The organism is Sporosarcina cyprini (assembly GCF_022048975.1).
Taxonomy (GTDB): domain Bacteria; phylum Bacillota; class Bacilli; order Bacillales_A; family Planococcaceae; genus Sporosarcina; species Sporosarcina cyprini.
Window position 1 is genome coordinate 115,344 of record NZ_JAKMHX010000030.1, and the last position, 229,498, is coordinate 344,841.

A 229,498-nucleotide genomic window follows, 5' to 3' on the forward strand; every position below is an offset into this window, starting at 1 on the left:
TTCGTTCATCGCAATCGTTGGTATTCTAGGATTCTTGATTCCTGCAGCCTATTTTATCGTCATGTACCGCAGCTCGAAAACGAATGACGTGGAACGTTCGCGCATTTTGGCTTATATTCCTTTGTTCCTTGCATCTGTCATGTTCTGGGCAATTCAAGAACAAGGATCGACGATTTTAGCGCTATATGCGGATAAACGCACCAACCTGGATTTCATGGGCTTCCATATCTCTCCGGCTTGGTTCCAGTCATTGAATCCATTATTCATTATTACCTTTGCACCGGTATTTGCGTGGCTATGGGTGAAATTGGGCAACCGCCAGCCATCCATTCCACAAAAGTTCTCGCTTGGTATCTTGTTTGCCGGTATTTCATTTATCGTCATCCTCGTACCTTCTTACTTCGGAGGAACGGATGCATTGGTGAATCCACTTTGGCTTGTCCTAAGTATTTTCACTGTCGTAATTGGTGAATTGTGCTTGTCTCCAGTCGGTTTGTCCGCAACGACAAAATTGGCTCCGGCAGCATTCTCGGCCCAAACGATGAGTCTCTGGTTCCTTTCAAACGCAGCAGCACAAGCTTTGAATGCACAATTAGTTAAACTCTATTCCCCAGAAACAGAAATGATGTACTTCGGAGTAATCGGCGGTGTCGCCATCGGTCTAAGTATTTTGCTTTTCGCGATTTCACCGATTATCCAACGATTCATGCGTGGCGTACACTAATCTCATTCTAAGACTGCAGTTTCCAACTTTACTGTTGGGCTGCAGTCTTTTTTTTCTAAAAAACTCACAATGCATACCGATCTGATTAATACTTTTCGCTTCTTTTCGATATGATGAAGTATTGTCAATTCGAACTGGAGATGAGGGATTCCATGTATATTTTGTTATTGATCATTTTACTTTCCGTACTGCTGCTGCCCTTTCTCGTCCCAACTATTGAAAGAAACTTGGAGTTGTTTCTTTTTGTAATGGGGTTGTCAGCTGCCATTTGCAGCGGTGTTTTGGACAAGGGATTATTGCTGAAAGCCATTGAAGATCCTGCGATGATTACAATAGCAGTTGTGACTGCCGGATTCTTATTCAAATGGATCCGCAATCCGTTCGAAGCAGGAATTACAAAATTAATGCAACTTCTTCCCCAGCGGCTTTTCTTCCCGATCATTATTATCGTTTTAGGTCTGCTTTCCAGCATCATTACCGCCATTATTGCAGCGATCATTCTCGCTTCCATTACAATGGTGGTCAACCTCCATAGGAAGTCTGAAATTCGTTTTGTCATCCTGGCATGTTTCTCTATCGGGTTAGGTGCAGTCCTCACACCGATTGGCGAGCCTCTAAGCACGATTGCGACGAGTAAACTGAACGCTGATTTTTTTTACTTATTCAATCTCATAGGATCTGATATTATACTTGGCGTATTGATTTTTGGCATTCTAGGGGCTGTGTGCATTGAACCTGTAAAGAACATGTCTCTATCCAGGAAACGTCAAAGCGAGGAATCTGCCGCAGGCATACTTTGGCGAGGAGTAAAGGTGTATGTATTTGTGATGGCATTGACAATGCTAGGTGCAGGATTTGAACCGGTCATCGAACGTTTTTTAATCGGAGTAAATCCTTTGATTCTCTATTGGATCAATATGATATCGGCCATACTGGATAACGCTACACTCGCCGCTGCAGAAATCAGCATCCAAATGGACTCCCATACGATCCGTTCTGTCTTGCTTGGCTTGTTAGTAAGCGGAGGCATGCTGATCCCTGGTAATATCCCGAACATTATCGTGGCAGGAAAATTAAACATTACGAGCGCAGAGTGGGCTCGTTTTGGATTGCCACTTGGTTTGATCGCTATGTTGTTTTATTTCATTGTCATTGTGACAACTCGCTGACCATGTCGTAACAATAAAAACCCGGCAGGCAGTTCTTGTAAGAACTACTTACCGGGAATTGGGTGAAGTTATTATTTTTTACGCTTCGTCAATCTTCCAAGCAGGAATGCACCTGCTGCAAGGCCAATTGCCGTATTCGTTTTCTTGTTAAATACTTGTTTTACGACAAGATTGAGGTTTTGCGGACGCTCCGCCAATCTGCGCATGAAATATCCATACCAATCTTGGCCGAATGGAACATACGTACAGAAATTGTACCCTTCTCTCGCAAGTTCCAATTGCATGTCACGACGGAAGCCGTATAGCATTTGGAATTCAAATTTGTCGTTCGATATATTATGTTCTTTCACGAATTGCTTCACATGGTTAATAACATTATGGTCATGAGTCGCAATGGAAGTAAATTTACCGTTTAATAAATGCCATTCGATCAATTTAACAAAGTTTTTATCGATATCGGATTTATCCTGATATGCATACTCAGCAGGCTCCTTGTAAGCTCCTTTAACAATACGGAGGCGGAAGTCCTTATGTTTGTGTAAATCCTCTTCTGCACGGAAGAAATACGCTTGGATAACCGTTCCAATGTTGTCATAGTCCTTGGACAGCTCGTCCAGCAAATCGTAGGACGGTTGTAGACGGGCATAGTCTTCCATATCGAAGTTTACAAAAATGCCATAAGAATGAGCTTTCGAAACGATTTCACGCAAGTTTTCCTTACAGAAATCATAATCGATATCCAAGCCCAATTGAGAAGGCTTCAAAGAAACATGTGCATCGACTCCGTTATCATGGATCGCTTCAATGACTTCCAGGATCTGATTTTTTGCAGCAGTCGCTTCTTCTTTTTCAAAAACGAATTCTCCAAGATTGTCGACTGTGCAAGAAATGCCATGCTTGTTTAATTCTTTGATGCTTGCAATCGTCTCGGCAATATTTGTGCCTGCCACTACATTTTGCGCGCCCATACGCAAACCATACTTCTTCGCTGCGCTATTAAGGAATTGGTTTTGAGATAGGCCGATAAAAAAGTCTTTAAGTAACATATGCATAGCTCCTCGATCAAAAGTTTTCGTTCCATAATGATTATACCACAAGCCTGATTGTTCATTACAAAAAAAGTCCGGCTCACAGCTTGTAATAATTGTTTATTTATCTGGATTATCTAATCGGGTCGTAAATTGATCGACAATCTTCTTCAATTCTTCCGCCATTCCTTTTGTTTCATCTGAACGGCTCGCCACTTCCATAATCGAGGCGGTCGTCTCTTCGGTAGCGGATGATATATTGGTCGTCTTCTCTTCGATCTCGTAAATCATCGTTTTTAGATGATCAATCAACTGAACGACTTGATTTGATTTATCCGCTTCAGTAGTCATGAGATCTGAAATAAGATTGACGTCTTTTACTGTCCCCAAGACAGCATTTGAAATTTCATGCAGTGAATCAGCTGTCATTTTAACAGTTCCTGTACCTGTTTCGATCCGTCTCATGCTTGCATCTGTGGAGGAAACGACTTGGTGGATAGTCGTTGTAATATCGCTTACCAATTTCTCTACTTCCGCTACTTCTGCATTCGACTGCTCTGCCAGCTTACGAACTTCCTCCGCCACCACTGCAAAACCTTTCCCATGCTCTCCTGCCCTTGCAGCCTCAATGGATGCATTCAAGGCCAGCAAATTTGTCTGGGATGCTATTGTGGCGATGGATGTGGTGATTGCCTGAATCCTTTGCGCCGACTCGATCAATGCCTGAATCGTTTGATTCGTTTCCACAGAAGATGCTTTAATTTCCGTCATGTCCTTACTTATTTCTTTCGCGCGGCCTTCCCCCTCCTGCGCCATGGACATGGTCACATTGGAATTCTCAACAGTTACGTCGGCTTTGTCCTTCGTATTCTGCAAGCTTTCTGCCAACGAATTTAAAATAGAAGAAGCATGTTCCGCGTGTCGGGTTCCATCTGTAACTCCTTCAGCGACATCCCCCATATTATGTGCAACCATTTGAATCGCTTCTTCCATTTCTCTTAACGTACTCGAACTGTTTACAGCATTCTCCATTAATCGATCAGAAGTTGATTTCATGGTGTCGATCATCGTACGCAAATTGGTCGTCATCTGATTCAAAGTCCGGCTTAAATCTCCTACTTCATCCCGGCTGTCGAATGGCAGATCTGCAATAGCCAAATTACCAGAAGCCACTTCCTTCGCATGTTCGATCATCGAGGAAATCGGACGTGTTTTGCGACGTAAAAGATAAATAGTCACGACCGCAGCGATCAACATCGGTATCAGGCTGATAAAGATTCCATTTCTCACAACGTCCCATGTCCGATCACCGACAATGCTCGCGTCAAAGTCGATGACACTCACAGCGATAACTTCCTTGGACGGATCATGATCTTTAAAAATCGGCGCATAGCCTGATAGGCGTTTCATTCCGCCAAACGTGTACGGTTCTGAGTACGTCGGATGTTTCATATCGACTAGCATCGCGACTGCTTTTTCATCCATCATGAATTGATCGCCGGCTTGAAAACCATCCGCTTTTAGATTGTCATCCAGAGCAATGATTTTTCCGTTTAAATCCAGTATGTATTGAGCATGAAATATAGTCTTATGTTCCGTTGTCCAATTCAGCGTTTTGCCGACCCTTTCAATCGTTGATGCGTCTCCAGCGAGTGCCTGATCAATATCCTTGGAGAAAATTAAACCGGTCGTAATGTTGGCGCAGCCGTATGCTTCGATCCCTGCTGCATCATAGAGCTTTTCATAGGCGGTCTTATAGGTGGCTATCGAAGTGATCGCCAGCATAGCGATCAGGATGCCAACGATAATGGCCCCTAGTTGAAATGTCAGTGTCTGTTTGATCTTCATGGGGTAGTTCGCTCCTCTATTCAATTGTCAATTATTTCTTCGTACATAGTCTATATTACTTTAAATCTAGTTATGAAAAAAGTACTTTAGTGTACTAAATCTTAAATTATAGTGAACATATTTCTCCCTACAATTTGTCTTTTCTCTTAAGTTCTGCTATAACGGATAGATACTGTATGCTTTGCGAAAGCAGGAGGAATGAATCATGCCGGAACAGACCATTTTTGATTTAATACATACCATTGAAAAAGTAACCTACAAGATGCTCGTGCATTGGAGGGAATCCTCTGATATCGATTTGGGGATTACCCATATTCTTGTATTGCACGAACTGCAGTCACGAGGAGAATGCAGGCCATCTGATTTAGCGAAATTCCTGCATCTGACCCCTGCCTCATTGACTCACCTGTCAACCAAACTGGTTAAAATGGACTTGATTACCCGCACAAAGGATGAGGCCGATAGACGCACCACTTATTGGACAATTACGAAACAAGGGAAAGAGCTGCTTCAAAAAGCCCAGCAGGACGGCCAAGAACTGCACACCCAGTTTTTCTCCCATCTGTCACCCGAAGAACAGAAGTCATTACTGCAAATCTATCAAAAGTTAGACAGAGCATTAGGAGAATGAATATATTATTAAAATCACGCTAGCTCTAGACTCTGTTCATATGGTTGCAAACCGTCTGCACTGGCTCGTTCCCAGAAAACCATTTACGTTTCCAGGCACATATTCTGAAAGTTAACGGACAAAAAGAGCGCCACATCTGCTTTCATGGATGTTAGCCACTTCTAACTCCAAGATAACAATGTTGCGCTCGTTGTCCTGCCTTACACGTGTACCATTGCTCGTTCGTATCCTTGAAAACGGCTTTCAAGCTTTTCTCCGAGGGAGAACAGCGCATCCTCGTTTCCATTCTTACTAATCAACTGCAGTCCTATCGGCATCCCATCCGCATCTTTTCCAAGAGGAATCGTAAGGGACGGCAATCCCCAAGTATTCGCAAAAGCGATATAAGGCAAATATTTCTTGAACGTTTTTCGGATGGAGAAGACTTCTTTATAAACAATTCCGTGTTTCGGTGCGGCACAGTGATACACCGGCAAGACGACAATCCGATTTTCCAAATACTCTTCCAATGCAGCCTCCCCGCTTGCCAAGAATTCATGAATTTGTTGAATTCTTTTTGGAGACGGCCTGAATAAGGAAGCACCAAATAATGCCCACGATAGATAGCTGTGTATTTCCCCTGTCCCGCGTGTCTTCTCGGCAAAATAAGAACGAATTGGTGTAACAGGTGCGTCCCCATACGCCTCTCTGGCATTGCTCAGACCACCATCGATTGACATGATTTCTTGCCAAATTTGGGCGGCTTCATCAAAATATGGGATAGGTTCACGTTCAGTCGTCATTTCTTCTCGCAAGGCAAGATATACTTCGTTCAACAGCCGCGTAGTCTCCGAAGATAGAGGATAATCCGTCGTCCTGAAAACAGTAACGGTAAAATGTTCCAATTCTTTTGGCGATGGCGATTCGTAAGCAATAATATGATAAAGGAGTTCGGCATCCCTGACCGATTTGGCAATCGGTCCTATTCCGAGCATCCTTTGCTGCAATGAATCTTCCACAAATGGATAGCTTCCCTTTTGAGATACTTTACCCTTTCCCGATTTGAACCCGACTACTCCATTGAAATGGCTTGGAAATCGTATGGAGCCCCCGATATCTGAACCTATTCCGATTGCCGCTCCGCCAGCTGCAATCATCGCTCCCTCCCCGCCGCTTGATCCGCCGGCCGTTCGGGTTACATTATGAGGATTGTTCGTCCTTCCATACAATTTATTATCGGTTTCCTGGCAAAAACAAAGCTCCGGCGTGTTCGTTTTTCCAAGGATGATGGCTCCTTCTGCCTTTAACCTTTCCACGACTTCGGCATCTTCATATTGAATAAATCCTTTGCGGCGAAGTAATCCACCGGTCGTTGCCATCCCTTCTACATCAAAGGATTCCTTCACACTTATCGGGACGCCAAACAATCGCCCTTTCCCTTTTCCTTCTTCTCTGGCAATGTCAGCTTGAATCGCTTCTTCACGGGCAGCTGCAAAACGTTCCTCTACTACACAATTTACAATTGGATTTACTTTTTCTATTCGTTGAATATACTGTTCCACTGCATCGGACGAACTCACTTGTCCACTCTCGAGTAATTTCAGCAGGTCATGAACGTCCAGATCAAGCAACGACATTGCAACAAGGTCTTCTTTGGCTTTTATCATCATTCGCACCTTCTCTCTCAGCTATCTAGTTCTTTTCATTATACATGAAATCCACTACTATAGTTATGAAGATTCTAATACTTATGTAATATCACTCTATGGTATTACTATGCTGGACTTGGAGCCGGTATTCAGTAAACCCGGGCTATTTTGGCATAAAAAAAGTCCCTGTACATCGACAGGAACTTCATTTCAACAGTTATTTCAATAAAATAGCCCCCATAAAATGACAATCAAAATAATGAGAAGCGAGGCCCCAAATGCCAACCATTGACCGCGACCATCCGGTCTGTACCAACCCATGTGTGCCACTCCTTTTCACAAATAGATTCTTATGTAAATGGTTCCCTTCCCCTTTTAAAAGTAAACGTGGGGACTTGGATTCAAGATAATGTGTTCGGGAAAGAAGGGTAATCATGTATGTACTAATTTGCAATCGAAACGCTGGCAATTCCTCTGCCCTTCAAAAACTCGAAGTAGTTAAGCGGCAGCTGGACGGGCGGAAAATCGCATATCACGCTTTAATCAGTGATTCAGCAAACGCAACAGCTTTGTTTTTACAGCAGTTTGTCGCGTCTTGCAAAGCAGTTGTCATTATCGGCGGGGATGGCACGTTACATTCTGTACTGCAAATATGCGTGCCATCTCAAGTGCCAATCGCCTTCCTGCCTTCAGGATCCGGGAATGATTCTGCCCGCAATCTGGGCATTACAGAAGATCCGCTTCTATTTGTAGAGCGGCTGCTTCTGCATAACGAAGTACAACTCGATGCCCTTTCGGTGAATGGAATATACGGTCTTACCGTCGCAGGCTTCGGTCTGGATGCTTCCATTGGTGAGAGAGCGGAAACCGCCAGATATAAATCATTTTTCAACAAAATCGGTCTGGGTAGCTTAACGTATTCCGTAGCCGCCGTTCTCGATCTTATGACTTTTCAGCCATATTCGAGCAAGTTGATTGTAGACGGGAAGGGATACGAATTTCCCGTGACCTGGCTCATGTCCTGCGGCAATATGAAATATTACGGAGGGGGTCTTGAAATTTGCCCAAAGGCTGATCCATTGGACGGCAAGATGAATCTCACCGTTTTGCACGGCGCTTCCCGCTGGAGAATCCTATTTTCCCTCTTCCCAGCTTTGCTGAGGGGTGGAATAATCGAAGCGAAAGAAGTAATGTATGCATCTGGCAAGGAAGTTCGGATCGTGGCAAATCGGAAACTGCCCCTCGTTGTGGATGGAGAAATCTACTGGAAATCAGAAGCAAGCATCCAAATTGTACCTTCCATAATATCTTTCCTGACTACATAACTTCTTATTTTAATAAAGAAAACGCTTACAAAGTAATCGGAAAGTTTTGTATGTGTCGATTCATTGAAATTCATGGACAATTAGGATATTTCATATGTCATTTCTGTTGAAATCATGTTACTATTAGAAAATATTTATGAAGATGCGGAGGAATACAGAAATGACTATGGTAGAACAAAACGAAAAGAAGCTAGTCTTCGTAGAAGATATTTTGATTGCCAATCAACTTTTGAAAGATGTTGTCGTCCATACCCCTCTCCAAAAGAACGAACGGCTCTCTGAAAAATACGATTGCCATGTCTACATCAAGAGAGAAGATTTGCAACATGTCCGCTCCTTTAAATTGCGTGGCGCTTATTATAAGATCAAGCGGATTGAAGAAGAAGCCCGCGAAAAAGGAATCGTCTGCGCAAGTGCAGGCAATCATGCACAAGGTGTCGCGTATGCGTGTGCCCATCTGCAAATTCATGGCAAGATTTACATGCCGCAAACAACCCCAAAACAAAAAATCAACCAAGTGCGGATGTTCGGCCGAAATTTTGTAGATATTATTTTAATCGGAGATACTTTCGACGACTCCTCTGAAAAAGCAAATGAATGCGCGCTCGCTGAAGATCGTATATTCATCCACCCGTTTGATGACGAAGATATCATCGCCGGTCAGGGCACGGTAGCAGTTGAACTGATGAATGACATCGAGGAACCGCTGGACTTCGTTTTCGCCAGCATTGGTGGAGGCGGACTTATGTCGGGCTTATGCACATATATTAAAAATCTTTCACCCCATACGAAAATGATCGGTGCGGAACCAGACGGAGCCGCCAGTATGAAAACAGCAATGGAGAATAATGAAGTGACCACACTAGATACGATTGACAAATTTGTCGATGGTGCAGCTGTAAAATGTGTCGGCCAGAAGACCTTTGAAATTTGCAACCGATATGTCGACGATATCATTCGGGTGCCTGAAGGCAAAGTATGCACGTCCATCCTTGAATTGTACAATGAGCATGCCATTATTGCTGAGCCTGCTGGCGCATTGCCAATTGCCGCACTGGATTTCTATAAGGATCAAATCAAAGGCAAGTCTGTTGTTTGTGTAATCAGCGGAGGCAATAATGATATCGGCCGGATGCAAGAAATTAAGGAAAAGTCATTAATTCATGAAGGGCTGCTCTATTATTTTATTATCAACTTCCCTCAGCGCGCTGGTGCTTTACGGCAGTTTCTTGATAAAGTGCTTGGTCCCGATGACGATATTACAACATTTGAATACACGAAGAAAAACAATAAAGAGAACGGTCCCGGACTTGTTGGAATCGAAGTGAAGCGGAAAGAAGATTATCCAGGACTGCTAGATCGGATGCAGGAAAATGGTTTTCCTTTTAAAGAAGTGAACAAGGACAGTACCTTATTTGAGCTATTAATATGAGAAAACGCCTTGCGAGAAAAATCGCAAGGCGTTTTTAAGTTAGTTCGCAGATGTTGCAATCACAGTCGCAATCTTATCAATCAATGGAATCGTGCTTGATTTTTGATCTTGCGTCAAAATGCTGAAGATCAGGGTTTCTCCGTCTTTCGTTTCTGCATATCCCGCCAGACTGTTTACCCGATTTAAGCTTCCCGTTTTGGCAACTACTTTTCCTCTGACCAATGGCGATGTCAAACGATTGCGCAAAGTTCCGCCTATAAATCGGTCATTCGCCCCTGCGACCGGAAGCCCTTGGACGTAAGTCGAATACCATGGTGCGGAACGAACAAGAAATAAAAGCTCAGTCATTTGCGCCGAAGTTACTTTATTAGAATGAGACATGCCTGACGCATCCTCGAATCGCCATTCCGAGCTGTTAAGCCCAATAGAATCTGCAAATTCGCGCATTACGCGCAATCCCGCATTCCAACTGCCTTCTCCGTATTTTTGACGACCCATCGTCTTAGCCAGAATTTCAGCATGCGTATTGTTGCTCAGCTTCATGAACGGTTTCATCAGGTCTTTGAGCGGCATGGATGTTTTGACTGCAAGAACTTGTCCATCTGCCGGCGCCACTCCTCGACGCACCACAGATTTCGGAGAGAATTTGATGCCTTTGCTTGCCAGAGACTTTTTAAACACATCCAATGTATAAGCAGTTGGATTGGAAACGGTCACCCATTCCCTTTTGCCAGAACTGCCGACGGGAACATTACCTGAGATGATAATGTTATTTGTCCCGCTTTGTCGTTTAATGGATAATGTATTTTTCGAACCTTTTGGAACCGTGTTGGTACGGTTGATCACTTTAACAATCCCGGTTTCTGGTGTCATTTTAACTTTTGCTTTATATCCTTTTTTGGTTGGGACAGCTTCCACAATGACAGTTCCCGCATCGTAATCCTTATTCGGAGAAAGTGTCAAACCTGTAATTTGAGCCGCATAGTAACGAGATTCGTCACTTTTGTCAATGCTCGGGGAGAGTCTGACATCATCAAACCAATAGTCGTCTCCTACAAGATTTCCGGTGATTTTAGTGACCCCTTGCTTTTTCAGCTGGGACGCAAACTGATCTAGATCTTGTTTCAACAACGTTGGGTCTCCCTGCCCTCGTACGAATAGATTTCCCTGCAGCACACCTTTTGAAATCGTACCATCCGTCAGCACTTCTGTCGTGAACCGGTACTCTTCACCGAGTGTATCCAGAGCTGCGGCAGAAGTTAATAATTTTAGCGTTGAAGCTGGTGTGATCTTTTTATCTGCATCCGATTGATAGATAATTTCACCTGTTGATGCTTTTCTAATGGTCACACTGCTATTGATCGCCTTCATGCGGCTATCCGACATTATCAAGTTAATGGACCGCTCTAAATTTGGGTACGTGCTGGCGGCTTGTACTTCGGATGCCTCTGTTATCGGCGTGAACACAACGCCAATTGATAGAAACATAGATAAGATGACAACTAGTACTCTACGTTGCAACCTCAATTCCCCCTTCTCAATTGTCATTCCTTTACAGTTTACCATGTAATCATTTATTGATAAATAGATTCCTAGAACTTTTTTCATATTAAAACTAATTCTAAGGCTCTAGGAAAATGAATAAAAAAAGGAAACAATCGACAAGAAAGTGGATGGTTTGGAAATGAAATAACGAGTGAGAGACGGCGTTTAATAAGCAAAACACCGTCTCTCACTCGTTTTTCTGTGTACTCGTTCGATTCTAGCTTCGAACCGATCGAATCCGTCTTCGAACCGCTCGTATAACTGGGAAACCGATCGATTCTTTCTTCGAACCGCTCGTATAACTAGGGAACCGATCGAATCCGTCTACGAACCGCTCGTATAACTGGGGAACCGATCGATTCGGTCTTCTAACCGCTCGCATAACTGGAGAACCGATCGATTCGGTCTTCGTACCACTCGCATAACTGGGGAAGATTTTGTCTCCGAACCGCACATATAACTAAGGAACCTACCGATTCTGTCTTCAAACCGATCGTATAACTGGGAAACCGATCGATTCTGTTTTCAAACCGCTCGTATAAACGCAGAACCGATCGATTCTGTCTTCGAACCGCTAATATAAACCCGGAGCCGATCGTATATACGCGGAACAGCTATGGTGTCGAGTAGTCAGTTACAAACCAACTGAAATGTATTTTATTTCCAAGTACTCTTCGATGCCGTAATGGCTGCCCTCTCGGCCGATGCCGCTCTGCTTAAATCCACCGAATGGAGCTTGTGGCGTGGATGGGAGGCCGTCATTCAGTCCGACGACTCCGTATTCCAACTGCTCGCAAATGCGAATGCCCTTTGTTAGGTTTTCAGTAAAGACATAGGCAGCCAGCCCATAGTCGGAGTCATTGGCTCTGCGGATCGCTTCCTCTTCCGATTGGAACGTTACAATTGGCATCACAGGGCCGAATGTCTCCTCATGCATGCATAACATGTCATCGGTTACTCCGGATAATAGGGTCGGCTCATAGAATAATCCTTCCTTTACTGAACCTCCCGCTTCTACTTTAGCCCCTTTTGCCTTGGCATCATCCACATGATCTTGCACTTTCGCAATAGCCTGTTGATCGATTAGCGGGCCGATTGTAACCCCTTCTTCTAACCCGTTGCCCACTTTCAGTTCTTGTACCTTTTTGACAAGACGGCTGGTGAACTCCTCAACAATGGATTCATGTACGTATACCCGATTGGCGCATACGCAAGTTTGGCCGGTGTTTCTAAATTTGGTTGCCATGACACCATCCACCGCTTTTTCGATCTGGCAATCGTCCATAACGATCACCGGGGCATGGCCACCGAGTTCCAAGGAGATTTTCTTGACATTATCTGCAGCTCCCCTCATGAGCAACTTCCCTACCTCTGTAGAACCCGTAAATGTTAATTTGGTGACTCGCTTATCTTGCTGCCACGCTTCGCCGATTGCGCTTGCGTCTCCTGTCACTACATTGATTACTCCCTTTGGAATCCCTGCGTCCAGGGCCAGCTGTGCCAGTTTAATTGCGGTAAGTGGCGTTTGTTCTGCAGGTTTTATCACTACCGTACAACCTGCCGCCAGTGCTGGCGCCACTTTTCTTGTAATCATGGCAGCCGGGAAATTCCAAGGCGTGATGACAGCTGCCACTCCAACCGGTTGTTTATGCACAAAAATGCGCTTGTTCGGGCTTGAGGAAGGGATTGTTTCCCCATAAATACGCTTCGCCTCTTCTGCATACCACGAGATGAATCCATTGGCATAGGCAATTTCCCCCCTTGCTTCTGCAAGCGGCTTCCCCTGTTCTTCTGTCATTGTCTTAGACAGATCGTCCGTAAACTGTTGGATCAAGAAATACCATCGTTGCAGCAGTTCACTCCGTTCGTAGGCTGTTAATAAAGACCATTCTTTAAATGCCGCGTGCGCTGCATCCACAGCGAGCTCCGCTTCTTTCGCGCCGCCTCGTGGAACCGTAGCGATTATTTCACCAGTAGCCGGGTTTTCCACGTCTATTGCCGGTAAGGTTAAACCTGTCTTTTCTCCATTTATGATCATAGGATATGTTTCCATTCAAGCTCCTCCTTTTTCATGATTCCATTCTTCTACTTTATCATTGTTACTTTCCCTATTCCCATTATCGTGCACCCTTTTTACATTCTAAAAATAATAGTTATGCGTAAGGACCTATTGTATATCATTACCGATGCTTTCTTCGGCGAAACACGCAAATCGTATGCTACACTTAGTTTATCCCGCTAGTGTATGACAGTGTACATTAGCCTGATAGACGACCCTTATGGACGTCATCATTTTAACTATGAACGAGAAAGAAGGCAGTAAAATGGAAAAAAACGGAGTCAAACTAACAACACTTACAACAAAAGGGGGATGCGGCTGCAAAATAGGTCCTGCAGATTTATCTCAGGTACTTCGCACACTTCCTCCTGCCCCATTTGACGAGAATCTACTCGTCGGTTTGGATACAAGCGATGATGCAGGTGTATATAAGCTGACAGATGATCTGGCAATTGTCCAGACGCTGGATTTTTTCACACCAATTGTCGATGATCCATATGATTTCGGTCAAATTGCTGCTACTAACGCTATCAGCGATGTCTATGCGATGGGAGGAACACCGCTAACCGCTCTAAATATTGTGGCGTTCCCGATTTCTAAACTGGACAAAGAAATACTGACAGACATCTTAAGAGGCGCAGCCGATAAATTGAAAGAGGCCGGAGTAACACTCGTAGGCGGCCATTCTATCGATGACCAAGAACCGAAATTCGGATTAGCTGTAACAGGAACTGTCCATCCTAAGCATGTAAAAAGCAATGCCGGCTCCAAGCCTGGCGATCGGTTAATCTTAACAAAACCGATTGGTGTCGGTATTTATACGACGTCCTTGAAGCATGGTGCCCTAAGCAATGAGGAAATAAAACAAGTGACATCCGTTATGACTACGTTGAATAAAACTGCCGCTGAAGTCATGACACCATATGAAGTTCATGCTGCGACGGACGTGACAGGGTTCGGATTATTAGGACATGCTACAGAGATGGCAAAAGCGAGCGATGTCGGTATTCGAATCTTCTCAGCACAAGTGCCTGTTCTTCCTCGAACACGCGAACTTGCTGAGGCAGGAAGGATTCCTGGAGGTACGAAAAACAATCTGGCTCATGTGGAGGCCGATATCACATTTGCAGAAACACTTGATTCAATTGACCGGTATATATTATGTGATGCGGTGACATCCGGCGGACTACTTATTTCGGTACAGAACGAGAAAGCGGAGAATCTGCTGCAAGACTTACGAAAACAAGGCGTGGACGCTCATATTATCGGAGAGATTACTGCGGAGAATCGGAAGAAGATTGAAGTCATCTAAGGGTACGCGAATTGAAAGGTGAACAAAAATGATACGAGATATTTCGTTAGAAGATTTAATGGAAATGCAACAACAAGAGCGGATAACGACCGTCGATGTCCGCTCTCCGAAAGAGTACGAAGAAGCGACGATCCCGGGAAGCCGAAACATTCCGGTTTTTAATGACGAGGAACGTGCTGAAATTGGCACTCTTTATAAACAAGTAAGCCCAGAAGCGGCTAAAGAACGCGGGTTGGAAATTTTTTCACAGAAACTTCCTTCTTTCATTAAAGCATTTAAAGAGATTGATGGACCCACCACTGTATTCTGCTGGAGAGGCGGCATGCGGAGTAAAACGGCTGCCACTGTTTTGGAATTGATGGGCATCCATGTGAACCGGCTGAGCGGAGGGATTCGTTCTTATCGCCAATGGGTTGTTAAAGAACTAGAGAAAGAAGAATTTCCTCCTGAATTAATTGTGTTGGACGGCTATACGGGCACCGGTAAAACAACCATTCTTCGGAAGCTGGACGAACAAGGACTGCCGATTCTAGACATCGAAAAAATGGCGGGCCACCGGGGCTCTATTTTTGGCCAAATCGGTCTGCAGCCGAACAATCAAAAGAAATTTGACTCTCTCCTTGTACATGAAATGAAAAAGCTGAAGGACAAACGCTTTGTATTAATTGAAGGAGAAAGTAAACGGATTGGAAAAGTGCTTCTCCCGCCTTTCCTGTTCAACAAAAAAGAAAACGGCCGCCATGTCATCATCCATTTGCCGATGGAACAGCGGGTACAAAATATTCTAGACGATTACGAGCCTTGGAACTCACCGAACGAGTTTCTCGATGCTTTCCAATTAATCAAGAAAAGAGTAAAACCAGCTCTTGCGTTCGAGATCGAAACTCATTTAGCGAAAGAGGAATTTAAAAAAGCGGTTGAACTGCTGCTGCTGAATTACTATGATCCACGCTATGAGCATTCCGCATCCACAAAACCAGGCGAAGCGATCGTTGTCCATGCTGCCGACACGGAGGACGCGCTTGCAAAAGTGGCAGACATCTATGAATCGGCAGTGGCTTCAGTGACCAAATAGAAATCTGATTCCCCATCCTGTTTGAAATAATGATTCCAATCAAACCATAAAAAGAGCGCAATTTCGTTACTCCATTAACGAAATTGCGCTTTCTATTTCAGCTGTTTATATCCGAGCGGCTCTGCGGCTTTTCCACAAGAGAAACTGTTCAATGACGACGGCCGCTATCGTTCCGGTAATCAAACCATTGGATAAAATGGCGGCAACAAGCCCTGGAAGTTTGACAAAGCTATCACTAGGGACGAACATCAATCCAACACCAACCATTAGACCAATTGCCACCACTTTATACGCTTGCTGCTGATGTGGATCTGCCGCGAGTTCATGGAATGCCATTTCCACCATTTTTGAGAAGATGGCGAAGGTCACCGCATAAGCGACCGGTGCGGGCAATGCAGCGAACGTTGCCATGACAGCAGGAAACAATGTCATAACAACGATAATTGCACTGCCGATAATAAAGGGTTTTAATGAAGCCATCCGAGTCGCTCCGACAAATCCTGCTGAACCGGAAATCGGCACTGGCCCGATCGCTGAAAACAAGCCAGCGAGCATATGATTGATACCTGAAGCAATTGAGCCTTGCTTAACACGATCAGTCGTTTCAATCGAAAACGACTGCTTTAAAAGGTTTTCCATTACCCGAATGGAAGCCATCATGTTGGCAATCAATAATAATGTTATAAAAAATGCCGTTACGAGCATCCCGCCATCCAAAACAGGCTTACCATAAACGAGTATGTCAGGAAAATCAATCACTTTTCCGGAAACCGTTGAAATAGCCGGGGCTTTCCCGATAGCTAAAAACAACAGCCAGCCAATTAAAATCGCCAGTAAAACAGAATAACGGGAAATCCAACCCACTTTGTGATTCATCATAATAAACATAAGGATGACAATGATAATGCTTCCAATGACGACACGGATATCAATCGCATCTCCGGTGTTCTCGATGCCCAGCATTCCTTTGATAAATGTTCCGCTTAACTGCAAAATCAGCAGCATTAAATAGGTAAAGGTGACTGCCGGGGTAAATAGTTTTTTCATCTTGCTGACTAGTCCCAAAACCGCTAGCAGGATGAACAAGACGCCACTATAGATCATTCCGCTCTGCAGTGCCTGCAACGCATCTTCCTTCGTAGAATACAACACGCCGACCATACCTGCGTAGACGACGAAGATCCCCCACCATAAACCTGCCGGGCCTTCATTGATTGGCATCCGATGCCCAATGGCCGCTTGTACAATACAGGCCAAACCAAGGACAAACATCGTTCTTTGGATAAAAAGAGCAGTCTCCGCCGCATCCATTCCAAATACATGACCAATCGCAATTGGTGCAGCGATCGAAGAGGCAATCAGGAACACGGCCCATTGCAATCCGCCTGCTATATGTTTCATCCCATCACCTCATTCCGTACGGACAAATAATTTCGTTTTACAGTATACCACGTTCTTCGCCAATCATTGATTTCAACAATTTTTCAATAAAATCATTGCAGATTGTTCTACTTCCAGCAAAAAAGGGTGCCCCTGTCTCATTTGACTAAGGGCAACCCTTCTTTAGTATTCTTTAATGAATGAAACAACTGCTTCCATTAATCCTTTAGCTAACGGCAAGTCAGGATCGGTGTACGTCGCGAGATTTTCTTCCCGGTTTTCGGAAGAATCTTTTAATACATGGTTCATATTCGGCACAATGACTAATTTGGACTCCGGTTTCGCTTTATGAAGGGCTTCCGCGTCTGTAGGAACTACTTGCAGATCACGGTCTCCATTAATGATGAGTACTGGAATGGAAAGCTGTTTCAACGAATCGACCGGGTCATACGCCATCATAGACATCATATATGGCTGGACTGATGGCCTGAATACCGCAGCTAATTCTTGAGGTACATCCTTCACTGTATGGCCCGCTTTTAGTTGATCTAAAATATCAAACGCCTGCGGTTGCAATTCATCCGGCAATGCTTCTTTCAACTGCTCTTTCAACACGACATCCATCGGTCTTCCTATGCCGGCCAAGGAGACGAACAAATCGGTGTCTGCTTTCTTTGCAGCCACCATGCCGACCAGAGAACCTTCACTATGACCAATGATGCCGACTTTATTAAAACGGCTATCTTTTTTCGCCCATTCAGCGAATGCGGCAGCGTCCTCAATAAAATCATCCAAACGAATGTCCTCTTCTTTGGTCATGAGTGAACGATTGTCGCCAATACCGCGCTTGTCATAACGGATGGAGGCAATGCCTTGCTCTGCTAATGATTGGGCAACCATTTTAAGACTGTCATTGTTGCCTGCCATTACATCGGAATTCCCATCTTTGTCAGTTGGACCGGAGCCGGCAATGATGACCATGATGGGAAACGGCCCCTCTCCTTTCGGTTCAACAAGCAAGGCTGACATTGTCCCTCCTGTCACATCCACTTCAACCCGCTGGCCCAATTCTGGCTCCCGAAGCTTCAATTGGAAAGGGAACTTTTGCCCGGCTTGCGTAAATGTTCCGGATAATCCAGTTTCGTCTTTTACGCCTTGAAACGTCATTTTTTGCCCTTGCAGGGTCATTTCCATTGTCAGCTTAGAATCCTTCAGCTCTACTTTTGACAACTTATAGTCATGTAATCCTTGTGCAGGGATACTGATCTGTCCACCTTTCTCATCTATAGATATAGTAATTGGCAAAGATTGGCCGGCTGCGTCAATCGCTCCATCCCAAATCCCTTCAAGTGAACTCAAATTGCCATCCTCCTCGATTGGTTTTTCTATCCCTTTTTCTTTTCCACATGCAGTCAACGCCACTAAAGCAAATGCCATCAACAGCAAGGCCAAGTATTTTCTTCTCATACAAACCACCTCATTTGTTATATATAAAGTATAACAAAAACGAGTGAGATTGCCAATTAAAAAAATAGAGAATTCTCCACTATCGAATTCTCTATCCTATTCCGACTATGTTATTTAATGAAGAATCCGTCCGATTTCGACCATTCGCAATAGATCACGTCATGGGGATTGGGAAACCCTTCTCTTGTTAATTCTTGTCGCAGCCACGATTCTGTTTTTCCAATAGCATGCAAGACCTCCTGCTGAATTTGCCCTTCATCTATCAGCAATACACTTGGATATTCTTCTTGTTTGTCTATCTTCAAGTCCCCACATGTCACAGGTTTATATTTTGCATATTGGTTAATAGAAATGTCTCCACCTGGTTCAAGAAAGAGATCTTTCACCTCTCGAAGAGAAAATATGCCTTGTTGCCGAAGCATTGAGCGCAGTTGTTCCATCTCCAATTGATTTTTCCTCATTAGGTGCAGATTTATCTTTCCGTCCACAATGAGATGATCGGGTTCCCCTTTTAACAGGATCCGGACTTTATTAGATTTTGTTACTAGTTTTTCAATCACGTAAATCGCAACAACCCATACACCTAAGGAGAAAAGAAATTGCCATATGGAGATCTTGGGGTTATATAAGGTCTCTTCCAATATCCCTCCAAACATCAATAAATAGATCATGTCATAAGGAGTCATTTCGGCCAAATGTTTTTTCCCAAGTGCACGGATGACAATCATAAACGCGATTAAACCGGTAACGAGTTTTAATCCATTAATCACATAATCCATTAGATGAACCTCCTATTCTGCCTTGTAAAATAGGTACCCATTTACAGCCGATCTGACACAGCAAGCAGCAAACTGAAACATTGTCCAACAAGCTTGTAACCGTCATGTAATGTTTCAGTTTCGTATGGAGGGGTATTTTATTGTCAGTTCGATAAACTTATTAATAAACCAGGAGGCGTATAATTATGGTACAAAGACGTGTAGTTGGTTATTATGATACGGAAGCGGAAGCAGTTGCAGCAATCGAGGATTTAAAACGACAAGGTTACAACTCTAATGATATTTCAATCATCAGCAAAAACGAGCATCAAGTAGATTATATTGAGGAAGAGACAGGAACACACGCTGCTGATGGCGCCGCAACAGGCGCAGCGACAGGCGGAGTCCTTGGTGGTCTTGGCGGTGTACTTGCTGGAATCGGTGCTCTCGCAATTCCAGGTGTCGGTCCGATCATCGCGGCTGGCCCGATTGTAGCGGGAATTACCGGCGCTGCAGCCGGCGCTGGTGTCGGTGGACTTGCCGGCGCACTAATCGGCATGGGTATCCCAGAAGATGAGGCAGAGAGATATAACCAGTATTTCGATGAAGGAAAAATCCTAGTTCTCGTTGATGGTGAATACACTGATTTTGATCACCGTGCTGAATATCCAGATCGCCCACTTGTCTAAACAATATGAAAAAGGGTTCTCCATTTGCGGAGAACCCTTTCTTTTTTAATAGTATGGCGAGATTAAAATATATACTAGGACACCTGTGAAACTGACATAAAGCCATAATGGCATTGTCCATCTTGCGATTTTCCGGTGCCTGTCGTGCTCACGGTTCCAGGCACGGGTTACAGTTGTCAGCACAAGCGGAACGATGACAGCAGCTAGGACGATATGGGTAATGAGGACAAAATAATAGATCCCCGCCAACACCCCTTCTCCCCCATATGGCGTGGAAGGCGATAAGTAATGGAACGCTACATATGTAACAAGAAACAGAGTCGTAGTGACTAGAGCTGCGTTAATAAAACGCTGATGCACGGTAATATTCCGTTTTTTGATTGCCACTAGTGCCGCCACTAGAAAGAGAAACGTAAACGAATTAAAAATTGCATTCAATAAAGGCAGTATCGTTACATCAAAAGCTTGAAAATCCTCGACGCCCGGAAGACGGGACAAGAGACCGATGGCTCCAATTAAAACAACAGAAATCCCAATGATCAGCGGCTTATAATTCCGTTTTCGAAAGGACTCTCCCCCTGTATATGATTTCATTTCCTCACAACTCCTCGAAGTTTGTTCATTCCTGAAAAAATTTCAGCTGCATTCAGTTTATCATAGATTAACCACAGCGGAACGAATGTTCACAGGGATGTCATGATTCAATTTCATAACTGAATTTGTGACAGCTGTCTCTGAACAAATTGACAGAGTCTACCATGCATTTGCACAGCTGACAGAACTACCTGTTTAGGCTTCCGAGGCTATCCTTTCTGTCAGTCTCATTACGGTAGACCATTGAGTTGCCAAGAGCCGCACGCAGGACAATTGGCCCGGTCTGCTGCCAGTTTAGCAGCCGTGTCTGTAAGCCTTGGAGATGTAGTAGCCTACTGTAAAAAATCCCCCGAACAATAAAGTTCGAGGGATGGTTATATTATAAAGGCAACAAACGGACCGTTTCCTTGTTCTTCAACCCTTCGATCATTTGAATCCATCTCTCTGGCTTATTTGATAAGACAGAGTAATAGTCAGTAAGGAAATCGACAATTAGAGTGGATGGGATTTCGTTTGTTTCTTCCAATGGCATGAAACAGAAATCAAGCCCTTCAACTGCTTCCCCATCATTTTTCCAGGAAGGATGCACGTAATTGAAATCCAAACGCTGGTACCCCAAATGGGAAAGCACTTCACGACGAACGAAAGGATTCATGGCCATGATGCCACCAAAATCAAAGTCCTCCCGTTCGTAAGGATCATAAATTTCAGCAAACATGCCGAACAGTTCTTTGCCGTTTTCCTTAGCTAACCGTTTCAAGTCTTCTTCCCTTTGCTTGGCAAGAAAATGACCGATCCCTTTACCGGAAGATCCAATGATCGTAAAATCAGTCATCGCGATATTCCATTGCGGATAATAACGATATTCGGTAGCCCCGACGACTTCCCCCTCTTCGACTGCTACAAAGACACGGATGCCCGGATCCTCCAAGGGCTCTTTCCAAAGATTAAATTCCAGCACTTCCTCTGGCGGAAAAACTTCACCTAATAAATTGTGCATTTTTGCGAACAACGGATCTTCTATCGATGTGATTCGTGTAAATTCCATTCTCAACTATCCCCTTATTATCATTCTTTTGAGTTAAACGGATTCTTCCATTCCATTAAGAGAGCGTAATTTTTTGACTCGTCATCTTCCAAATAATTTTCCATAACACGGAGAGGCGTTCTGCCGCATTTGAGCAAGAAGTTGAGAACCGGATCACGCAACGTTCCGTTCACTACTTTTTCTGCATATTCTTCCGCCGTCATTTGCTTGGAGTACATTCCATATCCTGGCATCCTACCGCCGCCAAGCAGCCGCTTCAGATTAAGCTTAACGACAAGCTGGTACATGGCATGCATCATAATTTTGCCCAGCCCGGCTTTCCTAAAAGCAGGATGGATGCAAATATCCACTATATATAGCGTATCTCCATTAGGATCATGATTGCGGATATAGCCATTGTCTGTTACCTGTTCCCAAGTATGATCTAGATGATCACAATCAAAAGATAGTAATAGGCTTGTAATGGATCCAACAATCCGGCCATTATATTCTACGCAAATCGCACCTTCCGGAAACCGGTTGACATGTTGCGTGAGCTGTTCACGATTCCACCAAAGCTCCTCGGGAAAAGGGGGAGGAAAACATTCACTTTGCAATTGAATCATTGCAACGGAGTCTTGCATCGAATAATTTCGTACAACTACAGGGATAAAACTCCCTTCGACAGGCACCAAGATGTCACTGCGGTACATCATTGCCAGCACCTCGCAACGCATTTGTCCCCCAATCAGTATACAAATCAGTCCGTCGATCACGCCATGTTGTGACGGATCCTTTTTCCCTTACTTCGTATAACAAGGAAAGGTCCAAGTCAGCTGTCACGAGCATATCATTATTTAATTCCCCTTCCGCCGCAAGACCTTTCGGAGGGAACGGAATGTCGTTGGGCGTGATGATGGCGGCCTGGCCAAAATTTGCACGCATTAAATCAACGGTCGGCAAGGAACCTACTGTTCCAGTCAGGACAACATAGACTTGGTTTTCGATAGCCCTTGCGTGACTCGTATAGCGGACACGATGGAATCCGTGCCTATCATCCGTGCAAGATGGACAGAAAATAACGTCCGCACCGGCAGCCTTCACCATCCGGACAATTTCCGGGAATTCAATATCGTAGCAGGTAAGAATGGCAATCCGGCCTTTTTCAGTATCAAACACTTTCAAATCCTCGCCTGCCGCCATATTCCACCCTTCGATTTCAAATGGTGTGATATGCAGCTTCGCCTGTTCTTCCACTGTGCCATCCGGGAAGAATAAGAACGCGACATTATAAAGGCGCCCCTCACGCTCTATGACATGAGTGCCGCCGATGATATGCATATTATATTGAGTGGCCAGCCTCTTAAACAATTCGAGATACTGGTCCGTGAATCCCGGCAACGCCTCGATCGTCAATGCTTTTCCATCCGCATCACCAATAGAAAGCAGCTGTGTCGTGAAAAATTCTGGGAATAAAACGAATTCGGCATCATATTCCTGTGCGTTCCGGATGTAATGCTCACATTGATTAGCAAATTCCTGGAACGTACGGATAGAATGAAGATGATATTGCACAGCAGAAACGCGAAGTTTCATTCAACCAACCCCCCTAGTAAAATAAAATGACATGGTAGCAACATCATAATATATGCCAGAGGGAAAGTCATGCTTTATTTCAATAATTCAACTACTCAGCCCTTCGATTGCGCATCGTTCTGGATAAGAAGGCTTTTGTTCTTTCTTTTTTCGGATTCCCAAAGAGTTCTTCAGGACTGCCCTCTTCCACTATTTCGCCTTGGTCCATGAACAAAACACGATCTGCAACATCTCGTGCAAATTCCATCTCGTGCGTGACGACGATCATTGTCATATGCTCCTTGGCAAGGTCTTTCATGACATCCAGTACTTCCCCGGTCAGCTCTGGGTCAAGCGCCGATGTCGGTTCATCAAAGAGAAGAATCTCTGGATTCATCATTAACGCCCGGGCAATGGCAACACGTTGTTTCTGCCCGCCTGATAGCTTCGAAGGAAACACATCAGCTTTGTCGGATAGTCCCACTTTTGCTAGTAAATCCATCGCCCGCTTCCGATATCCCTCTTCTGCTCGCTGCTTTACTAGTTTTGGAGCTAGTTCAAGGTTTTGAATAACCGTCAAGTGCGGGAACAAATTGAACTGTTGAAAAACCATGCCCATTTTAGATGTGATGTCTTTCAGTTGTTTTGCTTTTGCATACTGCCCGTCCTGTACTAGTTTTTCTCCTTGAATGGCGATCGTCCCGCCTTCCACTTCTTCCAAGTGTACTAAGCTGCGCAACATCGTGCTTTTCCCAGAGCCTGATGGACCGATCACCGCAATGACTTCATTACGCTCTACTTCAAAAGAAATCCGTTTGAGTACTTCTAGTGGCCCAAATGATTTTTTTAGGTCTTTCACTTCAACGACTGCCATGCAGGACACTCCCTTTCCTTATACTATTATTCAAATCGCATGCGGCGTTCCAACCATTTGAAAAAGAACGTCAACACCATGGTGATGAGCAAGTAAATGAGGGCCGCTACAAAAAATGGGACAATCGTGAAATCACGATTTACAGCTGTTTGTGCAAAGTGAAGCAATTCAGGGACTGCAACTGCATAAAGCAGAGCTGTATCCTTAACAAGTGTAACCGACTCATTAGCAACTGCCGGCAAAGCAATTCGGAACATCTGAGGCAAAACGACCTTGGTTGTCGTCTGCCAGCGATTTAACCCGAGCACTTGAGCTGCTTCGTATTGCCCTTTGTCAATTGCAAGCAGGCCGCCCCTGAAAATTTCTGCAAAATACGCAGCGTAATTCAAGATAAACCCGATACATGCTGCAACAAATCGGTCCAGTACAAGATAGTCGCCCACTACAGGAAGCAATGGCAATCCGAATACAATCACAAGCAATTGAAGCAAGAGCGGAGTGCCTCGCATTAGATAAATATAGGCATGAGCCAGCCATGCGACCGGTTTTACAGAGCTCCGTACCGCTAAGGTGAGCAAAAATCCGAGTGGTATGGAAGCGATGATCGCAATTAAAAAAAGCAGAACCGTCGCTTGTGCTCCTTCAAGCATCGGTTTTAATATCGTCAGCAAATAATCCAAAGACATAGTTGACACTCCTTCAGTAAAATCAAAAAGGGCCCCTCACGGAAACCCTTCCGACTTGATTATTTCAATACTTTATCTTCACCAAACCATTTTGTCGAAATTTCTGCAGCCGTGCCGTCTTCGTTCATTTTATCAAGCGCAGCCTGCAGCTTTTCAAGCAATTCATCATTACCTTTTTTAACACCAATCCCATATTGCTCAGGGGAGAGTGTCTCATCAAGCACTTTGAATGTGCCTTCTTCTTTGGACATGTAATAATCGATGACTACTTGGTCGATAATCACAGCATCAACGCGCCCTGTTTTCAGGTCTGTCAAAGCAAGGACATTGTCTGCATACTCAGAAGTACCTTTGATTTTAGATTTGATCGGATTTGCATCCAAAGCATCCGCAGCGGAAGAGAGGGCTTGAAGTCCGACTTTCTTCCCTTCAAGGTCGTTTAATTCCTTCACTGGCGAATCTGCCAGAGTAGCTACGACTTGCGCGTTTTCCAAATACGGCTTTGTGAAGAGCACTTTGCCTTTTCGATCTTCAGTGATTGTGTACCCATTCCAGATCAAATCAATACGTCCGCTGCTCAGTTCAGTCTCTTTCGTCTTCCAGTCGATCGGCTGGAATTTCACGTCCATTCCCATATGTTCTGCTGCAGCTCTAGCATAATCAATATCGAAACCTACTAATTCGTTCTTTTCATCCCGGAAACCCATAGGAGCAAATTTATCATCTACACCAATAATCAGTTGACTATCCGCTTCCTTTGAAGCATTGGAGCTTCCGCAGGCCGCCAGCAAACCGAGGGTCAAAATGGTTATCATCATAAAAGTAATTTTGCGTTTCATTATACAATCCCCTTTTCTCTTCATCACTTTAACGCGTTAACGTATTAGTAATATAACATGCGTTTCAAAGTTTGTGAAGAGGCTTCATGATAGTCGAAATGTTAAATATTTTCACTCTCAAAACAACGGAGTTTATATGCCTCGACAATCAGGAAAAGTAAAGGAAGCTTCTATATAACATGAACAGGAGGATTTTACATGACAAAAGAAACGGACAACAGAATGTTCATGGAAAGTGAACGGCAACAAAAAGAAAAAGATAAGGATTCCTTTATAACCGAATCAGATAAACAGCTAATCGAAGACGTTGACATTTCCCCTAGCTTTGTAAGCGAAGATGGCGATGGTAAACATCTTGAGGGCATGTTTCCTGAAACCGGCATGAAGCATAGTGCATACCAAGATGAATTTTCGCATGAACCTGTTATCAAGCATGGAAGAAGCGAAGAAGAGGAAACCCATAAAAGCAATGAATAACAACAAAACAGCTGCTTCGCCTTCTAATTGGCGAAGCAGCTGTTTAGTCTTTATATGGATCAAACTCGTTTGCTCCGGCCATACAAACGCCAACTGGCCGCAACACATGTATAATTTCAATCGTTTCCTCATGCGCATCCAACACGGTTTGCAGCTGACGATAAACAAAAGGACTTTCATCCGTTCCCCCGCCGCGCAGCTCGACTCCGAACTGAGCGACCGCATCGGCCATCTGCTTTTCAGATATTTGTCCGCCAGTTCGTTTTTTCGTCTTCCAATTCATTTTACCTGCCGCTTGTGTACGGCTCATAATTCGACCGGCTCCATGGACGGTACTATAGAAGGCATCCTTATTCGCTTCATTATCTTTACCCCGCACAATGACCGAAATATCCCCCATACTTCCGCCAATGAAGCCTAATTGGCCAGGAGCCGACGGAGTTGCACCTTTACGGACAACCATCCGTTCCTTCCCTTCATGAGTTTCCTTCCAGGCAAAATTATGGTGGTTATGGACTTCCATCAAAGATTTCGCCCCTAAGATATTCAGCACTTGATCCATGACAACATCTCTGCCGGCATACGCATATTTCCCAGCAAGCGTCATGGCCCGGTAATACATATCTCCCAGTTCCGTTTCTAGATCCAGTAAAGTAGGTGCTTGCTCCATACTCTCGCCCGGTCCCCGATCTGAAAACTTTCTGCCGTTCGCCAAATTGAGAAAACCGCTTGCCGTCTTATGCCCAAATCCCCGGCTTCCAAAATGATTTGCGATCCACACATCTCCGGTCTCTTCTTCAATTAAAAGGTCCACATAATGATTACCCGCGCCAACTGTGCCAAGCTGATCAGACGCCAGCTTCTTCAGCCGGTCATGCTCCTGCTGGCCGATTCGTTTATAAACATCCCAGTCTGGATCTTCAAACAGTGAATGATCGACAGGCTCGGCATTTTTTCGACCCATCCCAAAGGAAATCCGGGATGCGATCGCATCCATAATCTTTGGGATGTCTTCTTGTATATCATGCCACTTCATATCTGTGCGCACCGCCTTGTTGCCGCACGCTATATCATAGCCAACCCCCGAAGGAGATAATTGACCATCATAAACAACGACTCCCCCAACGGGCTGGCTATACCCATAATGCCCATCTGCACATAGCACGCCCCCAACCACATTGCCAGTATTCAAACAATTGTCAAACTGCCGTAGTGTCTGTTCTTCGTGCTCCCCGAACACACGCTTCCTCATTCCCTCAACTCCTGTATTTGTTTATAGTAGATTACCATTATTTCATACGGCAGAAAGAATAGAAACTCATATGAGAATGCATAACAGTTCCGGTACAACTACTTCAGCAATCGATTCAGATTGTTAAAAGGTCAAGGTACAAAAAGAAAAAAACCTTACTTCAATATTGAAGCTAGGATTTTAATATACTAAGTTTGCTCAATGACTAGTTCAGTTATAGTCAACCCACAAATAAAGACATACAATATATTTCCCCGTTTACTATAAGACAGACCTTTTCGATTAATTACTTATAGGATTCGAGCGCATAACCAATGCAAACCAAATGGCAAATCCAAGATAAACTAATGACAGGATAAAGAACATAAAATCAAACTGCTCGGCCAACTGCCGGATTAGAGCAAAAAGTACAACAACAAAATGTATAAGATTTCCTAACACGACAGGTTTGTTATAGATGCCGCCGATTCGGGCCGAGCGTTTAAACCAGTTCAACATGGCGAATCCTAAATAGAGTCCCCCGATGATTTGCAGTAGAATCAGACTAATAGGCGATGAGCCACCTAAAATTTCGGAAATTTCTTCCGACATAAAGGTTCCTGCCAACCCTATCAATCCCATCATCACGGCACTGCTGCTCAAAAGCCATTTTGTTTTCATTTAGTTTCCTCTTTTCATAACAAATTGAAATTTTCTAACGAGGAAATTGTAAGGCAAGTGATAGTTTTGACCGCAATAAACCACGTGTACAGTCCTGTGAAAATTGAATAGCTTAGCTTCCTAGAAACTTAAAATTGCACAGGATGAAACCTAAAACGCATTCGATTAGTAGTCGACGTTTTCGACTTGTAAACTAAGTCTCTTTTCCCGCCATTCCGTGAAGTTTATTACATCATATGACTCGAGCAATCGGTCGATACCAACGTCAAATACACCAGACATCTCCTCACACGAGTCGCCAATTACATTCTGTACGTTTTCTATTGCATTAATTTACGTAAATGTTCATGCTTCAAGAATTAACACATCGTACGGATTACAAGTAATGGTATGTTGCTTGTTCGGCGACAGGCCCGCAGATTTGTCTTTATGCCCTTCTGCGACTTTGCAGCGTTTTTTCAGTGTGCGAGTAATTTACGTACAAATGATGTCTTGCGTTAACGCATCGGTACGTATAACTTGCTAGCAGAGCACACCTACGAGCTAGCCGGATAATTAGCTAATAGGAGTCCAATATTCTTTGATCGATCGCAGCCGCACCCAATCCGCAACTTTTTAGTGAATAAATGCTTGGTGTTCTTTAATTAACGATACAAGCATATCGAATGGCCGAACAAATTTAAATCCATATCAATAGTCATCGCGTTTATTTATATCTATTCAAGCCTAATTAGTGGATTAATGAAATAGAAATGAATCCGATTAGCTTGCTTTGAACGGATTCGTCATATATAATTTTTACTGTTCTCTATTAACTATAGTTTTCTTAAACCATGTCTCAGTAGCTCAGGGGATAGAGCGACGGCCTCCTAAGCCGTAGGTCGCAGGTTCGAATCCTGCCTGGGACGTCATATCTCTCCATAGCGCACTTTGCCGCGGTTTATTGTCATAACGTCACTCGTTGACTTATCGGCAGTCTACCGCGGCTTTTCGTTTAGGCAGGGTGTAGCTTCCGGCTGAATTCGTAGTTAGAAGAGGGACTTTAACTTTAATCTGAATTCATGTTCTAATGAACAGACATTCAACGTAGCAAATAACGAATTTTTTATTATGCAACGAAACTAACTATTCTATCGTGTCAATAAATCCATTTATTTTGTTGACTCTAATTATTATTTGTTTTACTAATTACGAGGCCAAGTATGAATTTCGGAGGAAAATTTATGCTATTTATGTTGATTGTCAAAGCTTCACAGAATTCAGAATGTGGAAATCTCCCAAATCCAGAGCTCAATGAAGCAATGAGTCATTACAATGAGGAATTAGTTAAAGCAGGTGTGCGGGTTGCGGCTAAGGGACTCTATCCAAGTTCAAATGGGCTTCGCATTTCGTTTCCGAGACCAGGAGAAAAAGTAGTTACGGATGGTCCCTTTACTGAAACAAAAGATTTGATTGCCGGCTTCATATTGATTGATGTGAAGTCGAGGGAAGAAGCTATCGAATGGGCAATGCGGATGCCGGACCCACAGGGCTTTGGGGAAGGTCAGATTGAACTCCGTCAAGTAATTGATGATCCTTTACTGTTTGCAAAAGAAGTAGCTAATTACAGGAGAGATTAAAGAAAGAAACAGATTTCAATACTTGGACTGCTTATGGCGAACCAATGAAAAACAATCCTTCTACAACCCAGAAATCTAAATCGCCCATTCTTGAAAAAGCAAAACAGGATGGAAACAAATAAAGAATAATTGAGAGTAACGAAACAATTTCCTATCAATAAAATACGTAATTATAAGCCGTTTCTTATTTAGAGACGGCTTTTATTTAAGAATTTTAAGTAATTGATTGTGAAAAAATCACATTTTCTTGAAAAAATGCTTCTATCAAATCAAGGTATTTTTCAGTATGAACCAAACTCATTTCCCCATGATTCATGCCCTCTGCAATAAATAGAGTACTATGAGCAATGGTTTCCTTCAACAGCCGCGCCGACTTTTTCATTAGTTGTATTTCTTTAGAGCCGACAATAATCAATACATTCGCCTTTGTCTCCTTCACTCTATTATTCAGATGAAAGTTTCCATTGCTGTATGTGATGTTCATCAGTGATTCTTTTGATATCTTTTTACTGTCTTCGAAGTATTGATCAAACAAATTATCCTCTATTTGCAACGTTCTAGCCTGCATCTTTGCAAACCACTTCCATCGAATCCATCCGTAGGTCATTTTTTGAGCCATTAATGACATTTTCGTCAGTTTTTCGATAGGAATAGCTAACCCACTTTCAATAACGGCATGCCGGGTAATGGCTTTCCTTTTTGAAATCACTTCCATGACGATCTGGGCACCTAACGACAACCCACATATGGCAAATACCCGACCGTTGCAATGCGTATCTATAAACGTAATCAACTGATCTGCTGAATCCTCAATACTTTTAAAGATTGTTTCGCTATCTTCGCCATGCCCATCTATAATTGGTGTGACCACGTAATATTTTTTCGATAAATAATCAACTTGTCTTTTCAAGGACCAATCTGAAAGCCCACCGCCGTGCAGCAATATAATCGTTTCCATTTCTGAATTCCCCGATACGTTAAACTTCATGACTTCCCCCTAATGGTATTCTTTCTTATAAAAAAGCTTCTTTAGATTCTCTATTGATTCTACATCTCGTTCAAAATAATAGTTCCAGTCAACGGAGGCAAGGTCATTACCCACCTCTTCCAATAAATTTGCCTCATACCCATTAAGCATCCACTTAATATAGGTAAACACCTCACGCGTGGACATGTCATCCCGAAACAAATCCATATCCAAGTTGTCATGAAGCTTACTTAAAATATCCTCTTCAAGCTTAGTTAGCTGTTCACCCATTTTTGTCGGCAGCTCGATTTCATTTCTAAACTGGTAATAGTAACTAGAAAGAAAACTAAATAAATAGGGATTTTCTTGATAAATGGCATGTTTTAAACTACGCTGCTGCTTATACCTTTCAAAAAAATCCCGAATGTCTGTATCCATTTTATTGACGTAGTGGTCCTTTACATAATCGATCGCAAACTCAAGAAGAAAATAAACTAATTGCTGTTTGTTTTGAAAATAATAGAAAAGCAAGCCCTTCGAAATTCCTGCCCGTTTGATAATACGATTGGTTGAGGCATTTGAAAAACCATGCGTTGCAAATTCCTCAAACGACGCATTCATGATTTTTTTGCGTTTTTCAATGTCCATATCCCACAAGTTATTCATCAAAACCCTCCACTTTGACCAGGTTGGTCAATTCCAGTATAGAACATTTGACCAACCCGGTCAAATTAACACAAAAAATGAGATGGCCAAAAGTACAAAGCCATCTTTAAATCAATCATATTGTCCAACTCATTCTCTACCAAACCAATTCAAAAGTTTCAAATCAACCTCATCGACATACCCTATATCTTCTTCACCATCCCAAAGGATGATTTTTGAGGTCTCAGCATTCTTCTGAAAGGGCTGTAATTGATTAATGCTCGTGAAGTATACGGGGTTATATTTCAGTGTTTCAGTTGCCAGGTTCTTCACCTTCATCAGGCCCTTAAACTGCATTTCCGTTACCCTTTGTCCTGTTTCCTCATAAAGCTCCCGAATCGCACAATCCCTGGCAGTTTCATGAGCTTCTCTCTGTCCAGCAGGGATTTCCCATTGTTCTCTCCATGTGTTATAGCACATTAGATATTTACCGGCACATTCAACAATTGCAAAGGAGCCGGCAATTGGATGATACCGCATTATTTCTTTTTCGGTCAGCGGAATGAATTCCACCCATTCGTATCCATGATTTTTTGTGATCATCTTTTCACCCATGTACCCTATCCCCTTTATCAAGTCATTGACTACTTCCGCTGCCTTTCCATTACTTCCGCCACTTGCTGACTATGCCCTTCACCCTCTAAATACAACTTCTCAATGATCGTTTTATAGTCCTTGTCATTTCGATTTTGGCTTAATTTATATGCAGCTTGGACTTCGGTCACCTTAATCTTGAATCCCACAATACCTTTGAGTTCTTTCGTAATTAACCCGTCTGAAAGCTTTTCCCATACGACACCTTCTGGACGATGACTTTCGTATTTCTTTAATAAATGCGTCAGATCTTGGACAAGTTCTTTTTGAGTTACTATTTCTGGCACGCCATAAAGATGTACAGCCTGGTAATTCCATGTCGGTACGTTTTCCTCTTCATACCATGAAGAAGAAATATAGGAATGCGGTCCTTGAATAACGAGAAGAACTTCTTCGCTTTCCTTAAAAGATTTCCATTGCGGGTTACCGTACGCCATATGACCCGTCACAAAATAATCCTCTCCATTTTGTTTGAAAAGAATTGGAAGATGGGTGGCGATTGGCCTTCCATTCTTTGTAGTAACCAGCATGGCGAACGAGTGCTTTTCGATAAAACTTTTTATTTCTTCCATGTCGGTTACTTTAAAATATTTTGGTATGTACATACTCAGTTAGCCTCCATTCTGTTTCATGTTATTTGATTTATATTAGCATTCTAACAGTTTCCACGTTTAATCAATATGAAAATCACCAAAATGTATCCGTTTCCTTCTATTTTATTAAGTATGAGTACCACCAAGTGAGGCACACTAATAAAAGCGAATTGTAAGAGGAGCGATACTGATGACAGATCAAGACAAACGTCGATTTTTGCCAAAACAAGAACAACTGCGATTAAAGAGCTACGAAGAGTTCTCTCATGAATTTGCCTCCCTGGGCGATTACCGCAACGCAATGATCGAATCATACCGTGAGATGAAGAAAGCCGAAGACCAACGCGAACAGGAAGATTCATAAAGTGTCGACCTCTCAATAAGGGGTAAAGATGGGTAATACATTTCTGACAGGAGGCCGTTACGACATGGAGAGAAGTTCATCTACCGAAAGATTTCAACCGTTGACCTCCATTTCCAGCGGAGATGGATTGGAAGTAACACCAGATCTATACTGCCTGACGATCCAAATCGTCAATGTCGTTTTTTATGGGCATGCAGGTGAGAGTAATGATTGGGTGTTAATTGATGCCGGGATGCCTAAATCAGCTGATGCGATTAGAGAAGCAGCCGAGGATCGATTTGGCAAAAACAATCCGCCAAAAGCAATCATCTTGACACATGGACATTTTGATCATATCGGCGGACTGATAGATCTGTTAGAAGTTTGGCATGTACCTGTTTACGCTCATCCATTGGAAATTCCCTATTTAACAGGGCGAAAGGATTATCCGAAACCAGATATGTCTGTCGAGGGAGGAATGGTTGCAAAGTTGTCATTCATCTTTCCCCATGAAGGCATCGATCTTGGCCATAACGTCCATCCACTCGCAAATGACCATATGGTGCCTTTTATGCCCGAATGGAAATGGATTCATACGCCTGGGCATACGGAAGGACATATTTCCCTCTTCCGTGCAAATGACCATGCAATGATTGTAGGTGATGCTTTTGTGACTGTTCGCCAAGATGCGCTTTATAAAGTGATAACGCAAGAGAAAGAAGTAAGTGGCCCACCACGTTATTTGACAACCGACTGGGAGAATTCCGAGCAATCCGTTGAAATTCTTCAAGCCTTAGACCCGCACGTCGCTATCACAGGGCATGGCCAGCCGGCAGAGGGCAGATGGCTGAAAGAGAAACTGACAGAACTTGCCGCTAATTTTCGCAAAACGGCTGTTCCGGATTATGGTAAATTCGTCGAGGATGATCATTAAGAAGCTACTCTAGCCGGATTCCAAAGGATCCGGCTTTTCATTATGTTATTTTGAAACGATTCCCTGAGTTTGTATAGAGTATCGCAAAGACAATTAACAACAAGAGTAAAACGATGCCAACTATAAGAAATACTAAGGAGTCAAGCATGTCACTTGCTCCCATTAAGATAAGGCTAAAAAAAACCCCATACATAATTTTACCCATAAATCTGCATAATGCCGGCTCGTCATAATTTGCTTTGTCTTCCTCAGACAATGTATTATAACCCGCCAGAAGCGCTGCGCCCTTACCACTTGAAAGGACTAGCGCGAAAATAAGGAAAGGCACGGATAAAAACAGAAGGCTCCATCCCAGTGAGACCCACTTCCTTTCTAAAATGTTCCTTCTATTATATAGAGTTTCATCAAGCCAATAGTTTCACATAAAAAAGACGAAGAAGCATTTACTCCCTCGTCTTTCATTTTCACTATTTATAATCCCCTTACACGATTAACAAAACAATGAATGCGAAGATGGCAACAAATATAAGCAGAATAACTGTCGGTATGAGAATCGTAATCAAAGCTTTCCATACTGGAAAACGGTGTGCTTCTGCAACGCAAAACAATGTTCCGATGAATCCCCATATGCCAAAAACAATACTTAGGAAGGCTGAAATGAACAGCCATATAGTAGCACCAAATCCTCCTTCTATATAAGAAGAGAAGATAGAGCTTCCAATTATAATTAAATCGGGAATCCAAACAATGCCGGCAATGATATAGAATATATTTACGATTCCAAAGACAGCACGTAATTCTTTATAGGTACCTATGCCTCCCAGCCATTTTCCGATAATGTATGCGATTCCTGACCCGATCCACCAGCCAATATAACCAAAAATCGGGCCCGCTACTAACGCGATCAAAAAGATAAACGGTGTGGGTATATTATCCCCCATATTTTTGGTAACAGCTTTGTCCAACACTTCGAAGATGCCGCCAATTAAGACTAACACAACAAGGTAGCTCATTGGCATTTTTTCAATCGCATACCGGGCCGTCACTTTTGGCCGAACCCAAATGGACAGCCACGGATTCAACTTTTCAGGAACTGGCTGATGATTTTCTACTACTGTGTTCATTTTGTACCTCCATTTTCTATGTATTGCCATCACTATACGATTATCTTGAAGAATTGTTTCAATCATTCTCTAAAAAGGGTAAAACGATAGAGAAGAAAAGAGAGATTCAGTCCTTTGGAATCAAAAAAAGAGGAGGATGGCTCCTCCTCTAAAACACTTAACTGCGGTTCAATTCTTTCCCCATTCCTTTTAAGAAATTCAGAGAGAATTTAACTGCTTCATTAATATCAGGGTCATTCAAAGCGGTCAACATTTGGAATACACTGACCTTCGTATCACTGCCTCTGTATAATTCAGCCTCTGTCAAACCGCTTTGCACACTAGCAGCGAGCTTGGAGGTCGTTTCCGGGTTGATGGAAGAAAGCATGCCTGCCGCATTCGTCAGATGGTTGATCATATTGGTAACTGGCTCCCGGGAAGCTTGTGATACGGCAATGCCAGCCAGCTTTTCCCGCGCCTCCGCCATTGCTTTTACTGCATCTAATATGCCTGCCTCATTTAATTCATTTGTGATGGCGAGTATTTTTTTGACAGCTTGCTCCTGTTCCGCCAGCAAAGATTGCAATTCATTTAATTTCGCTTCTTGAATTTCCTCCTGAGAAAATTCTCTTCTGTTTATCGTTGTAATCGGCGCAGCCATCTATACTCACCCTTTCTCCACGTCGGTTAAATGCTCATAGCCTGGTCTTGCCCATTTCCGTTCCACTTCCACTCCATTTTGCGGATGTCTTTTCTTATTTCGCGGATTAGATGCTGGCAATGGGTTCTTGCCTTCTTTCCGAATTACTTCCATCCGTACTTTTGTCTGCTTAAAGGCTGGCGTGTTGGTTCTCTGGTCAACAGCCGGTCCCGTCAGGAAGTTAATGGCTGATTCTTTTTCCACTGAATTCATCGGCAGGAACAGTTCATTTCCTTTCACTCGGTCCGTGACGAGCGCAGGTAGCCGCAATGCACCGTACGGCGATACGAGTCGTACGGTTGAACCGCTGACAACACCGCGTTCCTTCGCCAGTTCCGGTGATACCTCCACAAATATTTCTGGTACTTTAGATTGGATTCCATCAGATTTATTCGTCATATTTCCTTCATGGAAGTGTTCCAGCATACGTCCATTATTAATATGCAAATCAAATTCATCCGGGAATTGAGCCGGCTCTACCCAATCAGATAGGGCGAATCGGGCTTTTTTATCCGGGAAATTAAAACCATTCATATATAGAAGCGGTGTACTTTCACCGCCCAAGCTACCCCAGAAGAAACTGTCCCACCCTTCCATGACTGAATAATTCGCTTGGCCGAACAATGGAGATAAACTTGCCATTTCGGCAAAAATTTCACCTGGATGACTGTAGTTCCAATCCGCTCCAAGACGGTTCGCGATCTCCTGCATGATTTTCCAATCAGCTTTCGCATCACCCAGCTCCGGCAATGCTTGATACAATCGTTGCACACGTCTTTCCGTATTGGTGAAAGTTCCATCTTTCTCAAGCGAAGGAACAGCTGGTAATATGACATCAGCATATCGGGCTGTTCGAGAGAAGAAGATGTCCTGAACGACAAGGAAATCCAGCTTGGAAAGTACATCATGGACATGATTGGCGTTCGAATCGACGAGCGCCATATCTTCCCCCACAATATACATCCCTTTCATAATTCCTTGATCGACCGCATGAAGCATTTGAATATTATCAAGTCCAGGCTTCTCTTCGATCTCAACGCCATATGCCCTCTCGAACTTCTTTCGCGCAGCGTCATCAGTGACGTGCTGGTACCCCGGCAACCAGCCAGGAAGCGTTCCCATATCGCATGCACCTTGCACGTTGTTATGTCCCCGCAATGGATAAGCGCCAGCTCCAGGACGTCGATAATTCCCTGTAGCCAGAAGCAAATTGGAGATAGCGGCGGACGTATCGGATCCACCTGTATTTTGCGTAACGCCCATTCCCCATAAAATACATGTTCCATCTGCATCCCGAATCATTTCTGCTGTCTGGATCAACTTCTCTTTCGGCACGCCGGTAATATGCTCTGCAAAATCCATTGTGTACGTATGCAGCACTTCTTTCAATTCTTCAAAATAGTGAACGTTATCACGGATGAATTGTTCGTCATGCCATCCTTGGTCAATCATATATTTTGTAATCGCCATCAGCCAGACTTGATCTGTTCCTTGCTTCGGACTAATAAAAATATCCGAGCGTTCCGCCATTTCATGCTTTCGCAAATCTGCCACGACAAGCTTTTGTCCATGAAGCTTATGCGCCCGTTTCACTCGGGTGGCGAGAACAGGATGGCCTTCTGCTGGATTCGCGCCAACGATAATGACAAGACCCGCTTTTGCAATATCCTTTATCGTCCCGGCATCTCCTCCCATGCCGACAGTGCGGAACAGGCCATCCGTCGCTGGCGACTGGCAATAACGTGAGCAATTGTCCACATTATTCGTCTGGAACACTTGCCTTGCCAACTTCTGCATCAAATAGTTCTCTTCGTTAGTGATTTTCGAAGAAGAGATAAGACCTACGCTATCACGGCCATGCTTCCGATGGATGCCGCCCAATTTGGAAGCAACCAAATCGAGCGCTTCCTCCCAGCTCGCTTCTTCAAATGCTTCGCCACGCCGGATAAGAGGTTTTGTCAAACGTTCCTCACTGTTGATGAAATCCCAGCCGAACTTCCCTTTCACACAAGTGGAGATCGCATTGACAGGTGCCTCTGAAACAGGCTGGATTTTTAATATCTTGCGGTCTTTCGTCCAAACTTCGAAGGAACAGCCTACACCACAAAACGTACAGACAGTCTTGGTCTTTTTCGTCCTCGTTTCCCTCATTGCAGCCTCGGCATCTGAAATCGCCATGATTCCGCTATATCCAGGTTCTACGTCTTTCACCAAATCAATCATTGGTGATAATATGTCATCTTCCAGGTCTGTCATGAAACCAGCCTCGCCAAGCATTGACTTTTCCATTAACGCGTTACAAGGACATACTGTGACGCAGTGTCCGCAGCTGACACAGGAGGAATCATTAATTTTTGCGCCCCCATCCCATAACACAATTGGTCGCTCCCGTTCCCAGTCGATCGAAAGTGTTTCATTCACCTGTAAATTTTGACACACTTCCACACATTGCCCGCAGGCAATGCATTGGTTCGGATCGTATCTGTAAAACGGATTTGTCAAATCAACGCTGTCTTTTGTGCATTTCGGCTCGTAAGGATATTTTTGATGCTCAATCTCCATCATGTCCACAGTGTTATGTATTTTGCAATTCCCATTGTTGTTGTCGCACACTGTGCAATACAGCAGATGGTTTTCGAGAATGCGATCCATGGCCTCTGTCTGTGCCGCCTTAGCACGTGGGGAAGACAATTGCACATTCATCCCCGCTTCAGCACGCGTCGAACAGGATCTGACCAGTTTGCCATCCACTTCCACAATACATGTATCACATGTTTCGATTGGATCGACTTCTGGCAAATGGCAGATTTGAGGATGTGCAATACCTGCTTGATTGATCACTTGGAGAATCGTCATGCCTTCATCGAAGTCATGGCGTGAATCATTAATCTTAATTGACATGTTCTTCCGAGTCCCCTTTCATAAAAAAATCCACTATGAAAAATACGCCAAAAACGCCGGCATACAAACTTTCATAGTGGAAATAGTCCAATAGCAGACCTTGCTAAATAACCAATCCAAATTTAAGATAAATGAGAAAGATAGTGCCGATGCATGACATACAAAAGCACCCTCTTGCATTCTAGTATAGTTCATGGAATTGTAATATACAACTAGTCTTTCGATAATTTCTTGATTATTCTAATTACGAAGAACAGGAGTGGTTGAATGTCGAAGAAAATCCATGAATTTAATGCGATTATCCGGAAGCTACGCAAAGATTTGTTCGGCAAGGGGCCGGAGCGGATCCATTCCGTCATTGTTGATAATATGGTCATTTCCACGCTCTATGGGAATTTGACGCCAACGGAAAAATTCATTGCCGGAACACCAGAGGGAAAAGAGATGGTGCACGCTGCCCGGACTCGGATGATCCAGGAAGTATATGATATTGCACCCCCCGACGGCTTAGAAGAGCTGATTGGAGCCAAATTCGTCCATCTGTTTTCCGATATCAAAGTGGATGACGACATTGCGGTTTCCGTTTTCTTATTCGATCGGAATATTGAGTGAGGAAGGAGAGAAAATAGTGGAACTTCGAAGTCAACGGGCCATTGTAAAATATTCTAACGGCCAGTTTGTTTCAAAAATGGATGAAGTGGCAGTGGAATACCCGATCACTGTACTGTTAAATGGCAAAGAATTTATTACGATTGTCTGCACACCTCAATACATCGAGGAGATGGTCATCGGATTTTTAGCATCCGAAAAAGTCGTTACCGATATCCGCCATATAACAGATGTACGCTGGGAGAAATCGCCAGGAGTTGTCCATGTAACAACGGAGCAAACGTTTCCCTTTTATGAAAAACTGCAAAACAAACGATACATCACATCCTGTTGCGGGATGAGCCGGCAAGGTTTCGTGTTCGCCAATGATGCCCTTGCCGCCAAGAAAGTGGAAACGAGGAATGTACTTCTCACCGCATCGGATTGCTTTACATTGATGGCTCAGCTGGATGAAAATGCGGATTTATTTCATCAGACGGGCGGAGTGCACATCGCTTCCCTTTGCGATCCAAAAGGAGCGGTAGTCCGGCGAATGGATATTGGACGGCATAACGCATTGGATAAGATTTATGGCCATTGTTTGCGCGAAAACATTCCGGTAAAAGATAAAGTGGTTGTTTTCAGTGGGCGCATCTCTTCTGAAATCCTTTTGAAGGTTTCAAAAATTGGCTGTGAAGTTGTACTTTCAAAATCAGCACCGACGGATTTAGCCATTGAACTCGCAGATGAATTGGGCATTACTGCTGTTGGTTTTATTCGCCGCAATACGTTTAATGTCTACTCGCATGCCGAACGCATAACTGACGGATAATTCAAATTCTAAAAAATATTTAGTGACACGAAAACTTTTTGGTGGTATTATGGCGGAAATGTGACAAACCTATGTCTCTATCTTCCAGTTCTGTCACCCGGACCGAGACATCTTTTCTGTCCATCATACTTTTATCAAAAAGGAGACGTGAAAAGTGAAAAAGACAAAAAACAGATGGTTGATCGCCGCTTCTGCCGTAGGAATCCATATCTCAATTGGATCCGTCTATGCATGGAGCAATTTTACGAACCCGTTGATCGAGCAATTTGGCTGGTCAACGAGCCAGGTGCAATTGACATTCAGTATCGCTATACTTTTCCTTGGTCTGTCTGCAGCATTTCTTGGTCATTTCGTTGAGAAATACGGCCCTCGCAAAGCAGGTTTGTTTGCTGCGATTTGTTTTGGTACGGGTGTAATTGGCGCGGGATTTGCTGTAAGCGCTTCCTCACTACCTTTGCTTTATCTGTTCTATGGGGTGCTCGGTGGAATAGGGCTAGGTGTCGGTTACATCTCCCCTGTTTCTACATTGGTGAAATGGTTTCCAGATCGGCGAGGGCTTGCAACGGGCCTTGCGATTATGGGCTTTGGTTTTGCTGCCGCAATTAGCAGTCCGATCATGGAGGCACTGATTACATCCGTCGGCTTAAAAAATACGTTTTTCATTTTAGGAACTGCCTATTTCATCATCATGGTCCTTTCATCGCTTTACTTGGAAAAGCCAGAGGAAGGCTGGGTTCCTGCAGGCTTTAAAGCAAAACTGGAATCTGGAAAAGTGGAAGCAAAACAGGATTTGGCTCAATTGACAGCAAACGAAGCTGTTAAGACAAAACGATTCTACTATTTATGGCTTATGCTGTTCATCAATGTCACATGTGGCATCGCAATCTTGTCTGCTGCCAAACCGCTGGCCATTGAAAGTATTGGTATGACGACAGTTCAAGCGGCGGCACTTGTCGGAGTCCTTGGATTGTTCAATGGAGCCGGCCGACTTGGATGGGCATCGATTTCCGATTATATCGGCAGACAACATACGTACACTGCCTTTTTCGTTATCCAGCTTGCCTTGTTCGCGCTGTTGCCATTTACGACGAACGCTATTATTTTCCAGGTTATGTTAGCTGTCATCTATACTTGCTACGGCGGCGGCTTCGCTTGCATACCTGCTTATATCGGAGACATTTTTGGAACGAAGCAGCTTGGTGCCATCCACGGCTATATTTTAACTGCATGGTCAGCGGCAGGGATTGCCGGTCCAATGTTCGCTGCTTGGATGAAAGATACGACGGGAAGCTATGAAAGCAGTCTACTGTTCTTCGCTGGACTTTTTGCTGTTGCATTCATCATCTCTCTGCTTATTAAAGCAGATATCAAGAAAGTACGTGCAAGAAATGGCGTAGAAAACAAGAAAATGCCAGAACCGCTTAAGAGCGTCTAATAAATCTCTTCAAACAAGCCTGTGATCTCTTTTTATCACGGGCTTTTACGTATGTTTTGAGTGCCTTGGGGTACGCTAACCGAAATGATTGAGGAGAGAAAAGTATGAAACAATTTCTTTTTATTCTCACGCTTTGCGTCCTAGTTTTTTTAGGCACCCCACTACGTTCCGAACCGACCGAATCAGTAAAAATGCCCACAGCTTTCACTAGCGAAAAAGATTTGAGACAAATTATTGATTCGTATGCGAAGACAATGAGGATTAAACCCGAGAATGCGATTGTGGATTCAGTTTGGAAAGCAATTCCTGGTTACAATGGTCTCACCGTGGATGTCGAGGCAAGTTTTGATCGTATGGCACCAAGTGGCAAGTTTGACGAATCATTAGTCGTTTATAAGGAGCTGCCGCCAGCGGTCCGATTGGCAGATTTGCCACCATCCCCGATTTACAAGGGAAATCCAGAAAAACCGATGGTCACATTTTTAATTAACGTGGCATGGGGGGATGAATTTATACGGCCTATGCTCGATGTCTTGGACAAGCACGATGTCAAGGTCACATTCTTCCTTGACGGAAGCTGGACTGCAAAAACTCCAGATCTTGTAAAAGAAATTTATCGACAAGGCCATGAAATTGGCAATCACGCTTATAGTCATCCAGATCTCGCTAAGTCTACTTCTTCAAAAACGAGGGATGAGTTAAGAAAGACGAATGAAATCATCGAGAAAACAATCGGTGTAAAACCAACATGGTTCGGTCCGCCAAGCGGCAGTTTCACGAATGATACTATCGCCATCGCAAGGGATGAAGGAATGCTAACTGTATTATGGACAGTTGATACAGTTGATTGGAAACAACCCGACTCGGATGAGATGGTAAAACGTGTGCTTTCAAAAGTCGAGAACGGCTCGATGATTTTGATGCACCCAACAAAACCAACTGCGGAAGGTATGGACCGACTCATAAAAGGCATTAAAGAAAAAGGGCTGGCCATTGGTACTGTATCCGGTTTGCTCAGTGAAAAACGAATTGATTCCGTCGAGCATGAAGAGTTTTACATGCCATAAAATGAGCCCCATCATCAATGGATGATGGGGCTTCTGTTTACGATTTATTTTTGCGTTCAGCGTCATGAATATAATCCGTTTCCCAAAAATCCGCATTTTTAATACCAAGTTTTTTCGGATTAAAGACGGGATCCAATCCGGCCTTTTTCTGCCGTTCATAATCCTTCAACGCAACGAGCGCCGGTTTTGCAAGGATAACGATTGCGATGACATTCAGCCATACCATGATGCCAAGTCCGACATCACCAAGCGCCCATGCTAATTCAGCCGGCCGGATCGCGCCGATGAATGCTGTTAGCAAAATAATGATCTTCAGCACGAACATGATCGTTTTGGAATTTCGGTTTCGGAACAAATATGCAATATTTGTTTCCGCGATATAGTAATAGGCCATGATTGTTGTAAAAGCAAAGAAGAATAACGCAATAGCTACAAACCCAGCACCAAAACCAGGCATCACCGTATCTACTGCCGCTTGTGTATAACCAGGTCCTTGTTCCACATCGACCAAGTTATGAACGATATAGCTGCCATCTTCTGCTTGTGTATTGAAAGCCCCGGTGAAAAGGATCATAAATGCCGTGGCCGAACAGACAAGTAATGTATCGATATACACTGAAAACGCTTGCACAAGTCCTTGCTTTGCCGGGTGAGATACTTCAGCTGCTGCCGCTGCATGGGCACCTGTTCCCTGCCCTGCTTCATTCGAGAAAACGCCTCGTTTAACTCCCCACGAAATGGCCATCCCGATAATGCCGCCAAATGCGGAATCCATCGCGAATGCACTTTTAAATATAAGACCAATGACTTCAGGCAGTGCTGTAATATTCATTGCAATAATAATGACGGAGAACAGGATGTATCCAAGTGCCATGAACGGAACAATGACTTGCGCCGTGCTGGCAATCCGCTTAACCCCTCCGAGAATGATGAATCCGAGCAATAGAATGATGACCGCACCCGTTACCCAAGTCGGCATAGAAAAGGCATTTTTCATACCAGCCGCAATGGAGTTCGATTGAACGCCTGGCATTAACACAGCCATTGCAATTAACGCCGCAATTGCAAACGTCATACCAAACCATTTCCAGCCAATTCCCTTCTCGATGAAATATGCCGGACCACCTCGATATTGCCCATCTTGCTTCACCTTATAAATCTGTGCCAAAGTTGACTCGACAAATGCACTGGAAGCTCCAATGAATGCGATCGCCCACATCCAAAATACAGCCCCAGGACCACCATAGAAAATAGCTGTTGCTACACCTGCAATATTGCCTGTTCCGACACGTCCGGATAACGCGATAGACATCGCTTGAAAGGAAGAAACACCCGCTTCCGAACTTTTGCCTTGGAACATTAATCGAACCATCTCTTTAATATGTCGCACTTGCAAAAAGCGGGTTAGTATAGAAAATACTAATCCAACCCCTAGTAAAATATAAATGACTGGCGTACTCCACAAAATATCGTTTAACAGACTGACAAACTCGTTCATTTAACACCCCTCCTTCGATTTATCCATAAATATGAATGGTAGTTTCATAATATACAATATAAATAGAATAGTAAAACATTTTTATTTTTTGTTCTAAAATTGAAACGGATGTCTGATTCTGGATTAATATTACGTGTGGTTTAGGTTTATTCAATAAGTGGTACAACTATAGAAGGAATAGGGTCAGATTGGAGTGGAATTTAATATGGAAATCCTTTTATATGTCAGTGCCATTATTGCCGCGCTGTCTCTGTTGTTAATCGCCATCTTTGTCATCGTTACATTGAAAAGCGCGAAACAGATGCTGGGAGATATGTCGGAAACGATGAAACGAGTGGAAACGAAAATTGGAAAAGTAACCACCGAATCAGAGCGCCTAATGGCAAAAACTAACGATATTGCGGCAGATGTCGAGTTGAAAGTAAAATCGTTGGATGGCTTGCAAGCATCAGCAGCCAACCTATCCAAGACGACCGAACATATGAATCGTTCCTTCAACGAACTATCTAAAGAAATCGCTTCGCCTCCGCAAAAATACGTCGATTTGATGGAAAAAGCGACCGTGCTGACCGAAACCATTTCCCGCATTTATTCGATCTTTAAAAAACGGTCAAGCGAACCGGTAGCAAGACAGGAAGAGGCAGTTCGGGATCCCCTCCCGCCTTCCCGGCAAATTGAAATGTATAGCCAAAACGGCATGAATCATGTAGAGAGGTGATGAAATGGACTGGCTTGGCATTGGAGTACTTATTATAGGCGTAGCGTTCGCGGTACTAGTAATTCTGTTGATTAAACCGATCAATAAACTATCAGCAACGCTGAATAACGTGGAAAAAACGACCGACCAACTACCAAGTTTAATGAAAGATGTTTCACAAAAAACTGCTGAATTACTCGATAATGGAAATTCAACTTTAAAACAGGTCAATAAGTCAGCAAAAGAAATTGACCCGTATTTTACGATCATTGGTGATGTGGGTGAAGCGTCCCATGAATTGACTACGACCGCGCTTCATAAGGCGAATGAATGGAAAACAAAAACGTCAGTCGCCAAACAGTTTGTTCAGAAAGAAAAATACGCGGGATTACTCGGCGTACTATCGTTCTTTCAATTTTTAAAGGAACGAAAGCAAATTGCGACTACACCGGTCGAAATGACAACAAAAGATGATAAGAACGCGTAATGGCCATGAGCCGTTACGCGTTTTCATTTTTTCATCTTCCTTTATTTCCTTCTGCCAACGTAAAGCAAATGTGAAGATATGCCCAAAATCGATGAATCTGTTGCTCTTTCTCGAATAAATTCAAAAACCTTTTCTACCTCATCCTCGCCTTTCTCTTTCCAGTAGGTCCAACTTGCTGGGGGTAATATTGCACCTATATTTGAACCTATCAATTCCAATGATTCAAAACCATTTTTCTCCATAAAAGGATTGATATCTTTCACATTAAAATAATATGCGCCTGTAAAGCGTCCTTCTTCTGCATGATTGAAGCATCCCGTTTCATCAAATTGAGTAATTGTATTCATATTATCGTTCGGTTTCCAATGCTCTGGATGGATAAGAGAAGTGAGTAGATGGCGAATTCTAGGCATAAAAGCCACACACACAATTCCATTTCTTTTGGTTACCCGATGCAATTCCTGAATTGCCTTGATTCGATCCAGTTCATTCTGCAAATGATACATAGGGCCAAGCATAAGAGAAGCTTCAAATTGTTCATCTTCAAGCATGGCAAGATTCCTCGCATCCGCTTCATGAAATGCCTCAAATTGGCTTACTAAATCAAGCTCAGCAGCTTTCTCCCTTGCAATTTGTACCAGCTTGGGAGTTAAATCAGTCAGTGTAACTTGATAACCGCCTTTCGCCAGCTCCATTGCATACTTTCCAGGCCCTGCGCCATTATCTAGAATCGAACCGCTTGGAGGCAAATATTTTTTTATAAAGTGCCAATTCACACGAAACTCGATCGGTTCCCGTTCCAACCTTCCCCACTCATCAAATTGATTATAATAAGTAACGATTTCATTCATTTCATACACTCCCCTTACCCGCTATTGTTCTTTTATTCGCCAAGAAGCGGGTCAAAACCTTTCCCAACGTTTTGAACATAAAAAAATGCCCGTGAATGATCACGGACATTTTCCTTATTTTATTTATCATCTGATGTATATTTCCCGATTGTCGCAGCTTCCTTTGCTTCTTGTTTCATCCGTTCAATATCGAAAGTACGCTGTTCTCCCGCCACAAACAATTTTCTCGGACGAACCGTCTTTTGATTTTTAATGTCATTCCTTTTACGGACTGTGTAATAGCCGAGTGCGGCAATCCCATATATTCCGCCGATCTTCTGGTTCCGCTTCGCCTCGTCGGCCAGCTCCACTTTAGATTTAGCTGAATCCACCACATCTACTAATGAGGAAGAATACGTTCTTGTCGTATCCCCTATGTCACCGACAATTTGAAATAATGGTGTCAGGGATTCCAGTTTTTTATTCGTGTCTGCCAACGTTTGTGTACTCGTATGAATCAAGTTGCCGGTTTCTCCAAGCAGTTGATTCATTTGCTTAGGCAGTGCCTCCATGGTTTCATTTACACCATTCAAGACACCTGCAAGCCTGTTCAGCACACGTGCAAGAAAGATGGCAAGCAGTAAAAAGGCTACGCCGATCAATAAAACACCCAATCCAGTCAAACTCATAGGCTTCCCTCTCCTCCTTGATTACTCTTTCCTTTTCGTTCTCCTTGTTTCCACGATTTAACTATTCCAACTGCAAATTCGGAAAACTGAATGATGCGGACAAACGGGCCAGTCCCTTTTAATGTGTCGTCTTGTTCGTACGATTGGGTAACACCTGAGATACCCTCCGTTAACGTTTCACTCGTGTCGGCAAGATCACGTACCACATAGAAGGCGCTGGTCATCGAATCCAACTTTACATCCAGGTCATTGACCGTGTTGCCGGCCACATATAAGGTATCCTCCATCTCACCAATCATCTGATCAACACGGGCTTCCATTAATGAAACACTTCTTCCGGCAGTAGAAAGAATACGGGACGTCTTCAATAACATGATGGCTATATAAATGGATACAATAGCAAACGAAATTGCGATCAGAAACACGCCGATATGTACAAGCATACGTAAATTCCTCCTTCCTACCCTTCGTATACCCGAAGATGACGAAAAATAAGCGTGACATCAGCCGTATCCACAAAAATAGGGCTTGGCATCTTTCACCAAGCCCGCACTTATCAAATCATCTTTAGCAACGCCTCTTTACCAATCATGCCGGCCGTTATGCCTTTTTCTTCCGCCTCTAAAGTTACGGATTCCAGCGGCGCCTCAAGTAGCTGCTCAATCGTCTTCACGCCGACCGCACGGCCAGCCACTATTTTCCTTTCAGCCAGCACATTATTCAATAGCCCCACATCCAAAGCACCACACATAATATACCCATTGTCATTCGATACCGTCAGTAAAGTCGTTTTCGGCAAAAATACTGTCACCGCTGTAAACGGATGACCATCCAAAAATAACGGAGTCACTGTTACCATCTGCACCGCCCCTTTCCTTCCTATACATATGGGCGGAGAATCAAAAATGTGATTCATGTTCGGTTTGTAGCTAAACATGCCGATTTGCATGGAGCAGTGGCAGTTAGCAAATGAAAGCTAGCTTGGTTACGAGCGGTATGAATGAATATACGAGAGGTTCTCAGAATATACGAGCGGTTACTGGAATATACGAGTGGTTCCAGAATTATTTCGAGCGGTCTGTTCACCGATACGAGCGGTTGGCAGAATATATGAGTGGTTACAGCATATATACGAGCGGTTACGTGAAGTTCATTCTTAAAGACATTTGGGTTTACGTCGAAGAAGCAGCCAATAAAAGTTCCGTCTCTGTACATAGCATATGCATTCAAATATCTCCAACAGCTAGTAATCCACCTCATCATATATTCTCAGCAATTTCACTCTAGATATACCTTCGTCGATTCAGAAATAAGGTTTGCTTTCGAAAAGATGTCACTCTTGCTACTATAATAGATAGAGTAATGAAAATTTCCTTGGATTTTATAAAGAGGGTGTGGATGGAATGGATCGGGATCAGGATATAAAAGACCATCCGTTGTATGAAGATTTGACGGAGGAAGAGATGAATGAGCTTGCCTTGCAGGCTCGCCAGGAAGCACTGGAAAAGGGACGGGAACAGCCCGCCCAGCCAAAACGCCGGGTTCCTAAGTGGTTTGCGTGGCTGCTTTCCCTTGTGCTGATCTGCAGTACATTCGCCGGGCTATTTCAAGTGTTTTCGATAACAGCCATTGACTTTCTACTAACTTCCGCAAAATTATCACAGCATGAGGATATTGCAGCTTACAAAAAGGCGGTTGTCGTGGTAGTTACAGAGGATGGAAAAGGAACAGGGTTTGCGATTTCGGAAGATGGAACCATTTTGACGAATTATCATGTCGTAGAAGGAAATAATACAGTCTCTGTCGTTTTCCCAGAGGACGGAAGATATGCAGCGGAAGTGGTCCAGACAGAACCGTCTATTGATATGGCCGTTCTTAAAATCGAAGGTGAAGACCTACCTAAGCTGACGCTTGAAAAGGACGGGGCGATTGATAAAGAGGATGCTATTCGTTTCATCGGAAATCCGTTGAGTTTTAAAGGAATTGCCAACAAGGGTGTAGTGATTGGACCGACTCGGTTAAGCGATTGGAATGAAGATGTAATGATGATAAAAGCGCCAGTCTATCGAGGCAATAGCGGAAGTCCTGTCATCAATGAAAACGGCTCGGTAATTGGTGTCATTTTTGCCACGTTAGAACACGATGAACACGGAAAAGTCGGGCTGTTCATCCCCGTTGAACTGTTAAACAAATACAAAGTCCCTGCGAATTGATAAATCCCAACTTATTTTCCACCGTGCTTTCCTTCCTCGAGGGACATACTACTTGCGAAAGGAGAGGAAAGCATGATGAGACGTGCAAAATCACTTTTCCCTGAAGCAAGTACCGAGCAAGATTCAATATCGAATGATTTATCCAAAGATAAAGGGGTGCAATCGGAAACCCCTAAAACTAAATTTGAAATTGCAGAGGAACTCGGCATCCCCTTATCAACTGGAGATAATGGAGATTTGACTTCCCGGCAAGCAGGCAAAGTCGGCGGTCCGATCGGCGGGAATATGGTAAAAGAAATGATCCGCCTGGCACAGGAACAATTGGCGAGAGACCGCCGTCCCTTAGAATAAACCTAATGACTTCTCTCCAACAACCATCCTTGGGAGAAGTCTTTTTCTCCCCTTTAGTCTGCCAACAATTCATTCAGCACACGGCCATCTACTTCTCCAAGATCTAGCCCAAGCAAACGGGCGAAGGTCGGTCCTTCATCCACAAGCGACATCGCGGGTAGGATGACACCTTCCTTTATCCCCTTCCCTTTTGCGATAAAGACCGTTTCATACCCGGACTTTTTTGGAGAATAGCCATGGCATGCTCTTGTGTATAAACCGGAAGCCACATCGACATCTTGAATCAATTCAAAAGCATCTCCGTTCAGTGATTCAGAGAAGTAAAATCCTTCCCTCGCCTCAAGCATGAACGCAGCATCTCCGTTCGCCCCCATTTGCTGCATTTCCACTGAATCGTATACTGTTTCGATGCCATTCTTCGGGTTTGAGACTAAAGAATAAAGCAACGCTTGCACACGATCTTTCACAAGTGGATCGCTGACATGGATATAACAAGAACCGTCATTGCTCTGGCAATAGGCTTTCCACGAAGTGACTCTCCCCTTTTTTCCAATGCCAATTAACCCGCTATCTTTAAACAGCACATTCATCTTAATGACCGTATGTTCATCAAGTGAGCTATGATCTCCTAACGCAATGACAGTAGCCTTTTCAGCAATTCCACTCTCTTCTATCGCATTTAAAAGTTTTCCAAGCCTTTCATCATGTCTCCTCAAAGCATCCATAGCTTCCTGCGAGTTAAACCCATGTTGGTGTCGTTGCGAATCCAAGTCGACAAGATGAACTAGCATCAAATTCGGTTTCTTCGTTCGGACGGTATCAGAAGCTGCCGCTGTAACGAAATCATCCAGCCAAGGCTGCTGAATTCCTTGTCGGAGATGGCCAAACTTGCGATTCATTTCAAATGTATAGAAGAAACTGCCATTGTGTAAAGAAACAGCAGTCTGGGAATGCCATTTTCGGTTTGCGAAAATCTCAGGAATATGAAAATCAATCTTCGCTCTAGCCGTTACTGGCCACAGTAATGCAGCAGTCGACATGCCTGCTTTTTTCGCTTCGTCATATACTGTCGTACCCTTCACGTGGCGCCGATGCCAGTACCAATCGGGAGAATCGCGGCCAGGCTGGACAAGTGTATTTGCAGTAATGCCATGTCGCATTGGGTAGTTTCCCGTAATAATCGATGTGTGACACGGATAGGTTACGGAAGGATAAATCGTCTCGACATTGCGGCAGTACGAAGCTCCTTCCAAGAGCCGTTGAAAGTTCGGCAATTTTTGAATCTGCTCAAAGTCTTTTGCGGATAAGCAGTCAAAAGAAATGACAATTACATGTTCAGTCAATCGTTCCATCCTTTATATCCTCCGATTTGTTAACGCATTCCCTTCATTATATACAAAGTTGAATATGAAATTAAATGCTTGAACAGAATGCATAGAGAATGAATCATTCCTCATGTATGAGGCATTCTAAGACAACAGGAGGTGAACGAATTGGATCAGCGTATTCTTTGTGAAGTGAATAATTGCACATACTGGGGCAGCGGCAACAAGTGTCATGCTGAAGTCATCTATGTCGTCAGCCAAAACGGAAGCCAAGCAGCGGACAGCGAAGAAACGGACTGCAAAACGTTCAAGCCGGAGGACTAAGCCGGTATCATCCTGTTTGGGAGTGCAGTGGTCAAAGTGACCTGCTGCACTCCCAATTCTTTTTGTCATTCATCCAAATTCAGCAAGTCAGTCAACGGACAATAACGTGTCATGCCCTCCGCTACCTTTTGTGCCCCCATCATGCTAACGAACAGTTGGGCGCCTGTTGGTTGTTCCCTGGCCATTTTTGCTATGGACCAAGCGAGCAAAGTCAGTCCCCCCGCGATTCGAATCATCGAATTCACTGTACCGATATTTTGCTTCATTGTTTTCCCTCCTTTTGTTTCCCCCTTTATCGTTCCCTCTCCTTTTCGAATTATCAATTCCATTGAAAGCCCTTACAAAATGACAATTGAATAAAAACATATTTTTTTCGATAAAAAAAGTAAATTTCTTCTTGAAAATGGTATTCGACATGCTTTATCATAATAAAATGTTACTTAAAGGAGTGAGGCATGATGAGGAATTATACAAAAGAAGACATCCGGAGGTTTGTTAAGGAGGATAACGTGAATTTTATCCGTCTTCAGTTCACCGATATTTTTGGCATGATCAAGAACGTGGAAATTCCGGTCAGCCAGCTCGATAAGGCTTTGGACAATAAGATGATGTTCGACGGGTCTTCCATTGAAGGCTTTGTAAGGATTGAAGAATCGGATATGTATTTAATTCCTGACTTGGATACATGGATGGTCTTTCCTTGGCCGTCCGGAACGGGTAAAGTGGCCCGTCTCATTTGTGATGTTTCTTTAGCAGACGGTCGACCATTTTCCGGCGATCCCCGTGGAAATCTAAAACGTATTATTGAAGAAATGAAAGAAATGGGCTTTACTGAGTTCAATTTAGGACCCGAACCGGAATTTTTCTTATTTAAATTAGACGCTAACGGCAATCCAACAATGGAATTAAATGACCATGGGGATTATTTTGATTTAGCGCCGATGGATCTTGGCGAAAATTGCAGACGGGATATTGTTTTGGAATTGGAGGAGCTAGGTTTTGAAGTGGAAGCTTCTCATCATGAAGCGGCACCTGGGCAACATGAAATTGACTTCAAATATGCAGATGTTCTTTCCGCTTGTGACAATATTCAAACGTTCAAGCTCGTTGTTAAAACGATTGCACGGAAACACGGTTTGCACGCTACTTTTATGCCGAAACCGATTTATGGGGTAAGCGGTTCAGGGATGCACTGCAACGTTTCTCTCTTCAAAAATGGAGAAAATGTATTTTTTGACGAACATGGAGAACGGAAATTAAGTGAAACAGCTTATCAATTTATGGCTGGCGTCTTGGATCATGTCCGTGGATTTACGGCCATTACAAACCCGACCGTCAATTCCTACAAACGTCTTGTCCCTGGCTATGAGGCTCCTTGCTACGTGGCTTGGTCTGCACAAAACCGCAGTCCCCTTATTCGCATTCCAGCTTCACGTGGGATGAGCACAAGAATCGAAGTGCGTTCTGTCGACTCTTCAGCAAATCCATATCTCGCGATGGCCGCCATATTGAAAGCAGGACTGGATGGGATTAAACGGAATTTACAGCCACCACAGCCTGTTGACTGCAATATTTATGAAATGAAGCAAGCTGAACTAAAGGAGCGCGGCATCGGCACGTTGCCAACTGACTTGGATCATGCCTTAGCTGCACTTTCTGAGGATGAAGTAATTCGAGAAGCACTCGGGGCACATATCTACTCTAATTTTACAGAAGCGAAACATGTCGAGTGGGAAAGCTATCGAATAACCGTCCATCCTTGGGAATTAGAACATTATATGAAGATGTACTAATAAGGGAAATCCCGTTCTTCGGAGCGGGATTTTTTATTTCCTCAATTTCACCTCTCCCCCGAAAAATATTACGCCATCCGAAAAGTCAAGTTTAAAACCTTATAATACATAGTTTTTCACAATAATTTCACATTCCATATTTCCTTCTATTTGGTACTATTTCTATCAATTATATTTCTTACTAATATATAAAAATCAAATTAGAACCTTTTGTGACAACGGTTCTAAACTATTGTTTTTAGAGGTTGAAAGGAATATTATATGTGACACGAGGGAATTCCCTTACTTAAACTGTAAACATAAGCTAATTAAATATTATACACAAATAATATTTTCCAGCTTCTAAGTAAGTGAATTTCTTACATTTTAACTGAAGAGAGGGGAGTAACCATTGAAGGCGAAATGGTTCTTACTATCAATTTTCTTTACGCTTTCTCTGATTTTATCAGGCTGTGATAATTCGTTGCTCGTATTCGATCCAAAAGGACCGCAAGCGAAGACGTTATCCGATACGATTATCTTTTCCATCATCATGATGGCAGGCATCCTTCTCGTTGTCTATATCCTATTTACGTTCATGCTCGTTAAATACCGGGCATCCAAGATGGACGACAACTACGAGCCGCCGCATGAAGAAGGAAGCAAATGGTTGGAAATCACTTGGACAGTTATTCCAGTCATTATCGTCATTGTTCTATCTGTTGTAACAGTACGAACAACATCTGAAGTGGAAAACAAGCCGGTTGCGTATGCGAATGAAAAGCCGCTTGTTATTTACGCTTCATCTTCCAACTGGAAATGGCATTTCAGCTATCCAGAGGAAGGCATTGAAACAGTGAACTATGTTAACATCCCGGAAGATCGTCCAGTCGAGTTCCGTCTGTATTCCTTCGGACCGATTACCAGCTTCTGGATTCCGCAATTAGCCGGACAAAAATATGCCATGAGCGACATGGTGACAAAGATCAATCTGGCTGCTGAAATACCGGGATCCTATATTGGTAAAAACTCAAACTTTAACGGTAAAGATTTTGCCCATATGGAGTTTGAAACACAAGTCATGACTGAGAAGGACTATGAAAAATGGGTGGAAGAAGTAAAGGAGACAGCTCCTACTTTGACAGAATCCGAATTTGATGAATTGATTGAGCCTAGCGTCCTTGGACGTAAGACGTATTCATCTACGCATCTTGAGTTTAGACCTGCTCCAGAAGGCGAGCATGCTGGCCACCATCATGGAAACAGTGATGAGGAAACAGACTCTTCACACCATATGGACATGGATATGGAAGACCATAAATAATCCTCTACTCGAAGGGAGTATACATCTATGAAATGGGATGAATTTTTCGTCACCGGCGAGCCGATGATCTACGCGGCGATGGTCTCGATAGTTCTTGTCTCCGTTGCGATCGTAGCAGGTCTCACCTATTTTAAAAAATGGGGTTACCTATGGCGCAATTGGTTGACGACTGTTGACCATAAAAAAATCGGTGTTATGTATATTATCGCGGCGCTACTTATGTTGTTCCGTGGCGGCGTTGATGCCCTGCTTATGCGGGCACAAACTGCGGTTCCGGAAAACGGACTGCTCGATGGACAGCATTACAATGAAATCTTTACAACACATGGAATTATTATGATTCTGTTTATGGCGATGCCATTCATCATCGGTTTGATGAACGTCGTCATCCCTCTTCAAATCGGGGCGCGCGACGTCGCATTCCCTCGTTTGAACGCAGTCAGCTTCTGGCTCTTCTTCTTTGGAGCGATGTTGCTGAACTTGTCTTTCGTCATCGGCGGTTCACCTGACGCAGGTTGGTCGGCTTACTTCCCGCTTGCGAGCACGGAATTCAGCCCGACTGTCGGTAATAACTATTACTCACTCTCCTTGCAAATTGCCGGGATTGGTACATTGATGACAGGTATTAACTTCCTCGTCACGATTTTGAAAATGCGTGCACCTGGCATGACATTAATGAAAATGCCAATGTTCACTTGGTCCATCTTGATCACTAGCGTTATCATCATCTTCGCGTTCCCTGTATTGACAGTTGCGCTTGCTTTAATGATGCTTGACCGTCAATTTGGAACTCAGTTTTTTGCGATGCAAAACGGCGGTATGGATATGCTTTGGGCGAACCTGTTCTGGGTATGGGGACATCCTGAAGTGTACATCGTTATTTTGCCAGCATTCGGTATTTACAGTGAAATCATTGCAACATTTGCACGTAAGAATCTGTATGGCTACAAGTCAATGGTTATCAGTATGGTCGCCATTTCCATGCTATCGTTCCTCGTATGGGTGCATCACTTCTATACAATGGGACATGGTGTCATGGTCAACAGCGTGTTCTCGATTACGACAATGGCAATTGCGATACCAACCGGGGTTAAGATTTTCAACTGGCTCTTTACATTGCGTAAAGGGAAAATCACTTTCTCTACTCCAATGCTATATGCCCTGGCGTTCATTCCGATTTTCACAATCGGTGGGGTAACCGGGGTTATGCTAGCCATGGCAAGTGCCGACTATCAATATCACAATACGATGTTCCTAGTCGCCCACTTCCATTATGTATTGATTCCAGGAACGGTGTTCGCAGTTATTGCAGGATACCACTACTGGTTCCCGAAAGTATTCGGTTTCCGCTTGAATGAAAAGCTTGGTAAATGGGCGTTCTGGTTCATTGCGATTTCATTCAACGTCACGTTCTTCCCTCTCTTTATCTTAGGACTGAACGGTATGACACGCCGGATGTACACATACTCGGAAAGCACAGGCTTCGGACCGCTTAATATGCTGTCCATGGTCGGAGCAGTCGGTTTAACAATCGGGTTTATCTTGCTTGTTTACAACATTTACTGGAGCACTCGTTATGCAAAGCGCGATACAACAGGCGATCCATGGGATGGACGTTCGCTTGAATGGAGCACGCCAAGCCCTGTGCCTGAATACAACTTTGCGAAAACACCTGTCGTTACTAAACTTGATGCGTTCTGGTTCTCGAAAAAGGAAAACACTCCATTGACTGATGATGGAGACTATGAGCCGATTCACATGCCGAACAACAACGGCCAGCCTTTCATCATGGGAGTCGCTTTCTTCTTCTTCGGATTCTTCATGGTGTTTAGCTGGTGGATCCCTGCTATCATCGCAGGTCTCGTCGTCCTTGGCACAATGGCCTACCGGACGTTTGAGCAGGATCATGGCCATCACATTTCGGTTGAGGAAATTGAACGGACTGAAAAAGCATTGCGAGGTGAACAGTCATGAAAATAGATCACGCTAAGCCTCTTGAATACAGTACAGAGGAAAACCGCCTGAAGATACTCGGGTTCTGGATTTTCCTCGGCGCGGAAATCGTCTTGTTCTCCACGTTGTTCGCCGTCTACTTCACACTTGTGAACCGGACGGGGAACGGCCCAGCCGGCAGTCATATCTTTGAATTGACACCGGTCATGGTAGAGACGATCGTGCTCCTCTCAAGTAGTTTCACAATCGGTCTCGGCATCCATGCGATGCGGATCGGAGCGAAGAAGGCAATGATGACGTTCTTCGGCATTACTCTTGTTCTCGGAGCCGTCTTCCTCGGCGTTGAAATTACAGAGTTTGTGACGTACGTACATGAAGGGGCAACCATCCAGACAAGCGCATTTTTGTCCAGCCTTTTCACATTGCTCGGAACACACGGAGCCCACGTTACATTCGGTCTCCTTTGGGGCAGCGCGATTTTATATCAAGTGAAAAAACGCGGCTTAACCCCTGAAACAGCGAACAAGTCATTCATCTTCTCCTTGTACTGGCACTTCTTAGACGTTGTCTGGATCTTCATCTTCAGCTTCGTCTACTTGAAAGGAATGATGTGATATGAAACAGCTATTTCCTATCCCGCATGTGATCGGATTTGTTTCTTCACTTCTCCTTTCACTGATTGCGCTCGTTGTTGTGAAGTTTGATCTGACTTTCGCTTCTGGCATGACTATCTTAGGCGTTACCGCATTGGTTCAAGCAGGCTTGCAGCTCTTCCTTTTCATGCATGTGAATGAAAATGAAGATAAGCGCTCTCTCATGACCAACATCGCCTATGCCCTCTTCGTCGGACTCGTTACTATTTTTGGTACGCTGTTCGCAATGTTGTGGGGATATAATATGATTTAACGAATTGGACCTGTTCATGTTGAACAGGTCCTTTTTGATATATATTTCTTATTCGAATAGAAAAATAGTTGGTGCCTTGTATTAGATTAGGATTTGAAGATTCTACATGTGTTCAAATTCAATTAATAGGACATATTTTCAAGTGAAATCCTGACAAGGTTAGCAATCAATTACTAGAAACCTCCCAATATAAAAAATAGAGTGACATTTTTCTATTCCATGATAATATATAACGATAGGAGGTGAAAAACTATGCAATCTTTTATCAAATTTAGTCAGTTTATTGGAAAGACATTTGCGATTTGGGTTTTAGTCTTTGCAGCGCTCGCATTTTTCATGCCAGCCCAGTTTGTAGGGCTTGGAAAATATATTTCCATCCTGCTAGGTATTGTCATGTTCGGCATGGGAATGACATTGACGTTAAAGGATTTTGGAGAAGTCATCCGCCAGCCGAAGAGCGTGCTGATCGGTGTCTTGTCTCAATTCATCGTTATGCCGCTGCTTGCATACGGCCTTGCGAAAGGTTTGAATTTGCCAGCAGAAATCGCTATTGGTGTCATATTGGTCGGCTCCTGTCCTGGAGGGACTGCTTCCAACGTCATGACTTTCTTAGCGAAAGGAAATACAGCATTGTCCGTAGCGGTTACTTCCGTTTCCACTTTGCTTGCCCCCATTCTTACACCCGCAATTATTTATGTTTTGGCGAGTGAGTGGCTTGAAGTATCGGCAGCCAATATGTTCATGTCTGTAGTAAAAATCGTCTTGTTCCCTATCGTACTCGGATTGATCGTTCAATTCTTCTTGAAGGAGCAGGCAAAAAAGAGTGTTGATATCATGCCACTTGTTTCCGTTATTGCAATCGTATTGATTGTGGCGGCTGTTGTCGCGGGAAGCAAGGAAAAAATAGTGGAATCAGGATTGCTCATTTTCGCGGTCGTCATCTTACATAATGGACTCGGTTACCTCTTCGGTTTCCTGATCGCCAAATTGTTCAAATTGGATTATCCGGACCAAAAAGCAATTTCCATCGAAGTCGGCATGCAAAACTCCGGGCTGGGAGCCGCACTCGCTGCTGCTCATTTTAGTCCGATCGCAGCAGTGCCAAGCGCCATCTTCAGCTTCTGGCACAATATTTCCGGGCCTTTGCTTGCAACTTATTGGGCAAGAAAATCAAAGAAATAAAACAAGCAGGCCAGTTTACAATGAACTGGCCTGCTTTATTAATTGTACCCTTTACTAAATACCGCCTCGCAGGACTTTTGCGTTCAGTAGGACGAAGTCTGCATACTCCCCTTTTTCCCTCTACTACCGTAGCAAGTATACTGCCTGTTGAAACTAGCACGCCTGCAATGCCAACCCCTATGACCCAAACACTCGGAATGAAAAAACCAACCGGAATGAGAACGACAAAAGTGAAAACGATAAAGGCTTGATAAATAGTTGAAATGATTCGAACGACGGTATGATCAAAGAAAGCCAAAATGAGTGGCGGTAAAAATAACGCGACAACCATTCCAATCGATATCAAGAGAAGGATGGGCTGGTCAAATGAAATTGTATTTGGCCCTGTTGGATATTTTGCCCCCAATAGGACAGCCGTTATGGCTAATGCAAGAGTTAAGCTCAACATCGATAGTCTTATTACCACTAGAAAAACCCCTTTACCTTGAAAGATTCCGCTTGTTCCCCCCACTGGGAAGCGGTTCAGCTATTTGTTTTTAGTTTATCAGTAGGAGCTATTATTCAAAACGAGCTAAGGGTGTAATCTTGGTAAGACCTGGGGCGTAGTGATAACTACTCTTCATTGAGATGTGATAATCTTTATTAATGATGCCTAATATATTCAATTGAAAGAAATACTTTTTCCCCTTATGTATTAGAAAGTGTAAATCGGATTTTATCCACTACAATCCGACGAACTTTATTCATTATAAACTTTTGACTCCAAGAATTATTTTCACTTTAGTTTTATCCTTCCTTCCGACTTTGAGTCCCTCCTTCGAATCTATGATTATAACTTTTTTTCCTACCCAAACTCTTACATAAATTGATTTGAAATGAATCGGGCGTTTTATTCCCTTCTCCTCAACTTCTGTTCCATCACATAGTTCTGTTTCTGTTCTTATTAACCATTTGTTTCCTATTCCTAATTCAATATACTTCATTTCCCATCCCCCTTCCCTTGTAGTTACTGGTATTGTAAACAAAGCTTGGACAGTCCCGAATTTCTCCAATAAAAAAGAGATGCGTCTGACTTAACGCAACTCATTATTACACTCGTATAGCTAAAATTCCACATAGAATGGCTGTTTGCTGCTATCAAGACAGTACTCAATCCTTTGCCGGAAGTTATCAATCGTGATCATTTGCAATGCCTGTTCGACCGGGAAAAACCCGACTTCCACACTTTCTGGTGAGGTGGTTAATTCACCACCGATCGGCTTTGCCAAAAACAGCGTATTGCAGATGGATTTTTGGACATTCTGAAATACCCCGCAGAATTGAATCACTTCAATCTCAATACCTGACTCCTCTTTCGTTTCCCTAATGGCAGCCTCCTTCAGCGACTCCCCCTCTTCTACGATGCCACCCGGCATTTCCCAACCCCTACGTGGTCCTTTAATTAATAATATTTCATTTTGTTCGTTCAGAACAATGGTCGCCGCAGAAACAAAATGTTTCGCAGGTGTATACGTTTTTGCTCCCATCATATTTTCCCCTCTCAAATAAAATGGTTCAAATAGTTCCACTCAGGACATTGGTGATTAACCTTCAACTTCCACTTTCGACTAGGTAGCACAGGCGCTCAACTCGCATTTATTGAAAATACTTTGTAAACTGATCAATTAGAGTCCAGACGAAGGAGCGGCCATGTGATACGAGGGAGATGAAACGACTCTTCTCCCCCGGTTATCAACATATTATGTAGTTGCCTGATTTGCTTCTCTCAGCGTGCTATCAACAAATTCATCAAACTTCTCTTCTTCCTCTGCAAACGGATAATGGTTGCTTTCGCTAAAGCTGGTGAAATAGGCATTCGGCATGCAATCCGCTATCTCCACGCCAAATTTATGTGGACATTGCGCATCATAAACACCTGAGTAAATAAAGGCAGGAATATGTACACTTTTCAATGACTCCCGGACATCATACGTTTTGCAGTCTACTTTTCGGAAGTATGACAATCGATCTCCTACGGTCCTTCCACTGTTCGGTTTCAACGTTGCGGCATCCATCTTCTCTTCAGAGTGAAAAGACATCAAATTCCATTCACGTCCCAACGAGCGTCTTTCTTCTAGAGGGACATCTTGCGTATCCAAGCGATCCATTATTTCTACAATCCGCTCAAAGTTCGGGTTTTCCCGGCAATAAATACTTCCAGGATCAGCAGCATATTCTTTACTGGCTGCAGCACCACCACAAATGATTTTCGTTAAGGATTCTTGTTTCATCGTCGCATAAACTAGCGCCAGCATCCCTCCCGTCGAATGTCCTGCAAATCCCCATTTTTTCAGCTGTAGCGCTTCACGAATTGCCTCCAGATCCAACACGGATTCTTCCATGCTGTACTGCTCTTCTGATTCCGCAGCTACTGATTTACCGGCTCCGCGTAAATTAATGAGAAAGACATGATAGTGAGCAGTAAAGGGATTCGCAAATGTATTCCCTTTTTCATTGTATTCACTATATAGGTGAGTCACAGCAAGAGGTTCTCCTTCTCCTTTTTCAAACAACTCAAAAGATCCTCTGCTTGTTTCGATAATTCGTTGCTTCCACATATGATAATCCCCCTTTTCCTTCCCATATTGTACCACTGGTAAGAAAATTATGTTAAATGATTTCACCGGAATAATAGCATTACAACTGTATTTTCATCAAAAAAAGAACCAAGCAATCCCATTCGCTTGGCTCTCATTGAATACATGCTAGAACGTGAATTCTTTTGAAGAAAAGGATATCCAATCATCTTCTTGCACAGTACATCGGGCGATTTTATTCTTCCCGATTTTCCCGCATTTTTCACATTGGTGAATTAGCTGATAGCCCTTTTTCGCTGAATAGTCCCATCCTATGGGTTTCATCAATCCAAGGCAATCACTCGCTCGATCTCCCGGCTTATGGTCAAGATGCTTCGAGTATAAGCAATAAGGACAATGATTTCGAAAGCTCCCGTTCGTTAAGGGATCAATCGTTGCTCCGCATTGCTCACAGATAAATCCTGTATTTTCTTCTTTCCGGCCCATGTACATTCCTCCAAGATGTTTTTTCATCTTTGGAGGCAGGGTTCCGTTTTGTTTTCCTACATTGTAGTTTCAGGCTTTCCGGGAGAAGGGACCTCTTCACCGCCTGGCTCTACCCGGCGATTACTGCTAGTTCCTGCTTCAACCAGGCGTATTCCATCCTGGCATCCGAACCACGGCTGCTTTTCAATTTGTCACAGCCACTGTGAGACGGACCTCTCCATCTCCCACTAGTTGGTGTTCTTCCTGGATCACTGACATCGGCAGTCGTCCCCTATGCTACACGGCCATTTCTTATTTGTATGAACAAACTCATCACTCCATATGCATTGGGATGTATTCCACACTATCGTAGCAGATACCCTTTCAATTAAACAGAGAATTTTCCTATTTCTTCTGTTCACTTTGTACTTTTTCCAGCAGCTCATCCATCGGCATCTGCCCCAAATCTCCTTCTTTACGTCTACGTACAGAGACAAGTTGTTTATCGACTTCCTGGTCTCCTACGATCAACATATATGGCACCTTTTGCTTTTCGGATTCTCTAATCTTCAAACCCATTTTTTCCGCTCGATCATCCACTTTGACCCGGATGCCCTCTTTTGCAAGCCTTTGTCGCACTTCGTTTGCATATTCAACATGCTGATCAGAGATGGGGACAATTCTCACTTGTTCCGGCGCCAGCCATACTGGAAAGTCTCCCCCATAATGTTCGACTAAGATGGCAAGGAAACGTTCAACTGACCCAAAGATAGCGCGATGAATGATGATCGGGTATTCAAGTTCATTTTGTTCATTTACATAGCGACAATTGAACTTCTCAGGCATTTGGAAATCTAGCTGGACTGTGCCGCATTGCCAGCTGCGTCCGAGCGAATCGAGTATATGGAAATCAATTTTCGGCCCATAGAACGCTCCGTCCGCTTCATTAATCCGATAATCCATGCCCCTCTGTTTGAGTACGGATTCCAACGATTGTTCAGCTTCGTTCCATAATTCCAGCGATCCCATATAATGATCCGGCCGAGTCGACAGTTCTACCTCATACTCGAAACCGAATTCTGAATACATCTCATGGACCATATCCAGCACTCTGTCGATTTCCTTTTCAATTTGATCCTTCCGGACGAAAAGATGGGCATCATCTTGCGTAAAGGCACGAACCCGCAACATTCCATTTAATGAACCGGATAACTCATGGCGATGAACTAATCCCAGTTCTGCATAGCGGATTGGCAATTCACGATAGCTTCTCCGTTTATGATTAAAAATGAGCATGGCTCCCGGACAATTCATTGGCTTCAAAGCATAGTGCTGCTCATCGACATTCGAAAAGTACATGTTTTCATGATAATGATCCCAGTGTCCCGATTGTTCCCATAGCTCCTGCTTCATCATAATCGGTGTTTTGATTTCCTCGTAGTCTGCTTCCTGGTGTTTTTGCTTCCAATATCGTTCCAACTCATTCCGGACAATCATCCCTTTCGGCAAATAAAACGGCATGCCCGGTGCTTCTTCTGACGCCATGAATAGCTCAAGCTCCTGTCCTAGTTTACGGTGATTCCTTTTTTCGATTTCCTGATTGACTGACATACTAATTCCTCCTATTTTGTATATAAATAAAAACCGCACTCCTCCCTAGATATAGGGACGAATGCGGTCGTGATACCACCCTGATTCCGCCGCAATTCACAAGGATGACGACGCTCAATTCGATAACGGTTTCCCGGTTGCAGTTTCACGCAAATCTCGCGATTCCCTGCAACAGCTTAAAGGCGGTAAATCATTTCTTCTTCTACAGGACTTCCAGCCGATGATCCTGTTCTCTGGCAAGATTCCAAAATGATTCATGTCCTTTTCATTGCTTTCTTATTCAAATAAAAAACCGCATTCTTTCCTTATGTAAGGGACGAATGCGGTCGTGGTGCCACCCTGTTTCCGCCATGCCAAAAAAGCATGACGCTCTAACGATAACGGTCTCCCGATCGCAGTTTCGCATAATTGCGGTTGCCTGCGATTGCTCAAAGGCGGTAAATCATTTGTTCCACTTCAGGACTTTCAGCCAATGGTCCTGTTCTCTGTCAAGCTTTCCAAATGATTCGTATCCTTTTCAATGCTTCCTGTTCAATTAAAAAACCGCATTCCTCCCCGTATAAAGGGACGAATGCGGTCGTGGTGCCACCCAATTTCCGACATGCTTAAAAAGCATGTCGCTCAAGCGATAACGGTCTCCCGAACATAGTTTCCCGCCAAGCGCGGTCCCCTATGATAGCTCAAAGGTGGTTAACCATTTCTTCCACTACAGAACTTTCAGCCAAGGTCCTGTTCTCTGGTAAAGCTTTTGAAATGATTCATGTCCTTTTCAACGCCGTACTATCTGATTGCTTTTTTGAATTATAGTAAATCGCAACATTTCTGTCAATAGGCATCATTCTTCGTTATGAAGTGTCTACATTCTACCATCCACCAATTCCCTATCGTATTTACATATCGAGGTTTCTTTCATTGTCGGCTCATTTCAAGTTATTACCTTCCATTTTTATTCACAATTATACCAATGCAATTGATTATTATTTTAGCGCTAAATCATTTATAATAACGGTAAGGCACAAAAGAGTGCCCAAAACGGAGGGAAATGAATTGAAAAAACTAGTATCGGCGCTACTTGCAGTAACAATCATCATGTCACCGATCGGCAGCACACTATTCAATGACCATGCGACAACTGTTGAGGCAAAAGGGTACAAGTCTGGCAAGAAAAGCTTCAACACAAACAACAACTCTTATAACAAACCAGCTAAAGTGGATAAGAAACAAGAAGACAATGCTTCCTTTAACAAACAAGCAAAGCCCGCTTCTTCAAAGGGAGGATTTTTCTCCGGCGGCTTAATGAGAGGATTGTTCGTGGGCGGTCTTGCGGGACTCTTATTCGGCAGTCTGTTTGCCAACATGGGGATCCTTGGCTCACTTCTTGGATTTATGATTAATATGTTGGCGATTGTCTTGATCATCAGCATCATCCGGAAAATTTTTGTTTCATTCAAAAAGCGGAAGGAAGAAGTAAATCCATGGCGGAGCTGACCATGTCGGAGCAGGATATCGTCAATGCCATCTGTCTATATGCGGCTAAAAATTATCCGGTCCAGCCGGTAGACGTTGAAGTGGAATTGGCATATGACGAAGAAGTATTCTCAGCTGAGGCTGTTATCCAAGGAGAAACCTTCTCACTTACGTCTTTTCAAATGATTCAAGCGATCCGGCTTTGGATCGAAGAAATGCTTCAAGAAGATCCCTTTGCCGCAGGCATTCGCCTTCTGTTTGATCGAAACGAAGGGATTATTGCATCTATACATTAAGCACTGACCCAATTAATCTGACCGATTAATTGGGTTTTTAATATCCCAGACGTCGATAGATTCTCAGCTTCTCCAGATTTTTCAGTTGCAATGCTTCACAAGTCAACTCTTCCAATGCCAGCTCAGTCACTTGGATGGGCTCCAAATCTTCTTCCCCTGCCCAGGCGGTATAGAATTCAATAACAAAACTGCGATTAACCGCTTCTTTTATATAGCTTAGCAAAGTGTTTAGGCACTTCTGATCGAGCTCATTCAAGATAGGCTTGTAGGTACCGAAATCTCCTATATTGGAATCCACTTCATACTGATAGGGATACGACAAATGGCCATGACCTTTACCATCTAAAAGTTTCACTGTAATGGACGCCTCATCTACTTCTGTCTCGTATGTCATATGCCCCTTTCTTGACTCCTTTTTCTCCTCGCCAAAAATCCCAGTATCCAACGGCGACTTTGAGCAAACATAATAAAACTGCGTCATTCTAATTCCACTCCTTTCTTTTTAGTTAAAGATTATCTACTTCTACATATGATATAATTTATCATAAAAATAAAGAAGGTGTGAAATTGTGAAAATTGGTATAATGACAGATATTCATGGGAATTCCTCTGCCTTGCATGCTGTTCTTGTAGAACTGGACAATCGCCTGGATATTGACCATATTTACTGTCTCGGGGATATGATTGGAATTGGGCCTGATTCAAACGAAGTACTGTATACTTTGTTCGAAAGAGATGATATCTCCATGGTCACTGGCAATCATGATGAAGCCGTATTAGCTCTGTTGACTGATAATGAATATCCATTAAGCCATTTACACGCTAGGGAGCATCATCAATGGATGGATGGACATTCCTTACTGTTTACACATTATCACATCGATCCAAACAAACTGACAGCCCCGATTAGCCAAGATCCATTTAGTCGAATCGTGGAGCCAAGTCTTTCTCATGTCGCTGCTTTGTTCAGGGACAACAAGGAAGCCTTGATCTGTTTTGGACATCACCACCCCGTCCACTTTTTCAGCAATGAAACGACAATTTATTTAAACCCTGGTTCTTTAGGATGCAATTCAAGACCAACGGCTCCTTATGCGATTGTGGAGATGACTCCCTTAAGAATCGAAGTTCACCTTGAAGAAGCTGTTTATGATAATACTACGTTTTTAGCTTCCTACGAAGAGTTACAAGTACCACAACGTGAATTTCTTCTCAGGGCTTTTCACGGGAATCAACTTAACCTATAGATACAACAAACTTGAACTTCATCATTATTCTATATTAGGAAACTACCCTTATGCATTTTTTTAATTGAAGCCGAAAAACATAAGGAAAAATGTGTTAAAATCAAATGAAGAATAAAGTATGCATTGAGGAAAGTGGATGTGAGTTAAATTGAAAAGAAGGATTCTTATTATTATTGGAATCATGATTCTTGCCATCCCATTATTTTGGATAGGTAATGTACTAACTCCACCACCTGATGATGAATCAGGAAATGGAAACCCAGCACTATTATTTTTCCCTATTCTTGCTTGTATGTTTGTATATCTAGTCTATTTAACGGTAACAATATGTAATCAGTTTAGTATGAGACCTGCTGTATATATTATAGGAATGACCGTTACGTTTATTCACGTGGTCGTTTCTTTTCTCTACCAAAGGAGTTCTTTCTTGAAGTACAAAACTCTTTTGGCGGAAACATACAAAAAAGAAGTTGGCCATATAGATTGGGGCTATATTGATACGATCACGTCGTTTATGTCGTTGCATGTTAACAGTCAATATTTCAATGTAAATAGCTATTTCATGTTTTTATCATTCGCTATATTTCTCGCTCAATTGATCGTTTATTATTATAAAAAGCAAGTGAAAAATATTTGAGTTAATGCAAAAGAACTGTTGGAGAAAAATTATATCTGTATATGAATACGTCAAAAAACACTCAGGAAACCCTGAGTGTTTTTAGCACTAAATTATGCTACCGTCATTTCTCGGCATATAGCTGCACATTTACTGCAAACGTCTGCACAGTGTTTGCAATGATCATGATCGTGTTTTGAACACTCGTCTGCACAGCGTTCACAAATCGTGGCGGAAAGTGATAGGATATCTTCGACAAACGGACTATTTCGTGAGATCGCTTGCGCAGTGTAAGCACAAATATCAGCGCATTCCCGATCAAGACGGATGCACCCCGCCATCATTTTAACATCGTCTTCCTTCAAACAGGCATCAAAACAACTGTTGCAAGCTTCCAAACATTCCAGACAAATCCGATAACATTCCGCATATTTAGATTCCATATGGTTCACCTCCGAGAAGTTTCATTTCTTCTCTTCCCTTAGAAGATCCATCCAAACCATATAGGAGTTAACCGTTTTTATTTTTCCAATCTTGTAAGTGTCATCACCGCCACGAGATGGGATGACTTTCCCATAGAACTGCACCCTTCATAAATCATTTGATCCTGTGTTTCTATATCGTAAAGAATAAGCTTGAATGCTACACAACTGCTTTAGCAAACCTTTTGCTTTAAAATTGGACACTGAAACGTTCGAAACGATGGATTCCTGTCCCATGACGAACCAAATCCTCTTCTTCCAGACGCTCCATTGCATTTTTTACTTCCTCCAGGATATCTGGTTCTAAGCCAATTGTATTGTGGCCGCCATAAATCTTTTTCACATTCGGAATACCTGACAATTTTTTTAATGATTGTACTAACACACCAGGATCGGTTGTAGGGAAAAACGCATAGACTGGTGTTTCATCATATAAAACATCCCCCGTGAATAAATACCCCCTACTTTCATCGAGAATGGAGATATGACCAGGTGAATGGCCAGGCGTATGGTATATAACCAAGTTCCGATTGCCAATATTCATTTCATCACCATCTTGCATTATACCTGCAGGGTTTCCTGTGAAAGGAGTGTATGTGTCCGGATTAAACGTGAATGGCACAGGAATTGTGATATCTCTTGCAACATCCTTTCTGATTTGCTCAATAGACAGCTTTTCAATTCCATTGATTAGCCAATCCTCTTCTTCCGCATGAACGTAAATTTCTTTATACTCCCCATGACTCCCGATATGATCCCAATGGACATGTGTAGTTAACACGACGATTGGCAAATCAGTAAGCTGATCGGTTATTCGTTTCATATTGTCAATACCAAGTCCCGTATCAATTAATGCAGCCTTGTCCTTTCCTAACAGCAAATAGGAATGGACTTTTTCCCAATGCCCATATTCACTAATCGCAAATGTCTCTTCATCGATTTGAGTGACTGTAAACCATGAATCTTGTATTCTCCTCATCCTCATACCCCTTTTCTATATATTAACTTCCATAGTATATCTAGTTGTCACCTAACAACATACCACAATACGAACATACGTTCAATTCAGCTTCAAATTTAATATTCTTTCATTGAATCAAAGCCAATATATCCTCATAGAATGGTTCAAACATTTCAGATAACAAATAAAGGAGGCAAGGAAAATGGAAACCATCTTAGAAACAATTGTGGACTGGCTATGGGGGTTGCCACTGATTTTTACCGTGTTATTCGTTGGTCTTTACTTTACAATTGGCAGTAAGTTCTTTCAGTTCGGCTACCTACCGCATATTTTCAAAGCAACGTTCGGCAGGTTATTTTCGAAGAAGGATAGTAACAAAGAAAAAGGGATATTAACCCCATTCCAGGCAGTGAGTACGGCGATTGGCGGAAGCGTGGGAGTCGGAAATATTGGCGGGGTGGCCACAGCGATAGCGGTTGGCGGCCCGGGAGCGGTATTTTGGATGTGGGTAACTGCCTTTCTAGGAATGATGACGAAAACTGTAGAAGTTTCACTAGCTGTCCATTATAGAAGCACAGATGAAAAAGGAAATCCTTATGGCGGACCCACGTATTATATGGAAAAGGGATTAGGCGAGGAAAAGAAATTCAAATATTGGAAAATACCTGCTTTCCTTTTTGGTTTCGGGATTTTTACAACATTTTTCATTACACTTCAGAACTATACTGTATCCGAAGCAGTCAGCTCTACTTTTAAAATCGGGATGATACCTTCGTCGTTCATTTACGTCACTCTTATTTATGTCATTATTTATGGTGGCATTAAGAGAATCGGAGAAATTGCCTCTAAGCTTATTCCTTTTATGAGTATCTTTTATATTTTGGCATCGCTTTTTATCATTTTTAAGAATTTCTCCGAAATTGGTCCGGTATTTGGCCTAATTTTTGAGAGTGCATTTTCAGGCATGGCTGCGGTTGGCGGCTTCACAGGAGCAGTTATCGCTCAAGTGATCCGGATGGGCGTTGCGCGCGCAGTCTATAGTAACGAAGCTGGCTGGGGTACTTCACCGATGATCCATTCAACGGCAAAAACTAACCATCCGATCAAGCAAGGGATGTGGGGAGCGATTGAAGTTTTCATCGACACGATTGTCATTTGTTCGATGACTGCTTTCACCATTATTATTACAGGTGCTTGGTCGTCGGGTCTTGATGGAGCCGCTCTGACTTTATCCGCTTTTGAAACTGGAATCGGAGAATCTGGACGGATGATTCTAACCCTTTGCATCTTTTTATTCGGTTTAACAACTACGACCGGCTGGTATACGTATTATGAAATCATCTTGCGTCATCTTTTCGGTGGCGTAAGCAAGATCAAAACGAAAAATAAGACACTCAACTTCTATAAATGGCTCTATCCGATACCTGGACTTCTAATGGTCGTTTATGCAGTCGCTTATGACCTTCCAGGTAAAGCCGTCTGGTATTTCGCAGATATTACGACAGCCATCCCGACTTTCATCAACCTTGTCATATTGCTAATCCTAAGCAAAAAGTTCTTCGCCTTATTGCGGGACTATAAAGCGAGACACCTAAACATCGGAACGGTCGATCCTAACTTTCATGTCTTCTATGAGGATAAATTGAAAAAGAAATAAGGCGGATTCCTGCATTCTCACAATCTGAGCAGCTCACAAGGTATAATAGTGAAAATGCCAGAATCGGAGATGAATTATGCCTACAATCGACAATATGCTCGCCATTCTATGGTTGCTGCGTTCAGGTGAGAAAATCACAGCGCAACAAATTGCCGAGAAACTGGAGCTGAATATAAGAACGGTCTATCGCTATATCGATACCCTTTCGACAAGTGGCGTGCCAATCGTGTCTGAACCTGGTCACCACGGCGGCTATAGCCTATTAGATCATTTTAAGGAAGCGCCTCTTTTTTTCGATGCTGAAGAGCAAACTTCCCTCATCCATGCGGCTCGCTTTGCCCAAGAAGCGGGCTACTATGGCGGGGACTCGCTCCAAAGAGCGATGGAAAAGCTCCGCAACTATGTGAATGAAAAACAGGAAAAACATATTAACATTCACGCTTCCACTCTGGAAGTCATGAAGGGACACGGCTCCCACTCAATCGAATCATCTTTAAAGGATTTGGAAACAGCTGTTGCGAAATGCTTATCGATAGCCATTCAATATCCTGTCAGAGATAACGGACAGCCATTAGATCGCATGATTGACCCGTACAAAGTCATCTTTTGGAATTCAAGATGGTACGTCATCGGATTTTGCCATCTGCGGCAAGAGAACCGCAGTTTTCGGGTTGATCGGCTAATCAGCTTAACGGTCACCGATCATTCATTCAGTGTGCCGCAAGACTTTTCTCCGCAAGATTTTTTTATGGAAAACCTTCTGCCGGCATTACCGAGTGAAGGAATCGAGACTTTTTGCATTGAAGGAAAGCCAAAAGTGATAGACGATCTTTGCAGGCATTGGTTTTTAAATCATTACTTACAAAAACGGGAGGATGGCCACGCAGTCTTCCTTCTGGATAAAGAGATGATTAATACTTTTGTGCCTTACCTTCTTTTACCGTACGGCACATCAATACGAGTGATTGCTCCGAAAAGTTTACAGAAAAAATTAATTGAGGTTCTAAGCGAATTACTTCATTTCCATCAATCTTCTTCACTTCCCTGACGGCAGCTGTCAGGGAAGTTTTTATATAATGGGCCATATCAACTGGAATTGGAGTGTTTATTATGGAAACGAAAAGTGCATTTTTGTATGTATTTGACTCGATGTCTGACTGGGAATACGGGTATTTGATTGCTGAATTGAACTCAGGAAGATTTTTTAAAAAGGGTATGGACCCCATGAAAGTCAGGACAATCGGATTATCAAAAGAAACGATTAAGACGATGGGCGGCTTGGTAATTAAGCCAGATTTCACACTAGATGAATGTACTTTTAGAAGCCAGGATTTGATTATTCTACCTGGCGGCAATACGTGGGGAGAAGCAATCCATCTGCCGATGTTAGATAAAGCTACGGAAGCTGCAGAGCAGGGTGCTCTACTGGCGGCGATTTGCGGAGCGACTATAGGACTTGCAGATATCGGTTACTTCGACACGAGAAGACATACAAGCAATGACCTGGCTTATTTAACAATGGTCAGCCCCCAGTATAAAGGTGAAATGTATTTCGAGAACGAAAGCGTAGTTTCAAGCGAAAACCTGATAACCGCTTCGGGGATTGCCCCTTTGGAATTCGCCAGAGAGGTTCTGTTGTCATTGGATGTCTTTCAGACCGATACATTGACTGCATGGTATGATTTAAACAAAACCCAGCAGCCGGAGTACTTTTTTCAGCTAATGAATACAATAGGATGAAACCAAAAAAGCCTCGCGGCAGGAAAACGCGGGCTTTTATTCGTTTTGCGAATCTTGAATCATCCATTCCACAGCACTCGGTAAGTCAGGAAAAACAGCATCCGCAAGCGGATCAGATTGGCCGAGGAACACACCTTTCGTTCCAGCTTTTTTGCCAGCCATGACATCAGTGTCCGTATCTCCGACCATATAGGATTTCGACAAGTCGACTTGATATCGGTTAGCCAAATCCTCGATCAGCTTGCTGTTCGGCTTGCGGCAAGCACACCCGGATTTTGGCTTATGCGGGCAGTATGCTACATCGTGGACAATAGCTCCTTTTTTCCGCAACTCTTCTATCATATGGTCGTGAATCGCCTGGAGCTGAGTTTCTTTCATAAAACCGAGGCCGACACCACCTTGATTCGTCACGACAAAAATATAGTCAAAATGAGCATTCAGCTTTTTTATAGCTGCCGGTACGCCGGGTAGGAAGTAAAAATCACGAGGACGGTTAACAAATTTGACCCGGTCGGTGAGCACTTCATTGATGACTCCATCCCGATCTAAAAAAACCGCATTTTTCATTTGGTTCCCTCCTTGATATTATCCGGAAAGCTCCGTTTTTAATGAATCATTCATTCTAGTTTACATAATAATATTATTATACTTCACACAATTCAAGTTCATATTTTACTTCCGCATTGTTCTTCAGCAACATTTCTTCGTTGATAGCATCGCCTGTTCTTTTATCGACCGTTTTCCGCCAAATTTCGTTCCGCCGATAATTTTTGCCATCTTGTTGATAAAAGGCATGCGCTTTTTCAACAATATGATAGGAAAAGTCTAATTCAACATTGGAATAAATGGCTCCCTTTAAATGACGATCTGTCAGCCACAATTTAATTTGAAATGTATTCTCCGTCTCATTTTTAAAACGCAGATCTACATAATTATAAAAAACGCTCGCCCCGCTGCCGAATGGCAATACACGACCTTCGTCCGGAAATGGATCGAAGCTATGATGATGTCTTTCCACAACAGTGAGCGGCGTATGCAGTGCCATCCAATACAATAAGTTGGCAAGCTGACAAACGCCTCCGCCGATTCCGGTTTTCACTTCGCCTCTCGAGAGTTGCATCCCCTCAATATAGCCTTTCGCCTTCGTTGCGCGTCCAACAACTCGCCAAAACGAAAACACTTCTCCCGGTCGTATAAGGATTCCATCAATAGCATCGGAAGCAATTTTAAGATTAACCACTTTATTCTCCTGCAGCTGTGGATCGCTGCTGCCGAGCTTTCGCCGCAATAACGATTGGTGCTTCTTGCAAGTAAACAGATACGTGCTTTGCTCTTTTTTAGTAGCAAACTGTTTCCTGTCTCTCCAATTAGCCAGCCCCCGGAACAGCCGCTTTTGTTCAATGCGAGCATGATAAAAAAATGGATGTATTTCAGATAGCCTCATTGACATTCTCCCCTTAACAGATCTTATCCATTCCTATTCGCTAGATGTGGGAAGGATTCCTTGTTATGAGAAAAATGTTGTTCTTATACATCTTTATTTAGAAAGTATAAAAATATTTAGCGGAACTGCTTCCTTTCAATAAACCAAGCATTCAGTTCCCAGCGATAAATGGTGTTTGATGAAAATAGGTCTTCTTTTCAATCTGTTCCACAAGAAAACGGGCAATATCCCTGTTTGAAATTTTGCTGCCTGGCATATCGATCAGATTTTTTCGTATTTCACCTTGTTCCGGTCCTTCATAGACAAAAGGTAACCGGAAAAGTGTCCATGCTAAATCGGATTGTTTTAACATGTCATGTTCCTTCCGTTTATCTACCATCATCTTTGAGAATAAAATCTCAAATACCCCTGCTCCAAATCGATTAATGAGGTTTTTACGGTCTCCAACTAGTGTAAGAGAACCACCTGTCACGCCAATATACCTTTGAATGCCTTGCTCCTTCATCTGAGATAGAATCAGTTTTGTAACTTCACTATAGAGCGGCATCGCTCTAACAGGCTGTCCAAATGTATTTATGACTGTATCGCAGTTCTGAATTGTCTCTTCGATCGACTCGGCATTTAATGCATCACCAACAATCAATTCTACTCCTTCCAGATGCTTATGCACGCGCTCCGGATCCCGTACAAGCATCCTTACACGATAGCCTCTTTCCAACCCAGTTTCCGCTATGTATTTCCCCACTTTTCCTGTTCCGCCGATTACGGCAATACGTCGCTGTACCATTCAAAATCCCCCTTTTCACTCTAGACTTTTAGAAAAACCGGAGCTCCTCACTACATATCCGTTTGTTTTGTAGAAAGCATGAGCCGCCAATCGTTCATCCCGGTTTCCGCTATTCAAAGTAATACTATTGCAATTATTATTTCTAGCCCATTCTTCGATCGATTGCAACAAAATGGTGCCTACGCCTAGCTTCCTCACTTTCGAGTCAACGACAAAGGCTAGAATTCTTACATAACTGCCATCCCTTTCAAATTGAAACATGCGGCAAACACCTGCAAAGCCAATCACTTTTCCCTCATTGACTGCTACAAAGGAATGATAGGCTTCCTGTTCACCTAGAAGGTTAAAGCGCTCTTCAATTTCCTGCAAAGAACTTGGATAGCCTAACTGTTCGAAAAGCTGAACAAGCGCTTTATAATCCTGTCTAGCTAAGTTTCGCACTTCAACTTCCATCTACAATTCCCCCCTTGAATCATATAGTTACTGCTCGATATTAGAAGCAGTTAGTCATCCCATGAATCGTGATGATTGTTGGCACATGGTTAGTATCCATAGTTCTAGCTTTGCTCATTAACAAAGCCCCTTTGATTTGATCATAACCAAAGGGGCCAGCTACTTCCATTATTATTGTATTGTTTAGAAGTTTATTCTTATTTGGAGTGCTCAATTATTCCAGTGACTGCCCGTATGCCAGAGTGCTCATGTATTCCAGACTGCCCGTTTCTACCTACCACTGATTTGTTGACCAAGCTTACCCATTCCCTATTCCAATGGCTGTTATTGAGAATGAAAATGTTCAATGCATTGCATTTTGTATTATTCTTCGACAGCAACAAGCCTGCCGGATTGCAGTGCATTCATCTGTTCCGAAAGTTGAACTGTGCACAACGCGAGTTCTTCCTTCGTTTTACTTTCGACATAGAACGGCTCCCCGAAAGTTATTGTTGCTTTCCTCACTTTCAGCAGTTCCCGAATGGTTCGAGGACCTTCGTATATTGCAGGGACAACCGGCACCTTTGCGAGACTAGCGATGGTGATCGCTCCCCGCTTCAATGCGACATCTTCAGTTGTTCGAGTGCCCCCGGGGAAAATACCAACCACTTCTCCACTTTTTAATAATTTCACTGGAATTTTGATGCTACTCGGGGAAGGATTCTCTCGGTTCACCGGAAAGGCGTTCAGTTTTCTCAGGAAAGCGGATAGGAGCTTGATGTGAAAGAGTTCTTGTTTCGCCATGAAATGTATGGGTCTTGGCAAGCACACTGCCAATATGACAACGTCCAGCCACCCGGTATGGGTACAAGTTACAATATAGCCTCCTTTAGAAGGAAGGAAATTCTTATTTCTCACTTCATATTTTCCTAACACTCCTAATAGAAGCTTTGCAATCCTTGAAACAACAGCATACATATATAATCACCTTTTTATTATCTTGTTATATTACTAGGTACTAATTATAGAGTAATAGAGCTGTTTATTCCAGTTAAAGCAAGGTTTCCTCTTTCTAACGCTTTTATAGATCAACTTGTAGGATTATAAATACAAAAACTATGTTAAAGTTATTGGGAGATATTGAATAACAGATCATCTGTTGTGGTATCTTGTCTGTTAAATAATTATTGTACATGAATCGATTTTCGCAAGTCTCCTAAAAGTGGGTACATACTATCCCCACCTTCCACCGGATATCGAAAAGTAATTGCCAGTACGTGTTCATCAACCTCATAAGCAATAAATCCTTTTATCGGATAATCAAAAAACTGCATTTTTCCATTCAACGCATTTTCTTCTGTTGGTGTGTCTTCCAAATCAAAACTTTCGTCGTATCCTTCTGTTTCAAACCGTTCCTGAAGGTTCGAGACAGCATTTTCGAGAGTTGTGTGCTCTATAATTTCTAAAGAAATGTGGTAATTAGCATCATCAATTGAATAAGTAATTTGGTTTTGCTTCACTTCAGGGACACCGAACATTTCATCCAATCGATAAGAAATGGCATAAGGCTGAATTTCATAATTAATTACTTTGACTTCCTGGTCCCTACCTTCAACATTTCTAATTAGGGTTTCGGTGGATCCTGTTTGAGGCTCCATGTTAGATTGATTGTCCTCCATCACATCTTTTGAATTCGATTGATTTTTATTGTTTTCGGATTCTTTTTCAACTTCTTGTTCAGCATCATTCGTATCATCGTTCATTTGATTATTAGTTGTTTGACTTCCCTCGTTACTACATGCCGTTAATAATCCAATTATCGCAATAACACCTAGCAACTTTTTCACCATTTGTCTCCAACCCCTTTATGTTTAAAATAGTACTTTATAGTAGACAATCTTCTATTCCTTAATTAATCACTTGCTGTATCGTTTGCCATATTACTCACCCCTAATCCTGCACAATTGCTGTACCACAGGAATACAACACTCTCTAACTAAATTACTGCATTTCGTATTTTAGTTTACGTGTCGCAATCTTTTTCTTAACATAATATTAATTAGGATATTATTAGATAATAGGACGATGTCAGCACACCACTTCCTTTATCATAGCCGATACAAGCTGTATAAATTCCTACTATTTAATTTTTAGTCACAATCAAATCGCAAGATATAAGAGTGAGCTTGCTATCCGCAAAAGTAGTTTATCCAACCTCCCTCATATTTTTTTCAGATGGTAAAGAAAAAGAGTTGAAAATCGATTCAATTTCCAACTCTTTTTCTGACTATATGGCTTTGGCAATTGCAATGAATAAGTTGAATTGTTTACTGTACAGGAATCCCAATCCAAACCAGTCATCGTCTCTTTCCGATTAGCAATGTAATTTGGGCCATTGTGAAGGTCAATGATGACTTTTTTCGATAGGCGACATACTTGGATTCCCAAAAATCCGCATATTTAATAGAAGTGTTCAAGTAATTCCGAACGAACCCCCCTAGTGAAAAGCCCTTCACCGCTCTCCCTTGCAACTATGCGATTTGGAGCAGTTCTCTCTTGCTTGAAAGAAGCTGAAGGCATGCAGTGCATTTAAGGATAAATTTGCTAGAGAATTACGACCATTTGCCGCCTTCTTGGTATATTGTAATTTCCTTTTAGATAAGCATTGTGAGATTGCCAATAAGGAACTCTTCTTTCATCAAGTGCCTTCAGTCCACTTCTTCTTTTCTAGCCAATTACTCCGTTTCTACCGTGTTTCCGTCTCTACTAAGCAGAATACTTTTCATTGCAATACGCAATAATATTAACCATGAATTGCAAAAGATCATCAATTTTTTGCTTTTTCGATTTAGCATATCCCGTTCTCCTGCCTTCCCGAAGGCTGATCACTTCGTTAATAAGGGGATGCCATCTTTCTGGAACGTGATCACAAGCATATGTGCATGCTTTGATCTTTGAAGTGACAGCTCGTTCTTGTAACGTATAAAATTGACGCAACACACCTGGAACAGTCCAAAGCAACTCCTTTTCAATAAATCGATTCGGCAAGAAAACAGCGACTCTTTTATATTTCTTCAACGTATTGATTCGCCCAGCCCAATATCGGTTCATATTCTGGAGTATAAAAGTAGTCAACTCACTTTCTTCTACTTTTATGGAGAACGAAGAAATGTCCGGGCCTGTCACACGGATGCCCTTGTTCTTCAACATCCACCATGTGACTGGATTCATCTCATGCTTGCTGCGCATAGTATTACCACCATTAACATAAAGGCAATCGCTTATATGATCCGAATTTCGACCGACTTCATTCTTTAGAACATAACTGCCATCCATCTCTATCGTATGTTTCCGTTTTAATTCTTGATGGATGTGGCTGATTGCTTGTACTTCCTCATCCCCTAATGGTTTGTTGACCACCGCCATGAAGTCAATATCGCTGGAACCTTCTTGATAGGCATCAAATGCAATTGAACCATGTATATACAAACCAACGAACGTTTCAGGTAATTTTTGTAGGAATAAAGCTAGGTAGTGGTCTAATATGTGCTGTACAGGTTTTGTTATTCTAGTATCCAAAAATATCCCCTACTCTCATGTCTCTTAAAAAGCAAGGATAATTAAGAGACCTTTGCTTCATCATGTAAACTTCATTTTACTGCCTCAAATGTAAAGGTTTGATCGTATCTCTTAGGCATGGTTCCATATTGATAATCTGCCGACACCACTACATCTGTAAAACCGATACTTTGTAAAATAAGCCTGAATTCCTCCACTCCATACCAACGGATCGCAAAACGTTGCAACTCCGTTTGCATTAAGTCGCCGTTACGCCATTTTTCATATCGTAAATAGGACACTTTGCTCTGTCGAAACAAATCTGCTTCAATTAATTTTTCTTCCATCGTGATCGTGTCACCATTGGGTAAGGAAAACGTGGAATTTGCTACTACCTACCAATCTTTTCAAACTGTGCTTCCGGAAGAAACAGATCAAGGATCAATCTGCCGCCCGGTTCCAGATGTCCATACAAGCTTTTTAATACCTCTATAGCTTCATTCCGTTCTTCAATCAATTGAAAAGAACCAGCAGGAATCAGAATGGCCTCATATTGTTGCGTTAATGATAGCTCTTTTATATCAGCTTCATATAAGACAGGAGTCAGCCCTCGTTCCAAGCATCTCTCACGGCAGGACAACAGCATATCGGCTGAATAATCTACACCTTCCACATGATAACCCGCCTCTAAAAGGGGGATTAAAAAGCGTCCTGAACCAACCATCGCTTCCAAAATCGGACCTTTGCAGCTTTTTAGCCTCTCTATATAATAGGGAATCTCTTCACCAAACGAATGGCCGACCGGCTTTGTGATATCGTACACTTCTGTACAAAGTTCTCCATAATAGCTAAAAGACATTTTATGACCTCCCATTTTGAATCATAATAATAGCTAGTTTTTTTGCTTCCTATCAATGATGATTCATAGTCTACAATTTTACTATAATAAGAACACTCTAACATATTTAACCATCAAATACATCTCATGACAGGTCAACTCTACTATTCGCAACGCTTCAAATTTGACAAAAATATTTATTTATGCTATAATTTACAAAAATATAATAGATGTGTATAATTAGATTCTCCTGGCCAGGGGAATCTTTTTTTATTGGGGAGGATAATGTATTTGGAGAATCAACAAGCAAGCTTTACTTCCGTCTTGACAGCTTTCGGACGTGCCTACCACAGTCGTTTCGATACACCGAAAATTTTTGATGACTTTCTTGTTAATGACTTGATCGCTGAGAAAGAATTTGAGGAGATTAGCCGCAACATGGTAAATGGTATTGATTTTTTCAATCCATCCATTAAAGAAAAATATCAAAACTGTCCCGATAAAATCCTTCGTTGGATCAATCATTTACAATTGGCTCCTACATCAGTTGGCCGCTCGGCTTATTGCGAACAAGTCTTGCACAATGAGATTCTATTGGGCACCACTCAGTATGTAATTTTAGGTGCCGGCTTGGATACGTATAGTTTTCGCCATTCAGATGTAAGCAACTTAGATATCTATGAGGTTGATCATCCCGCTACACAAGAATCCAAAAAGTTAAGGATTCAGAAAGCCGGTTGGTCCATACCAAGCCACTTGCATTTTGTTCCAATGGATTTCAGTGAGGGATATGATTGTAAAGGTCTTTTAGAGTCTAGTTTCTCACCTGATAAAAAAACCTTTTTCAGTCTGCTGGGAGTATCCTACTATCTGAAGAAAGAGGAAATTGCTGAATTGCTGAAAGCGTTATTTGCTGATGTTCCAGCAGGCAGTTCGATTGTTTTTGATTATGCTGATGAACAGCTGTTTAGGGAAAAAGGAAGATCAAATCGAGTACAGCAGATGGTCCAGCTGGCTTCTGCCACAGGCGAACCAATGAAGTCATGCTTTTCGTTCGAGGAATTAGAGCGGTTACTGGAGGAAACAGGTTTATTAATTTATGAACACTTATCTCCAGTCGACATTCAAGAGCAATTTTTTGAAAACAGATCCGATGAATTGTCCGCATTCGAAACAATCCATTATGTACATGCCGAGAAACGATAAGTTTTTCCGGAAGCCAACCGCCTGATATTTCAGGTGAATGGCTTCTGGCTTATTATGCGATCGGTGTACCATTTGAAAGAGGCATATCCGGTTTTAGCAACACCACGTCGCTTTCCTCCGGCACGCCCCCTAGGACTAACACTTCTGATTTGTACCCAGCAATCCGTCTCGGCGGAAAATTTACAACGGCGACCACTTGCTCCCCGATTAACTTTTCCGGAAGGTACCGTTTTGTAATTTCTGCAGAGGATTGTTTAATCCCAAGCTCACCAAAATCAATTTGCAATTTGATGGCTGGAACCCTCGCTTCTGGGAAAGCCTCCGCATGGATCACAGTACCAACACGAATATCCAATTGTAAAAAGTCTTCAATTGCTGCCATTTTGTTTCGCCTCCCTTTCTATTGTAACTCTTGCCATAATCCAATAAATAAATAGATTGCTGTTCCCCAAATGAAGACAGCCGAACATTTATTAAACAAAATAAAAATGCCTGAAGGGATCTGAATCCTTTTCAACAGGGATCCAAAAGTGGATAATCCGAAAAACCACAACCAAGATATTGCGATACAGGCTAGAGAAAAAAGGAGTCTGTCCTGCCCGCTATATTTTACTGCGCTAGTTCCAATCACCCCAATTGTATCCAATAAGGCATGCGGATTTAATAATGAGACGGAAAGCGCAAAAAGAATTTGACGTTTCGCCGGCATCGCGACAGTTCCTTCAAGATTTGCTGCTGGAGATGTCCAAATAACTCTTCCCATATAAACAAGGAACAAAATGCCTGCCACAATTAAGACGAGACGCAGCCATTCGAATTGCAAAACGATCAAAGATAATCCTAAAATAGCAAGAACGATCAAGACAGTATCACAAATGGCAGCGGTAAGTGCCGCCGGGATTGCTTTGAGGAGAGTCGGCTGTGTAATCCCCTGTGTAAAGACAAAAATATTTTGCACGCCAAGGGGCAGGATGAGACCGAACGCGAGCAAAACACCATGAATAATCGGTTCCATTCCTACCCTCCTTCAACATTTGGATACATAATTACATTAGATTAAAAACTGTACTATCATTGATAAAAGTTACTGTCGGATATAAATAATATACACTTAATTAGAATACAGCTTAATTAATGATTTTTTATATTGTTATAGCAGCATCCGCAAATACGATTCAAAGTTCACACCGGCAACTGTTGGAATCTGCTCTTCCGATGTCGACTTGATTGCGGCCGATAAAAACTTCTCTGCGAGTTCCATCGTCTCTACGGTATTCTGACCGCGCATCATACCGCCCATCATGACTGAGGCAAATAAATCACCCGTTCCGGAATAACTCCTTCCGTTATATTCTTGAAGACTGTGATACGAGTGGGAACCATCAATATACATATTACCGACGTATCTTGTTTCAGATAGAGCCGGTGGATTCAAACCGGTTATGATAACTTTTGCGTCTGTTTCTGTCTGCAGCTGACGGCCAGCCTCTTCGATGGCGACTAAATAGTCCTCGTTCGCCTTGTACGATTGCAATTTGTCAAAAGACAGACCGGTCAGTAAACAGCATTCTGTCACGTTAGGTGTAATAAGATCTGCACGCTTTACTAATTCCTTCATATAGCTAATCAATTCGTCAGTAAAAACATCATACATCTGTCCCCTGTCACCCATTACCGGGTCTACGAGAAGCGTTGTCTCTTCCTTGTAAAATGTATGTAAAAAAGAAAAGATATTTTCTATTTGCTCTTTCCCTGTCACAAAACCTGTATGGATACCATCAAATGCAACACCCATCTTGCTCCACTCGTTTGTAAAATGAGTCATCTTCGACGTTAAATCCTCACAAAAATAGCTAGGGTATTCTGTCTGCGACGTCAAAATGGCAGTCGGCAAAGGGACTGGCTGCACCCCCATGACAGATAAGACCGGGATGGCCGCTGTGAGCGAGCATTTTCCGAAAGAAGACATATCTTGGATGATCGCAACTTTTTTCAATTGATTTCCCACCTAACTCTTCGGTACTTGCACTTCTTCCATCGTACCACAAGATACGGAAAGCAAGAATATAGAGAATCCCAATTTCTTTTCCCTATATCTGACCTCTATATTTTTCGTCGAACTGACACTTTTGTGATGGTCAGACATTCGGTAATATAAAAGTAATCAAAATTCCATAAAGTGAGGAAATGGATACGCCTATGCAAACTTTACAACGTAACAAAGAAACCATAGCAAAAACTAAGACAGATAATATAGTGCTGTTGCAACGTAAAACACCGACCCACACTCGTACAAAGACGATGGATTTAGTGCTGACAGCCATTCTGTCGACAATTGTATTATTATCAACTGTATTTATTAACATCAAGCTTCCGATTGGCCAGGGGGGGCTGATCCATTTAGGGACAGCAGCACTTTTCATCGTTGCCATTTTATTCGGTCCCAAAAAGGGAGCGCTTGCTGGAGCGATCGGGATGGGCTTGTTTGATATTTTTGGAGGCTGGATTATCTGGGCGCCGACGACCATCATAGCTCGTGCCTTGCAAGGCTATATCGTCGGGAAGATAGCTTGGTCGAAAGGATATCGTGGAGAGAGCGTAAAACTCAACATTTTGGCAGCTGTTGCGTCCACACCTGTCATGCTAGCAGTATACTATATCGGGCAAGGCATCATGTATAACAACTGGGTGGCGCCACTAGCATCCATTCCAGGTGACCTCATTCAGAGCGTTGTCGGTTTGGTCATTGCTATACCGCTTTGCATAGCATTGAAAAAGACACCATTCTTCCGGAATAAATAGTAATAAAAAGCAGTGAAGAGAGTAGCTATTAGCTCTCTTCGCTGCTTTTCGTTTATAAGACCAAAACAGAGGTTCACTATTATTCATAACATCGTGAACTATATCCATGTATTTAAGATCCAACTAGATAATAAATGATTGGCAGAAATATGAAGACCGCAACAGTTTGAATAAAGGTCAATATGATGTCTTTCTTAAGATTATTTTTTCCTGGATAACGATTCATCATGCGATGAAACACGAGCAAAAGCATCCACCAGAATAAGAATAGCAGCATAGTAGAACCTGGATTGCTATAAAAGTGAGAATACACAAGATTACCCCTTACTAGGAATATAGTTGAACGGTACTTTAATTCTCTCATATTATGTTCGAGCTAGATTCTTCATTTCGTATATAGATTCCTTCTAATTGCATGCTTACTTTCATCTTGGACAGTACTGCCTGCTAGTTTTTGTTGTCACTTTTCTTATTCATCGCGCTACTATAATTGGGATGCTCAAAAAAAGTAAAGTAAAAGCGATGTAAGGGCATTATAATAAAGCCAGATTCATCTTGTTGTTGACAATTTGCAGGAGGATCATCAAAAACCAATACAATTGTATGGTGCTGACTCCCACTTATTCTTAATAACTCATCACGGCCAAGCTGAAAAACTAGTTGTTCCATCATATATCCAAAACCGTGTTTTGGTTGTTGTAACCACCACGTTTTAAAACAATGTATAATCTCTTTTCTTTTCGCTTCTGATAAGCTTGCTAGGATATTGTTTACAATTTCATCATACCTTCCTACACTATTAAATTGTTTTGACTCTGCTATTATTTGATTCCAAGTATTTTTTATTCTCTCTTTGATCTTTTCGTACTCTTGGTCATCAACACTAAACTGAATTCCAGGAAAATCTTTTTTCTCGTTGATTGCCTCTAAATACACTAGCAGATTCAACTCAGGTGGTGATACTACTGTCAACACTTTCCCCATAGTAAAATCCCCTCCATACTTAGGTAATACAACCAATTGTATCAAATTTCCAGCTTTCATGTTGTTTGTAATGAAATTATTAAAATGAATTAAAACGAGAACTAAAAAAAGGGAAACCAGCTGTCTATCCGGTCTCCCCTCTTTATGAAATGATGCAACTATAACTAATAATTGCCTCTTCGATCTTCTTTCCTTAGCTGGTTTCTTTTTTCGCCATTTCAATAAACGCTAAGGAAGCAGGACTTAACCGGGCATTTTTCTGATAGCTGACGACAATATGGCTTTTGAATTCTGGGTTTTTCAGAGGATATAAATTGGCCTTATCTGTTAAAACCACACATTCAATCACACTTTGCGGGACGATGGTAATCGCTATCCCTTTATTCGCCAAGCGCAAAGCATTTTCCACATTCAACGTTTCCAATACGATTTGGGGACGTATGTTGTAATGGGCAAACACTGTATCGGTGAATCGCCGCAATCCCATACCTGGCTTCGCTAAGATGAATTTCTGTCCATCCAAGTTCGAAAGGTTGAGCTCTTCCGGAGGCGTTTCTTCATAAAGCGGATGGTTGGATGGAATGACAATATAATTATATTCCTCGTATAAAAACTCATACTGAATTTCTTGATTGGTAATCGGGAGAGATGTAACACAGACGTCAATTTTATTCTGCAACAGCAATGATTCTAAAGCTGCTGCAGATTCCTCTATGAGTTCAATTTCAATGCCTTCATACCGTTTCATAAAGTGAGGCAAAAACTTGTCCAATGTATATGTCGCTAAAATGGGACTGATTCCAATTCGCAACCTGCCCCGCTTCAAATTAGAAATCCCTTGCAATTCATTCAACATCGTTTGAATTGTGTCTTCTACGTCATTCATGTAATGAATATAGCGCTCCCCCGCATACGTCAATTCCATCGGCGTCACTTGTCGATTTAGCACTTCGACACCCAGTTCCTCTTCCAGAGTTTTAATGTATTTGCTTAAATACGGCTGTGAAATATATAGCGCCTTTGCCGCTTGTGAGATGCTCCCATGCTCCGCAATCGCTTTCAAATAATTCGTATGTAAATCCTTCAACTGCATCCACCTTCCTTCTTTGAATGCCTGTCTGTTCTCATGTATAACAAAACGGCTATGTACCTGATAATAAAAAAGGTATTTTTCAGTATGTCATTTTTGTGACATAATTTCTAACGAGCGAACGATCCTTTCTGTTATTATTTTCGAAGAATAACTTCATGCATAGGCGGTATCAGAAATACCACTGCTTTTGCTTACTAATGCGCATTAGTTCATAACCATTTACAGCTACAGATTTCTTCAGAAAATTAATTGGCTCAAGTTCATTTTCATTCTATCAATAAAGGAGGAAGAAAAGTGGGCGAATCACTACAACCTCAAAACAAGTCCAATAAAAATGCGTTATTGAAATACATTCTAGTCTTTCTTCCTGCGATCATCGTGTATCTCATACCGACGACCGAATCATATACCGAAGACATGAAACTCTTTTTTGTCATTACGTTAATCGCTATCGTTTTGTGGGCACTTGAGCTGATCAACTTAATCGTTGTTGCACTGGCACTGCCTGTTGCTTTCATACTAAGTGGCATTGCGACCCCCGCAGATGTTTACGCGCCATGGTCACAAGACCTTCCTTATCTTGTGCTCGGTGCTTTGATTTTATCTGCAGTTCTTGATGAGTCAGGTTTGATGAAACGATTGGCATATTGGTTCATCCTGCGTGGCGGTGGCTCATACAGCGGTATCATTTATGCCCTGTCGACATCAGGATTCATCATTGCGTTTTTGGTACCTGGATCGCTTGCCCGCATCGCAATCTTTGCGAGTATGGCATTTGGGATTATTAAAGCAGTCGGTTTTGAAAAATATTCAAAAGGAGCAGTTGGACTATTATTCGGCGCGTATAATGCTGCAGTCACTGCATCCTTTATCAGTTTGACAGGAATCGAGCCGATGCTCGTGTTTAATAGCCAATTGGCGAGCATTGGGCAAGAAGGTGTGTCGTGGTTAGGCTATATCGTTCATAACGGTCCGATTACAATCATCTGGACATACATTATGGCCTTTGTCATTACGAAAATCTTCAAACCTGAAAAGCCAATTGAAGGGAAAGCGTATTTCCAAGAGCAATACAAAGCGCTCGGCCGTTTTTCTTTCAAAGAAAAAAAGGTGTCTGTCCTCTTAGTATTGTTGATCGGTTTGCTTGCGACGAGTTCCATGCACGGCATTGCCATCGGTTGGATTTTTATCGGAATCACATTCCTCGCGTTCTTGCCGGGTATTAACCTGGCAGATGACAGCACGATGAAGAAAACAAATTTCGGGATGATCTTCTTCATTACCGCAACGATGGCAATCGGACAAGTGTCCACCATTGTCGGTGCGGGACAGTTCATCGCCGAATCGTTGACACCTATCATGTCTCTTGGCGGAAAATATTATACGGTCATCGCGACTTGGTTCTTATCGGTCGGCATCAACTTTGTGCTGACGCCTTTCGCTGCTTCCGCAACCTTGGCAATTCCGCTGGCAGAACTGGCAAACTCACTGGATATGAGCCCGCTCCCACTAGCTTATTCACTCGTTCATGGGCTTTATCAGTTACTGTTGCCATATGAATCAACACTGCCATTGTTATTGTTCAGTTATATGTTTATGACATACAAACAATTTTTCAAATTCTTTACGATTCAAATGCTGCTAAATGTTATTTTCTTGGCACTCATCGCCATCCCGTATTGGTATTTGATCGGATTAATGTAACTCAAATGAAGAGAGGATGAAGGAAAATGTTAGACATTTTTTCACTTGAAGATAAAATTGCAATTGTTACTGGAAGTGCACGGGGGATCGGCCAAGCATATGCAGTCGGCCTAGCACAAGCTGGCGCACAGCTCGTTCTCGTGGATTTAGCGGAAGATAACTTGAAAGAAACGGCACAAATGATTCTAGATCAAACTGGCCGTGAATCGGTATGCTACGGAATAGACGTTACAGATAGCGCCAAAATCGATGAAATGGTGAAAGAGATCATCGCCAAGTTTGGCAAAATCGATATTCTCGTCAACAACGCCGGCATCAATATGAAAAAACCATTCTTGGATGTAACTGAGGAAGATTGGAAAAAAATCGTTGGCGTCAACTTGCATAGCCAATTCCTTATGTCCAGTGCGGTAAGTAAAGAAATGGTGAAACGCAAGTATGGCAAAATCATTAACATGGCATCTGTCGGCGGATTCATGGCCCTTAGTGATACAACACCATACAATGCCAGCAAAGGTGGCGTCCTCATGCTGACTAAAACAATGGCAGCCGATTTGAGCCAGTATGGCTTAAATGTCAACGCCATCTGCCCTGGATTCATTGACACAGGCCTCTTGAAGGATCCGAAACAAAAAGAAGTAACAGTGAAGAAAGTATTGGCAAATACACCGCTTGGCCGTCTCGGCAGCCCCAGCGACCTTGTTGGCGCTTGCGTCTATCTCGCTTCGGATGCTTCAAAATATGTTACAGGTGCCCAACTCGTTGTGGACGGCGGCATGTCAGCTGTAGCCATGTAATTCATCCAATTGACATAGTATGAACATTGCGAGTAGGGACATCACCATTCCCCTACTCGCATTATTATAGTAGATCTCTGAAAAGCCCATTCTCACATTTTATTTTTTCACTTCATACTGTATTTCAACGAACTGGTTAAAGGTCCTCACGCTTTTCATTGAAAGATTTAATTGGTAATCCCCCTCTCGAAACAGTGGTATCCCTTTACCAAGAACAGCTGGGGCAACGGTTACAATAAGTTCATCAACTAACTTTTCCTCCAAGAATGTTTGTAACAATTCTCCCCCTCCAACTAGCCAAATGTTTTTTCCCTCTTGGTTTTTAAGTTCGTTAATTAATTTAGGAAGATCGCCCCTCACAAATTTCACATTTTCAGTGTCTTCTACTACAGACCTTGTAAACACATAACAATCTTTGTTTACATAAGGAAACTCCTTTAAGTCTTGATTCATGATCCAATCATATGTTCTCTTGCCCATGATTACAGTATCCACCGTATCATAAAACTCCGAGAAGCCATTATCCCCCTCCCCCTCGACGGAAAAGAGCCACTCAAGCGATTCATCCTTTGTTGCGATATAACCATCTAAACTCGAAGCAATAAACAATACTACATTTCGTTTGTTCTTCATAAAATTCTCCTTTATTCATAATAATTAACATCTAGAAAAACACCTTCAACTTACACTCCCCATATTCAATGGATACAGCCACTTGTCACGGATCAAAAAACCTCTATCTACTAAGGAGAAGAGGCTTATATTACATAACCATCTATGTGCATCGACCGATCAAAGAATTGCATCGGAACTCAGCAGTCAATTTCAATATTACTGTTATTCAAGCTCCGATTTGTATACCGAATAGAGAAACTCAATGTTCTCTCTCTCGAAAGAATATGATTCCCCCGACCGCCTGCCCCAAGTACCATGCGTTTCATTTTTCGCTTCATCATATAAGTTCCATCCAAATTGAAGTGTTGAATCCATATACATAGATGTTAACGTTGATCCATGACTAGTAGAGGTACTCGCTTGCTGCTCGCTTTCCAGATAGCTCAGCCATTCTTCCGGAAATGCTATCATGCCATACTGCGAGGATGAGAGAAGTACTTCCTTTTCCATTTGTACTCTAGGTACATATCGCTCAAATTCATCTCCCCAACTATAATTCCGATGTTGAACAGCGTAAAAAGATACCGAATGAGTTTGCTGATCTGGCCGGATATTCCAGACAATTCGATAGGAAGATGGATCCTTCACATCAACCTTCCAGATTTTTGGCCTGCCTCCGCCATCCACTTCAGCTATCTTCCACTCCCGCTGCTCCCATACCCAGTAGCTTAGACCATAATCATCTTCTTCCGAAATAAATGGTATAACGAGATGACGCTCATCGGCTGGAAGTTTATCTAAAACGGTTGATACAACAGCTCCAGGAAAAGCTTTGTTGATTCTTTCTGCAACTTCTTGATCTGTAGGGAATGAAGAGGGAATTGAAAAGTAAAACCAATATATGAATCCGATACATAAAACAAGAAAGGCAGCCAAACCCATAACTAAACGCTTTTTCATGTGCCGTTCCTCCCCATGGATAAGAATTTAATTCGAGAAAAACATATGGATTAACAACCAGCCTCCCCCTACTAGCGTCAAGATTAAAAGGAAACCTCCCAGTATCATCACGACGCTGAACATTCACCTAATTAAGTTTTTATCAATAGGAGATGATCTGCACTTGCCTCTAATTCGTTTTATGGTACATTTGATATATAGCATTTGTCAGATTATTATAACGATGAGAAGAGGTAGCAGCGTGAAAAGCAAACTTTTTATTTTACTTTGTTGTTCCTATTTGATTGCATTCGTCATCAACCTCATCCCTTCAATTAAACATCCAGATTCAACGATGACGATAATCCATTTATTCGCCTCAACTTTACTAGTTATTGCTTTGAGCGCATTTATAAAAATGACTTCTTTCCAAAATGTCGTAGTAAAAAACACGTTATTTATTGGCTTTATATCCGGTTTAATGGTTTACACTGTTAACTTTTTAACCTCGTTAACTGAGATTGCTATGATAGATATTTTAGCTGCAATTCAGTATCCCTTTTATTTGATTTTCGTGACCCCATTTTTCGGGATGAATTACCTAGTTGGGTTAAGTTATGACGCTTTTTCATTATTACTTTCAGCAGTCTATTTGTTTGCATTTGTTTTTGTAATGGATATTCATAAAAAAGCCATTCTAAAAGAGTAAGTGAAGATCCATTCCTTTTTTACCGACAGAAAACCGAATCTTCCATTCGATAATAAAGCTGGTGTTTACGCGTTGAGACTAATACGCCTTTTCCATCTTGCTCGATAAAGGTGAGAGCATGCAGTCCGCTACCCCATTTCGGACCCGCGCCTATTAATAAATATGGAAACCTTTCGTTTCCTCCGGATTCTGAGCCGACAAACGTTTCATAGTACCATTCTTCTGAATAAAACGGCTCTTCCTTTGCAGTCGTTACTTGTTTGATCAGGCGTTTTTCATCCAAGCAAGCTTCCTTTCCTGAAGGGTGAGTCGAAATAATAGCGGTATTCTCTACAACGGCAACGTAAGTCTCCAGCTTATCTTCCGGATAAACAAGATGATGGATTGGGATCGCGAACAATTGAATGGCAAGGAAGAGATAATTTGCACCAAAACCAAGCCAGGCATACGATCGATAGGTAGCCCAACGTCCTTCTTTACGTTTTAAAATGAAAAATAAAATCCAAACACCTAGCGGCAAAATGGATAAAGAGATAATTGAATCGTTAATTGGTATGTTAATAGTAAAAGAAAATAAACCGATTAAGACGACCAAAATAACCGCAATAAATGGCGACTGTTTAGATTGCTTTTTATAAAGTCGCGCTACCAATAATACTAGTAATGCGTATCCAATTGCTTTCGCAATTAATGCAATTACATTCATGTTCAGATCATACACTACTGCCAAACTGAAACCTCCTAATATCCCGACACAAAAAACCTCTTCAGACAATCTTATCCAAATAGGCGTAACTTCTCAAGAAAATTCTAATCATTTTTAATTTGACGGCTTACATTTGGCAAAGCTAATCGGGTTACTCCAATTGTTTTCATGCCTAGCGATAATTAGTTTGAACATTATTTTAAGAGAGTACCATAGAGACAATTTTTATTCCTCTTTATAATGTTCTATATATGCATCCGATATTTTCTCAATTGATCCGTAAATTTGTTCTATTGCTTCTACAGTAAGTTGATAAACAATATTATCTCTATCTGGATTGCCATGTTCAATAATATCGCTCTCCTTCAACAATTCCACCATTTCCAAGTATTTCTCAATTCCATGTGTTTGAATTAAATAGTCTGTAATAAGGAAGCCAACATTATAAATATCTATATAATTCTCTGTATAGTTTATTTCATTAAGCTCAGAGATTGGCTTTATTTCTTTCGTGTTTGCTACTATTATCTTTTCTTTCTCTTTAACCTTAGTAAAATCTAGTTGCGGTGTTTCTGTATCGTTCTTTACAACCGCACTTGATACGAATATGGCAAGACCTTCTTGCAAAAACATCGGTGCATTATCATTTGAAAGATCTGCAAGCATCATATGGACAATCTCATGTTTCATCAATCCATATGTAACCGAGTATTCTCCCTCCACGACAAATTTTAAAGATACGAATGGAACAGCAACTCCATATAAACTTGGCCAGCCAACGGAAGCTGCAATTTTTTCTGGCGTGTCGTACAGTTTAATGTTTAGCTCTTGTGGATCCCAGCCAAATGTTTGACTGTAAAGATCAACCAACTCTTTGATATCTGCAAGAATCATATCAGCCTTTGACTCTAAAGAAGGTAAGTAGTATAAATTTATGGGTCCATTCGATAATTTCTTGAACGGAAGTTCATTTATTTTCCACATTCCATTATTTTTACCTATTGGATATGTAATACGATTGTTCTTATATTGATCTTTATTTTTCATACTAATTATTAAATCGACGCTCCCCCAATCCATCGATTCCAACGTTATATTATCTATCGAAACGGTAACCTCCCAACCTTCTATTCTTTTTTGCTCTAATGATTCAATCCATCCTTGCTGTTCTTTATAAAATAGTTCATCAGAACTATCTATATAGGCAAGAAATTTTTCTACTTTATTTTCATCTACTGCACTTATCATTTCATGGAAATAATCTTTTAATAACTCCTGCTCATTTTCTATTTCTTCTGAATCTATTTGATCTACCTTATCCGCTTTACCTTCCAGTCCACTTCCTTCAACCATTTGAACATTCTCTACCTTCTTGTCAGTTTCCTGTTGTGATGTCTGAGTACTGCATCCGACTAGCATCACGACTAGTACCGCAAGAAGAATTGCATTTTTTTTCATTTCCATCTCCCCCATTAGTGATAATAATATGTCGTTTTGTTATGCTATTACTAAAGCAGATTTTTCGGATTTTTTAGTTAATAATTCTATCCTCTCCCTTCTTACTTCTCTAATTACAATTCTAAGCTTTTCACAATGATTAAAATTAGAATGAGATTTACAAGCACTAATTAGGTTTTCATTGTAAAATTAGGTTGACATGCCAACTTTACAAGACAAAATTTCCATGATTGGTAACAAGAATAGATACGCTCTATTTCGATATTAGACAGAAAAATCCTTCTTTTTTTCAGAAATTCATTCATTATTGTTCCGCATATCCTGATAATTTGTAAACCTGGGAGTACCAGATGAATAATGATGATTAATTGGCTGCTGTTTTTGGGACGCGATATAAAAATAAATGAAATGCCTGAAGAAATGAGGATGGCTATCCAAGAGAGGCTCCGATCATTTTGAACAAAATAAATCGATGTGGAAATTCCAATAACGCGAGAATTGTATTATCCGATGCATTTTCAGCTCCTGAAGGATATATTTTATACATCTTAGTAGAATTTTCGAAAGCAGATTTACTTCGACTTCCTGTTTCTTCTCTTGTCCAAACAAAAGATCTACAAATTTTCTCTTCACTAAAGTGTGCGCCTCGTTTTAGGATTAGAAAGGATGTTTAATATTGAAGTATGACCAAATGAGAAGGAGAGATTTTATTGGTACAAAGCAGAACCAATCCAAAAGTCGATGAATATTTGAGCAAAGCGAAAAAATGGAAGGAAGAGTCTGAGAAGCTGAGACAAATAGCACTGGATTGCGATCTGACCGAAGAGTTCAAGTGGATGCATCCCTGTTATACATTTGAAGGAAAAAATATTGTGTTAATACATGGCTTTAAGGATTATTGTGCGCTTTTATTCCATAAAGGAGCTTTGATGGAAGATCCGATGGGTATCCTCATCCAACAGACTGAAAATGTACAAGCCGCTCGCCAAATCCGATTCACGCAGCTGGTGGAAGTACTGGAAAAAGAAGAGATACTAAAGGATTATATTAAACAAGCCATTGCCGTGGAAAAGGCCGGTTTGCAAGTGACAAAAAAGACAGAAATCAACATACCAGAAGAACTGCAAGCCAAATTTGAAGAGATTGCTGACTTGAAAACGGCTTTTGAAAAACTTACTCCCGGCCGACAAAGAGCATATTGTTTCTATTTCTCCCAGGCAAAACAAGTTAAAACTCGTGAGTCACGAATTAAGAAATGCATACCTGACATCCTTGCTGGGAAAGGCTTGAATGATTGAAGTTGATGGTACGCCAACGAGGTCAAGTGCACAGATAAATGCACTTACCTCATCTGCTGTCCTATAAGATTCTAAATCCGAGATGAAGCCAGTCAACCCCGGCACCTTTTCAAGGTTAATTGCCTATACTGAATAAGAGACCTTGCATAGAGGAGGATGAGGGATGTTTAAAAACTGGTTTAAAAAGAACAAGTCAACAAAATCAATAGGCAAAAAACCAAGCACCACAAAAATCATTCGTAAAGAAAACAAGAGAGAGAAGAAGGAAATCGAAAGAGAAATTAAGTTGATACGAAAGCAAATGGAACAAGCTGAAAGGTGGAAATAATAATTCAATCGCAAAAATTTATTACATTTTTATTCCTGCCCTTCCATTATCCCGGATACTTCGACTGAAAAGAGTAGATGTACTTAAGGAAGCCAGTATCAAGATAATATACAAATGTATCGTTTGGTGACCTTAGTAGAAACTTACCCAAAATTACTTACTTACCTCATTTCATGATATCTGTATCCACGCATTGACAAAAACAAACCGGTCATCCGGATCCCATATATGTTCATTGTCAGTAACGTAGCCACGCAGCCAAAGTTCTCCATTGATCCGCCGAAGATAAAAACCCTTTGGAAATTCATCACTCGCGTCCATAATCTCTGCTGCAATCGTGATTGAACCGTACGGAGCTCGTTGTGTTCTGGCTGGCTTTCCTGCTGATCCCTCTGGCTGATCAAGATAAGCTAGCCGTATATATGGACCTATTTCGATAGGACCGATTTGCAGCCCGAGCTGTTCTGCCGTTACAAAAATTTGTTCGAGTGAAGCCCCTTCTGTTAATCCAAGATCCCTGACGCTTAGTTCGACAGTAATTAGCTGATATGTATGTTCAGAAAGGGTAAATCGTTCATCTGAAAGTAACTGTTTCCCCAGCGCATTCATGTGAATTGCTTTCAGATTCAGCTCAGCCATTAGCTGCCTCTTCGTAAACCCACCTACTTGTAGCTTTCTAATAGTCTGCGGACAATTGGGATAAATGCTCATTTACTCCCCTCTTTTCAAATAGTCATGTCGATTTATATGAAACAATACATGCTTTCGCAACGGACTTTCCAACGGAAGTTTTGGATGCTCAAAGAATTGCTTGAACTCCAAGCCAATCTTCTTCATAACATTTTGGGAAGGCTCATTAATTTCAGCCGTAAAACTATAGACATCCTCAAATCCCAATACAGTGAAACCATAATGTAAACATGCCATAGCGCCTTCTGTTGCAAATCCTTTCCCCCAAGCCTCCTTCTTGAGTCGCCATCCGATTTCGACGCAAGGGGTAAAGTCCGCCTCAAATGTCGCCTTGTGAAAACCAATAAATCCGATAAACTCGTTTTGCTCCTTCTCCTCCACTGCATATAATCCAAAACCGCATTCCTTTAGCTCCGTTTGAATAGCTTGGTTAAATTGAAGAGACTCTTCAGCGGTTAAGGTTTTTGGAAAATACTCCATCACCTCTTCATCCATATTCATTTGACTGAATATAGCAAAGTCGTTTTCTTCCCAGTCTCGCAATCGCAATCTTTGGGTTTCCATATAAATCATTCAGTTACCTCCTCCTTTGGATGCAAAAATGGAAGTGGGGTTAGGTTGTCCCACTTCCTTGTCTATCAATTATAACTGAATTATTCCTATTAAGAATCATAATAATTTGAAATACTAGAATTGCGCCCTCCCTCTTTACTCTTTTTTTTACCTGTTAGCAAACGTTGGGCCAGAGTACCTACCGTGTACACAATCAATATTCCAATAGGCAATAAGACTAATAAAGTAAATAATTGCATCGAAAATATCCATGATCCCATGCAGTTCATCTCCCTATCTTTGTAATCAGATGCAGCATAATAATGCTAGTTATCTTGAAAGTCGCGCATTCTTAGTTACTGTGAAGTGATTCAAAACTATATCTTTCCATAAAACTTTCTTCTCTAATTTCACTCTGATCACATAATATGGATGTGAACTCTTTAAAAAGGTCTTGGATTTCTTTTTGTTCATTAATGATTGCAAGCCCCTGATTATATTCATTTTCGTCTCTACACTTTACAATTTCCATCCATTTTGTTGTATCTTCTTTGCTGTTTAAATAAATCGAATCAAAGTCCAAATATCGTTTATAAATTTCTGTGACTTTACCTTGAATTGTTATAAACACATCCTCTTTTCCTTTTTGGACATGGTATTGATAAACCTTAACAAACATCATTGCCCCTCCTCCCACCTAAAACCGCTCACGTTAATTGCTTCAACTAATACGCAGCATATCCAAACCTATTCGGACCGCCGACTCATCTTTTTTAGTTTTATGATAAATGATGTACATTGAAAAAACCGGCACCCCTCCTTCGATCTGATGCGCCAGTTCATGAAGCTCTCCATCCTGAAGTTGCTTGGAAACAAAGGATCTTGGAACAAATCCGAAAAGGTCGCCTTTCTTCAAATAGTGGACAAGTAAGGCGGTCTGATTCATCTTGAAAGCTGGTATGAAATGAGGGCCGGCCACCTCATGAAACCAATTCATGAAAGAAACTCCCCAGTCAATAAAAATAAATTGGTTGCTATTCAATGAGTCTACTGTGATAATTTTTCCCAATTTTTTTCCTGCCAGCACAAAACGATCTTCCTCGAATAATTCGAATGCAATGGACGGATGGGTTGGTTTGGAGTATACAATTCCTATATCGATCGTTCCGTCTATTACTTTTTGGATTGTGTTTTCATTCGTATGCGCCATCAAATCCAACGCAATTTCTGGATGCTTCTGTTGCAACTGAAATATGTTTTCGGTAAGCCGATAGTTCCAAATCGAAGAAGGACCTCCGATGGCTAAGCGTCCTTTAAAACGTTCAGCCATCTGAATCTGCTCCATGCTTGCATGCAAGAGCGACATCATTCGTTTGGCAAAAGGGTAGAACATCTCCCCTGCACTTGTCAGGGAAACTTCCTTGTTCGTCCGAACGAAAAGCTGCTGACCAACCTTTTGTTCCAGTCCTTTTATTCTCGCAGTAATAGTTGACTGAGCTAAATGTAGAGATTCAGCTGCCTTCGTGAAATTCTTTTTATCAGCAATTGCAATAAACGTTTGAACTTGCTCAAAATCCATTATGTCCACCTCTGACAATCAAATATTTCGTTTGAAATCATTCAATAAATCAATTTTACAAATTTAGCATAGTTGGATAAGATTGAATTGTCAAAACTAATCTACCACTTAATACGTAAGGAGAGGATGAACAGAATGGGTTCAAGAATCATGCATCTCTTGATTGCGAATCGAATCGCGGAGCATTTATCAATTGAAAACAAAACTGGATTGTTGTTAGGTGGGATTGCTCCGGATGCGGTAATCCCAAAAGAACTGTCACATTATTTTATTGGCGAAACAGAAAAATACACGAGAAGCATAGACTTTAACAGCTTTCGCAATGACTATGATTCAACTTTGGAAGACCCGTATCTGCTCGGGTATTACACTCATTTGATCGCGGACGATGTTTGGCTGCAAGGCTTCTATCTTGCATGGCTAAAAAATCGCATGAATGCGGACGAGAGTCTTTATGAACGATATCACAACGATTTCCGTATGTTGAATGGTTTATTACTTGAGCATTATGGCAGTCGTGAAGAATTATTGGATCATCTTGAGAAGCCTTTTGCCGTCCCGGATCTAGTGGAAGTAAAAAGAACCGATCTATTAAATTTCCTTCCTTACGTTGTATCTGATCTGTCAGTCGACCAAGATATCGTAAGACAGGATAGGCTGCAGGTATTTTCGCTCGAGCAGATCATTGGGTATATCGAGACTTCTGTCGACATTGCTTTGCTTCATTTGGAGCGAAGAAAAGCAACTATTTAATATGGCCGTACTTTACCTGTCCCTTTGAGTTCGTTTTCGAAAATAAACCATACCAGTCACGACCAGCAAAATGGTGACGACAAAAATGATGATAGCTAGTGGATCAATTATGATGAAATAGGAATCTTTGAGTTCGTACATGCAAAACACCCCTTACTTAATTTCTTCATATTAGCAAAATAGTATTAGGACTGAACCAGTTCCTCTTTCGGCATGAATCTTTTATCGCTAATAAAGGCTAATGAAAACTAACTGTAGATAAAGGACCTCTTTCCGGTCCTTTTGGACGTTTTCATTTTAATTTGATGTTAATTTTAGAAATCACCTGCTTTTTAGGTTCAAAATATTCCTCTTGCGTTTTAATTTCATCCAAAACAACAAAGGTGCTTAACATATATTCTCCGCTATCCGCTTTGAAGTTTTCATCGTTTTCTTCGTTAAACAATTCCCTATTCCAACTAAACTCTTGTTCAATCGTTTCATCTGCATCTAATTCCACTAGAACATAATCATAAAACGAACGCTCTTTTATATTGGAGATGTCTTGATTATTTTGTGGACTCAAAAATTGCCACTGGTTTTCACCTTTTTTCCAAGCCATTACAGCAGAAATCCCTTCTTCGGCATCTGCTGGTATGGGTGCATAGACTGTTCGTGGTGAATCATTATGATTCGTTAATTTTACTGTAGCAATGATTTCATCGTTTGGTGAATATTCAAGTTTATTGATGGATAATTCTAATTCTATCCCTTCTAATTCGTTCGATGCTATGTTCTCTGCTGATGAACAAGCTGATACGGTTAGCAGTAGTGAAATAAAAATGAAATATTTCTTCAAAATTCGTATCCCCCTTTATTAATCGGTTCACTTGATACGATTGTTGCCATTATATTATCAATGTCTTACTAAGGATACGTACTTACTGAATAATAAGTTTCACAATTTTCACATATTGATTATGTGACATTAAACGTTGCAATGTTTGAAAGGAACAAATTTTGACCGACAAAAAATGGAGCTAACAAAAATTGGCTGGCATGAGCCGGCCCAAACCGTCTTCACACCAGCCAATATATAGAATGTTAGGGGTATCTAAAAATATGTCAGATAATAATATCTCTCTACTATTATTTCTTTCTTACTGAGCATTCTCTGTGCATCTTGCTCCTTTAAAGGTATTAATTTCAGCTCACTAAAGTAATCTGAAATTAAGTTGCAAGTGCTGGATTGTTGACTCTTTGCGCTTACTGTTTCTCCACCAGAGAGATTTTTAGTCAGACGGAAGTCAACTAGAGATTCGGATGCGTACTCCTTGATAGGATTAAAAGGGATTTTATAATATATGAAGTTCTGATAAATGAATATAGCTAATAACAATAAAATTCCAGTTGCAAATATTACATACGTAATTTTTTTCACTAGTATCAGATCCTTTCTTTGTTTCTGATCACATGTTGGCGTCACAGTAATTTTACATTTAAAAACGAGCATTTGGCTTACCGTCAGTAAAGAAGAAGCTCTGAAAAAGGGTTTATTTCTAATCTCTAATCTTTCCAGTTTTTGCTCATAGTAAAGCTCGTAAATTAATGATAACCATTTTATTCCTCTTGAGTTTAATGGCTTTAAAAAAACTGGCTAGTGTATTACTTATTATTTTTCAATATGTATAGAAACATACTTTATTAATAGTCAAAAAGAGGAGAACCGGACTCTGAATAGAACTACATAGGAAGGGGGTGTTGAACGTGAACGAACAGGAGGAACAACAATGGGTGGATCGAATAGATGCTGTCTTTCTTCCCGTGAGAGATCTGGAGGAATCATTGGCATGGTATCAGAATGTGTTCGGCTTTGCATTGCGTTGGAAAAATGAAAGAATGTGTGGTCTTGTCATTGCACCGAATTGCGGGTTTCACCTTGTCCAGACCCCCGGCTTCGAACCTATTACAAATTACACACCATTCAATTATGTTGTACGTGATTTGGAGGATGCGCGAAGTCGATTGCTTGCTAAGGGCGTGACTGTCTCACCGTTGCGCAAGGGGGAACCAAAACGGTTTGATATGACAGATGTAAATGGAAATTTGATCAGCGTCATCGAGTTATGATCGATAAAATCGCAGGGTAACGAAATAGAGTCCCACTTTGAACCCCCACCAAGGGATAGCTAAAATGGAAGAATAGAGTAGGAGTTGATGAAATGGGCGGATGGATGCTAACAGTTGCTGTCGTGTTCCTCATTTACGCCTTAATAATGAAATCGAATCGGTTGAAACGGCCAAGGCGTTCACCAAAGTTGAGCCCGCCAATCTGGGCTGACGGGGCGACTAAACAACTTTTCAAGCAATTTAATCAAGCATGGACTAATGAAATAGAAAAGGTTGTGAATGAACGATACCGTATACAAGATGGCAGCTTGCCCCCATATGAAATCCAGGCACGCTGGTACGAATTAAAGAAGTTTTTGCTGCTAGCCAGCTTTTCAAAAGGATTGCCCATGTTCTCCCAAAAGGTTGATGACATATGGCATCTATTTCTTGAAGAAGACACTTTATATCAAAAGTTCTGTACTGAATTTATTGGTGAGCGAATTGAACATCATCCGCATGGCCAGCCGAAACACTTGCCTGCGGAACGCGCATGGTTCGATATTCTGTATCTTTCCTTTTTCCCCATCTCAGATTATTCCCATTTATGGGGTGATTTTTTACAGGAACGAGAAGAGCATGAAAGATGGATGCAACAAATTAGATCCCAATCGGCACAATTAAAATCGGAGCTTGGCAAACTCCGTGCAGCGGCTCCTACGCTTGAGACGATGGATGCATTTCTCACATTTGCAGAGGATCTCATGGAGAGAAAAGACGATAAACTTACGCAACGGGTTCAGCAACCTGAAGGCTATTGGTATGGAGCGGCTCTCTTCGGGGTTGGGACATATGGCGCAATTGAAATCGAAGAGCGAAAGAGCAAGCATGACGGGTATAATGGAGATGGTATTGGCTACGCAGGCAGTGCCGATCAAGACAAGCAGCAGAATGAGAATTGGTATGATCTGGCTAGTGACGTGAATGAATATCAATCTGGCTCCAATGCAACAACCCAATCCACCCACTCCGGCGGCGGTTGCAGTTCCTGCAGCTCTTGTAGCTCGTGCAGTGGCTGTTCGTCATGAATATAACGGTACATCAAACAAACCAGGTGCTTACTTTATTAAGCAAGCACCTGGTAATCACTTTGCAGCCTCTCGTTGGCGATAGGCTTTTACCTGCAAAATAATATCTCTCGTAAGCAATATAGCTGCCAAGTAGAAAAATACACTTAACATAATAGATAATACTTGGCCCGTCTCTTGAGAAAATAGTTTGTAAGTTCCAAAGCACAGACAGAACAACAGGAGTATCAATTTTTTGCTAATCTTGTTATCCTGCCTTAGAAACAATGTAAGTTTACTCATATTACGCTCTCTTTCTATGGATGCTCATTTTTTCCTTTGTTCCAGCTTACCATTAAAATCAATTTGATGCTTTAGTGAAATACATAGCTTTTATCCAAAAAAGATGACCTCAAACATTCTGAAGTCATCTTAACTCGCTTTTGCGGCATTCTTATAAATCTTCCCCGAAATTCATGGAAGAATTTTTCATAGCCCCAATAAGTCTCTGTCTCAAGTCGACCATCCATTTTGGTTCGTGTTCCCACTCTTCTTCTGTAGTTCGCAGAAGACGCGCATAACTATATAAATTAGCAAATCGTTTACAGGCAGGTATTAAGTCGAACGTGTCTTTTGAAATATCAAACTGCGATTGGTAGCCATCCAGAAAGCATTGTTTTTTCTGTTGAAGTTGTTCAGGTGGAATGCAGTCCTCCAAACTATCCATCGCTTGCACGACATCCATTATATACCAATGATACATAGAGTCATCAAAGTCGATGGCAAAGCAGGATCTGCTCGTTTCATCATAAAAAACATTATCAAATTCAAAATCATAATGAATCAGCCCATAATTGCTTAGCTCCTTAGGGATTGAGTCAAAATAAGCCCGCAATTTTTCCGTTTCCGCTAAAGCCTCCGTTTCATTTGGATGCTCCATAATTATCGTTTGTACCCAATCCAATACGTCACTATACGACCAGCGCTTGCTGACAGATGATTCAAACTTGCTGGACAGCTGATGGAGCAACCCTAATGATTCCCCATACTTAAATACAATACGATCGTTTAAATCGGTATCTCCCATCTGCACTCCGGGTACCCGGGCAAATACAGAAGCGAAGTACTCGCCCCAAGGCGTATTTGCTTCTACCAGCTTTTCCCCCTCTTTTGAAACAACCGCTTCCAACACACCAAACTTCTGAGTTTTCAAGTACGCAATAAAATCAAGTTCAGCCAATAAATTCTCACGAAGCTTTTCTGACCTTGGAGAAAAACGCAATAGCTGAGTTTTTCCATCTTTCTGAAATGGATAGATTGCATTGGAGGAAACTCGATAATACTTGAACATCTCAAGTGATGATTCATCATATCCCCAATACCTTACCAGCATTTCTGCCAAATCCACATGATTAAATAAATATTTCAATTTCAACATAACAGACACTCCCTATTTTCTTTTTGGTCTTTGTGTACAAGCACTACCGTTATTCCAATCATTTATCTCCGTGGAAGGATCACCCGGAATTACATTTGCCTCAATCATATAAGACCAGAAAAATAGAAAAAAGCCACAAGGTAGATAAAATTACCTTGTAGCTCAGCTTCTGTTCTGTACTATAAGCAGTTTGACTCGCAGTCAAAAAAGCTACCGAGTAAAGCCGTAAGAGTGAGAGGCAGGACATGTAATTTTTAAGGTGATCTTCATTAAATTAGTCATTGCACAAACTCACTCCCTTCGATGTTGTTAAGAAAATTATACCATTTTAGATAATCAGCAAGCAACAGCTTTTCTCAAATTTCTTCTTTCTCTATATGCTTAATCAATCGTTCTAAAAATGAGAGATTAGAGGATATCTTATAATTCGCATAATCATCCACAAACTCGGCAAACACCTGATGTTCTGGCCCTATTAAATGTGATGCATCAATTTGGGAAAGCTGCTCGCGCGAATTATGAATCTTGTCTATCTTTTTTTCTAGTAGGCCGATGACCGTACCACGATCGACATATTTCATATTAGCTAACCCGATCACCATGTCCCCGATGTCTTCGGCACTTTCGAAAAGCTTATAGATCTTCTTGGGCAGTATCTCACGCCCTTTTTCCGTTATGCCGAAAACTTGCTTGTCCGGTCGATGCTCTTCTTTAATTATTTCTTTCGCTTCAATCAAACCTTGCTTCGCCAGCGATTCGAAATGGTAATAGAGCTTGCTTTCCGTTAAACCATTTATCTTTTCCAACGGCTGCAAATCTGCTAACTGCTTTTTTAATTTATATGGATACGTATCTTCTTCCATCAGCTGCGTCAGGATGAAAATTTGAACTGCCATTGCTTCAGCTCCTTGGGCAAATAGTAGTTTTATTGTAACAAAACTAAGTATTTCCTTCAGCTATGATCACCCAATTACTGTTTCCGCTTCCTGACTTTCCGCTAGGTCGACCGGCTTATGGAGAAGCCAAACAATCACAATATTAAGCAGCATGGCGACAAGACCGACCACAGTAAGACCTATTAGATAGGGACTGGCGCTTGTGCTGCCAAAGAGATTCGCAAAATAGGCTTGCACGGAATAATACATTGGCGAGATATGGCTTGCCCATTCATATGGTGCATACATCATATCGCGAGAGATTGTCGCGCCGTTCGCAATCGTTTGCACTAATAGAATCGGAATGTTCAAGACCATTCCTGCTTCTCCAATTAAAAACACTACAATGGCAGTGAAATTGAAGCATACCCAATAATTCAAGATTTGTTGTCCCCATATTTGTATGAATTGTTCACCATGTAGATTATTGATGCCCACTGCAATTCCAGCAGAAACGAGACCTGCCAGTATACCAACAAGGATTGCTGTCAATTGAACATAGATAAACAAGCGTGTTTTCGTCGTTTTGCCACGGTTCGCCCTAAAGGCACCAACCAATTGCATGGCGGCAATCATTGCGCCGACGTATAATGCCATCGTCAAAAACATGGGTAGCATATTATTGTGCATACCATCGGGTACGTCGTTGATCGTTACAACATTGCCGACATAACTCTTTTCAATCTTAGTCGCCAATTCCTCCGCTTGCTCCTGAGGCACGTTAAGATTCATCAGAACCCCTTCTGCCGTCTGCTGTGAAAATTGCTCCTGCAATTGCGAGTTAATTTGGGAAATAACTTGATTCATTGTAGAAGAAACAACAGTGGCACCTGCTTCATTTAGCGTAAAATCTATGCTGGAGGGACCCGCATTTTTTTGTAAGTCGCTTGAAAATGTTGTAGGTATATGGATTACCAACGCCAGCTTATTATCTTCCAGCGCCTGCATGGCTTCTTTATTCGAAAGATTTGTTTTTATTTTGTCAAATGGCAGTTGACTAGCCAGACTCTCTTCAATCTGCTCACCAATTTGTCCTGCATCATCATTGACAATCGCAATCGACAATTGGTCAATATTTTTAGGAATCGCCGTGTAACCCGGCAGAAAAATCCCCAACATACATACCGCATAAAAAATCCCCATAAAGATTGAGGAAGTGGCACCTTTACTCTTTAAAAACTGTGTGAACTTCATATTATACTTCCTTTCTCTCCTGGTTTAATTAAAGTACTCTAATTAAACTATGTAGGAAATTGTATAAAATCTGTTCGCTGTTTGCAAATAAAAAAATTAAACGAGTTTCATTTTGTTCATATTTTATGTCCGTTTTATGAATATAAGCTCATGCAAAAAGCCATTCCAAAGAACAAGATTTGTTCAATAGAATGGCTATAGCGTTTAAATCAATTACATTTCTAAATCCGTAAAAGCATACGGCAGTAGATCACGGAGCGTTAACTCCAGGATGTCATTTTTTTCATTCGTTAAATAGACAGGCATGTCAGGTGAACAGAACTCGGCCATCACTTGTCTGCAAATACTGCATGGCGGTAGAAAATCTTCTGTTTCCCCTGCAACTGCAATGGCTTGAAAGTCACCTTTCCCGTACCCATTTGCGATTGCGGTAAAGATAGCCGTACGCTCAGCACAATTCGTAGCCCCAAACGAGACATTCTCCACGTTTACCCCATTAATGACAGTACCATCATTCAACAACAGTGCCGTCCCTACTGGAAATTTCGAATAAGGGACATACGCTGCTGACTTGATTTTACGCGCACTATCCATTAACTGCTCTTTCTTCATCTGATCCATCCTCCAAAATAAGAATGAACTTTTTAAAAGTCCCCTAGACGCCAACAACTTGTTGGCAGGACTTCAATCTTATAGTAGTTTGAAATATTCGTCAACAATATTTTAATTCATTGATTTACATAACAGAAAATAAAATGTTCAGACTATGGGAGGCATTACCATGTTATATTATCTATAACTAAAGGATTTTGCCTTAAATAATTTCGTATGTAAAAAAGTTAAATCGAAAAGACTTAGATCATCTTAGTCTGCTTCACAGATCCAACGTATCGCCGGGTACATGTGCTCCTTCACCTTCACTTCTCTGGAATTATTGCATCATCAAGATTTCCCATTTAGTATTTGAGCAATAACAAATGAATCTTCATATGATAATTTGTCACCCGTTTTATCCTGTAAACTAAACTCCTTTTTGAATCAATACTTACTTGATAGATATCAGACATTGGTGACGTTACCGTTGCTTAGTTGTAGACGATGACAGCCTAAATACAAGTCAGGAGGAAAAACCAGCATGCTAACCAAACGATTTTGGGGATGGCTGTTTGTAATTTTGGGGATCCCTTTGGCAACTTTAATCCTCTGGCCATCAGATACGAAGGACCTGACGATAGATAAAGACAAGCCGCGGTATAATCCCGAAGAAATCGAGGTGTCACTTCTTATCGAAGGAACTGAGGAGAAAGTGCTGTTGAAACGCCATGAGGGGATTGAACGTTCATTTGTCATCTACATCGATCCATCGAGGTATACTGCAACCGTCCAGGACGGTGTAGATGTGATTAAGCCAATCCAAAACGACAAAGATGAAATGTCTCAGAGGATACCGGAAGTGAGCCTTCGAGTCGAACATGTGACTCACCGATCTCCAGATGAGTTGAAGAAAGAGGTAACCGCCACTTGGCAAGATGAATTCAAAGTATCAGACATTGCGGAACCTATCACAACTCCGTTCAATGGATTCCGTCTTCATCATGTCGCTGGTCAAGACTGGAATAGCGAAGTGAAGACAGTAATGATTCTCTCTGATGGCGCAAATGGATCTTTTTTAGTAACCGAAACACTTTTTCTAGAAGCTTCCGAAGGACATGGAGCACGTTTTGACTTAATGCTTCAGACCTTGGAAGTACTGGAATAATACACAATCCAGCATGACGTTCGCCATATTATTTCTCCAAACTTCCTCCAGGCAGCTTTGCAAAATATCTCCCTTGCATGGATAATGAGAGAGGACCCACGGGCCTTTTCTGCTGTTCTTTCTGATCAACCAAAAAGCGGGCCGGCTCATGAGGTTCCCTGCATCCGACCGGATCAGCTTAAGCTTTACGACATTAGCAAGAAACTCCCCGATTGCCTTGGCCATCGCGATGACCGCCTTTCCAAATGAGCCGTTCATCGCATTAATACTAGTAATCGGCCCCCTATTAGAACTGCCACTTCTGGCAATCATTACACAGGTGCTTAAAGGAATTTCTTTCAATGCCTCTAAGGAGAAGACTTAATTCGCGGCAAAAAAAACGGATTCGAAAGTTCAATGGCTTTCGAATCCGTTTTTGGCGTATTGCTAACGACATCCACTAATTCCGGACAATTATATACGCTAAATAAATAATGTAGACCACGGCAAGCACCATTCCTTCCCGCTTTCCGACTTTATAACCGGTCCTTGAAAAAATCAATAAAATAACAGTCAGGGCAATCATTAAAACAACATCCATAAACACCTTGTCATTTACTTGTAATGGCGAGATGACAGCCGATGCACCCAGTACAAATAAGATGTTAAAAATATTGCTTCCTACAATATTCCCGAGCGCTATTTCACTCTCTTTCTTCAATGCTGCCGAAATGGACGTAACAAGTTCAGGAAGAGAGGTACCAACCGCAATAATCGTCAGGCCGACTAATGTTTCACTCATGCCAAGAGAGTACGCGATTTTCGTACCATTGTTCACAACTAAATCTCCACCGAAAATGATCGCTGCCAGACCTATTATCGTAATAAAAATATTTTTACCCCAGCTAATATTTTCAGGGGCCGGTTCATTCACTGCGTTTTTTCTGCTTTTAAGACCAACCTCGATAATATAGTATACAAAAATACAAAGGAACAGGAGGAAGATGAATCCGTCACTTCGTGTAATCATATTTTCGCTAAACCCTTGCAATGCAACGTCACTCATTAGAATAAGCAAAGACACACTTGCAAGTAACGTAAATGGGATTTCTTTTTTTATAGTTTCCGCTTCCACTTTTAACGGATACAGAAAAGCAGTCAGACCGACAACAAGCGTGATGTTGAAAATATTGCTTCCGACGACATTTCCTACTGCAACATCTGAACTTCCCTCGAGAGCAGCCAGAATACTGACTGTCGCTTCAGGAGAACTTGTTCCAAAAGCTACAATCGTTAATCCGATCAATATAGGTGGAACCTGAAGCAGCCTTGCAATATTAGAGGATCCGTCAACAAAATAACTAGCTCCTTTTATTAACAGCACGAATCCAACAAGTAATAAAATATAGGCCATAGGTTGTTTGCCCCCAAGCGATTTCATGAATTTTTCCTAATGATCTCTAATCACTTACGTACGTACCCCAGTATGACCATTAGCTAACATCGGATAAAGTTCAATTCATTTCTCAATATATGAAAGTGTATCCGATATCCTTTGTTTAGTATACCAAGTATGTGATTGAAGTTGTTTTTTCTCTTCTATGTATGAATAATTGACTTCATTATTATCCGATAACGAGAACTTCAAAGCATTTGAAGCTCTCGTTATACTGTCTTACTTCTTTTCAAGACCTAGTATGGAAGCAATCCTTTCTTGTTCCTCTTTCTTATCCAAGTACTCAAAAAATCCGATTTGATTGCCCCACGGATCTGAGAACGTACACCATTTAGCTGATACTTCGGGTCTTTAGAAAATTTCAAAGCCATCAATTTTCAGCTGTTCAACAAGCCGATCCCTTTCAGCTTCCAAATTACGAACTCCTAAGCGCAAGGGACCATTCCCCACCGTTGGAACTCCTTCTGCCACCTGCAGCCAACATCCAGGAATGATTTCCCACTCCACAAATCCACTATGGGGAACAAAATCTGGTTCCCTATTCAGCAATGTTTGATACCACTCTTGTCCTTCCTTCATGTCGGAAACCCGGACTTGTGTAGTCATTTCAAATATCAATTGTATCCCCCTTAGTATTAATTACTATAGCCTGTTGTAACGTAAGTAATCGGGATTTAAAGGTCGTTTTTCTCCCAAAGTTCGATCAATCGTCCTTCTGGATCATGAATCCAAACGAACTTACCAAACTCGTTATTTTCTTCTTGCTTAACAAGAGGCACTCCAACATGCTCTAGATGCTGAATCGTTTCGTTCATATCATGAACTTGGAAATTTAACATGACTTGCTGATCTGTTGGAAAATAGGGATCATTCTCTTCAAATAGTGAAAAAACAGTCTCATTTCCAGCTTGTGATTTAATGACAGTCCCATTCCATTCCGCCAGATCCAGCTTTAATACTTCGCTGTACCACCTTTTTACAGACTCCATATTTTTGGTTCTCCAAAATACTCCTCCGAATCCTTTGATCATCGTATCCCCCTCTATTTGTACAATTTTCAGTTATTAACTTCCCTTTCAACTATACTGTTTTGTTCGTCTGAGTACAATTCTCAAAAAAAAATCACCTCACGATTGCTGAGATGATTTTCTTATTACTAAATCTCCGTAAGCTTTCTTTGACACAATCATTTCGCCACCTGCGGATATCAACTCGGTAATTCGATATCTGCTACCACTTATGATCCTGCTACTTTTTCGCCCCTTGGCTGGGTGCTATTGGAGTCAGGTTCAACAGTGATTCCAATTTGATCAAAAGTCTGCCCTTCGGCTAACTGGTAGGTAAGAACACCGGATCCGTTTTCATCAGGCTTGAAAATTCCACCGTTCTCCCTCAAACCATTCTTTAGCAGCCAAACCTGATAAACCTGTGAACCTTCCACGCCAGACAATTCATGAACCTGCAAGATCAGCTTTTTTTCAGATCCCTGCTGTACAATGTAGGCGATGCCGGTTGGTCCTGAATGGCTTTGATTGGCCGATTTTATTGGGATGGTCGCTACTATTTCGATAGGGTTATTTTGAGCTTGATGGCCTCTTTCCTGTACATTCGCTATTCCAAGACCAACAATCGCTAACAATAAGATAGCCAGAATACTTGTTGAAACTGGAGTGAACTGGCTTTTAAACAGGACAAAAAGCTTTCTTATCTTAGCCATGAATGCTTCTTCACTGCTTCCCTTATCGTGTTCAAAAACAAACCCCAACACTTCCCCTTTTAGCGATTCTGGCACATCAATCTCTTTATATTCAAACGGCAACGCGTTCCAAGCCTTGGCCAATTCCTTATATTCTTTCTGACACTCCGCACAATTTTTCATATGTTCTTCAAAAGCCACATTTTCGCTCTCCTTGAGCTCATTTGCGATATAGGGAATTAAATAATCACAATCCCTTCTCATTTCAAATCCTCCAGTTCCAACTGTTTCCTCAATCCTTTAAGCGCCTGATGCAGCCTGCTTTTAATCGTGCCAATGGGCTGTTGTTCCAGCTGTGCTATCTCTGAAAGTGAATACCCTTTCCAATAAAGCAAATCGATCAGCTTTTTTTGCGCTTTTGGCAATTTGTTTTTTGCTTTCTCAATTACATTGGTATTTACTCGTTGATCAATTACATTGACCGGCTCGGCAATCTCTTCGTGTTCTTCTTGATGGCGCTGTGTATGCCTGTTTTCTTTGCGAAGATAGTCAATACAAATATTACGCGTAATGGTAAGGAGCCAATTTACAAAGCCGCCTTGCAAAGGATCGTAATGACTGTTTGTTGTCCATAGTCGTAAAAAAACCAGTTGGATCACTTCTTTAGTCATTTCCTCATCACCATTGCAAAACTTCATAACGAAGCCATAAACCAGTTTGATATACCGTTCATATAGCTCTTCTAATGCCTCATTATGCTTTTCATTTACCAATCTCATTAATTCGGCAGCATTTTTTTCTTTCATAGGTCACTTCCTGCTTTTGAATAAAAATGTATTATCATTATACAATTACACAAGTAAAGATGGGAACAACCTGTTTAGATCGTTCCCTCGGCATGCTTATTCAAATGTTGTTTCATTATTTACAACAAACCAAACATCTTTAACCCCTTGTCCGTTTACATCTCCTTTTTGCTGGTCTTTCATAAAATAATAAAGAGGAAATCCTTTGTAAGTAACTTGCTTTTCTCCGTTGTCTTCTCTCGTAATTGTATCAAAATCATTTTTATCAAAGCCTTCAGGGACTGAGAAATCCTCCCCGGTAAATGCCGGCCAGTTTGCTAGACAGTCTCCTGTGCAATTACTTTTCCCTGCTTCATCGTTTTTAAAGTAATACAAAGCTTTCCCCTCCGGATCCGCAAGGTACTTTCCTGCTTGCTCACTCTCCAAAAGCTGGAGGCTACCAGCCTGCGCTTGTTCTGTTTCGGCTTGTTCGGCTTGATCCGTCTCAGTTTTTCCTTCACTGTTTTTTCCGCATGCAGCCAGAACCAACACAATTGAAAATAACGCTAGGGTGAAAATTACTTTTTTCATATATACTCCTCCAATATTTTTAAATTTAGGCCCTGTTTTTATTTCCAACCCCATTTTTGAAAGATTTCATGAGACTCTTCTGTCTTTAAGTAATTAATAAATTGCTGCGCCTCTTTCTTTTGATCGGTGATCTTTGTAACGGCGATCGGCGTTCCACGATAGAGCTTATCTTCTTCCGGAAGTTCGACCAACTCGGTCACATCTTGTAGACGATAATGCCACGATTCATATGTAATCCAGGCGTCTGTACTAGAATTTGATTTCCATAGATCAATTGCTTCAGCGCTCGATTTTACGGAAACTTTAATGTTTTGAGATATGCCTTCGATCAGCCCTTTTCTTCCCGCCAGATCTTCCCATAAACCAAGTTGGCCAGCTCCATTTACATCAATTATTTTTACTCCCTTTTTCGTTAAATCCTCAAGGCTTTCAATCTTTTTAGGATTACCTTTCCTCACCAATATTCCAGCGGCACGAGGATATAACTCCGTACGCGATTTCGTGTCGATCACTTCAGGATATGTAAAGATGAAATTCTGCAACATATACTCTGATCCACCGAAAATAATATCCGCATCTTGTTTTGCCTGATCGATCCATTTGCCCTCGGGTCCAGCTGTTACCTCCACCTGGATTCCCGTTTCAGCTGAAAATTTTTCAGCAGCTTCCTTTATTGGTCCAAGTGGCCCACCTGGTCCATACACCCGAATGACATGATCATTTTGGCTTGTTGCCCCCTGGGGTGCCGGTTTATTATCCTTCTTTGCATAGACTGACAACCCTGCAGCCGCTATGACAAAGAGAAGCAGAACTGATAGTAACATGGTCTTCTTCATCGCACTTCCTCCATTTCGAATGTTTTTAGTCGTGTTATGTAAGGAAACGCAGTAAAAGTATAAACGGTTTGATTAAAGTTGCAAAATAGTTAAAAAGTTTTATAAATATATCCTTTATTGACCTAACATTTAGTTTGATATGTTAATTAATATCTAATAGAACTGCATTTAAAGTAACAGGAAGAAATTTATTACAATACAAAAAAGGATCTTATATTATAAGATCCTACAAAATTTCAATAAATAATTTATATGTTTAATCACAATCCAAGACTTTTTGTCATAAACACTTGAGATACCGTCGTATTTTCAAAACCTCGAGCTAATAGACAAGAAACAACACGGCCATTTCCGTTTAGGAAATTATACGTTGTTCGTGTGATGGGACGGTCATATTCCAATGCATGCTCAAGTAGTCTAGAAAGAGCATCATTATTCCCATTTTCTCTTACTTGAAATAGTGTAATGCTTTCCGTATCCTTGCCAAACACACATTTTTTCCGAATTAAACAAGCTGCCTGTACTTCGCCATTCGCCGTTATCAATACAACTTCCCCGCCTGCTTTTGGCGTGTTACTCGGATCTGTTTGCCAAGGGACCATAGTTGGAAATAAATCAGATCCAATCGATTGAACAGCCGGAATCCTTTGCAGTTCATAGCCTTCAAGATTCGGCAGCTGCGCATCTACAATTCCGTTTGAACGCAAAAAGAGCAAATCATCCACTTTTTTATATCCACATTTTTCATATAAAGCAATGGCGGCCTTATTTTCAGAAAGAGCCTCTAAGGTCGCTGTAGAAACACGATGCTCTATAAGAATTTTCTCCGCTTCCTCCATCAAAGCAGCCCCCAATTTTCTGCCCCGATATTCAGGAATAATACCCGTTCCGCCATTCCAGGAAGTCTTTTTACCGTCCACTTCTCTGATCCCCTGTAGTACAAAGCCGATCGGTTTAGCACCATCAAAAGCAACGATGGATAATGCCGGAGATATTCCATCATTCCCAAAACGACCGATGAACGTATCGAGAGGTAAATTCATTGGCATCATATAACCTTCAAAGCCACGATTAAAGAGGAGATGTGCTTCATCAAAGCTTAGTGAAGACATCAATTTATACGTAATATTCATTGGCAATCCCTCATTTTGTAATAGGATATAAAGCGTTGTCAAAGTTGATTAGAACGACGATAAGCAAACAGGCTTTGTTCTAGGCATAAACCATCGATCCATTTGTGTTGCCGGCCAATTTTTCACTTCCACTTTCCCATATTGAACAAGCTGTTCCAAGCTGACACAGCCCATCCACCAGGAACTTAAGTCTGAAACCATGAGACGCAGATCAACATTCATACAATCCTCCACTTTTTTGATGCTCCAAGAAATTTCGTTGAATGTGATCTGGTAACAGCCGTTTTGCTCTGGAAGAAAAGTATCCTGAACGAATAAAGTGATCGTTACTGGGTGATCTGGACGATCCAGCGAATGGAAATTGGTCTCTTGCACAAATGAAGTGATTGATGTCATTCTGTACATTAGCCCCGTGCCAGCCGTTCCTATTTCATGATAGACACTTGGAATCAGCCGATTGCTGTCGTTTCGAGGGTCATCTAATTGATAAATGAGTGATTCATCATGCGTCCGAACAACTACGCGGTCTACCTGATCCTGCTGGGAATGTATCCATGCACACATATCACGAAAAGCGCTCGGTTTCGTCCATATCCATTCAAGAATATTCATTTCATGATTAAGAAAATGACTATCCTTGACAGGTTGCAAAATATAAGAAAGTACTCCCACTAAATCATTATCCTCATACACTCCAGCATAATACGAAACGCTTTTTTTGATTTGAAAACGTTCAAGCCAAGTCCTTTCCATCATTCCATGATGCATCGAAACAAATTTATTGTAAATGGCGACCATCTCATCCTCATAGGCATTCGATAGCTGGACAACTTTTTTTCGATTACCGCTACTTGGAAAACTTGAAGGCTTGAACTTATATTGATATCGCGTAGGACCATACCCATAGCCCATCTTTTGATAGAAGGAAGTATGAAAAGGATATAACGAAACAATCCCAATATCCTCTTGTCTCGCAAGCTCGTGAAAGTGTTGCAGCAGCTGTTTCGCTATCCCTTCTTTTTTGTAATGAATGTGGACGGCAACCGTACCAATGCCCCACGTCCGTACCAGTTTTCCATTCACATTAGCGTTTAATTCATGAAGCTTGTATAGACCTCGCAGCTCATCCTGCTCGTCAAATAAACCATAATACTTCAGGTTATTATCAGCCTCCAATTCCACTCGCAGCCTTTCCATAAAAGCATTTTGAGCTTCTACCGTAGAAAGTTGCATTCCTGGATAAGCCATTGCAATCACTGAAACAGCCTGTGCCACATCATTTTCGGTTAATAAACGAATCAAGCAAATCCCCCATTCTATTTGGCATGAATCAAGTATCAAAAACAGATAACCTCCGAACACTCCCTTTACTAACTAGCAAAAGGAAATTGAAATGACAATATCATAATCTCAAAAATTAATTCAGTAGCCATTCATCAAAACGTTGAGGTTTCTTCTAATTTCAAGATAGTAGAACGGGAGATTAAATAGACATGGCCGAAAATATCAATTTGGTCTCCCTTTACCCTTACTATGCAATCTTTGTTCGAGGCAAAAACATTCATTTCTTCTAAAAGAGGAGACAGCTCATCATAACAAGCGCCATGCTTTTTTCCAAATCAAAATGAGACAGGATAGAAAAATCATCTAGTCCGATCCCGCCGAAAACAAAACTTTTTTCAGCGTCATAGCCTAAGTTCTTTGCGCATAGCCATTTGGCAGACATGTTTATTGAGCTAGCGCTGACTCCTAATACAATGACCTTGCTGTTTCTGATGCTTTCTGACAAGTCATATTCCATCAAAAACGGTTAAGGTTAAAAGTGCTTTCACCTAACAAAAAGATGACGAATGCCTGTTGAATCAACCTTTGGGCGTCTTCTTTCTGTACGCGATAATTAATTAATTGATAATTCCTTAAACACAATGTCAGCCTAATCCAGCTATGAACGTTCAGTAGCGTCATCCTCTTCGAATAAATATGGATTTGAGCTAATCATAACCACCGATTTTCTATCGGTTATATCATTCCGTAATGCCATTCTCAATTTTTCCGGAATAAATGTAGTAAACGATCCTAGATAATAATGAGTTTTCATACGTACCTCTGTAGAAATCAATAATTTTCTTACGAAGATAAAACGTTAGATTCTGCAGCCGCATCTATTTACAAAGGATTAAAGGGAATACAGTTCGATTAGTTTATCTATCGGTGTTGGATTTGGATTACAAAATTTAATAAAATAAGGAGCCTGCCATTTTTGACTTTGCATCGCTTGTTTACTACCCGGACTATCCCAGCTAGGATATACTCTTATTGCCATTTTCCCTTTGGTTGAAGTAGACCTAAGAATGTTCTTTTTTAATAGTATATCTTTCGGAAAAATAAATTGACCAAACTCAGTTTCATTTTTAAAGACAGTTATTACCAATAAATCAGGAGCATCCTCGTATAAGTAGGGTTGATTCTTATTATTTTCGCTCTTTTCCCAAAACGCAACAAATTGCCCCTCTTTAGCAGGGGTTTCGTTGGCAACTCTGAAACGAATCGTTTTAGATGCTAATTGAAATGTACCAGCACCGTATTTAGAATTTTGCTTTTCTTCTTGTGCTGAATGTATTAATAAGCGATTCGGCTCATAAATAACCTTATTTACATAACTTAATGCTTTAAAAAAATCATTCATTTTTTCACTCCTAATTCGAGATAAATTGTCCAACATGCAGCATAACTTTATATTATCAACATAACTACAATAAACCATTCAGGATAAACTAACTAGTAATGAGGCGATACAACGATAATCATTAGTAGACGATTTTAAGTGATTTTAAGGTGCATTCTTAATAAACCTGTTTGTAAAGATAATTCTCGAACATGAAACACATAGCTCAAAATGAACATATATTCACGTCAAAAACAATAAATAATTTTTAGTTTCATTTGAGTTTAAAATAATCTGCCGAAACGAACGGTTTCGTCGTCACTTACACTTTACTCCCACATACACTTCCTTTTGCTTCTTTCCTTGAGTTCACGGCAACTCAAAAGCCGATTCTATGAACTAAGAATCGGCTTTTTTTTAATTATAAGTACAGATACAATTTAACTAACGGCAAATCGTGATCAATCTATTTCGAGCGAGTTATTATTTGAAGCCTATAGAAACAGGAATGCTTTCTTCCGCAACTAATGCCCAATAAAGTTTCCGTCCTTATTTGCTCTAAGACGAATCATTTTCAATTTTATTTAGCTTTTTTCCCTTTCAATTGCCCAAATAGCTCTTCCACTTCCGCTAAACCCACGTCGTCATATTTAGTCAAAGTAGCCAGGTCTTTGGGAAGCTGTCCTACCCGTTCAATCTGGTCTTCTTGCAGCTGGCGGAAAAGACCGGGATTGCCGTCGAATTCTTCCTCGGAGAGCGAAATATTCGCCAATGGGTCGTTAACGATGACATAATCCGACTTGTAAAACAGGATGAGTTTTCCTGGATGCCCAAGCTCCACTTCACGTCTGGCTGTTTCTTCTTTAATAAAGTGCTTCAGTTCTGTAAATAACATCTCGTCATGTTCTTCACTGAACCCCTCTACATCCTCATGTAGTCCTTCCAGATTATTCGGCAGTTCACTCATAACCCTAACTTCCTCTTCGGCTCCCAGCATGGAAAGGTAACTTTCTGACTTCTCGAATCGTTGGGGCAGCAGGAAGGCATCCCGAAGAAAATGCGGGACTTCTAAGCTGCGGTCTTTATACACGATTGTTCGAACCGATGCGAGACCCGGCAGTGCGTCTTCAGGCGAACCTGAACTCGCAGCTGTCTCCATTTCTTCCGTGAGACCTTTCTGTTGTTGAATGTTGGAACGGATTAAGGCTTCCATCTTTTGCAGCCTCTCTTCCAATTCGGACACTTCGGTTTCATCGCCTTTACGAGGCTCCGGATCCTGATAAGCCGGCACTTTCACATCTTGAGGCGAGTATTTCTTCACATACCACCGAACGATCATATAGATCGCCTCCCAAGAAAGGAGTGCCTCCGAATATCGGAAATTCCTCGTTTCGTGCGCCGCTGAGTTTCCGTTCATCCTCACTTGATGTAGCGCATCCAGGACTTCCTTTTCCAGTAACCCCTTCTTCTCCAGCAGATCAATCCTTTCTTTCAGTGTCAGATTATCCTCCCCTGACAACTGTTCTGCAATCATGACCCGTTGTAAAATGGCTTCGACAAATGTCCGGGCATGCATCAACATCGTCTGCGGACTGGAATAAATGCTCTTTTCAAGCCCGTTTGCCATTTGGGATAGATCATCGGATATCGGTTCTAGAAACTGATAAAAATAGGATGGGTTATTTTCCATGGTAGGCAGGTCTCCTCATGTTTGCGTTGTATTTAATGCTGATCTTAAGCGGTGCCCCGTTCAAATTCTATGTAGTCTGGAGCGAATTTGCTTAGAAAGCAGCTTATTTAATCGGCAAGTCCTTGCAGTGTATTTTTCCCATTGAGGAAGACCATTAAACAATTGATGATGGATGGACATTGGTAACTACTTTAAGGCGAAGCTTGTACTGGACATTCACAGTCTAGGAAATGCTATGCCGGCAAGTACAAAAATCTCCCTTTGGACTGAAAAGCCCAAAGGGAGATTACTATAGAACCGACGTTTATTTAGTTACTGCTCTTCTCTCTTTCTTAGAAGTCTTAAAGAAGAACAATTCATATACGACAGGCACAATGACTAAGGTTAACAAGGTAGATGAAGTTAAACCTCCAATTACTGTAACAGCTAAACCTTTTGAAATAAGTGTTCCTGACGAAGTTGTCAAAGCAAGTGGAATTAACGCCGCAATCGTTGCAAAAGCAGTCATCAGGATGGGGCGCAATCTTGTTTTTCCAGCTTCTATTAAGGAATTTCTTATCGTTAAGCCACGTCCCCTGTTCTGGCCAATTCGGTCCACAAGCACAATGGCATTGGTCGTCACAATTCCAATCAACATTAAAAAACCAATCATTACGCTAACAGATAACGGCTCTTTAACTAGATAGAGTGAAACGAGTGAGCCAATTGGCACGAAAATAAGAGAGGACAAGATCACAAATGGAATGCGGGCTTTCCCAAATGTAATTAGCATCGTTAAATAGACAAGCCCGATCGCCACAATAATTGCGATCCCAAGTGATTGGAATATTTCTACTGTATCATCGTTGCCCCCTCCGCTAGTCAAGGAGACGCCTTCCGGAAGTTTTAATTTCTCCACTCCCTTCTTCACCTCTGAAGATACAGCCTGCACATCGTTTCCTTTTACCTGGCCAGAAACCCGAGCGTATACTTTACTGTCTAATTTTTGGATAGATGTAAAAGCATCAATTTGATTCACACTGGCGATTTCGGACAGCTTAACTGGTCCTTTTTGCGAGAATAATGTCACACCTTCTAGATTTTCCTTGGACTGAAGCGTCTCATCTAAGGAAATCTGAACTTCTTGCTCTTGACGATCTAACGTCAGAGTACCAACATTAACTGGCTTCGTTTGTTCGCTTATCGTCCCAAGGATTTGGAAGCCAGATAACCCGTAATAACTTGCTTTTTCAGAATCAATCTCAACTAAAAATTGCTTTTGTTTTTTACTGAAATTATTTGTGACATATTTCAGGTTCTTATTTTGTTGCAGAAATTCTTCTACCATCTTGGATGCTTCTTGAAGAGCATCTAAATCATTTGAAAATAAATCGACATCAACATTATTGTTTGACGGAGGACCGCCTGTTTCTAACTCTTGAACCGTTATTTTTAAATCAGCCTGTTCTTCCTTCGAAATCATTTCGATCTTTTGTTCTAACGATTTGATCGTTTTCTCTACATCCACATTGTTATTCAAGTTTAAAAAGTAGCTGGCTTTGTTTTTAAGTCGAAGCCCTGTTGCAAAATCTCTTGCCCCGACAGACGCTGTGACATCGGCAATTTCATCTTGCTGGCTAAACATGTCTTCGACAAGCAATGAGACTTCATTTGTCTTTTCTAAAGAAGTGGATGATGGAAGCTCGATGGAAGCAGTTAATATTTTGGATTCTTCATTAGGGATAAACGTGAATCCCAATGAAGGCACGACCGCAAACGATCCACCCAGTAATAAAACCGAAACGACTAAGATAATGATCTTGTGATTTAATGACTTCTCTATAATTCTCCCATATATCCTTTGCAAGGCGCCTTCCTTTTCTTCAGCCGGAACTTTTTTGAATGAAAACTTAGCTAAAATAGGAACAATCGTAATGGCAACGAGCAAGGATGCTAACAATGAAAAAATTATCGTTAAGGCAAAAGGTAAAAAGAACTTCCCCGTGATCCCGCCAACAAATCCGATTGGAAGGAATACAACAACCGTTGTAAGCGTAGACGACGTAATTGCCTTTAATATTTCTTTAGTGGACTCTAAAATAATTTTATCCGACATGCCTTCATTCGATATCCGAACACGCCTAAATATGTTTTCAATAACGACAATACTATCATCCACTACCCGCCCTACAGCTACCGCCATTCCTCCAAGGGTCATAATATTCAACGAGATGTCGAATTGATTTAAGAAAATAGCAGCAATGAGCAGAGACAACGGAATTGAAACAACCGCAATAATGGTTGCTCTTGTGTTGCGCAAGAAAACTAACACGGCTATAGAGGCAAACAGAGCACCTAATAATCCTTCCTTCACTAGCGTACTAACGGACTTCTCGATATCTTTTGCCGAGTCTATGCTAATCTCATAAACTATCTTGTCATCATATTTCTTCAATACCTTCATTACTTTATCTGCGACTTCTACTGTATTGGCATCTTGCTTCTTTGTAATCGCCATGGCCAAAGATTCCTTTTCATTGTATCGGGCGATTTCATTTTGATCCGTAATCTTTTTTATAGTAGCTATGTCCTTTAACCGAATGACTTCGCCTTGTTGAGGTGAGGATCCTTGGGCACCCCATTGTTCTGTAGAAGGAACTGATCCGAAAACAGGCTGTAGCTCTAAGTTTTCCAATTTTGAAAGCGAATCAAGATTTTCTTCTACTCGTATAGGAATTTGCTCGTTATTCTCTGATAATTCACCAGCTGGGAAGGATAGATACTTCGCTTTGATTTGCTCCTTTATCCCACTTAGCGAAAGACCAGCACTTTCAGCCATTTCTTTGTTCACTGTAATTTGCACGAGATTATTCGTTAAGCCGGCTACGGATACGTTATTAATCCCTTTGATTTTTTTCAGCTCAGGGATCACTTCATCCTTCATTAACTCTTCAATGCTTTCTCCGTCTTTACTGAAAAAAGAAATATTATAGATTGGGAAGGAACCAAACGATAAACGATTTAACTTAACGCTTGCTTCATCAGGCAAGCCCGCCTCATCTACTGCTGAACTAACGAGCTGCTCAATTTTGTCCAGATCTGTATCAAACGGAAACTCCAACGTTATTATTCCAATACTGTCATATGCAGAACTTGTGATCTTCGTAACGCCTTCAATCGAATTCATCTGATTCTCAAGCTTTGATACGACCTGCTCATCTACATCTTCTGGCGAAGCACCTGGGTACACCGCCTCTATAGAGATTTGAGGGAATTCAATATCTGGAAATTGATCCACCTTTAATTTTGAAAAAGAATAAACTCCGCCAAGTATTAGTAAAAATGAAATGATAAAGACCGCCATAGCATTCTTCAAACTGAATTTCGTCAAAAAGTCCATCTTCTAACCTCCCATTGTCTTTTTTATTTGGATTATTTTTACTTTTTCCCTATCGATCGATTGATCAGTGCGCAAAAAAAAATTTCCTCACAATGAAATGGTACTTTGAAAGCCGCGTATTGTATGCCTATACTTACTTTTTCCTTTGATCAGGAGAAGCTAATCCATACAGCAAAACATTCGTATAAAGTCTTGCCTGCTGTTTTGCTGCATCCTCCTGCTCTTCGGTATGGTTCGATGAAATCAAGTTCAAAAGTAAATAAGCAGAGGGAATCGGATATGAACCAAATTCCGCAGGATTTCTTACTTGCCCTTCTTTGATTCCTTTTTCAAAAATAGAAGCGATCGGTTCTTGATATGCTTCGACCCACCAATCTTTTATTTTCTTTTGGTGCTCCATGTCTAACTCTTTTGCGATATCTTGAAACATCTGTCCCATGGAAGACGGCTTATTAATCAATATATGATAGGTAACTTGAAACAAACACTCTTCCAGATCATCTCCACATCGCTCAATAATTCGCTTTAATGCCATCTGCATAGTAAATAACTCTGATTTTAGCACTTCTACGTAAATAGCTTTTTTGTTTTTAAAATGATGATAAAGGGTTGGCTGTGTAATCCCGCATTCTTCAGCAATTCTTCGCGTTGAAACAGCTCTATAGCCTAATTCCATAAATAAATCACGAGCAACCTCAACAATCTTTTGATGCGAATTATGAATATGCTCAAACTGATTAAACATAAGTAAAACCCCTTTACCATTTACAAACTATCATTTGAAAAAATCGTAATATGTTTAGCCCGCCGTGTCAACAGTAATGGAATATAAGACAAATACACTTACATTTGAATGTAGCGTTCTCATTCACTTCAGCAACCTCTAAATTAATAAAAAACGAGGAAAACGGAAGATAAACTTCCTATTTTCACTCGCTTAAAAGAACAATTATTTATTATTTTCAATGTTAGCTGTTAGTTTTTCCGGTACAGCATACATCCCATCACAAATATTACTCCACCGTAACACTCTTCGCCAAGTTCCGCGGCTTATCTACATCACAACCACGATGCAAGGAAGCATAATACGCAATCAGCTGCAATGGCACAACGGAAACGATCGGTGTCAATAATTCATGAACTGGCGGCAAGACGAACCGATCCCCTTCCTCTTCAGTACCTTCCATGGAAATAATGCATGGATGTGCACCTCGAGCCACAACTTCTTTCACGTTTCCTCGAATGTTGAGGCTGACGGATTTTTGAGTTGCGAGTGTGAAGACTGGTGTGCCCTCTTCGATAAGGGCGATCGTTCCATGTTTCAGTTCCCCTCCTGCAAAACCTTCTGCTTGGATATAGGAAATTTCTTTTAGCTTGAGTGCACCTTCCAGGCTGACGAAGAAGTCTAGGTTGCGGCCGAGGAAGAAAGCATTGCGTGTTGTTTCCAGGTACTCTTCCGCAATCTGCTCCATTTCATCCTTCGAGTCAACGAGGGTTTGGATGGCATTAGCCACGATGGAGAGTTCTTGCCTCAAATCAAAATCGATTTCTCTGTTCAATTGTTTTGCGACGACGTATGCGGTAATCGCAAGTACGGCCACTTGTGCAGTGTATGCTTTTGTCGATGCAACTGCGATTTCCGGGCCAGCGTGAAGCAGCAAAGTATGATCGGCTTCACGTGATAATGTAGAGCCCGGAACGTTGGTCATTGTAATTGTCGGATAGCCGAGTGCTTTGATTTTGACGAGCACTTGGCGGCTGTCTGCGGTTTCACCTGATTGGGTGATGAATAAAAACAACGGCTTCTTCGAGAGCAGTGGCATGTTATAGCCGAATTCGCTTGAAATATGCACTTCGACAGGAATGCCTGCAAGTTTCTCGAAATATTGCTTGCCGATCAAACCAGCATGGTAGCTTGTGCCTGCTGCAATAATATAAAGTCGATCGGCGTCTTGAATCGCTTGGATAATCGCAGGATCAATTGTAAGTTCTTCTTGCCCTTTTGTATAAGCTGTCAATATCTTACGCATGACACCTGGCTGCTCATCAATTTCTTTGAGCATATAGTGCGGATACGTTCCTTTTTCAATATCGCTCATGTCCAGTTTCGCTGTATATGGCGCACGGTTGATGTCTGTGCCGTCGAGTGTCATGATGCGGATTGCGTCCATTGTTACAAGGACAACTTCTTCATCATGCAGCTCGATGAACTGGTCTGTCAGCTGCAGCATCGCCATGGCATCGGATGCAACAACATTGAAGCCTTCTCCCACACCGACAAGCAATGGACTGCGGTTTTTCGCTACATAGATCGTACCTTGGTCTTCGGAATCGAGCATCGCGATTGCGTAGGAACCATGCATTAAGGAAAGTGTATGCCGGAATGCAGCTTCCGTTGTCATACCTTCTTTGACAAACACCTCAACCAATTGCACAATTACTTCGGTATCGGTATCCGAATTCATTGTTACACCTTGCAAATATTGCTTTTGGAGCTGAACACAATTTTCAATGACCCCATTATGCACAAGCGTGAAACGTCCGGATTCGCTCTGATGTGGATGGGAGTTTTTCTGATCTGGAATTCCATGTGTCGCCCATCTCGTATGGCCAATTCCTGTTTTTGATTCAATAGACGGGTCGACGGCACTCCGCAAATCTGCAATCCGGCCCTTTTCTTTAATAACTTTTACACCGTTCGTAGTGAGCAACCCAAGGCCTGCTGAGTCATATCCACGGTATTCTAACTTTTCAAGCCCTTTTAATAAAAACTCTTTCGTATCCTGTTCTCCAATATAACCGACTATTCCACACATATTGATTTCCTCCTCTTGAAGAAATGGCAAAGCCCACCTCGGGATGTCCGAAGTGTTTGCCGTTCACTTGTTAGAATTAGCCTTTTTGCCTTGTTGTCCATCCAATCGCTCGGATGTTTTGCGGGCAAAAGTTACAATCGGGCATTTCGATCGGGAGGCATCCGCCGAATGTTTCGATACTCCTCCACCTCGTCTGCTGGGAATGTGGGCGTCCGATTTCCCCAGCACTGGCGCTATAATTGGTTTCCGATTTTGCCGTAAGTTTCCCTCCTCAGAACGGGTCAGTAAAAACCGACCCGTTAATCATACAAAACTCGCTATTTTATTGTCAATCCATAGAGAAAATCCGATTATTCAGGTAGTCTAGACATTTGTTTTGACTTCATTCATACAACAATAGTACTCAATACTAATTTTGTTAAACTAACAGGAAGAATTGTTTATTTCAATTTTTCCGGATTATTTATTCTAATCGATGCTACTTCCCCACAATCCAAGCAAACGGTATACACTTTTTCAGATCCAACAGCCATTTTTTTATCCAAAGGACGAAGATTAATATAATCGGTTGCTTGAATAAAGGAGCTTCCATTGCAGTTTTTACAGTTCATTTATATACCTCAATCAACTATATTTGCACTCGATCGGCAAACTAAAAAACTTACCCTTTCACAGTCTCCCATTTATCAATCCGTTTCTGCAAAGATTTTCGCCATTCTTCAGCGAGCGGTTCAACGGCTACAATTCGTTTCATGGCGTCCACATCTTTTTGACCGCGGAAATAAACATCATTGCAGTAGGCAATGGAGATCCGATCTGGATGCTGTTCGAGTAAAGTAATAGTGGAATCGCTTTTGACGATCCCTTCTTTAATCACTCGACATAGATAGCCGGTATACCCTGTATCAATCATTCGCTTCATGATGAGCGGCAAGCCGGTCCGTTTGTTAATTGTGCTGCATGGTACCCTTCCTTGTGTTACTTGGATAACTGCTTCGCCAACTTGATAAATATCCCCTACATAGACATCACTTTCTAGCATATTCAAGACCGTCAGATTTTCTCCAAACGTGGAACGTGGCAAAGGCTGTTCAAACTCGTCTTCCCACTGGGCATAGTGCTCAAACGGATAGACGCATACTGCTCTGTCAGGACCCCCGTGAAAGCGCAAATCCGCCACGCCATCTCCATGGAATCCGTCCTTTGATAGGAACGCCTCCTCAATTTGGTCTTTGCAAATGCCTGTTACCATTTCCTTGCTCTCATCATAGATAACTGTTTTCGGTTTTCCGATTGAAAAAGTGACAATTTGCCATTGATCCAACTTAAATCCCTCCACCATTCGATATGTATTTCATTAACTATATAGTATTTTTTCAAAATTGTTTAGGGAAAATTGGTATTATGTGAATCCGTTTCAATTTCCATACGTAAATAAGGCAAGGAGTGATTCAATGAGAGAATATGGTGTTGATCCTTGTCCACAATGCGGAGGAACAAAGATCGGACGCGGAAAACAAAGTGGCTACGGAACTATTTCTCCCTATGGAAGATTAGGGTTTGGGACAGCCTTGATTCATTTGATATGCACGGACTGCGGATGGATTCTTGGAAGCTATGTTGAGAATCCGGGCTCTTTCCGTAAGACCGTTGTGAAATGATAAAACGAACCGCCCGGTGTTGGACGGTTCGTTTAAAGGTTTTACTGCTGTGACGATTCCATCTTCATTTTCTTTCGATAGGAATGGCGCCAGATGTAATAGATGGTCCATGCGATAAGCGGAATCAATTGGACGATTGGATTGTATTTGTTTTGCATATTACAGAGCCATACTAGCCCTACAATAAAAAACGGTCCCATTATATATATTGCCATTCGAACTTCTTTGTTCTTAAAACTACAATCAAATCTGCCCGCCATTTGTGTTCACCTCACTGTATTCACAATCCAGAAAGTGGACATCCCCTTACCATCTATACGAATAGTAACGATAGAAGTTTCATTTTTGCGTAAATTCACGAATCACGTATCGATCAAATAATTCCTCTTCAATGAAGACCTCACCAAGCCATTGAAATTCACATTTTTCGACTACCCTTTTCGATGCTATATTGTGTTGAAGCACGACAGCGTTCACTTGAGTAACATCAGTATTCGTAAATAAATAATTTACCAACCCTTTGACAGCTTGTGAAGTGTACCCTTTATTGCAATACTTTGAGGACATTGCGTAAGCAACCTCCCTATTCGGCTCAGACAATTCCTCCTTAATACCGGTATTGCAAAAACCGATAAACTCGCCGGTTTCCTTTAAAATGATTCCGAGCTTTAAGAAGTGATGCCCGATTTTAGGAACAGCCTCCAAAAAACGTTTGTTGTCCGGAATCTCAAAACGAGTGACCCACTCCAGCCGTTGTTCCCTCGTGGATCGCCAATCCGGCAAAAATTTGGATACTTCAGGTTCCGATGTCAATTGATAAATAGCGTCCACGTCGTCGATACAGAACTCTCTTAATAGGATGTCTCCACAGTCGATAGTAAATACTTTTTCATTATTCATACGTTGCTCCTCACTTTTGCTAGATGATGCATCTATTCGACAAACCGATTTTCTCCACAGACCTTTTAAATGTATTAAGAGAGTTAGGAGAGACTTACTCAATGCTATTATATGAATCCCATAAAGTTATCAATTAATCCAATGATAATAACACTAACGCTAACGTAACCCAATCAAGCTATTACAATTATTTAAAGCATTACAAAATGCCCCTTTAAACTCAATATAAAGGGGCAATCCATTGATATTACTTTTTAGGCTCTTCCTCAAACTCTGATTCAAGCCGCTTCATGAATTCCTCTGCCGCACTGTACCCTTGCTGCTGCAAATACCAATTGTTGGCCGCAGCTTCAATGAGTCCTGCCACATCACGACCAGGCTGCAACTGGATCTGGATATGCGGAATCGGAACATCCATGTAGTATTTGTATTTTTGATCAAGTTCCAGTTCATTATTAAGCGCATTTTCCTGCCATTCCGTCAGCTCGATATCGAGTGCGATTCTCGTTTCTTCCTGGAAAGCCGCGCGGCCGTATAAACGAACTACATTGAGAAGGCCAATACTACGTAAGGCCAGGAACTCTTTATTTTTCTCGTCATGGCTGCCAAGCAATGTTTGCGGGCTCAGTTTCTTTAGGACAACAATATCATCGGCAACAAGGCGATGCCCGCGTCCAATTAGGGTGTGAGCGGTTTCACTTTTTCCAACGCCGGATTTTCCACGCAGCAAAATGCCGATCCCTGAAACATTTACGCAAACGCCATGAATAGCTATTTCCTGTGCCATCGCCTTGATGACATACGCATCGAGCTTGGCAATCAGCTCGCTCATGGAGTCCTTTGTCCGCAAAACAGGAATATGCTCTTCCGTGCAATACTGGCGAAGGCCAAGCGGTTCTTCCTGATTGGACGTGATGATGATGCACGGCGGATCATAAGTCACAATATTGCTGATCCGCATCTTGCATTCCTCATCAGAGAGCGTATGCAAGTAATTGATTTCATTTGTGCCAAGAATTTGGACATACTCAGTCGTAATGAAATCAAACTTGCCCATGAATTCCAATCCGGGGCGGCGGACTTTCGAATGCTTCAATGGCCGATGCAATTCTTTCTCCCCCACCAATACTTCAAATCGGAATCGCTCTACTATATCGCCCACCGTAACTGTTTTCATAACCGGTCACCTTTCGTTTCACAATGAATTTGCCTTATTATAACATGGGCTGATCAAAATATGGTTTTTGATTTGACAAGATTGCATAAATCAGCTAGATATCATTCAAATTTTTCGTATCTATAAAATCTATTTGTAAAAGTTAGTCTATCCAAACAGACCTGTGATCATATTACCTTCCAATATCAATGTTTCTCTAAGGGCTCCCGGGAATAAGAGGAGAGTCATATCTCTGTTGTACAGACGGTTTTTCTTATGTTCCAACTTTCTTGAGCATTCAGCGATTTTTAGGGTTCCTCCCTTGTACTAAACTAGCTTTTCTTGCATAACTCTCTTTTATTCAGCGTTTCATTTCACAAAAAGCTGTATGCAAGTTATTCAAGCCACCCTCTCTGCAGCCAGAGTCGGTTTACGCAACCGACTTAGCGGTAATACTCTACATAACGAATGCATTATGATAGGCGGGAGGGGGTTTGCTTGAAAACGGACTCCAAACATTTACAGCAATTAAAGAACCGTGAACTTCATTATAAAAAGAATCTCTGGTCAGGAATTTTGTTTGGTCTCGGATTTGTTGCTTTTATTGACGAAACCATTTTTCATCAATTGCTGCACTGGCATAAGTTTTATGATAAATCGACAGTAGCGGTCGGACTAGTTTCGGATGGACTGTTTCATGCATTTAGTTGGTTTGCGACCGTGGGTGGCTTATATTTAGTGGCAGATCTCCGGCGTTTGAATGCGTTGTGGCATAAAGTGTGGTGGGGAGGCAAACTGATTGGTGGAGGTGCGTTTCAGCTATATGATGGAACGATCCAGCATAAAGTGATGCGTATTCATCAAATTCGATATCATGTCGATATTGTGCCATATGATGTTGTCTGGAACGTAACAGCTGTCATTATGATCATTGCTGGAACTCTCCTGATACGAAATGCAAAGCAAAATCAACGAATGGTTAAAGGAACGGTGCTCCATAATGCATAATGAGGCAGCTTGGTCCCTGATGAATTTATTTTTTGGCTTACCAGCATGTGTCGCGCTTTTGGCTTATAGCTGGGCAGTATATAAAACGAACCGGGTTCAAAGGCTTCGCAAATGGCCAGTTCACCGCACAATTTTATGGTTCGCAGGGGTTTTTTGCTGTTTGGCTGCCCTTGTGGGACCGCTTGCTGCCCTTTCACGCCATTCGTTTACATGGCATATGACCGGACACCTACTTCTCGGTATGCTTGGACCGTTGCTAATGGTTTTGGCAGCTCCTATGACACTTGTATTGAGGACTTTGGACGTGAATCGAGCCCGACGTATGACCAGATTCCTTTCAAGCCGAGTGGCAGGATTTTTTATTCATCCCATCACAGCTTTCCTGATAAACATCGGTGGCCTTTGGATACTTTACACAACCGGACTGTTCCAAGTAATGCATTCCAATTGGCTACTTCATATTTTTGTGCATATACACGTTTTCGCGGCTGGTTATTTATTTACTATTTCTATGATATATATCTATCCCTTGGCTCACCGGCATTCTTTCCGTTTCCGAACAGCGGTATTTATCATGGCACTCGCAGGGCATGGAATCCTATCCAAGTATTTGTACGCCTATCCACCGGCAGGGGTAGAAATAGAAGATGCCCGCCTTGGTGCCATGCTCATGTATTACGGAGGGGATGCGGTCGATTTATTGGTAATCATCGTTCTCTTCCACCAATGGTACCGAGCCGGCAGACGTAGACCCCTACCTGCTGCCGTGGCAGAACAGTAACAGAATGGTTTCAAATAGTACAGGGGAGATTCTATCCTTCTTGCCTTCTCGGTATTCAACTAAAGACATCGCAGCGTATCGGTGACATAGTACGTGCCTATCATGTCTTAGCCAGTGTCCCAGTAAAATTTCGAAACACTGTATAGGAATGAAAAAAGTGAAATGTCAAACCTCCCTTCCTGTACAGAGAGGCATAAACATCCACTTTTGAATTAACAGTTTCGTAGTAAGAAAGAGAAAGTCCGAGAAGTGTTGGAATCAAAAATCCTTCTTTTTTCAATAGAGTACCAATGAAAATATTACTAGCGATTTTCATCTTCATGGATCATGCGCTTTGCTTCGTCCAATTCGATTACACGCTTCGGAAAGTATTCATAAATTGGTTCAAGCTGGAGGTTCACTTCCTCCAGTTCAGCGGTTTCGGAAAAAGGATACTCCCAAACTATCGTTTCAAGTTCTGTTTTCAAAATGAACCGAAGCACTTGCATTGGAGCGCGTCCAGCCGTATCTTCATCTGATAAAATTGGTTCTTCAAAATGCTCGTTTGACTGGTTGAGATAAATTGTACCTTCCCTGTTATTTTGAACGGCGTCTTCAGCTAAAGCTTGAAAGTCTTGTAATGTTTCTGCCTTTCTCATGTATGCCACTCCTTCCTAAATAAACGAACTACTATACCTCTTCCCTCTTCTGTAAAGTCAATAAACACAAATTGGATATATGTTAAGAGCCTATTTAATGCTATAATACGGTGTTCGGGAAACCTTTTAGCCAGTTAGCGCGTCTCATACGATGGGCAGATTTTAACGTGAAGTCTCTTTTTTAGAGTTCATCCATATAAAGAATAGGAATTCATCATATAGAATGTTAGGTGATAAATTATGAATAGAATGCAAGCACGCAAGAAGAAACGGACGAAGAAAAAAGGCATTATCTTCCTTTCGCTCCTTCTGCTCATTGGAGCTGGGGTCATTTTTTGGGTGTACCAGTACAATCAAGGCTTTACGGAAGCCGTTGATAGCACCGTAAAAGACAAGGAATTTGATTTATTCGAAGGGGAAGAACCAAAATTCGGTGAAATTAACGTCATGCTCCTCGGTTCAGACGCCCGTAAAGACGAGGACGGCCGGTCGGACACATTAATTGTAGCCAACTATAATCAAAAGACAGAAAAAGTTAAACTCATCTCTATCATGCGGGATACGTATGTGTCTATTCCAGGCCATGGCAAACAAAAGATGAATGCCGCCTTTTCCATTGGCGGACCGGAACTGGTCAGACAAACACTAAAAGAGAATTTCGATTTAGATGTCCATTATTATGCGATTGTAGATTTCAATGGATTCCCGAAAATGGTTGACCTTATCGCACCGGACGGCATTGAAGTGGATATTCCGTATACCATGCAGCACGGCATCGGCATGACATTACAACCAGGAAAACAGACATTGCACGGTGAACAATTGCTCGGATATGTTCGTTTCCGACATGACAAAATGAGCGATTTTGGACGTGTAGCACGACAGCAGGAAGCTCTTTCTAAGTTAAAGGACGAAGCAGTCGGCTTCCATAGTCTAGTCAACCTGCCAAAACTGCTTGGAACAGCTGACGCGTATGTAAACACGAACCTAGATAAGAAAACAATCCTATCCATTGCAAAAGGCATGTTAGAAAATAAAACCGGATCACTTGAAACGATGCGGATTCCTGTGGATCATTCCTTCGTGGATCGCGATGTCAATGTAGGGCAAGTTCTTGACATTGATTTCGAGAAAAACATCCAGGCCATCGACGAGTTTTTGAATCCTACCGTCGATACAGCAGCGGATACCACAAAAGATAACGAAGCAAAGGAATAAATAATGAGGACACAGGCAAAGGAGAACTTTCATGTTCCCTTTGCCTGTTTTTTGTACAAAAAATTCAATTCTTCTTTTATGTTAAAATGAAAGCATTCAATAAAAAAAGGAGGTCCTTTAGTATGAAGTTGCATTTCCATCCGGTTTGGGAACAAACGCTGCCGTCTAAAAGCAAATCTGAACTAACAGCCGCTTTTACTGCCCTGTCCCCTTCCCATTCATTTGGCGCCTCCCCATTCTTAGTCAAACGGAAAAGGAACGGTGGCATCGTGGCAACCGTCTTTCTGCAAAACGTAACTGCATACCCAGTTACGTTAGAAAAAGTACAAGTCCAGCTGTATGACCAAAAAAAGAGGATAGCGCAAAATATTTTTGATGAGTCGCTGGTCATCCCTCCTAATTCCACTATGCCTTGGTCGTTTGTCTTCCCTCCTGAGTCGACTGAAGAGGGTGACATTACGGAGCAGATGACTGTAAGTATTGACTTGCTGAAATGAAGTAACGGAGAATGTTACGCTAGGGAAGAGCATAACGCCCCTAATTGCTCTCTTTATAACAATGAAAAACAAAAAAAACCAGCCTCTGCTGGTTTTAGAGCGTTGACAAAAGCGTATTATTTTGTTGTGACGTATAAAAATAATATACAACCGCTACTACTTACATTTAGATTCCTAGTAAAGTTGATTTCCGCTTCTGGCGTCGCTTTCCGGGGGGCGGGCGGTGAGCCTCCTCGTCCGCTGCGCTCCCAGGAGTCGACGCCTTCCGCTCCAATCAACGGATGTTCTGCTAACAAGGTATGTTGTTATTAATCATTAGTATGATAGACCTCGTATACAAGAAGTTTAGAGAGTCTTCATGTGTTTACTCAACAATTAAAAAATTGTATTAAAGGCAGGGAACGCAACGTAGACTCCTATGGGAATAGCTTGAGCTGAAGACCCCGCAGGAACGGAGTGACGAGGAGGCTGAAGCCAAGCCCATGGAAAGCGAAGTTGCGCTCCCTGCCGGTTGGTTTATGCAATTCTATTCATCTCAAAGTGACTTTGTCTATAGTCTGAACCAGCGTCTGCTGGTTTTTTATTATTTCGCCGCTGCCTTTTGCACGTCTTCCCCGTCCTTGCGGAAGAAACCAAAAATCCCGACAGTCTGGACAACGTTGGTGAACGCTTGTGGGTCGACTTCTTTAATGATTTTTTCTAAATCATACAATTCATATCGCGTGATCACGAGATACATCATATTTTTGTCTTCTTTTGAGTACGCTCCTTTTGCAGGAAGAATCGTAATCCCACGCACCATTTTTTCATGAATGGCTTTCTGCAATTCATCAGCTTTGCGCGTGATGATCATCGCGGTTACTTTCTCATGGCGAGTATGCAGCATGTCAATAACAGCTGTAGTCACATACAGGGCAATCATCGTATACAGTGCGTTCTCGGGTTCGTATAAAAATCCCGCCAGGACGATAATGACTCCGTTGAGTAGGAGAAAATACGTACCGATCGGCTTATCCTGCAGCCGAGAGAGAACCATTGCAACAATATCCATGCCTCCAGTAGAAGCACCGAGCTTTAACGATAATCCGACGCCAACCCCAGCAATGACACCGCCGAAAACTGCGTTTAAAATGATATCATCCGAAAGCGATAATACCGGAAGCAATTCGAGGAACAACGTTGCGAATAGTACAGACACGATACTGTAAATCGTAAAACCCCTGCCCACTTTGAACCATCCGAGAATGAAAACAGGGATGTTAAAGAGCAGCAGCAGAATTCCTGTGCTCACTGAAATATCAAAATGGTCCTTTAAAATACTGGATACAAGTTGGGCTGCCCCAGAAAAACCACTTGCATAGACATTAGCGTTAATCAAAAAGAAATTTAATGAAATCGCCAATAGCAAAGAGCCGAATATTACGACTATAATCCGTTTCGCTTCAATAAAAAACATAAATACCTCCTGCACTTGTCAATCTTGCACTCATTAGGCAATAGAACAAATTGTAGCTGATTTATACACAATTTGAAATGATCAATGAGACCCATTTTTAGTATAACCATAAAAAAACATCAGCAAGCGCTGATGTTTTTCCTCTATATCCTATTACGAATGGCTTCCTTGTAATGTTCTCCGATATTTCGCGTAAAGAAAAGTGGAAACGCCAGCAAGTATGACAATGGATAACAAGCCAGCCATGGCACCTTCCATATCCCAACCATTTACTGCATACCCCGTCGATACCCCAAAGACGATTCCAGTCATTATCGCAACCCATATGAGACGGATCATTCTAGCCACCCTTTCCAGTTCATGTCTTGAGAATTATTCTCACTACATCATAACCTAATTGAAAGCATTTATCAATTAGAAACTTGAAAGTATTATCCCGCTCCCACTAAAAAGACACCTCCACTAAGATCTTATGAGAGGGCAAGTGATCTTCATGAATCATTCCGCATTTGAAGAATACGATCATTTACGAAGGCTTGTATGAAAAACTTTTCATTGTCATTGGGTTCTCGTTCATTTGCTATAGTAAAGTTGTCAATCGATATTTGCATCGAGTCTGTCAACACGGCCTCGCTAGCCAAAATTAATTCTCTCCAATACGTATCCATTTCTTCTACATCGCAAATCGATTCATGTCCGAGCAAGAACCATTTGGCGTCATATTTCTGAATATCTTTAATCATAGGAAGCAATAATGATTGTTTGAAATGATATAAAGAATTTGTGGTGGTGCCATATGCACTGTCGCCTAAAAATATTACCTTTTCATCTGCAATATACACAATGGTTGAGTCGTCTGTATGCGTACTTGCGATTTGTTCGAGATGGCATATTTTATTCCCCAGGTCTATCACGAGAGAATTCTCAAATATAATATCGGGAGACCTCACAGTAAAACGATCTCGTTCAGGTATGTCTTCCTGAATGATTTTCCGGCAAAAATCACTCATTTCATTACTATTTACATAATGTTGGAGGGATTGATCATCAAAGGAAAACGTCTGCCATTGTTGTAAGCGCCGATTTGTCTCCCTGTTGACGATGATCGTAGCATTGATTTCACTCATACCTAAAAAATGATCCCAATGAGCATGAGTGATCACCAAGTATTTGATTGGCGGCACATCTAACTTCTCAATTTCCTTTACGAAAATTTCCGCATGCTTAGTCGAATTTCCAGCATCTATTAACAAACTGTATTGTTCCCCACAGATTAATCCTAATGTCGGCCGTTCTTTATCATTTTGATTCGGCAAATAATATATGGTGTCACTTAATTTTTTTAACATGTTCTATCTCCTCAATTCTAATTTTTTCTGAATGAGAAAATCTACATGTATATTCTAAGTGCGATAAACTAGAGATTTTCTCGTATTATTGGTGTTTTACCATTGGACTTGTACCTCCTAATATATTTTATTCTTATCAACACTCAAATTATTTTTTTGTAAAGTTTAATTAAATCAGCCTGTACTCTTCAGCGTTCGTAATCATATTTAATAAACTCACAAACAACTCTCTTTGTTCAACTCGAATCCAATCTTCCTGTACTTCAGCTAACAACCACATGACTTCATCTAAAAATACATGTATTAAACCTGCTTGCCACATTTCTTTTTCGTTCCATGTCAAGGTTTGATATCCACTATATCCTTCGAGAAAGAGCTGCCATTCTATTGGCGTAAATAGCCTATTTGGCGCTGAAGAGAGTTCATTATGAAATAATAATAAAGCTAGAGCCAAGTCAAATATGCGTGGGATCCACTTCGCATTATCGGGATCTATTACTATAGGTTTTTTGGTGAATACTAAATTATTTGCTTTAAAGTCGTGAGGAGTTTCTATCCATATTAACGAAGCATTCTTTAGTTTTTCTTGATTTTCTACCGCTGTAAATAACAGATTTCGTAAACCTTGAATATCAAAATCAATGTTCCAAGTTGCAGCATTTTTAGCGATTTCTTTTAAGTGTTCATCAACTTCCTCATGAGTAAAATCAAACACATCATATTTGTTTAAATTAAACGCATTATCTTTTGTAGACAATGAATGAATTTCACCAAGAAGCTCACCAGCTTGCATTATCTCTGTTCGTTCACCTTGATAAGTTTCGCCATCAATATAGGGATAACATATGTATACTTCTTCCTCTATTTGTTGCGGGTTGCTGGTCTGTAGGTTTACCGGTGTCACAACAGGTATGCCTGCATCCTTTAAGTAGGTGGTGTATTTGATAAGATTTATTGCGCTTTCCATCGGATATTGGGTTCGTTTTACTATTTTATTGTCAACTTTATATACCGGTGAAAAAGCATATATGCTATCTTGCTCTTCTGACAGTTCAAAACCAAAACATCTCAAAAGATGTGAACTATTCATTTCTAATTCTCCTATTTTCAGCAAATTGTCATACTTCCAACATTATACACAAAAAACTCAACATTCCACCAAAAATTTTTCCGACACTAGATTTCAGTGTTTAACAATAAATCATTTCAATTCAAGAAACTCTTGTTTTCCGGAAAATCAGCGTTATAATTCTATTGAGTTAATTGACTAAATTACCAATATGGAGATGCAGCATGCGGACGTATAATGAGAAAATAAGTATTTACCATGGAATGGCTTCGACCATAGCGTTGAACTTTTCCAACAACTTCTTTCCGATTTTCGCCATTACCATTTTAGGGGCGACCAATTACCAGGTTGGGCTGATCAGTTCCCTCCCTCCGCTCATGGCGTTGCTTATGACGATTCCAGCCGCCATCTTGCTGAATCGAGCCATTGCACAGAAAAGACTTGTTGCGATATCGGTTTTATTTGCACGGCTGTTGTTCATTTTAATAATTATGACGGTTTATTTTCCAAACCCTTCGCAGGCTTGGATTTTCCTTGTCATCATTGCACTCATGAGTTTGCCGAATACTGTCGCGAACATAGGTTGGCAGACGTTCATTAGTGGGTTGGTCGAGGAATCAAATCGCGGCTCTTTTTTCAGTGACCGAAATCGGCTTCTAACGATCGTGGGACTGGTATCTACCCTACTGATCGGATTGATCATGAAAGATGCGTCTTCGAATGCGACCGCCTACCAAGTGCTCTTCGGAATCGCCTTTTGTTTCGGCATGCTGGAAGTCTTCCTGCTTCTGAAGCATGAAGAACCAGTAGTGAAAAAAGAAGGTCCGATGAAGAAAAATAAAACAATGGACTGGTCTATTTTCCGGCACTCGAATTATGTTTGGTTTTTGATCGCTGCTTTATTTTTCAACTTTGCTTGGCAAATGGCATGGGGAATTTTTAATATTTATCATGTCCGGGTAGTCGGAGCGACAATTTTTTGGATCAGTATGTTCTCGGTCGGCAGCATGCTTGCCCAGTTTCTTTCCTTTCCTCTTTGGAAGAAATGGGCAGAACGGCAATCGAATACGCTTGTCTTTGTGTACGCCGCCATTGGGATGGCAACGACGCCATTTTTGACGGTGTTGTCTACGAATTTGTACTACATTACTCTCATTCAAACATCATCGGGATTTTTCCTCGCAGGTGTTGTGCTGCTATTGTTCAATCTCCTGTTAGAACAATCGCCGGAGCAAGTGAGAACCTATTGCATTACAACTTACAATGTCTTGCTGTCGCTTGTAGCGTTTATCGCACCGCAAATCGGGATATGGCTTTTGGAGCATCTTGGTGTCGATATGGCCATGTATATCAATTCTGCAATTCGTTTTCTCAGTGCTGCCTTATTTTTTTTCGTATCCATGCGCTACGCCAAACAGAAGACGCCTGCACTACCAAAAATCCACTAACAAAAAGAGAGAACCCGCCAATTTTAGAGGAAATACTTACGTTTTTTTTTACAAGGCACTCTGAAATTTTAAAAGGCACCATTTTTCGTTCGTATTTTGAACGAAACGGTGCCTTTTTCTTTGGTTATTCTTACTCTGCTTCTTTCCATAAGGTTAATATTTGCTTTAGATTGACCGCAAATATCGTCATAGCCCCCTGCATCTGCATGCCAAATAGCCCCGGGGAAGTGACTACATCATACCCGTGTATTTGTTTTAAATCCCTATTCTTCGCTTCAAGTTTATAGCGGGATTTCGCTTTTATCTTAAACAATTCGCTATTTTGAAATGCTTACTGGTCCTTGTGTTCTGTCGACTTTATTGAGACGGAATACGTTTTACTCTTGGCTCCTTTTTTAATTTCTCTTTCATGGACTCATCGATTCATGCGAATTGGTGGAACTGCCTTACGACCGATATCCAAGCAATATTTACTTTTCAACTCTTCAGAATGAAGGTAAAATCCACAAGTTCGTGTATTTAACGCAGCATATTATCATTTGGGACGACAATATCGTAAATTGCCATATAAGGACTGAGGTTTAAAGTTTCTTGATTAGAGATCATTGGACTCTAATAAAAACAGCGATCCATTCCTCGATAAAAGGAAATAGATCGCCGTTGTAAATTTCACTTTATTTGACGGTGAGTTTCGTTAGTTGGAGTGTAGAGCGGCGACTCCTGTGGGATGAGCGGGACAGGTGTGACCCCACAGGAGCGAAGCGACGAGGAGGCTCACCGCCCGCCCCACGGAAAGCGTCCGCTCGGAACGTAAATCAACAGTTCTAGTATAAGCCCATTTAATTGTACTTTTTCAGTGGCCTCCCAATATTACGGCTTCTCTTTTTCATTTTCTTCTTTTATTTTTTCTCGTTTTTCATGAGCTCGTCGCATTTCGTCCATATCAAATTCCTCACCAAACTCTGCACGCAAGTTGCGGTCATAATCAAAGTACGGATGATTATCCGCCCATGGCTCCGAGTTCGTCTCTTGATCAAACACACTCGTGGCCATATAGCGGTGGAAAGCGAGTTCGCCCAAAGCTAACACTGCACTGCTAATGATGGATATGAGCAAAAGTCCGTCTGTAACTGGAAACAGAAAGAAGCCCATCACCCATATAATCACCGCACTTAAAACGAAATCACCGGCTGCCGCCAGTGGATTTCCGAGAAAAGGCATGACAAAGATATCCGCTGCATAACCTATGCCTGTTACAACGATGCTAATCAATAGAGTACTGAGAATAGGGACGTTATAAATGCCAGTCAAGACAATCCAAAGAATAGCGAGGGTCATCAGCCATTTGACAAAAAATCCTTTTACATAACTGCCTTCTCCAGAATACATAATACAATCTCCTCCCTATTGATAGGCTGTCCATTCCTCCATTTTTTATCCGTAGATTACACTGATTAAAAACAGGTTCACTAAAAATCGACTTGTATGAAAAAATCAAATTTACTTAACATATAAGTCTATATACTTAAATCAAACTAGGTAAATTTAATCAAATTCTTATTGATTTTACTGAATATGATGCAGTACACTGTACCTAATGATAGCGTCACTATCATTTATGAAAAAACTAGAATAGTAAAGAATTGGGGGAATTGTTATGCCTGCAAAAAGACCGACAACATGGGATCACGAAGTCGATGTCGTCGTACTCGGTACTGGAGGTGCCGCATTTGTCTCTGCTGTTTTGGCAGCAGATCAAGGTGCGGAAGTGTTAATGCTGGAAAAAACTCATCAAGTTGGCGGGACGACTGCATTTTCAGGTGGTGTACCTTGGATTCCGATGAACCGTTACATGAAAGAAGCGGGAATTGAGGATGACCGTGAATCCGCAATTACATTTATTAAAAGGCTCACACAGGGAAAAGAGCCAGATCCAAAGTTTATTGACCTCTTCGTCGACAATGGCCACGTCATGATCGACTATTTACATGAAAACACACCCGTCCGTTTTGCTACGCCGAAGGGCTATTCCGAATACTATGGACACCTTCCAGAAGCGTTAAAAAACGGTACGCGATCATTAGATCCAGAACCGTTCGACTTAAACCAAGTTGGCGAATGGGGACCGCTCGTACGCCAAAACCCTGTATTTCCTCCACTCACACTTGCAGAAGGTGGCGCAGTAGGTGGAATCGATTTCATGAAAATTGCGGAGCGGATGGAAAACAATATTGTCACTATGGGCCGCTCACTGATTGGTGCGCTATTAAAGGGTGCCCTTGAACGTGGTATTGATATCCAACTGAACACACCAGGTAAAGAGCTTGTCCTTGATGATGAAGGCAAGGTCATTGGAGTCGTCGCTGAGAAGGATGGAGAAAAAATCTTCATCGGCGCACGCAAAGGCGTCGTTCTCGCTTCCGGCGGTTTTGAATGGAATCAGGAATTGATAGAGACATTCTTGAAGGGCCATGTCACCCACCCAATGTCTCCTCCTGGCAACGAAGGCGACGGACTGATCATGGCAATGGAAGCGGGTGCAGCACTCGGCAACATGTCAGAGGCTTGGTATTATCCGACGATGCAAGATCCGACGTTTGAATACGAAGACCATATCATGAATCAGACAGGTGGCGGCCGTTTTGGTCCAAACAGTATTATCGTTAACAAGCACGGAAAACGTTTCGCTCACGAAGGCACTACATACAACGACCTGCCCCGTTCGTTCTTTGAGTACGATCCTGTCGCACTTGAATATCCGAACGAAGCGCCAAACTGGATGATCTTTGATCAGCAATTGAAGGATTCCCAGATGATAATCACTATGATGCCTGGCGAAGAGGCTCCTGAATGGGTCGATCGCGCAGATTCCTTACGTGAGCTGGCGGAGCAAATCGGTGTTAACCCAGACGGTTTGGAAGCTTCAGTTGCCCGTTGGAATGAGCATGTGGTAAACGGCGCAGATCCAGACTTCCATCGTGGGACAACCCACTTCGAGAACATTCTTGGAGGCGGTGGAAACGCCGAAGCGAACCTTGGAAAGATTGAAAAAGGTCCTTTCTATGCAATACCTGTCCACCTCGGTGCCCTTGGAACAAATGGCGGACCGCGTATCAACGAAAAAGGTGAAGTCATCAGCCTCAGAGGGAATGTCATTGATGGGCTTTACGCAGCGGGCAACGCTGCAATGGGGATTTTAGGGCCAGTCTACACAAGTGCAGGTGGCACGATCGGACCAGCCATGACAATGGGCTATATTGTCGGCAAGGAAGTCGGCACAAAGGAAGCACGTGAAATCAAAGAAGCGGAAGCATTAGCTTTATAATTACAAAAGAAAGAGTGAATGAACATGCCAAACGGAACACATACAGTAGAATTGCAAGTACCTATCGAAAACATCTGGAACTTTGTAAGCGACATGAACAATTGGGCGCCACTTGTTCCTGGATATATTGAGCACGAAATTTTAAGCGAGAAGCAATCTACATGGAAATTCAAAGGAGATTTGGGCTTCATGAAGAAAACTGTCAAGCTCCAAATCGACATTCAAGAATGGATTGAACCATCCAAAGTAACTTTTGACTTGAAAGGTCTTTCCGACAATTTCACCGGAGGCGGCTATTTCGAAGCGGAAAGAATCTCAGATTCAGCGACACGCATGACGGGCCATTTGGATATTACGGCAGGCGGCATGATGGGCGCGATGATTAATACGATTCTAAAGAATTTTGTGCCTGAAACTGCTCAACAGTTGACTGAAGCGATTGCTGGCAAAATTAATGAAATTGAAGGCGTTACCGTCTAACATTTCAAGTAGAATAACAAGTCTTAACACCACACTTATTTTCGAGTCAAAAAAGAGGGAAACCGATGCACACCGGTTTCCCTCTTTCTAATCGTTTGTATCCAACGAAAATTGCAATAAACGGCTGACCTCGCCATTATATTCTTCCATTCCATTTCGGCTTACTTCCTGAAAACGCAACTTTTCCAGCATCCGGCGGGCGCGTTCATTGGATTCATGTGTTTCTGCATAGAATGAACGGATGCCCCGTTCTTTCACTGCATAATCCATCAATAACTGCGATGCCAAAACGCCGATCCCTTTTCCCCAGAGCATTCGATTACCGATAGCAATGCCCAACTCAGCGCTTTCCTCTTTGCCTATAACTAAATCCGCATAACCGACTAATTGGCCTTCGCATTCTACTCCCTTTCGAATAAAATCCTCAGAGATTCCTTCTACACATCGTGTCCACCAGTTGAGCATCTCTTCCGGTTGCCGATTGATTTCCCAACCATTCGCCAAACAGAACAACTCATCCCGGCTCCACTCTGTAACAGTTTCAAAATCCTCCATGACCAATCGTCTTAAGGAGACTGCGGGACTTGCCTGTTTCTTCAATTGCTATTCCCCCATCCTATCAATTAACTGGTTTTAAATAATCGAGGAAGATATCCCGAATCCGCAAGGCCTGTTCAATCGGCAAAATGACCATATCCCCCATTTGAACACTTTCAAAGAAAGATAACTTTCGTGTAAACAGACCAAATATATTCGAGATGGCTCCAAGCGTTTCCGCATTTGCCACATCGGAACGAATAGAGCCGTCATGCTTGCCTTCCTCAATGATTTTTGCAATAACGTTGGTAATATTCGCATATGCCTGGTGGTAGTCTGCGATATCCTCCAGCGGTTCCTGTGCAAATGCAGCGTACGTCTCGAACGCCTCGAGTAACTTCATATCATTCCAAAGCACGGAGTCGCTCACTTTAATGAAATGATTCAACAGCATTTCAAATTTTTCGTAACAGGTCCCTTCACTTTCATAAATTCGCTCAAAGGAAGTCAGCCTCTCCTGCAATAGCTTAACAATCACTGCGATAATAAGCTTGTTTTTCTTTGGAAAATAACGGAACACCGTGGCAACACCAAGCCCCGCTTCCTCTGCCACGTCCTGCATCGTAGCCCACTCAAATCCTTTTTCTACAAACACTTTATAAGCCGCTTGTAAAATTTGTACTGTTCGTTTCTCTTTGAATGTCATCTTACTCATTCCTTTTGGCCTATATACTTTTCTTCCTCCTATCATATCGCAACCAAGCCCTCTTGAACATCTACATCCTCTCTTTCTTTTACTAAGGAGATCGCCGTCTACCAAGTTAGCAGTTTATAAACCTATCAATTGGGTAAAGACGGAAGAAACAGCAAACGAAGGGATGGATTGGAATGATATTTTTAACAGAAACAGAGCTGGAAGGCAAGCAGGCCTATTACGGGGAAATATGTGATCATTTCGCAGACCAGGGATTAATCTTAGGGAACTGGGATTATGACCAGGGATTATTCGATAAAATATTGTACAAGCGGGGCGGTGTAACCATTTATTTGCGCTGTCCTTTCGATGTCATTCGAGGTGAACTGGATCAGCAAGATGCCCTTTTGCTTTTTAAGAAACCATTTATCATTAAACACATTCTTAACATCGGTCTCGACGAAGAAGAGAGCCCGGTATTAACCGTGACGGGTTTGGAACAATTCCAGAAACCTGTCGACAAGGATGCCCCGATTGAGAAGAAATCAAGCTGGGCAGAGGATGCCGAGCAAGTAATTAACAAAACACTTTCCGGCATGGCTTTTGTGCCTATTTAAAAAGCAGGCTGCTATCCCTTCTCTCATATAATAATAAAAAAGCATTCCGTCTTACCATGAATGGAATGCTTTTTCATTCGAAAATAAATTCTTTATGACTCTCTTACCGAAAGATTCTCTTTAAGAAAAACAAAACGAAGAAATGAAGCAGTCCCCCAACGACGCCATAAATAGCTGCTAACAGATACGTGAATGCTTCACTTGCTCCGAATACCCAGATCCCTGCAATAAAACCTATAACTGCCCCGCTACAAGCATAGCTAATACCTTTCATTCGAACTGACATCGATTTACCTCTTTTAGAAAAGTCGAGAAACAAGGAAACAGGAAAGGCTCCAACCAAAAATATAGGAAAGGTGAATATAGCAGCCAAGATGAACATTGATAAATAGGTCCATGAATTGTCCAAGGTGAGTTGAGAATATAAAGCAAAACACACGGCGAACAATACGGGAGATAAAAAGGAAGCAAACAGATATATGGCAAAACGGTCGAATGTTTCCTTATACGCATTATCCATAAACACTACCTCCTGTTGAATGTTTACTATTTTCTCTTCCGGGAATTTAGTACAAAAAATGGCGAGGTGACTTATTATGAAGGTAATCAGTAGGCTGGTAATTATCGGGATTCTGGCCGGCGCTTTACTTGCCGGTCTCTTGAAATTAGTGTATGTCGCCACGGGCAATAAAGCGTACGTCCTCTTATATAATGTCGATTATATCCCAATTCTTAATAGATGGGAATCAACTCCAATTGTTGGAATTACCTTTCATTTTGTATTCTGTATCGCCAGTGTTGTCGGTCTCTATTTCATACTGCGTTTGATTCACTTGGAAAAGCGCATACTCCCCTACTTTCTCACCTATACAGCGGGCAGCGGCATCCTGTATTTCTTAACAGCTTTGTCCGACAAGCCACCTGCAGCCAATGATGTGGAAGCCTGGCTTTATTGGACGCTCAGTCATGCAGCGTACAGCATACTTGTGGCTGAACTCATCATTCATTGGCTCCATCGTCAAGAATCGCTTCCAGGTAAGACGCTCCATACGGAAACTTAAATTGCATCAAACACTTCTGCTGCTTCCGTGGCAGTTTCGGTTTCCTCACTAATCTTCTGCAAAAAATGGTAGACTAGTACAAGGATTAGGGAATGAATCTTCTGAATGTACATCTTGATAATACCCTTCTCTGCATCCGAGAAGAAATTTCACCACAATGAAAAAGGAGGAAGAATTGATGGCGGAACTCTGTCCGATTTGCCAGGGCCCGAATCACTGCTGCAATAATCAGGATAAATCCATCGGGTCGTGCTGGTGTACTGAAAGAATCTTTCCGGAAGGCATTTTTTTGCTTGTGCCGGTAGAAGAAATCCGAAAGACTTGCATCTGCCAAACATGTCTAGATAACTATAAACGCGACGAAGAGTTGGAGTCGCCTCGTTAACTAAGAAAGGAATCATTCATGCTCAAACAATTTTTCTCTTATTACAAACCACACCGGCGTTTATTCATCATCGACTTTTCGAGTGCTGTTTTCGTTGCATTGCTTGAACTGGCTTTTCCACTCGCAGTCCAGTGGTTCATCGATTCGCTGCTACCGTCCGGCGATTGGGGACGTATAACAACAGTCAGCATCCTGTTGCTGCTCGTTTATTGCCTCAGCACTTTTCTGCAGTATATTGTAAGTTATCTCGGCCATAAACTCGGCATCAATATCGAGACGGATATGCGGAGGGAATTGTTCGAACACGTCCAAAAGCAATCGTTTCGATTTTTTGATAATACAAAAACGGGCCATATCATGACCCGGATTACGACAGACTTGTTTGATATCGGGGAATTTGCCCATCACGGTCCGGAAGATGCATTCATCGTTGTGATGACGATTGCCGGGGCATTCGGTATTATGTATACGATCAATCCGGAACTTGCCTTAATCACTCTCGTCATGGTGCCGTTGCTTATCGTTATCGTCACTTACTGCAATAAGAAAATGAACGCTGCCTGGCATAATATGTATGGCAAAATAGCGGAAGTAAACGGCCGTGTCGAAGACTCTGTTTCGGGCTCGCGTGTTGTAAAATCTTTCACAAATGAAGATTTCGAGATGCAGCGTTTTAACCGGGACAACGGCAATTTCCGTTTAGCAAAACTTGTCGCTTACAAAGTAATGTCATGGACCACATCTTCCATTTACATGTCCACCCGGCTTATGACACTCATCGTGCTTGTTGTCGGGGCTTGGTTCATAATTAATAAAAAGCTTACTTACGGCGAACTTATCAGCTTTATACTTTTTGTTAACATCTTGACGAAACCGATTGACAAGATCAGTGCACTGCTTGAATTGTACCCAAAAGGGATGGCAGGATTTTCTCGATTTCAGGAGTTAATCAATCAGGAGCCAGAAATTAAAGATGCTCCCGATGCGATCGATGTCCCTCATTTGAATGGCGATGTCAAACTGACTAATGTCACCTTCGGGTATGACAATAACAAACCAGTCTTGAATAATATTAGCCTTTCGATCAAAGCGGGACAAACAGTAGCGTTTGTCGGTCCGTCAGGTGCTGGCAAGACGACGATCTGTTCCCTCATCCCACGATTTTATGACGTAAATGAGGGCCGAATCGAAATTGATGGGCTCGACATCCGCCGCATGACGCAACGATCACTCCGCAGCCAAATTGGTATTGTTCAGCAAGATGTGTTCCTGTTCACAGGTACAGTGAAAGAAAATATCGCTTATGGCAATCTCACAGCTTCCGATGAAGAAATTTACGAAGCAGCTAAACGGGCTCATTTAGAGGAGTTCATTGCCAATCTGCCGGATGGCTATGAAACGCAGATTGGCGAACGAGGGCTTAAATTATCCGGCGGGCAGAAACAGCGTCTTGCCATCGCCCGTATGTTCCTGAAAAACCCACCGATCCTCATTTTGGATGAAGCGACTTCTGCACTTGATACAGAAACCGAAAGAATTATTCAGCAGTCACTCGAGGAGTTGTCTGAAAACCGCACGACACTTGTCATCGCGCATCGCTTGACGACGATACGGAACGCTGACCGGGTGATCGTAGTGACCCCGAACGGCATTGAAGAAGAAGGGACTTATTCCGAGCTTGTCGAACAGGGCGGGACATTTGCCCGCTTGCATGCGAATCAAGTATAAATCGACAAAAGTACCTATGGGAATTGACCTTTAAAGGACAGCTCATAGGTACTTTCTTTTCTGCACAATGTTTTGTGAAACCGAGTTGAATATGGATCGTATACTTACAAAGGGCAATCGGCTACGACTGATTGGGGTTAGGTCAGATCATGTTTGTATAGAGGGAGGTGGAAGGATGAATAAGCGAGTAGGGATGTTTCTAGTTATCCTGAGTTTGCTGATATCTGTCGGAACGCTTCTAGACATTTCATCAGATTTTAACGCGGCTCTCATCGGGGTCTTTCTAATCGGATTGCCTCTTTACATACTGGGGCAAATGATTCGGATCGGAAGGGATCAATTCAGGAAGAGCGGCATTCTTTACATTTGGGGGTTCATTTACTGTCTTGTTATCGTACCGGCGCTCTTTTTATCATTGGATGGTTACGAAGAGTTGAAAAGAGAGACGTTTACCAATCAGCATTTTATCCTGTATGAATCTTACTCGGAAGCATCAGGTACTGATCTTACCGTCGGTTTTATTGTACTTATATTGTTGATATTCACCTTTCCCTTCATGGATTTATCAAAAAGAGGAAAATGGATAGCCGGCTCCCTTTCTGCCTTGATCGTTATCGGTTATATTTCTTACCAATATATTATGTGGAGTGATTATCGTGGAATTCACGCGGAACAGGGTCTTCTTTCTCACAGCTGGAAAGGCGAAACAGAAACCATTTCATATGAAGACATTGAAGAGATTACCGTACTTCCTACTGTGAAATATGCTTCATTAAGCGACCCGACCGACGATACTTACTTTTACTGGAAGATGACCTTCTTAACGGTGGATAATCGGGAAACGACATATACTTTCTATTTAAGTGAGGAAGATATAAAAATAGCTACTCGAATTCAACAAGTGGCAAATGAACATCACATTCCATTCGTTGTTTATCAAATGAATAAAAAAACAAAGGAAGAATTCACCTTTCAGTTAAATTTAAACGAGCTCAATAAGGAACCGTTCTATTCTTTTTTCGGTGTAGATTGACAAGACCGCCTCTTTTAAAAGAGGCGGTCTTGATTGTAATTATTCGATGGCTGTTTCCGACTCCATCCACTCCTTGCCCTCGACATGCCTGGATACAATCATACTTGCGACAGTATCTCCCGTCGCATTCACCATCGTAGCCGGTGGATCAACGACGACACCGATCGCAGAGATAATCGGCAATGCTTCCAGCGGCAAACCGTACATCGTAACGATGACCATTTCGCCAATGAAACCTCCACCTGGAATCCCACTCATGACCACTCCAGACAGCAAGGAAATACCGATAGCAGTTAAAAATGTCCCGATGCCTGTAAAGTCCATGTTAAACACGCCGAATACAAAAGCGATCTTTAACATAGCGGATAAACAGGAACCATCCATATGAATCGTTGCTCCTAACGGCAGGACGGTTTCACGAATGTCTTTCGGTACGCCAATTTCTTTGGCCGCCTGCAAATTCACTGGCAACGTGGCAAAACTGCTTCCCGTCCCTAATGCCGTAGCTGCCGGTGTTAAGATGTTTTTCCAAAATCGGGTGATTCCTTTCCTTCCGCCTGCCAAAAACGCATATAGCGTAAAACCAATCGCAAAGTAAGCAAAAGAAACAGGATAATACAGGAGAAACGCTTGCGCATAATCACCGATTAATTCTGCCCCGAAAGAACCAATCAGTGCTGCGAAATAGGCGGCTAACCCAATTGGCGCATAATACATGATCAGTTTGATCACACGCATGAACACTTCCGAACCGCTTGAAAGGAACCTCGCGAACGGCCGTCCCGCTTCTCCCGCCAAACTCGTTGCCACTCCAACCAACACAGCGAAGACGATGAGTGCCAGCATGTTCCTCCTGCTGAACAATTCAACAAAATCAGGCACAGTAAATGTACTGACTAGCTGTTGAGACAGTGTCAACTTCTCCACATGATCCGGTTCCACTAAAGGAATCGATGTCCCAGTGCCGACCGGAAATACTAGGACCGCAATCAGCATAACAATCGAGGCGATAATTCCGGTAATCACAAACACAGTTATCATGGAGCCCATGATTTTCCCCAGCCGTCTCATGCTGTCCATATTGGCAACTGCTGAAGTAATTGAGAAAAATACGAGTGGAACAACGACCATAAACAATAAATTCAGAAACACCTCGCCAAACGGTTTCAGTACGCTTGCCTTTTCTCCAAAAATCAAACCAATTACTGAACCGATGACAATCGAAGCCAACAACAGCAACGGAAACCGATACGCCTTCCATTTCATCCTGCATCCCCCCTTGTTCTTTTAGTACAAAGCTATTCATTACTGCCTTTTCCAATAGAACACTCCACTGGCTGAAAATTCAGCGGGACCCGTCATCCAAACATGTCCGTCTGAAGCCCAGCAGATACTCAAGTCCCCACCACTCAGATGAACCGTGATGTCTTGATCGCTGTCGGCAAAGCCGTTTAAAACAGATGCCACTACTGCGGCGCAAGCACCTGTCCCACAGGCTTCCGTTATTCCTGACCCCCTCTCCCACACCCTGAAATTCATTTCTTTTGAATCGATAATTTCAACAAACTCCACATTTACCCTTTCGGGAAAACGCGGATCGTCTGTCACAACCGAACCAACTTCCTGTAATGGAGCACTCTCTATGTCATCAACAAAAAATACGGCATGGGGATTGCCCATGAAGAGAGCTGTCACTTCTAATGTATGAGTGCCTAACGGGAACGATTCCGATATCACGGGCGCATCTTCCTCTCCTACCATCGGGATGCTTCGCCTATTCAAAAGAGGTGGACCCATATCGATCTTTACTATACTTTCGTGCTCGCTCTTCGATATGACTTCCGCCTCTGTCCTCCCCGCTTTCGTTTGAATGGTACAACTTGGTGCCGTAACTATCTCATGTTCCACTACATACGCAGCGACGCAGCGCAATCCGTTTCCGCAGCTTTGACCTTCTGATCCATCCTTATTGAAGATTCGCATGCCAACATCGGCTTCATCACTTGGCAGAATCAAAATCAATCCGTCAGAGCCGATGCCTGTATTAGGATTTGATATAGCTCTTGCTAACGGCGCCAGCCAAGCCTCCTGCAAGGGGTGCTTGAAGGCATCAACATAAATATAACTGTTGCCGAGGCCATGCATTTTTGTAAATGGAACTTCAATGATTTCCAATCAAATCCCCTCCTTTATCTAAACCTTTTAAATAGTATAATATATTATCTTGAAATCTACTACATGATCGGTAGCGGCTGAGTTTGCCAAACCATTTTTCTGGGTATGATGTGTATTAGGAGGTAGTGCATATGCAGAAAGAGTGCGAACAGTATATACTCACAAGGGAACTACAGCATCTCGCCGACGAATATCATGCTGCCCCCGCCACTTTAAAGACGGTCATCCTCGACGACATGGATTTGCTGTCTGACGCGCTTGCATTGCTGGAGGATGGATGGCAGTCTTCCGGATAAGTCGTTTGGTTTTGTAATAACAAAAAAGTCCACCTGATATACAGGTGAACTACTGATAAGCTTCCTTGTTAAAACTCTCCAGCTTTCCAATTTTCTTCAGTAATATATGGATCTTTTTCATTTGCGATGATAAACTCCATCATCGAAGCATTCCGCAACATAAAACGATATCCATGTGAAACGGCATTAGCATATTCCTGTTCTTCTGAAGAACCTGCCAGCTTCAGCTCTCCCAGAATCTTGTCCATCTCTTCTTCCGTCACTTGTGTATCAACTGTCCGAATCAAAGTCATGATAATTTGAGTTGCTGCTTCATCCATCTCATCCGCACCCAACATGAGAGCGCGAACATCCTTTTTCCCTTCGTTGCCCAACAACTGGATTCGATAGTCTTCGTCCAGTTCAATATCTACAATTTGAAAGCCTCTTCTCGGATCGGACCATTCAGAATGATCAACTCGGTATTGGATTCCTTCTTTTTCAGCAGCCTTGTTAAAACCTTCCTGGAACTGCTGAGCATCCATGCCGAGTTGATCTTCTTTTAATTCTGAGGCAGTTGTCTTGCTTTGCTTTTCCTTGTCCGCTTTATCACTGTTGTCTTGAACAGATGTAACATTGTCTTTCCCTTTCGCTGTATCCTCTTGTTCTTCATTCCCGCAGGAGGCCATTGAAGTACCCAAAATTGCGGCGAGTACAATTGTGCTTAATTTCTTTATCATATGTATTCCACTCCTTTTCTAAATTAACAACTTCCCCACTATACACAAACTATTAGATAAGAATCAATATAAATAACAGTCAATTTATTAAAAGGAGTTGAATAGACTAGAAGAATTGCTAATTTTGGATATCAAAGTCACTAGATAAGTCCTACTTATAGTAAAAAGCACATCCTCAAACAACGGATGTGCTTTCTGTTTTATTTTGTAAAATCTATTTTCTTCTGCAATGAGTAGACAATCATTCCACCAACTGTCATGGATAATAGCTCGCCGATCCCTACAGTTAGCCAAGTCGGCCAGAACGGCGCTCCGTACATGACAGTCAATTGCCCAGCTACGGTGAACATAGAAAAAGCGAAAATAAGAGCAGTCACTGCAAATTTTAAAACCATATTCTTGATTTTCTTCGTAGCTGCCCGGCTGATCAGCAAAACAAGAAACGTTGCAATACCGCCGATGGGCACATCAAGAATCCACGTTGGCGACATAAAGTTTGCCAAAATGACGCCAAGAGTGACCGCAACGATATACCGTTTATGCAGCAGTGCTAGATAATTGAACATTTCTGATAGGCGGAGCTGAACGGCTCCAAAGCTGATGACCGAGAGCAGAAGGGTGACAGCGACGTATAAAGCTGCGACGATCGCAGTTTTGGACACCTCACTGACAGTGGATTGAGGGGTTTCCTTGAAGGAAGTCGTATTCATCATGATTTCTCCTTTGTAAAATGGCAGTCTTGCCATTTTAGTCATAACTACGGCCAAAGGAAGTCAGATGTTATATCTGAACGAAGTGCCGTAGTGCAAGCCGAAAAAGCTTACTTCGGTAGTATAACAGAAATCAGGATTGGTGAATACGGCTATTTCGCAATCCACCCGCCATCGATCGGCACGACAGCACCATGCATATAATCGGACGCTTTACTTGCCAAAAATAAGGTGAGATTCGCGACTTCTGATGGTTGTGCCCAACGGCCGGCCGGCGTCTCCTCAGCCACCCACTTCGCCATCGCTCCGTCCCCTTCGAAATCTGCTGCGTTCATCGGCGTTTGGATCGCACCAGGTGCAATCGCATTCGCACGTATGCCAGACCGGCAATAATCATAATCCAATTGCTTTGTATAACCGACGATCGCATGCTTGGAAGCCGTGTAAGCAGCACCGCCCCCGCCTGCGACTAAACCGGCAATCGAAGCCATGTTGATGATCGTTCCGGATGACCGTTTTAGCATATGGGGCAGCACACAATTAGTCACCAAGTAGGTCCCTTTCACATTGGTATCCATGATGCGGTCCCACAGTTCTTCATCCGTCTCGAGAGTCTTCGAAAAACCGTCCAACACGCCAGCTGTATTCAATAAAACATGGATGTCCTGAAAATGGGATAACGCCGAGTCCACAGCTTCGTGGATGTCCCGCTTGCTTCGCACATCCCCTTTCTCAAAATGAAAACGAGAAGGATATTGTCGTTGAATCATTTCCAAGCCGGTCGTATGTACATCCATTCCAAAAACATTTGCCCCATTTTCTAAAAAGGCAACTGCCTGTGCTTGTCCAATTCCAGATCCAGCACCAGTAATAAATATCGTCTTTCCTGCAAACTCCTCGAATTTCATGTTGTGCCTCCTTTATGTGGACATTTTTATATAGCCACTTAATTTTATCAACGGACTTCTAGATGCGGTATCAAAATTGATTTTTACTCGAATGCATAGGCTCGCTGGTATTGAACCCTGCAATAGAGGGGGTCAACGCCATTCAACCGGATCGAGCACTCGTATAGCCGGTGTAACACCCGATAATCCGGTACTGGCAAAAAGTTTGAACGCCATTATCTCCCGCTGAACGCCAATAACTCGGGTTGAACGACATTATCTCGTCCTGAACGCCAATAACTCAGGGTGAACGCCATTATCTCCCGCTGAACGCCAATAACTCAGGGTGAACGCCATTATCTTGCGCTGAACGCCAATAACTTAGGCTGAACGCCATTATCTCGTCCTGAACGCCAATAACTCGGGGTGAACGCCATTATCTCGTCCTGAACGCCAATAACTCAGGGTGAACGCCATTATCTCCCGCTGAACACCAATAACTCAGGGTGAACGCCATTATCTTCCGCTGAACGCCAATAAACCAGAATGAACTCGAAATTCTTTAGATCATACAAAAAACGCAGGAGGTTTACCTGCGTTTTGCCATCTTTGATTTAGAAGTACTTATACTACTAAGTCGCTCTGCAAGTAATGGATCAAACCACTTTCCAGTCTTCCGCCAGCAAATCACAAACTGTCGGGGTGAACATTGTGTAGCCTTCCCCTTCTACGTTGATGACGAAATAGGGGTTTAATTTGAGTCCGTCGAGTTCTTTCTCGCCGACTAATTTGACGTATAGCTCTGCGCCGCCCCAGCCTTCTCGAATTACTTTTTCTCCCGCTTTCATGCGTGGCAAAATTTCTTCAAATGTCATGGTCATCATCCTTTATTTATAGTTCCACTCCAAAGTATATCGGTTTGACGAAACATTGACAAATAGTGAGGGAGATAGATTATAGGAACGAAGACGGCATAAAAGAGGAGACATAACGGGTCAGGTATAAAGACAGTCGCAGGAATAAGTTAGTCGGGGAATGGGTATCCGTTGACTATGGAAGTATTCGTTTGAGAGGAAGTGTGTTGGATGGATGAAAAGCTGCGAAGAGAGGTAACACCTGAAGAAGCGGTCGATTCGATTGAAGATGCAGTGGGAACTTATCCCGGTCAGCGGCGTGCGCATACGAAAGGAATTGCTTTCGATGCAATTTTTCAACCGAACGGGGCGGCTTCGCACCTGACAACCGCCAAGCATTTGCAAGAAGAGATGGTAGAGGCGGTTGTCCGCTTTTCTCATTTTTGGCCGACTCCGAATCCACATGAACTGCTCGTACCCATTAAAGGGATGGCGGTTCGTTTCCTTTTGCCGGGGAATGCCTTTACTAACTTGTCGATGGCCAATGTGCCTGTTTTTCTAACCAAAACACCCGAAGCTTTCGTGCGGCTTGTTCAGGTGATGGCTAAGGAACCGTTATCCATAACAGAAAAGTTGGAAGTTCTAATTAAAAAGCCTGAGTTTGCAACCATTCCAAAGCTGCTGAGGAGCTTAACGCCTCCAGCCAGTTTCGCGACAGAAACTTATCATGCCCTGCACTCCTTCTATTTGGTCTCACAAGATGGAACAAGGCAAGCAGTGCGGTTTTCATGGGTACCATTAGAACCTCTCGACGCAAAACATTCCTATGGTTCACGTGCCGACCTGGAGTCGGAATTGATCAAACGGATGGAAGCCGGAACTCCGGTTCGTTTCCGCCTTCTTATTCAGTTAGCCCTACCTGAAGATCCAATAGATGATCCAAGTAGCATGTGGCCTGCTGACAGGCAAACGATCGAAATTGGCGTGCTCACTTTGCACTCGGTCAGGGAGGACGGAGCGGAATCACTCGTTTTTGATCCGACCGTCCTGACTGAGGGCATCGAATGCTCCGACGATCCCGTTCTGCATTTCCGCTCACCGGTCTATAACATATCAGCTGCCAGACGTTCACGCCATATGTAGGAGTGCCGTTCTATCTTTTCTTTCGTTTGGCTAACGCAAAAGCCAAAACAATACCAGCTGTCACGATGGCAGCCAATGTCACTTTTTTCTTGTCGGTCGTTCCGATGAACGAAACCCGTTCAGGTAAAATTTCATAGACACCCAATGGCTTAATGGAGAAGGCACCGCCGCCCCCTTCTCCGCCTTGGCCGTCACCCCCGCCCCCAAAGGCATATTTTACTTTTGCAACAGGAATCACTTTTTTTAATCCGAGTTCAATCGGTTCCCCATAGACAAGCGTAACATCTTTACTCGCAGCAAACTTCTTGAATATCGTTTTCACTGGTGTTTCAATGTATTTCTGAGTTTTCTCCCGCGTCATGTGAAACGCCCCCTTCCTCTTGAGTGTATTCGCTTCGCTGCCAGCTAATTCCTTTGAGCTTGACGAATTCCCGCAAAGAGCGAGCTGACTTTCGCTTCATTCATCTACCAAAACAGCTAACTTCTCAATCGCTTCACTTTTGAAATCCATTTCAATTCAATCCAAATGGCAGTCAGGCAAATGATAGTAAATGCACACCATAAATTCAAGCGGGCATCCAGCTTCACAGTGAGGGTTCCTGCGCCGACTCCCAGGATAAACAGCATGATGCCAATCGACAAATTCCGGCATTCTTCTTTTGCTTTTTTGTCTTTTTGAAAAATAACTTTATATAGGTTGTTCATTAGATTTTTCGTATTCCCTGTCATGATGCCATTATTGACCCCGGTTGACCTGATTGTCCTGAACAAGGTGAGGACATACCCTGCAAGTATTCCGAGGAAGAGAACCATCCAGGAGTCAGGTAGAGAGGTCTGAAAATAGGCCAGCAGCAATAAAAGGACTGCTTCTGTCATTAAGAATACGCGGTATTGCTGTAAACCGAGAAAGGAATACTTCGAGGAAATCGCTTCTCCGCCAAAAACCCCTAGTGCGAAGCCGGCTAGCACAGATAAATGGCTCGCCGACTCCTGCCATTCGCCCGAGAACAATTTCGCACCTAGCATGATCATATTTCCTGTTTGGGCACTCGCAAACGTGCCGTTTCGCTCGTCAAATGTATACGCATCAATAAACCCCATTAAAAATGTCGCGATGATAGTCAAGCTCGTCTTAATTTGCTCATGCTGGCCAGATTCCGTATTCATAATAAGAGACCCCCCTTGCCAAATGGTTCTCTTCTTGCTCTACCCCGTATGTTGGAATCTATTCCCGCCAAGGAGTAAGACAGAAAAAAACGCCCATTTACATGGACGTTTTGAAAATCAACCTTGGTTAAATGCGACGGCAATCTTCGCACCGACGACTGCATTATTTTTGACAAGCGCAATATTAGCGACAAGACTTTTTCCTTCCGTCAATTCTTTCACTTTTGCCAAAAGGAAAGGCGTCGTGTCTTTCCCCTTCACGTCATTCGCCTCCGCTTCTTTAAGCGCTTGGGCGATAATGCCGTCAATTAGCTCAGGTTCAAGTTCATCCTGTGCAGGGATCGGATTGGCAATCACTGCGCCGCCTTGCAAGCCTAAATCCCACTTGACGCGTAATGTGTCCGCAACCGTTGTTTCGTCGTCTGCACGGAAGTTGATGGGGAAGCCGCTTTTTCTTGTATAAAATGCAGGCAGCTCATCTGTTTGGTAGCCAATGACTGGAACTCCTTTTGTCTCAAGGTATTCAAGCGTCAAGCCAATATCGAGAATCGATTTGGCTCCTGCACAGACAACGGCGACATTTGTTTGAGCCAGTTCTTCCAAATCTGCTGAAATATCCATAGTCGTTTCTGCTCCGCGGTGCACGCCGCCGATACCGCCCGTTACGAAAATGCGGATGCCGGCTAAGTCGGCACAAATCATCGTAGCAGCAACCGTTGTCGCACCTAGCTGCTTCGTTGCAAGTAGATAGCCAAGGTCGCGGCGGGATGCTTTTGCTACGTTTTTACTGTTGCCGAACATTTCAAGTTCTTCATCGGAAAGTCCGATTTTGATCATGCCATCAATTAAAGCGATAGTTGCGGGAACGGCTCCATTTTCTCGGATGATCTGCTCGACTTCCCGTGCTGTCTGAACGTTTTGCGGATACGGCATGCCGTGTGAAATGATCGTTGATTCGAGCGCAACAATAGGTTTGCCAGCTTCCATGGCTTGTTTGACTTCTTCTGAGTATGAGAGATATTGATTCATTTGTATTCCTCCATTTCATGTTCTAGTTGTGTTACAGTCAATTCTGGTCTGACTGTAGACGGTGATTCCAATGTTTTTGCGGCATTTACTCGGCCTGCATGGACAGCTTTGTCATTTGGCCAGCCTGTCACGACACCATGCAACAAACCGGAGATGAAAGCGTCGCCTGCCCCTGTGACATCCTCCACATGCACCCCTTCGATGGCTTCTGCATGCAGCATCTTTTTGCTCTTTCGATCAGACGCCATCACACCGTCAGATCCGCGCGTGACGACAACATGTTCGGCACCTCGATCCAGCAAGGCGAAGACAGCTTTTTCCCAGTCTTCCTTTGTATCGATTTGAATGCCTGTGTACGATTCGGCTTCATCTTCATTGCAAATAAACCATGTCACCCCTTCAAGTGTATCCGGCATATTCGCCATTTTGGGCGAGGAAACCGGTACGATGGCAAGAGGAATTTCATGCCGAACGGCTAGCTGACGTACGAATTCGGCAGTAGCCTTAGAGCAGTTCAGGTCCATGACGACGAGAGAAGCCTGTGCGATATGCCGTTCATTCAAACTAATATAATCCGGTGTGAGGCTTTCATACACATCCATCGTCGCCATCGCGATGACGAGCTCACCATGCGGATCCAGTACTGCTGAATAGGAACCGGTCGATTCCCCGGGAAGCTGTTGGACAGCAGACAAATCCATAAAAGGTTCCGAATACGTTGTGATTAATTCCCAATCCGCATCTTGCCCCGCTACCGTCATCAATTTGACAGCATGGCCCAGTCTTCCTAAATTTTCCGCAATATTGCGTGCTACGCCGCCGATTGCGACAGTCGCTGTCGTTGGATTGGAAGTTCCCAGCTGCGCTTCATTTTTCAAATGAAATTTCCGGTCTACGTTCGCACCGCCGATGCAAACAATTTTCTGCATCTCTGGGATGACATACGCCCGTCCTGTAATGATGCCTTTTTTCATTAAACCGGAGATCAGATTGGCGACCGCTGGACGGGACAATCTCATCTCATCTGCAATTTCCTGCTGGGACAAAAACGGATTTTTCCGGATCAACTCGAGGACGAGCTGCTCTTTTTCATTCAACTTTCCGGCCTCCTTACTTGATCACATTGAAACTTTTGTTTACATTTTAAACTTTTGTTCCAAACTATGCAACCCTTATCTTAGCGTTTACGCAAATTCCCTTTTGGATACATCCATGGAATGAACGACAAAAAAGAGCCCTTCAAAAGGACTCCTGCTTTATTTCTTATCAAAAAAACGTTTCCCGAGTCTTTCAACCCATCCGGGAGCCAGCCCATATAGCTTGCTCGTCCAACCCATGTAACCCGGCAGATTTATTTCTCTGACTGGCTTAGTCATCACTTTTACAACTGCTTCTGCCACCGTTTCGGTCGTCAATAAATGAGCGCCGACCGAATGACGATATGTTCCAGTTGCATCCGCATGATCGAGAAATGGCGTATCGATTGGCCCCGGATGGATGGCGGAAACTTGTATGCCATGAGGCGCAACCTCCATCCGAAGAGCGTTGACGTACCCAATGAGGGCGTGTTTAGATGCAGCATACACCGAGGCCTTCGGCGTTGCCACCTTGCCCGCCTGGGAGCCGATAAAGATGATATGGCCATCTTTCCTTTCTAGCATGCCGGGCAATAGACGTTTTGTCAGTTTCATCGGTGCCAGAACGTTCACATCGAGCATCGCTTCAATTTGGCTGTCTGTCAGTTCGTGCGCCAGCGCAAAGGTGCCCACACCTGCCGAATGGATGACAATGTCTGGTGAGCCGGTTTGTTCAATCAATTCCTCGATTTCTTCAGCATTCGCCATATCAGCAGGAATGACAGTCGCGCCTGCGTTCTGCAATTCAAGCAGAGCACCATGGGAACGGCCCGTGGCAATCAGATGATATCGCTCCGGCATCGCAAGGAGCCGGGTCGCCACTTCTCTTCCCACTCCGCTTGTCGCCCCCGTCAGCAGGACCGTTTTACGCTTGCTCATAGAATAGGACGCCGCTTTCTTCCGTTTCCCGGATCTTCCCTTCAGACAACAGATAATCTACCTGGCCAATTGTCTCCGACAACGTCAATCCTAGCTCCTTCTCGTAGACTGCCGGGAAGAGTTCTCTCGTCAACTCAAAAATCGTTTTCCTGCTATCTCTCATCATGCCATGCACTTTTTGGGCCCGTTCTTTTTGCTTCGCAAGCCGGGATTCAATGAGCGGCTTGATGTCGCGTACTTCATTTCCATGGCCGCTATAGATAACATCGATCGGCAACTCATGGATGCGTTGCAGAGAGGCATTATATTGCAAGAGTGACCTCGGACGAGGATCATTCGGGTTTGCTGGCGGCTCGATCAATGGGTTCGAGGACACCTTTTCCAGCACCACATCGCCGCCAATCATCATGCGCTCCTTCTCTTTGTAGAAGACGAGATGGCTTTGCGCATGGCCGAGTGCTTCCATAACCGTCCATCCAGGATGGCCGGGAAGTTCATCCCCTTCGCCGAGCATGCAGTTCAATGTCCGGTCGCCCATTAGCGCAAGCGGCCGCTTCATCTTTTCCACCCAAGGTAAATACTGTTCAGGCACCCCTTCCTCGAGGAGGCATTGTAAATAAAACCGATCATGATAGTCCAGGAATTCTTGATCCCTCTTCAGCCAGAGATCATTATATGGGTGCCCGATTACTTCCGCCCGGTCGAATGCGTCCATCCATCCTGCATGATCAGGATGATGATGCGTCAAAATGACTTGCTCCACGTCTCCGAATGAGTATCCCGCTTCCTTCAGTCCCCTTTTCAGCGCTTCATAGGCTTCCGGCGTTTTCGGTCCTGCGTCAACGAGTGATAATGTATCTCCTTTTATTAGAAATGCGTTCACATCTCCGACAGCAAATGGTGTAGGCAGTACAATTTTATGTATCATCTTAGAAACTCCTTTTATTTGTCAGAATGAATGGTTGTTCAGTCCATTGTACAATGTTTCCCCGATGCCGTCACTCTTCGGAATCCTTCCCACCTTGAAACCTTTCAATCGGTCGTTCGTAGTATGATATAATGAGCGCAACAGAAGGATGGAAGGGGTAAGTCATATGGGTATTTTTAATTTTTTCAAAAGCCAATTCATCGAAGTGATCGAATGGACCGACCAGAACACCAATACGATGGTCTATCGATTTCCCGTACAAAATAATGAAATCAAGATGGGTGCCAGCCTGATTGTCCGTGAATCGCAAGTGGCGATTTTTGTTAATGAAGGAGAAATTGCTGACGTCTTTCATCCAGGTCACCACGTTCTCTATACACAAAATATGCCTGTGTTGACGAAGTTGAAATCATGGAAAACAGGTTTCAATTCTCCTTTCAAGGCGGAAGTATATTTTATTAATACGAAGCAGTTCATTGATCAGAAATGGGGCACATCCAATCCCATTATGATGCGTGATCGCGATTTCGGCATGATCCGCCTTCGCGGCTACGGCATTTATTCGTACCGTGTAGCAGATCCAGTCGTATTTTTACGTGAACTGTTTGGGACAAATGGCTCATATGACACGCAGAACATTGAGAGCCATTTAAAGAAGATGATTTTATCCGGCTTATCGGATCTGTTTGCAGAATCGCAAATTCCAGCTTTGGACCTTGCTATGCATTATGACGAGCTGAGCGAACTTGGACGGCAGAAAATGCAAGAACGTTTCAGCCAGTTTGGATTTGAAATTACATCCCTATATATTGAAAATCTATCCTTGCCGAAAGAAGTTGAAGAGGCGATGGATAAGCGGACGACGATGGGCGTACTCGGCAATATGGCGCAGTACCAACAATACCAAGCGGCAGAAGCAATCCGGGATATTGCGAAGAATGAAGGAGGCGGGCTTGCTGGCGCAGGTGCCAGCCTCGGCGCTGGAGCCGCGCTTGGCAATGTGATGGCGGGTGCCTTCTCAGCCCAACCTGCCCCAGCAGTTCCAGCTGAAGAACAGAAAATCGCTTGTCCGCACTGTCAATCACAAATCCGGGCGACCGCAAAATTCTGCCCGGAATGCGGCCAAACGATACAATCTCCAAAGGTGCCGTGCATTAGTTGCCATGCGGAAATCAATGCGAATTCGAAATTCTGCGGGGAATGCGGCGCCAAGCAGGTGACAGAAATCAAATGCCCGTCTTGTAGCGCAGCAAACTCACCTTCCGCCAAGTTTTGCGGCGAATGCGGCGAAGGTTTGAGCAATTAACATGCGGGTGGTGATCGTATGACGGAAGGACAAATGGATGTTTTGGAATCGAAAAAGCAAGAGGAAACCGAAGTACTGACTTGCGACAGCTGCGGAGGAAATACCGTATTCGACCCCGCTTCGGGTTCCATGAAATGTCCTTTTTGCGGAACGGAAAATTTGATTGAAGCTACAAACCATAATGATGTGGAGCTTGATTTTAATGAAGGATTGGAGCAGGAGGATATTAGCTGGAACAAGGAAAAACGTGTTTTCCGCTGTGATAGCTGTGGCGCCGAAACCGTGCTGGATCGCGATGCGGATGCAGACTTCTGCTCCTTCTGCGGTTCCAGCCATATAGCAAAGAGTGAAAATCGACCGGGCATCAAGCCATCTCTCGTCGTTCCTTTCAAAGTGCCACAGGAAGAAGCAGTTGCCAAATTTAAGACGTGGATCGGCAAACGATACTTCGCCCCGTCCAAACTGAAGAATTCCTACGAGCTGGATCGATTGAGCGGGGCGTACATCCCCTACTGGACCTTTGACTCTCAAACCGATTCTGCCTACACCGTCCGGATCGGCACCTATTATTATGTGACTGAGACGAGAACCGTATATGAGGATGGCAAACCGAAACAAGTGACGGAGCAAGTGCGAAAAATTCGCTGGCGAACACAGCATGGAAATTACTCTGAGTTTTTCGATGACGTCCTCGTAAAAGCGTCCCGTAATGTCGCCACCGGTCTAATTAACAAAGTGGAACCGTTCCAGCTTGCTCATCTTGTGGATTATAAAACGGAATACGTTTCCGGTTTCTTGGCTGAACGGTATTCGATCCCTTTGAAAGTCGGCTGGCAAGACGCCAGATCCATCATCGACAGCCGGATCCGAAACGGAATCTTAAGCAAGGAACGCGGCGATGAAGTTCAAATTGTGAGCGTCTCAACGAGCTATCGGCGCATTACGTATAAGCACGTTTTGCTGCCGCTATGGATTTCTTCTTTCCGATTCAACCAAAAAGTATATCGTTTTCTTGTCAATGGACAAACTGGAAAAGTGAGCGGCCAAGCACCGGTTAGCTTCTGGAAGGTGTCCTTTGCTGTACTTGCGGCACTGGCTGTACTTTCCGTGGTCTTGTATTTCTTTGATGCATTTTAACTTGTTGACTTTATTCTGAATATATGACATAATCGTTCCAATATTTAGAGCGTTGAGGAAGATCAGTAGGATGGGTGAAGGATTCTAGAGAGCAACGTCAACGGCTGCAAGCGTTGCATCCCACTCCCCGTTCGAACCTGCTTCCGAGCTGCTATGGAAACATGGCCGTCCCTTCCGCGTTAAGGAAGGATGAGTTGTGCCGCCAGCTGCGGCAAATGAAGGTGGTACCGCGGAAACTGACGTTTTCGTCCTCTCTTTGGAGGATGGAAGCGTTTTTTTATTTGACACGGAAAGGGTGTTGGAAAAATGAATTCGATCGTATTTGTGGGTGCCGGTTCCATGGCCGAAGCTATTGTGGCTGGCATTGTTGAGCATGATGTTATGAAAGCGGATCAAGTGTATGTGATGAATAAATCGGACGACGAGCGGCTGAAGGAGATGAAAGAAAAATACGGCGTCGCAATCGTCTGCCCGGAAAGACGGGCGCTCATGGAAGCAGATATGATTGTGCTGGCAACAAAACCGAAAGATATTCAACAGGCCATGCAGGAAATCGCACCATTATTACACAAAGGAGCCGCTGTTCTCTCCGTTATCGCTGGTGTATCTATAGACACTATGGAAAACGGACTTGGCAGCCGGCCAATTGCGCGCTCTATGCCTAACACGTCTGCGACTATTGGAAAATCTGCAAGTGGCGTCGCCTTTAATCGATTTGTTGACGACACGATACGTACCCATATTCTTCACCTGCTTGGATCCATCGGCATTGTTAAAGAAGTGGAAGAAGATGAACTGCATGCGGTGACAGCCCTATCCGGCAGCGGACCCGCCTATATTTATTATATGGTGGAAGCACTGGAAGAAGCGGCGATGGCAAACGGCTTATCGAAGGAAGTGGCGCGGGAATTAATTGTCCAAACCGTTGAAGGGGCTGCCGCTATGCTAAAACAGACTGGCGGTGAGCCGGCAGCGCTTCGGAAAAATGTCACGAGCCCAGGAGGCACAACGGAAGCGGGTTTACGGACACTCGAAGAACGAATGTTCAAGGAAGCGGTCGCAGCCTGCATTAGCCGGGCAGAGGCCAGGTCGCGTGAGCTTGGCGCCATGTTTTGACAGTAAACATTTGATATACTGAAAGCGAAACGATCCTGCTAATCAGCAATGCATTCAAGGAGGTTTTTTCATGGCTTTATTGTTTGAACCTTATACAATCCGGAATGTAACGTTTAAGAACCGGATTGTCATGGCGCCAATGTGTATGTATTCCTGCGATAAAGAAGACGGCAAAGTAATGGATTGGCACAAAATCCATTACGGCTCGCGGGCTGTCGGCCAAATCGGTCTGCTCATCGTCGAAGCAACAGCTATCCTGCCAGAAGGGCGCATCTCCCCACAGGACCTCGGTATTTGGAGTGATGACCATGTAGAAGGGTTAACCGAATTAGTCGAATTGATGAAGCAGCATGGGGCTGCAACCGGCATCCAGCTGGCACATGCTGGCCGCAAAGCGACCGTAGACGGCACCATTTACGCACCAAGTGCAATAGCGTTCAGCGATCAATACAAAACACCTGCTGAATGACAAAAGAAGAAATTGAAAAGACGATAACAGCTTTCAAGGACGCTGCCATCCGGTCTAAGAATGCGGGTTTCGATGTGATTGAAATCCATGCAGCGCACGGCTACCTTATCAATGAATTCCTCTCTCCCCTCTCCAACCATCGGACGGATGAATACGGAGGATCGAGCGAGAAACGGTATCGTTTCCTTCGGGAGATCATCGATCAAATCCGTTCCGTTTGGGATGGCCCATTATTCGTCCGCATCTCGGCACATGATTACGCGGAAGGCGGCATGACACCAGAGGACTATATCGAAATGGCAAGATGGATGAAAACGCAGGAGGTCGACCTGATTGACGTCAGTTCAGGTGCAGTTGTGCCTGCAAGGATTGACGCATTCCCCGGGTATCAAGTGCCTTACGCAGAATTGCTGCGAAAGGAAGCGGACATTCCGACCGGTGCAGTCGGCTTGATCACATCAGCTGTTCAAGCAGAGGAAATCTTGAAAAATGGACGTGCGGACATGATTTTGCTTGCACGTGAGCTTCTTCGTGATCCGTATTGGCCTTACCGGGCGGCAAAAGAGCTTGACGTTGAAATGGAAGTTCCAAAGCAATATGATCGGGGCTGGGTATTTTAATTTACATGGACTGCTATACTCCAGTGGAGAAAACGATTGCTTTCTCCACCGGAGCTTTTTTGGTCTTACTGATTAAAATATAGGTAGTACTGTATTGCAGAAACTGCTGCCATTTTCTTATAGAATGAATTAACTCATACTATATGAAACCTGTGAAAATAGTTATTTCATCTTACAAAAAAACTGCCTCCCGGCGGGATAGCAGTTAATTCCTTACAATTCGATTACACGGCCGTCTTGTAAGGCGTATTTTGAAAAATCATTTGCGATAAAGAGGTTCGGAAAAACCGACTGGCCTTGCTCTTGCAGGAGTGCCAAATCGCCTGGAAGAAAGCGTGCACTAATATGGTTGGCAATCAAGGCGTCCGCACCGGCCAATTTTGCAACCGTCGCAGCTTCAACAATAGTGGAGTGCCCGTAATCCGCCGCTAACTTGCCCGTTTCACTATCGAATGTCGCCTCATGAATGACTATATCCGCTTGCTCAGCTAGTTCGATTGTTGCCTCGCAAAAGCTGGTGTCACCGAGCACTGTAAGGATGAAACCCTTTTGCGGTTCCCCCGTTACATCCTGGCTGCAAACGACCGTGCCGTCCTCCAAAGTGATGTCCTCTCCTTGCTTCAATTTTTGCAACAACGGCCCTTTCGGAACACCTGCGGCGATCGCTTTTTCGATCAGCAGCTTTCCTAAGAGCGGCTTCTGTTCAATTCGAAAACCGTAGCTCGGAATGACATGCTGCAAGAGCTTTGCCGTCACGGTAAAGTGATCGTTTTCAAACAGTATGCCTTCTTTGATTTCATGGACACGCAATGCGTATGTCAAATGGGTCTTGGTCAGGCGCATAGTAGTCATAAGCCACTCGTTCAAACCGGGGGGCCCGTAAATATCGAGAGGTTCATCGCCGCCTAAGAAGGATCGAGAGCCCAGGAAACCCGGCAGACCAAAAATATGGTCTCCGTGCAGATGGGTGATGAATATCTTGTTGATTTTTCTCGGCTTGATGGTCGTATGAAGCAATTGATGCTGCGTTGCTTCGCCGCAATCCACCATCCAATATCCCTCTTCCTCTGCAGCCAGATTAATGACCAGCGAAGAGGTATTCCGCTGTTTAGAGGGCATGCCTGCCCCTGTTCCTAAAAAGATGACTTCCACTGCTGTTCCCTACCTTTCACCCAATCCGCGCCTAACTTTATCTGGACCAAATTTTTGTTTCAGCTCTTGCAATAATTGTTCCATTCTAGCATCCTTCGCATGATATTCAAAAGTATCAAACGAGAGCTGTTCATGCAATTCACTGCGTGGAATGACCTGTGCTACCGTGATGCCTAGCAGGCGGATCGGATCTCCGTTCCAGTTGCGACTGAAGAGATCGGCGGCTTCCTTGTATATGGCTTCCGCTGTATATAAAGGGTTCAATACCGTCCGGCTCCTCGATTGATTTCGCCAATCTGCTGTCCGGATTTGAATCGAAATGGAGGTGCCGGCAAGCTGCTTTCTTTCCAGTCGCTCCGCAACACGCTGCGCCAGCCGCTTAAACACTTCCAAACAAGCTTGCTCGTCCGTTTCGTCAATCGGCAGCGTCGTAGAACTCCCAACACTTTTCCGTTCCTCTGCAGCCTCTGGATCGACTGGACGTGAATCAATCCCGTTCGCCCGATTCTTCAAGCGCATTCCATTTTTACCAAGCTCGCTTTTTATTAGTGATTCTTCTGCATTGGCAAGATCGCCAATTGTCGTTATGCCGATTGCTTTCAATCTAGCTTCTGTACTTTGCCCTACACCATGCATTTGGATGACCGGAAGTGGCCATAGTTTGGCCGGAACTTCCCGTTTGCGCAAAACGGTAATCCCCATCGGTTTTTTCATGTCTGAAGCAGTTTTCGCCAGGAATTTATTCGGTGCAATTCCAATGGAACAAGGTAGATCCAGCTCACGTAAAATGCGCTGCTGCATTTGCTCGGCTATTGAGACAGCATGCGTCAAACCGCCAATGTCTGTGATGTCTAAATACGCTTCATCGATGGACACTGGCTCTACCAGTTCCGTGTACGAGCGCAAAATAGCGAATACCGCCTGTGATGCTGTAGAGTATTTCTCCCGATCCGGCGGAACGATGACAAGATCTGGGCATAGACGTCTTGCCTCACCAACCGTCATCGTTGTATAAATGCCGAGTGCCCTCGCTTCATAGGAACAGGTGACGAGTATGCCGCGCCGTTCTTTTGGATTTCCGGCGACTGCCATCGGAATCCCCTTTAACGACGGATCGTGCGCCTGTTCGACTGAAGCGAAGAAACTATTCATATCCAAATGCAAGATCACTTTTGCCTGCGAGTTTCCGGCGCTGTTCATAGAATCACCCCGCTGCAAGAAAATGAAACCGGGCAATGGACTGCCCGGTAATGATTATTGTTCCTGTATAGCTTGGGAGTGGACGTAATCCCCGATTTCATCCATCCCGGCCAATGTCTTGGAAAGAATGACCGGATCCACAATAGTAATCATCCGTTCATCCAAGTTGGCGACGGATGTGAAATATGGTGTTCGCGAATAAGCCATCAAACCAGAAGTTGTTAGGCTGCTCTCCGGAATTTCCATGATTTCTTTTGCATCCAGAACGACGAGACCGACATACAAGTCTTCTGTTTGTACGACGACAATCCGGACCTCCTGCATATTGGCAGCTGATTGGCCGTATAAGATTTTTTCAAAATCCAGTATAGGCACAAGTTCACCGCGGATTTTCATCAATCCGAGCATATACTCCGGAAGATGGGGAATCGGATTAATCTTTTCCATTTTCTCGATGGAAACGACAGAGTCAACTGCGATAGCATACTCTTCATTTCCACATTGTACGATGACTGCTTTAAATTCCGCCATTGTTACTCCCCCTTCGCAGCCCTTGCTGCTACCTTCACAATTTCTACGAGCAATTCCGTCAGCTTGTTCAATTCTTCTACAGGCATCCGCTCATTCTTCGTATGAATTTCTTCATATCCGACCGACAGGGTAACCGTTGGCACGCCAGCCCCGTTAAATACGTTGCCATCGCTGCCTCCCCCGCTCGTCATTAACTCCGGAGTCCGCCCTACATTCTTAATTGCTTGGATTGCCGTTTGAACGACTTCTGCTTCTTCTGTGAAACGGAATCCCGGGTACATAAGCTTCACTTCTGTCGATGCGTTTCCGCCCATCGCAGCCGCTGTCTGTTCAAATGTTTCCACCATATGAGCCGTTTGTTGCTTCAGCTTCTCTTCATCGATAGAACGGGCTTCCGCCAAAATGTGCACTTCATCACAGACGATATTCGTCGCTTGGCCACCCTCGAATCGGCCGATATTCGCTGTTGTTTCAGAATCGATACGGCCCAATGTCATTTTCGCGATGGATTTCGCAGCGATATTGATCGCCGAGACGCCTTTTTCCGGCGCAACGCCAGCATGTGCTGTCTTGCCTTGAATCGTTGTCCACAATTTCGCTTGGAATGGCGCAGCCGTCACAATGCCGCCAACTTTGCCATCACTATCAACCGCATATCCGTATTTCGCTTTTAACAATGATGGATCCAGTTCCTTCGCTCCGACCAGACCGCTCTCCTCGCCAGCTGTAATGATGAACTGGATGTCTCCATGCTCGATCTTCTCTTCTTTCAACACTTTGGCCATCTCAAACAATGCGGCTAGACCCGCTTTGTCGTCAGCGCCAAGGATAGTTGTTCCGTCTGAGTAAATGTATCCATCCTCCTTGAGAACAGGTTTGATTCCTTGCCCAGGCACGACTGTGTCCATATGACATGTGAAATATATTGGATCGGCGCCTTCAACGGTGCCTGGTAAATTGGCAATCAAGTTGCCTGCGCCATGACCTGTGCGGGAAGCAGAATCGTCTTCCATTACTTCAAAGCCGAGCTGCTCCATTTTCGCTTTCAGTATTGGAGCGATAGCTCCTTCATGTTTCGTTTCGGAGTCGATTTGGACCAACTCGAAAAACTCGTCAAGCAGTCTTTTTTCATTCATTGCTAACAGTCCTTTCTATCCTTACAATGGAATATTGCCATGTTTCTTGTTAGGTCTCGTTTCCTTTTTGTTGCGCATCATATCGAGCGCCTGCAAAAGCTTAATACGTGTTTCGCGTGGATCGATGACATCATCGACCATTCCGTGTGAAGCCGCCACATAAGGATTGGCAAATTTCGTGCGGTATTCCTCGATTTTTTCTGCGCGGGTCGCTTCCGGATTGGCGCTGTTCGCGATATCGCGGGCAAAAATGATATTGGCTGCACCTTCCGCCCCCATCACAGCGATTTCTGCATTCGGCCATGCATACACGACATCGGCGCCGATTGCTTTGGAGTTCAAAGCGACATAAGCACCGCCGAACGCCTTGCGCAAAATAACTGTAATTTTCGGTACAGTCGCTTCCGAATAGGCATACAAGATCTTCGCTCCGTGACGGATAATACCCCCGTGCTCCTGCTTGATGCCAGGGAAGAAACCGGTCACATCTTCAAACGTAATAATAGGAATGTTGAAAGAATCACATGTGCGAATAAATCGGGCAATCTTGTCAGATGAGTCGATATCCAGTCCGCCCGCCATCACTTTAGGCTGATTGCAAACAAGTCCCACCGTTTCTCCTTTCATCCGGGCAAAGCCGACGACGGCATTTCTAGCGAATTCCGGCTGAACCTCTAAGAAGGTATTCGGATCAACAACAAGCTCAATGACTTTCCGCACGTCATACGGGCGAATGGTTTCAAACGGAACGGCATCTGCCAAATCCGCGCGGTAATCATCTCCTTCGCCAGTCTGCTGAAGTGGCGTTTTCTCCTCATTATTTTGAGGCAAGTAGGAGAGCAGTCGGCGGACATCCTGTAACACGGCCTGTTCATCCGGCCCGCGGAAATGGGCGTTGCCGCTAATTGTATTATGTACTTTTGAACCGCCCAGATCTTCCGATGTAATTTTTTCTCCTGTAACCGTCTCGATTACTTTCGGTCCAGTAATAAACATCTGGCTCGTCTTGTCAGTCATGAAAACAAAGTCCGTAATGGCAGGTGAATAGACCGCTCCTCCCGCACAAGGTCCTAGAATGACCGAGATTTGCGGGATGACTCCTGAATAAATTGCGTTTCTATAGAAGATTTCACCATAGCCGTCCAGAGATACAACACCTTCCTGGATCCGGGCACCTCCTGAATCGTTCAAACCGATGAAAGGGGCTCCATTCTTCGCTGCCAAGTCCATGACATTTGCAATTTTCATCGCATGCATTTCTCCAAGCGCTCCGCCAAACACCGTGAAGTCCTGGGAGAATAAATAAACTGGCCGTCCATCAATCTTACCATAGCCTGTTACGACACCATCGCCAGGTCCAGCCTGCTTGTCCATGCCAAAATCGCGGGTCCGGTGCACCACAAAGGGATTCAATTCTACAAAGGTGCCTTTATCGAGCAGCAGATCGATCCGTTCGCGTGCGGTCAGCTTTCCTTTTTCATGCTGCTTGGCGATGCGATCGTCGCCTCCGCCTAATTCAATTTCACGTTTTTTATCATATAATTCATTGATTTTATCGTAGATATCCATATTACTTGTCCCCTTTGCCACTTTTATCACATAGTTCGTACAGAACACCTAAAGAAGATTTTGGATGCATGAAAGCGACTTCTGCACCGCCAGCACCCGGTTTCGGTTCCTCGGACAGCAATTGGACGCCTTTCTCCTTTAATTCGGCCATTCGGCTACGAATATCGGATACGCCAAACGCCACGTGATGGATGCCTTCTCCCCGCTTGGAAATATATTTGGCGACCGCGCCATCTTCACCGGTCGGTTCTAATAATTCTATCTTAATGTTGCCTGCATCGAGAAAGGCGACTTTCACCTGCTGGCTCGGCACTTCTTCGATCCCCAGTAATTCCAAACCTAATGTATGTATATAATAGTCCAGCGCCTCGTCCATGCTTCTGACGGCAATTCCGATATGATCGACTTTTTTCATTGTCATTCCTCCCTCTTCCTATTGTAACGTTTCGTGAATAAATCCGCTACATGTTGAGTTCTCCTCCTTTTCTGTTAAAATGGAGGTATAGAACAGTGTAAGGAGACTTGCCCGATGAGTAATAAAAAGGTGCAAAAGATTGTCGTCTACCTAATGATCGCAGCCATGGTGGCTTCAAGTATCTTATTTGGCCTCAGCATGATTTTATAACGTTTAAAGAAAAAGAAGTCCAACCCGCCACGAATGGCAAGGTTGGACTTCTTTTATTATACTTCCTCGCAATATTCCTCGAATTTACTTTGCAAGTTCATTACCACAGACATCGGATCATGTCCTTCAATCTCATACCGGCCCACTTCCGCTACCAATTCACCGTCTTTTAACAATGCAAAAGAAGGCGAGGATGGGATGTGATCTTCTCCAAAATGCATCCGGGCTTGTGCCGTTGCATCCTTGTCCTGACCAGCAAAAACTGTCACTAAATGATCTGGACGCTTATCATAATGGATAGCATGCGCGGCAGCCGGACGGGCAATGCCTCCTGCACATCCACAAACAGAGTTCACCATAACAAGTGTCGTGCCTGGACGTTTAAATGCTGCGTCCACTTCTTCAACTGTCTTCAATTGCTCATACCCGCTAGTTTCCATTTCAGACCGTGCTTGGTTCACTATATCATCCATGTAGAAGTTAAAATTCATTGTCATGCATCTTTTCCCCTTTCAGCTTATAGGCTTATCATAGCAGTTGCTTTTCTTTCTTGCAAAAGGAGTGTTTGGATGTGGAGTAAGCGGGATACATAAAAAATTACAGTAAAATATTTCAAAAAGATGAAACTATCAATAATCACTAACGTATAAGCTAATATACTTGTAAAAATCAAGTAAATATTTATTGGGGGTTAGTTACATGAGAAAGTTGGCAACATGGGCACTAGCGTTCATTTTCATTCTGTCGTTCGCATTACCTCAAAGCAACGCATCTGCTGCAAGCAATATGAAGCTTGTTGTGGATGGCGAGGTAGTGGAAGGTATTGAACAACCGTTTATGTCACAAGGGGAAGTATTAATTCCAATTGAAAATCTTTTCACAAAAGCGGGCTATCAAGTGTCTAAGGACAAGACCGGCAAGCTTTCCGTGACAAATACTTATTTGTCAGTTGACTTTGATGCTACCGCAGGCTCGGTTACAGTAGATGGAAAGAAAACGGATACTCCGTTTCCGTTAACACTAAAAAACTACGGAAACTATGTGTCAGGGACATTTCTATCCAAACTGGAAGGTTTCGATTTGAAGGTATCCGATGATAAGAGGACTGTTTCAGTTACAACGAACCGAGTTAAGGATCTTGACAAATTTCTTAAAAAGATGATGAACGCAGATTTAAAAAGCTACTCAGCTAAAATGACACTTGATCAAAAAATGGAATCTACTGATGATCCCGATGTTATAGGCATGCTGATGGATATGGAAATGGACGTCACACAAGAGCCTGTTGCCATTCATATGAAACAGACTGTGTCCACTGATTTCGGTGGTGAAAAAGACGAATTTACGAGTGAATCTTACATGACTGAAAAAGAATTCTATCAGTATGACGGCGACAGATGGATTGCATATGGTAATGATTTTGGTCTTGGTGCGGATGTGGGTGCTACTCTTAATCCAACTGCACAATTTGAATTAGCCAAGATGTTCCTGAAAGGTGTGCACGTTTTTGAATATGATGATGTTTATGTTATGGTGCAAACTATAACAACTGAGGATTTAAACGAAATGCTTGGCGAAGCTCTATCGTTGATAGGTTCAGCTCTTGGTGGGCTGGAAATATCAGAGGAAGCACTTACTGAAGACTCTGTAACAGAAGAAGCAGTAGTCGAAGAAGCTGTTACAGAATCTACAGAAGCAGAAGATGCCACAGCTGATGAAACTGTTCTAGATGAAGATATTTTTAGCGCACTAGGCATTGAAATCGAGGAAATGTACTTTGTTACAACAATTGACAAGAAGACATTATTTCCTCAAGACATGAAGGGCACTACTAAAATTTCCATGACAATCGACGATGTTACAGTGAAAATTGTTCAAACGTTGACAGGTACGATGAGCAACTTTAACGCTGTAAAAGCGATTGTAATTCCTGAAGATGTGAAGAAGGAAGCTATTTCTTTTGAGGACTACATGAAAGAACTCGAAGCTGAGTTAGAAAAGGAATTGCAAGCTGCTGAATAAGGAAGTAAAGCGGAGAAGGGTCAATCCCCTCTCCGCTTTTCCTTTGACTGGAACAATTCTTCTACTGCCCCTGCCACTGTCCACTTCCCTTCCAACAGACCTTGTTCCAGCTGGAGTACCTGCTCTTTTCTTCCCGGCTCTGCAAAGAACCGGTCGAGCAGATAATCCTGAATGGAGGCGTGGAACCAATCCTTTGTTTGTTCTTGCCGCCTACGGCTCCAAACACCGCTCTTTTCCATTTCTGCTTGAAACTGCAGGATGGTCGTCCATACATCATCCAACCCCGTTTTTTTTAGGGAAGACACCGGCATGGCAGTCGTTGTCCAACCAGGGGATGCAGGCTGGAGGAAATGAAGTATTTGACGGTATTCCCGCACTGTTTTCTTGGCGAGCCGTTCATTTTCCCCGTCCGACTTATGAACAATAATACCGTCCGCCAGTTCCATGATCCCTTTTTTCATTCCTTGCAATTCATCCCCGGCACCTGTTAGGACGAGCAGGAGAAAAAAATCGACCATGCCACGAACGACTGTCTCACTTTGCCCGACACCGACTGTTTCGATTAATATGACATCATAGCCGGCTGCCTCACATAGTAGCATCGTTTCTCTTGTCTTCTTATGGACGCCGCCCAGCGTACCGGACGAAGGCGATGGACGGATGAAGGCATTAGGATGCTTCGCCAGCAGTTCCATACGCGTTTTGTCACCGAGTATGCTACCGCCAGTAATCGTTGAGCTCGGATCAATTGCAAGTACAGCGACTTTATGGCCAGCCTCTGCTAGTTTCAGTCCGAATGCTTCAATGAACGTGCTTTTGCCTGCTCCTGGAACGCCGGTAATGCCGACTCGGATGCTGCGTCCTGTTTGTGGAAGCAACTCTTTCAGCAATTCCTGGCCGGCCTGCTTGTCTTCTGCATGTGTGCTTTCCAGCAGCGTAATAGCTTTTGCGAGATGCAGCCGGGAGCCGGATCTCAGCTGTTCCGCCAACTCCCCCTTTTCCAACAGCCGCTTCTTTTTTACAAACCGTTTTCTTGGACCGGAGACCATGCCGTCATGGACCGACTCGATGCCGCCCATAATGTGCAACGCACCGTCTTTGTTATCGCTCACTCCATCACTTCCTCGTAACCGAGCTGGCGATAAATATCCTCAATCACTTTCTGTGCTGCCACTGGAATAACTGTTCCCGGTCCAAAAATCGCCGAAGCCCCATTGGCCCGTAAAAATTCATAGTCCTGAGCGGGGATGACGCCGCCCACAACAATAAGAATGTCTTCTCGTCCTACTTTTGCCAGTTCATCACGCAGTGCAGGGACCAGTGTTTTATGGCCTGCTGCGAGGGAGCTGACCCCGATGACATGCACGTCATTCTCAGCCGCTTGGCGAGCTGTCTCTTCCGGAGTTTGGAACAATGGTCCGATATCAACGTCAAAGCCAAGATCGGCGAATGAGGAAGCGATAACTTTCGCGCCACGATCATGTCCGTCCTGCCCCATTTTGGCAATAAGAATCCGTGGACGGCGACCTTCATTCTCCAAAAATTCCTCAGTCATTTCCTTCACTTCTTCAATTTCTTCCTGATTGGAGAAGTTTGAGCTGTAAACACCACTGACAGATCTGATGATTGCTTTATGGCGTCCGGAAACTTTTTCGATTGCATCGGATATTTCGCCGATCGTTGCACGTACTCTCGCAGCTTCTACAGACAATGCGAGGAGATTCCCTTCTCCGTTTTGCGCAGCTTCTGTCAGGTTTTGCAAGGCACGCGTCACTGCTTCGTCATCACGTGTTTCCTTCATCCGGTTGATGCGGTCGATCTGCTTTTGACGGACAAGCGTGTTGTCGATATCCAAAATATCGATGGGCTCTTCTTTTTCAAGCCGGTATTGATTAACCCCAATAATGGTTTCGGCTTTTGAATCGATTTTGGCCTGACGTTTTGCAGCGGCTTCTTCGATCTTCATCTTCGGAAGACCCGTTTCGATCGCCTTCGCCATACCACCCAAGTCTTCAATTTCTTCAATCAAGTCCCATGCTTTTTCCATCAATTCAGTTGTGAGGGATTCAACATAATAGGAACCGCCCCAAGGGTCGATCGTTTTAGTCATAAACGTCTCTTCTTGAAGGAATAACTGTGTATTCCGCGCAATTCGTGCCGAGAAATCCGTCGGCAATGCAATTGCTTCATCAAGCGCATTGGTATGCAAAGATTGGGTATGCCCCATTGCAGCGGCGTTTGCCTCGATCAATGTCCTGGTCACATTATTGAATGGGTCTTGTTCCGTTAAGCTCCATCCGGATGTCTGGGAATGCGTGCGCAAAGCAAGTGACTTCGGATTTTTCGGTTCGAAGGATTGCATCATTTGCGCCCAGATGCGTCTCGCCGCCCTCATCTTGGCAATCTCCATAAAATAATTCATGCCGATCGCCCAGAAAAAGGACAACCGTGGAGCGAACGAATCGATGTCGATACCTGCCGCAAGTCCCGTCCGGACATATTCCAAGCCATCCGCAAGGGTATAGGCAAGCTCAATATCAGCAGTAGCTCCCGCTTCCTGCATATGATAGCCGGAAATTGAAATGGAATTGAATTTCGGCATGTTCTTGGATGTATATTCAAAAATATCCGCAATGATCCGCATTGACATGTCTGGCGGAAAAATATACGTGTTTCGCACCATGTATTCTTTTAGTATGTCATTTTGGATGGTGCCGGCCAGCTGTTCAGGCTTCACGCCCTGCTCCTCAGCGGCAACGATATAAAATGCCATAACGGGCAGGACAGCCCCATTCATTGTCATGGAAACAGACATCTGATCTAGCGGGATTCCGTCAAACAAGATTTTCATATCCTCTACTGAATCAATCGCCACTCCAGCTTTCCCAACATCCCCTGTCACACGAGGATGGTCGGAATCATAGCCACGGTGCGTCGCCAAGTCAAAGGCAACCGAGAGACCTTTCTGGCCCATTGCTAAATTGCGGCGATAAAATGCATTGCTTTCTTCAGCAGTTGAAAATCCAGCGTATTGGCGTACGGTCCATGGTCTTGATACATACATGGTCGGGTAAGGACCGCGTGTATTCGGAGCAATCCCAGGCAAATCGTTCAGATGGGATGCACCTGCAGTGTCGTGTTCCGTATAAAACGGTTTGACTTCGATTCCTTCATTAGTCATGAACGATTTATGTGCTGGTCCTCTCGTCTCCTTGGCATCCCGCAGGACACGTTTTACGTCGACCGCTTGATAATCAGGCTTCGCCATTACGCATTCCACCTTTCCATCGTTCCAAAATACTTTGCATTTTTTCGATGCGGTTCTGCTTGGCATGTACAAATCCATTAAGCCCTAACGACTTCCATTTCGCTTCCGCTTGGGCTTCATATGCTCCGGCCACATCCACCAGGATGCCTGCTGGCCAGTTCGCAAGCAGTGGTTCCATAATTTCTTCTGTTGAATCGGCAGGCGCACAGATAATTACATAGTCCGGCTGTGTCTTTTTCACCCATACTAGCGCTTCTTCTACGTCTGTAAATATTGGACTCCATTCACTCTCGATACCCCCGGACGCAAGAAAACCGCTGACAAAATCAGCACGAGGCTTTACTGCTTTCAGCGTCCCGAAATTCAAGAGTGCTGTTTTCGGCTGTTCATCCCTAAACTGCTCTCGCAGCAGCTCGTATGGCATTGCAAGCCGGTTCCACTTTTTCATGTGCTGGCAATCCTCAAGGGCATCCTTATGAAGATCCGCATAAACATTTGTGCCGATCAGTGATTTACTTGTTTGCTCCACTTCTTGCTGACGATTCTTCCAAAGCGACTTCAATTCGCCTGTCGACAAATACGCTTCTGCTCCTCCCATTTCCTCAATTTCAAGGAATCGGTTCCATGCTTTCTCAACGAGTGTTTCCGTTAAGGATTCGATGAAATAGGAACCGGCTGCCGGGTCATTCACTTTATTGACATTTGTTTCTTCTTTTAATACCAGTTGTATGTTTTGCGCATACCGCAGTGAATTGGGTGTTGGACCAGTCAAGATATCATGCGGATATACTGTGATAACATCTGCCCCACCTAGAATGGCTGAGAAAGCTTCATTACCAGCGCGCAATAAATTCACATTCGAGTCGATTTTCGAGAACGAGCGCAAGGAGGTTTCTGCGATAATTGGAACAGCCACCGCCTGTTCTCCATGTGCATCTGCAAACGCTTGCCATAATAGGCGGAATGCACGAAGTTTCGCAATCTCCATAAAGAAATGAGTATCGATCGAAAGCTTCACATAAAACGACTCACAAAATGCAGAGAAAGTTTCTATCTTTTCTGCATGGCCAGCAGCCATGGAAAGGGCGAGCGCCAGCTCCGTTACTGCATCTGCACCGTGATGGTGAACAGATGTCAAATCGGCACCTTTCGTGCGCAAGCCAGAATAACCAACGGGAAGCGTCCATTGATCTGCCTGGACAACTCCCTTCACTTTCGATCGAATTTCATGGTTTACAAAATCGAACACCCGCAAAATCGGGTCATCTTTTTGCAATGAAAAGAAAAAGACCGGAAAGTCCACAAGCAATTCAGCGAGCGCATTAAGCTCTTCATCATTCCATTGAACGGCAGGAAAGCCACAGTAGACAATCGCTTCATTCCCTCTTCGCAGTGAGCTTTTCAAACGTTCTACAAACTCCGCGCCGGTTTTGGCAAAGGTCGGCTGTGCCACCGTCCAGCCCGGCTCCGGCTTCGTTGCCCGAATGATTTGTGAAGATTTAGCCGGTACAGGTTCCGTATAAAGCGGTTGCAAGTCTATGCCTTCCCATGTTTTTGTAATCAATTTTTCAAAAGGCTTGCCTTTCAAAGATTCGGCGGCAAGCTCTTTCCAATCATCGAATTTGGGCGTATCGAATGTTCCTTTTTTCATTGTATGTATGGACATAAGGGCGTTTCCCTCCTAATCGATATCTCTACCATCTATCTACTAGTGTACCTGACATCTCTTTCCTTTTAAAGCATAAACACATACAAGCGAGGCTTACGATTTTCATCAAAAACATTATTTCTGTTTTTGTTTTACGTATTTTCCTGAATGAATTGAAAAGCTATTCGCTCATGAAAAATCCCCATGCTTACAAAACGGCATGGGGATGAAAAAATTAATAAATAGAAGTGTTTTCTTTTGTTACGTTCTCTAATATTTCCTTCACCCGCGCGAGGAATCTTCCAGCTACAAGACCATCCAGAACACGATGGTCGAGCGAGAGGCAAAGATTTACCATATCACGGACACCAATCATGCCGCCTTCCATGACGACTGGTCGTTTTACAATCGATTCCACTTGCAAGATGGCAGCCTGAGGGTAGTTGATGATCCCCATGGATTGGACAGAACCAAAAGATCCTGTATTGTTAACCGTAAAGGTTCCGCCTTGCATCTCATCGGATTTCAATTTCCCTGAACGCACTTTCGATGCCAGGTCATTGATTTCACGGCCGATTCCTTTAATCGTCAGCTCGTCTGCATGTTTGATGACTGGAACGAATAGCGCATCCTCGGTAGCGACAGCGATTGAAATATTAATATCCTTCTTCTGGACGATCTTATCGCCTGCCCACATTGCATTCATCATCGGGAATTCCTTCAGCGCTTGCGCGACTGCTTTGACAAAGAATGCAAAATACGTGAGGTTGAAGCCTTCCTTCTGTTTAAACTCCGTTTTCAGTGAATCCCGGTAGTTAACCAAGCTCGTTACATCCACCTCGATCATTGTCCATGCATGCGGTGCTTCGTGTTTGGAACGCAGCATATTGTTTGCGATGGCGCGGCGTACACCACTGACCGGTATTTCAATATCTCCAGCTCCAACGGGCACTGCTTCCTGCGTCCGTGCAGAAACAGATGGGCTTACCTGTTTTGCTGGCTCAGCAAAAACTTCAGAAGAGCTTGAGGAAGAAGAGCTCGAGGATTCAGCTGTTGCCGTAGGAATCTCGCCGCTTTCGATCAATTTCATCAAATCTTTTCGTGTGATGCGTCCTTCTTTTCCAGAACCTTCGACAAGCGTGAGGTCGATGTCATTCTCTTGTGCCAACCGCAGGACTGCAGGCGAATAGCGGCCTGCCGCCTTCCCTTTTTCACGTTTCACAGAGGCAGATGGTTTCTGTGAACCAGCCGCAGGCATCTCTTTTGATGGCTCTTCTTTAACCGTTTGTGCCTCTGCTGTTTGGGAGGCATTACCGCCCTCTACTTCTATCGTACAGACGACGACACCCACTTCGACCGTCTCACCTTCTTGAACGATGATCTCCTTAATCGTTCCTTCAAAAGACGATGGAATTTCTGCTGTCACTTTATCGGTATTCACTTCGGCGAGCGGATCATATTTGTTCACTCGATCGCCCGGCTTCACAAGCCATTTCTCTATCGTTCCCTCGGTGACACTCTCACCAAGTTTTGGCATTTCGATATTTTCAATAGCCATTTCTTTCAACCTCCTTCCGAATTAAAACTCTGCCAATTCTCTTGCAGCCTTTTCGACTTTATCCGGATTGACCATGAAGAATTTCTCCATTGTCGGCGCATATGGCATCGCAGGAATGTCAGGTCCGGCAAGACGTTTGATTGGCGCATCCAGTTCAAATAGGCAATGTTCAGCAATGATGGCCGATACTTCGCTCATGATGCTGCCTTCTAAATTATCCTCTGTGACAAGCAATACCTTGCCTGTTTTAGATGCCGCTTCAATGATCGCTTCTTTATCCAATGGATAGATCGTACGCAGATCAAGAATATGTGCAGAAATTCCGTCCTCTGCCAAACGTTCAGCCGCTTGGAGCGCGAAATGCACACATAGGCCGTATGTGATGATTGTAATATCATCACCTTCCCGTTTTACATCCGCTTTTCCGATTGGAAGGACGTATTCTTCTTCAGGCACTTCGCCTTTAATTAAACGGTAGGCTCGCTTATGTTCAAAGAAAAGCACCGGATCATCGTCACGGATAGCCGCTTTCAGCAATCCTTTCGCATCGTAAGGTGTGGAAGGGATGACAATTTTCAATCCAGGTGTACTCGCAAACATGGACTCAACCGATTGTGAATGGTAGAGCGCACCATGAATCCCACCGCCGAACGGTGCCCGGATGACGATTGGGCAAGACCAGTCATTGTTGGAACGGTATCTGATTTTCGCCGCTTCTGAGACGATTTGGTTGACCGCAGGCATAATGAAATCGGCGAATTGCATTTCGGCGATCGGCCGCATACCGTACATAGCCGCCCCGATGCCGACTCCAGCGATGGCAGATTCCGCAAGCGGAGTATCCAGCGCACGGTATTCACCGAACTGGTCATACAGCCCTGTCGTCGCTTTGAAAACGCCGCCTTTACGTCCGACGTCCTCACCAAGGACAAATACGTTTTCGTCGCGCTCCATCTCTTCTTTCATTGCTTGGGTGATTGCATCGATATAGGAAAGCACTGCCATCACTCGTCGCCCCCTTCCTCTTTGTAAACATGGCGTAACGCATATTCCGGCTCAGCATACGGGGCTTTTTCCGCATAGTCGGTTGCCTCGTTCACAATAGCTGAAATCCGCTCTTCCAGTTCTTTTTCAGATGCTTCATCTAAGATGCCAGCCTCTTTTAAGTACGCTGAGAATTTAGGAATCGGATCAAGCTTCCGCTCTTGCTCAAGTTCTTCTGCGTCGCGATATAAGCGATGATCATCATCCGAGGAGTGGGCAGTCAGGCGGTAGCAGACTGCTTCAATTAAACTTGGGCCTTCTCCAGAACGGGCACGGTCTGCTGCCTCTTTTACAACTTTAAAGACATCAAGCGGATCAGTTCCGTCTACAGTAACACCCGGCATTCCATAACCGACAGCACGATCAGAAACATTCTCACAAGCCAATTGCTTTTCAAGCGGCACAGAAATCGCATATTTGTTATTTTCAACCATAACAATGGTAGGCAATTTATGGACACCTGCAAAGTTCATTCCTTCATGGAAGTCCCCTTGGTTGGAGGAACCTTCGCCTAGCGTGACGAACGTAACAAAATCCTCTTTTTTCATTTTCGCTGCGAGCGCTACTCCCACTGCATGAGGAAGCTGCGTGGTAACAGGTGAGGAACCGGTAAGAATCCGATTTTTACGCTGGCCGAAATGACCAGGCATCTGGCGTCCGCCTGAGTTCGGGTCTTCTGCTTTTGCAAAAGCCGACAGCATAAGTTCACGAGGCGTCATGCCGAAATGAAGGACAACCCCCATATCACGGTAATACGGAGCAATCCAATCTTTCTCCTTATTCAGAGCAAATGCAGCACCAACTTGTGCGGCTTCCTGCCCTTGACACGAGATAACAAATGGAATTTTGCCTGCACGGTTCAAAAGCCACATTCTTTCATCAAGGCGACGGGCCATGACCATCGTTTCATACATTTGAAGCACGTCTTCATTCGTCAATCCAAGTTCTTCATGACGCGAATGAGCCATTTTCAATTCCCCCTTTTCAATAGGGCTTCCGCTTCTTCCGGAATACCCAGCCATTTACATATGAATCGCTTTGCCGTCTACAGCAAGTGCCGCTTCACCCATCACTTCCGATAAAGACGGATGTGGGTGGACTGTGGAAGCGACCTCCCATGGAGTTGCGTCTAATACCATGGCCAGCCCCGCTTCAGAAATTAAATCGGTAACATGAGATCCAATCATATGAATGCCCAATATATCATCGGTCTTTTGATCCGCAATGATTTTCACAAATCCATCTGCATTCCCGTTGACGAGCGCTTTTCCGATGGCTGCGAACGGGAATTTGCCGACTTTCACGTCATAGCCTTGTTCTTTCGCCTGTTTTTCCGTCAAACCGACACTAGATGCTTCCGGGCTGGAGTAAATGCAGCGAGCAATCTTAGTATAATCAAGCGGTTCGACCGTCTGCCCTGCAATATGCTCAACAGCCGCAATACCTTCATGGGAAGCGACATGAGCCAGTTGAAGACCGCCGATGACGTCGCCAATTGCATAAATATGGCTTTCTTTCGTCTGGAAGGTAGGTTTCGTTTGAATAAACCCTTTCTCCAGTTGAATCTCCGTATTTTCTAGGCCGATTCCTTCTACATTCGCCTGTCTGCCAACAGAAACAAGCATCCGCTCCGCAGTGAATTCTTTTGTTTCTCCATTCATTTCAGCTGAAATGGTAACGGAATCAGCGGTTTTCTTTAATGTGTCAGGTAGAACTTTTGCACCGACCGCAAATGTAATGCCTTTTTTCGATAGGAGTTTTTTCATCTCTTTTGAGATGTCTTCGTCTTCTGTTGGGATGATTCGGTCTGCATATTCAATGACGGTCACGTCTACTCCAAAATCATGAAGCATAGATGCCCACTCGATACCGATGACGCCTCCCCCTACGATCAGAATGGATTTTGGCAATGTTTCCATTGCGAGCGCTCCGTCGGAAGACATGATTTGTTGTTCATCCAGTTCAAGACCCGGCAATGTACGCGGCCGGGATCCTGTCGCGATGATCAAGTTTTTGAGGATCAACATCTCATTTTCCTCACCGCTGTTCATTTCCACAGAAATGGTTCCCGGCATTGGCGAGAAGATGGATGGGCCAAGCATTCTGCCTGTGCCTTCAAACACATCAATTTTCCCTTTTTTCATTAGCGACTTAACGCCGTTATGCAACTGATTGACGATTTCATCCTTACGGGCCTGCACACGTGCAAAATTCAAAGAGGTTCCACTCGTCTCCACTCCGAAATGGGAAGCTTCGTTTTTGGCCAAATGGTACACTTCCGCACTTTTCAGAAGTGCTTTACTCGGGATGCAGCCTTTATGCAGGCAAGTGCCTCCAAGTGCCCCTTTTTCCACTAGTGCTGTTTTTAGCCCCAATTGCGCTGAACGGATAGCTGCCACGTAGCCGCCCGTTCCTCCGCCAAGTATTACCACGTCATATTCCTGTGCCATTGAACATGGCCTCCTTCATCACTACCCTTCAAGAAGGATAGGTTTTTGCTTGTTCTTCCTGCATCAGGACGCGCAATGCGCCTTCAGCGAGTGCTTGCAGTTCATCTTCACCTGGGAAAACCACTACATCGGATATCCAGTCGACACGATCCGCGATAGATTGGACAAACGCTTTTCCATAAGCAAGCCCGCCCGTCAGGAGGATGGCATCCACTTTTCCGCTCAATACGGCAGCCGCACTGCCGATTTCTTTGGCGACCTGATAGGCCATTGCCTCATAGATGAGTTTTGCCCGATCGTCTCCCGCTTCGATTCGTTTCTCGACCGCTACAGCATCATTCGTCCCGAGATAACCGACGAGCCCTCCCTTGCCGACGAGATTTGCCATCAGCTCTTGCCGGTAATAAGTACCCGAGTAGCAAAGATCGATCAGATCGCCTGCTGGAACCGTCCCAGCACGCTCCGGGCTAAATGGGCCATCCCCGTGCAAGCCATTATTCACATCGACCACCTGGCCGTGTTCATGTACGCCGACCGTGATGCCGCCACCCATATGAGTGACGACCAGGCGGAGTTCATCATATTTCTTGCCAATTTGTTTTGCGTATCGACGGGCGACCGCTTTTTGATTCAACGCATGGAAAATCGATTTCCGTTCAATGAGAGCGAAGCCTGAAATCCGGGCGAGCGGCTGAAGCTCATCGACGACTACCGGATCGACAATGAAAGCTGGAACTTTCAGATCCGTCGCAATTTCGTTCGCCAAAATGCCTCCGAGATTCGAGGCATGCTGTCCGGAAACCCCTTTGCGTAAATCTTTGAGCATGGAGTCATTCACGGAGTAAGTGCCCCCTGCAATCGGTCGCAGTAAGCCTCCTCTTCCGCAAATGGCGGCAAATCCCTCAAGATGGAATCCATGCTCTTCAAGGGAGGACACGATCGCCTTTTTCCTGAAATCAAATTGATCGATAATCGAAGGATATCGAGAAAGCTCCTCTGTGGAATGGCGTATTGTACTTTCCATCACTTGTGCATCATTTTTAAATACGCCGATTTTCGTCGATGTGGATCCCGGATTGATGACCAGAATCTGAAAAATGTCTTTCGGCATTTTCAACCCTACCTTCGATATGAGAACTGTCTATTATTTTTTGCGGCTTAACACGCTTTTTTCATTTTGCAAAAATTGACTGCGAGACTTAGCGACCCGCGCAATGCGTTCTTCCGCAAGACGGTCTGCTGCTACATATGTCGGAATGCTGTCACGCTTGGAGATAGCGAAAATCTGCTCGATTGTATCGTAAATTCCCGCAACGCGTTTCAACGCACGCTCTCTATTATAACCGGCCAATTCATCTGCGACATTAATGACGCCGCCTGAGTTAATGACGTAATCCGGTGCGTACACAATGCCCATTTCATGGATAATGTCTCCGTGTTCCGGATTTTTCAATTGATTGTTCGCAGATCCTGCAATTACTTTCGCTTTCAATTGTGGAATCGTCTCATCGTTAATGACGGCACCGAGTGCACATGGAGCAAAAATATCTGCGTCTTGTGAATAAATTTCATTCGTATCAACCGCAACTGCGCCGAACGCATCTACAGCACGTTGAACAGCCTCTTTGTTAATATCAGTTACAATTAACTTTGCGCCTTCCTCATGCAAGTATTCGCAAAGTGCATACGCAACGTTTCCAACACCTTGGACCGCAACCGTTTTTCCTTCTAGGGAGTCGCTTCCAAATGCTTCTTTCGCAGCCGCTTTCATCCCTTTGTATACTCCGAAAGCTGTGACTGGAGATGGATTGCCTGAAGAACCAGCATCGGAAACGCCCGTTACATAGTCAGTTTCTAAGTGAATCAAATCCATATCCTCTTCTGTCGTTCCTACATCCTCTGCCGTGATGTAACGGCCATTCAAACCTTCGATATAACGTCCAAACGCACGGAACAATTCAGGGTTCTTATCTTTTTTCGGATCACCGATAATGACCGTTTTACCGCCACCTAGATCAAGGCCAGCAGCCGCATTTTTGTATGTCATCCCGCGAGCGAGGCGAAGCGCATCCTCAATTGCTTCTTCTTCGGATGCATATGTCCACATGCGTGTGCCACCAAGTGCCGGTCCGAGTGTTGTATCGTGGATCGCAATGATCGCTTTTAGACCAGATGCTTCGTCTTGGCAGATGACAAGTTGTTCATAATCGTATTTCTCCATATATTTGAATAGTTCCATGATAATTCCTCCAGTTATATGTTTAATGTTGTGATACAAGTATTGCTAACGCGAGTGAATACAATTTGCTTTCCATGCGATCTGATCGTGAAGTAAGCACGACAGGTGCCTTGGCCCCTTGGATCACTGCCCCCACTTTCGCATTTGCGAAGTACATGAGGGACTTATAGAGAATATTTCCAGCTTCTATACTAGGAACTAGCAGAATATCCGCGTTGCCCGCCGTCTCTCCTTCAATCCCTTTATGCTCTGCAGCTTCACGTGAAACCGCATTGTCCAATGCCAGCGGGCCGTCAATGATGCAACCATTGATCTGCCCTCTGTGATTCATGGCGACAAGCGCAGCTGCATCTAAGGTTGGCTGCATGGCTGGATTCACTGTTTCAACTGCAGCAAGGGGAGCGACAATCGGCTTGCTGATGCCGCATGCATGCGCGGCCAGAACGGCATTGCGGACAATTTGAGCCTTTTCCGTAAGATCTGGTGCGATATTCATCGCCGCATCCGTCACAAATAGAAGCCGTTCATAACCAGGAACTTCAAAAGCCGCTACGTGGGACAGGATCGTCTCCTTGCGCAAACCGTAATCTCGATTCAATACTTCCTTCAGAATGGTTGCGGTCGGTAAGTTCCCTTTCATGAGAACATCCGCTTGACCGCCGGACACCGATTGAACTGCCAGTTTTGCCGCCATTCGCTGATCTGACGCGTCTTCAATTTCAATGAAGCCATTGTCCAAAAGACGTGGATCAACTTTAGCTAGGACCGATCGGATTTCCTCCTTGTCACCGAATAAGCGGAACGATGCAAGATTCCTCTCCAATGCCATTTTGACAGCCCCAAGCACATGGCTATCTGCAGCGCTGGCGACGGAAACGACTGGCCGGGTATCCGAAGCAGCCGCTTTATCAATAAGTGAATCGAGTGACGCCATTATTATCACTCCCTATCAAATCAATTTATATTTCTCCAGCTTATAATAAAGGGAACGGAGCGATATGCCTAAACGGTTCGCAGTTAGCGATTTGTTGCCATCGTTCTCCTGCATCGCCTTTTCGAGCACAGCTCGTTCATAATCATCCATAATGGAGGCAAGTGTGCTTTTCTCGAGTGAAACTTCCTCTTCTATTTTGGCATCATTTGAGAAGAGCGATTTCCGAATGTCCTCTTCCTTAATGGCTGCTGTGCCGGGCTGCATGTAAATCATCGCCCTGCTGAGCACATTCTCTAACTCTCGCACATTGCCCGGCCAATCATATTGGGCAAGCCGATCCAGTGCTTCGGCTGTGATTAACTCTACATTCATGCCGAATTCCTGATTCAATTTGCCGAGCAGATGATTGGCCACTTCCGGAATATCGCCCTTTCTCGTCCGCAATGGCGGAATGTGGATCGATAATCGGTTCAGATGATAATATAGCTCTTCGTTAAACTTGCCATCATGCATCGCTTTTTCAAGGTTTTTCGAACTAGCAGTGACGATACGGGCATGCAGTCCATTTTGATCGGATAGATGCTGGTCCGTTCTGTTCACGATATAATCCAGCAGCCGCTTTTGTGTTTTTGGCGGCAAATCCGATATTTCATCGAGAAACAGCGTCCCTTTTCCTGTTTCCGCAAGTAGTCCAGCCCTTCCTCCTTCATCGTCCTGAGCTTCACCGAACAATTCCTTTTCGATGATGGCCGGGTCGATGATGCTGCAATTCACCCGGATAAAATTATGGCTTTTGCGATCGCTGCCCGAATGGATAGCGTGTGCAAAAAGTTCTTTGCCTGTCCCCGGTTCGCCTCTCAAGAGAACTGGGACCGAGGATTTAGCGGCGGCAACTTTAGCTTGTTCAATCGCAAGCTCAATATCCGGAGAACTTCCATTGATGTCTGAAAAGGTATATGTAGATTCAAGTTTCCTGATAATAGATCGAGCCCAATCGAGCTCACGCATAAGACTTCTCATTTCTGTTATATCATGAATGACTCCCACACTGCCCATCACATGCTGGTCGACAATAATCGGAGCCACATTGACAATGACATCCCGATTGGATTCTCCAATACGCATGTTGACTCCGCGCACAGGCTTCTTCGTCTTCAGCACTTTCATATGGATGCTTTCGCCTTCATTAATATCTACGGTGGCCGGTTTTCCGACCACTTCGTCTTCGGACAGTCCGGTAATCCTTGTATACGCAGGATTTACCAAGATGCCATTGCCTTTGTCGTCTACAACCGAAATAGCATCATCGCTCGAATGGATGATAGCTTCCAACATGGTTTTCACTTGTTTCAGATCAGTTATTTCTTCAGCCAGCTTCAAGACTTCAGAGACATCTTTAAAGACAGCGAATGCGCCGATTTTTTCCCCATCTGAAGTGAAAAGAGGGAACCTGGAGCTGACTATTTTCAACCCATTTGGCAGTTGAAGTTCCTCATTCAACTCGACTTTCCCCGAATTGAAAACCCTTACAAGTTTACTTTCAGGAATAATCTCCTCGATTGGGATGTCAATAATCCGTTCGCTCTGGACACCCAGCATTCTGCAAGCGCTTTCATTGATAAAATCAATTTTTCCTTTTGCATTAATGCCGATCATCCCTTCTTCAACGGAATCGAAGATGAGCTGCTGCTTATGAATCTCAGTTTGAACTTGTTGAATAAAATGATTTTTCTCGTTCAATAAATGAACGATTAAATTAGCCACTGAACCAGGTACAAGCATGGTTCCTGGCGGTTTGTGTTCCATTAGTTCCGCAAAAACGGCAGGGTCTCCTGTAACATCGAATACGATGTGGACGGGTTCCTTCAAAAACGCTTCCCATTGTTTCCCTGTTCGAACGCCAAGCTCCTTGGCAAGTTGTAAGCCGGGAGCATTTTCATCCTGGTCCACGATTGCGAAAACTTGCATGAAATCTAATTTGCTAATGAGATGCAATAATGCGGAGCCGCCATTCCCTGCTCCAATAATAAGAACCTTTTGCAAGGATATTCAATCTCCTTTAACAAGAATGCAATCTTTTGCAAATCCATTTTTATCATACACCATAACTCCTTTCTTGACAATAATTGATGACACGGTAAAATTAAAATCGATAAGGAGTTGTTAACAATGGCCCGTTTGGCGGCGTTTATCGTCCTTCTCATACCAGGTCTGATGGCAGCTTTTGGCATCAAACTGATGAGGGATTCTTTGTTCGGAATCTTATTCAGTCCTTTTCCGTTTATTTGGCTGCAGTTTTTGATCGGCTTTCTCTTGTTTGCTGCCGGCCTCGGCTTCTTCGCCGGGTTTCTGCTCAGACGCGACCGAAGAAAAGGACGCGTTCAAGAAAAGTTTCAGGAAAAGCGTTGACTGGTTGAAAGGTATTACATAGGCTCTTCAATTGAAATCAAAAAAGCAGTCGGATATCAATCCGACTGCTTTTTTATACGATATTCCCCTTTTGGACGGCAAACCGTTCCGGAAAATCTGTAATCCAGCCAGCAATTCGCCCATCCTCTTGCAGGGATACTTCCTTGCCTGTTACTCCATACATTCTAAGAATTTTTCCTGAGTTAGTAAGCATCTCTTGAAAAGGATGTTTCCAAAGCCTTTTATGAAAATGAAAGCTATCCACTTCAAAGTTATTCAGAAGTTCAGGCGCAAGTTGACGCTTTTTCAGCAACAAAGCCGTTTCCATCTTCGGCTCTAGCGCTTTGACCTTTTGAAGAATTCCGTAATCAAACGAGGAAAAATGTACTTGATCTAGCAAAGAAGCCATTTCCAATATACCCGGGAGTGATTCTGGGTTCTCTACAACAGTCTCCTTCAATTCAATGTTCAGTGCGAGTTGATGCAGTAAACAGAATGAAACTGTTTCCCTTAAAGTAGGGATTCGACTTCCCATGAATATCCTCCAAAACCTTTTTCCAATCCGGATCTGCTGCAGCTCATTCGAAGTCACCGAAGAAATAGACAACCGCCTTCCGGCCACTCGCTGTAAACCTGGATCATGCAGGACGACCGGCAAACCATCACTCGTGATCTGGACATCAATTTCCAGACCATCCGCACCAAGGTGAGCAGCTTCCTTAAACGCCATCATGGTGTTTTCAAAACGATGGGCGGAAGCACCGCGATGAGCGAAAACGAGGGGTCTAGACATTGAGCACATTGTCAAAGACTTCAAAGACACCTTTTGCCGTCTTTGTCAGCGTCGTCGATTTATGGCCAATCTGAATCACAACACCCGGATAGGCTTCTTTGGATACTTCAATCTTGGGCGGAATCGCATTTCTAATTTTCCTCATCCCCAGTTGGATCTCTTTATCAAGCTCCAACATTTTTTCGTGCCCCGTCTCAACCGATTGCTGCATTTTCTGCAGTGCTTCGGCTTGTTGACCAGCCAACTGGCCAGCGGTCGCTTCGAACTTTCCAGTGTGCTCCTCAAGCTTACGTGTGGTTGCCTGAATTTCTTTCAACTCTTGAGCCAAATGCTGAATTTCCTTATAAATCAAGTCCTTATCCACCCCTTTGGCATGAAGATGAGTTGTGCGTTCATGCTGATTACCAGCATATGCACACTCAATGGTATACATGGCTTCGATGTGGCCGCCGATAATTTTTCCTCGGTTCGTATCCACATGTACCCGCTCTGCTACCACTTCACACCCAAGCATATAGAGACCGACATGAACATTTGAAGCAAATATTTTGCAATTGTTTGCATGTTTCAGAAAGATATCGCCCTTCGCCTCAATGACAGACATGCCTCCACCGAAGACACCGCCTTTTATGTAAAGATCACCATCGGAAGAACATATTTCTTTTGAGTTTGTTACACCTTCCTTGCCTTCGATTGAAATATCCCCCGTTGCATTGACTGAATATCCTGCTAGAACCGTGCCAAGTATACGAACCGCACCATCGAATGTAATAGATCCTGTTTCCGGTCCGACATCTCCATTGACCACAAGCTGGGCTCCTACGCTAATAACCCCATGATGAAATTCCAACGCACCGCTATGCGAGGCGCGTAACACGATTTTATTTCCTTCCTCCACTTCAAAGATGGATTTACTATCGTATTCAAAGCGGGCATCACTGCCCCTCGGAGCTGGAATTTCGTTGCCAAGGATATCCATTCCAGGCGTCCCTTCTCGCGGGAGTATTTTTTCACCAAGCCAGTCGCCTTGATTAATATGTGTAACAAAATTCATTTCATAATAGTCCGCGGAACCGTCTTCTCGAATAACCGGTTTCCGTTCTGGACGATCCATATACGTAATTTCTGCGTCGGCTCCTTGGACAGGCTCTTTGCCGATGGCAATGTCGATGGGCGCCCCTGGTATGAATGGTATGGAATCGAGTGATACCCTTCCATATCGTATCCCGAGATCAGTTATTTTCTCTTCTACTTGACGGAGCAGTTCCTGTCGTCTGCTTTCAAATTCCTCCATTGTCACATTCAAATAGAGCTGCGCTTTCATCCGATCGGACTGGACTTCAATCTCCATCAATGGAATATAAGTGCCGATTACATGTTCTTTTCCTACTTCCGTAAGCGCTTTCTTCAGGATAGGGAATGATTGGATCTTTATTCTTGGATGTTGTTGGATGATCCGATCAAAGGATTTTATCGGGAATCCCCCTTTTTTCAAACGTAAAAAGACATTCACTTCATCCACAACATACAAGTCGAAGTATTCGTTCTCTTGCAGCAACATTCCTCACCTCCAACGTTTATAATTCATTATAATCGATTTACCCGACTATTTGGATAGTTAAAAGGATACAAAGCAATAAAAGGAAATCCCATCTGTTTTTCTATCATTCACTTCAATATTTATTACAAAAAAATAAAACCAACGAAAATGCACACTCGTCGGCTTAGAAAAAAATAATAAATATATTCATAATTGCTGTTAGCTGGCCATATGCTCGATCCGAATCTTATCTGCAATCATGGCAATGAATTCACTGTTTGTAGGTTTACTTTTTAAATGGTGTACTGTATATCCAAAGGTTTTAGAGATAACATCATAATTCCCACGGTTCCAGGCAACTTCAATTGCGTGTCGGATCGCACGTTCCACTCTTGATGGAGTTGTTTTATACTTTTCAGCGATGTCCGGATATAGTACTTTTGTAACAGACCCAAGCAAATCCACGTCCATATATACCATTTGGATTGCTTCTCGAAGGAACGCGTAACCTTTAATATGGGCAGGGACGCCAATTTCCTTAATGATGGACGTAATCGTCGTATCAAGCATTTTTTGATTAATTGGCCCTTCTTCTGAACTTGTATTTTCCTGACTCGCTTGTTTTGCAGGTTTTTGCGTGCCTGCCACTTGAAATATTTGATTCACAAGGCGATCGAGTTCAAATGGTTTTAACATGAAATAGGAGGCTCCCAAACTTGCTGCATGTGACATGACATCTTCTTGGCCAAATGCCGTTAGCATGATGACATGCATATCACTGTACTCTGCATCCGTTTTAAGCGTTTCAAGCACAGCGATGCCATCCAGATGCGGCATGATAATATCGAGTAATAATATATCCGGGACTTCCTCTTGTAACATTGATAAACAGACCTTGCCGTTGTGCGCAGTCCAAATAATTTCAAATTCAGCCTGGTTTTCAAGAAATGTTTTCATCGTCCGAACCAGTTCCTTATTGTCATCCGCAATTGCAATTTTTACTTTCTCCATTCCAATCCCCCTAAATAATGTCCATATTGATTTTATCGTCCTGTGCTTAGGAAATTTTCGACAAAAGGTTGAAGAATCCTCTCGTGAACTTAAAAATGCATCTTATGTATTATGATTTCCCTAAAATTCGACTAACTTCAACGTTTTTCCGCCAGCAAGAAAATGCTGTCATTATGTAAGGCGGCAGGAAGGAAAACGCATTTTCCTTCCTTTGCCTGTCGCCTTACAGCTTAAATGCAACCAACTGGATAGCTTAATTCGCCTCAAGCCGCGGTTACTTTTCACCATTCCTCATTGTGACAAGGAAAAGACCGGCTCCTTTTTTGGGTTCATCCACAAACATATGTGTAACGGCCCCGACAAATTTTCCATTTTGAATGACCGGGCTGCCGCTCATGCCCTGCAAAATGCCTCCTGTTTCAGCAAGCAATTTTGAATCAGTCAATATGAAATGGAACTGCTCTTCCTCGATTTTTGTGATCTTGATGGTGAATTTTCCTACTTCTGTCCCTTTGACGGTCGTATAGATCTCAGCTTCCCCTAGCTGTAGCTCAGACGGTTGCATAATTTCTAAAGGAGCGGCTAACACTTTCTTTGAGGCATCATTCCACGTTCCAAATATGCCGTAAATTCCGTTTGTCTTGATTTTTCCTAAATAATCCCCATCTTTAACGATGGAAGAAATTTTATAGCCAGGTACTCCCGGAACGCTCTTCTTTATTTGTTCGATTTCCGAAAGATAGATCGTTCCATCTTTAAAGGAAGGTGGTGATTTCAATGAGCTATCGACGATTTGATGGCCTAACGCCCCGTATGTCCCTTTTTGGGGGTCGACATACGTTAAGGTCCCTGTCCCTTCCGTACGGTCTTTCAAAAACGGGAAAAGGCGTTTGAGGGCATTTGAATCGGCATTCACTTCGCTCTCTTCGCCATGGCGGACAATGAGCAAGCGGATCTGTTCCTGTTTAACCTTCGGTAAGAAGCTTTCTACATCTTGCACTGTTTTGATTTCTTTATCGCCTAGCTGGCGGATGGAGTCGCCGGCTTTCAACCAAATTTCGTCATTGATCAGCACGTCACCCGTTATAAACACGCCGGACAAATCCATTTGGATGCCGATGGACTCTCCCATCGGAATGACTGAACCGCTATCCGCAGCAGCTTTATCATAATGGAATGGCAATAAAAATAACAGTGCGGCAAACGAAACAGTCAGCTTGAGTCGTCTATTCCATCCCATAGTTCACCTCCTCATTTAAGATACTTATGGTATGTCCGTTCGCGGGGATGTTATAAGAGGGTAATTCAAGCAAAACGACATGATTTACGCATGGCCATTGTAATTATCCATAATAGGATGAGGTAAAAGTACATACACTATCCACATGATTTAGTCATCCTTACGATTAAATGCGGCAAGGTCAACGATTTGCAGACAAAAGAAAAAACGCACATAAGAGTATGCACGTTTTCTTATCGGTTCCATCCAATTTAAGGACGGAATGCTTTTTTTCGATTGTCTGCCAAAGACAGCAATTCATCTGCATGTTGCAAGGTCAATTCAGTGATTTCCGCACCCGATAACATTCTGGACAACTCTTTTGTCCGATCCATTCCTGTAATATCAGAAATGGCGGTTATCGTACGGTCATCCTTCACTTCTTTTTTAATGAGATAATGGTGGTCCGCCATCGCAGCGACTTGCGGTAAATGCGATATGCACAGTACCTGCGAATGCGTCGCGATCATAGCGATCTTTTCAGCAATAGCTTGCGCTACCCGTCCGCTTACACCTGTATCCACTTCATCAAAAATAATCGATGTGATTCCTTGATGTTTGGAGAAGATCGTTTTCAGAGCCAGCATGATCCTGGACAATTCTCCTCCGGATGCGACTTTAACGAGCGGTTTCATCGGTTCGCCGACGTTAGTTGAGATAAAGAAAGCGACATCGTCAAAACCATTCATATCAAAAGTGCCGGGCTGTTGGGTCACCCTCACCTCAAAAGTAGCTTTTTCCATATGGAGCTCTTTCAACTGTTGCAAAATTGCGGTTTCCAACTGTTTTGCCGCATCTTGCCTGATTAAGGAAAGTTCCATAGCTTCCACTGCAAGGTCTTGGACTAGCTGCTCAAGCTTTTCCTTTCCTTTTTCCAGCCGTTCATCCCGATTTATTAATTGATCCAGTTCATCTGCAATTTTGTCTCGATACAGCAAGATCTCTTCAACAGTACTGCCATATTTACGTTTCAGCGTAAGAAGCTGCGCCAGCCGGCTTTCCACAAAATCTAAGCGGCCAGGATCAAATTCCATCTGATCGATCAAATTCTTAATATCATGAGCGGTATCCTGCAAAGTGTAGAAGCTGGTCGCTACCGATTCTGCATGTGCAGCCAGCGTCTTATCAACCGAGGCTGCGTCTTCCAAATCGCTCATGGCAGATCCTACCCAGTCCAAGGCATGCATGTCTCCGCTAATCGATTCATAAGCAGTATTCAACCGTTCAAAAAGACGGTGAAAGTGCTGTAATTTGTTCTGTTCAGCCTCTAACTCCTCTTCTTCTCCAATCACAAGACCGGCTGAATCAATCTCATTCAATTGGAAGGAATAGAGGTCAATTCGCTGGGCCACCTGCTGTTCGTTCTCTGTTGCTGCCTCCAGCTTCTTCCTCAGCTTCACATAAGCAGAATACAACTCCGAATAATTGACATGCGCCTTTTTCAACGCGTCCCCCGCAAAATGGTCTAGCAAATGGATATGGCGCTTTTCCATCATCAATTCCTGATTGTCATGCTGGCCATGAATATCAATTAACTGGGCACCGATTTCCCGGAGTATGCCGATTGTGACCAGCTTGCCGTTGACTCGGCAAGTTGATTTCCCATTGGCATTCAAATCACGGCGTAAAATGAGCATGCCCTCGTCAGATTCGATACCAGCCTCCAGCAATTTATCAAAAACAGGATGATTCGGGTCATCCATTATAAACAATCCTTCGAGCTCGGCTTTCGGTGCCCCGTGGCGAATGAACTCTTGTGAGCCTCTTCCTCCAGCAAGCAATTGAACAGCATCTATAATGATCGATTTGCCGGCCCCCGTTTCACCTGTCAATACAGTAAGGCCTTCCTCAAATGTCACCTCAAGATGATCGATGATGGCAAAATTCCGGATTGATAATTCCCGTAACACCACTTGTCCCCCCTTTTGCAGCTGTCATACAAATTACTACTGCCCCTAACAGTACTAAATGTTCGTGAAACTGAGCATTTTGCAGCTTCTCCATTCAAGCACAGCCAAACAACGTTGGCCCTATAAACAAATGCAGATCTCGTCCTTGAAGCGAAAGCTGGCAAATCCCCTTTTACCAAAAAGCGGAAAGTTTGTTTAGCCAAACAGGCAGTCCTCCCAGTTTTGTTCAGATCATGGAGAGCAATCTTTCCTTCACTTCTTGCGTTACCCTTTCGTCCCTGCAAATGATCATGCACGTATCATCGCCGCAAATGGTGCCTAGCATTTCATCCCACGATAAATTGTCTACGAGCGAACCTACAGCATGTGCATTCCCGGGCAAGGTCTTCAAGACGATGAAATAGCCAGCACTGTCGATGCTCACGAAGGCATCCGCCATCATCCGGCGGAGCTTATCTTCCGTATTGAATTTATGGACCTGCGGCAAACTGTATTTATAGCGGCCATCAGGCAAAGGCACTTTAATAAGATGCAGCTCCTTAATGTCACGCGAAACCGTCGCCTGTGTAACATCGACGCCTGCACTTTTCAGTTTATCGACCAGCTGGTCCTGCGTTTCCACTTCATTGTTCGTTATAATATCTCGAATGCGGATATGCCGTTGTCCTTTGTTCATACTCATCACTCCGATAACCATAGTAAGTACGGCTTTCTTTCATAAGACGAAAAACGCGCAAGTTTGCGCGTTACGTCAATTCATCATGTGCGGTTGCGATCAACGCCTTGAAATTTCCTTCTTCAAAATGAGTTGACGGGTGTTCTTCCGAACGCAAGTGAAAAAGGAATTCAATATTCCCTTCCCCTCCCGTTACCGGTGAATATGACATTCCGCAAAGAGAGAACCCTTCTTGCATCGCGAGATCAGCCACTTTTCTCAATACATCCAGATGGATCGTGCGGTCTTTGACAATTCCTTTTTTCCCGACGTTTTCTTTTCCAGCCTCAAATTGAGGTTTGACAAGAGCGATGACATCGCCATTGGGCTCGAGAATTTGCTTGAGAGGAGGAAAAATCAAACCAAGGGAAATAAACGACACATCAATAGTTGCGAACTGGGGACGCCCCAACTGAAACTGATCCGGGGTCGCATGCCTGAAATTGGTCCGCTCCATAACCGTTACCCGTGGATCCTGCCTGATTTTCCAAGCCAGCTGATTCGTCCCGACATCAAGGGCATAGCAATGTGCTGCACCATTTTGCAGTGCACAATCCGTGAAACCTCCCGTTGAAGAACCGATGTCCAAAAGGATTTTGCCTTCGACCGAGACATCGAATTCCTCTAAAGCTTTCTCCAGTTTCAATCCGCCACGGCTGACATATTTAAGAGCAGACCCTTTCACGATCAAAGGAGCGTCAACCGGAATTTTTTCTCCCGGTTTATCCATCCGGGTCTCGCCTGAAAAGACGAGACCTGCCATGATGGATCGCTTTGCTTTCTCACGGGTTTCCGCTAATTCGCGTTCGACTAGCAGGATATCGACCCGTTCCTTTCGTGGACCTGTCATACGATTTCCCTTTCCGTCTTCTGTTCAAGTATGAAATCTTCCATCATTCGGGCCAGATTTTCGGATGTCATGCCGATTTCCTCAAGAAGTTTATCTACGTTGCCATGTTCAATAAATTGATCTGGTATACCCATTCGTCTAATTGGTGCCGGATCCTTTAGCGTATCGTGCGCATATTCGATGACAGCGCTTCCGAACCCGCCTGCCAAGACAGCTTCTTCCAAAGTGATGATCGGTTTGCCTGCCGCGAATAAATAATCCAGCATCGCCGTATCCAGCGGTTTGATAAACCGTGCATTTACCACTTGGATATTCATGCCTTTAGCAGCCAGTTGCTCCGCCGCATCCAATGCCATTGGAATCGTTGTACCAAATGTCAGAATCGTACCATCTGTACCGACACGTAAAACCTCCCATGTACCGATTGGAATGGTTTTAAGCACATCATCCATTTGAATGCCGATTCCATTACCGCGTGGATATCTCATAGCGATTGGACCCTGATCATATTCCAAAGCAGTTTTAACCATATGCTGTCCTTCATTTTCATCTTTTGGCATCATGAGCACTAAATTCGGCATATGACGTAAAAATGCGATATCAAATACACCTTGATGCGTTTCGCCATCCGCGCCGACAAGGCCGGCCCGGTCGATGCCGATAAATACATTCAAGTTCTGTCTTGTAATATCATGCAGCATCTGGTCATACGCCCGCTGCAGGAAAGTCGAATAGATCGCGAGGAAAGGCTTCATTCCTTGTGTCGCAAGGCCAGCTGCCATCGTGGCGGCATGTTGTTCCGCTATACCTACATCAAAGAAGCGATCTGGAAATTCAGCTGCAAACCCTTCCAGTTTTGAACCGACCGGCATCGCTGGAGTAATGGCAACGACACGTTCATCTTTTCGGGCAATCTTTCTGACCGTTTCAGAAACGAGGCTGCTCCATGCAGGGCCGGCTGATACGGATTTAACAAAATCTCCCGTATCTATTTTATACGGTCCGGTGCCATGCCACGTACCGATTTTATCGTCCTCTGCTGGACGGTAGCCTTTCCCTTTCTTCGTAATTACATGAAGAAGGACAGGACCTTCCATCTTTTTCGCATATTGCAAATTCCGTTCCAAGTCATTGAAATCATGTCCATCGACAGGACCTAAATAGGTAAAGCCGAGTTCCTCGAAAAATACTCCGGAAACGAGAAGATATTTCAAGCTGTCTTTGACCCGTTCGGCAGCTGACGCGACTTTTCCACCAACGGCCGGAATCTTTTTTAAGATATATTCCAGCTCGTCCTTTACTGAATTATACTTGCCAGCGGTTCGGAGCTTCCCTAACACTGCATGAAGGGCTCCGACATTCGGTGCAATGGACATTTCATTATCGTTCAAAATGACAGTCATATTCGTCTGTGTATGGCCGATATGGTTCAATGCCTCAAGTGCCATCCCGCCAGTCAATGCGCCGTCTCCGATAATAGGAATAACAAAATTCTTCCCTTTTTGGATATCCCGAGCTGCCGCCATACCCATCGCCGCAGAAAGGGACGTCGAACTATGCCCAGTCTCCCAGACATCATGCTCGCTCTCCAGCATCTTTGGAAAACCGCTGAGCCCTTTGTACTGACGCAACGTATTAAAATCACCGGCTCTGCCGGTTAAAATTTTGTGGACATATGCCTGATGCCCTACGTCCCATATGAATTTATCTTCCGGGCTATCGAACATCTTATGAAGCGCGATTGTCAACTCGACAACGCCAAGATTTGGTCCGATATGACCACCGGTTACAGACAAATTCTCGATGAGGAATTTTCTGATCGAAGCAGCAAGCTCCGCCAATTGGTCCTTATCGAGATTTTTAACGAAAGATGGATTTTTAATCTGAGTGAGATCCATCATTATCACGCACCTTCATTAATTGATTGCCACGATTCCAACAGCGCTTTCTTCATTATACCAAGAAGGGTCCCCAATACAACATATTGGTCCGAAGGGATGAGATAAATTCAAACCTTTTCCGCTTCATGCATTACGATCGACAATATAATCAGCGAAAAGACCTAAAAGCGGCTGATCATCAGCGAGGAATTCAATTGATTCCAAAGCGGATTGATGATGCTTGCGCAAACGCTCCTCTGCTCCATCGAGCCCCAGCAAGGCGGGATACGTCGATTTCTCCCTTTCAGCATCGCTGCCAGCAGTCTTTCCAAGCTGCTCGGTCGTAGAAGTGATGTCCAAAATATCGTCTTTTATTTGAAATGCGAGACCGATATTTTTCGCATAATCCTTCAATTTCACAATTTGTTCTTCGTTCGCTTTAGCTAAGATGGCACCGGCTTCTATGCAAAATGATAGCAGTGCGCCTGTCTTGTGCAGATGAACCGTCTCTAATTGTTCAAGTGATAAAGAACGATGTTCCCCTTCAATATCAAGCACTTGTCCGCCAACCATGCCGCTTGGTCCAGAGGCATCCGCCAGGAGAGTAATAATGCGCAGGGCATCTTGCGGATCGGTCTCTTTCAACGTTGATAATTGTTTAAAGGCCAATGTCTGCAGTGCATCGCCTGCCAAAACTGCAACCGCTTCGCCGTAAACTTTATGATTCGTCGGCTTTCCGCGTCTAAAGTCATCATCGTCCATACTCGGCAAATCATCGTGGATCAGCGAATAAGTATGGATCATTTCAACAGCACAGGCTACGGCCACTGCATCTTCAGAAGACGCCTGCAGATCCTCCAAGGTTGCGAGAACGAGCATTGGCCGAATCCGTTTGCCACCCGCTTGGATGGAATAAGCCATGGAATCTTTCAGTGAGGAAGGGATTCCCGCTTCCTCCAACATGCCTTCCATAGCCTGATCGATTATTGGCATCTTTTCATCTATGAACCGCTTGAGTCTCTCATTCATTAGCTTCGGCCCCTTTTTCCGGATTGAACGGTCTTTGCTGCCCATCAGGATCAATGACCGAAATCAATTGTTTCTCCGCATCTTGTAATTTACCATGGCAGTATTGCGATAGCTCCATTCCTTTTTTATATAGGGATATCGCATCCTCCAAGGGCACATCACCAGTTTCCAATCGCTGGACGATCTCTTCCAATTTGAGCATCGCTTCCTCAAAACGAAGATTGTCGTTTTCCATTTAGTTCTCCCCCTCGTCGTTCAATCGTACCGATTTTATATCTGCTTCAACCACGCCGTCTTGGAGCCGAATTTGGACCGGATCCCCTGCTTCAAGCTGAGCCGCTTTTTTAACGACTTGCCCCTCCTGGTAGGTGACAGAAAAACCACGTTCCATGATCTGGAGTGGATTCAACGCTTTTAACATTCGGATGGACGATGTGAATCGCTCCTGTCGGGATTGAAGAAAGCGATTTGCTGCTAGTTTCATTCTGTCCGTATGCCGGTCGATATTTCGCCGTTCCTCGCTGATCTTTTGGGCAGGTGAATAAAATGCAAGGATCCTGTCCAATCGTTGATGTTCCATCTTCCGTTTCGTAGTAATTTCTCTCCCGCTTCGATAGAGTCTGTCCTCTAAGACACTCAATTTCTCAGTGAACGGACGATAGAGCCTCTCTGGAAATTGGAATGGATAAGAAGTTTCACAGACAGACAGGCGCCTTCTCTCATGTTTAATCTGATTTGATAACGATAGATAAAGAGACCGTTTTCTCTCTAAAATCCGTTCGAAGAGCTCTTCTTTGGAAGGGACAGCCATTTCTGCTGCCGCGGTAGGTGTCGGAGCTCGGCGATCCGCAACAAAATCAGCGATGGTCGTATCCGTTTCATGCCCGACCGCGCTAATAATTGGTATTTTAGAGGAGAATATGGATCTTGCCACTATTTCTTCATTAAAAGCCCATAAATCCTCAATGGAACCGCCGCCTCGGCCGACGATCAAGACATCAATGGAACCGAAAGATTCCGCTTGGGCAATCGCTTTTACAATAGAAGGGGCTGCTTGCGGTCCTTGTACAACTGCTGGGAACAGAACAATTTCGGCTAGCGGGTACCGACGGGCTATCGTTGAACAAATATCCCGGATAGCTGCACCCGACTGAGCCGTCACGACACCGACCTTTTTGGGCAAAGGAGGCAATGGCTGTTTCCAGCGAGGATCAAACAATCCTTCCTTCCCAAGACTTTCCTTCAGCTGCTCAAATGCCAAATAAAGGGCACCAACTCCGTCCGGCTGCATCGTCTGGACATACAATTGGTACTGGCCACTCGCTTCATAGACATTGACGTCGCCTGTCAACAGGACGTTCATTCCTTCTTCAGGTTTGAATTTTAATTGGGATGCATTCGATCGGAACATTGCTGATTGAATCCGGCTCTTGTCATCTTTCAAAGTGAAATAGATATGACCGCTCGGATGGACTTTGACATTCGATAACTCGCCTTTGACGAAAACATTCCGCAAATGAGGATCGGCGTCAAATTTTCTTTTTATGTATTTGGTTAACGCGTTGACAGATAAGTATGGAAGACCGGTCATATCATTTTTCACCTCCAACAAAGAATGGACAAGGGAATGGCTTTCGCATTTCGAGCGGAAAGCGTCCGCCTTCCGCTGGCTTTTGCTGCATTAGGAGTGGCGTGCGCAAGCCTTCTCAGCGCTTTGCAATGTATTTTTCAATAGCATTGTAATGGTCATAGGACCTACTCCGCCAGGGACGGGCGTAATAGCTGATGCCACATTTTTCACTTGTTCATAATCGACATCTCCGCAAAGCTTCCCGTTTTCATCACGGTTCATGCCGACATCAATGACAACCGCATCTTTTTTGACATGCTCAGCCGTAATAAATTTTGGAATCCCGATGGCGACCACTAGAATATCGGCTTGCTTCGTAAAGCTGGCTAAATCTGTTGTCCGAGAATGACAATAAGTGACGGTTGCATTTTTTTGGAGCAGCAGCTGTCCCATTGGTTTACCGACAATATTGCTACGTCCGATGACTACGGCATGCTTCCCTTCGAGATCGATGCCTGACCGTTCCAATAAAGCCATGATGCCATGTGGAGTGCAGGGCAGGAATGTCTCTTGTCCAATCATCATCTTTCCGACATTTACCGGATGAAATCCATCCACATCTTTCGCCGGAGTAATCGAACCGATAATTAAATCTTCATCTATATGTTTCGGCAGCGGTAACTGCACAAGAATTCCATGAATGCTTTCGTCCTGATTCAATTCTTCTACTTTTCCTAACAGCTCGTCCGTCGAGACTGTTTCAGGAAGTTCGATGAGGACTGACTTCATTCCGACTTCAATGCTCGACTTTTCCTTGTTCTTCACATAGGTTTGCGAGGCAGGATTATCACCTACCAAAATGACCGCGAGTCCTGGCTGACACCCTTTATGCACCAGTTTGCCGACACTCTGCTTTACCTCTTCCCTAATCTCCTTGCCGATTACACGTCCATCAATCACTTTGCCAGTCATCACTGATTCCTCCAGACAATAATTATTCTTGTTCTTCGAATTTGGAAAGAACACCGTTTACAAATCGTCCTGATTTTTCATCTCCGTACAGCTTACAAAGCTCGATTGCCTCGTTTAATACGACTTTATGCGGCACGTCTCCGCCAAACAGCAATTCAAAAGCTGCCAAGCGCAATACAGTCCGCTCGATTTTCGGCAAACGGTCCAATGACCATTTTTCCAATTTGCCAATCAATTGTTCGTCAATTTCCGACAAATGCTCCACAGTGCCGCGCACGAGCTTCTCATAAAATGGATCGATCGGCCGTTCTACTACATAAGCAATCGCTTCATCCGCAGTCAATTCGGTATTATCCAACTGAAAAAGCGTCTGTACCGCTTTTTCCCTGGCTTCTCTTCGTTTCATTCAGTCTTCTCCTCCACTACTGTATATCTCGGGCTTAATCATAGCATATCCTGCGAGTATTTATATAGCATAACAAGTTGAAAAGCATCATCCGAAGACGATGCTTTTCTCTGCCCGGATTTCCATAGGACTGTTCGAAGCGCAGTCATGGATGTGATGAGTGCATCCCATCATCCGGCATGCACTATTTTGTGTCCGATGCCACGTCGAAGTCGATGCCAGTAATGTGGACATTCACTTCTTTCGTTTCGAGCGAAGTCATATGGTAAATGGCATGACGAACTTGTTTTTGAATGTTTGTCGCGACTTCCGGTATGGAATGGCCGTATTCGACGACACAATAAATATCAACTTTCAGTTCTTCGTCTGACCAATCCGTTTTAACCCCTTTGCCATGGTTCACTTTGCCAAATTTTTCAGCAACGCCTGTGGCAAAATTGCCTTTTGTCTTTGCTACACCATCCACTTCATTTGTCGCGATGCCGACAATGACTTCCAGTACTTCAGGCGCAAGCTGCACACGGCCAAGTGCCGCATGGCCTTCCGGATCTTTTCCGACAAATGATGGGTTTGTCTTTTCTGCCATACCAAATCTCCTCCTCGGATATCATGCTATGCCAAGGAGTGCCGAAGAAATCGGCATCTCCCTTATTTCATCACATCATATTTTTCAAGAAACTTCGTATCAAAATCTCCTGACTTAAAGACCTCGTGGTCCATTAAGTTCGAGTGGAACGGAATCGTCGTATTGACGCCTTCAATAATAAATTCTCCAAGCGCACGTTTCATGCGTGCAACCGCTTCTTCCCTCGTATCACCATGCACAATGAGTTTAGCGACCATGGAATCATAAAACGGCGGAATGGAGTAGCCCGGGTACATCGCGCTGTCCACGCGAACGCCGAAACCGCCAGGAGCCATATACATTGTCACTTTCCCCGGTGATGGCATGAAGTTTTTCTCTGGATTCTCCGCATTGATCCGGCATTCCATAGCCCATCCGTTAATCTTAATATCCTCTTGCTTGTATGCCAGCTTTTCACCTGCCGCCACGAGCAATTGCTGTTTTATTAAATCAATGCCAGTGATCATTTCCGTGACAGGGTGCTCCACTTGGATTCTTGTATTCATTTCCATGAAATAGAACTTTTTATTAATATGATCAAATATGAATTCCACTGTTCCTGCACCGCGATAATTAACGGCTTCAGCCGCTTTCACTGCAGCTTCTCCCATCTCTTGGCGCAATTCAGGCGTTAAAGCCGGTGACGGAGCTTCTTCCAGAAGTTTCTGCATGCGACGCTGAATGGAACAGTCCCGCTCACCTAAATGGATCGTGTTACCATGCTTGTCGGCAAGCACCTGAACTTCGACATGGCGGAACTCCTCAATGAACTTCTCCAAGTAGACACCTGGATTGCCAAACGCGGCAGCTGCCTCTTTTTGAGTGATCTTAATTCCTTTTACAAGTTCCTCTTCATTTCTTGCGACGCGGATCCCTTTACCGCCACCGCCAGCTGTTGCTTTAATAATGACTGGGAAACCTATCTGTTTCGCGACTTCTAATCCTTCGACTTCATCAGCAACAATTCCGTCCGATCCAGGTACAATCGGAACTCCCGCTTGGCGCATCGTTTCTCTTGCAACGTCTTTTGTACCCATTTTTGATATTGCCGCAGCAGTCGGTCCTATGAATTCGATATTCACTTCTTCGCAAAGCTCCGCAAAGCTCGCATTCTCCGCAAGAAAGCCGTAGCCCGGGTGAATGCCGTCACATCCCGTTAATTTAGCAACGCTGATAATGTTGGAAAAGTTTAAGTAGCTATCTTTAGACAACTTTGGTCCGATGCAATACGCTTCGTCCGCAAGTTCAACGTGAAGGGCTTCCTGATCTGCTTCCGAATAGACCGCCACTGTTTTAATTCCCATTTCCCTGCATGCTCGAATTATCCGTACTGCGATTTCACCACGATTTGCAATTAGTACTTTTTTCATTTCAAACTCCTCCTCAATTCTCTTTGACGAGGAAGAGAGGTTGTCCGTATTCGACGAGCTGCCCATCTTCCACAAGAACCTCCACGATTTCTCCGGAAACTTCTGCTTCAATTTCATTAAACAGCTTCATCGCTTCCACGATGCAAACAACAGTATCCGGTTTCACTTGATCGCCTTTTTGAGCATATGCAGGTGCGTCCGGCGAAGAGGCTTTGTAGAATGTTCCTACCATTGGTGAAGTAATTTTGTGCAATGAAGCGTCCTCTTGCACTTTCTCAGCTGGTGCTGCAGCCGGCTGATGCTCTTTGCTTTCTGGTTGAGCCGCAGCAACAGGCGCTGCAGCCGGTTGCTCCACTACTGGCTGCTGGATTGGCGCTTGCTCAGTTTTTTGGACTTGCGGGGCGACAGTCACTTGTTGGATGCCAGCCTTTTCAAGTTTGATTTTTGTTCCTTCCGATTCGAATGTAAATTTTTCAATGGATGATTGATCGATCAATTTAATTATTTCACGAATTTCTTGGATTTTTAACATGACTCGATTCTCCTGACTACAATATATTTAGAATCCCTTCCCCTTTATTTTAGACGTTTTTACGAAAGAATGAAATAGATAAAGGTTATTATGTCCGATAGAAACAAAAAAAGACCCTGATAATGGGCCTTTTAACGAAACATTGCCATTCATTCTTACCAAAGTTTGAGAATTAGGGCAATGTTCTCTCGTGTAACCAGCTGTTGTGTACAGCCTTTTATATTTTTTTAATCCTAAAATGCTTAATTTCCAGTGAAGTCCACTTTTACCTGGCGAGTGTCATCCCAGTTCGCCCATATATACTTGGTGATTTCATCTGCCAATTCTTTCGAATGGCCTTCTTGGGCCAGCACTGTTACAGCGACCTTGCCGTTATCTTTACGGACGAACACTTCCGGATAGCCCAGCGCTTTGATTTGCATTTCCATTAATGCTTCTGCTGACGTTTGTTTCGTCAGATCTTCCAGCGCATTAAATGCTTCATTTTTCTCCTCGACCGTATAATCCGAAGAAAGTGTCTTTGCCTCTAATTGTTCCTTCAACTTGCTTCGCTCGTCCAGGACTTGCATCCGCATTTCTTCAAATAGGACAGACTCGGCAAAGACTGGCTTCGTTGCGTCTTTCGTATTGGTCAATGTGATGGCATCAGAATCTTTATCTCCAAAAATCGCAAGCCCATCAAACTGCATTGGTGCTTCTCTGTTTAAATAATAGATGGAGATGACCGCTACCAGGCTGAGTAATGTTAAAAACCATACTGTTCGTTTATTCGCTTTCAAGTTGAGTCCCCCTTTTCTTCATTTCTTCGATGACAATTCGATGTTCAGGCAGCTGCAGTACCGATGAAAGGATTTGCTTCATTCTGTTTTTCATCCTCATATCATCTGCCCCCTCCGCCACAACTAATATCCCTTGCAGCGGATTGCCTGTCTTATTGGAACGGCTGGACAGTGAAAAATAGTCCGAGAGCGGGTCGGCAGGCTTTACGCCCTTTTCATAATGAGGATAGATGATCACTTCCCCAATCCCTTCAATACTCATCAACGCCTTTTCAAGTTCTGCATATTCCCGGCTCTCCTCCCCCTTTCCTTTCTCCCCCCCAAACGATCCTAGTGTCGTGTTGATGAATATGATGACAAGAACAACAATGGAACCTAGCAATAAAGGAAATGTTTTTCTTTTTGTTTTCTGCATTTCATCACCATTTCATTTCTTTGAGCCGGATATGGGTAGTCATCTATGTTTAACAGTATGCTTGGTCACCACAGGCTATGACCAAAAATTGTGGAGAACGAATGAATTATCCAAATACCCATGGCAATTTTCATGATAGCCAGAAAATCGTCTTCCAGATCATCAGGGAGCAATAAAGGCAGTACGACAGATAGAACCGACAACAGCAATATTCCACTCATAAACTGTACGATGGCAACCACTCATTTCACGCTTGTCATCAATTTGATAATGATAATCGAAAAGATTGCTGTATAGATGAAAGCAAAGGCAACCAAAAAGGAAATCGCACATAGCACAAAGAGCGTCTTCCCGATATCATCAAGCGTCCCTGTAATATCTTCATTGGCAAACGGTTCAATTAAAGCCGCTGTCCATCGATAGAGGAAGCCTGTCACCAACGTCTTAAGGGTCGGCAGGAGAGCGACCGTCCAGACGGTCATAATCAGCCAACCTCCGATAAAGACGCTGGCGCCCGATGTATACCGTCCCATCGCCCCGAGACTGTCGGTCATCAGTGATCCAATGAGTGGTATATTTTGTTTAATCAATTCTTTGATCGGCTCACTGGTGACGCCGGATAGCGCCCATGACATCGTCCCGCCTGTCGTAATGAAAATCGCATAGGCTGCTACAATCGCCGAGACGGCTCCGAGCAGGCCTGTTCGCAGCAAGTCCGACATCTTGGTAAAAGGCATGGACGGCTGAAGTCGTGATAGGATGTCAAACAAGAGTGCCGCCGCAAGTACCGGAATCAAAATCTTTTCCGAGAGAATGACGATGCCGTTCGCGAATAGCAGCATGGCCGGCTGAAAATTAAGCAAACCGAATGTTCCGCCGGATGCCACGATACTCGCTGTTAGAAGCGGATAGACAGAAATGAATGTCATGGCGACTGTATGAGTAATCTCCCGGATGGCGATAAACTGATCAAATGCCGGCTGCAGTACAACCGCAATGACGACGATAAACAGAAGCAGCCTCGTCCACTTGGAAAAGGCGGGAAATAGAAAATTAAGCAACAGGACGATGAAGGTAACGAGCAATACGATAATGAATGAGGAAAGTACAGTGCTAACGACAGATAAGAAAAATGACAGCATAGGATTTTCTTCCGTTCATTTAGTAATGAGTGATGAGAGTGTTTCGATCATTGCTTTCAAGTGTGGGATCCATAACGTCAAAATGACAATTTTCATTGCCAACTGCGATAAGGAGGCGATTGATCCGTATCCTTCCTCTCTTATATGCATCGCTACCAATTCTGACAGAATAAAGAGCAAGGCACTTCCGACGAGCAATTTGACATAAGGGCCTGGCATAATACCGAATAGTTCAATGATTGTTTGACCAAAAGGCAACAGGAACATACTGAAAATGTAGAGCAGAAGGATGAAAAAAATGGCGGCATACAAAATCGGTTTTAATCCTGGCGCAACATAAGCAATAATGAGCAGCACAACATAAACGACGATCATCTGGAATAATGTGAACATTTACATCGCCAACGAAAGCCATTGGAAAAACTCAGCGATTTCTGCAAAAAAGATCCGCAGGAAACGGAGCATTTCAACCGCAATGTATATGTAAGCAAGAAAGAAAAGGAAAAACGAGAATTCCTTTTTTCCTGTTTGCTCAAAAAATACATGTAGAAAACCGATGACGAGTCCAATGCCCGCAATCCTCAATAAATCGCTCAATTCCAAACGGTTTCCCCCTCCTGTTTTAACGTATGAGGCGTGGGGTGGAAATATGAAGCCGTCTTTCACACATTAGGTTTCTATTTGAATAAACAAAAAAACACTTCGCACTCCCTCTGTCAGGAATGCAAAGTGTTTGGGTACTTAATTATGCTCTTGAAACGTATTCGCCTTCTTCAGTATTGATGATCAATTTATCACCTGTGTTAACGAAGAATGGTACTTGAACGACGAGGCCCGTTTCCATTTTAGCTGGTTTCGAACCGCCGCTCGCAGTGTCACCTTTAATGCCTGGTTCTGTTTCAGCGACTTCCAATACAACCGTTGACGGAAGTTCAACACCAAGCACTTCATCTTTGTACGAGATGATGTGCACTTCCATGTTTTCTTTTAAATATTTCAATTCTTCTTCGATCTGGTTGGATGGCAGCTCGATTTGCTCGTACGATTCATTGTCCATGAATACATGGTCATCCCCGTTTGCATATAGGTATTGCATACGGCGGTTGTCGATTTGTGCTTTCTCAACTTTTTCACCCGCACGGAACGTCTTTTCGTTCACGTTTCCAGAGCGCAGATTACGCAATTTGGAACGTACAAATGCAGCTCCCTTACCCGGCTTAACGTGTTGGAAATCAATAACGCGCCAAATGTCGCCGTCCACTTCAATTGTCAAGCCTGTTTTAAATTCGTTTACTGAAATCATGCTGTTTCCTCCATTTTGAACATTATAGGATAATTAATTCTTTCGGTGAATGTGTCAAGCGTTCATTTCCGGTTTCGGTCATGATGATATCATCCTCAATCCGGACGCCACCAATGCCTGGCAAGTAAATGCCTGGTTCAACCGTTACAGCCATATTTGGTACGAGCACTGTTTCCGAACGGAAGGACAATGCAGGCCCTTCATGCACTTCAAGGCCAATACCATGTCCTGTGGAATGTCCGAATGCATCTCCATAACCTTTTGACTTAATATAGTCGCGAGCCACGGCATCCGCTTCAATACCTGTCATACCCGGTTTGATCTGTTCCAAAGCCAACTGCTGGGCAACACGTGTCACCTCATAGATTTCCTTCAATTGCGCAGACGGTTCACCAACTGCCACCGTCCGTGTGATATCAGAAATATAGCCATTATACAATGCACCATAGTCAAGTGTCACTAAGTCACCCGACTCAATCACTTTATCCGAGGCGACGCCATGTGGCAAGGCCCCCCGGACACCAGAAGCGACGATTGTAGAGAATGAAGAAGATTCCGCTCCTTGTTTCCTCATGAACATTTCCAGTTCATTGGACACTTCCAGTTCCGTAACGCCAGGCTTAATGAATGTGCAAATATGAGCGAAAGCATCATCTGCAATTTTCGCCGCCTGCTTGAGGATTTCAATCTCCTCAGGCGTTTTCACCATCCGAAGTGTCTCGATCATGCCAGAAACCGGACGTAAGTCTGCATTCACTTTCTCTTTATACAACTCATACATGCCGAACGAAACATCGTCCTTCTCAAATCCAAGCGTATGGATATTCATTGATTTCACTTGCTCTGCAACTTCTTCAATGATCGTTTTCTCATGTTTAACGATGCGGAAGCCTGATACTTGCTTGGCTGCCTGTTCCGTATAACGGAAATCGGTAATAAAAACAGCATCCTCTTTTGAAATGACTGCAACTCCTGCAGTCCCGGTAAATCCGGTGATGTAACGACGGTTGTATGGATTGGTAACGAGTAATGCGTCCAACTCTTTTTCTTTTAGCAAATCTCTCAATTTCGCCAGTTTCATAGTTTGACCCCTTTTCCTCGGAGAAGGAACGCCTGGAGGGCAAGTTCGTAGCCATCTGTGCCAAAGCCCGATAGTTGGCCAATGCAAACAGGGGCGATGACAGACGTTTGTCGAAATGCTTCCCGGCTATGTATGTTTGAAATATGAACCTCGATGACCGGTACAGTAACCGATGCCACAGCGTCACGGAGCGCGATGCTGTAATGGGTAAATGCACCCGGATTAAAAATGATGCCATCGACGCCTTCATCCTCCGCATCATGAATACGGTCAATCAACGCGCCCTCTGAATTCGACTGGAAAAACTGGACTTCCACTAGAGAATCGGCTGCGACATCCCGCAGCTTGCGTTCCACATCCTCCAGGGTTTCCGCCCCATAGATCCCCGGCTCTCTTTTTCCCAGCCGATTCAGATTCGGTCCATTCAGAACTAGTACTTTCACCGACGCACCATTCCCCTCATCTTTTTCTTTCCCATTTTATCATATCGTTCCATTGTCGCAACCTATTTCGTCGCTTCTTTCGGAAGTTTCTTCATAAAGACCGCAGTCCCTGTGATAAAACGGATGGCCACTGCCACAATCGCCAAAAAAGGATAAGAAATGGAACGGAACCCTTCCATCAGAGTCGAAGGAACCAGAATACTCCATTCAATAGCAAAAGCTAAAATAATGCTAACGATGAGCGAAGTAATGGTGGGCGGAATCGAACTTGTTAAGGAAATCAAGTAATAGAAGATGATTGTAATGATAAATAACAGAATAAATAACAACGTCCACTTCCAAAAGGCACTTGATGAACCAAACAGTTCCCAGCGATTTGCCCACCCGACAGGCGACCAATCGATAAAATGAAAAAAGTGCAGGCCTCGCAATGCGACTAACATGCCTACTGATGCGACTAAAGATGTCCATACCATTGTTTTTGTTTTCATTAACCATCCCTCCTATTGGAAAGTGTCGGGACAATCAAGAAATTTTAAACCTATTCTGTGGAGTCCTTGGCGCATTTTTAGTACAATAGAGAAATAATTAAAGATGGGACAAGTTCTAAAGCAGTGTACCCGTCAATTAAGAAGAAGGTGTGGGGAGTCCTATGAGCAAAAAGCAAGCACCTGCGTACGGTGGCCAAGCCTTGATAGAGGGTGTCATGTTCGGCAGCCGTGATCATACTGTTACAGCAATTCGCAGGAAAGATAGTTCCCTTGATTATTTTTATCTGCCGAAAAAACAGAAGCCACTCGCGCAAAAACTAAAAAAAATCCCATTTCTCCGCGGCATCGTCGCTTTGATTGAGTCAGCGGGAATTGGTTCACGACATTTAACTTTCGCCAGTGAACGGTATGATGTGATGCCTGGCGAGGAAGTCGAGCAAGCACCGGAAGAAACATCCAAACTGACAATGATCCTTGGGGTCGCCGCAGTTGGTGTCCTATCGTTTTTATTCGGTAAATTTGCATTCACACTCGTTCCAGTCTTCTTGGCGCAGTTGTTCGAATCCATTGCTCCAGGCAAGACTGCACAAATATTGTTGGAGAGTTTCTTTAAATTAGTCCTGCTTCTCGGTTATGTCTCGTTAATTTCGATGACTCCCCTCATTAAACGTGTTTTCAAATACCACGGAGCGGAGCACAAAGTCATTAATGCATATGAGAACGGACTGCCTTTAACAGTTGAAAACGTACAAGCCCAGTCGCGTCTCCATTACCGATGCGGCAGTAGCTTTTTGTTATTCACCGTCATCGTAGGGATGTTCATTTATTTCCTTGTTCCGGCCGATCCATTTTGGCTGCGGATCGTCAATCGAATTTTATTGATCCCTGTCGTCCTCGGCGTGTCGTTTGAAGTATTGCAGTTCACCAACTCATTACGGAATATTCCGGTCCTCAAATATTTAGGCTATCCGGGATTATGGCTGCAATTGCTGACAACGAAAGAACCGGAAGACGACCAAGTGGAAGTCGCCATCGCTTCTTTCAACAGGCTGCTCGACATTGAAGAACATGGCATTGAAAATGTAGAAGTAGTCCAGCCGGTTACGGATTCTTCTTCTTCATCTTCCGCAATACAAGCAAATTAATTGAAGCTGCAGGTTCACCTGAAAAGGGGACCTGCAGTTTTTTATTGGTGATGAATAGGAGGTATCTTCCAAATCCACTAGATAGGTAGTGCTGGCATTGGTATTTTCCTGCTTAGATTTTCTTTTGTTTTTCTTCGCGAACCGCTCGTATATCCCTGGCAACCACTCGTATCCTCGGGCGAACCGCTCGTATATTTTTTCATTCTCTCGTATCTTCCCGCTTACCGCTCGTATAACCATCGAACCGCTCGATTATCCCCCGCAACTTCTCGTATCCTCTGGCGAACCGCTCGTATAATTTTTCTTTCTCTCGTATCTTCCCGTCTACCGCTCGTATAACCATCGAACCGCTCGATTATCCCTTGCAACCTCTCGTATCCTTTGCCGAACCGCTCGTATATTTTTTCATTCTCTCGTATCTCTCCGTCTACCGCTCGTTTATCTTTCATACCGCTCGATTATCCCCCGCAACCTCTCGTATCCTCGGGCGAACCGCTCGTATAATTTTTCTTTCTCTCGTATCTCCCCGGCTACCGCTCATATATCTAGCGAACCGCTCGATTATCCCTTGCAACCTCTCGTATCCTCTGCCAAACCGCTCGTAAACGTAAAATAAAAAAATCAGGTGAAGAAAAACCGTTCATTTTTCTCCACCTGATTTATGCTATTTTACAAACCGCATTTCAATTGTGCGTTACAATTTGTGCAAGTGTTGCAACCACCGATCTCTTCTACTGTCCCTTGTCGGCATACCGGGCAAGTGTTCCCGACTTCTGAACCGATCGTGACGTTAGTAGAACGCAAATCTTGGATGGTGTTAATGAGGACGACTTTTCGTTGTTCGACGATTTCCTCTTCCATCGGCGCCATTTCCATGACGTTTTCTTCCGCCTTCAGCGTGAGTACCTGGGAATCCCGGCTGCCGTCGACGTAAACCGTTCCACCTTTTGCTCCGCCTTTATAAAGACGCTCATAGACACTTTCTACTTGCTTCACGCTGTATCCTCTAGGTGCGTTCACCGTTTTGGAGATGGAACTGTCGATCCAGCGCTGGATGATGCACTGAACATCAGCATGCGCTTCGGGTGAAAGGCTCATGGAAGAAACGAACCAATTTGGCAAGTGATTCGGATCTGCTTCCGGATTCCGTTTCAAATATTCTTCCACAATGTTTGCTTTCACTTCGATGAATTTGCCGAGACGTCCACTACGATAGTATGTGAAGGAGAAATATGGCTCCAGCCCTGTCGATACTCCGACCATCGTGCCCGTAGATCCCGTTGGTGCCACTGTCAGCAAATGCGAGTTCCGGATACCATGCTCCAGCACGGAATGACGGATATCTTCCGGCATCTTCTTCATAAAGCCAGTAGAAATATAAGCTTCACGCAACGCTTTTGTTTCCTTCTCGTCTTTGCCAATCAAGAATGGGAAGCTTCCCTTCTCTTTGGCCAATTCGATGGATTCACGATACGCAGTCGTCGCAATCGTTTCAAACACTTTATCGACCAGCTCATTGCCTTCCGGCGAACCGTATTCCTTTTCACAATAAATTAACAGATCGGCAAGACCCATGACACCGAGACCAACGCGGCGCTCTCCAAGTGCCTGGACTTTATTTTCTTCCAAGAAGTAAGGGGTAGAGTCGATGACGTTGTCCTGCATGCGGACGCCGACACGGACCGTCTCTTTTAGTTTTTCATAGTCTACCGTCTTTGTTTCTTTATCTGTCATCTCTGCTAAGTTGACCGCAGCCAGGTTACATACAGAATATGGTGCAAGCGGCTGTTCCCCGCAAGGGTTTGTTGCGACAACCTGCTGGCCATAGGCTTTTGCGTTCGTTTCTTTGTTGGCATTGTCAATAAAGAAAATGCCAGGTTCTGCGGAATATGTCGCGCAGATATTGATTAAATCCCAGAGAGCACGGGCTTTGATCGTCCGGTAGACACGCACTTCATGGCCTTGTCTTTCCCATTCCCGGACATCTCCGACCTTGTGCCATTCCTCATTGTATACTTCCATTTCTTCAGGGGAATAATTTTCCACCGCCGGGAAGCGCAGTTCAAAGTCAGCATCTTCCTCAACAGCTTTCATGAAGTCATCTGTCAATGTGACGGAAATATTGGCACCTGTTAAAAATTCCGGATTATGAACTGTATACGTACCGCCATCGCGGAGTTTCATTTCCGCATCACGCAAGATTGCTTCATTGAAGCCGCCCATACCAGGGATTGTCCGATAGTTCAAGATCCCTTGATACATCGCTTCTTCCTGTGCTGTCAGCGGTTTGAACTTCAACTTCTCGTTTGCAAGCTTCTTAATCAATTCCTCTTCCGTATTTTCCAGTAGATATCGGAGGATTCGTGGATTTTGCATCTTCGAGATAATAAACTCGCAAATATCTGGATGCCAGTCAGCAAGCATGATCATTTGAGCACCGCGTCTTGAACCGCCCTGCTCAACCAAATGCGTCAATTTCGCAATATCGTCAAGCCAGGAGACGGAACCGGAAGACTTCCCGTTCACTCCACGCGCAAGCGTATTGCGCGGTCGCAGCGTCGAACCATTCGTTCCTACGCCGCCGCCACGGCTCATAATTTCCATTACTTGTTTGCGGTGATCCGAGATTCCTTCTCTGGAATCCGGAACGAACGGCATGACATAGCAATTGAAGAACGTGACTTCTGTATCGGACCCCGCACCATATAGCACACGGCCAGCAGGTACAAAATTCAAGTTAGATAATTGTTTGTAGAACATGTCAAAAGATGACTTCCGCTGTTCTTCCGTTTGTTCGACGGATGCCAGCCCTGTTGCGTTTCGTTTGGCAATCTGCTCATAAAACACTTCAAGTGGCTTCTCGATAACATCCAGTGGACGTGTCACAATGCCCTTCTCCTGTTCTTCTGGGTCATCGATCGAAGAACGATACTCAGTTTCAATCCAAATATCCGCCTTGCCCGCTTTTTTATCCAAGCCCACCACAAAACCTAGGCCACGAGCTGGAAATTTCGGGTCTTCCTTCACTGTGAGGACGACAAAGTCACCCACTTTTAACGTTTTCTTTTCGGTATCCTTAAAAGAATATCTATCTATCATGACAAGCCGCGAAACACCGCTATGCTCGATTCTCATATCGTCCGTGATCGGGTGGACTTGCGGGAATTTCGCAATATCCGTGTTCAACTGTGCCTTGTCCAATTTCGGCTCGTCGTGCTTTGAAACAATGACCATGCTTGCGTCCTCCTTCGAATTAATTCACTAAAACACAACATGTTGTATTATGTATATAACCTAATCTACTACATCTTGAAACTACGTTCAACGAAGAAAAATATTCTCACAACTAGAAAGCCGATAACGTCGGTATTCGTCGAAAAAAAATGAAACGAAAGTCCGATTTTTACTTTCGATATGTCCAGGAATCCGCCAAATATTTCGTTCGTTCGATCTCCTTGACATACTCCAGTTGTTCATCCGTCAATTCCAGCGGTTCAAGCGTCATATCAAGTGCCTTCTCAAACCCAGTTGCAAAGGCAGGAATGCACTCATCCACTGTGATCGGACGATTTGTCAGCCGGTCAATGGCCACTGCCTTTTCTGGCAATCCTTTTCGCATACGTTCACGCGCCTCTTCTGACTCGAATTTAAATAACGAGACGAGCTTCTCTTCATCCAAACTGAGCAAGATGGCGCCGTGCTGAAGGATAACACCTTTTTGACGGGTTTGAGCGCTTCCTGCCACCTTCTTACCTTCCACAACGAGCTCGTACCAGCTTGGTGCGTCAAAGCATACTGCACTTTTTGGTTTACGCAGCCGTTCATTCTGCTCCTCCGTAACCGGTACAGAAAATTCCGCTTGCAGACCAAGATTCCGGAAACCTTCCAACAGGCCGCCTGAAATAACTCGGTATGCTTCCGTCACCGTCTCAGGCATGTCCTCGTAATCCTCCCTTACGATGACACTGTAGGTCAATTCATGTTCATGAAGGACGCCTCTTCCGCCTGTCGGCCGTCTGACGAAGCCAAGATTATGCCTCTCTACGGCTTCCATATCAATTTCCTTTTCCACTCGCTGGAAATATCCAATCGACAAGGTGGCAGGCTGCCATTCATAAAAACGCAGAACCGGTCCGATCTCCCCTCTGCTATGCCAATCAAGAAGCGCTTCATCGAGCGCCATGTTAAAAGATGGCGAACACTTTCCGGAATTAATGAAATGCCAAACCTCTTTTTCCATACCAATTCCCCTTCCAATCAACAATGTTGCCGACCTAGAAGTGGAAAATGCCCATGCTAATAAGCAGCGGCATCCCTTGTCCAGGTCGGCGAAATATTCTTTTATGCTTGCCGATTCATTACAACGAATTTCATTTTATCATTCTCATTGAACATGTGCTACTTAATCTTTATAATGGACTTATAGAAAGAAAGGGGAAAATCGAAGTGGATTTATATATCTTAGGGGCGGTCGTCCTTCTCCTCATCCTCTACATCGTCATCACGATGTTACGCCTGCGTAAAGCGGTCACAAACTTGACGCAAGAGGATTTTATCAACGGTTACCGGAAAGCGCAGCTTATCGATGTGCGGGAACCGAAGGAGTTTGAAGCGGGCCACATTCTCGGAGCGAGAAATATCCCATACTCCCAGTTCCGGCAGCGTTATAAAGAAATCCGTGCGGATAAGCCCGTCTACTTGTACGATCAAAACGGCGGCAAAAGTGCAAGAGCCGCTCTATTCTTGAAAAAGAAAGAGTATACACAGCTCTTCCACCTCCAAGGCGGATTCCGTACGTGGACAGGCAAAATTAGAAGCAAATGATGACAAAGTTCTTCCTCCGGGAGGAACTTTTTCTATTACAATAAATTCTCCCATGCCTGCATCCCTCCTGACAGCCTCCTTAGAATCCTTGACACCCGTAACCATCCAGACGGGTTACAGGCTGCTTTCGAGCTTCCTCGGGCCTCCTGGCATGCATCCGGTCTTCCTTCGGCTGAGCAGCAGGCCGTTGTTTATTTCATTAGCGGCCGCCTCTTCGAAAAGCCTTCAGGAACTCTCAACACAAAAAACTGCACGCCCAAATGTTTGCTTGATACAAACATTCGGCGTGCAGCCAAAATTTAATACGGATTATGCGTTAACCAGTTCCTCTTCTTTTTTCTTAAAGCGAAGAACTGGATGACGTGCCGCTTTTGTTTCGTCCAAACGGTTAACGACCGTTGTATGAGGCGCCTCTTGGACAATTTCCGGCGTTTCTTCGACTTCCTTGGCAATTTGGATCATTGCATCGATGAAGGAATCGAGCGTTTCTTTCGATTCAGTCTCGGTTGGTTCAATCATCATGCCTTCCTCTACATTAAGCGGGAAGTAGATCGTTGGCGGATGGAAACCGAAGTCAAGCAGGCGTTTTGCCATATCGAGTGTACGTACACCGAGTTTCTTTTGTCTGCGGCCTGATAAAACAAATTCATGCTTGCAATGCTGCGGATATGGCAGATCAAAATACGGCTCCAATCTGCGCATCATGTAGTTTGCATTCAGTACCGCATACTCCGTAACTGCCTTCAATCCATCCGGCCCCATAGAGCGGATATACGTGTAGGCACGTAAATAAATGCCGAAGTTTCCGTAGAACGGTTTCACACGGCCGATTGATTGCGGACGGTCATACTCGAATGTATAGCTGTCCCCTTCTTTAACGAGAACCGGCTTCGGCAAGAACGGAGCCAAATCCGCTTTCACGCCGACTGGGCCAGAGCCTGGTCCGCCGCCGCCATGCGGGCCTGTAAACGTCTTATGCAAATTCAAATGGACAGCGTCAAAGCCCATATCGCCCGGGCGTGCTTTGGCCATAACGGCGTTTAAGTTAGCACCGTCATAGTATAGCTTCCCGCCGACACCATGAACGATTTCAGCCATTGTTAAAATATCCTCTTCAAAGAGTCCGAGTGTATTCGGATTTGTCAGCATGAGGGCCGCTGTGTCAGGTCCAACTTTAGATTTTAGATCGTCGATATCGACTAGGCCGTTGTCATTTGACTTAACTGTAATCGTATCGAATCCTGCAACCGTTGCGGAAGCAGGGTTTGTGCCATGGGCAGAATCCGGCACAAGCACTTTTGTCCGATTGAAATCGCCGTTTGACTCATGGAATGCACGGATCATCATGAGCGCAGTCCATTCACCATGTGCACCAGCAGCCGGCTGAAGCGTCACTTCGTCCATACCTGTAATTTCAGAAAGATGTTCCTGCAAGTCATACATGATTTCCATTGCACCTTGAACAGTGGCTTCATCCTGCAGTGGATGGATATTCGCGAAACCAGATAGGCGGGCAACCGCTTCATTGATTTTTGGGTTGTACTTCATCGTACAAGATCCAAGCGGATAGAATCCTGTATCTACTCCGTGATTCCGATTGGAAAGCGCAGTATAGTGTCGCATAATATCAAGCTCCGAGACTTCCGGCAGCTCTGCCTCTTCAGAGCGGATATAAGTTTCAGGCAACAAGTTTGTCAAATCGACTTCCGGTACGTCCAATTCAGGGAGGCTATAGCCGATCCGTCCCTCTTTTGATATTTCAAAAATCAGCGGTTGATTTTCATTACGCATGAAGGGCCTCCATTTCCTGCACGAGCGCATCAATTTCTTCTTTTGTCCGTTGTTCTGTCACAGCGATCAATGTGTGATTAGCCAGTTCCGGATATGTGGAACTAAGGTCATAGCCGCCAATCATTCCTTTATGGAATAACTGCTCGTTCACTTCAGCCACCGGCTTTTTCACATCCACTACGATTTCGTTAAAGTGGACGTTGCCAAATTTAACATCAAAGCCTGCTTTCTCGAATGCCTCTTTTGCATATCTTGTTTTGGCAATGTTTTGATATGCTATTTCCTTGACGCCCACTTTTCCAAGTGCCGTCATCGCAACAGATGCTGCAAGTGCATTCAGTGCTTGGTTTGAGCAAATATTAGATGTCGCTTTATCACGGCGGATATGCTGCTCACGCGCTTGAAGCGTAAGAACATAACCTCTTCTTCCATCTTCATCTGTCGTCTCGCCGACAAGACGTCCAGGCACTTTTCGCATAAGCTTTGTCGTCGTCGCGAAATATCCACAGTGCGGGCCGCCGAATTGTTCTGGAATGCCGAACGGCTGAGCATCGCCAACTGTAATATCCGCACCAAGTTTGCCTGGAGGCGTCAAGACGCCAAGCGCCAGCGGGTTGGACGAAACAATGAATAGCCCGCCTTGATCATGTGCAATTTTTCCGATCTTCTCGATATCTTCTACTTGACCGAAGAAGTTTGGATATTGGACTAGAACCGCAGCAGTATCACCATCGATTAACTGTTCTAACTTTTCCATGTCCGTAACGCCATCTTTGTGTGGAATCGTGACGACTTCAATGAATTGGCCAGCTGCATAAGCTTGCACTACATCCCTGGATTCCGGATGGACTGTTTCGGAAACAAGCAGCTTTTTACGGCGTGTATGGCCAGCCGCAAGCGTTCCTGCTTCTGCAAGCGCAGTTCCGCCGTCATACATGGAAGAGTTGGCGAGATCCATGCCTGTCAATTCACAGATCATTGTCTGGAACTCAAAGATCGCCTGTAGTTCACCTTGGGAAATCTCCGGCTGATACGGTGTATAGGCCGTATAGAACTCAGAACGGGAAATTACATGGTCAACAATGATCGGCTTATAATGATCATAGACACCTGCACCAAGGAACGATGTATAGTGGCGGGAATCAGCATTTTTGCTCGCCAAATGAGACAATTCTTTCATCAGAGCCGTTTCCGATTTTGCAGGTTTAATGTCTAATTCACCTTTGAATCGTACTTTTTCTGGAATATCTTCAAACAATTCATCCACAGTTGCGATGCCGATGGCCGCTAGCATTTCATCGCGGTCCGTTTCCGTCATCGGAATATAACGATGCTTCATATCCACAAATCCCCTCTTCATTTCATTATCGTTTATAAAATGGTGTTGCGATGACAACCGCTTTCAGACGTTTCGAACGGATTTCGACTTCCACTTCATTTCCTGCTTCTGTCTGTTTCGAATCAACAAGGGCGAACCCGATATTCTTTTTCAATGTCGGTGACTGTGTTCCTGTCGTCACTTCGCCGATCTCCTCGTCTCCAACAAACACTTTGTAACCAGTGCGCGGAATCCCTTTGTCAATCATTTCAATGCCGACAAGTTTCCTCGGAACACCTTGTTCCTTCTGAGAAGCTAGCGCCTCTTTGCCAATGAAGTCGGATTCTTTATTGAGTTTGACGACAAACCCAAGTCCCGCTTCGAGTGGAGAAATATCTTTGGATAGCTCTTGTCCATAGAGTGGAAGTCCGGCTTCAAAACGCAATGTATCACGAGCGCCCAAACCTGCCGGGAGAACTCCTTCCTCTTTTCCTGCTTCGAGAATGGCCGACCATAACGCGACTACTGTGTCTGGCGAACCGTACAATTCAAATCCGTCTTCCCCTGTATAACCGGTTCTCGAGACGAGAACCTCATGTCCCGCCACGTTTACGCCTTCCTTGAAACGGAAAAATTTAATTTCTTCCAATGGCTGGTCAGTCAACTTCTGAAGAACCTCTTGTGCTTTTGGTCCTTGAAGAGCCAACAAACCATACTCATTTGATTTATCCTCTATTATGACATCCTCTGAGGCATGCTTTTTCATCCATTCCACATCTTTATCGATATTGGACGCATTGACGACTAAAAGATAGTCGTTCTCTCCTCTTTTATAGATTAGGAGATCATCCACTGTACCGCCATTTTCATAACACATCGCTGTATACTGGGCTTGCCCGTCCTTCAACTTGGAGACATCATTTGTTACAAGTTTTTGCAGAAATGCAAGTGCCCCTTCTCCTGAGACAAAAACTTCTCCCATATGGGATACATCAAACAGACCGGCTTGCGTTCGCACCGCTTCATGTTCGGCTTTGATTCCAGAGAATTGAACTGGCAGCTCCCAGCCTCCAAAATCAATCGTTTTGCCTCCATATTCCGCATAAGTATCGAAAAGGGCCGTGCGTTTCAACGATTCAACCATGCCAATTTCCCCCTAGTCTAATAGTAAAGTAGAGCTCCGAACAAATCGGATCTCCCCGATGTTCGGTTGTGCAAGCAATCCGCAGCAAGACGATCGCGCTGACAATCGCCAGCTCGCTGTCCACGAAAAAAAGACAGAAGTCCCCTATAGAAAAGGAACCTCTGTCCGTGTACCTGAAAGTTTGACCTTGCGGCTTTCCTCGTTGGTGGCCGATCGAATCGACACTCTCCAGAGATGCGTCATGAACGGGTCTTTTTACCTGAGAGATTCATAACTTCCGTTACTTGCTCCTTCGGCGACGCCTAATACGTGCTCTCCCCGCTCAGTCATCCGCGATATTCAATTGCTTGCACAAAATGTGTAAGATTCCGACGAATCAGTACCCTATTGCCTTATATCTTAACATTTCAAATCTGCATACGCAATCATTTTTAGCATCTCGTATTTTTTACGAACATTAAACTACTTTTATTAATTAATGTTCGTGTTTGAGGGTTTCCTGTCGATTCTAGCACCAAGAAAAAATTAGATAGCCTATCAATATATCCCGATCATTCCTCGGGTTCCTTAAGCCTGCCAATCTGAAACGCTATGTAGTCAGCTATTTCATAAATGGAGCGGCCCGCTGTCTCCACTCTGAAATGAGCGCTCTTTAAATAATGTGGCTTGCGTTTGAAATACAGGCTCTCCAGTTCTTGACGGGTTGAGCGCTGGACGATGGGGCGATTTTTATCTGTCGAGATACGGCGCCATATTTCATAGAACGGAGCATTCAGGAAGAAGACCAGGCCCGTGTCCCTCATAATACGCCGATTCTCCTCCTTCATCGCAACGCCTCCGCCAGTTGCAATAATGCAATACTGATCCGGAAAGCGTCGCAAGAAGTCCGTCTCCATCTCTCGGAATCGCTCTTCACCATATGTCTCAAATATTTGAGGAATTGTCATCCCTGTATCGTTGACGATTTCCGCATCCATGTCGAAAAAAGGCATATCCACCATATTGCTTAATCGTTTGCCAATGGCACTTTTACCACTGCCCATGTATCCGACCAAGTAGACTTTCTTCATTTTCATCCACCCTATTTAATGTCTTGATCAATTCCTTTTCGTAGTATTGTTCAAGAGAATCGTAAGTTTTATATAAATTACTATGCCATGAAACGAGGGTAAAAAGAAAGAGGCTGACAAAAAATAATAATATTAATGCAGCCGCGAACAGGGAGCCATTCTCATTCCGGATATAACCCAATCGCAAATCTCCTTTCCTTTATTTTTTCATCCAACGTCACGATCGTCAACCGGACCATCTCCTCTTCCAAGGTAAACTGGATGGAACGAATGTTGGTGAAAAGGGGGATATGTCCTTGGAAGTCCACTGTTCTACGGATGACCGTCCCGCTTCGGCTGATCGTTTGCACGCCTCTCTCGTTTACATACGTCAAAGCCCGGCCGTCTGCAGATAAACTAATTGATTCTACATGAGCAAGCGATGTTTGCAGTTCCGCCGTAAAAAGCTCCCACTCCGTCGATGCAGCCGTCCCATATTGATGCTCAATCGTCTGCTTCCAATAAAAGAAGAGGACGAGCAAATGCAGAAAAGTGAACGCTATGATCAATTGAAATAATGAATCCAATAAGGTATAGCCCGATTCCCGCCTTATGAGCCGTAGCATGAAATGATTTCCTCATCCCTACTCAAATAGCTGACACAAACGGATGTGCCATGGATGCTCCACTCAAAAGCCGTCTTTTCTACTTCCTCAACTCCCGATAATGTGCCATAGGCAGAATGGATGATTGCTCCCTGGAATGCCGTCCTGGCCGCAAGCATGGATTTCTTCTTCTCCCCTAATTCCACCATCATGTTCGTCGCGAACGGCAGCAGTGTGCCGAAGATGATGGTTGTCAGAAGCAGGACAAGCAACGCTTCCGGCCAAGAATATCCTTTATCGTTCATGTAATATGATCCTCCCATATTGTAATTGGAAGCGCAGTTCGACCGTTCGCTTCGTCATATTCACTGTTATGGTTCCTGACTCCCGAATTTGCCCATTCCCGTTGAATTCAAGACGCCGCATGGCCCCCGTACTGCTAATGCGCATGCCAGCAGGAAAATCCATCCGATCCATCTCCCCTTCGAGATTGGATGTAATAATGTATGTGGCACCATTATTTTTCAAAGTCAGTTCAGTTGGATAGCCGCTCGCCAAGGAATGCGCCTGCATCTTATAAACGGAGGCAATGAACGCCTGCAGAGCCTCTTCCTCGGCCCGGCCAGACAACCACTTTTCACCAAAAGGAAGGGCGAGCACCGTCAGAATAACGACGATGCTCAGCACCAGCAGAAGTTCCAAAAAAGTAAAGCCCGCTTCCTTAGTCCGCATCTACATCCCCTGCTTGGCCGGGCAGAGGGTCTGGCTTTACTTCGCCTTCAGAGGAAAGATTCAATTTCCTGCCGTCCGGGCATTGGAGGTCTCCGGTTACATACCCTTCATCCTTCAAGGAGGCCAAGGTTGGAAACTCCTTCTTGTCCATCTTATAGGCCTGCACTTGTCCCTGAACCATTTTGACATACGCATCGCATCCTTTTTCATCGATGGAACGCGAGTGTTTCGTAACATTCGGAATGGCAATTAATACCAAAACGGAGATAATCAAAAGTACGATCATCATCTCTATCAACGTGAATCCCTTTTCTTTTCGAACCATAATCTATTCCTCCTCACATCGTTTCGATCATTCCATACACTGGCAACAAAATCGCCAAGTATGCGAGCAAAATACAGATGGCAAGCAAAGTAAATAAGAGAGGCTGGATGACGGCCAGCCATTTTGAGATATCGGATTCCATCGTTTCGAATGAGTGCGCACTGTAGAGGATTAATTCCTCTGCTAGATGGCCCGTGTCGGATCCATGCTTTGCGAAGGATGCCAAGTTGGATTCGAGCCCGTCAGTCAAAAGGATAGCCTGTTCGAATGGGATGCCTTGTATGAGATGCTGTTTTAAATTGCTTGCCATTTCCGCAATCAAGACGTCTAATCGCTGGTTTTCCAACATGGCCAACGCCTCCTGAATCGGCAGGCCGCTCCGCAATAGCGATCCGATCTCTCCGGTCAATTCGGACGTTTTCGTTTTCAGCAGAAATGAACCGATCACCGGAATCCTTACCAGTTTTCGTATTTTCTCCGCTGGTGTCAGTTTGGCATACCATTTTTTAACGATGAAAAGCCCAACAGCCGCCGCGATAAAGGAAAGGAGCAGCACATCTGGAATCTTGCCGACTATGACCGGCAAGAGTGTAGAAAAACTCGTTTCTGCTTGTCGCGTTTGAGCCAAAACTTGAAAGTTTGGAAGGAAAAACTGTCTGAACAGGAGAAGGAGGAAAGCCATAAAGATGAAAAGGAAAGCCGGATAAATTAAAATCCGTTTTAATCTTTTATCCCGTTTTTCCTTCAACTCCAATCGCCCGGCCAGTTCTCTGAGAGAGATAATTAATGTTCCATCCACTTCCGCCACCGCGATTGGCAAAAGCACCGTACGTTTAAAGCCAATCGCTTCCAGCACCTGGGTCACGGTCATTCCAGACCGAAATGCATTCTCTGCTAGGTTCAATATTGGTTCATAATCACGAACATAATGAGGAAGCAGAATGACTATACTGTCGTGGATTGTATATCCCTGATCCAATAATTCCGCCAAACGCCTTAAAAAAGCCGATTGGTTCACGAGCGCAGTCTCATTTGTACGAAATCTCCATTTCATTAGGATCGTTTCACGAATGGTTTGCCTGGTTCGTAATTCAGAAAAACATTATCGCTTTCTGCGGGTCTCACCATCCCTCCTCCTTTCGCTACATATTCCTTGATTCGTTCCAACTGTTCAGCGTCCATAATGTCAAATCGAGCGGACAAAGAATGCTCCGTTGTTTCAATTAAACGCTGTGAGGAAATGCATACGACCGTTTGCCTCAATTCTTCCAGTGAAACACCGAAATCCAACATTCGGTAGAAGCAGCCAACGGCATCTTTGGCATGGACAGACGTTACGACTAAATGACCGGTCAATGCCGCTTGGACAGCTGTTTTTGCTGTTTCGGCATCACGAATTTCACCAATCATAATGACATCAGGCGAATGACGGAGTATGGCGCGCAAACCAGCAGCATATGTCATGCCCGCCTGTTCGTTCACTTGAATTTGAAGCAAATGGGAATGATTGTTTTCGACCGGATCTTCTAATGTGATGACATGACGATGCAATACATTGACACAATGTGCCAGAAGGGAATAGATAGTTGTCGTTTTCCCGCTACCCGTGGGACCGGTCACCATAACAAGGCCTTGTTCATTTGAAACCGCATTTCGCAATTGGTCTGCCCATTTTCGTTCTATACACAAGGAGTCAATCGGAACGATGCGATCATGCTTCTGAAGGCGGATAACGACACTTTCTTTGAAATGGATGGATGGAATGGTTGATATTCGGAACGAGAAATTTTCATTGTTGAATTGTTTGTGGAATGAACCGCTTTGAGGTTTTCGCCGATTACTAATATCGAGCGAAGAGAGGTATTTGTAAAAAGAAATCATACGGGCCGCCAATTGGAGGGGGATTGTGCCGGTCCGCTTCAATTTCACACCAAGTTTGAAAGCTACTTCATATTCATCATCATGGGGGACGAGATGAATATCTGTCACGTCTTGTCCAATGGCAGTTTCCAACAGCAGAAAGCACTTCTTTTCAATCATATTTTGCTGATTATCCATTCAACACCCCTCTTTCAGTGACGAAAGATCGCTTTCCGTCTCACAACCAGTATACATGTCTTCCAAGGATTAGGGAATGGTATTCGGCAAACTCGAATTATCAAGGGCTGAAATCGTCCAAAACAAAGTTTTCAAAGGCTCTTTTGGCGCAAATCCCGATTTTCGCATGACATAGCAGAATACACCATTTTGTCACAATGCCATTCGATATAAGTTTACATTTGCAGAGCGTATCCTTTATAATGATGGTGAGATCATTGTATTGTTTTACGTTAAGGAGGGACGCACGTATGGATAACATGTTCAAACTATGTGGTTTCTGGACAGGGGTATTCGCAGTTATGTTCTTTGTAGGCGGCATGTTGCCTGCATCGCTCATCTTCGTCGCTAGTACGATTTTCTTCCTGTTGCTTGGATACTTGAATCTTACTGAGCGTATGTATATGTACATGTTCGGCGCTTACTTGATGATTTTCATGGTCGGATTCAGCTATTATGCTACTTTCATTCACGTACCAGGTGCCGGCCACGAATGAGCGCGTAAAAAAACAGCCAATTGGCTGTTTTTTTTATTTCTCGCCCCACCTTACTCGAAACCATGCAAGAATGGATTGGCATCTTCCTCTTCACCCGGCGACGTATACGAGCCGTGTCCAGGAAATAGGAAACAATCCGGATCCAGTGTCAGGATTTTCGTATGAATGGAATTGAGGAGCGTTTTTGTATCGCCTCCCGGGAGATCGGTACGCCCTACGCTTCGCTGAAACAACGTATCCCCTACAATTGCAAACCGTTCCTCCGGGAATGAATAGAGCACACTGCCAGGCGAATGGCCAGGCACATGTCGGATTTCCATCGTAAACGATCCGACCCGCAGCTCCCCTTCTTCACTAAGCAAGTGATCCGCTGGACGATTTACAATACGCGGAAGCCCCGGGTAGCGCGCAGATCCGTTTAGTGAGGGATCATTCATCCATGCCGCCTCCGCCTTATGAAGGTATACGGGAATGTTATAACGTTCTCTTATTTCGTCGACTGCGCCAATATGGTCAAAATGGGCGTGTGTCAGCAAAATTGCGATCGGTGTCAGCTTGGCGTCTTGAACGATTTTTACAATTTTATCGGCCTCTTCACCTGGATCGAACAGCAAACATTCTCTTTTATCATTTTCAATAATATAGCAATTCGTCTGGATGGGACCTAACGGATACGTATGTACTTTCATGAATAAATTCCTCCTCTTAAAATCATATTACTCAAGTTGAGGACCGAGTTCAAACAATCGTCATGAATTAACCTCGACAAAAATCATAATAGCCAGTACAATAGAAAGGGAATATTGCTAATCGGCATTCATTTTTTCTTGTTTGAAAGGAGTGTCTACTACATGAACATTTTAATGGTTATTTTTGGTCTTGTTGCTATTTTGGCAGTGGTCGGTACAGTCCAAGGCTTCAAAGAACGCAATATTTTAAGCATTGCTTTCAATTTGGCTGCAGTTGTCATCTTCGGTGCCTTCACCGTTGCGACAATCGTTTACCAAGGTTATCCGCCGAAACTTCATTAATCATCCGAACGATCTGACGGGTACAAAAAACATCCTTCTTTGCTGAAGGATGTTTTTTATTGTTCCAACCACTTATTCAATTCCTTCTTCGCAAGATCCAATACATCCTCTCCCTCGTAGCCGGTCAGGCAGTAGGTCCCTGCAGGAGAACAGTGAAGCGGGCCGTCAGGTACATCATCCATCAATACATTGACTTGTCCCCCTCGGATATCCGCCAATTGGAAGGGCGCGGTCATTTCATCCAGCTTTCCACCTGCCGTCGGAACCTTCATTCGCACTTCATCGGCAGACAGCCAATCCATCTCCGGCATGACAAGACCTGAAAAACTGGATACCGCCGGCATTTCGACTTTCCCCATCAGCTTGCCCTCTCCATTTCTCATTTCCAGCAAGACCTTCTCGCCCTCCCCCGGCTGCATCGTCAGGAGTGAATCAAAATACGTTTCAAATTGGACAACGCCCGAAATGCCCGTAGGTGAAGTTTCGTCTGTTTTTACATCATAGGCAGAAACTGCTCCATTTTCACTAAGAGTTAAGAGCTGTTCTGTCCCGAGCCACTTTGGAAATGGATCCTCCAGTGATAACGATGACATTTCTTCTTCGTGTCCATCATAATAAAACAGGTCAAATGACCAATCATCATGAAAAGCTGTTAATAGAACAAGATTTTCATCAATATCGTTCCATTCAACCGACAGTTCCTTTGACTCAATCGCTAACTGATGAAGGACGGTACCATCCAGCGAAATAATCTTGACTGTTGCCGAATCCGAATCATCGCTCGTATGTATGAGAAGGTACTTTTTGGAGGGATGGACAAGAACATCATTGATAAACGAATCTTCCCGGTCTATCAACTCACTCTTCCCGGTCAACCGATTAAAACTTTTTATCGCATATGTATTTTCTTCTTGCTCTACATAGACAATTTCTGTATCCGACAGCCAGTCCACAACATACTGGAAATGCTCAGGCTGGACATGCAATGTCTGCAAAGTGTCTTTTGCCGATTGACCCGTCTCGTTTGGCAGTTCCGTCTCTGGATATGTCTGCACATCAGGCGGTACTTCCTTACTCGTGCATCCCGTTAGAACGATTCCAAGAATAATAAGCGGGATGAATTTTTTTATCAAGACTCTTTCCCCTCCCTTCCGCGAATTGGTAAAAAAAATCTGCACGGCAGGAGTCCGTGCAGATCGTAGACAATACTTACTTATCGTTCAACCGCTTCTTCTCTTGGCCATCTTCTGTAAAGCGCAGCAAGTCTCCATTAATGATCAAGTCGGAATACCCCAGTTCAGTCGTAGCCCGCTTGACATATGGCTCACATACCGATTCATCCGTCGGTTCTCCAGTCTTGACATCGTAACAAACTTCATGTGCATAAATCGCATCGTCTGTTACAAAACGGCCATCACGGAAAATGACGAACGGTTCATGGTCTTTCGAGAAAACGTCTGCTCCCATTTGCATATCTTCTTTTGTATCAATGCCAAGCAGATGCAGAATGGTTGGCCGTAAATCCAATTGACCCGACAGCTCATCCATGACTTTTCCTTTACCATAGCCAGGAATATGGATGAACATCGGCACTTTTTGCAATTCAGCGTTGTCAAATGGTGTAATCTCTTTGTCCAAGTACATACCCATCGCTTTATTATGGTTTTCTGAAATACCATAGTGGTCACCATACATGATAATAATCGAGTTATCATAAAGTCCGTTCTCCTTCAAATCATCGAAGAACGTCTTCACTGCTTCATCCATGTAACGAACCGATTGGAAGTACTTGTTTAATGTGTTTGAATTGGAATCGTATGCCGGAATCAGCATATCCTCTTCATCCAAATCAAACGGATGGTGGTTCGTCAATGTAATCATTCTCGTTGCGAAAGGCTGCGGCATATCTTTCATAATTTCAACCGATTGATCGAAGAACGGGATATCTTTCATACCCCAGTTAACCGCTTGACCTTCCCCGATCTCATAACTTTCAACGTCATAGAATTTTTGGATACCTAAGGCCTGGTACATAATATCACGGTTCCAGAAACTGCGGTTGTTCGCATGCATGACACTCGTGAAATAACCATTTTGCCCAAGTCTTTCGGATAATGAGTTAAATGTGTTACCGCTGTTCGTAAAGAAAACGGCTCCGCCATTCCGGCCATAAAGGGAATTCTCGACAATAAACTCGGAGTCTGAAGTTTTCCCAAGACCAGTTTGGTGGTAGAAGTTGTCAAAATAGAATGTATCCTGATCGTTCGTCAATTCATTAAGGAAAGGTGTTACGACATGCCCGTTCATTTCATTGTTAATAACAAAGTTCTGCAAGGATTCGAGCGAAACGATAATGACATTGCGCCCTTTTGCAACGCCGAACATTTCAGGGTTCGGTTCTGCATAATTGGCATTAATATAGTTAGCGACTTCTGTCAGTTCACTGCCATCCGCTAAAGCGCGTTCCGCGTGTGTTTTGGATTGAATAAACAAATCATAAAGATGATAGTTATACGTACCAATATTTTTCACCAGCAATTCACGGTCAAAGCTTCTTGTCAATAACTGGGGCCGTTGTGCTTCGGATAGGCCCAGGTTAACCATCAGCACGGTAGCGGCTACAACAAAATACAATTTCCGGCCAATTTTGCGTCCAGAGGACAGGGATACTGTGTCCCGCACCTTCAAAAACTTAATAGCCAAGAGGACGATGATCACATCACTAAAGAAAAAGATATCCGTCCAATGAAGATTTGCTGTAACGGAGGAAGACAAATCACCGAAGTTGCTCGTTTGAAACAATAATGGCAATGTTATGAAATCACTAAAGAAACGATAAAAAACAGCATTAGCGAACATGAGGATCGAGGTGATCAAGCTGACCGAAAAAATGTAGATGTTCCGGCGCTTCCTGCTTTTCATGAAAAGCGCAATTCCGTAAATGAATAATAGGAAACTGAGCGGGTTCATGAAAAGTATGAACTCTTGCATAACATTGTCAATCGACATATTAAAGCTTGTATGGTAACCAATATAGGTTGTAATCCACGTTGCAACGATAGCAATAAGGAGTACGGAATGTTTGGGCCAGGTTGCTTTTTTCATTCTTTCTCTTCCTTTCTAGCCTTGTAAAATCTAATGTACTCATCCAACCATTTGTACTAGCACTGTCTATATAGACGGAATACATGTCAAAAAGTTTCAGTTTTGAACAAGAAACTTCCAAAAGTTTTACGGAAATATATCATTTGTCCCGTAATTCAGCCCGTAAAATGAGTATAGCTTTCAAGTAATCTTCCTTCATAATAAGTCCGTTATCATGTAGTTCTTTCAGTTCGGCCATCATCATTTCCAGGTCAGACTGCGAATCTCCTGTATAGATGAACGTGCCGAATCGTTTCAGAAATTGTAATACGTCATAATAGCTTTTCATATTCATTCACGACCTCACACAACTGATAATGCCTTCTTCGGTAATAATGGTATCGACAGGAATGTCGTGAGGTTCCACCGGAATGCGCTTTCCTGTCTGGCATGCGAAAGCCAATGAAACAAGATCTCCTGTAAACTCCTGCAAATAGCGGTCATAGTAACCGCCGCCAAAACCGATTCGGTATCCCTGGTCTGAGAATACGACACCCGGCACAATTTGGAGATCTATATTCGAACGATCGACGGCAATTGTCTGCTCGACGATCGGTTCCTTCAAATTCATGTAAACCGTTTCTAAACAATCAAATGATGTAATTTCCCTGAAGTCCATCTCTCTTGTAGACGGCAAGCATCTTGGCACAACAATTCGTTTCCCTAAGCGCCATCCTTCTTCTATGATAGGTCTCGTATCCACTTCCGGAAAACGCGAAAGTGTCACACCAATCGTATGGGCACGTGCAAAAAACTCCGATTCAATGAACCTTTTGCAAATGGCAGAGGACTTTTTCTCGTACACTGTCCGCTCCATCTCTTTTAATAGGGTCATGATCTCTTTTCGAGCAACCGATTTACCCATTATCTTATTCCCCCATTTCGAAATAAAAAACCAAAACCCGTGAAGGTTTTGGCATGAGCATTATTTCGTTTCACGGTGCAAAGTTTGTTTCTTGTCACGTGAGCAATATTTTTTCATTTCAAGGCGTTCCGGATTGTTACGCTTGTTTTTCTTCGAAATATAATTACGCTCTCCACATTCAGTGCAAGCAAGTGTAATATTTACGCGCATTGTTGTCCCTCCCACTCATTGCAATATACATTTAATCTTTTATGAGCATGATTTATACGACTTTTCAATTGTAACATATTTGCTGTATTTGTCCAGAGGAAAGTTTGAAATTTCCTTAGCCCTTTGGTTGTGGTACTATGGTGGAAAAGGTTTATTTTACCGGAGGAATACTAGTGGACAACCTAATATTGCTTTTGTTGATCGTAGGCATCATATGTGTTTTGCTTTCCTTCTTTTTTGGACGCTCCTCCCAGAGACATGCAGAGGATATTGAAAACATCTCCATCAGTTTGCATCAGGAAACAAATCAGCTGAAAAAAAGGCTGAAAGCAGTTGAAGAGGAAATGATGATCGGTGGCGTCACACACGTCACTCCAGGCATTGGGCCCAAAACAAAAACCAGTTCAAAACCCGTTCATGAAATCATTGTCAATCAAATCCTATCACTCCACTCTCAGGGATATTCAATTGCTGACATTTCAAAACGCTCTTCCCTGACAACTGAGGAAGTAGTCGAAGTGCTGCGCATGAGAGGGGTTAGATAAATGCTGCGGGATATTTTAAGATCGGCAGGCATCGGCTGCCTCCTGGCAGGCGGTATCCTCTATTTCGTTGGACCCTCCGCCGCAAACAGCCCGCAAACCAATGAGGCGGGTAAAATAAAAGCCCTTGAACAGGAACTGGAAGCGGTAAAAAGGGAGCTTGCGATCGCACAGAGAACTTCGTCAGTCGACCAGCAGGCAAATGCGCATAAGGATACTGCCGCTAAGGAGGAGGCAACCACCCCTTCAGATGGCCAAGTGACCAAAACCATTCTTACCATCGAGCCGGGAGCTGTTTCCACTAAGATTTCATCGCGCTTGGAACGGGCTGGCATTATTGAAAGTGCCGCGGAATTTGATCGCTACCTGCAAGAAAAAGGGTTATCCGGCCGGATCCAGGTTGGCGAATATGAGGTCGATTCTACGATGGACCTCAAGACCCTCGCTTCCATCATCACGAAGGCAAAATAAGAAAAAGCGTCGGACGATTTTATCGTTCGACGCTTTTATTATCTTCTTCCTTTTTTTCTTTTTGGCGGTCAATCTTTAAATCCGAAGTGACAGGCAGCTCTTCCGTCATTCTCTTCTTCTTAAGATCGAAATAAATATCCAGTGCTTCCCGTGCGATTTCATTGCTTGTATGAGGATATTTGCTTCGATTTGTTGAGATATTTGGAATGACCACTGAAAAAGCGACTTCCGGCGCTTCGACTGGCGCATAGCCAATATGGGTCAAGTTGACAGTCTTTGTTCCATATTTACT

The 229,498-nt window shown here is 43.5% G+C and carries 243 protein-coding genes, 1 tRNA gene, 7 pseudogenes, 1 riboswitch and 1 other annotated feature (2 of these 253 only partly in view); of the genes and pseudogenes, 77 read left to right on the forward strand and 174 right to left on the reverse strand.

Annotated features, from left to right (window positions below; translation table 11 throughout):
• Together L7D49_RS13005 and L7D49_RS13010 are read left to right on the forward strand one after the other, a co-directional pair.
• Positions 1-724, forward strand: the end of a protein-coding gene (locus L7D49_RS13005) for a peptide MFS transporter (protein WP_238081502.1). Its footprint begins 767 nt before the window's first position; only the last 724 of its 1,491 coding nucleotides appear in the window; its start codon lies off the left edge, out of view; its stop codon occupies positions 722-724.
• A 152-nt stretch (positions 725-876) separates the two neighbouring features.
• Positions 877-1,893: a DUF1646 family protein gene (locus tag L7D49_RS13010; protein WP_238081504.1), complete on the forward strand. Its 1,017-nt coding sequence runs from the start codon at positions 877-879 to the stop codon at positions 1,891-1,893.
• Positions 1,894-1,964: 71 nt separating this feature from the next.
• Here the strand turns inward: L7D49_RS13010 and L7D49_RS13015 are convergent, their stop codons facing one another.
• Positions 1,965-2,939, reverse strand: coding sequence for a proline dehydrogenase family protein (locus L7D49_RS13015; RefSeq protein ID WP_238081506.1), 975 nt, complete (start codon positions 2,937-2,939; stop codon positions 1,965-1,967).
• Positions 2,940-3,041: 102 nt separating this feature from the next.
• Positions 3,042-4,769 carry a methyl-accepting chemotaxis protein gene (locus tag L7D49_RS13020; protein ID WP_238081508.1) on the reverse strand — a complete coding sequence of 576 codons (1,728 nt, stop codon included), beginning with the start codon at positions 4,767-4,769 and terminating at the stop codon, positions 3,042-3,044.
• Between the two features lie 205 nt (positions 4,770-4,974).
• Between L7D49_RS13020 and L7D49_RS13025 the strand changes: the two genes are divergently transcribed.
• On the forward strand, positions 4,975-5,400 hold the full coding sequence (locus L7D49_RS13025) for a MarR family winged helix-turn-helix transcriptional regulator (protein WP_238081510.1): 426 nt from the start codon (positions 4,975-4,977) through the stop codon (positions 5,398-5,400).
• A 200-nt stretch (positions 5,401-5,600) separates the two neighbouring features.
• On the opposite strand, the gene L7D49_RS13030 is transcribed toward L7D49_RS13025, so the two are convergent.
• The gene (locus L7D49_RS13030; RefSeq protein WP_238081512.1) at positions 5,601-7,046 is read right to left on the reverse strand and encodes an amidase; all 1,446 of its coding nucleotides are present in this window, start codon (positions 7,044-7,046) and stop codon (positions 5,601-5,603) included.
• A gap of 416 nt (positions 7,047-7,462) precedes the next feature.
• Here L7D49_RS13030 and L7D49_RS13035 point away from each other — a divergent pair, with 416 nt between their 5' ends.
• Together L7D49_RS13035 and ilvA are read left to right on the forward strand one after the other, a co-directional pair.
• Positions 7,463-8,353, forward strand: coding sequence for a diacylglycerol/lipid kinase family protein (locus L7D49_RS13035; protein WP_238081514.1), 891 nt, complete (start codon positions 7,463-7,465; stop codon positions 8,351-8,353).
• Positions 8,354-8,519: 166 nt separating this feature from the next.
• Complete coding sequence (gene ilvA / locus L7D49_RS13040; RefSeq protein ID WP_238082750.1) at positions 8,520-9,785, forward strand: threonine ammonia-lyase IlvA; 1,266 nt, start codon at positions 8,520-8,522, stop codon at positions 9,783-9,785.
• Positions 9,786-9,824: 39 nt separating this feature from the next.
• Here ilvA and dacB read toward each other — a convergent pair whose 3' ends face one another.
• The 3 genes from dacB to L7D49_RS13055 all read right to left on the reverse strand — a co-directional run bounded on the left by dacB (position 9,825) and on the right by L7D49_RS13055 (position 13,383).
• A complete protein-coding gene (gene dacB, locus L7D49_RS13045) occupies positions 9,825-11,306 on the reverse strand; it encodes a D-alanyl-D-alanine carboxypeptidase/D-alanyl-D-alanine endopeptidase (protein ID WP_238081516.1) in 1,482 nt (493 codons plus the stop codon).
• A 241-nt stretch (positions 11,307-11,547) separates the two neighbouring features.
• A complete protein-coding gene (locus L7D49_RS13050) occupies positions 11,548-11,784 on the reverse strand; it encodes a hypothetical protein (protein WP_238081518.1) in 237 nt (78 codons plus the stop codon).
• 180 nt (positions 11,785-11,964) lie between these two features.
• Positions 11,965-13,383 (reverse strand): NAD-dependent succinate-semialdehyde dehydrogenase, encoded by a 1,419-nt coding sequence (locus tag L7D49_RS13055; protein WP_238081520.1) that lies wholly within the window; start codon positions 13,381-13,383, stop codon positions 11,965-11,967.
• Between the two features lie 271 nt (positions 13,384-13,654).
• Here L7D49_RS13055 and selD point away from each other — a divergent pair, with 271 nt between their 5' ends.
• Together selD and mnmH are read left to right on the forward strand one after the other, a co-directional pair.
• Entirely contained in the window at positions 13,655-14,701 is a 1,047-nt protein-coding gene (selD, locus tag L7D49_RS13060; protein WP_238081522.1) for a selenide, water dikinase SelD, read from the forward strand.
• 28 nt (positions 14,702-14,729) lie between these two features.
• On the forward strand, positions 14,730-15,776 hold the full coding sequence (gene mnmH, locus L7D49_RS13065) for a tRNA 2-selenouridine(34) synthase MnmH (RefSeq protein ID WP_238081524.1): 1,047 nt from the start codon (positions 14,730-14,732) through the stop codon (positions 15,774-15,776).
• 105 nt (positions 15,777-15,881) lie between these two features.
• On the opposite strand, the gene L7D49_RS13070 is transcribed toward mnmH, so the two are convergent.
• The 3 genes from L7D49_RS13070 to L7D49_RS13080 form a co-directional block, all read right to left on the reverse strand.
• Complete coding sequence (locus tag L7D49_RS13070; RefSeq protein WP_238081526.1) at positions 15,882-17,177, reverse strand: purine/pyrimidine permease; 1,296 nt, start codon at positions 17,175-17,177, stop codon at positions 15,882-15,884.
• A 162-nt stretch (positions 17,178-17,339) separates the two neighbouring features.
• On the reverse strand, positions 17,340-18,623 hold the full coding sequence (locus L7D49_RS13075) for an alpha/beta hydrolase family protein (protein ID WP_238081527.1): 1,284 nt from the start codon (positions 18,621-18,623) through the stop codon (positions 17,340-17,342).
• Positions 18,624-18,733: 110 nt separating this feature from the next.
• Positions 18,734-19,402 (reverse strand): DUF421 domain-containing protein, encoded by a 669-nt coding sequence (locus L7D49_RS13080; RefSeq protein ID WP_238081529.1) that lies wholly within the window; start codon positions 19,400-19,402, stop codon positions 18,734-18,736.
• 185 nt (positions 19,403-19,587) lie between these two features.
• On the opposite strand from L7D49_RS13080, the gene L7D49_RS13085 reads away from it, so the two are divergent.
• Positions 19,588-20,070: a general stress protein gene (locus L7D49_RS13085; protein WP_238081531.1), complete on the forward strand. Its 483-nt coding sequence runs from the start codon at positions 19,588-19,590 to the stop codon at positions 20,068-20,070.
• A gap of 45 nt (positions 20,071-20,115) precedes the next feature.
• On the opposite strand, the gene L7D49_RS13090 is transcribed toward L7D49_RS13085, so the two are convergent.
• The 7 genes from L7D49_RS13090 to L7D49_RS13120 all read right to left on the reverse strand — a co-directional run bounded on the left by L7D49_RS13090 (position 20,116) and on the right by L7D49_RS13120 (position 25,665).
• Complete coding sequence (locus tag L7D49_RS13090; RefSeq protein WP_238081533.1) at positions 20,116-20,664, reverse strand: DUF420 domain-containing protein; 549 nt, start codon at positions 20,662-20,664, stop codon at positions 20,116-20,118.
• 379 nt (positions 20,665-21,043) lie between these two features.
• Positions 21,044-21,712, reverse strand: a complete 669-nt coding sequence (locus tag L7D49_RS13095; protein ID WP_238081535.1) for a GNAT family N-acetyltransferase — start codon at positions 21,710-21,712, stop codon at positions 21,044-21,046.
• Between the two features lie 20 nt (positions 21,713-21,732).
• Positions 21,733-22,404, reverse strand: a complete 672-nt coding sequence (locus L7D49_RS13100; protein ID WP_238082752.1) for a GNAT family N-acetyltransferase — start codon at positions 22,402-22,404, stop codon at positions 21,733-21,735.
• Positions 22,391-23,287 (reverse strand): carbon-nitrogen hydrolase family protein, encoded by an 897-nt coding sequence (locus L7D49_RS13105; RefSeq protein WP_238081537.1) that lies wholly within the window; start codon positions 23,285-23,287, stop codon positions 22,391-22,393. Before L7D49_RS13105 ends, L7D49_RS13100 begins: the two co-directional genes overlap by 14 nt.
• Before the next feature lie 91 nt (positions 23,288-23,378).
• Positions 23,379-24,140: an amino acid ABC transporter ATP-binding protein gene (locus L7D49_RS13110; protein ID WP_238081538.1), complete on the reverse strand. Its 762-nt coding sequence runs from the start codon at positions 24,138-24,140 to the stop codon at positions 23,379-23,381.
• Between the two features lie 26 nt (positions 24,141-24,166).
• On the reverse strand, positions 24,167-24,826 hold the full coding sequence (locus tag L7D49_RS13115) for an amino acid ABC transporter permease (RefSeq protein ID WP_238081540.1): 660 nt from the start codon (positions 24,824-24,826) through the stop codon (positions 24,167-24,169).
• Positions 24,827-24,885: 59 nt separating this feature from the next.
• Complete coding sequence (locus L7D49_RS13120) at positions 24,886-25,665, reverse strand: amino acid ABC transporter substrate-binding protein (protein ID WP_238081542.1); 780 nt, start codon at positions 25,663-25,665, stop codon at positions 24,886-24,888.
• A 198-nt stretch (positions 25,666-25,863) separates the two neighbouring features.
• On the opposite strand from L7D49_RS13120, the gene L7D49_RS13125 reads away from it, so the two are divergent.
• Positions 25,864-26,142, forward strand: a complete 279-nt coding sequence (locus tag L7D49_RS13125) for a hypothetical protein (RefSeq protein ID WP_238081544.1) — start codon at positions 25,864-25,866, stop codon at positions 26,140-26,142.
• Positions 26,143-26,185: 43 nt separating this feature from the next.
• On the opposite strand, the gene L7D49_RS13130 is transcribed toward L7D49_RS13125, so the two are convergent.
• Complete coding sequence (locus L7D49_RS13130) at positions 26,186-27,394, reverse strand: RtcB family protein (protein ID WP_238081546.1); 1,209 nt, start codon at positions 27,392-27,394, stop codon at positions 26,186-26,188.
• A 282-nt stretch (positions 27,395-27,676) separates the two neighbouring features.
• Positions 27,677-28,054: a multidrug DMT transporter permease gene (locus L7D49_RS13135; RefSeq protein ID WP_238081548.1), complete on the reverse strand. Its 378-nt coding sequence runs from the start codon at positions 28,052-28,054 to the stop codon at positions 27,677-27,679.
• An 835-nt stretch (positions 28,055-28,889) separates the two neighbouring features.
• On the opposite strand from L7D49_RS13135, the gene L7D49_RS13140 reads away from it, so the two are divergent.
• A tRNA-Arg gene (locus tag L7D49_RS13140) sits at positions 28,890-28,962 on the forward strand.
• 315 nt (positions 28,963-29,277) lie between these two features.
• Complete coding sequence (locus tag L7D49_RS13145) at positions 29,278-29,673, forward strand: YciI family protein (RefSeq protein WP_238082755.1); 396 nt, start codon at positions 29,278-29,280, stop codon at positions 29,671-29,673.
• A 214-nt stretch (positions 29,674-29,887) separates the two neighbouring features.
• Here L7D49_RS13145 and L7D49_RS13150 read toward each other — a convergent pair whose 3' ends face one another.
• From L7D49_RS13150 to L7D49_RS13165, 4 genes are all read right to left on the reverse strand, one after another.
• Positions 29,888-30,661: an alpha/beta fold hydrolase gene (locus L7D49_RS13150; protein WP_238081550.1), complete on the reverse strand. Its 774-nt coding sequence runs from the start codon at positions 30,659-30,661 to the stop codon at positions 29,888-29,890.
• A gap of 9 nt (positions 30,662-30,670) precedes the next feature.
• Positions 30,671-31,306 carry a TetR/AcrR family transcriptional regulator gene (locus tag L7D49_RS13155; protein ID WP_238081552.1) on the reverse strand — a complete coding sequence of 212 codons (636 nt, stop codon included), beginning with the start codon at positions 31,304-31,306 and terminating at the stop codon, positions 30,671-30,673.
• 129 nt (positions 31,307-31,435) lie between these two features.
• On the reverse strand, positions 31,436-31,900 hold the full coding sequence (locus L7D49_RS13160; RefSeq protein ID WP_238081554.1) for an NUDIX domain-containing protein: 465 nt from the start codon (positions 31,898-31,900) through the stop codon (positions 31,436-31,438).
• Positions 31,901-31,929: 29 nt separating this feature from the next.
• Positions 31,930-32,544 carry an FMN-binding negative transcriptional regulator gene (locus L7D49_RS13165; RefSeq protein ID WP_238081556.1) on the reverse strand — a complete coding sequence of 205 codons (615 nt, stop codon included), beginning with the start codon at positions 32,542-32,544 and terminating at the stop codon, positions 31,930-31,932.
• A 178-nt stretch (positions 32,545-32,722) separates the two neighbouring features.
• On the opposite strand from L7D49_RS13165, the gene L7D49_RS13170 reads away from it, so the two are divergent.
• Positions 32,723-32,896, forward strand: a complete 174-nt coding sequence (locus L7D49_RS13170) for a hypothetical protein (RefSeq protein WP_238081558.1) — start codon at positions 32,723-32,725, stop codon at positions 32,894-32,896.
• 28 nt (positions 32,897-32,924) lie between these two features.
• Positions 32,925-33,809, forward strand: coding sequence for an MBL fold metallo-hydrolase (locus L7D49_RS13175; protein WP_418895883.1), 885 nt, complete (start codon positions 32,925-32,927; stop codon positions 33,807-33,809).
• A 40-nt stretch (positions 33,810-33,849) separates the two neighbouring features.
• Here the strand turns inward: L7D49_RS13175 and L7D49_RS13180 are convergent, their stop codons facing one another.
• The 4 genes from L7D49_RS13180 to fdhF form a co-directional block, all read right to left on the reverse strand.
• Positions 33,850-34,137 carry a DUF3784 domain-containing protein gene (locus L7D49_RS13180; RefSeq protein ID WP_238081560.1) on the reverse strand — a complete coding sequence of 96 codons (288 nt, stop codon included), beginning with the start codon at positions 34,135-34,137 and terminating at the stop codon, positions 33,850-33,852.
• Between the two features lie 154 nt (positions 34,138-34,291).
• Entirely contained in the window at positions 34,292-34,933 is a 642-nt protein-coding gene (locus L7D49_RS13185) for a Yip1 family protein (protein WP_238081562.1), read from the reverse strand.
• A gap of 157 nt (positions 34,934-35,090) precedes the next feature.
• A complete protein-coding gene (locus tag L7D49_RS13190; RefSeq protein ID WP_238081564.1) occupies positions 35,091-35,573 on the reverse strand; it encodes a helical membrane plugin domain-containing protein in 483 nt (160 codons plus the stop codon).
• Positions 35,574-35,579: 6 nt separating this feature from the next.
• The gene (gene fdhF / locus L7D49_RS13195) at positions 35,580-38,513 is read right to left on the reverse strand and encodes a formate dehydrogenase subunit alpha (protein WP_238081566.1); all 2,934 of its coding nucleotides are present in this window, start codon (positions 38,511-38,513) and stop codon (positions 35,580-35,582) included.
• Positions 38,514-38,780: 267 nt separating this feature from the next.
• On the opposite strand from fdhF, the gene L7D49_RS13200 reads away from it, so the two are divergent.
• The 4 genes from L7D49_RS13200 to L7D49_RS13215 all read left to right on the forward strand — a co-directional run bounded on the left by L7D49_RS13200 (position 38,781) and on the right by L7D49_RS13215 (position 42,435).
• Positions 38,781-39,125: a Na-translocating system protein MpsC family protein gene (locus L7D49_RS13200; RefSeq protein ID WP_238081568.1), complete on the forward strand. Its 345-nt coding sequence runs from the start codon at positions 38,781-38,783 to the stop codon at positions 39,123-39,125.
• Positions 39,126-39,138: 13 nt separating this feature from the next.
• On the forward strand, positions 39,139-39,933 hold the full coding sequence (gene fdhD, locus L7D49_RS13205) for a formate dehydrogenase accessory sulfurtransferase FdhD (protein ID WP_418895892.1): 795 nt from the start codon (positions 39,139-39,141) through the stop codon (positions 39,931-39,933).
• Between the two features lie 154 nt (positions 39,934-40,087).
• Complete coding sequence (locus L7D49_RS13210) at positions 40,088-41,368, forward strand: L-lactate MFS transporter (RefSeq protein WP_238081570.1); 1,281 nt, start codon at positions 40,088-40,090, stop codon at positions 41,366-41,368.
• A gap of 104 nt (positions 41,369-41,472) precedes the next feature.
• Positions 41,473-42,435 (forward strand): polysaccharide deacetylase family protein, encoded by a 963-nt coding sequence (locus L7D49_RS13215; protein ID WP_238081571.1) that lies wholly within the window; start codon positions 41,473-41,475, stop codon positions 42,433-42,435.
• A gap of 37 nt (positions 42,436-42,472) precedes the next feature.
• On the opposite strand, the gene L7D49_RS13220 is transcribed toward L7D49_RS13215, so the two are convergent.
• The gene (locus tag L7D49_RS13220) at positions 42,473-43,933 is read right to left on the reverse strand and encodes an alanine/glycine:cation symporter family protein (RefSeq protein ID WP_238081574.1); all 1,461 of its coding nucleotides are present in this window, start codon (positions 43,931-43,933) and stop codon (positions 42,473-42,475) included.
• A 205-nt stretch (positions 43,934-44,138) separates the two neighbouring features.
• Between L7D49_RS13220 and L7D49_RS13225 the strand changes: the two genes are divergently transcribed.
• Positions 44,139-44,651 (forward strand): DUF948 domain-containing protein, encoded by a 513-nt coding sequence (locus L7D49_RS13225; RefSeq protein ID WP_238081576.1) that lies wholly within the window; start codon positions 44,139-44,141, stop codon positions 44,649-44,651.
• A gap of 4 nt (positions 44,652-44,655) precedes the next feature.
• Positions 44,656-45,117 (forward strand): DUF948 domain-containing protein, encoded by a 462-nt coding sequence (locus L7D49_RS13230; RefSeq protein WP_238081578.1) that lies wholly within the window; start codon positions 44,656-44,658, stop codon positions 45,115-45,117.
• Between the two features lie 41 nt (positions 45,118-45,158).
• On the opposite strand, the gene L7D49_RS13235 is transcribed toward L7D49_RS13230, so the two are convergent.
• The 4 genes from L7D49_RS13235 to L7D49_RS13250 all read right to left on the reverse strand — a co-directional run bounded on the left by L7D49_RS13235 (position 45,159) and on the right by L7D49_RS13250 (position 47,495).
• Positions 45,159-45,968 (reverse strand): class I SAM-dependent methyltransferase, encoded by an 810-nt coding sequence (locus L7D49_RS13235; protein WP_238081580.1) that lies wholly within the window; start codon positions 45,966-45,968, stop codon positions 45,159-45,161.
• 119 nt (positions 45,969-46,087) lie between these two features.
• The gene (locus L7D49_RS13240) at positions 46,088-46,636 is read right to left on the reverse strand and encodes a DUF948 domain-containing protein (protein WP_238081582.1); all 549 of its coding nucleotides are present in this window, start codon (positions 46,634-46,636) and stop codon (positions 46,088-46,090) included.
• Entirely contained in the window at positions 46,633-47,079 is a 447-nt protein-coding gene (locus tag L7D49_RS13245; RefSeq protein ID WP_238081584.1) for a DUF948 domain-containing protein, read from the reverse strand. The genes L7D49_RS13240 and L7D49_RS13245 overlap by 4 nt, the downstream gene beginning before the upstream one ends.
• A gap of 113 nt (positions 47,080-47,192) precedes the next feature.
• Positions 47,193-47,495, reverse strand: coding sequence for a YunC family protein (locus L7D49_RS13250; RefSeq protein WP_238081586.1), 303 nt, complete (start codon positions 47,493-47,495; stop codon positions 47,193-47,195).
• Positions 47,496-47,605: 110 nt separating this feature from the next.
• Here L7D49_RS13250 and L7D49_RS13255 point away from each other — a divergent pair, with 110 nt between their 5' ends.
• The 3 genes from L7D49_RS13255 to L7D49_RS13265 all read left to right on the forward strand — a co-directional run bounded on the left by L7D49_RS13255 (position 47,606) and on the right by L7D49_RS13265 (position 49,200).
• Positions 47,606-47,923, forward strand: a complete 318-nt coding sequence (locus L7D49_RS13255) for a hypothetical protein (RefSeq protein ID WP_238081588.1) — start codon at positions 47,606-47,608, stop codon at positions 47,921-47,923.
• Positions 47,924-48,039: 116 nt separating this feature from the next.
• Entirely contained in the window at positions 48,040-48,849 is an 810-nt protein-coding gene (locus tag L7D49_RS13260) for a S1C family serine protease (protein ID WP_238081589.1), read from the forward strand.
• Between the two features lie 72 nt (positions 48,850-48,921).
• On the forward strand, positions 48,922-49,200 hold the full coding sequence (locus L7D49_RS13265; RefSeq protein WP_238081591.1) for an alpha/beta-type small acid-soluble spore protein: 279 nt from the start codon (positions 48,922-48,924) through the stop codon (positions 49,198-49,200).
• Positions 49,201-49,253: 53 nt separating this feature from the next.
• On the opposite strand, the gene L7D49_RS13270 is transcribed toward L7D49_RS13265, so the two are convergent.
• Positions 49,254-50,552: an alkaline phosphatase family protein gene (locus L7D49_RS13270; RefSeq protein ID WP_238081593.1), complete on the reverse strand. Its 1,299-nt coding sequence runs from the start codon at positions 50,550-50,552 to the stop codon at positions 49,254-49,256.
• A 141-nt stretch (positions 50,553-50,693) separates the two neighbouring features.
• Between L7D49_RS13270 and L7D49_RS13275 the strand changes: the two genes are divergently transcribed.
• On the forward strand, positions 50,694-50,849 hold the full coding sequence (locus tag L7D49_RS13275; RefSeq protein WP_238081595.1) for a DUF1540 domain-containing protein: 156 nt from the start codon (positions 50,694-50,696) through the stop codon (positions 50,847-50,849).
• Between the two features lie 65 nt (positions 50,850-50,914).
• On the opposite strand, the gene L7D49_RS13280 is transcribed toward L7D49_RS13275, so the two are convergent.
• Positions 50,915-51,115, reverse strand: coding sequence for a YgaP family membrane protein (locus L7D49_RS13280; RefSeq protein WP_238081597.1), 201 nt, complete (start codon positions 51,113-51,115; stop codon positions 50,915-50,917).
• A 192-nt stretch (positions 51,116-51,307) separates the two neighbouring features.
• Between L7D49_RS13280 and glnA the strand changes: the two genes are divergently transcribed.
• From glnA to L7D49_RS13310, 6 genes are all read left to right on the forward strand, one after another.
• Positions 51,308-52,642: a type I glutamate--ammonia ligase gene (gene glnA, locus L7D49_RS13285; RefSeq protein ID WP_238081599.1), complete on the forward strand. Its 1,335-nt coding sequence runs from the start codon at positions 51,308-51,310 to the stop codon at positions 52,640-52,642.
• A gap of 391 nt (positions 52,643-53,033) precedes the next feature.
• Positions 53,034-53,945 (forward strand): cytochrome aa3 quinol oxidase subunit II, encoded by a 912-nt coding sequence (gene qoxA / locus L7D49_RS13290; protein WP_238081601.1) that lies wholly within the window; start codon positions 53,034-53,036, stop codon positions 53,943-53,945.
• 27 nt (positions 53,946-53,972) lie between these two features.
• Entirely contained in the window at positions 53,973-55,919 is a 1,947-nt protein-coding gene (gene qoxB, locus L7D49_RS13295) for a cytochrome aa3 quinol oxidase subunit I (protein WP_238081603.1), read from the forward strand.
• Positions 55,916-56,512, forward strand: coding sequence for a cytochrome aa3 quinol oxidase subunit III (gene qoxC / locus L7D49_RS13300; protein WP_238081605.1), 597 nt, complete (start codon positions 55,916-55,918; stop codon positions 56,510-56,512). Before qoxB ends, qoxC begins: the two co-directional genes overlap by 4 nt.
• 1 nt (position 56,513) lies before the next feature.
• Complete coding sequence (qoxD, locus tag L7D49_RS13305; protein ID WP_238081607.1) at positions 56,514-56,804, forward strand: cytochrome aa3 quinol oxidase subunit IV; 291 nt, start codon at positions 56,514-56,516, stop codon at positions 56,802-56,804.
• A 252-nt stretch (positions 56,805-57,056) separates the two neighbouring features.
• Positions 57,057-57,986, forward strand: a complete 930-nt coding sequence (locus L7D49_RS13310; RefSeq protein ID WP_238081609.1) for a bile acid:sodium symporter family protein — start codon at positions 57,057-57,059, stop codon at positions 57,984-57,986.
• Here L7D49_RS13310 and L7D49_RS20370 read toward each other — a convergent pair.
• The 6 genes from L7D49_RS20370 to thrS all read right to left on the reverse strand — a co-directional run bounded on the left by L7D49_RS20370 (position 57,919) and on the right by thrS (position 62,638).
• The gene (locus L7D49_RS20370; protein WP_336246394.1) at positions 57,919-58,452 is read right to left on the reverse strand and encodes a hypothetical protein; all 534 of its coding nucleotides are present in this window, start codon (positions 58,450-58,452) and stop codon (positions 57,919-57,921) included. The two genes, L7D49_RS13310 and L7D49_RS20370, sit on opposite strands and share 68 nt — an antisense overlap.
• Positions 58,453-58,732: 280 nt before the next feature.
• Entirely contained in the window at positions 58,733-58,969 is a 237-nt protein-coding gene (locus L7D49_RS13320; protein ID WP_238081611.1) for a DUF3977 family protein, read from the reverse strand.
• Between the two features lie 120 nt (positions 58,970-59,089).
• Positions 59,090-59,515: an NUDIX hydrolase gene (locus L7D49_RS13325; RefSeq protein WP_238081614.1), complete on the reverse strand. Its 426-nt coding sequence runs from the start codon at positions 59,513-59,515 to the stop codon at positions 59,090-59,092.
• A 210-nt stretch (positions 59,516-59,725) separates the two neighbouring features.
• On the reverse strand, positions 59,726-60,583 hold the full coding sequence (locus L7D49_RS13330; RefSeq protein ID WP_238081616.1) for an alpha/beta fold hydrolase: 858 nt from the start codon (positions 60,581-60,583) through the stop codon (positions 59,726-59,728).
• 147 nt (positions 60,584-60,730) lie between these two features.
• Positions 60,731-61,048, reverse strand: a complete 318-nt coding sequence (locus L7D49_RS13335; RefSeq protein ID WP_238081618.1) for an RNHCP domain-containing protein — start codon at positions 61,046-61,048, stop codon at positions 60,731-60,733.
• Positions 61,049-61,124: 76 nt separating this feature from the next.
• Positions 61,125-61,296, reverse strand: a sequence feature (16S ribosomal RNA rRNA prediction is too short).
• A gap of 136 nt (positions 61,297-61,432) precedes the next feature.
• Positions 61,433-62,638, reverse strand: coding sequence for a threonine--tRNA ligase (gene thrS / locus L7D49_RS13340; protein WP_238081620.1), 1,206 nt, complete (start codon positions 62,636-62,638; stop codon positions 61,433-61,435).
• Positions 62,639-63,685: 1,047 nt separating this feature from the next.
• On the opposite strand from thrS, the gene L7D49_RS13345 reads away from it, so the two are divergent.
• Both L7D49_RS13345 and L7D49_RS13350 read left to right on the forward strand, forming a co-directional pair.
• Positions 63,686-64,126, forward strand: a complete 441-nt coding sequence (locus tag L7D49_RS13345; RefSeq protein ID WP_238081622.1) for a hypothetical protein — start codon at positions 63,686-63,688, stop codon at positions 64,124-64,126.
• The gene (locus tag L7D49_RS13350; RefSeq protein WP_238081624.1) at positions 64,114-64,401 is read left to right on the forward strand and encodes a DUF2653 family protein; all 288 of its coding nucleotides are present in this window, start codon (positions 64,114-64,116) and stop codon (positions 64,399-64,401) included. The genes L7D49_RS13345 and L7D49_RS13350 overlap by 13 nt, the downstream gene beginning before the upstream one ends.
• Positions 64,402-64,438: 37 nt before the next feature.
• Here the strand turns inward: L7D49_RS13350 and L7D49_RS13355 are convergent, their stop codons facing one another.
• Complete coding sequence (locus L7D49_RS13355; protein WP_238081627.1) at positions 64,439-64,882, reverse strand: hypothetical protein; 444 nt, start codon at positions 64,880-64,882, stop codon at positions 64,439-64,441.
• 88 nt (positions 64,883-64,970) lie between these two features.
• Between L7D49_RS13355 and L7D49_RS13360 the strand changes: the two genes are divergently transcribed.
• Entirely contained in the window at positions 64,971-65,648 is a 678-nt protein-coding gene (locus L7D49_RS13360; RefSeq protein ID WP_238081629.1) for a metallophosphoesterase family protein, read from the forward strand.
• Between the two features lie 427 nt (positions 65,649-66,075).
• Complete coding sequence (locus tag L7D49_RS13365) at positions 66,076-66,285, forward strand: hypothetical protein (protein ID WP_238081631.1); 210 nt, start codon at positions 66,076-66,078, stop codon at positions 66,283-66,285.
• 92 nt (positions 66,286-66,377) lie between these two features.
• Here the strand turns inward: L7D49_RS13365 and L7D49_RS13370 are convergent, their stop codons facing one another.
• Together L7D49_RS13370 and L7D49_RS13375 are read right to left on the reverse strand one after the other, a co-directional pair.
• Positions 66,378-66,707: a four-helix bundle copper-binding protein gene (locus L7D49_RS13370; RefSeq protein ID WP_238081633.1), complete on the reverse strand. Its 330-nt coding sequence runs from the start codon at positions 66,705-66,707 to the stop codon at positions 66,378-66,380.
• A gap of 229 nt (positions 66,708-66,936) precedes the next feature.
• On the reverse strand, positions 66,937-67,725 hold the full coding sequence (locus tag L7D49_RS13375) for an MBL fold metallo-hydrolase (RefSeq protein WP_238081635.1): 789 nt from the start codon (positions 67,723-67,725) through the stop codon (positions 66,937-66,939).
• Positions 67,726-67,909: 184 nt separating this feature from the next.
• Here L7D49_RS13375 and L7D49_RS13380 point away from each other — a divergent pair, with 184 nt between their 5' ends.
• The 3 genes from L7D49_RS13380 (at position 67,910) to L7D49_RS13390 (ending at position 71,104) form a co-directional block, all read left to right on the forward strand.
• Positions 67,910-69,364: an alanine/glycine:cation symporter family protein gene (locus tag L7D49_RS13380; RefSeq protein ID WP_238081637.1), complete on the forward strand. Its 1,455-nt coding sequence runs from the start codon at positions 67,910-67,912 to the stop codon at positions 69,362-69,364.
• Positions 69,365-69,440: 76 nt separating this feature from the next.
• Complete coding sequence (locus tag L7D49_RS13385) at positions 69,441-70,412, forward strand: helix-turn-helix transcriptional regulator (RefSeq protein WP_238081639.1); 972 nt, start codon at positions 69,441-69,443, stop codon at positions 70,410-70,412.
• A gap of 62 nt (positions 70,413-70,474) precedes the next feature.
• On the forward strand, positions 70,475-71,104 hold the full coding sequence (locus L7D49_RS13390) for a type 1 glutamine amidotransferase family protein (protein WP_238081641.1): 630 nt from the start codon (positions 70,475-70,477) through the stop codon (positions 71,102-71,104).
• A 36-nt stretch (positions 71,105-71,140) separates the two neighbouring features.
• Here L7D49_RS13390 and L7D49_RS13395 read toward each other — a convergent pair whose 3' ends face one another.
• The 8 genes and pseudogenes from L7D49_RS13395 to L7D49_RS13430 all read right to left on the reverse strand — a co-directional run bounded on the left by L7D49_RS13395 (position 71,141) and on the right by L7D49_RS13430 (position 78,184).
• Positions 71,141-71,671 (reverse strand): D-glycero-alpha-D-manno-heptose-1,7-bisphosphate 7-phosphatase, encoded by a 531-nt coding sequence (locus L7D49_RS13395; protein WP_238081643.1) that lies wholly within the window; start codon positions 71,669-71,671, stop codon positions 71,141-71,143.
• Between the two features lie 76 nt (positions 71,672-71,747).
• A complete protein-coding gene (locus L7D49_RS13400; RefSeq protein WP_238081644.1) occupies positions 71,748-72,548 on the reverse strand; it encodes a VanW family protein in 801 nt (266 codons plus the stop codon).
• Positions 72,549-72,699: 151 nt separating this feature from the next.
• On the reverse strand, positions 72,700-73,335 hold the full coding sequence (locus tag L7D49_RS13405; protein ID WP_238081646.1) for an NAD(P)-dependent oxidoreductase: 636 nt from the start codon (positions 73,333-73,335) through the stop codon (positions 72,700-72,702).
• A gap of 15 nt (positions 73,336-73,350) precedes the next feature.
• Positions 73,351-73,788, reverse strand: a complete 438-nt coding sequence (locus L7D49_RS13410) for a GNAT family N-acetyltransferase (protein ID WP_238081648.1) — start codon at positions 73,786-73,788, stop codon at positions 73,351-73,353.
• Positions 73,789-74,151: 363 nt separating this feature from the next.
• Positions 74,152-74,745 (reverse strand): lysophospholipid acyltransferase family protein, encoded by a 594-nt coding sequence (locus L7D49_RS13415; RefSeq protein WP_238081650.1) that lies wholly within the window; start codon positions 74,743-74,745, stop codon positions 74,152-74,154.
• Positions 74,746-74,951: 206 nt separating this feature from the next.
• Positions 74,952-75,617 carry a hypothetical protein gene (locus tag L7D49_RS13420; RefSeq protein ID WP_238081653.1) on the reverse strand — a complete coding sequence of 222 codons (666 nt, stop codon included), beginning with the start codon at positions 75,615-75,617 and terminating at the stop codon, positions 74,952-74,954.
• 916 nt (positions 75,618-76,533) lie between these two features.
• Positions 76,534-77,346, reverse strand: a complete 813-nt coding sequence (locus L7D49_RS13425; protein WP_238081655.1) for an aminoglycoside adenylyltransferase domain-containing protein — start codon at positions 77,344-77,346, stop codon at positions 76,534-76,536.
• A gap of 71 nt (positions 77,347-77,417) precedes the next feature.
• Positions 77,418-78,184, reverse strand: a pseudogene (locus L7D49_RS13430) (class I SAM-dependent methyltransferase).
• A gap of 270 nt (positions 78,185-78,454) precedes the next feature.
• On the opposite strand from L7D49_RS13430, the gene L7D49_RS13435 reads away from it, so the two are divergent.
• Positions 78,455-79,369 carry a class I SAM-dependent methyltransferase gene (locus L7D49_RS13435; protein ID WP_238081657.1) on the forward strand — a complete coding sequence of 305 codons (915 nt, stop codon included), beginning with the start codon at positions 78,455-78,457 and terminating at the stop codon, positions 79,367-79,369.
• 52 nt (positions 79,370-79,421) lie between these two features.
• Here L7D49_RS13435 and csaA read toward each other — a convergent pair whose 3' ends face one another.
• The 3 genes from csaA to L7D49_RS13450 all read right to left on the reverse strand — a co-directional run bounded on the left by csaA (position 79,422) and on the right by L7D49_RS13450 (position 81,365).
• A complete protein-coding gene (csaA, locus tag L7D49_RS13440; protein ID WP_238081658.1) occupies positions 79,422-79,751 on the reverse strand; it encodes a chaperone CsaA in 330 nt (109 codons plus the stop codon).
• Positions 79,752-79,769: 18 nt separating this feature from the next.
• Complete coding sequence (locus L7D49_RS13445; protein ID WP_238081660.1) at positions 79,770-80,384, reverse strand: LysE/ArgO family amino acid transporter; 615 nt, start codon at positions 80,382-80,384, stop codon at positions 79,770-79,772.
• Positions 80,385-80,519: 135 nt separating this feature from the next.
• Positions 80,520-81,365 (reverse strand): pyridoxamine kinase, encoded by an 846-nt coding sequence (locus L7D49_RS13450; RefSeq protein ID WP_238081662.1) that lies wholly within the window; start codon positions 81,363-81,365, stop codon positions 80,520-80,522.
• Positions 81,366-81,670: 305 nt separating this feature from the next.
• On the opposite strand from L7D49_RS13450, the gene L7D49_RS13455 reads away from it, so the two are divergent.
• On the forward strand, positions 81,671-82,171 hold the full coding sequence (locus tag L7D49_RS13455; RefSeq protein WP_418895893.1) for an ECF transporter S component: 501 nt from the start codon (positions 81,671-81,673) through the stop codon (positions 82,169-82,171).
• A 447-nt stretch (positions 82,172-82,618) separates the two neighbouring features.
• Here the strand turns inward: L7D49_RS13455 and L7D49_RS13460 are convergent, their stop codons facing one another.
• Entirely contained in the window at positions 82,619-83,155 is a 537-nt protein-coding gene (locus tag L7D49_RS13460; protein WP_238081664.1) for a DUF4423 domain-containing protein, read from the reverse strand.
• Between the two features lie 193 nt (positions 83,156-83,348).
• Positions 83,349-84,242: a LysR family transcriptional regulator gene (locus tag L7D49_RS13465; RefSeq protein WP_238081666.1), complete on the reverse strand. Its 894-nt coding sequence runs from the start codon at positions 84,240-84,242 to the stop codon at positions 83,349-83,351.
• A gap of 300 nt (positions 84,243-84,542) precedes the next feature.
• Between L7D49_RS13465 and L7D49_RS13470 the strand changes: the two genes are divergently transcribed.
• Both L7D49_RS13470 and L7D49_RS13475 read left to right on the forward strand, forming a co-directional pair.
• Entirely contained in the window at positions 84,543-85,952 is a 1,410-nt protein-coding gene (locus L7D49_RS13470) for an SLC13 family permease (RefSeq protein WP_238081668.1), read from the forward strand.
• Positions 85,953-85,978: 26 nt separating this feature from the next.
• Positions 85,979-86,749 (forward strand): SDR family NAD(P)-dependent oxidoreductase, encoded by a 771-nt coding sequence (locus tag L7D49_RS13475; protein WP_238081671.1) that lies wholly within the window; start codon positions 85,979-85,981, stop codon positions 86,747-86,749.
• 99 nt (positions 86,750-86,848) lie between these two features.
• Here L7D49_RS13475 and L7D49_RS13480 read toward each other — a convergent pair whose 3' ends face one another.
• Both L7D49_RS13480 and L7D49_RS13485 read right to left on the reverse strand, forming a co-directional pair.
• Complete coding sequence (locus tag L7D49_RS13480) at positions 86,849-87,382, reverse strand: dihydrofolate reductase family protein (RefSeq protein WP_238081673.1); 534 nt, start codon at positions 87,380-87,382, stop codon at positions 86,849-86,851.
• Positions 87,383-87,586: 204 nt separating this feature from the next.
• Positions 87,587-88,324 carry a hypothetical protein gene (locus tag L7D49_RS13485; protein WP_238081674.1) on the reverse strand — a complete coding sequence of 246 codons (738 nt, stop codon included), beginning with the start codon at positions 88,322-88,324 and terminating at the stop codon, positions 87,587-87,589.
• A gap of 241 nt (positions 88,325-88,565) precedes the next feature.
• Here L7D49_RS13485 and L7D49_RS13490 point away from each other — a divergent pair, with 241 nt between their 5' ends.
• Positions 88,566-89,012, forward strand: coding sequence for a hypothetical protein (locus L7D49_RS13490; RefSeq protein WP_238081676.1), 447 nt, complete (start codon positions 88,566-88,568; stop codon positions 89,010-89,012).
• Between the two features lie 19 nt (positions 89,013-89,031).
• Here the strand turns inward: L7D49_RS13490 and L7D49_RS13495 are convergent, their stop codons facing one another.
• On the reverse strand, positions 89,032-89,742 hold the full coding sequence (locus L7D49_RS13495) for a hypothetical protein (RefSeq protein WP_238081678.1): 711 nt from the start codon (positions 89,740-89,742) through the stop codon (positions 89,032-89,034).
• Positions 89,743-89,943: 201 nt separating this feature from the next.
• The gene (locus L7D49_RS13500) at positions 89,944-91,176 is read right to left on the reverse strand and encodes a hypothetical protein (RefSeq protein ID WP_238081680.1); all 1,233 of its coding nucleotides are present in this window, start codon (positions 91,174-91,176) and stop codon (positions 89,944-89,946) included.
• A gap of 360 nt (positions 91,177-91,536) precedes the next feature.
• On the opposite strand from L7D49_RS13500, the pseudogene L7D49_RS13505 reads away from it, so the two are divergent.
• The 3 genes and pseudogenes from L7D49_RS13505 to L7D49_RS13515 all read left to right on the forward strand — a co-directional run.
• Positions 91,537-91,635 (forward strand): annotated as a pseudogene (locus tag L7D49_RS13505) (helix-turn-helix transcriptional regulator); the annotation flags it as partial.
• Positions 91,636-91,886: 251 nt separating this feature from the next.
• Positions 91,887-92,474, forward strand: coding sequence for a YdeI/OmpD-associated family protein (locus tag L7D49_RS13510; RefSeq protein WP_238081682.1), 588 nt, complete (start codon positions 91,887-91,889; stop codon positions 92,472-92,474).
• 163 nt (positions 92,475-92,637) lie between these two features.
• Complete coding sequence (locus tag L7D49_RS13515; protein WP_238081684.1) at positions 92,638-92,802, forward strand: hypothetical protein; 165 nt, start codon at positions 92,638-92,640, stop codon at positions 92,800-92,802.
• Between the two features lie 171 nt (positions 92,803-92,973).
• On the opposite strand, the gene L7D49_RS13520 is transcribed toward L7D49_RS13515, so the two are convergent.
• From L7D49_RS13520 to L7D49_RS13535, 4 genes are all read right to left on the reverse strand, one after another.
• The gene (locus L7D49_RS13520; protein WP_336246395.1) at positions 92,974-93,441 is read right to left on the reverse strand and encodes a helicase; all 468 of its coding nucleotides are present in this window, start codon (positions 93,439-93,441) and stop codon (positions 92,974-92,976) included.
• A gap of 72 nt (positions 93,442-93,513) precedes the next feature.
• Complete coding sequence (locus L7D49_RS13525) at positions 93,514-94,065, reverse strand: GNAT family N-acetyltransferase (protein ID WP_238081688.1); 552 nt, start codon at positions 94,063-94,065, stop codon at positions 93,514-93,516.
• A gap of 331 nt (positions 94,066-94,396) precedes the next feature.
• The gene (locus L7D49_RS13530) at positions 94,397-94,726 is read right to left on the reverse strand and encodes a hypothetical protein (protein ID WP_238081690.1); all 330 of its coding nucleotides are present in this window, start codon (positions 94,724-94,726) and stop codon (positions 94,397-94,399) included.
• A gap of 39 nt (positions 94,727-94,765) precedes the next feature.
• Complete coding sequence (locus L7D49_RS13535) at positions 94,766-95,623, reverse strand: LysR family transcriptional regulator (protein ID WP_238081692.1); 858 nt, start codon at positions 95,621-95,623, stop codon at positions 94,766-94,768.
• Positions 95,624-95,758: 135 nt separating this feature from the next.
• Here L7D49_RS13535 and L7D49_RS13540 point away from each other — a divergent pair, with 135 nt between their 5' ends.
• Positions 95,759-96,376, forward strand: a complete 618-nt coding sequence (locus L7D49_RS13540; protein ID WP_238081710.1) for a zinc dependent phospholipase C family protein — start codon at positions 95,759-95,761, stop codon at positions 96,374-96,376.
• Between the two features lie 12 nt (positions 96,377-96,388).
• Here L7D49_RS13540 and L7D49_RS20235 read toward each other — a convergent pair whose 3' ends face one another.
• The 3 genes from L7D49_RS20235 to L7D49_RS13550 form a co-directional block, all read right to left on the reverse strand.
• Positions 96,389-96,517, reverse strand: a complete 129-nt coding sequence (locus tag L7D49_RS20235) for a hypothetical protein (protein WP_269135990.1) — start codon at positions 96,515-96,517, stop codon at positions 96,389-96,391.
• Between the two features lie 151 nt (positions 96,518-96,668).
• Positions 96,669-97,214 (reverse strand): lipoprotein, encoded by a 546-nt coding sequence (locus L7D49_RS13545; RefSeq protein WP_238081712.1) that lies wholly within the window; start codon positions 97,212-97,214, stop codon positions 96,669-96,671.
• A 255-nt stretch (positions 97,215-97,469) separates the two neighbouring features.
• Positions 97,470-97,796 (reverse strand): hypothetical protein, encoded by a 327-nt coding sequence (locus L7D49_RS13550; protein ID WP_238081715.1) that lies wholly within the window; start codon positions 97,794-97,796, stop codon positions 97,470-97,472.
• A gap of 326 nt (positions 97,797-98,122) precedes the next feature.
• Between L7D49_RS13550 and L7D49_RS13555 the strand changes: the two genes are divergently transcribed.
• A complete protein-coding gene (locus L7D49_RS13555; protein ID WP_238081718.1) occupies positions 98,123-98,485 on the forward strand; it encodes a VOC family protein in 363 nt (120 codons plus the stop codon).
• Positions 98,486-98,577: 92 nt separating this feature from the next.
• The gene (locus L7D49_RS13560) at positions 98,578-99,552 is read left to right on the forward strand and encodes a glycine-rich domain-containing protein (RefSeq protein WP_238081721.1); all 975 of its coding nucleotides are present in this window, start codon (positions 98,578-98,580) and stop codon (positions 99,550-99,552) included.
• Between the two features lie 433 nt (positions 99,553-99,985).
• On the opposite strand, the gene L7D49_RS13565 is transcribed toward L7D49_RS13560, so the two are convergent.
• The 4 genes from L7D49_RS13565 to L7D49_RS13580 form a co-directional block, all read right to left on the reverse strand.
• The gene (locus tag L7D49_RS13565) at positions 99,986-100,969 is read right to left on the reverse strand and encodes a phosphotransferase enzyme family protein (RefSeq protein WP_238081723.1); all 984 of its coding nucleotides are present in this window, start codon (positions 100,967-100,969) and stop codon (positions 99,986-99,988) included.
• Between the two features lie 356 nt (positions 100,970-101,325).
• A complete protein-coding gene (locus L7D49_RS13570; RefSeq protein ID WP_238081725.1) occupies positions 101,326-101,865 on the reverse strand; it encodes a PadR family transcriptional regulator in 540 nt (179 codons plus the stop codon).
• 66 nt (positions 101,866-101,931) lie between these two features.
• Positions 101,932-103,098, reverse strand: coding sequence for a YhgE/Pip domain-containing protein (locus L7D49_RS13575; protein WP_238081727.1), 1,167 nt, complete (start codon positions 103,096-103,098; stop codon positions 101,932-101,934).
• A 213-nt stretch (positions 103,099-103,311) separates the two neighbouring features.
• A complete protein-coding gene (locus L7D49_RS13580; RefSeq protein WP_238081729.1) occupies positions 103,312-103,710 on the reverse strand; it encodes a cytidine deaminase in 399 nt (132 codons plus the stop codon).
• Positions 103,711-104,233: 523 nt separating this feature from the next.
• Between L7D49_RS13580 and L7D49_RS13585 the strand changes: the two genes are divergently transcribed.
• Both L7D49_RS13585 and L7D49_RS13590 read left to right on the forward strand, forming a co-directional pair.
• Positions 104,234-104,857: a hypothetical protein gene (locus tag L7D49_RS13585; protein WP_238081731.1), complete on the forward strand. Its 624-nt coding sequence runs from the start codon at positions 104,234-104,236 to the stop codon at positions 104,855-104,857.
• Between the two features lie 103 nt (positions 104,858-104,960).
• Positions 104,961-105,221, forward strand: a pseudogene (locus tag L7D49_RS13590) (arsenic resistance protein); the annotation flags it as partial.
• Between the two features lie 75 nt (positions 105,222-105,296).
• On the opposite strand, the gene L7D49_RS13595 reads toward L7D49_RS13590, so the two are convergent.
• The 15 genes and pseudogenes from L7D49_RS13595 to L7D49_RS13670 form a co-directional block, all read right to left on the reverse strand.
• Positions 105,297-106,250: a calcium/sodium antiporter gene (locus tag L7D49_RS13595; RefSeq protein ID WP_238081734.1), complete on the reverse strand. Its 954-nt coding sequence runs from the start codon at positions 106,248-106,250 to the stop codon at positions 105,297-105,299.
• A 261-nt stretch (positions 106,251-106,511) separates the two neighbouring features.
• Positions 106,512-106,910: pseudogene (locus L7D49_RS13600) on the reverse strand (VOC family protein).
• A 56-nt stretch (positions 106,911-106,966) separates the two neighbouring features.
• On the reverse strand, positions 106,967-107,323 hold the full coding sequence (locus L7D49_RS13605; protein WP_238081736.1) for a VOC family protein: 357 nt from the start codon (positions 107,321-107,323) through the stop codon (positions 106,967-106,969).
• A 206-nt stretch (positions 107,324-107,529) separates the two neighbouring features.
• On the reverse strand, positions 107,530-108,252 hold the full coding sequence (locus L7D49_RS13610) for an anti-sigma factor domain-containing protein (protein WP_238081737.1): 723 nt from the start codon (positions 108,250-108,252) through the stop codon (positions 107,530-107,532).
• The gene (locus L7D49_RS13615) at positions 108,249-108,794 is read right to left on the reverse strand and encodes an RNA polymerase sigma factor (protein WP_238081739.1); all 546 of its coding nucleotides are present in this window, start codon (positions 108,792-108,794) and stop codon (positions 108,249-108,251) included. The genes L7D49_RS13610 and L7D49_RS13615 overlap by 4 nt, the downstream gene beginning before the upstream one ends.
• A gap of 96 nt (positions 108,795-108,890) precedes the next feature.
• Positions 108,891-109,364, reverse strand: a complete 474-nt coding sequence (locus tag L7D49_RS13620) for a COG4315 family predicted lipoprotein (protein ID WP_238081741.1) — start codon at positions 109,362-109,364, stop codon at positions 108,891-108,893.
• A 38-nt stretch (positions 109,365-109,402) separates the two neighbouring features.
• Positions 109,403-110,200: an extracellular solute-binding protein gene (locus tag L7D49_RS13625; protein ID WP_238081743.1), complete on the reverse strand. Its 798-nt coding sequence runs from the start codon at positions 110,198-110,200 to the stop codon at positions 109,403-109,405.
• A 260-nt stretch (positions 110,201-110,460) separates the two neighbouring features.
• Complete coding sequence (locus L7D49_RS13630) at positions 110,461-111,333, reverse strand: GNAT family N-acetyltransferase (RefSeq protein WP_238081744.1); 873 nt, start codon at positions 111,331-111,333, stop codon at positions 110,461-110,463.
• A 48-nt stretch (positions 111,334-111,381) separates the two neighbouring features.
• Positions 111,382-112,635, reverse strand: a complete 1,254-nt coding sequence (locus tag L7D49_RS13635) for a GNAT family N-acetyltransferase (protein WP_238081747.1) — start codon at positions 112,633-112,635, stop codon at positions 111,382-111,384.
• A gap of 874 nt (positions 112,636-113,509) precedes the next feature.
• On the reverse strand, positions 113,510-114,019 hold the full coding sequence (locus tag L7D49_RS13645) for a MepB family protein (protein WP_238081749.1): 510 nt from the start codon (positions 114,017-114,019) through the stop codon (positions 113,510-113,512).
• A 559-nt stretch (positions 114,020-114,578) separates the two neighbouring features.
• On the reverse strand, positions 114,579-115,688 hold the full coding sequence (locus tag L7D49_RS13650) for a DUF4145 domain-containing protein (RefSeq protein ID WP_238081750.1): 1,110 nt from the start codon (positions 115,686-115,688) through the stop codon (positions 114,579-114,581).
• Between the two features lie 304 nt (positions 115,689-115,992).
• Positions 115,993-119,067 carry an efflux RND transporter permease subunit gene (locus L7D49_RS13655; RefSeq protein WP_238081752.1) on the reverse strand — a complete coding sequence of 1,025 codons (3,075 nt, stop codon included), beginning with the start codon at positions 119,065-119,067 and terminating at the stop codon, positions 115,993-115,995.
• Positions 119,068-119,200: 133 nt separating this feature from the next.
• Positions 119,201-119,812 (reverse strand): TetR/AcrR family transcriptional regulator, encoded by a 612-nt coding sequence (locus L7D49_RS13660; protein ID WP_238081754.1) that lies wholly within the window; start codon positions 119,810-119,812, stop codon positions 119,201-119,203.
• Positions 119,813-120,080: 268 nt separating this feature from the next.
• Positions 120,081-121,883, reverse strand: a complete 1,803-nt coding sequence (gene glmS / locus L7D49_RS13665) for a glutamine--fructose-6-phosphate transaminase (isomerizing) (RefSeq protein WP_238081757.1) — start codon at positions 121,881-121,883, stop codon at positions 120,081-120,083.
• Between the two features lie 661 nt (positions 121,884-122,544).
• Complete coding sequence (locus L7D49_RS13670; RefSeq protein ID WP_238081759.1) at positions 122,545-123,207, reverse strand: MOSC domain-containing protein; 663 nt, start codon at positions 123,205-123,207, stop codon at positions 122,545-122,547.
• A 130-nt stretch (positions 123,208-123,337) separates the two neighbouring features.
• Between L7D49_RS13670 and L7D49_RS13675 the strand changes: the two genes are divergently transcribed.
• A complete protein-coding gene (locus L7D49_RS13675; protein WP_238081761.1) occupies positions 123,338-123,544 on the forward strand; it encodes a transcription initiation factor TFIIIB in 207 nt (68 codons plus the stop codon).
• 41 nt (positions 123,545-123,585) lie between these two features.
• Here L7D49_RS13675 and L7D49_RS13680 read toward each other — a convergent pair whose 3' ends face one another.
• The 3 genes from L7D49_RS13680 to hprK form a co-directional block, all read right to left on the reverse strand.
• Positions 123,586-123,759 (reverse strand): hypothetical protein, encoded by a 174-nt coding sequence (locus L7D49_RS13680; protein ID WP_238081763.1) that lies wholly within the window; start codon positions 123,757-123,759, stop codon positions 123,586-123,588.
• A 124-nt stretch (positions 123,760-123,883) separates the two neighbouring features.
• Complete coding sequence (locus L7D49_RS13685) at positions 123,884-124,444, reverse strand: GNAT family N-acetyltransferase (protein ID WP_238081765.1); 561 nt, start codon at positions 124,442-124,444, stop codon at positions 123,884-123,886.
• Positions 124,445-124,691: 247 nt separating this feature from the next.
• Positions 124,692-125,621 carry an HPr(Ser) kinase/phosphatase gene (hprK, locus tag L7D49_RS13690; RefSeq protein ID WP_238081767.1) on the reverse strand — a complete coding sequence of 310 codons (930 nt, stop codon included), beginning with the start codon at positions 125,619-125,621 and terminating at the stop codon, positions 124,692-124,694.
• A 477-nt stretch (positions 125,622-126,098) separates the two neighbouring features.
• Here hprK and L7D49_RS13695 point away from each other — a divergent pair, with 477 nt between their 5' ends.
• Positions 126,099-126,608, forward strand: a complete 510-nt coding sequence (locus tag L7D49_RS13695; RefSeq protein ID WP_238081769.1) for a DUF2243 domain-containing protein — start codon at positions 126,099-126,101, stop codon at positions 126,606-126,608.
• A 19-nt stretch (positions 126,609-126,627) separates the two neighbouring features.
• Positions 126,628-127,389, forward strand: a complete 762-nt coding sequence (locus L7D49_RS13700; protein WP_238081771.1) for a cytochrome c oxidase assembly protein — start codon at positions 126,628-126,630, stop codon at positions 127,387-127,389.
• 302 nt (positions 127,390-127,691) lie between these two features.
• Here L7D49_RS13700 and L7D49_RS13705 read toward each other — a convergent pair whose 3' ends face one another.
• A complete protein-coding gene (locus L7D49_RS13705) occupies positions 127,692-128,027 on the reverse strand; it encodes a hypothetical protein (protein ID WP_238081772.1) in 336 nt (111 codons plus the stop codon).
• A gap of 249 nt (positions 128,028-128,276) precedes the next feature.
• On the opposite strand from L7D49_RS13705, the gene L7D49_RS13710 reads away from it, so the two are divergent.
• Positions 128,277-129,245, forward strand: coding sequence for an LCP family protein (locus tag L7D49_RS13710; RefSeq protein WP_418895894.1), 969 nt, complete (start codon positions 128,277-128,279; stop codon positions 129,243-129,245).
• Positions 129,246-129,367: 122 nt separating this feature from the next.
• Entirely contained in the window at positions 129,368-129,742 is a 375-nt protein-coding gene (locus tag L7D49_RS13715; protein WP_238081776.1) for an SLAP domain-containing protein, read from the forward strand.
• A gap of 583 nt (positions 129,743-130,325) precedes the next feature.
• Here L7D49_RS13715 and L7D49_RS13720 read toward each other — a convergent pair.
• The 4 genes from L7D49_RS13720 to L7D49_RS13735 form a co-directional block, all read right to left on the reverse strand.
• Positions 130,326-131,198 (reverse strand): YitT family protein, encoded by an 873-nt coding sequence (locus L7D49_RS13720; RefSeq protein ID WP_238081778.1) that lies wholly within the window; start codon positions 131,196-131,198, stop codon positions 130,326-130,328.
• Positions 131,199-131,351: 153 nt separating this feature from the next.
• Positions 131,352-131,537, reverse strand: a complete 186-nt coding sequence (locus L7D49_RS13725; protein WP_238081780.1) for a hypothetical protein — start codon at positions 131,535-131,537, stop codon at positions 131,352-131,354.
• A gap of 152 nt (positions 131,538-131,689) precedes the next feature.
• Positions 131,690-132,547 carry an MBL fold metallo-hydrolase gene (locus L7D49_RS13730; protein WP_238081783.1) on the reverse strand — a complete coding sequence of 286 codons (858 nt, stop codon included), beginning with the start codon at positions 132,545-132,547 and terminating at the stop codon, positions 131,690-131,692.
• 169 nt (positions 132,548-132,716) lie between these two features.
• A complete protein-coding gene (locus L7D49_RS13735; RefSeq protein WP_238081785.1) occupies positions 132,717-133,637 on the reverse strand; it encodes a phosphotransferase in 921 nt (306 codons plus the stop codon).
• Positions 133,638-133,840: 203 nt separating this feature from the next.
• On the opposite strand from L7D49_RS13735, the gene L7D49_RS13740 reads away from it, so the two are divergent.
• Positions 133,841-135,064: an MFS transporter gene (locus L7D49_RS13740; protein ID WP_238081787.1), complete on the forward strand. Its 1,224-nt coding sequence runs from the start codon at positions 133,841-133,843 to the stop codon at positions 135,062-135,064.
• Positions 135,065-135,194: 130 nt separating this feature from the next.
• On the opposite strand, the pseudogene L7D49_RS13745 reads toward L7D49_RS13740, so the two are convergent.
• From L7D49_RS13745 to L7D49_RS13755, 3 genes and pseudogenes are all read right to left on the reverse strand, one after another.
• Positions 135,195-135,461, reverse strand: a pseudogene (locus tag L7D49_RS13745) (IS5/IS1182 family transposase); the annotation flags it as partial.
• Between the two features lie 27 nt (positions 135,462-135,488).
• Positions 135,489-135,670: pseudogene (locus L7D49_RS13750) on the reverse strand (transposase); the annotation flags it as partial.
• 264 nt (positions 135,671-135,934) lie between these two features.
• The gene (locus L7D49_RS13755) at positions 135,935-136,453 is read right to left on the reverse strand and encodes a DUF2512 family protein (protein WP_238081789.1); all 519 of its coding nucleotides are present in this window, start codon (positions 136,451-136,453) and stop codon (positions 135,935-135,937) included.
• A 268-nt stretch (positions 136,454-136,721) separates the two neighbouring features.
• Here L7D49_RS13755 and L7D49_RS13760 point away from each other — a divergent pair, with 268 nt between their 5' ends.
• Both L7D49_RS13760 and L7D49_RS13765 read left to right on the forward strand, forming a co-directional pair.
• Positions 136,722-138,389 (forward strand): FAD-binding protein, encoded by a 1,668-nt coding sequence (locus L7D49_RS13760; protein WP_238081790.1) that lies wholly within the window; start codon positions 136,722-136,724, stop codon positions 138,387-138,389.
• Between the two features lie 24 nt (positions 138,390-138,413).
• Positions 138,414-138,869, forward strand: coding sequence for a CoxG family protein (locus L7D49_RS13765; protein WP_238081792.1), 456 nt, complete (start codon positions 138,414-138,416; stop codon positions 138,867-138,869).
• A gap of 87 nt (positions 138,870-138,956) precedes the next feature.
• Here the strand turns inward: L7D49_RS13765 and L7D49_RS13770 are convergent, their stop codons facing one another.
• Entirely contained in the window at positions 138,957-139,469 is a 513-nt protein-coding gene (locus L7D49_RS13770; protein ID WP_238081794.1) for a GNAT family N-acetyltransferase, read from the reverse strand.
• Positions 139,470-139,488: 19 nt separating this feature from the next.
• Positions 139,489-140,112 carry a TetR/AcrR family transcriptional regulator gene (locus L7D49_RS13775; protein WP_238081796.1) on the reverse strand — a complete coding sequence of 208 codons (624 nt, stop codon included), beginning with the start codon at positions 140,110-140,112 and terminating at the stop codon, positions 139,489-139,491.
• Between the two features lie 182 nt (positions 140,113-140,294).
• Between L7D49_RS13775 and L7D49_RS13780 the strand changes: the two genes are divergently transcribed.
• On the forward strand, positions 140,295-140,717 hold the full coding sequence (locus L7D49_RS13780; protein WP_238081798.1) for a YugN family protein: 423 nt from the start codon (positions 140,295-140,297) through the stop codon (positions 140,715-140,717).
• A gap of 103 nt (positions 140,718-140,820) precedes the next feature.
• Here L7D49_RS13780 and L7D49_RS13785 read toward each other — a convergent pair whose 3' ends face one another.
• Complete coding sequence (locus L7D49_RS13785; RefSeq protein ID WP_238081800.1) at positions 140,821-141,003, reverse strand: hypothetical protein; 183 nt, start codon at positions 141,001-141,003, stop codon at positions 140,821-140,823.
• A gap of 310 nt (positions 141,004-141,313) precedes the next feature.
• On the opposite strand from L7D49_RS13785, the gene L7D49_RS13790 reads away from it, so the two are divergent.
• The 4 genes from L7D49_RS13790 to L7D49_RS13805 all read left to right on the forward strand — a co-directional run bounded on the left by L7D49_RS13790 (position 141,314) and on the right by L7D49_RS13805 (position 144,924).
• Positions 141,314-141,778 (forward strand): hypothetical protein, encoded by a 465-nt coding sequence (locus L7D49_RS13790; RefSeq protein WP_238081802.1) that lies wholly within the window; start codon positions 141,314-141,316, stop codon positions 141,776-141,778.
• A 178-nt stretch (positions 141,779-141,956) separates the two neighbouring features.
• Positions 141,957-142,163 (forward strand): cysteine-rich CWC family protein, encoded by a 207-nt coding sequence (locus L7D49_RS13795; RefSeq protein WP_238081804.1) that lies wholly within the window; start codon positions 141,957-141,959, stop codon positions 142,161-142,163.
• An 18-nt stretch (positions 142,164-142,181) separates the two neighbouring features.
• Positions 142,182-143,891: an ABC transporter ATP-binding protein gene (locus tag L7D49_RS13800; protein ID WP_238081805.1), complete on the forward strand. Its 1,710-nt coding sequence runs from the start codon at positions 142,182-142,184 to the stop codon at positions 143,889-143,891.
• 175 nt (positions 143,892-144,066) lie between these two features.
• Entirely contained in the window at positions 144,067-144,924 is an 858-nt protein-coding gene (locus L7D49_RS13805) for a hypothetical protein (RefSeq protein WP_238081807.1), read from the forward strand.
• 39 nt (positions 144,925-144,963) lie between these two features.
• Here the strand turns inward: L7D49_RS13805 and L7D49_RS13810 are convergent, their stop codons facing one another.
• Together L7D49_RS13810 and dapF are read right to left on the reverse strand one after the other, a co-directional pair.
• On the reverse strand, positions 144,964-146,190 hold the full coding sequence (locus L7D49_RS13810) for a dicarboxylate/amino acid:cation symporter (RefSeq protein ID WP_238081810.1): 1,227 nt from the start codon (positions 146,188-146,190) through the stop codon (positions 144,964-144,966).
• A 39-nt stretch (positions 146,191-146,229) separates the two neighbouring features.
• Complete coding sequence (gene dapF, locus L7D49_RS13815; RefSeq protein WP_269136016.1) at positions 146,230-147,069, reverse strand: diaminopimelate epimerase; 840 nt, start codon at positions 147,067-147,069, stop codon at positions 146,230-146,232.
• Positions 147,070-147,230: 161 nt separating this feature from the next.
• Here dapF and L7D49_RS13820 point away from each other — a divergent pair, with 161 nt between their 5' ends.
• Positions 147,231-147,395, forward strand: coding sequence for a hypothetical protein (locus tag L7D49_RS13820; protein ID WP_238081812.1), 165 nt, complete (start codon positions 147,231-147,233; stop codon positions 147,393-147,395).
• A gap of 68 nt (positions 147,396-147,463) precedes the next feature.
• Here the strand turns inward: L7D49_RS13820 and L7D49_RS13825 are convergent, their stop codons facing one another.
• The 4 genes from L7D49_RS13825 to L7D49_RS13840 all read right to left on the reverse strand — a co-directional run bounded on the left by L7D49_RS13825 (position 147,464) and on the right by L7D49_RS13840 (position 150,586).
• Positions 147,464-148,114 carry a hypothetical protein gene (locus L7D49_RS13825; protein ID WP_238081814.1) on the reverse strand — a complete coding sequence of 217 codons (651 nt, stop codon included), beginning with the start codon at positions 148,112-148,114 and terminating at the stop codon, positions 147,464-147,466.
• Positions 148,115-148,314: 200 nt separating this feature from the next.
• The gene (locus tag L7D49_RS13830; RefSeq protein WP_238081816.1) at positions 148,315-148,824 is read right to left on the reverse strand and encodes a QueT transporter family protein; all 510 of its coding nucleotides are present in this window, start codon (positions 148,822-148,824) and stop codon (positions 148,315-148,317) included.
• 152 nt (positions 148,825-148,976) lie between these two features.
• A complete protein-coding gene (locus tag L7D49_RS13835; RefSeq protein WP_238081818.1) occupies positions 148,977-149,732 on the reverse strand; it encodes a 3-oxoacyl-ACP reductase in 756 nt (251 codons plus the stop codon).
• Between the two features lie 635 nt (positions 149,733-150,367).
• Positions 150,368-150,586 carry a DUF2829 domain-containing protein gene (locus L7D49_RS13840; protein WP_238081820.1) on the reverse strand — a complete coding sequence of 73 codons (219 nt, stop codon included), beginning with the start codon at positions 150,584-150,586 and terminating at the stop codon, positions 150,368-150,370.
• 210 nt (positions 150,587-150,796) lie between these two features.
• On the opposite strand from L7D49_RS13840, the gene L7D49_RS13845 reads away from it, so the two are divergent.
• Positions 150,797-151,708, forward strand: coding sequence for a catalase (locus L7D49_RS13845; protein ID WP_238081821.1), 912 nt, complete (start codon positions 150,797-150,799; stop codon positions 151,706-151,708).
• Positions 151,709-151,718: 10 nt separating this feature from the next.
• Here the strand turns inward: L7D49_RS13845 and L7D49_RS13850 are convergent, their stop codons facing one another.
• From L7D49_RS13850 to L7D49_RS13875, 6 genes are all read right to left on the reverse strand, one after another.
• On the reverse strand, positions 151,719-152,069 hold the full coding sequence (locus L7D49_RS13850; protein WP_238081823.1) for a hypothetical protein: 351 nt from the start codon (positions 152,067-152,069) through the stop codon (positions 151,719-151,721).
• 116 nt (positions 152,070-152,185) lie between these two features.
• On the reverse strand, positions 152,186-152,875 hold the full coding sequence (locus L7D49_RS13855; RefSeq protein ID WP_238081825.1) for a YoaK family protein: 690 nt from the start codon (positions 152,873-152,875) through the stop codon (positions 152,186-152,188).
• Between the two features lie 117 nt (positions 152,876-152,992).
• Positions 152,993-153,904, reverse strand: a complete 912-nt coding sequence (locus L7D49_RS13860; protein WP_238081827.1) for a pseudouridine-5'-phosphate glycosidase — start codon at positions 153,902-153,904, stop codon at positions 152,993-152,995.
• Positions 153,901-155,001 carry a carbohydrate kinase gene (locus tag L7D49_RS13865; RefSeq protein ID WP_238081829.1) on the reverse strand — a complete coding sequence of 367 codons (1,101 nt, stop codon included), beginning with the start codon at positions 154,999-155,001 and terminating at the stop codon, positions 153,901-153,903. The genes L7D49_RS13860 and L7D49_RS13865 overlap by 4 nt, the downstream gene beginning before the upstream one ends.
• A 159-nt stretch (positions 155,002-155,160) precedes the next feature.
• Positions 155,161-155,919, reverse strand: a complete 759-nt coding sequence (locus L7D49_RS13870; protein WP_238081831.1) for an SDR family NAD(P)-dependent oxidoreductase — start codon at positions 155,917-155,919, stop codon at positions 155,161-155,163.
• A complete protein-coding gene (locus L7D49_RS13875; protein ID WP_238081833.1) occupies positions 155,906-156,847 on the reverse strand; it encodes an MBL fold metallo-hydrolase in 942 nt (313 codons plus the stop codon). The genes L7D49_RS13870 and L7D49_RS13875 overlap by 14 nt, the downstream gene beginning before the upstream one ends.
• A 166-nt stretch (positions 156,848-157,013) precedes the next feature.
• On the opposite strand from L7D49_RS13875, the gene L7D49_RS13880 reads away from it, so the two are divergent.
• The 4 genes and pseudogenes from L7D49_RS13880 to namA all read left to right on the forward strand — a co-directional run bounded on the left by L7D49_RS13880 (position 157,014) and on the right by namA (position 161,495).
• The gene (locus L7D49_RS13880) at positions 157,014-158,153 is read left to right on the forward strand and encodes an SPFH domain-containing protein (protein ID WP_238081835.1); all 1,140 of its coding nucleotides are present in this window, start codon (positions 157,014-157,016) and stop codon (positions 158,151-158,153) included.
• Between the two features lie 18 nt (positions 158,154-158,171).
• Positions 158,172-159,290 carry a TFIIB-type zinc ribbon-containing protein gene (locus tag L7D49_RS13885; RefSeq protein ID WP_238081837.1) on the forward strand — a complete coding sequence of 373 codons (1,119 nt, stop codon included), beginning with the start codon at positions 158,172-158,174 and terminating at the stop codon, positions 159,288-159,290.
• 306 nt (positions 159,291-159,596) lie between these two features.
• Positions 159,597-160,406: a pyrroline-5-carboxylate reductase gene (proC, locus tag L7D49_RS13890; RefSeq protein WP_238081839.1), complete on the forward strand. Its 810-nt coding sequence runs from the start codon at positions 159,597-159,599 to the stop codon at positions 160,404-160,406.
• A 70-nt stretch (positions 160,407-160,476) separates the two neighbouring features.
• Positions 160,477-161,495: pseudogene (gene namA, locus L7D49_RS13895) on the forward strand (NADPH dehydrogenase NamA).
• 213 nt (positions 161,496-161,708) lie between these two features.
• Here the strand turns inward: namA and rnz are convergent.
• From rnz to mce, 6 genes are read right to left on the reverse strand one after another with little or no spacing between them, the layout of a single operon-like run.
• Complete coding sequence (gene rnz, locus L7D49_RS13900; protein ID WP_238081841.1) at positions 161,709-162,647, reverse strand: ribonuclease Z; 939 nt, start codon at positions 162,645-162,647, stop codon at positions 161,709-161,711.
• Between the two features lie 9 nt (positions 162,648-162,656).
• On the reverse strand, positions 162,657-163,847 hold the full coding sequence (locus L7D49_RS13905) for a DNA polymerase IV (protein WP_238081843.1): 1,191 nt from the start codon (positions 163,845-163,847) through the stop codon (positions 162,657-162,659).
• 54 nt (positions 163,848-163,901) lie between these two features.
• Positions 163,902-164,378, reverse strand: a complete 477-nt coding sequence (locus L7D49_RS13910; RefSeq protein WP_238081845.1) for a chemotaxis protein CheW — start codon at positions 164,376-164,378, stop codon at positions 163,902-163,904.
• Between the two features lie 2 nt (positions 164,379-164,380).
• Positions 164,381-165,514 (reverse strand): M20/M25/M40 family metallo-hydrolase, encoded by a 1,134-nt coding sequence (locus tag L7D49_RS13915; RefSeq protein WP_238081847.1) that lies wholly within the window; start codon positions 165,512-165,514, stop codon positions 164,381-164,383.
• A gap of 21 nt (positions 165,515-165,535) precedes the next feature.
• Positions 165,536-167,083, reverse strand: coding sequence for an acyl-CoA carboxylase subunit beta (locus L7D49_RS13920; RefSeq protein ID WP_238081849.1), 1,548 nt, complete (start codon positions 167,081-167,083; stop codon positions 165,536-165,538).
• Between the two features lies 1 nt (position 167,084).
• Positions 167,085-167,498 (reverse strand): methylmalonyl-CoA epimerase, encoded by a 414-nt coding sequence (mce, locus tag L7D49_RS13925; RefSeq protein WP_238081851.1) that lies wholly within the window; start codon positions 167,496-167,498, stop codon positions 167,085-167,087.
• Between the two features lie 114 nt (positions 167,499-167,612).
• Between mce and prli42 the strand changes: the two genes are divergently transcribed.
• The gene (prli42, locus tag L7D49_RS13930) at positions 167,613-167,708 is read left to right on the forward strand and encodes a stressosome-associated protein Prli42 (RefSeq protein ID WP_207961158.1); all 96 of its coding nucleotides are present in this window, start codon (positions 167,613-167,615) and stop codon (positions 167,706-167,708) included.
• A 56-nt stretch (positions 167,709-167,764) separates the two neighbouring features.
• Here prli42 and L7D49_RS13935 read toward each other — a convergent pair whose 3' ends face one another.
• Positions 167,765-168,205 carry a BrxA/BrxB family bacilliredoxin gene (locus L7D49_RS13935; RefSeq protein ID WP_238081853.1) on the reverse strand — a complete coding sequence of 147 codons (441 nt, stop codon included), beginning with the start codon at positions 168,203-168,205 and terminating at the stop codon, positions 167,765-167,767.
• Positions 168,206-168,407: 202 nt separating this feature from the next.
• Here L7D49_RS13935 and L7D49_RS13940 point away from each other — a divergent pair, with 202 nt between their 5' ends.
• A complete protein-coding gene (locus L7D49_RS13940; RefSeq protein ID WP_238081855.1) occupies positions 168,408-169,730 on the forward strand; it encodes a DUF6612 family protein in 1,323 nt (440 codons plus the stop codon).
• A 20-nt stretch (positions 169,731-169,750) separates the two neighbouring features.
• Here the strand turns inward: L7D49_RS13940 and meaB are convergent, their stop codons facing one another.
• The 11 genes from meaB to L7D49_RS13995 form a co-directional block, all read right to left on the reverse strand.
• Complete coding sequence (meaB, locus tag L7D49_RS13945) at positions 169,751-170,809, reverse strand: methylmalonyl Co-A mutase-associated GTPase MeaB (RefSeq protein ID WP_238082765.1); 1,059 nt, start codon at positions 170,807-170,809, stop codon at positions 169,751-169,753.
• Between the two features lie 29 nt (positions 170,810-170,838).
• A complete protein-coding gene (gene scpA, locus L7D49_RS13950) occupies positions 170,839-172,998 on the reverse strand; it encodes a methylmalonyl-CoA mutase (protein ID WP_238081857.1) in 2,160 nt (719 codons plus the stop codon).
• On the reverse strand, positions 172,985-174,664 hold the full coding sequence (locus tag L7D49_RS13955) for a methylmalonyl-CoA mutase family protein (RefSeq protein ID WP_238081859.1): 1,680 nt from the start codon (positions 174,662-174,664) through the stop codon (positions 172,985-172,987). Before L7D49_RS13955 ends, scpA begins: the two co-directional genes overlap by 14 nt.
• A gap of 217 nt (positions 174,665-174,881) precedes the next feature.
• Complete coding sequence (locus tag L7D49_RS13960; protein ID WP_238081861.1) at positions 174,882-176,204, reverse strand: dihydrolipoamide acetyltransferase family protein; 1,323 nt, start codon at positions 176,202-176,204, stop codon at positions 174,882-174,884.
• A gap of 21 nt (positions 176,205-176,225) precedes the next feature.
• Positions 176,226-177,209, reverse strand: a complete 984-nt coding sequence (locus L7D49_RS13965; protein WP_238081863.1) for an alpha-ketoacid dehydrogenase subunit beta — start codon at positions 177,207-177,209, stop codon at positions 176,226-176,228.
• Entirely contained in the window at positions 177,209-178,216 is a 1,008-nt protein-coding gene (locus L7D49_RS13970) for a thiamine pyrophosphate-dependent dehydrogenase E1 component subunit alpha (RefSeq protein WP_238081866.1), read from the reverse strand. The genes L7D49_RS13965 and L7D49_RS13970 overlap by 1 nt, the downstream gene beginning before the upstream one ends.
• Positions 178,217-178,270: 54 nt before the next feature.
• The gene (gene lpdA / locus L7D49_RS13975; RefSeq protein ID WP_238081868.1) at positions 178,271-179,698 is read right to left on the reverse strand and encodes a dihydrolipoyl dehydrogenase; all 1,428 of its coding nucleotides are present in this window, start codon (positions 179,696-179,698) and stop codon (positions 178,271-178,273) included.
• A gap of 28 nt (positions 179,699-179,726) precedes the next feature.
• A complete protein-coding gene (gene buk, locus L7D49_RS13980) occupies positions 179,727-180,809 on the reverse strand; it encodes a butyrate kinase (protein WP_238081869.1) in 1,083 nt (360 codons plus the stop codon).
• A gap of 33 nt (positions 180,810-180,842) precedes the next feature.
• Positions 180,843-181,937, reverse strand: a complete 1,095-nt coding sequence (gene bcd, locus L7D49_RS13985) for a Leu/Phe/Val dehydrogenase (protein WP_238081871.1) — start codon at positions 181,935-181,937, stop codon at positions 180,843-180,845.
• A gap of 22 nt (positions 181,938-181,959) precedes the next feature.
• Entirely contained in the window at positions 181,960-182,871 is a 912-nt protein-coding gene (gene yqiS, locus L7D49_RS13990) for a phosphate butyryltransferase (protein WP_238081873.1), read from the reverse strand.
• Positions 182,872-182,886: 15 nt separating this feature from the next.
• On the reverse strand, positions 182,887-184,914 hold the full coding sequence (locus tag L7D49_RS13995; protein WP_238081876.1) for a sigma 54-interacting transcriptional regulator: 2,028 nt from the start codon (positions 184,912-184,914) through the stop codon (positions 182,887-182,889).
• A gap of 126 nt (positions 184,915-185,040) precedes the next feature.
• Between L7D49_RS13995 and L7D49_RS14000 the strand changes: the two genes are divergently transcribed.
• A complete protein-coding gene (locus L7D49_RS14000) occupies positions 185,041-185,280 on the forward strand; it encodes a DUF2627 domain-containing protein (protein ID WP_238081879.1) in 240 nt (79 codons plus the stop codon).
• A gap of 73 nt (positions 185,281-185,353) precedes the next feature.
• Here the strand turns inward: L7D49_RS14000 and L7D49_RS14005 are convergent, their stop codons facing one another.
• From L7D49_RS14005 to L7D49_RS14125, 25 genes are all read right to left on the reverse strand, one after another.
• A complete protein-coding gene (locus L7D49_RS14005; RefSeq protein WP_238082767.1) occupies positions 185,354-186,082 on the reverse strand; it encodes a glycerophosphodiester phosphodiesterase in 729 nt (242 codons plus the stop codon).
• Complete coding sequence (locus L7D49_RS14010) at positions 186,066-187,634, reverse strand: DUF342 domain-containing protein (protein ID WP_238081882.1); 1,569 nt, start codon at positions 187,632-187,634, stop codon at positions 186,066-186,068. Before L7D49_RS14010 ends, L7D49_RS14005 begins: the two co-directional genes overlap by 17 nt.
• A 198-nt stretch (positions 187,635-187,832) precedes the next feature.
• Positions 187,833-188,624: a sporulation transcription factor Spo0A gene (gene spo0A / locus L7D49_RS14015; protein ID WP_238081885.1), complete on the reverse strand. Its 792-nt coding sequence runs from the start codon at positions 188,622-188,624 to the stop codon at positions 187,833-187,835.
• Between the two features lie 274 nt (positions 188,625-188,898).
• Entirely contained in the window at positions 188,899-189,864 is a 966-nt protein-coding gene (locus tag L7D49_RS14020) for a SpoIVB peptidase S55 domain-containing protein (protein ID WP_238081888.1), read from the reverse strand.
• A gap of 251 nt (positions 189,865-190,115) precedes the next feature.
• Complete coding sequence (recN, locus tag L7D49_RS14025) at positions 190,116-191,813, reverse strand: DNA repair protein RecN (protein ID WP_238081890.1); 1,698 nt, start codon at positions 191,811-191,813, stop codon at positions 190,116-190,118.
• Between the two features lie 226 nt (positions 191,814-192,039).
• A complete protein-coding gene (ahrC, locus tag L7D49_RS14030) occupies positions 192,040-192,489 on the reverse strand; it encodes a transcriptional regulator AhrC/ArgR (RefSeq protein WP_238081893.1) in 450 nt (149 codons plus the stop codon).
• A gap of 70 nt (positions 192,490-192,559) precedes the next feature.
• Positions 192,560-193,378, reverse strand: coding sequence for a TlyA family RNA methyltransferase (locus tag L7D49_RS14035; protein ID WP_238081895.1), 819 nt, complete (start codon positions 193,376-193,378; stop codon positions 192,560-192,562).
• Positions 193,375-195,276 (reverse strand): 1-deoxy-D-xylulose-5-phosphate synthase, encoded by a 1,902-nt coding sequence (gene dxs / locus L7D49_RS14040; protein WP_238082769.1) that lies wholly within the window; start codon positions 195,274-195,276, stop codon positions 193,375-193,377. Before dxs ends, L7D49_RS14035 begins: the two co-directional genes overlap by 4 nt.
• 126 nt (positions 195,277-195,402) lie before the next feature.
• Entirely contained in the window at positions 195,403-196,287 is an 885-nt protein-coding gene (locus tag L7D49_RS14045) for a polyprenyl synthetase family protein (RefSeq protein WP_238081898.1), read from the reverse strand.
• Positions 196,280-196,522 carry an exodeoxyribonuclease VII small subunit gene (locus L7D49_RS14050; RefSeq protein ID WP_238081900.1) on the reverse strand — a complete coding sequence of 81 codons (243 nt, stop codon included), beginning with the start codon at positions 196,520-196,522 and terminating at the stop codon, positions 196,280-196,282. Before L7D49_RS14050 ends, L7D49_RS14045 begins: the two co-directional genes overlap by 8 nt.
• A complete protein-coding gene (gene xseA, locus L7D49_RS14055; protein WP_238081903.1) occupies positions 196,523-197,878 on the reverse strand; it encodes an exodeoxyribonuclease VII large subunit in 1,356 nt (451 codons plus the stop codon).
• Positions 197,879-197,968: 90 nt separating this feature from the next.
• Positions 197,969-198,829 carry a bifunctional methylenetetrahydrofolate dehydrogenase/methenyltetrahydrofolate cyclohydrolase FolD gene (gene folD, locus L7D49_RS14060; RefSeq protein WP_238081906.1) on the reverse strand — a complete coding sequence of 287 codons (861 nt, stop codon included), beginning with the start codon at positions 198,827-198,829 and terminating at the stop codon, positions 197,969-197,971.
• 22 nt (positions 198,830-198,851) lie between these two features.
• A complete protein-coding gene (nusB, locus tag L7D49_RS14065) occupies positions 198,852-199,235 on the reverse strand; it encodes a transcription antitermination factor NusB (protein ID WP_238081908.1) in 384 nt (127 codons plus the stop codon).
• Positions 199,236-199,419: 184 nt separating this feature from the next.
• Positions 199,420-199,821: an Asp23/Gls24 family envelope stress response protein gene (locus L7D49_RS14070; RefSeq protein ID WP_238081910.1), complete on the reverse strand. Its 402-nt coding sequence runs from the start codon at positions 199,819-199,821 to the stop codon at positions 199,420-199,422.
• Between the two features lie 62 nt (positions 199,822-199,883).
• A complete protein-coding gene (accC, locus tag L7D49_RS14075; protein WP_238081912.1) occupies positions 199,884-201,230 on the reverse strand; it encodes an acetyl-CoA carboxylase biotin carboxylase subunit in 1,347 nt (448 codons plus the stop codon).
• Positions 201,231-201,243: 13 nt separating this feature from the next.
• Positions 201,244-201,762: an acetyl-CoA carboxylase biotin carboxyl carrier protein gene (gene accB / locus L7D49_RS14080; protein WP_238081914.1), complete on the reverse strand. Its 519-nt coding sequence runs from the start codon at positions 201,760-201,762 to the stop codon at positions 201,244-201,246.
• 242 nt (positions 201,763-202,004) lie between these two features.
• Positions 202,005-202,541, reverse strand: coding sequence for a SpoIIIAH-like family protein (locus L7D49_RS14085; protein WP_238081915.1), 537 nt, complete (start codon positions 202,539-202,541; stop codon positions 202,005-202,007).
• Positions 202,528-202,956: a hypothetical protein gene (locus tag L7D49_RS14090; protein WP_238081917.1), complete on the reverse strand. Its 429-nt coding sequence runs from the start codon at positions 202,954-202,956 to the stop codon at positions 202,528-202,530. The genes L7D49_RS14085 and L7D49_RS14090 overlap by 14 nt, the downstream gene beginning before the upstream one ends.
• 242 nt (positions 202,957-203,198) lie before the next feature.
• Positions 203,199-204,098, reverse strand: coding sequence for a stage III sporulation protein AE (locus L7D49_RS14095; protein ID WP_238081919.1), 900 nt, complete (start codon positions 204,096-204,098; stop codon positions 203,199-203,201).
• A 15-nt stretch (positions 204,099-204,113) separates the two neighbouring features.
• Complete coding sequence (locus tag L7D49_RS14100; RefSeq protein ID WP_238081921.1) at positions 204,114-204,491, reverse strand: SpoIIIAC/SpoIIIAD family protein; 378 nt, start codon at positions 204,489-204,491, stop codon at positions 204,114-204,116.
• Complete coding sequence (locus L7D49_RS14105; protein WP_184210116.1) at positions 204,492-204,701, reverse strand: SpoIIIAC/SpoIIIAD family protein; 210 nt, start codon at positions 204,699-204,701, stop codon at positions 204,492-204,494.
• A gap of 142 nt (positions 204,702-204,843) precedes the next feature.
• Positions 204,844-205,401: an elongation factor P gene (gene efp / locus L7D49_RS14110; RefSeq protein WP_238081923.1), complete on the reverse strand. Its 558-nt coding sequence runs from the start codon at positions 205,399-205,401 to the stop codon at positions 204,844-204,846.
• Between the two features lie 22 nt (positions 205,402-205,423).
• A complete protein-coding gene (locus L7D49_RS14115) occupies positions 205,424-206,482 on the reverse strand; it encodes a M24 family metallopeptidase (protein WP_238081925.1) in 1,059 nt (352 codons plus the stop codon).
• Complete coding sequence (gene aroQ, locus L7D49_RS14120; protein ID WP_238081927.1) at positions 206,479-206,925, reverse strand: type II 3-dehydroquinate dehydratase; 447 nt, start codon at positions 206,923-206,925, stop codon at positions 206,479-206,481. Before aroQ ends, L7D49_RS14115 begins: the two co-directional genes overlap by 4 nt.
• Before the next feature lie 62 nt (positions 206,926-206,987).
• Entirely contained in the window at positions 206,988-207,416 is a 429-nt protein-coding gene (locus L7D49_RS14125) for a hypothetical protein (RefSeq protein WP_238081929.1), read from the reverse strand.
• Between the two features lie 161 nt (positions 207,417-207,577).
• Here L7D49_RS14125 and L7D49_RS14130 point away from each other — a divergent pair, with 161 nt between their 5' ends.
• Complete coding sequence (locus L7D49_RS14130; protein ID WP_238081931.1) at positions 207,578-208,561, forward strand: DUF1385 domain-containing protein; 984 nt, start codon at positions 207,578-207,580, stop codon at positions 208,559-208,561.
• Positions 208,562-208,782: 221 nt separating this feature from the next.
• On the opposite strand, the gene L7D49_RS14135 is transcribed toward L7D49_RS14130, so the two are convergent.
• The 3 genes from L7D49_RS14135 to L7D49_RS14145 all read right to left on the reverse strand — a co-directional run bounded on the left by L7D49_RS14135 (position 208,783) and on the right by L7D49_RS14145 (position 212,801).
• Positions 208,783-209,010: a hypothetical protein gene (locus L7D49_RS14135; protein ID WP_238081933.1), complete on the reverse strand. Its 228-nt coding sequence runs from the start codon at positions 209,008-209,010 to the stop codon at positions 208,783-208,785.
• 220 nt (positions 209,011-209,230) lie between these two features.
• The gene (locus L7D49_RS14140; protein WP_238081935.1) at positions 209,231-211,795 is read right to left on the reverse strand and encodes a vitamin B12-dependent ribonucleotide reductase; all 2,565 of its coding nucleotides are present in this window, start codon (positions 211,793-211,795) and stop codon (positions 209,231-209,233) included.
• 169 nt (positions 211,796-211,964) lie between these two features.
• Positions 211,965-212,801 (reverse strand): lipoate--protein ligase family protein, encoded by an 837-nt coding sequence (locus tag L7D49_RS14145; RefSeq protein WP_238081937.1) that lies wholly within the window; start codon positions 212,799-212,801, stop codon positions 211,965-211,967.
• 266 nt (positions 212,802-213,067) lie between these two features.
• Here L7D49_RS14145 and L7D49_RS14150 point away from each other — a divergent pair, with 266 nt between their 5' ends.
• Positions 213,068-213,385, forward strand: coding sequence for a rhodanese-like domain-containing protein (locus L7D49_RS14150; protein ID WP_269136019.1), 318 nt, complete (start codon positions 213,068-213,070; stop codon positions 213,383-213,385).
• A 309-nt stretch (positions 213,386-213,694) separates the two neighbouring features.
• Here the strand turns inward: L7D49_RS14150 and gcvPB are convergent, their stop codons facing one another.
• From gcvPB to comGA, 10 genes are all read right to left on the reverse strand, one after another.
• Positions 213,695-215,176: an aminomethyl-transferring glycine dehydrogenase subunit GcvPB gene (gene gcvPB / locus L7D49_RS14155; protein WP_238081939.1), complete on the reverse strand. Its 1,482-nt coding sequence runs from the start codon at positions 215,174-215,176 to the stop codon at positions 213,695-213,697.
• Positions 215,169-216,515, reverse strand: coding sequence for an aminomethyl-transferring glycine dehydrogenase subunit GcvPA (gene gcvPA / locus L7D49_RS14160; protein WP_238081941.1), 1,347 nt, complete (start codon positions 216,513-216,515; stop codon positions 215,169-215,171). The genes gcvPB and gcvPA overlap by 8 nt, the downstream gene beginning before the upstream one ends.
• Before the next feature lie 25 nt (positions 216,516-216,540).
• The gene (gcvT, locus tag L7D49_RS14165; RefSeq protein ID WP_238081943.1) at positions 216,541-217,638 is read right to left on the reverse strand and encodes a glycine cleavage system aminomethyltransferase GcvT; all 1,098 of its coding nucleotides are present in this window, start codon (positions 217,636-217,638) and stop codon (positions 216,541-216,543) included.
• A 237-nt stretch (positions 217,639-217,875) separates the two neighbouring features.
• Positions 217,876-217,968: riboswitch (glycine riboswitch) on the reverse strand.
• A gap of 221 nt (positions 217,969-218,189) precedes the next feature.
• The gene (locus tag L7D49_RS14170; RefSeq protein ID WP_238081945.1) at positions 218,190-218,708 is read right to left on the reverse strand and encodes a shikimate kinase; all 519 of its coding nucleotides are present in this window, start codon (positions 218,706-218,708) and stop codon (positions 218,190-218,192) included.
• A 161-nt stretch (positions 218,709-218,869) separates the two neighbouring features.
• The gene (comGF, locus tag L7D49_RS14175) at positions 218,870-219,313 is read right to left on the reverse strand and encodes a competence type IV pilus minor pilin ComGF (RefSeq protein ID WP_238081947.1); all 444 of its coding nucleotides are present in this window, start codon (positions 219,311-219,313) and stop codon (positions 218,870-218,872) included.
• Positions 219,298-219,597: a hypothetical protein gene (locus tag L7D49_RS14180; protein ID WP_238081949.1), complete on the reverse strand. Its 300-nt coding sequence runs from the start codon at positions 219,595-219,597 to the stop codon at positions 219,298-219,300. The genes comGF and L7D49_RS14180 overlap by 16 nt, the downstream gene beginning before the upstream one ends.
• Positions 219,587-220,024, reverse strand: coding sequence for a type II secretion system protein (locus tag L7D49_RS14185; protein WP_238081951.1), 438 nt, complete (start codon positions 220,022-220,024; stop codon positions 219,587-219,589). The genes L7D49_RS14180 and L7D49_RS14185 overlap by 11 nt, the downstream gene beginning before the upstream one ends.
• Entirely contained in the window at positions 220,014-220,349 is a 336-nt protein-coding gene (gene comGC, locus L7D49_RS14190; RefSeq protein ID WP_238081953.1) for a competence type IV pilus major pilin ComGC, read from the reverse strand. The genes L7D49_RS14185 and comGC overlap by 11 nt, the downstream gene beginning before the upstream one ends.
• Before the next feature lie 13 nt (positions 220,350-220,362).
• Entirely contained in the window at positions 220,363-221,403 is a 1,041-nt protein-coding gene (gene comGB, locus L7D49_RS14195; RefSeq protein WP_238081955.1) for a competence type IV pilus assembly protein ComGB, read from the reverse strand.
• Positions 221,403-222,407, reverse strand: coding sequence for a competence type IV pilus ATPase ComGA (comGA, locus tag L7D49_RS14200; protein ID WP_238081957.1), 1,005 nt, complete (start codon positions 222,405-222,407; stop codon positions 221,403-221,405). Before comGA ends, comGB begins: the two co-directional genes overlap by 1 nt.
• Positions 222,408-222,697: 290 nt before the next feature.
• On the opposite strand from comGA, the gene L7D49_RS14205 reads away from it, so the two are divergent.
• Positions 222,698-222,943: a DUF2626 domain-containing protein gene (locus tag L7D49_RS14205; protein WP_238081958.1), complete on the forward strand. Its 246-nt coding sequence runs from the start codon at positions 222,698-222,700 to the stop codon at positions 222,941-222,943.
• Between the two features lie 50 nt (positions 222,944-222,993).
• Here the strand turns inward: L7D49_RS14205 and L7D49_RS14210 are convergent, their stop codons facing one another.
• Positions 222,994-223,632: an MBL fold metallo-hydrolase gene (locus L7D49_RS14210; RefSeq protein WP_238081960.1), complete on the reverse strand. Its 639-nt coding sequence runs from the start codon at positions 223,630-223,632 to the stop codon at positions 222,994-222,996.
• 162 nt (positions 223,633-223,794) lie between these two features.
• On the opposite strand from L7D49_RS14210, the gene L7D49_RS14215 reads away from it, so the two are divergent.
• Complete coding sequence (locus L7D49_RS14215; RefSeq protein WP_238081962.1) at positions 223,795-223,974, forward strand: DUF2759 domain-containing protein; 180 nt, start codon at positions 223,795-223,797, stop codon at positions 223,972-223,974.
• Between the two features lie 56 nt (positions 223,975-224,030).
• Here L7D49_RS14215 and L7D49_RS14220 read toward each other — a convergent pair whose 3' ends face one another.
• From L7D49_RS14220 to rpmG, 5 genes are all read right to left on the reverse strand, one after another.
• A complete protein-coding gene (locus L7D49_RS14220) occupies positions 224,031-225,107 on the reverse strand; it encodes a YqgU-like beta propeller domain-containing protein (RefSeq protein WP_238081964.1) in 1,077 nt (358 codons plus the stop codon).
• A 76-nt stretch (positions 225,108-225,183) separates the two neighbouring features.
• Positions 225,184-227,079, reverse strand: a complete 1,896-nt coding sequence (locus L7D49_RS14225) for an LTA synthase family protein (RefSeq protein ID WP_238081966.1) — start codon at positions 227,077-227,079, stop codon at positions 225,184-225,186.
• Between the two features lie 139 nt (positions 227,080-227,218).
• A complete protein-coding gene (locus L7D49_RS14230; protein WP_418895884.1) occupies positions 227,219-227,413 on the reverse strand; it encodes a YqgQ family protein in 195 nt (64 codons plus the stop codon).
• Positions 227,414-227,983: a 5-formyltetrahydrofolate cyclo-ligase gene (locus tag L7D49_RS14235; RefSeq protein ID WP_238081968.1), complete on the reverse strand. Its 570-nt coding sequence runs from the start codon at positions 227,981-227,983 to the stop codon at positions 227,414-227,416.
• Positions 227,984-228,043: 60 nt separating this feature from the next.
• On the reverse strand, positions 228,044-228,193 hold the full coding sequence (rpmG, locus tag L7D49_RS14240) for a 50S ribosomal protein L33 (RefSeq protein WP_041075181.1): 150 nt from the start codon (positions 228,191-228,193) through the stop codon (positions 228,044-228,046).
• Positions 228,194-228,366: 173 nt separating this feature from the next.
• On the opposite strand from rpmG, the gene L7D49_RS14245 reads away from it, so the two are divergent.
• Together L7D49_RS14245 and L7D49_RS14250 are read left to right on the forward strand one after the other, a co-directional pair.
• Positions 228,367-228,738 (forward strand): hypothetical protein, encoded by a 372-nt coding sequence (locus L7D49_RS14245; RefSeq protein WP_238081970.1) that lies wholly within the window; start codon positions 228,367-228,369, stop codon positions 228,736-228,738.
• Positions 228,739-229,206: a hypothetical protein gene (locus L7D49_RS14250; RefSeq protein ID WP_238081971.1), complete on the forward strand. Its 468-nt coding sequence runs from the start codon at positions 228,739-228,741 to the stop codon at positions 229,204-229,206.
• 19 nt (positions 229,207-229,225) lie between these two features.
• On the opposite strand, the gene L7D49_RS14255 is transcribed toward L7D49_RS14250, so the two are convergent.
• A protein-coding gene (locus L7D49_RS14255) for a peptidoglycan D,D-transpeptidase FtsI family protein (protein ID WP_269136020.1) crosses the window boundary here: on the reverse strand, positions 229,226-229,498 show its 3' portion. 1,908 nt of this gene lie beyond the right edge of the window; 273 of the gene's 2,181 nt are visible here — the last part of the coding sequence; its start codon lies off the right edge, out of view — the gene reads right to left on this strand; it ends in the stop codon at positions 229,226-229,228.

Bases quoted from the DNA above. Each gene is read 5' to 3' on its own strand.
- L7D49_RS13010 (WP_238081504.1), top strand. From the start codon at position 877: ATGTATATTTTGTTATTGATCATTTTACTTTCCGTACTGCTGCTGCCC.
- L7D49_RS13015 (WP_238081506.1), bottom strand. From the start codon at position 2,939: ATGTTACTTAAAGACTTTTTTATCGGCCTATCTCAAAACCAATTCCTT.
- L7D49_RS13020 (WP_238081508.1), bottom strand. From the start codon at position 4,769: ATGAAGATCAAACAGACACTGACATTTCAACTAGGGGCCATTATCGTT.
- L7D49_RS13025 (WP_238081510.1), top strand. From the start codon at position 4,975: ATGCCGGAACAGACCATTTTTGATTTAATACATACCATTGAAAAAGTA.
- L7D49_RS13030 (WP_238081512.1), bottom strand. From the start codon at position 7,046: ATGATAAAAGCCAAAGAAGACCTTGTTGCAATGTCGTTGCTTGATCTG.
- L7D49_RS13035 (WP_238081514.1), top strand. From the start codon at position 7,463: ATGTATGTACTAATTTGCAATCGAAACGCTGGCAATTCCTCTGCCCTT.
- ilvA (WP_238082750.1), top strand. From the start codon at position 8,520: ATGGTAGAACAAAACGAAAAGAAGCTAGTCTTCGTAGAAGATATTTTG.
- L7D49_RS13055 (WP_238081520.1), bottom strand. From the start codon at position 13,383: ATGGAAACATATCCTATGATCATAAATGGAGAAAAGACAGGTTTAACC.
- selD (WP_238081522.1), top strand. From the start codon at position 13,655: ATGGAAAAAAACGGAGTCAAACTAACAACACTTACAACAAAAGGGGGA.
- mnmH (WP_238081524.1), top strand. From the start codon at position 14,730: ATGATACGAGATATTTCGTTAGAAGATTTAATGGAAATGCAACAACAA.
- L7D49_RS13070 (WP_238081526.1), bottom strand. From the start codon at position 17,177: ATGAAACATATAGCAGGCGGATTGCAATGGGCCGTGTTCCTGATTGCC.
- L7D49_RS13075 (WP_238081527.1), bottom strand. From the start codon at position 18,623: ATGAGAAGAAAATACTTGGCCTTGCTGTTGATGGCATTTGCTTTAGTG.
- L7D49_RS13080 (WP_238081529.1), bottom strand. From the start codon at position 19,402: ATGGATTATGTGATTAATGGATTAAAACTCGTTACCGGTTTAATCGCG.
- L7D49_RS13085 (WP_238081531.1), top strand. From the start codon at position 19,588: ATGGTACAAAGACGTGTAGTTGGTTATTATGATACGGAAGCGGAAGCA.
- L7D49_RS13090 (WP_238081533.1), bottom strand. From the start codon at position 20,664: ATGAAATCATATACAGGGGGAGAGTCCTTTCGAAAACGGAATTATAAG.
- L7D49_RS13095 (WP_238081535.1), bottom strand. From the start codon at position 21,712: ATGGAATTTACACGAATCACATCGATAGAAGATCCGTTGTTCGCAAAA.
- L7D49_RS13100 (WP_238082752.1), bottom strand. From the start codon at position 22,404: ATGTACCGCAGTGACATCTTGGTGCCTGTCGAAGGGAGTTTTATCCCT.
- L7D49_RS13105 (WP_238081537.1), bottom strand. From the start codon at position 23,287: ATGAAACTTCGCGTTTCTGCTGTGCAATATCATCTTCATTCTATCCGT.
- L7D49_RS13110 (WP_238081538.1), bottom strand. From the start codon at position 24,140: ATGGCAGTCGTTGAAGTGAAAGACCTAAAAAAATCATTTGGGCCACTA.
- L7D49_RS13115 (WP_238081540.1), bottom strand. From the start codon at position 24,826: ATGTCTTTGGATTATTTGCTGACGATATTAAAACCGATGCTTGAAGGA.
- L7D49_RS13120 (WP_238081542.1), bottom strand. From the start codon at position 25,665: ATGAAACGCAAAATTACTTTTATGATGATAACCATTTTGACCCTCGGT.
- L7D49_RS13125 (WP_238081544.1), top strand. From the start codon at position 25,864: ATGACAAAAGAAACGGACAACAGAATGTTCATGGAAAGTGAACGGCAA.
- L7D49_RS13130 (WP_238081546.1), bottom strand. From the start codon at position 27,394: ATGAGGAAGCGTGTGTTCGGGGAGCACGAAGAACAGACACTACGGCAG.
- L7D49_RS13135 (WP_238081548.1), bottom strand. From the start codon at position 28,054: ATGAAAACAAAATGGCTTTTGAGCAGCAGTGCCGTGATGATGGGATTG.
- L7D49_RS13145 (WP_238082755.1), top strand. From the start codon at position 29,278: ATGCTATTTATGTTGATTGTCAAAGCTTCACAGAATTCAGAATGTGGA.
- L7D49_RS13150 (WP_238081550.1), bottom strand. From the start codon at position 30,661: ATGAAGTTTAACGTATCGGGGAATTCAGAAATGGAAACGATTATATTG.
- L7D49_RS13155 (WP_238081552.1), bottom strand. From the start codon at position 31,306: ATGAATAACTTGTGGGATATGGACATTGAAAAACGCAAAAAAATCATG.
- L7D49_RS13160 (WP_238081554.1), bottom strand. From the start codon at position 31,900: ATGGGTGAAAAGATGATCACAAAAAATCATGGATACGAATGGGTGGAA.
- L7D49_RS13165 (WP_238081556.1), bottom strand. From the start codon at position 32,544: ATGTACATACCAAAATATTTTAAAGTAACCGACATGGAAGAAATAAAA.
- L7D49_RS13170 (WP_238081558.1), top strand. From the start codon at position 32,723: ATGACAGATCAAGACAAACGTCGATTTTTGCCAAAACAAGAACAACTG.
- L7D49_RS13175 (WP_418895883.1), top strand. From the start codon at position 32,925: ATGGGTAATACATTTCTGACAGGAGGCCGTTACGACATGGAGAGAAGT.
- L7D49_RS13185 (WP_238081562.1), bottom strand. From the start codon at position 34,933: ATGAACACAGTAGTAGAAAATCATCAGCCAGTTCCTGAAAAGTTGAAT.
- L7D49_RS13190 (WP_238081564.1), bottom strand. From the start codon at position 35,573: ATGGCTGCGCCGATTACAACGATAAACAGAAGAGAATTTTCTCAGGAG.
- fdhF (WP_238081566.1), bottom strand. From the start codon at position 38,513: ATGTCAATTAAGATTAATGATTCACGCCATGACTTCGATGAAGGCATG.
- L7D49_RS13200 (WP_238081568.1), top strand. From the start codon at position 38,781: ATGTCGAAGAAAATCCATGAATTTAATGCGATTATCCGGAAGCTACGC.
- L7D49_RS13215 (WP_238081571.1), top strand. From the start codon at position 41,473: ATGAAACAATTTCTTTTTATTCTCACGCTTTGCGTCCTAGTTTTTTTA.
- L7D49_RS13220 (WP_238081574.1), bottom strand. From the start codon at position 43,933: ATGAACGAGTTTGTCAGTCTGTTAAACGATATTTTGTGGAGTACGCCA.
- L7D49_RS13225 (WP_238081576.1), top strand. From the start codon at position 44,139: ATGGAAATCCTTTTATATGTCAGTGCCATTATTGCCGCGCTGTCTCTG.
- L7D49_RS13230 (WP_238081578.1), top strand. From the start codon at position 44,656: ATGGACTGGCTTGGCATTGGAGTACTTATTATAGGCGTAGCGTTCGCG.
- L7D49_RS13235 (WP_238081580.1), bottom strand. From the start codon at position 45,968: ATGAATGAAATCGTTACTTATTATAATCAATTTGATGAGTGGGGAAGG.
- L7D49_RS13240 (WP_238081582.1), bottom strand. From the start codon at position 46,636: ATGAGTTTGACTGGATTGGGTGTTTTATTGATCGGCGTAGCCTTTTTA.
- L7D49_RS13245 (WP_238081584.1), bottom strand. From the start codon at position 47,079: ATGCTTGTACATATCGGCGTGTTTCTGATCGCAATTTCGTTTGCTATT.
- L7D49_RS13250 (WP_238081586.1), bottom strand. From the start codon at position 47,495: ATGGTAACAGTGACTCCGTTATTTTTGGATGGTCATCCGTTTACAGCG.
- L7D49_RS13255 (WP_238081588.1), top strand. From the start codon at position 47,606: ATGAAAGCTAGCTTGGTTACGAGCGGTATGAATGAATATACGAGAGGT.
- L7D49_RS13260 (WP_238081589.1), top strand. From the start codon at position 48,040: ATGGATCGGGATCAGGATATAAAAGACCATCCGTTGTATGAAGATTTG.
- L7D49_RS13265 (WP_238081591.1), top strand. From the start codon at position 48,922: ATGATGAGACGTGCAAAATCACTTTTCCCTGAAGCAAGTACCGAGCAA.
- L7D49_RS13270 (WP_238081593.1), bottom strand. From the start codon at position 50,552: ATGGAACGATTGACTGAACATGTAATTGTCATTTCTTTTGACTGCTTA.
- L7D49_RS13280 (WP_238081597.1), bottom strand. From the start codon at position 51,115: ATGAAGCAAAATATCGGTACAGTGAATTCGATGATTCGAATCGCGGGG.
- glnA (WP_238081599.1), top strand. From the start codon at position 51,308: ATGAGGAATTATACAAAAGAAGACATCCGGAGGTTTGTTAAGGAGGAT.
- qoxB (WP_238081603.1), top strand. From the start codon at position 53,973: ATGAAATGGGATGAATTTTTCGTCACCGGCGAGCCGATGATCTACGCG.
- qoxC (WP_238081605.1), top strand. From the start codon at position 55,916: ATGAAAATAGATCACGCTAAGCCTCTTGAATACAGTACAGAGGAAAAC.
- qoxD (WP_238081607.1), top strand. From the start codon at position 56,514: ATGAAACAGCTATTTCCTATCCCGCATGTGATCGGATTTGTTTCTTCA.
- L7D49_RS13310 (WP_238081609.1), top strand. From the start codon at position 57,057: ATGCAATCTTTTATCAAATTTAGTCAGTTTATTGGAAAGACATTTGCG.
- L7D49_RS13320 (WP_238081611.1), bottom strand. From the start codon at position 58,969: ATGAAGTATATTGAATTAGGAATAGGAAACAAATGGTTAATAAGAACA.
- L7D49_RS13325 (WP_238081614.1), bottom strand. From the start codon at position 59,515: ATGATGGGAGCAAAAACGTATACACCTGCGAAACATTTTGTTTCTGCG.
- L7D49_RS13330 (WP_238081616.1), bottom strand. From the start codon at position 60,583: ATGTGGAAGCAACGAATTATCGAAACAAGCAGAGGATCTTTTGAGTTG.
- L7D49_RS13335 (WP_238081618.1), bottom strand. From the start codon at position 61,048: ATGGGCCGGAAAGAAGAAAATACAGGATTTATCTGTGAGCAATGCGGA.
- thrS (WP_238081620.1), bottom strand. From the start codon at position 62,638: ATGTCAGTCAATCAGGAAATCGAAAAAAGGAATCACCGTAAACTAGGA.
- L7D49_RS13350 (WP_238081624.1), top strand. From the start codon at position 64,114: ATGGCGGAGCTGACCATGTCGGAGCAGGATATCGTCAATGCCATCTGT.
- L7D49_RS13355 (WP_238081627.1), bottom strand. From the start codon at position 64,882: ATGACGCAGTTTTATTATGTTTGCTCAAAGTCGCCGTTGGATACTGGG.
- L7D49_RS13370 (WP_238081633.1), bottom strand. From the start codon at position 66,707: ATGGAATCTAAATATGCGGAATGTTATCGGATTTGTCTGGAATGTTTG.
- L7D49_RS13375 (WP_238081635.1), bottom strand. From the start codon at position 67,725: ATGAGGAGAATACAAGATTCATGGTTTACAGTCACTCAAATCGATGAA.
- L7D49_RS13380 (WP_238081637.1), top strand. From the start codon at position 67,910: ATGGAAACCATCTTAGAAACAATTGTGGACTGGCTATGGGGGTTGCCA.
- L7D49_RS13385 (WP_238081639.1), top strand. From the start codon at position 69,441: ATGCCTACAATCGACAATATGCTCGCCATTCTATGGTTGCTGCGTTCA.
- L7D49_RS13390 (WP_238081641.1), top strand. From the start codon at position 70,475: ATGGAAACGAAAAGTGCATTTTTGTATGTATTTGACTCGATGTCTGAC.
- L7D49_RS13395 (WP_238081643.1), bottom strand. From the start codon at position 71,671: ATGAAAAATGCGGTTTTTTTAGATCGGGATGGAGTCATCAATGAAGTG.
- L7D49_RS13400 (WP_238081644.1), bottom strand. From the start codon at position 72,548: ATGAGGCTATCTGAAATACATCCATTTTTTTATCATGCTCGCATTGAA.
- L7D49_RS13405 (WP_238081646.1), bottom strand. From the start codon at position 73,335: ATGGTACAGCGACGTATTGCCGTAATCGGCGGAACAGGAAAAGTGGGG.
- L7D49_RS13410 (WP_238081648.1), bottom strand. From the start codon at position 73,788: ATGGAAGTTGAAGTGCGAAACTTAGCTAGACAGGATTATAAAGCGCTT.
- L7D49_RS13415 (WP_238081650.1), bottom strand. From the start codon at position 74,745: ATGTATGCTGTTGTTTCAAGGATTGCAAAGCTTCTATTAGGAGTGTTA.
- L7D49_RS13420 (WP_238081653.1), bottom strand. From the start codon at position 75,617: ATGGTGAAAAAGTTGCTAGGTGTTATTGCGATAATTGGATTATTAACG.
- csaA (WP_238081658.1), bottom strand. From the start codon at position 79,751: ATGGCAGCAATTGAAGACTTTTTACAATTGGATATTCGTGTTGGTACT.
- L7D49_RS13445 (WP_238081660.1), bottom strand. From the start codon at position 80,384: ATGGAACCGATTATTCATGGTGTTTTGCTCGCGTTCGGTCTCATCCTG.
- L7D49_RS13455 (WP_418895893.1), top strand. From the start codon at position 81,671: ATGGATTTAGTGCTGACAGCCATTCTGTCGACAATTGTATTATTATCA.
- L7D49_RS13460 (WP_238081664.1), bottom strand. From the start codon at position 83,155: ATGGGGAAAGTGTTGACAGTAGTATCACCACCTGAGTTGAATCTGCTA.
- L7D49_RS13475 (WP_238081671.1), top strand. From the start codon at position 85,979: ATGTTAGACATTTTTTCACTTGAAGATAAAATTGCAATTGTTACTGGA.
- L7D49_RS13480 (WP_238081673.1), bottom strand. From the start codon at position 87,382: ATGAAGAACAAACGAAATGTAGTATTGTTTATTGCTTCGAGTTTAGAT.
- L7D49_RS13485 (WP_238081674.1), bottom strand. From the start codon at position 88,324: ATGAAAAAGCGTTTAGTTATGGGTTTGGCTGCCTTTCTTGTTTTATGT.
- L7D49_RS13500 (WP_238081680.1), bottom strand. From the start codon at position 91,176: ATGAAAAAAAATGCAATTCTTCTTGCGGTACTAGTCGTGATGCTAGTC.
- L7D49_RS13515 (WP_238081684.1), top strand. From the start codon at position 92,638: ATGTTTAAAAACTGGTTTAAAAAGAACAAGTCAACAAAATCAATAGGC.
- L7D49_RS13520 (WP_336246395.1), bottom strand. From the start codon at position 93,441: ATGGCTGAGCTGAATCTGAAAGCAATTCACATGAATGCGCTGGGGAAA.
- L7D49_RS13525 (WP_238081688.1), bottom strand. From the start codon at position 94,065: ATGATTTATATGGAAACCCAAAGATTGCGATTGCGAGACTGGGAAGAA.
- L7D49_RS13530 (WP_238081690.1), bottom strand. From the start codon at position 94,726: ATGATGTTTGTTAAGGTTTATCAATACCATGTCCAAAAAGGAAAAGAG.
- L7D49_RS13535 (WP_238081692.1), bottom strand. From the start codon at position 95,623: ATGGATTTTGAGCAAGTTCAAACGTTTATTGCAATTGCTGATAAAAAG.
- L7D49_RS13540 (WP_238081710.1), top strand. From the start codon at position 95,759: ATGGGTTCAAGAATCATGCATCTCTTGATTGCGAATCGAATCGCGGAG.
- L7D49_RS20235 (WP_269135990.1), bottom strand. From the start codon at position 96,517: ATGTACGAACTCAAAGATTCCTATTTCATCATAATTGATCCACTAGCT.
- L7D49_RS13560 (WP_238081721.1), top strand. From the start codon at position 98,578: ATGGGCGGATGGATGCTAACAGTTGCTGTCGTGTTCCTCATTTACGCC.
- L7D49_RS13565 (WP_238081723.1), bottom strand. From the start codon at position 100,969: ATGTTGAAATTGAAATATTTATTTAATCATGTGGATTTGGCAGAAATG.
- L7D49_RS13570 (WP_238081725.1), bottom strand. From the start codon at position 101,865: ATGGCAGTTCAAATTTTCATCCTGACGCAGCTGATGGAAGAAGATACG.
- L7D49_RS13575 (WP_238081727.1), bottom strand. From the start codon at position 103,098: ATGAAGTTCACACAGTTTTTAAAGAGTAAAGGTGCCACTTCCTCAATC.
- L7D49_RS13580 (WP_238081729.1), bottom strand. From the start codon at position 103,710: ATGAAGAAAGAGCAGTTAATGGATAGTGCGCGTAAAATCAAGTCAGCA.
- L7D49_RS13585 (WP_238081731.1), top strand. From the start codon at position 104,234: ATGCTAACCAAACGATTTTGGGGATGGCTGTTTGTAATTTTGGGGATC.
- L7D49_RS13595 (WP_238081734.1), bottom strand. From the start codon at position 106,250: ATGGCCTATATTTTATTACTTGTTGGATTCGTGCTGTTAATAAAAGGA.
- L7D49_RS13605 (WP_238081736.1), bottom strand. From the start codon at position 107,323: ATGATCAAAGGATTCGGAGGAGTATTTTGGAGAACCAAAAATATGGAG.
- L7D49_RS13610 (WP_238081737.1), bottom strand. From the start codon at position 108,252: ATGAGAAGGGATTGTGATTATTTAATTCCCTATATCGCAAATGAGCTC.
- L7D49_RS13615 (WP_238081739.1), bottom strand. From the start codon at position 108,794: ATGAAAGAAAAAAATGCTGCCGAATTAATGAGATTGGTAAATGAAAAG.
- L7D49_RS13620 (WP_238081741.1), bottom strand. From the start codon at position 109,364: ATGAAAAAAGTAATTTTCACCCTAGCGTTATTTTCAATTGTGTTGGTT.
- L7D49_RS13625 (WP_238081743.1), bottom strand. From the start codon at position 110,200: ATGAAGAAGACCATGTTACTATCAGTTCTGCTTCTCTTTGTCATAGCG.
- L7D49_RS13630 (WP_238081744.1), bottom strand. From the start codon at position 111,333: ATGAATATTACGTATAAATTGATGTCTTCACTAAGCTTTGATGAAGCA.
- L7D49_RS13645 (WP_238081749.1), bottom strand. From the start codon at position 114,019: ATGAATGATTTTTTTAAAGCATTAAGTTATGTAAATAAGGTTATTTAT.
- L7D49_RS13650 (WP_238081750.1), bottom strand. From the start codon at position 115,688: ATGGAAAATAACCCATCCTATTTTTATCAGTTTCTAGAACCGATATCC.
- L7D49_RS13655 (WP_238081752.1), bottom strand. From the start codon at position 119,067: ATGGACTTTTTGACGAAATTCAGTTTGAAGAATGCTATGGCGGTCTTT.
- L7D49_RS13660 (WP_238081754.1), bottom strand. From the start codon at position 119,812: ATGTTTAATCAGTTTGAGCATATTCATAATTCGCATCAAAAGATTGTT.
- glmS (WP_238081757.1), bottom strand. From the start codon at position 121,883: ATGTGTGGAATAGTCGGTTATATTGGAGAACAGGATACGAAAGAGTTT.
- L7D49_RS13675 (WP_238081761.1), top strand. From the start codon at position 123,338: ATGAGAGAATATGGTGTTGATCCTTGTCCACAATGCGGAGGAACAAAG.
- L7D49_RS13680 (WP_238081763.1), bottom strand. From the start codon at position 123,759: ATGGCAATATATATAATGGGACCGTTTTTTATTGTAGGGCTAGTATGG.
- L7D49_RS13685 (WP_238081765.1), bottom strand. From the start codon at position 124,444: ATGAATAATGAAAAAGTATTTACTATCGACTGTGGAGACATCCTATTA.
- hprK (WP_238081767.1), bottom strand. From the start codon at position 125,621: ATGAAAACAGTTACGGTGGGCGATATAGTAGAGCGATTCCGATTTGAA.
- L7D49_RS13700 (WP_238081771.1), top strand. From the start codon at position 126,628: ATGAATTTATTTTTTGGCTTACCAGCATGTGTCGCGCTTTTGGCTTAT.
- L7D49_RS13705 (WP_238081772.1), bottom strand. From the start codon at position 128,027: ATGAGAAAGGCAGAAACATTACAAGACTTTCAAGCTTTAGCTGAAGAC.
- L7D49_RS13710 (WP_418895894.1), top strand. From the start codon at position 128,277: ATGCAAGCACGCAAGAAGAAACGGACGAAGAAAAAAGGCATTATCTTC.
- L7D49_RS13715 (WP_238081776.1), top strand. From the start codon at position 129,368: ATGAAGTTGCATTTCCATCCGGTTTGGGAACAAACGCTGCCGTCTAAA.
- L7D49_RS13720 (WP_238081778.1), bottom strand. From the start codon at position 131,198: ATGTTTTTTATTGAAGCGAAACGGATTATAGTCGTAATATTCGGCTCT.
- L7D49_RS13725 (WP_238081780.1), bottom strand. From the start codon at position 131,537: ATGATCCGTCTCATATGGGTTGCGATAATGACTGGAATCGTCTTTGGG.
- L7D49_RS13730 (WP_238081783.1), bottom strand. From the start codon at position 132,547: ATGTTAAAAAAATTAAGTGACACCATATATTATTTGCCGAATCAAAAT.
- L7D49_RS13735 (WP_238081785.1), bottom strand. From the start codon at position 133,637: ATGAATAGTTCACATCTTTTGAGATGTTTTGGTTTTGAACTGTCAGAA.
- L7D49_RS13740 (WP_238081787.1), top strand. From the start codon at position 133,841: ATGCGGACGTATAATGAGAAAATAAGTATTTACCATGGAATGGCTTCG.
- L7D49_RS13755 (WP_238081789.1), bottom strand. From the start codon at position 136,453: ATGTATTCTGGAGAAGGCAGTTATGTAAAAGGATTTTTTGTCAAATGG.
- L7D49_RS13760 (WP_238081790.1), top strand. From the start codon at position 136,722: ATGCCTGCAAAAAGACCGACAACATGGGATCACGAAGTCGATGTCGTC.
- L7D49_RS13765 (WP_238081792.1), top strand. From the start codon at position 138,414: ATGCCAAACGGAACACATACAGTAGAATTGCAAGTACCTATCGAAAAC.
- L7D49_RS13775 (WP_238081796.1), bottom strand. From the start codon at position 140,112: ATGACATTCAAAGAGAAACGAACAGTACAAATTTTACAAGCGGCTTAT.
- L7D49_RS13780 (WP_238081798.1), top strand. From the start codon at position 140,295: ATGATATTTTTAACAGAAACAGAGCTGGAAGGCAAGCAGGCCTATTAC.
- L7D49_RS13785 (WP_238081800.1), bottom strand. From the start codon at position 141,003: ATGTCAGTTCGAATGAAAGGTATTAGCTATGCTTGTAGCGGGGCAGTT.
- L7D49_RS13790 (WP_238081802.1), top strand. From the start codon at position 141,314: ATGAAGGTAATCAGTAGGCTGGTAATTATCGGGATTCTGGCCGGCGCT.
- L7D49_RS13795 (WP_238081804.1), top strand. From the start codon at position 141,957: ATGGCGGAACTCTGTCCGATTTGCCAGGGCCCGAATCACTGCTGCAAT.
- L7D49_RS13800 (WP_238081805.1), top strand. From the start codon at position 142,182: ATGCTCAAACAATTTTTCTCTTATTACAAACCACACCGGCGTTTATTC.
- L7D49_RS13805 (WP_238081807.1), top strand. From the start codon at position 144,067: ATGAATAAGCGAGTAGGGATGTTTCTAGTTATCCTGAGTTTGCTGATA.
- L7D49_RS13810 (WP_238081810.1), bottom strand. From the start codon at position 146,190: ATGAAATGGAAGGCGTATCGGTTTCCGTTGCTGTTGTTGGCTTCGATT.
- dapF (WP_269136016.1), bottom strand. From the start codon at position 147,069: ATGCATGGCCTCGGCAACAGTTATATTTATGTTGATGCCTTCAAGCAC.
- L7D49_RS13820 (WP_238081812.1), top strand. From the start codon at position 147,231: ATGCAGAAAGAGTGCGAACAGTATATACTCACAAGGGAACTACAGCAT.
- L7D49_RS13825 (WP_238081814.1), bottom strand. From the start codon at position 148,114: ATGATAAAGAAATTAAGCACAATTGTACTCGCCGCAATTTTGGGTACT.
- L7D49_RS13830 (WP_238081816.1), bottom strand. From the start codon at position 148,824: ATGAATACGACTTCCTTCAAGGAAACCCCTCAATCCACTGTCAGTGAG.
- L7D49_RS13835 (WP_238081818.1), bottom strand. From the start codon at position 149,732: ATGAAATTCGAGGAGTTTGCAGGAAAGACGATATTTATTACTGGTGCT.
- L7D49_RS13840 (WP_238081820.1), bottom strand. From the start codon at position 150,586: ATGACATTTGAAGAAATTTTGCCACGCATGAAAGCGGGAGAAAAAGTA.
- L7D49_RS13845 (WP_238081821.1), top strand. From the start codon at position 150,797: ATGGATGAAAAGCTGCGAAGAGAGGTAACACCTGAAGAAGCGGTCGAT.
- L7D49_RS13850 (WP_238081823.1), bottom strand. From the start codon at position 152,069: ATGACGCGGGAGAAAACTCAGAAATACATTGAAACACCAGTGAAAACG.
- L7D49_RS13855 (WP_238081825.1), bottom strand. From the start codon at position 152,875: ATGAATACGGAATCTGGCCAGCATGAGCAAATTAAGACGAGCTTGACT.
- L7D49_RS13860 (WP_238081827.1), bottom strand. From the start codon at position 153,904: ATGAATCAATATCTCTCATACTCAGAAGAAGTCAAACAAGCCATGGAA.
- L7D49_RS13870 (WP_238081831.1), bottom strand. From the start codon at position 155,919: ATGAGCAAGCGTAAAACGGTCCTGCTGACGGGGGCGACAAGCGGAGTG.
- L7D49_RS13875 (WP_238081833.1), bottom strand. From the start codon at position 156,847: ATGATACATAAAATTGTACTGCCTACACCATTTGCTGTCGGAGATGTG.
- L7D49_RS13880 (WP_238081835.1), top strand. From the start codon at position 157,014: ATGGGTATTTTTAATTTTTTCAAAAGCCAATTCATCGAAGTGATCGAA.
- L7D49_RS13885 (WP_238081837.1), top strand. From the start codon at position 158,172: ATGACGGAAGGACAAATGGATGTTTTGGAATCGAAAAAGCAAGAGGAA.
- proC (WP_238081839.1), top strand. From the start codon at position 159,597: ATGAATTCGATCGTATTTGTGGGTGCCGGTTCCATGGCCGAAGCTATT.
- L7D49_RS13905 (WP_238081843.1), bottom strand. From the start codon at position 163,847: ATGAACAGCGCCGGAAACTCGCAGGCAAAAGTGATCTTGCATTTGGAT.
- L7D49_RS13910 (WP_238081845.1), bottom strand. From the start codon at position 164,378: ATGGCGGAATTTAAAGCAGTCATCGTACAATGTGGAAATGAAGAGTAT.
- L7D49_RS13915 (WP_238081847.1), bottom strand. From the start codon at position 165,514: ATGAATGAAAAAAGACTGCTTGACGAGTTTTTCGAGTTGGTCCAAATC.
- L7D49_RS13920 (WP_238081849.1), bottom strand. From the start codon at position 167,083: ATGGATATCTACGATAAAATCAATGAATTATATGATAAAAAACGTGAA.
- mce (WP_238081851.1), bottom strand. From the start codon at position 167,498: ATGAAAAAAGTCGATCATATCGGAATTGCCGTCAGAAGCATGGACGAG.
- prli42 (WP_207961158.1), top strand. From the start codon at position 167,613: ATGAGTAATAAAAAGGTGCAAAAGATTGTCGTCTACCTAATGATCGCA.
- L7D49_RS13935 (WP_238081853.1), bottom strand. From the start codon at position 168,205: ATGACAATGAATTTTAACTTCTACATGGATGATATAGTGAACCAAGCA.
- L7D49_RS13940 (WP_238081855.1), top strand. From the start codon at position 168,408: ATGAGAAAGTTGGCAACATGGGCACTAGCGTTCATTTTCATTCTGTCG.
- meaB (WP_238082765.1), bottom strand. From the start codon at position 170,809: ATGGGCGGCATCGAGTCGGTCCATGACGGCATGGTCTCCGGTCCAAGA.
- scpA (WP_238081857.1), bottom strand. From the start codon at position 172,998: ATGGCGAAGCCTGATTATCAAGCGGTCGACGTAAAACGTGTCCTGCGG.
- L7D49_RS13955 (WP_238081859.1), bottom strand. From the start codon at position 174,664: ATGTCCATACATACAATGAAAAAAGGAACATTCGATACGCCCAAATTC.
- L7D49_RS13960 (WP_238081861.1), bottom strand. From the start codon at position 176,204: ATGGCTATTGAAAATATCGAAATGCCAAAACTTGGTGAGAGTGTCACC.
- L7D49_RS13965 (WP_238081863.1), bottom strand. From the start codon at position 177,209: ATGGCAGTGCTTTCCTATATCGATGCAATCACCCAAGCAATGAAAGAA.
- L7D49_RS13970 (WP_238081866.1), bottom strand. From the start codon at position 178,216: ATGGCTCATTCGCGTCATGAAGAACTTGGATTGACGAATGAAGACGTG.
- lpdA (WP_238081868.1), bottom strand. From the start codon at position 179,698: ATGGCACAGGAATATGACGTGGTAATACTTGGCGGAGGAACGGGCGGC.
- buk (WP_238081869.1), bottom strand. From the start codon at position 180,809: ATGCCGAAAGACATTTTTCAGATTCTGGTCATCAATCCGGGATCCACA.
- bcd (WP_238081871.1), bottom strand. From the start codon at position 181,937: ATGGAACTATTCAAATATATGGAGAAATACGATTATGAACAACTTGTC.
- yqiS (WP_238081873.1), bottom strand. From the start codon at position 182,871: ATGGCGTCACTCGATTCACTTATTGATAAAGCGGCTGCTTCGGATACC.
- L7D49_RS14000 (WP_238081879.1), top strand. From the start codon at position 185,041: ATGGCCCGTTTGGCGGCGTTTATCGTCCTTCTCATACCAGGTCTGATG.
- L7D49_RS14005 (WP_238082767.1), bottom strand. From the start codon at position 186,082: ATGTGCTCAATGTCTAGACCCCTCGTTTTCGCTCATCGCGGTGCTTCC.
- L7D49_RS14010 (WP_238081882.1), bottom strand. From the start codon at position 187,634: ATGTTGCTGCAAGAGAACGAATACTTCGACTTGTATGTTGTGGATGAA.
- spo0A (WP_238081885.1), bottom strand. From the start codon at position 188,624: ATGGAGAAAGTAAAAATTGCAATTGCGGATGACAATAAGGAACTGGTT.
- L7D49_RS14020 (WP_238081888.1), bottom strand. From the start codon at position 189,864: ATGGGATGGAATAGACGACTCAAGCTGACTGTTTCGTTTGCCGCACTG.
- ahrC (WP_238081893.1), bottom strand. From the start codon at position 192,489: ATGAACAAAGGACAACGGCATATCCGCATTCGAGATATTATAACGAAC.
- L7D49_RS14035 (WP_238081895.1), bottom strand. From the start codon at position 193,378: ATGACAGGTCCACGAAAGGAACGGGTCGATATCCTGCTAGTCGAACGC.
- dxs (WP_238082769.1), bottom strand. From the start codon at position 195,276: ATGGATCTCACTCAGATTAAAAATCCATCTTTCGTTAAAAATCTCGAT.
- L7D49_RS14045 (WP_238081898.1), bottom strand. From the start codon at position 196,287: ATGAATGAGAGACTCAAGCGGTTCATAGATGAAAAGATGCCAATAATC.
- L7D49_RS14050 (WP_238081900.1), bottom strand. From the start codon at position 196,522: ATGGAAAACGACAATCTTCGTTTTGAGGAAGCGATGCTCAAATTGGAA.
- xseA (WP_238081903.1), bottom strand. From the start codon at position 197,878: ATGACCGGTCTTCCATACTTATCTGTCAACGCGTTAACCAAATACATA.
- folD (WP_238081906.1), bottom strand. From the start codon at position 198,829: ATGACTGGCAAAGTGATTGATGGACGTGTAATCGGCAAGGAGATTAGG.
- nusB (WP_238081908.1), bottom strand. From the start codon at position 199,235: ATGAAACGAAGAGAAGCCAGGGAAAAAGCGGTACAGACGCTTTTTCAG.
- L7D49_RS14070 (WP_238081910.1), bottom strand. From the start codon at position 199,821: ATGGCAGAAAAGACAAACCCATCATTTGTCGGAAAAGATCCGGAAGGC.
- accC (WP_238081912.1), bottom strand. From the start codon at position 201,230: ATGAAAAAAGTACTAATTGCAAATCGTGGTGAAATCGCAGTACGGATA.
- accB (WP_238081914.1), bottom strand. From the start codon at position 201,762: ATGTTAAAAATCCAAGAAATTCGTGAAATAATTAAATTGATCGATCAA.
- L7D49_RS14090 (WP_238081917.1), bottom strand. From the start codon at position 202,956: ATGCAGAAAACAAAAAGAAAAACATTTCCTTTATTGCTAGGTTCCATT.
- L7D49_RS14095 (WP_238081919.1), bottom strand. From the start codon at position 204,098: ATGCTGTCATTTTTCTTATCTGTCGTTAGCACTGTACTTTCCTCATTC.
- L7D49_RS14100 (WP_238081921.1), bottom strand. From the start codon at position 204,491: ATGTTCACATTATTCCAGATGATCGTCGTTTATGTTGTGCTGCTCATT.
- efp (WP_238081923.1), bottom strand. From the start codon at position 205,401: ATGATTTCAGTAAACGAATTTAAAACAGGCTTGACAATTGAAGTGGAC.
- L7D49_RS14115 (WP_238081925.1), bottom strand. From the start codon at position 206,482: ATGAAACTGGCGAAATTGAGAGATTTGCTAAAAGAAAAAGAGTTGGAC.
- L7D49_RS14125 (WP_238081929.1), bottom strand. From the start codon at position 207,416: ATGAAAACAAAAACAATGGTATGGACATCTTTAGTCGCATCAGTAGGC.
- L7D49_RS14130 (WP_238081931.1), top strand. From the start codon at position 207,578: ATGAGCAAAAAGCAAGCACCTGCGTACGGTGGCCAAGCCTTGATAGAG.
- L7D49_RS14135 (WP_238081933.1), bottom strand. From the start codon at position 209,010: ATGAAAGATAAACGAGCGGTAGACGGAGAGATACGAGAGAATGAAAAA.
- L7D49_RS14140 (WP_238081935.1), bottom strand. From the start codon at position 211,795: ATGGTCATTGTTTCAAAGCACGACGAGCCGAAATTGGACAAGGCACAG.
- L7D49_RS14145 (WP_238081937.1), bottom strand. From the start codon at position 212,801: ATGGAAAAAGAGGTTTGGCATTTCATTAATTCCGGAAAGTGTTCGCCA.
- L7D49_RS14150 (WP_269136019.1), top strand. From the start codon at position 213,068: ATGTTACGCCTGCGTAAAGCGGTCACAAACTTGACGCAAGAGGATTTT.
- gcvPB (WP_238081939.1), bottom strand. From the start codon at position 215,176: ATGCGTAATGAAAATCAACCGCTGATTTTTGAAATATCAAAAGAGGGA.
- gcvPA (WP_238081941.1), bottom strand. From the start codon at position 216,515: ATGAAGCATCGTTATATTCCGATGACGGAAACGGACCGCGATGAAATG.
- gcvT (WP_238081943.1), bottom strand. From the start codon at position 217,638: ATGGTTGAATCGTTGAAACGCACGGCCCTTTTCGATACTTATGCGGAA.
- L7D49_RS14170 (WP_238081945.1), bottom strand. From the start codon at position 218,708: ATGAAGAAAGTCTACTTGGTCGGATACATGGGCAGTGGTAAAAGTGCC.
- comGF (WP_238081947.1), bottom strand. From the start codon at position 219,313: ATGCTACGGCTCATAAGGCGGGAATCGGGCTATACCTTATTGGATTCA.
- L7D49_RS14180 (WP_238081949.1), bottom strand. From the start codon at position 219,597: ATGAACGATAAAGGATATTCTTGGCCGGAAGCGTTGCTTGTCCTGCTT.
- L7D49_RS14185 (WP_238081951.1), bottom strand. From the start codon at position 220,024: ATGCGGACTAAGGAAGCGGGCTTTACTTTTTTGGAACTTCTGCTGGTG.
- comGC (WP_238081953.1), bottom strand. From the start codon at position 220,349: ATGGTTCGAAAAGAAAAGGGATTCACGTTGATAGAGATGATGATCGTA.
- comGB (WP_238081955.1), bottom strand. From the start codon at position 221,403: ATGAAATGGAGATTTCGTACAAATGAGACTGCGCTCGTGAACCAATCG.
- comGA (WP_238081957.1), bottom strand. From the start codon at position 222,407: ATGGATAATCAGCAAAATATGATTGAAAAGAAGTGCTTTCTGCTGTTG.
- L7D49_RS14205 (WP_238081958.1), top strand. From the start codon at position 222,698: ATGGATAACATGTTCAAACTATGTGGTTTCTGGACAGGGGTATTCGCA.
- L7D49_RS14210 (WP_238081960.1), bottom strand. From the start codon at position 223,632: ATGAAAGTACATACGTATCCGTTAGGTCCCATCCAGACGAATTGCTAT.
- L7D49_RS14215 (WP_238081962.1), top strand. From the start codon at position 223,795: ATGAACATTTTAATGGTTATTTTTGGTCTTGTTGCTATTTTGGCAGTG.
- L7D49_RS14225 (WP_238081966.1), bottom strand. From the start codon at position 227,079: ATGAAAAAAGCAACCTGGCCCAAACATTCCGTACTCCTTATTGCTATC.
- L7D49_RS14230 (WP_418895884.1), bottom strand. From the start codon at position 227,413: ATGAATATGAAAAGCTATTATGACGTATTACAATTTCTGAAACGATTC.
- L7D49_RS14235 (WP_238081968.1), bottom strand. From the start codon at position 227,983: ATGGGTAAATCGGTTGCTCGAAAAGAGATCATGACCCTATTAAAAGAG.
- rpmG (WP_041075181.1), bottom strand. From the start codon at position 228,193: ATGCGCGTAAATATTACACTTGCTTGCACTGAATGTGGAGAGCGTAAT.
- L7D49_RS14250 (WP_238081971.1), top strand. From the start codon at position 228,739: ATGCTGCGGGATATTTTAAGATCGGCAGGCATCGGCTGCCTCCTGGCA.